This is a genomic window from Lactobacillus sp. M44 (genome assembly GCF_058130005.1).
Genome location: NZ_CM176707.1, coordinates 519,044 through 749,729 on the forward strand (window position 1 = coordinate 519,044; position 230,686 = coordinate 749,729).

General features: G+C 33.1%; 224 protein-coding genes, 6 tRNA genes, 3 rRNA genes, 2 pseudogenes and 1 riboswitch (1 of these 236 only partly in view). Of the genes and pseudogenes, 200 read left to right on the forward strand and 35 right to left on the reverse strand.

The genetic code is table 11. The features are described 5' to 3' along the window. From AC38BG_RS02550 to AC38BG_RS02580, 7 genes are all read left to right on the forward strand, one after another. Positions 1-484, forward strand: the end of a protein-coding gene (locus AC38BG_RS02550; RefSeq protein WP_489937604.1) for an LCP family glycopolymer transferase. 644 nt of this gene lie to the left of the window's left edge; only the last 484 of its 1,128 coding nucleotides appear in the window; its start codon lies off the left edge, out of view; the stop codon is at positions 482-484. Beyond that, the gene (locus AC38BG_RS02555; protein ID WP_489937605.1) at positions 484-1,101 is read left to right on the forward strand and encodes a glycerol-3-phosphate acyltransferase; all 618 of its coding nucleotides are present in this window, start codon (positions 484-486) and stop codon (positions 1,099-1,101) included. Before AC38BG_RS02550 ends, AC38BG_RS02555 begins: the two co-directional genes overlap by 1 nt. A 22-nt stretch (positions 1,102-1,123) precedes the next feature. Continuing rightward, a complete protein-coding gene (locus tag AC38BG_RS02560) occupies positions 1,124-2,200 on the forward strand; it encodes an acyltransferase (RefSeq protein ID WP_489937606.1) in 1,077 nt (358 codons plus the stop codon). 6 nt (positions 2,201-2,206) lie between these two features. Continuing rightward, a tRNA-Thr gene (locus AC38BG_RS02565) sits at positions 2,207-2,279 on the forward strand. 100 nt (positions 2,280-2,379) lie between these two features. Continuing rightward, positions 2,380-2,901 (forward strand): TetR/AcrR family transcriptional regulator, encoded by a 522-nt coding sequence (locus tag AC38BG_RS02570; protein WP_489937607.1) that lies wholly within the window; start codon positions 2,380-2,382, stop codon positions 2,899-2,901. Next, positions 2,902-3,963, forward strand: a complete 1,062-nt coding sequence (locus tag AC38BG_RS02575; protein WP_489937608.1) for an ABC transporter permease — start codon at positions 2,902-2,904, stop codon at positions 3,961-3,963. It abuts the gene before it with no gap. Positions 3,964-3,967: 4 nt separating this feature from the next. Next, positions 3,968-4,642, forward strand: coding sequence for an ABC transporter ATP-binding protein (locus tag AC38BG_RS02580; RefSeq protein ID WP_489937609.1), 675 nt, complete (start codon positions 3,968-3,970; stop codon positions 4,640-4,642). 31 nt (positions 4,643-4,673) lie between these two features. Here the strand turns inward: AC38BG_RS02580 and AC38BG_RS02585 are convergent, their stop codons facing one another. Beyond that, positions 4,674-6,065, reverse strand: coding sequence for a C69 family dipeptidase (locus AC38BG_RS02585; RefSeq protein ID WP_489937610.1), 1,392 nt, complete (start codon positions 6,063-6,065; stop codon positions 4,674-4,676). 82 nt (positions 6,066-6,147) lie between these two features. On the opposite strand from AC38BG_RS02585, the gene AC38BG_RS02590 reads away from it, so the two are divergent. The 14 genes from AC38BG_RS02590 (at position 6,148) to AC38BG_RS02655 (ending at position 21,482) form a co-directional block, all read left to right on the forward strand. After that, entirely contained in the window at positions 6,148-6,390 is a 243-nt protein-coding gene (locus AC38BG_RS02590; RefSeq protein ID WP_489937611.1) for a hypothetical protein, read from the forward strand. Between the two features lie 151 nt (positions 6,391-6,541). Beyond that, entirely contained in the window at positions 6,542-7,165 is a 624-nt protein-coding gene (locus AC38BG_RS02595) for a TetR/AcrR family transcriptional regulator (protein ID WP_489937612.1), read from the forward strand. A 110-nt stretch (positions 7,166-7,275) separates the two neighbouring features. Continuing rightward, entirely contained in the window at positions 7,276-8,322 is a 1,047-nt protein-coding gene (locus tag AC38BG_RS02600; protein WP_489937613.1) for a MupG family TIM beta-alpha barrel fold protein, read from the forward strand. A 69-nt stretch (positions 8,323-8,391) separates the two neighbouring features. Further along, positions 8,392-8,922: a PTS sugar transporter subunit IIA gene (locus AC38BG_RS02605; protein WP_489937614.1), complete on the forward strand. Its 531-nt coding sequence runs from the start codon at positions 8,392-8,394 to the stop codon at positions 8,920-8,922. Between the two features lie 68 nt (positions 8,923-8,990). Continuing rightward, positions 8,991-9,776, forward strand: coding sequence for a tyrosine-protein phosphatase (locus tag AC38BG_RS02610; protein WP_489937615.1), 786 nt, complete (start codon positions 8,991-8,993; stop codon positions 9,774-9,776). A 10-nt stretch (positions 9,777-9,786) separates the two neighbouring features. Next, positions 9,787-10,710, forward strand: a complete 924-nt coding sequence (locus AC38BG_RS02615) for an FAD:protein FMN transferase (protein WP_489937616.1) — start codon at positions 9,787-9,789, stop codon at positions 10,708-10,710. 126 nt (positions 10,711-10,836) lie between these two features. Then, on the forward strand, positions 10,837-12,786 hold the full coding sequence (gene asnB / locus AC38BG_RS02620) for an asparagine synthase (glutamine-hydrolyzing) (protein WP_489937617.1): 1,950 nt from the start codon (positions 10,837-10,839) through the stop codon (positions 12,784-12,786). Between the two features lie 19 nt (positions 12,787-12,805). Next, entirely contained in the window at positions 12,806-14,077 is a 1,272-nt protein-coding gene (locus tag AC38BG_RS02625; protein WP_489937618.1) for a carboxylate--amine ligase, read from the forward strand. A gap of 197 nt (positions 14,078-14,274) precedes the next feature. Continuing rightward, complete coding sequence (gene nrdD, locus AC38BG_RS02630) at positions 14,275-16,437, forward strand: anaerobic ribonucleoside-triphosphate reductase (RefSeq protein WP_489937619.1); 2,163 nt, start codon at positions 14,275-14,277, stop codon at positions 16,435-16,437. Continuing rightward, positions 16,427-17,140, forward strand: a complete 714-nt coding sequence (gene nrdG, locus AC38BG_RS02635) for an anaerobic ribonucleoside-triphosphate reductase activating protein (RefSeq protein ID WP_489937620.1) — start codon at positions 16,427-16,429, stop codon at positions 17,138-17,140. Before nrdD ends, nrdG begins: the two co-directional genes overlap by 11 nt. Before the next feature lie 46 nt (positions 17,141-17,186). Then, positions 17,187-17,744, forward strand: coding sequence for an iron-sulfur cluster assembly protein (locus AC38BG_RS02640; protein ID WP_489937621.1), 558 nt, complete (start codon positions 17,187-17,189; stop codon positions 17,742-17,744). Next, a complete protein-coding gene (locus AC38BG_RS02645) occupies positions 17,737-19,080 on the forward strand; it encodes a DUF438 domain-containing protein (RefSeq protein WP_489937622.1) in 1,344 nt (447 codons plus the stop codon). Before AC38BG_RS02640 ends, AC38BG_RS02645 begins: the two co-directional genes overlap by 8 nt. Before the next feature lie 96 nt (positions 19,081-19,176). Continuing rightward, positions 19,177-20,388 (forward strand): MDR family MFS transporter, encoded by a 1,212-nt coding sequence (locus AC38BG_RS02650; RefSeq protein ID WP_489937623.1) that lies wholly within the window; start codon positions 19,177-19,179, stop codon positions 20,386-20,388. Between the two features lie 101 nt (positions 20,389-20,489). Next, positions 20,490-21,482 carry a tagatose 1,6-diphosphate aldolase gene (locus tag AC38BG_RS02655; RefSeq protein WP_489937624.1) on the forward strand — a complete coding sequence of 331 codons (993 nt, stop codon included), beginning with the start codon at positions 20,490-20,492 and terminating at the stop codon, positions 21,480-21,482. A 59-nt stretch (positions 21,483-21,541) separates the two neighbouring features. Here the strand turns inward: AC38BG_RS02655 and pepF are convergent, their stop codons facing one another. After that, positions 21,542-23,332 (reverse strand): oligoendopeptidase F, encoded by a 1,791-nt coding sequence (gene pepF, locus AC38BG_RS02660; protein ID WP_489937625.1) that lies wholly within the window; start codon positions 23,330-23,332, stop codon positions 21,542-21,544. A gap of 159 nt (positions 23,333-23,491) precedes the next feature. Here pepF and AC38BG_RS02665 point away from each other — a divergent pair, with 159 nt between their 5' ends. Next, positions 23,492-24,637, forward strand: coding sequence for an LCP family glycopolymer transferase (locus AC38BG_RS02665; RefSeq protein ID WP_489937626.1), 1,146 nt, complete (start codon positions 23,492-23,494; stop codon positions 24,635-24,637). 13 nt (positions 24,638-24,650) lie between these two features. Continuing rightward, positions 24,651-25,145: a hypothetical protein gene (locus AC38BG_RS02670; protein ID WP_489937627.1), complete on the forward strand. Its 495-nt coding sequence runs from the start codon at positions 24,651-24,653 to the stop codon at positions 25,143-25,145. Here AC38BG_RS02670 and AC38BG_RS02675 read toward each other — a convergent pair whose 3' ends face one another. Beyond that, positions 25,146-26,090 carry a ribonucleotide-diphosphate reductase subunit beta gene (locus AC38BG_RS02675; RefSeq protein WP_489937628.1) on the reverse strand — a complete coding sequence of 315 codons (945 nt, stop codon included), beginning with the start codon at positions 26,088-26,090 and terminating at the stop codon, positions 25,146-25,148. Next, a complete protein-coding gene (gene nrdI, locus AC38BG_RS02680; RefSeq protein WP_489937629.1) occupies positions 26,087-26,542 on the reverse strand; it encodes a class Ib ribonucleoside-diphosphate reductase assembly flavoprotein NrdI in 456 nt (151 codons plus the stop codon). The genes AC38BG_RS02675 and nrdI overlap by 4 nt, the downstream gene beginning before the upstream one ends. 136 nt (positions 26,543-26,678) lie before the next feature. Here nrdI and AC38BG_RS02685 point away from each other — a divergent pair, with 136 nt between their 5' ends. The 5 genes from AC38BG_RS02685 (at position 26,679) to AC38BG_RS02705 (ending at position 33,172) form a co-directional block, all read left to right on the forward strand. After that, the gene (locus AC38BG_RS02685; RefSeq protein WP_489937630.1) at positions 26,679-27,296 is read left to right on the forward strand and encodes an LVIS_2131 family protein; all 618 of its coding nucleotides are present in this window, start codon (positions 26,679-26,681) and stop codon (positions 27,294-27,296) included. 9 nt (positions 27,297-27,305) lie between these two features. Continuing rightward, positions 27,306-28,226, forward strand: coding sequence for a serine hydrolase (locus AC38BG_RS02690; RefSeq protein ID WP_489937631.1), 921 nt, complete (start codon positions 27,306-27,308; stop codon positions 28,224-28,226). A 152-nt stretch (positions 28,227-28,378) separates the two neighbouring features. Continuing rightward, positions 28,379-28,960 (forward strand): TetR/AcrR family transcriptional regulator, encoded by a 582-nt coding sequence (locus AC38BG_RS02695; protein ID WP_489937632.1) that lies wholly within the window; start codon positions 28,379-28,381, stop codon positions 28,958-28,960. Further along, positions 28,960-32,088: an MMPL family transporter gene (locus AC38BG_RS02700; protein ID WP_489937633.1), complete on the forward strand. Its 3,129-nt coding sequence runs from the start codon at positions 28,960-28,962 to the stop codon at positions 32,086-32,088. Before AC38BG_RS02695 ends, AC38BG_RS02700 begins: the two co-directional genes overlap by 1 nt. Positions 32,089-32,197: 109 nt before the next feature. Continuing rightward, on the forward strand, positions 32,198-33,172 hold the full coding sequence (locus AC38BG_RS02705) for a zinc ribbon domain-containing protein (RefSeq protein WP_489937634.1): 975 nt from the start codon (positions 32,198-32,200) through the stop codon (positions 33,170-33,172). A 68-nt stretch (positions 33,173-33,240) separates the two neighbouring features. Here AC38BG_RS02705 and AC38BG_RS02710 read toward each other — a convergent pair whose 3' ends face one another. Continuing rightward, positions 33,241-34,623, reverse strand: a complete 1,383-nt coding sequence (locus AC38BG_RS02710) for an NAD-dependent succinate-semialdehyde dehydrogenase (protein ID WP_489937635.1) — start codon at positions 34,621-34,623, stop codon at positions 33,241-33,243. Positions 34,624-34,767: 144 nt separating this feature from the next. On the opposite strand from AC38BG_RS02710, the gene AC38BG_RS02715 reads away from it, so the two are divergent. Continuing rightward, on the forward strand, positions 34,768-35,268 hold the full coding sequence (locus tag AC38BG_RS02715; RefSeq protein WP_489937636.1) for a nucleoside 2-deoxyribosyltransferase: 501 nt from the start codon (positions 34,768-34,770) through the stop codon (positions 35,266-35,268). Between the two features lie 59 nt (positions 35,269-35,327). Here AC38BG_RS02715 and AC38BG_RS02720 read toward each other — a convergent pair whose 3' ends face one another. Together AC38BG_RS02720 and AC38BG_RS02725 are read right to left on the reverse strand one after the other, a co-directional pair. Beyond that, complete coding sequence (locus AC38BG_RS02720; protein ID WP_489937637.1) at positions 35,328-36,182, reverse strand: helix-turn-helix domain-containing protein; 855 nt, start codon at positions 36,180-36,182, stop codon at positions 35,328-35,330. After that, positions 36,175-36,981, reverse strand: coding sequence for an alpha/beta hydrolase fold domain-containing protein (locus tag AC38BG_RS02725; protein ID WP_489937638.1), 807 nt, complete (start codon positions 36,979-36,981; stop codon positions 36,175-36,177). The genes AC38BG_RS02720 and AC38BG_RS02725 overlap by 8 nt, the downstream gene beginning before the upstream one ends. Before the next feature lie 186 nt (positions 36,982-37,167). On the opposite strand from AC38BG_RS02725, the gene AC38BG_RS02730 reads away from it, so the two are divergent. The 11 genes from AC38BG_RS02730 (at position 37,168) to AC38BG_RS02780 (ending at position 48,604) form a co-directional block, all read left to right on the forward strand. Continuing rightward, the gene (locus tag AC38BG_RS02730; protein ID WP_489937639.1) at positions 37,168-37,773 is read left to right on the forward strand and encodes a TVP38/TMEM64 family protein; all 606 of its coding nucleotides are present in this window, start codon (positions 37,168-37,170) and stop codon (positions 37,771-37,773) included. Continuing rightward, a complete protein-coding gene (locus AC38BG_RS02735) occupies positions 37,746-38,282 on the forward strand; it encodes a GNAT family N-acetyltransferase (protein WP_489937640.1) in 537 nt (178 codons plus the stop codon). Before AC38BG_RS02730 ends, AC38BG_RS02735 begins: the two co-directional genes overlap by 28 nt. Before the next feature lie 266 nt (positions 38,283-38,548). Continuing rightward, a complete protein-coding gene (gene serS, locus AC38BG_RS02740; protein WP_489937641.1) occupies positions 38,549-39,856 on the forward strand; it encodes a serine--tRNA ligase in 1,308 nt (435 codons plus the stop codon). A gap of 442 nt (positions 39,857-40,298) precedes the next feature. Then, positions 40,299-41,862: ribosomal RNA gene (locus tag AC38BG_RS02745) — 16S ribosomal RNA — on the forward strand. Between the two features lie 207 nt (positions 41,863-42,069). After that, positions 42,070-44,983, forward strand: a 23S ribosomal RNA gene (locus tag AC38BG_RS02750). Between the two features lie 67 nt (positions 44,984-45,050). Next, positions 45,051-45,167, forward strand: a 5S ribosomal RNA gene (rrf, locus tag AC38BG_RS02755). Together the 16S, 23S and 5S rRNA genes with 1 tRNA gene alongside form the textbook arrangement of a ribosomal RNA operon. Before the next feature lie 12 nt (positions 45,168-45,179). Then, a tRNA-Asn gene (locus AC38BG_RS02760) sits at positions 45,180-45,252 on the forward strand. Between the two features lie 203 nt (positions 45,253-45,455). Next, positions 45,456-46,466, forward strand: a complete 1,011-nt coding sequence (locus tag AC38BG_RS02765) for a PTS sugar transporter subunit IIB (protein WP_489937642.1) — start codon at positions 45,456-45,458, stop codon at positions 46,464-46,466. A gap of 19 nt (positions 46,467-46,485) precedes the next feature. After that, the gene (locus AC38BG_RS02770; protein ID WP_489937643.1) at positions 46,486-47,295 is read left to right on the forward strand and encodes a PTS mannose/fructose/sorbose transporter subunit IIC; all 810 of its coding nucleotides are present in this window, start codon (positions 46,486-46,488) and stop codon (positions 47,293-47,295) included. A 19-nt stretch (positions 47,296-47,314) separates the two neighbouring features. Continuing rightward, positions 47,315-48,235, forward strand: a complete 921-nt coding sequence (locus AC38BG_RS02775; RefSeq protein WP_489937644.1) for a PTS system mannose/fructose/sorbose family transporter subunit IID — start codon at positions 47,315-47,317, stop codon at positions 48,233-48,235. A 6-nt stretch (positions 48,236-48,241) separates the two neighbouring features. Then, entirely contained in the window at positions 48,242-48,604 is a 363-nt protein-coding gene (locus tag AC38BG_RS02780; protein ID WP_489937645.1) for a DUF956 family protein, read from the forward strand. Between the two features lie 34 nt (positions 48,605-48,638). Here AC38BG_RS02780 and AC38BG_RS02785 read toward each other — a convergent pair whose 3' ends face one another. Further along, complete coding sequence (locus AC38BG_RS02785; protein ID WP_489937646.1) at positions 48,639-49,550, reverse strand: proline-specific peptidase family protein; 912 nt, start codon at positions 49,548-49,550, stop codon at positions 48,639-48,641. A gap of 181 nt (positions 49,551-49,731) precedes the next feature. On the opposite strand from AC38BG_RS02785, the gene AC38BG_RS02790 reads away from it, so the two are divergent. The 13 genes from AC38BG_RS02790 to AC38BG_RS02850 all read left to right on the forward strand — a co-directional run bounded on the left by AC38BG_RS02790 (position 49,732) and on the right by AC38BG_RS02850 (position 61,125). Continuing rightward, complete coding sequence (locus tag AC38BG_RS02790; RefSeq protein WP_489937647.1) at positions 49,732-50,685, forward strand: exonuclease domain-containing protein; 954 nt, start codon at positions 49,732-49,734, stop codon at positions 50,683-50,685. A 68-nt stretch (positions 50,686-50,753) separates the two neighbouring features. Continuing rightward, the gene (locus AC38BG_RS02795) at positions 50,754-51,644 is read left to right on the forward strand and encodes a DNA/RNA non-specific endonuclease (protein WP_489937648.1); all 891 of its coding nucleotides are present in this window, start codon (positions 50,754-50,756) and stop codon (positions 51,642-51,644) included. Positions 51,645-51,663: 19 nt separating this feature from the next. Next, the gene (locus tag AC38BG_RS02800) at positions 51,664-53,100 is read left to right on the forward strand and encodes a C69 family dipeptidase (protein ID WP_489937830.1); all 1,437 of its coding nucleotides are present in this window, start codon (positions 51,664-51,666) and stop codon (positions 53,098-53,100) included. Between the two features lie 89 nt (positions 53,101-53,189). Continuing rightward, complete coding sequence (locus AC38BG_RS02805; protein ID WP_489937649.1) at positions 53,190-54,275, forward strand: ABC transporter ATP-binding protein; 1,086 nt, start codon at positions 53,190-53,192, stop codon at positions 54,273-54,275. Between the two features lies 1 nt (position 54,276). Then, on the forward strand, positions 54,277-55,143 hold the full coding sequence (locus tag AC38BG_RS02810; RefSeq protein WP_489937650.1) for a carbohydrate ABC transporter permease: 867 nt from the start codon (positions 54,277-54,279) through the stop codon (positions 55,141-55,143). A 1-nt stretch (position 55,144) separates the two neighbouring features. After that, positions 55,145-55,969 (forward strand): carbohydrate ABC transporter permease, encoded by an 825-nt coding sequence (locus AC38BG_RS02815; RefSeq protein ID WP_489937651.1) that lies wholly within the window; start codon positions 55,145-55,147, stop codon positions 55,967-55,969. Further along, the gene (locus tag AC38BG_RS02820; RefSeq protein ID WP_489937652.1) at positions 55,953-57,242 is read left to right on the forward strand and encodes an MBL fold metallo-hydrolase; all 1,290 of its coding nucleotides are present in this window, start codon (positions 55,953-55,955) and stop codon (positions 57,240-57,242) included. The genes AC38BG_RS02815 and AC38BG_RS02820 overlap by 17 nt, the downstream gene beginning before the upstream one ends. Before the next feature lie 49 nt (positions 57,243-57,291). Further along, positions 57,292-58,590, forward strand: coding sequence for an extracellular solute-binding protein (locus AC38BG_RS02825; RefSeq protein ID WP_489937653.1), 1,299 nt, complete (start codon positions 57,292-57,294; stop codon positions 58,588-58,590). Between the two features lie 181 nt (positions 58,591-58,771). Further along, positions 58,772-58,843: transfer RNA gene (locus AC38BG_RS02830), tRNA-Gln, on the forward strand. Between the two features lie 83 nt (positions 58,844-58,926). Beyond that, a tRNA-Tyr gene (locus AC38BG_RS02835) sits at positions 58,927-59,008 on the forward strand. A gap of 6 nt (positions 59,009-59,014) precedes the next feature. Then, positions 59,015-59,086: transfer RNA gene (locus tag AC38BG_RS02840), tRNA-Gln, on the forward strand. Positions 59,087-59,225: 139 nt separating this feature from the next. Beyond that, a complete protein-coding gene (locus AC38BG_RS02845) occupies positions 59,226-60,341 on the forward strand; it encodes a hypothetical protein (protein ID WP_489937654.1) in 1,116 nt (371 codons plus the stop codon). 82 nt (positions 60,342-60,423) lie between these two features. Further along, the gene (locus tag AC38BG_RS02850; RefSeq protein ID WP_489937655.1) at positions 60,424-61,125 is read left to right on the forward strand and encodes a GntR family transcriptional regulator; all 702 of its coding nucleotides are present in this window, start codon (positions 60,424-60,426) and stop codon (positions 61,123-61,125) included. 50 nt (positions 61,126-61,175) lie between these two features. Here the strand turns inward: AC38BG_RS02850 and tagD are convergent, their stop codons facing one another. After that, positions 61,176-61,562: a glycerol-3-phosphate cytidylyltransferase gene (tagD, locus tag AC38BG_RS02855; RefSeq protein WP_489937656.1), complete on the reverse strand. Its 387-nt coding sequence runs from the start codon at positions 61,560-61,562 to the stop codon at positions 61,176-61,178. Positions 61,563-61,679: 117 nt separating this feature from the next. Between tagD and AC38BG_RS02860 the strand changes: the two genes are divergently transcribed. The 23 genes and pseudogenes from AC38BG_RS02860 to AC38BG_RS02970 all read left to right on the forward strand — a co-directional run bounded on the left by AC38BG_RS02860 (position 61,680) and on the right by AC38BG_RS02970 (position 90,445). Beyond that, positions 61,680-62,819: a CDP-glycerol glycerophosphotransferase family protein gene (locus tag AC38BG_RS02860; protein ID WP_489937657.1), complete on the forward strand. Its 1,140-nt coding sequence runs from the start codon at positions 61,680-61,682 to the stop codon at positions 62,817-62,819. A gap of 7 nt (positions 62,820-62,826) precedes the next feature. Further along, entirely contained in the window at positions 62,827-64,266 is a 1,440-nt protein-coding gene (locus tag AC38BG_RS02865) for an oligosaccharide flippase family protein (RefSeq protein ID WP_489937658.1), read from the forward strand. A 3-nt stretch (positions 64,267-64,269) separates the two neighbouring features. After that, positions 64,270-65,004: a WecB/TagA/CpsF family glycosyltransferase gene (locus AC38BG_RS02870; protein WP_489937659.1), complete on the forward strand. Its 735-nt coding sequence runs from the start codon at positions 64,270-64,272 to the stop codon at positions 65,002-65,004. After that, positions 65,001-66,098, forward strand: a complete 1,098-nt coding sequence (locus AC38BG_RS02875; RefSeq protein ID WP_489937660.1) for a glycosyltransferase — start codon at positions 65,001-65,003, stop codon at positions 66,096-66,098. The genes AC38BG_RS02870 and AC38BG_RS02875 overlap by 4 nt, the downstream gene beginning before the upstream one ends. Further along, the gene (locus AC38BG_RS02880; protein ID WP_489937661.1) at positions 66,091-68,055 is read left to right on the forward strand and encodes a glycosyltransferase family 2 protein; all 1,965 of its coding nucleotides are present in this window, start codon (positions 66,091-66,093) and stop codon (positions 68,053-68,055) included. The genes AC38BG_RS02875 and AC38BG_RS02880 overlap by 8 nt, the downstream gene beginning before the upstream one ends. After that, entirely contained in the window at positions 68,052-68,750 is a 699-nt protein-coding gene (locus tag AC38BG_RS02885) for a glycosyltransferase family 32 protein (protein WP_489937662.1), read from the forward strand. Before AC38BG_RS02880 ends, AC38BG_RS02885 begins: the two co-directional genes overlap by 4 nt. Positions 68,751-68,828: 78 nt before the next feature. After that, positions 68,829-70,304, forward strand: coding sequence for a nicotinate phosphoribosyltransferase (locus tag AC38BG_RS02890; protein ID WP_489937663.1), 1,476 nt, complete (start codon positions 68,829-68,831; stop codon positions 70,302-70,304). Further along, the gene (gene nadE, locus AC38BG_RS02895; RefSeq protein WP_489937664.1) at positions 70,305-71,135 is read left to right on the forward strand and encodes an NAD(+) synthase; all 831 of its coding nucleotides are present in this window, start codon (positions 70,305-70,307) and stop codon (positions 71,133-71,135) included. A gap of 178 nt (positions 71,136-71,313) precedes the next feature. Beyond that, positions 71,314-73,980 (forward strand): calcium-translocating P-type ATPase, PMCA-type, encoded by a 2,667-nt coding sequence (locus AC38BG_RS02900; RefSeq protein WP_489937665.1) that lies wholly within the window; start codon positions 71,314-71,316, stop codon positions 73,978-73,980. Between the two features lie 53 nt (positions 73,981-74,033). After that, positions 74,034-74,483: a SprT family protein gene (locus AC38BG_RS02905; protein WP_489937666.1), complete on the forward strand. Its 450-nt coding sequence runs from the start codon at positions 74,034-74,036 to the stop codon at positions 74,481-74,483. A gap of 196 nt (positions 74,484-74,679) precedes the next feature. After that, a complete protein-coding gene (locus AC38BG_RS02910; RefSeq protein ID WP_489937667.1) occupies positions 74,680-75,978 on the forward strand; it encodes a conjugated bile salt MFS transporter in 1,299 nt (432 codons plus the stop codon). Positions 75,979-76,019: 41 nt separating this feature from the next. Beyond that, positions 76,020-77,378 (forward strand): conjugated bile salt MFS transporter, encoded by a 1,359-nt coding sequence (locus tag AC38BG_RS02915; protein WP_489937668.1) that lies wholly within the window; start codon positions 76,020-76,022, stop codon positions 77,376-77,378. A gap of 15 nt (positions 77,379-77,393) precedes the next feature. Beyond that, entirely contained in the window at positions 77,394-78,341 is a 948-nt protein-coding gene (gene bsh / locus AC38BG_RS02920) for a choloylglycine hydrolase (RefSeq protein ID WP_489937669.1), read from the forward strand. Positions 78,342-78,391: 50 nt separating this feature from the next. Further along, positions 78,392-78,477: transfer RNA gene (locus tag AC38BG_RS02925), tRNA-Leu, on the forward strand. An 85-nt stretch (positions 78,478-78,562) separates the two neighbouring features. Continuing rightward, entirely contained in the window at positions 78,563-79,165 is a 603-nt protein-coding gene (locus AC38BG_RS02930) for an ECF transporter S component (RefSeq protein WP_489937670.1), read from the forward strand. Positions 79,166-79,183: 18 nt separating this feature from the next. Then, the gene (locus tag AC38BG_RS02935) at positions 79,184-79,813 is read left to right on the forward strand and encodes a glycoside hydrolase family 73 protein (protein ID WP_489937671.1); all 630 of its coding nucleotides are present in this window, start codon (positions 79,184-79,186) and stop codon (positions 79,811-79,813) included. Between the two features lie 23 nt (positions 79,814-79,836). Further along, positions 79,837-80,316, forward strand: coding sequence for a deoxycytidylate deaminase (locus AC38BG_RS02940; RefSeq protein ID WP_489937672.1), 480 nt, complete (start codon positions 79,837-79,839; stop codon positions 80,314-80,316). Beyond that, the gene (locus AC38BG_RS02945) at positions 80,306-80,887 is read left to right on the forward strand and encodes a hypothetical protein (RefSeq protein WP_489937673.1); all 582 of its coding nucleotides are present in this window, start codon (positions 80,306-80,308) and stop codon (positions 80,885-80,887) included. The genes AC38BG_RS02940 and AC38BG_RS02945 overlap by 11 nt, the downstream gene beginning before the upstream one ends. Positions 80,888-81,650: 763 nt before the next feature. Continuing rightward, positions 81,651-87,959, forward strand: a complete 6,309-nt coding sequence (locus AC38BG_RS02950) for a YPDG domain-containing protein (RefSeq protein ID WP_489937674.1) — start codon at positions 81,651-81,653, stop codon at positions 87,957-87,959. A 504-nt stretch (positions 87,960-88,463) separates the two neighbouring features. Continuing rightward, positions 88,464-89,057 (forward strand): alpha/beta hydrolase, encoded by a 594-nt coding sequence (locus AC38BG_RS02955; protein WP_489937675.1) that lies wholly within the window; start codon positions 88,464-88,466, stop codon positions 89,055-89,057. 19 nt (positions 89,058-89,076) lie between these two features. Beyond that, positions 89,077-90,140 (forward strand): annotated as a pseudogene (locus AC38BG_RS02960) (DNA cytosine methyltransferase). Positions 90,141-90,153: 13 nt separating this feature from the next. Continuing rightward, positions 90,154-90,276: a hypothetical protein gene (locus AC38BG_RS02965; RefSeq protein ID WP_489937676.1), complete on the forward strand. Its 123-nt coding sequence runs from the start codon at positions 90,154-90,156 to the stop codon at positions 90,274-90,276. Beyond that, positions 90,242-90,445, forward strand: coding sequence for a hypothetical protein (locus AC38BG_RS02970; RefSeq protein WP_489937677.1), 204 nt, complete (start codon positions 90,242-90,244; stop codon positions 90,443-90,445). Before AC38BG_RS02965 ends, AC38BG_RS02970 begins: the two co-directional genes overlap by 35 nt. Before the next feature lie 27 nt (positions 90,446-90,472). Here the strand turns inward: AC38BG_RS02970 and AC38BG_RS02975 are convergent, their stop codons facing one another. The 3 genes from AC38BG_RS02975 to AC38BG_RS02985 form a co-directional block, all read right to left on the reverse strand. After that, on the reverse strand, positions 90,473-91,129 hold the full coding sequence (locus AC38BG_RS02975; RefSeq protein WP_489937678.1) for an ATP-binding cassette domain-containing protein: 657 nt from the start codon (positions 91,127-91,129) through the stop codon (positions 90,473-90,475). Continuing rightward, the gene (locus AC38BG_RS02980; RefSeq protein WP_489937679.1) at positions 91,122-93,110 is read right to left on the reverse strand and encodes a hypothetical protein; all 1,989 of its coding nucleotides are present in this window, start codon (positions 93,108-93,110) and stop codon (positions 91,122-91,124) included. Before AC38BG_RS02980 ends, AC38BG_RS02975 begins: the two co-directional genes overlap by 8 nt. A 167-nt stretch (positions 93,111-93,277) precedes the next feature. Continuing rightward, positions 93,278-94,180 (reverse strand): N-acetylglucosamine kinase, encoded by a 903-nt coding sequence (locus AC38BG_RS02985; protein ID WP_489937831.1) that lies wholly within the window; start codon positions 94,178-94,180, stop codon positions 93,278-93,280. A gap of 209 nt (positions 94,181-94,389) precedes the next feature. Here AC38BG_RS02985 and AC38BG_RS02990 point away from each other — a divergent pair, with 209 nt between their 5' ends. After that, the gene (locus AC38BG_RS02990; RefSeq protein ID WP_489937680.1) at positions 94,390-95,793 is read left to right on the forward strand and encodes a class II fumarate hydratase; all 1,404 of its coding nucleotides are present in this window, start codon (positions 94,390-94,392) and stop codon (positions 95,791-95,793) included. Positions 95,794-95,808: 15 nt separating this feature from the next. Beyond that, entirely contained in the window at positions 95,809-97,182 is a 1,374-nt protein-coding gene (locus AC38BG_RS02995; RefSeq protein ID WP_489937681.1) for a flavocytochrome c, read from the forward strand. Positions 97,183-97,224: 42 nt separating this feature from the next. Here the strand turns inward: AC38BG_RS02995 and AC38BG_RS03000 are convergent, their stop codons facing one another. The 3 genes from AC38BG_RS03000 to AC38BG_RS03010 all read right to left on the reverse strand — a co-directional run bounded on the left by AC38BG_RS03000 (position 97,225) and on the right by AC38BG_RS03010 (position 99,688). Then, positions 97,225-98,043 carry a MurR/RpiR family transcriptional regulator gene (locus AC38BG_RS03000; protein WP_489937682.1) on the reverse strand — a complete coding sequence of 273 codons (819 nt, stop codon included), beginning with the start codon at positions 98,041-98,043 and terminating at the stop codon, positions 97,225-97,227. A 73-nt stretch (positions 98,044-98,116) separates the two neighbouring features. Next, a complete protein-coding gene (locus AC38BG_RS03005; protein WP_489937683.1) occupies positions 98,117-98,800 on the reverse strand; it encodes an N-acetylmannosamine-6-phosphate 2-epimerase in 684 nt (227 codons plus the stop codon). Between the two features lie 12 nt (positions 98,801-98,812). Then, positions 98,813-99,688 carry an N-acetylneuraminate lyase gene (locus AC38BG_RS03010; protein ID WP_489937684.1) on the reverse strand — a complete coding sequence of 292 codons (876 nt, stop codon included), beginning with the start codon at positions 99,686-99,688 and terminating at the stop codon, positions 98,813-98,815. A gap of 262 nt (positions 99,689-99,950) precedes the next feature. On the opposite strand from AC38BG_RS03010, the gene AC38BG_RS03015 reads away from it, so the two are divergent. The 11 genes from AC38BG_RS03015 to AC38BG_RS03065 all read left to right on the forward strand — a co-directional run bounded on the left by AC38BG_RS03015 (position 99,951) and on the right by AC38BG_RS03065 (position 115,009). Then, complete coding sequence (locus AC38BG_RS03015; RefSeq protein ID WP_489937685.1) at positions 99,951-100,808, forward strand: ROK family protein; 858 nt, start codon at positions 99,951-99,953, stop codon at positions 100,806-100,808. A gap of 218 nt (positions 100,809-101,026) precedes the next feature. Next, the gene (locus tag AC38BG_RS03020) at positions 101,027-103,066 is read left to right on the forward strand and encodes a PTS sugar transporter subunit IIABC (protein ID WP_489937832.1); all 2,040 of its coding nucleotides are present in this window, start codon (positions 101,027-101,029) and stop codon (positions 103,064-103,066) included. Positions 103,067-104,230: 1,164 nt separating this feature from the next. Further along, entirely contained in the window at positions 104,231-104,968 is a 738-nt protein-coding gene (locus tag AC38BG_RS03025; protein WP_489937686.1) for a sugar phosphate isomerase/epimerase family protein, read from the forward strand. Positions 104,969-104,974: 6 nt separating this feature from the next. After that, positions 104,975-105,436 carry a NanQ anomerase/TabA/YiaL family protein gene (locus tag AC38BG_RS03030; protein ID WP_489937687.1) on the forward strand — a complete coding sequence of 154 codons (462 nt, stop codon included), beginning with the start codon at positions 104,975-104,977 and terminating at the stop codon, positions 105,434-105,436. A gap of 20 nt (positions 105,437-105,456) precedes the next feature. Then, on the forward strand, positions 105,457-106,575 hold the full coding sequence (locus AC38BG_RS03035; RefSeq protein ID WP_489937688.1) for a Gfo/Idh/MocA family protein: 1,119 nt from the start codon (positions 105,457-105,459) through the stop codon (positions 106,573-106,575). A gap of 93 nt (positions 106,576-106,668) precedes the next feature. Further along, positions 106,669-108,105: an MFS transporter gene (locus AC38BG_RS03040; RefSeq protein WP_489937689.1), complete on the forward strand. Its 1,437-nt coding sequence runs from the start codon at positions 106,669-106,671 to the stop codon at positions 108,103-108,105. After that, on the forward strand, positions 108,095-110,236 hold the full coding sequence (locus tag AC38BG_RS03045; protein WP_489937690.1) for a sialidase domain-containing protein: 2,142 nt from the start codon (positions 108,095-108,097) through the stop codon (positions 110,234-110,236). Before AC38BG_RS03040 ends, AC38BG_RS03045 begins: the two co-directional genes overlap by 11 nt. A 30-nt stretch (positions 110,237-110,266) precedes the next feature. After that, a complete protein-coding gene (locus AC38BG_RS03050; RefSeq protein ID WP_489937691.1) occupies positions 110,267-111,841 on the forward strand; it encodes an MFS transporter in 1,575 nt (524 codons plus the stop codon). A gap of 79 nt (positions 111,842-111,920) precedes the next feature. After that, positions 111,921-113,105: a cation:proton antiporter gene (locus tag AC38BG_RS03055; protein ID WP_489937692.1), complete on the forward strand. Its 1,185-nt coding sequence runs from the start codon at positions 111,921-111,923 to the stop codon at positions 113,103-113,105. Continuing rightward, complete coding sequence (locus AC38BG_RS03060) at positions 113,106-114,608, forward strand: sodium:solute symporter family protein (RefSeq protein WP_489937693.1); 1,503 nt, start codon at positions 113,106-113,108, stop codon at positions 114,606-114,608. It begins immediately after the preceding gene. A gap of 62 nt (positions 114,609-114,670) precedes the next feature. Next, the gene (locus tag AC38BG_RS03065) at positions 114,671-115,009 is read left to right on the forward strand and encodes a hypothetical protein (protein ID WP_489937694.1); all 339 of its coding nucleotides are present in this window, start codon (positions 114,671-114,673) and stop codon (positions 115,007-115,009) included. Between the two features lie 19 nt (positions 115,010-115,028). Here the strand turns inward: AC38BG_RS03065 and AC38BG_RS03070 are convergent, their stop codons facing one another. The 4 genes from AC38BG_RS03070 to AC38BG_RS03085 all read right to left on the reverse strand — a co-directional run bounded on the left by AC38BG_RS03070 (position 115,029) and on the right by AC38BG_RS03085 (position 120,680). Further along, positions 115,029-115,601, reverse strand: a complete 573-nt coding sequence (locus AC38BG_RS03070; RefSeq protein WP_489937695.1) for an SGNH/GDSL hydrolase family protein — start codon at positions 115,599-115,601, stop codon at positions 115,029-115,031. 78 nt (positions 115,602-115,679) lie between these two features. Continuing rightward, positions 115,680-118,457: an SLAP domain-containing protein gene (locus AC38BG_RS03075; protein WP_489937696.1), complete on the reverse strand. Its 2,778-nt coding sequence runs from the start codon at positions 118,455-118,457 to the stop codon at positions 115,680-115,682. 389 nt (positions 118,458-118,846) lie between these two features. Next, positions 118,847-120,046 (reverse strand): multidrug efflux MFS transporter, encoded by a 1,200-nt coding sequence (locus tag AC38BG_RS03080; RefSeq protein WP_489937697.1) that lies wholly within the window; start codon positions 120,044-120,046, stop codon positions 118,847-118,849. 151 nt (positions 120,047-120,197) lie between these two features. Then, positions 120,198-120,680, reverse strand: coding sequence for a type II toxin-antitoxin system HicB family antitoxin (locus AC38BG_RS03085; protein ID WP_489937698.1), 483 nt, complete (start codon positions 120,678-120,680; stop codon positions 120,198-120,200). 291 nt (positions 120,681-120,971) lie between these two features. Here AC38BG_RS03085 and AC38BG_RS03090 point away from each other — a divergent pair, with 291 nt between their 5' ends. From AC38BG_RS03090 to AC38BG_RS03120, 7 genes are all read left to right on the forward strand, one after another. After that, positions 120,972-121,637, forward strand: a complete 666-nt coding sequence (locus AC38BG_RS03090; protein ID WP_489937699.1) for a hypothetical protein — start codon at positions 120,972-120,974, stop codon at positions 121,635-121,637. Between the two features lie 13 nt (positions 121,638-121,650). Further along, a complete protein-coding gene (locus AC38BG_RS03095; protein WP_489937700.1) occupies positions 121,651-121,953 on the forward strand; it encodes a hypothetical protein in 303 nt (100 codons plus the stop codon). 379 nt (positions 121,954-122,332) lie between these two features. Next, entirely contained in the window at positions 122,333-122,785 is a 453-nt protein-coding gene (locus AC38BG_RS03100; RefSeq protein WP_489937701.1) for a hypothetical protein, read from the forward strand. Between the two features lie 30 nt (positions 122,786-122,815). Further along, positions 122,816-124,120, forward strand: coding sequence for a GHKL domain-containing protein (locus tag AC38BG_RS03105; RefSeq protein WP_489937702.1), 1,305 nt, complete (start codon positions 122,816-122,818; stop codon positions 124,118-124,120). A gap of 3 nt (positions 124,121-124,123) precedes the next feature. Beyond that, positions 124,124-124,897 carry a LytR/AlgR family response regulator transcription factor gene (locus AC38BG_RS03110; RefSeq protein WP_489937703.1) on the forward strand — a complete coding sequence of 258 codons (774 nt, stop codon included), beginning with the start codon at positions 124,124-124,126 and terminating at the stop codon, positions 124,895-124,897. A 43-nt stretch (positions 124,898-124,940) separates the two neighbouring features. Beyond that, on the forward strand, positions 124,941-125,837 hold the full coding sequence (locus tag AC38BG_RS03115) for an ABC transporter ATP-binding protein (RefSeq protein ID WP_489937704.1): 897 nt from the start codon (positions 124,941-124,943) through the stop codon (positions 125,835-125,837). Further along, positions 125,834-127,429 carry an ABC transporter permease gene (locus AC38BG_RS03120; RefSeq protein ID WP_489937705.1) on the forward strand — a complete coding sequence of 532 codons (1,596 nt, stop codon included), beginning with the start codon at positions 125,834-125,836 and terminating at the stop codon, positions 127,427-127,429. Before AC38BG_RS03115 ends, AC38BG_RS03120 begins: the two co-directional genes overlap by 4 nt. Positions 127,430-127,438: 9 nt before the next feature. On the opposite strand, the gene AC38BG_RS03125 is transcribed toward AC38BG_RS03120, so the two are convergent. Next, positions 127,439-128,881: a hypothetical protein gene (locus AC38BG_RS03125; protein WP_489937706.1), complete on the reverse strand. Its 1,443-nt coding sequence runs from the start codon at positions 128,879-128,881 to the stop codon at positions 127,439-127,441. A gap of 120 nt (positions 128,882-129,001) precedes the next feature. Between AC38BG_RS03125 and AC38BG_RS03130 the strand changes: the two genes are divergently transcribed. The 3 genes from AC38BG_RS03130 to AC38BG_RS03140 are packed head-to-tail and all read left to right on the forward strand — an operon-like array spanning position 129,002 to position 131,979. Further along, positions 129,002-129,406 (forward strand): CopY/TcrY family copper transport repressor, encoded by a 405-nt coding sequence (locus tag AC38BG_RS03130; RefSeq protein WP_489937707.1) that lies wholly within the window; start codon positions 129,002-129,004, stop codon positions 129,404-129,406. 2 nt (positions 129,407-129,408) lie between these two features. Continuing rightward, positions 129,409-131,472 (forward strand): heavy metal translocating P-type ATPase, encoded by a 2,064-nt coding sequence (locus AC38BG_RS03135; protein WP_489937708.1) that lies wholly within the window; start codon positions 129,409-129,411, stop codon positions 131,470-131,472. Between the two features lie 24 nt (positions 131,473-131,496). After that, a complete protein-coding gene (locus AC38BG_RS03140; RefSeq protein WP_489937709.1) occupies positions 131,497-131,979 on the forward strand; it encodes a hypothetical protein in 483 nt (160 codons plus the stop codon). 34 nt (positions 131,980-132,013) lie between these two features. Here the strand turns inward: AC38BG_RS03140 and AC38BG_RS03145 are convergent, their stop codons facing one another. Both AC38BG_RS03145 and AC38BG_RS03150 read right to left on the reverse strand, forming a co-directional pair. Further along, the gene (locus AC38BG_RS03145; protein WP_489937710.1) at positions 132,014-133,276 is read right to left on the reverse strand and encodes an ATP-binding protein; all 1,263 of its coding nucleotides are present in this window, start codon (positions 133,274-133,276) and stop codon (positions 132,014-132,016) included. A gap of 524 nt (positions 133,277-133,800) precedes the next feature. Next, positions 133,801-134,775 carry a GMP reductase gene (locus AC38BG_RS03150; RefSeq protein ID WP_489937711.1) on the reverse strand — a complete coding sequence of 325 codons (975 nt, stop codon included), beginning with the start codon at positions 134,773-134,775 and terminating at the stop codon, positions 133,801-133,803. 195 nt (positions 134,776-134,970) lie between these two features. Between AC38BG_RS03150 and AC38BG_RS03155 the strand changes: the two genes are divergently transcribed. The 11 genes from AC38BG_RS03155 (at position 134,971) to AC38BG_RS03205 (ending at position 147,230) form a co-directional block, all read left to right on the forward strand. Continuing rightward, positions 134,971-136,257, forward strand: coding sequence for an adenylosuccinate synthase (locus AC38BG_RS03155; protein WP_489937712.1), 1,287 nt, complete (start codon positions 134,971-134,973; stop codon positions 136,255-136,257). A gap of 12 nt (positions 136,258-136,269) precedes the next feature. Beyond that, positions 136,270-137,562, forward strand: coding sequence for an adenylosuccinate lyase (gene purB, locus AC38BG_RS03160; RefSeq protein ID WP_489937713.1), 1,293 nt, complete (start codon positions 136,270-136,272; stop codon positions 137,560-137,562). A gap of 169 nt (positions 137,563-137,731) precedes the next feature. Further along, complete coding sequence (gene pyrR, locus AC38BG_RS03165) at positions 137,732-138,253, forward strand: bifunctional pyr operon transcriptional regulator/uracil phosphoribosyltransferase PyrR (RefSeq protein ID WP_489937714.1); 522 nt, start codon at positions 137,732-137,734, stop codon at positions 138,251-138,253. Positions 138,254-138,371: 118 nt separating this feature from the next. Continuing rightward, positions 138,372-139,304 carry an aspartate carbamoyltransferase catalytic subunit gene (locus AC38BG_RS03170; RefSeq protein ID WP_489937715.1) on the forward strand — a complete coding sequence of 311 codons (933 nt, stop codon included), beginning with the start codon at positions 138,372-138,374 and terminating at the stop codon, positions 139,302-139,304. Further along, positions 139,301-140,566, forward strand: coding sequence for a dihydroorotase (pyrC, locus tag AC38BG_RS03175; RefSeq protein ID WP_489937716.1), 1,266 nt, complete (start codon positions 139,301-139,303; stop codon positions 140,564-140,566). Before AC38BG_RS03170 ends, pyrC begins: the two co-directional genes overlap by 4 nt. Before the next feature lie 5 nt (positions 140,567-140,571). Continuing rightward, entirely contained in the window at positions 140,572-141,657 is a 1,086-nt protein-coding gene (locus AC38BG_RS03180; RefSeq protein WP_489937717.1) for a carbamoyl phosphate synthase small subunit, read from the forward strand. Continuing rightward, positions 141,650-144,838, forward strand: a complete 3,189-nt coding sequence (gene carB / locus AC38BG_RS03185; RefSeq protein ID WP_489937718.1) for a carbamoyl-phosphate synthase large subunit — start codon at positions 141,650-141,652, stop codon at positions 144,836-144,838. The genes AC38BG_RS03180 and carB overlap by 8 nt, the downstream gene beginning before the upstream one ends. Before the next feature lie 3 nt (positions 144,839-144,841). Then, positions 144,842-145,771: a dihydroorotate dehydrogenase gene (locus AC38BG_RS03190; RefSeq protein ID WP_489937719.1), complete on the forward strand. Its 930-nt coding sequence runs from the start codon at positions 144,842-144,844 to the stop codon at positions 145,769-145,771. Next, the gene (gene pyrF, locus AC38BG_RS03195) at positions 145,761-146,480 is read left to right on the forward strand and encodes an orotidine-5'-phosphate decarboxylase (RefSeq protein WP_489937720.1); all 720 of its coding nucleotides are present in this window, start codon (positions 145,761-145,763) and stop codon (positions 146,478-146,480) included. The genes AC38BG_RS03190 and pyrF overlap by 11 nt, the downstream gene beginning before the upstream one ends. Then, positions 146,477-147,097 carry an orotate phosphoribosyltransferase gene (gene pyrE / locus AC38BG_RS03200; protein ID WP_489937721.1) on the forward strand — a complete coding sequence of 207 codons (621 nt, stop codon included), beginning with the start codon at positions 146,477-146,479 and terminating at the stop codon, positions 147,095-147,097. Before pyrF ends, pyrE begins: the two co-directional genes overlap by 4 nt. Before the next feature lie 4 nt (positions 147,098-147,101). Next, positions 147,102-147,230, forward strand: coding sequence for a hypothetical protein (locus AC38BG_RS03205; protein WP_489937722.1), 129 nt, complete (start codon positions 147,102-147,104; stop codon positions 147,228-147,230). Positions 147,231-147,296: 66 nt separating this feature from the next. Here the strand turns inward: AC38BG_RS03205 and AC38BG_RS03210 are convergent, their stop codons facing one another. The 3 genes from AC38BG_RS03210 to AC38BG_RS03220 all read right to left on the reverse strand — a co-directional run bounded on the left by AC38BG_RS03210 (position 147,297) and on the right by AC38BG_RS03220 (position 148,948). Beyond that, positions 147,297-147,980: a type 1 glutamine amidotransferase domain-containing protein gene (locus AC38BG_RS03210; RefSeq protein WP_489937723.1), complete on the reverse strand. Its 684-nt coding sequence runs from the start codon at positions 147,978-147,980 to the stop codon at positions 147,297-147,299. Between the two features lie 16 nt (positions 147,981-147,996). Next, the gene (locus tag AC38BG_RS03215; RefSeq protein WP_489937724.1) at positions 147,997-148,314 is read right to left on the reverse strand and encodes an ArsR/SmtB family transcription factor; all 318 of its coding nucleotides are present in this window, start codon (positions 148,312-148,314) and stop codon (positions 147,997-147,999) included. A gap of 88 nt (positions 148,315-148,402) precedes the next feature. Then, positions 148,403-148,948, reverse strand: coding sequence for a cysteine hydrolase family protein (locus AC38BG_RS03220; protein WP_489937725.1), 546 nt, complete (start codon positions 148,946-148,948; stop codon positions 148,403-148,405). Positions 148,949-149,104: 156 nt separating this feature from the next. Next, a riboswitch (TPP riboswitch) is annotated at positions 149,105-149,193 on the forward strand. 48 nt (positions 149,194-149,241) lie between these two features. On the opposite strand from AC38BG_RS03220, the gene AC38BG_RS03225 reads away from it, so the two are divergent. From AC38BG_RS03225 to AC38BG_RS03235, 3 genes are all read left to right on the forward strand, one after another. Continuing rightward, positions 149,242-149,814 (forward strand): ECF transporter S component, encoded by a 573-nt coding sequence (locus AC38BG_RS03225; protein ID WP_489937726.1) that lies wholly within the window; start codon positions 149,242-149,244, stop codon positions 149,812-149,814. Positions 149,815-149,921: 107 nt separating this feature from the next. Continuing rightward, positions 149,922-151,319, forward strand: coding sequence for an MFS transporter (locus AC38BG_RS03230; protein WP_489937727.1), 1,398 nt, complete (start codon positions 149,922-149,924; stop codon positions 151,317-151,319). A gap of 112 nt (positions 151,320-151,431) precedes the next feature. Further along, on the forward strand, positions 151,432-152,778 hold the full coding sequence (locus tag AC38BG_RS03235) for an MFS transporter (protein ID WP_489937728.1): 1,347 nt from the start codon (positions 151,432-151,434) through the stop codon (positions 152,776-152,778). A 39-nt stretch (positions 152,779-152,817) separates the two neighbouring features. Here the strand turns inward: AC38BG_RS03235 and udk are convergent, their stop codons facing one another. The 3 genes from udk to AC38BG_RS03250 form a co-directional block, all read right to left on the reverse strand. Further along, on the reverse strand, positions 152,818-153,450 hold the full coding sequence (gene udk / locus AC38BG_RS03240) for a uridine kinase (protein WP_489937729.1): 633 nt from the start codon (positions 153,448-153,450) through the stop codon (positions 152,818-152,820). A 76-nt stretch (positions 153,451-153,526) separates the two neighbouring features. After that, positions 153,527-153,799 carry a GNAT family N-acetyltransferase gene (locus tag AC38BG_RS03245; RefSeq protein WP_489937730.1) on the reverse strand — a complete coding sequence of 91 codons (273 nt, stop codon included), beginning with the start codon at positions 153,797-153,799 and terminating at the stop codon, positions 153,527-153,529. Positions 153,800-153,840: 41 nt separating this feature from the next. Further along, positions 153,841-154,539: a prepilin peptidase gene (locus AC38BG_RS03250; protein ID WP_489937731.1), complete on the reverse strand. Its 699-nt coding sequence runs from the start codon at positions 154,537-154,539 to the stop codon at positions 153,841-153,843. Positions 154,540-154,708: 169 nt separating this feature from the next. Between AC38BG_RS03250 and rpsL the strand changes: the two genes are divergently transcribed. From rpsL to AC38BG_RS03445, 39 genes are all read left to right on the forward strand, one after another. Continuing rightward, a complete protein-coding gene (rpsL, locus tag AC38BG_RS03255; RefSeq protein WP_489937732.1) occupies positions 154,709-155,116 on the forward strand; it encodes a 30S ribosomal protein S12 in 408 nt (135 codons plus the stop codon). Between the two features lie 14 nt (positions 155,117-155,130). Beyond that, a complete protein-coding gene (rpsG, locus tag AC38BG_RS03260; RefSeq protein ID WP_489937733.1) occupies positions 155,131-155,601 on the forward strand; it encodes a 30S ribosomal protein S7 in 471 nt (156 codons plus the stop codon). A gap of 22 nt (positions 155,602-155,623) precedes the next feature. Beyond that, complete coding sequence (gene fusA / locus AC38BG_RS03265; RefSeq protein WP_489937734.1) at positions 155,624-157,717, forward strand: elongation factor G; 2,094 nt, start codon at positions 155,624-155,626, stop codon at positions 157,715-157,717. Positions 157,718-158,024: 307 nt separating this feature from the next. Next, positions 158,025-158,333 (forward strand): 30S ribosomal protein S10, encoded by a 309-nt coding sequence (rpsJ, locus tag AC38BG_RS03270; RefSeq protein WP_489937735.1) that lies wholly within the window; start codon positions 158,025-158,027, stop codon positions 158,331-158,333. Between the two features lie 26 nt (positions 158,334-158,359). After that, a complete protein-coding gene (gene rplC, locus AC38BG_RS03275; protein WP_489937736.1) occupies positions 158,360-158,989 on the forward strand; it encodes a 50S ribosomal protein L3 in 630 nt (209 codons plus the stop codon). A gap of 14 nt (positions 158,990-159,003) precedes the next feature. Then, positions 159,004-159,621 (forward strand): 50S ribosomal protein L4, encoded by a 618-nt coding sequence (gene rplD, locus AC38BG_RS03280; protein WP_489937737.1) that lies wholly within the window; start codon positions 159,004-159,006, stop codon positions 159,619-159,621. Beyond that, the gene (gene rplW, locus AC38BG_RS03285; RefSeq protein WP_489937738.1) at positions 159,621-159,920 is read left to right on the forward strand and encodes a 50S ribosomal protein L23; all 300 of its coding nucleotides are present in this window, start codon (positions 159,621-159,623) and stop codon (positions 159,918-159,920) included. Before rplD ends, rplW begins: the two co-directional genes overlap by 1 nt. A 17-nt stretch (positions 159,921-159,937) precedes the next feature. Then, on the forward strand, positions 159,938-160,774 hold the full coding sequence (rplB, locus tag AC38BG_RS03290; protein ID WP_489937739.1) for a 50S ribosomal protein L2: 837 nt from the start codon (positions 159,938-159,940) through the stop codon (positions 160,772-160,774). Positions 160,775-160,795: 21 nt separating this feature from the next. Continuing rightward, the gene (rpsS, locus tag AC38BG_RS03295) at positions 160,796-161,083 is read left to right on the forward strand and encodes a 30S ribosomal protein S19 (protein ID WP_489937740.1); all 288 of its coding nucleotides are present in this window, start codon (positions 160,796-160,798) and stop codon (positions 161,081-161,083) included. An 18-nt stretch (positions 161,084-161,101) separates the two neighbouring features. After that, a complete protein-coding gene (gene rplV, locus AC38BG_RS03300) occupies positions 161,102-161,455 on the forward strand; it encodes a 50S ribosomal protein L22 (protein WP_489937741.1) in 354 nt (117 codons plus the stop codon). 11 nt (positions 161,456-161,466) lie between these two features. Then, positions 161,467-162,141, forward strand: a complete 675-nt coding sequence (gene rpsC, locus AC38BG_RS03305; protein WP_489937742.1) for a 30S ribosomal protein S3 — start codon at positions 161,467-161,469, stop codon at positions 162,139-162,141. Then, a complete protein-coding gene (gene rplP, locus AC38BG_RS03310) occupies positions 162,141-162,581 on the forward strand; it encodes a 50S ribosomal protein L16 (RefSeq protein ID WP_489937743.1) in 441 nt (146 codons plus the stop codon). The genes rpsC and rplP overlap by 1 nt, the downstream gene beginning before the upstream one ends. Further along, positions 162,571-162,768, forward strand: a complete 198-nt coding sequence (rpmC, locus tag AC38BG_RS03315) for a 50S ribosomal protein L29 (protein ID WP_489937744.1) — start codon at positions 162,571-162,573, stop codon at positions 162,766-162,768. The genes rplP and rpmC overlap by 11 nt, the downstream gene beginning before the upstream one ends. 23 nt (positions 162,769-162,791) lie before the next feature. Further along, entirely contained in the window at positions 162,792-163,058 is a 267-nt protein-coding gene (gene rpsQ, locus AC38BG_RS03320; protein ID WP_489937745.1) for a 30S ribosomal protein S17, read from the forward strand. A gap of 32 nt (positions 163,059-163,090) precedes the next feature. Beyond that, the gene (gene rplN / locus AC38BG_RS03325; protein ID WP_489937746.1) at positions 163,091-163,459 is read left to right on the forward strand and encodes a 50S ribosomal protein L14; all 369 of its coding nucleotides are present in this window, start codon (positions 163,091-163,093) and stop codon (positions 163,457-163,459) included. A gap of 21 nt (positions 163,460-163,480) precedes the next feature. Next, positions 163,481-163,792, forward strand: coding sequence for a 50S ribosomal protein L24 (gene rplX, locus AC38BG_RS03330; RefSeq protein ID WP_489937747.1), 312 nt, complete (start codon positions 163,481-163,483; stop codon positions 163,790-163,792). Between the two features lie 15 nt (positions 163,793-163,807). Continuing rightward, on the forward strand, positions 163,808-164,350 hold the full coding sequence (gene rplE / locus AC38BG_RS03335; protein ID WP_489937748.1) for a 50S ribosomal protein L5: 543 nt from the start codon (positions 163,808-163,810) through the stop codon (positions 164,348-164,350). A 14-nt stretch (positions 164,351-164,364) separates the two neighbouring features. Continuing rightward, positions 164,365-164,550 (forward strand): type Z 30S ribosomal protein S14, encoded by a 186-nt coding sequence (locus AC38BG_RS03340; RefSeq protein WP_489937749.1) that lies wholly within the window; start codon positions 164,365-164,367, stop codon positions 164,548-164,550. A gap of 25 nt (positions 164,551-164,575) precedes the next feature. Beyond that, positions 164,576-164,974: a 30S ribosomal protein S8 gene (gene rpsH, locus AC38BG_RS03345; protein WP_489937750.1), complete on the forward strand. Its 399-nt coding sequence runs from the start codon at positions 164,576-164,578 to the stop codon at positions 164,972-164,974. A 27-nt stretch (positions 164,975-165,001) separates the two neighbouring features. Next, positions 165,002-165,532, forward strand: a complete 531-nt coding sequence (rplF, locus tag AC38BG_RS03350; RefSeq protein ID WP_489937751.1) for a 50S ribosomal protein L6 — start codon at positions 165,002-165,004, stop codon at positions 165,530-165,532. A 23-nt stretch (positions 165,533-165,555) separates the two neighbouring features. Beyond that, positions 165,556-165,918: a 50S ribosomal protein L18 gene (rplR, locus tag AC38BG_RS03355; RefSeq protein ID WP_489937752.1), complete on the forward strand. Its 363-nt coding sequence runs from the start codon at positions 165,556-165,558 to the stop codon at positions 165,916-165,918. An 18-nt stretch (positions 165,919-165,936) separates the two neighbouring features. Continuing rightward, positions 165,937-166,452, forward strand: coding sequence for a 30S ribosomal protein S5 (gene rpsE, locus AC38BG_RS03360; protein WP_489937753.1), 516 nt, complete (start codon positions 165,937-165,939; stop codon positions 166,450-166,452). 10 nt (positions 166,453-166,462) lie between these two features. Continuing rightward, a complete protein-coding gene (gene rpmD / locus AC38BG_RS03365) occupies positions 166,463-166,648 on the forward strand; it encodes a 50S ribosomal protein L30 (RefSeq protein ID WP_489937754.1) in 186 nt (61 codons plus the stop codon). Between the two features lie 26 nt (positions 166,649-166,674). Then, a complete protein-coding gene (gene rplO, locus AC38BG_RS03370; RefSeq protein WP_489937755.1) occupies positions 166,675-167,115 on the forward strand; it encodes a 50S ribosomal protein L15 in 441 nt (146 codons plus the stop codon). After that, positions 167,115-168,410 (forward strand): preprotein translocase subunit SecY, encoded by a 1,296-nt coding sequence (gene secY / locus AC38BG_RS03375; RefSeq protein ID WP_489937756.1) that lies wholly within the window; start codon positions 167,115-167,117, stop codon positions 168,408-168,410. The genes rplO and secY overlap by 1 nt, the downstream gene beginning before the upstream one ends. A 9-nt stretch (positions 168,411-168,419) precedes the next feature. Continuing rightward, the gene (locus tag AC38BG_RS03380; RefSeq protein WP_489937757.1) at positions 168,420-169,073 is read left to right on the forward strand and encodes an adenylate kinase; all 654 of its coding nucleotides are present in this window, start codon (positions 168,420-168,422) and stop codon (positions 169,071-169,073) included. A 74-nt stretch (positions 169,074-169,147) separates the two neighbouring features. Next, positions 169,148-169,369 (forward strand): translation initiation factor IF-1, encoded by a 222-nt coding sequence (gene infA / locus AC38BG_RS03385; RefSeq protein ID WP_489937758.1) that lies wholly within the window; start codon positions 169,148-169,150, stop codon positions 169,367-169,369. Between the two features lie 11 nt (positions 169,370-169,380). Then, the gene (gene rpmJ / locus AC38BG_RS03390) at positions 169,381-169,497 is read left to right on the forward strand and encodes a 50S ribosomal protein L36 (protein ID WP_005721621.1); all 117 of its coding nucleotides are present in this window, start codon (positions 169,381-169,383) and stop codon (positions 169,495-169,497) included. A gap of 30 nt (positions 169,498-169,527) precedes the next feature. Next, positions 169,528-169,878, forward strand: a complete 351-nt coding sequence (gene rpsM, locus AC38BG_RS03395; protein WP_489937759.1) for a 30S ribosomal protein S13 — start codon at positions 169,528-169,530, stop codon at positions 169,876-169,878. Between the two features lie 28 nt (positions 169,879-169,906). Further along, complete coding sequence (gene rpsK, locus AC38BG_RS03400; RefSeq protein WP_489937760.1) at positions 169,907-170,296, forward strand: 30S ribosomal protein S11; 390 nt, start codon at positions 169,907-169,909, stop codon at positions 170,294-170,296. 45 nt (positions 170,297-170,341) lie between these two features. Further along, positions 170,342-171,283 (forward strand): DNA-directed RNA polymerase subunit alpha, encoded by a 942-nt coding sequence (locus AC38BG_RS03405; protein WP_489937761.1) that lies wholly within the window; start codon positions 170,342-170,344, stop codon positions 171,281-171,283. 24 nt (positions 171,284-171,307) lie between these two features. Next, the gene (rplQ, locus tag AC38BG_RS03410) at positions 171,308-171,691 is read left to right on the forward strand and encodes a 50S ribosomal protein L17 (protein ID WP_489937762.1); all 384 of its coding nucleotides are present in this window, start codon (positions 171,308-171,310) and stop codon (positions 171,689-171,691) included. Positions 171,692-171,869: 178 nt separating this feature from the next. Further along, positions 171,870-172,724, forward strand: a complete 855-nt coding sequence (locus tag AC38BG_RS03415) for an energy-coupling factor transporter ATPase (protein WP_489937763.1) — start codon at positions 171,870-171,872, stop codon at positions 172,722-172,724. Continuing rightward, positions 172,700-173,563: an energy-coupling factor transporter ATPase gene (locus AC38BG_RS03420; RefSeq protein WP_489937764.1), complete on the forward strand. Its 864-nt coding sequence runs from the start codon at positions 172,700-172,702 to the stop codon at positions 173,561-173,563. The genes AC38BG_RS03415 and AC38BG_RS03420 overlap by 25 nt, the downstream gene beginning before the upstream one ends. Then, on the forward strand, positions 173,556-174,353 hold the full coding sequence (locus tag AC38BG_RS03425; protein WP_489937765.1) for an energy-coupling factor transporter transmembrane component T family protein: 798 nt from the start codon (positions 173,556-173,558) through the stop codon (positions 174,351-174,353). The genes AC38BG_RS03420 and AC38BG_RS03425 overlap by 8 nt, the downstream gene beginning before the upstream one ends. Continuing rightward, on the forward strand, positions 174,353-175,144 hold the full coding sequence (gene truA / locus AC38BG_RS03430) for a tRNA pseudouridine(38-40) synthase TruA (protein ID WP_489937766.1): 792 nt from the start codon (positions 174,353-174,355) through the stop codon (positions 175,142-175,144). The genes AC38BG_RS03425 and truA overlap by 1 nt, the downstream gene beginning before the upstream one ends. Positions 175,145-175,245: 101 nt before the next feature. Then, positions 175,246-175,689 (forward strand): 50S ribosomal protein L13, encoded by a 444-nt coding sequence (rplM, locus tag AC38BG_RS03435; RefSeq protein ID WP_489937767.1) that lies wholly within the window; start codon positions 175,246-175,248, stop codon positions 175,687-175,689. Positions 175,690-175,700: 11 nt separating this feature from the next. Continuing rightward, positions 175,701-176,096 carry a 30S ribosomal protein S9 gene (gene rpsI / locus AC38BG_RS03440; RefSeq protein WP_489937768.1) on the forward strand — a complete coding sequence of 132 codons (396 nt, stop codon included), beginning with the start codon at positions 175,701-175,703 and terminating at the stop codon, positions 176,094-176,096. 285 nt (positions 176,097-176,381) lie between these two features. Then, on the forward strand, positions 176,382-176,516 hold the full coding sequence (locus AC38BG_RS03445) for a hypothetical protein (protein ID WP_489937769.1): 135 nt from the start codon (positions 176,382-176,384) through the stop codon (positions 176,514-176,516). Between the two features lie 27 nt (positions 176,517-176,543). Here AC38BG_RS03445 and AC38BG_RS03450 read toward each other — a convergent pair whose 3' ends face one another. Together AC38BG_RS03450 and AC38BG_RS03455 are read right to left on the reverse strand one after the other, a co-directional pair. Then, positions 176,544-178,502: a TraX family protein gene (locus AC38BG_RS03450; RefSeq protein ID WP_489937770.1), complete on the reverse strand. Its 1,959-nt coding sequence runs from the start codon at positions 178,500-178,502 to the stop codon at positions 176,544-176,546. 108 nt (positions 178,503-178,610) lie between these two features. Then, positions 178,611-179,189 (reverse strand): DJ-1 family glyoxalase III, encoded by a 579-nt coding sequence (locus AC38BG_RS03455; protein ID WP_489937771.1) that lies wholly within the window; start codon positions 179,187-179,189, stop codon positions 178,611-178,613. 148 nt (positions 179,190-179,337) lie between these two features. On the opposite strand from AC38BG_RS03455, the gene AC38BG_RS03460 reads away from it, so the two are divergent. From AC38BG_RS03460 to AC38BG_RS03480, 5 genes are all read left to right on the forward strand, one after another. Beyond that, entirely contained in the window at positions 179,338-180,018 is a 681-nt protein-coding gene (locus AC38BG_RS03460; RefSeq protein ID WP_489937772.1) for a histidine phosphatase family protein, read from the forward strand. 60 nt (positions 180,019-180,078) lie between these two features. Beyond that, positions 180,079-180,969: a cation diffusion facilitator family transporter gene (locus tag AC38BG_RS03465; RefSeq protein WP_489937773.1), complete on the forward strand. Its 891-nt coding sequence runs from the start codon at positions 180,079-180,081 to the stop codon at positions 180,967-180,969. Positions 180,970-180,979: 10 nt separating this feature from the next. Further along, the gene (locus AC38BG_RS03470; RefSeq protein ID WP_489937774.1) at positions 180,980-181,150 is read left to right on the forward strand and encodes a DUF308 domain-containing protein; all 171 of its coding nucleotides are present in this window, start codon (positions 180,980-180,982) and stop codon (positions 181,148-181,150) included. Then, entirely contained in the window at positions 181,147-181,818 is a 672-nt protein-coding gene (locus AC38BG_RS03475) for a 2,3-bisphosphoglycerate-dependent phosphoglycerate mutase (RefSeq protein ID WP_489937775.1), read from the forward strand. The genes AC38BG_RS03470 and AC38BG_RS03475 overlap by 4 nt, the downstream gene beginning before the upstream one ends. A gap of 94 nt (positions 181,819-181,912) precedes the next feature. Beyond that, positions 181,913-182,848 carry an AAA family ATPase gene (locus AC38BG_RS03480; protein WP_489937776.1) on the forward strand — a complete coding sequence of 312 codons (936 nt, stop codon included), beginning with the start codon at positions 181,913-181,915 and terminating at the stop codon, positions 182,846-182,848. 44 nt (positions 182,849-182,892) lie between these two features. On the opposite strand, the gene cbpA is transcribed toward AC38BG_RS03480, so the two are convergent. Beyond that, positions 182,893-183,582, reverse strand: a complete 690-nt coding sequence (gene cbpA, locus AC38BG_RS03485; RefSeq protein ID WP_489937777.1) for a cyclic di-AMP binding protein CbpA — start codon at positions 183,580-183,582, stop codon at positions 182,893-182,895. 139 nt (positions 183,583-183,721) lie between these two features. Next, positions 183,722-184,696 (reverse strand): L-lactate dehydrogenase, encoded by a 975-nt coding sequence (locus AC38BG_RS03490; RefSeq protein ID WP_489937778.1) that lies wholly within the window; start codon positions 184,694-184,696, stop codon positions 183,722-183,724. Positions 184,697-184,905: 209 nt separating this feature from the next. Here AC38BG_RS03490 and pth point away from each other — a divergent pair, with 209 nt between their 5' ends. From pth to AC38BG_RS03705, 43 genes are all read left to right on the forward strand, one after another. Next, entirely contained in the window at positions 184,906-185,463 is a 558-nt protein-coding gene (gene pth, locus AC38BG_RS03495) for an aminoacyl-tRNA hydrolase (protein ID WP_489937779.1), read from the forward strand. Between the two features lies 1 nt (position 185,464). After that, on the forward strand, positions 185,465-188,956 hold the full coding sequence (gene mfd / locus AC38BG_RS03500; protein ID WP_489937780.1) for a transcription-repair coupling factor: 3,492 nt from the start codon (positions 185,465-185,467) through the stop codon (positions 188,954-188,956). A gap of 3 nt (positions 188,957-188,959) precedes the next feature. Then, positions 188,960-189,199 carry an RNA-binding S4 domain-containing protein gene (locus AC38BG_RS03505; protein WP_489937781.1) on the forward strand — a complete coding sequence of 80 codons (240 nt, stop codon included), beginning with the start codon at positions 188,960-188,962 and terminating at the stop codon, positions 189,197-189,199. Positions 189,200-189,262: 63 nt separating this feature from the next. Beyond that, positions 189,263-189,640 (forward strand): FtsB family cell division protein, encoded by a 378-nt coding sequence (locus AC38BG_RS03510; RefSeq protein WP_489937782.1) that lies wholly within the window; start codon positions 189,263-189,265, stop codon positions 189,638-189,640. Next, positions 189,637-189,987: a S1 RNA-binding domain-containing protein gene (locus tag AC38BG_RS03515; protein ID WP_489937783.1), complete on the forward strand. Its 351-nt coding sequence runs from the start codon at positions 189,637-189,639 to the stop codon at positions 189,985-189,987. The genes AC38BG_RS03510 and AC38BG_RS03515 overlap by 4 nt, the downstream gene beginning before the upstream one ends. Before the next feature lie 26 nt (positions 189,988-190,013). Continuing rightward, positions 190,014-191,282 carry a tRNA lysidine(34) synthetase TilS gene (gene tilS, locus AC38BG_RS03520; protein WP_489937784.1) on the forward strand — a complete coding sequence of 423 codons (1,269 nt, stop codon included), beginning with the start codon at positions 190,014-190,016 and terminating at the stop codon, positions 191,280-191,282. A 93-nt stretch (positions 191,283-191,375) separates the two neighbouring features. Then, positions 191,376-193,463, forward strand: a complete 2,088-nt coding sequence (gene ftsH, locus AC38BG_RS03525; protein WP_489937785.1) for an ATP-dependent zinc metalloprotease FtsH — start codon at positions 191,376-191,378, stop codon at positions 193,461-193,463. Positions 193,464-193,579: 116 nt separating this feature from the next. Then, on the forward strand, positions 193,580-196,204 hold the full coding sequence (locus AC38BG_RS03530) for a YfhO family protein (RefSeq protein ID WP_489937786.1): 2,625 nt from the start codon (positions 193,580-193,582) through the stop codon (positions 196,202-196,204). Next, the gene (gene hslO / locus AC38BG_RS03535) at positions 196,197-197,081 is read left to right on the forward strand and encodes an Hsp33 family molecular chaperone HslO (protein WP_489937787.1); all 885 of its coding nucleotides are present in this window, start codon (positions 196,197-196,199) and stop codon (positions 197,079-197,081) included. Before AC38BG_RS03530 ends, hslO begins: the two co-directional genes overlap by 8 nt. Before the next feature lie 81 nt (positions 197,082-197,162). Then, positions 197,163-198,182 (forward strand): tRNA dihydrouridine synthase DusB, encoded by a 1,020-nt coding sequence (gene dusB, locus AC38BG_RS03540; protein ID WP_489937788.1) that lies wholly within the window; start codon positions 197,163-197,165, stop codon positions 198,180-198,182. A gap of 18 nt (positions 198,183-198,200) precedes the next feature. Beyond that, a complete protein-coding gene (gene lysS / locus AC38BG_RS03545) occupies positions 198,201-199,730 on the forward strand; it encodes a lysine--tRNA ligase (RefSeq protein WP_489937789.1) in 1,530 nt (509 codons plus the stop codon). A gap of 273 nt (positions 199,731-200,003) precedes the next feature. Next, positions 200,004-201,752, forward strand: coding sequence for a pyruvate oxidase (gene spxB, locus AC38BG_RS03550; RefSeq protein ID WP_489937790.1), 1,749 nt, complete (start codon positions 200,004-200,006; stop codon positions 201,750-201,752). Between the two features lie 537 nt (positions 201,753-202,289). Continuing rightward, positions 202,290-202,805 (forward strand): translation initiation factor IF-3, encoded by a 516-nt coding sequence (gene infC / locus AC38BG_RS03555; protein WP_489937833.1) that lies wholly within the window; start codon positions 202,290-202,292, stop codon positions 202,803-202,805. Positions 202,806-202,832: 27 nt separating this feature from the next. Then, entirely contained in the window at positions 202,833-203,033 is a 201-nt protein-coding gene (gene rpmI / locus AC38BG_RS03560) for a 50S ribosomal protein L35 (protein WP_489937791.1), read from the forward strand. 36 nt (positions 203,034-203,069) lie between these two features. After that, a complete protein-coding gene (rplT, locus tag AC38BG_RS03565; RefSeq protein ID WP_489937792.1) occupies positions 203,070-203,426 on the forward strand; it encodes a 50S ribosomal protein L20 in 357 nt (118 codons plus the stop codon). A 136-nt stretch (positions 203,427-203,562) separates the two neighbouring features. Further along, complete coding sequence (locus AC38BG_RS03570; RefSeq protein WP_489937793.1) at positions 203,563-204,093, forward strand: YqeG family HAD IIIA-type phosphatase; 531 nt, start codon at positions 203,563-203,565, stop codon at positions 204,091-204,093. Next, entirely contained in the window at positions 204,077-205,183 is a 1,107-nt protein-coding gene (gene yqeH, locus AC38BG_RS03575; protein ID WP_489937794.1) for a ribosome biogenesis GTPase YqeH, read from the forward strand. Before AC38BG_RS03570 ends, yqeH begins: the two co-directional genes overlap by 17 nt. A 1-nt stretch (position 205,184) precedes the next feature. Further along, positions 205,185-205,817, forward strand: a complete 633-nt coding sequence (locus AC38BG_RS03580) for a nicotinate-nucleotide adenylyltransferase (protein WP_489937795.1) — start codon at positions 205,185-205,187, stop codon at positions 205,815-205,817. Beyond that, positions 205,810-206,403, forward strand: a complete 594-nt coding sequence (yqeK, locus tag AC38BG_RS03585; protein ID WP_489937796.1) for a bis(5'-nucleosyl)-tetraphosphatase (symmetrical) YqeK — start codon at positions 205,810-205,812, stop codon at positions 206,401-206,403. The genes AC38BG_RS03580 and yqeK overlap by 8 nt, the downstream gene beginning before the upstream one ends. A gap of 12 nt (positions 206,404-206,415) precedes the next feature. Further along, entirely contained in the window at positions 206,416-206,763 is a 348-nt protein-coding gene (rsfS, locus tag AC38BG_RS03590) for a ribosome silencing factor (RefSeq protein WP_489937797.1), read from the forward strand. A 3-nt stretch (positions 206,764-206,766) separates the two neighbouring features. Beyond that, positions 206,767-207,918, forward strand: a complete 1,152-nt coding sequence (locus AC38BG_RS03595; protein WP_489937798.1) for a nucleotidyltransferase — start codon at positions 206,767-206,769, stop codon at positions 207,916-207,918. A gap of 2 nt (positions 207,919-207,920) precedes the next feature. After that, positions 207,921-208,466, forward strand: a complete 546-nt coding sequence (locus AC38BG_RS03600; RefSeq protein WP_489937799.1) for a YceD family protein — start codon at positions 207,921-207,923, stop codon at positions 208,464-208,466. Between the two features lie 246 nt (positions 208,467-208,712). Next, positions 208,713-209,744, forward strand: a complete 1,032-nt coding sequence (locus tag AC38BG_RS03605) for an LCP family protein (protein WP_489937800.1) — start codon at positions 208,713-208,715, stop codon at positions 209,742-209,744. A gap of 4 nt (positions 209,745-209,748) precedes the next feature. Next, positions 209,749-210,612 carry a YveK family protein gene (locus AC38BG_RS03610; protein ID WP_489937801.1) on the forward strand — a complete coding sequence of 288 codons (864 nt, stop codon included), beginning with the start codon at positions 209,749-209,751 and terminating at the stop codon, positions 210,610-210,612. A gap of 12 nt (positions 210,613-210,624) precedes the next feature. Beyond that, on the forward strand, positions 210,625-211,389 hold the full coding sequence (locus tag AC38BG_RS03615) for a CpsD/CapB family tyrosine-protein kinase (protein WP_489937802.1): 765 nt from the start codon (positions 210,625-210,627) through the stop codon (positions 211,387-211,389). A 2-nt stretch (positions 211,390-211,391) separates the two neighbouring features. Next, positions 211,392-212,162, forward strand: coding sequence for a tyrosine-protein phosphatase (locus AC38BG_RS03620; protein WP_489937803.1), 771 nt, complete (start codon positions 211,392-211,394; stop codon positions 212,160-212,162). A gap of 22 nt (positions 212,163-212,184) precedes the next feature. Next, the gene (locus tag AC38BG_RS03625; RefSeq protein ID WP_489937804.1) at positions 212,185-212,850 is read left to right on the forward strand and encodes a sugar transferase; all 666 of its coding nucleotides are present in this window, start codon (positions 212,185-212,187) and stop codon (positions 212,848-212,850) included. A gap of 11 nt (positions 212,851-212,861) precedes the next feature. Continuing rightward, positions 212,862-213,311, forward strand: coding sequence for a PssD/Cps14F family polysaccharide biosynthesis glycosyltransferase (gene pssD, locus AC38BG_RS03630; protein WP_489937805.1), 450 nt, complete (start codon positions 212,862-212,864; stop codon positions 213,309-213,311). A gap of 16 nt (positions 213,312-213,327) precedes the next feature. Beyond that, on the forward strand, positions 213,328-213,825 hold the full coding sequence (locus AC38BG_RS03635; RefSeq protein ID WP_489937806.1) for a glycosyltransferase: 498 nt from the start codon (positions 213,328-213,330) through the stop codon (positions 213,823-213,825). A gap of 2 nt (positions 213,826-213,827) precedes the next feature. Beyond that, positions 213,828-214,916, forward strand: a complete 1,089-nt coding sequence (locus AC38BG_RS03640) for a glycosyltransferase (RefSeq protein ID WP_489937807.1) — start codon at positions 213,828-213,830, stop codon at positions 214,914-214,916. Between the two features lie 260 nt (positions 214,917-215,176). Then, complete coding sequence (locus tag AC38BG_RS03645) at positions 215,177-216,217, forward strand: glycosyltransferase family 2 protein (RefSeq protein WP_489937808.1); 1,041 nt, start codon at positions 215,177-215,179, stop codon at positions 216,215-216,217. A 337-nt stretch (positions 216,218-216,554) separates the two neighbouring features. Next, on the forward strand, positions 216,555-217,379 hold the full coding sequence (locus tag AC38BG_RS03650) for a hypothetical protein (RefSeq protein WP_489937809.1): 825 nt from the start codon (positions 216,555-216,557) through the stop codon (positions 217,377-217,379). Continuing rightward, positions 217,366-218,247, forward strand: coding sequence for a GT-D fold domain-containing glycosyltransferase (locus AC38BG_RS03655; protein WP_489937810.1), 882 nt, complete (start codon positions 217,366-217,368; stop codon positions 218,245-218,247). Before AC38BG_RS03650 ends, AC38BG_RS03655 begins: the two co-directional genes overlap by 14 nt. Before the next feature lies 1 nt (position 218,248). Further along, positions 218,249-219,226 carry a glycosyltransferase family 2 protein gene (locus tag AC38BG_RS03660; RefSeq protein ID WP_489937811.1) on the forward strand — a complete coding sequence of 326 codons (978 nt, stop codon included), beginning with the start codon at positions 218,249-218,251 and terminating at the stop codon, positions 219,224-219,226. Beyond that, positions 219,223-220,101, forward strand: a complete 879-nt coding sequence (locus tag AC38BG_RS03665; RefSeq protein ID WP_489936524.1) for an SP_1767 family glycosyltransferase — start codon at positions 219,223-219,225, stop codon at positions 220,099-220,101. Before AC38BG_RS03660 ends, AC38BG_RS03665 begins: the two co-directional genes overlap by 4 nt. Before the next feature lie 4 nt (positions 220,102-220,105). Continuing rightward, positions 220,106-221,077, forward strand: a complete 972-nt coding sequence (locus AC38BG_RS03670) for a glycosyltransferase family 2 protein (protein WP_489936525.1) — start codon at positions 220,106-220,108, stop codon at positions 221,075-221,077. 16 nt (positions 221,078-221,093) lie between these two features. Next, a complete protein-coding gene (locus AC38BG_RS03675; protein ID WP_489936526.1) occupies positions 221,094-222,551 on the forward strand; it encodes a flippase in 1,458 nt (485 codons plus the stop codon). Positions 222,552-222,991: 440 nt separating this feature from the next. After that, complete coding sequence (locus AC38BG_RS03680) at positions 222,992-223,792, forward strand: SDR family oxidoreductase (protein ID WP_489936527.1); 801 nt, start codon at positions 222,992-222,994, stop codon at positions 223,790-223,792. Positions 223,793-223,811: 19 nt separating this feature from the next. After that, positions 223,812-225,641: a PRD domain-containing protein gene (locus tag AC38BG_RS03685; RefSeq protein ID WP_489936528.1), complete on the forward strand. Its 1,830-nt coding sequence runs from the start codon at positions 223,812-223,814 to the stop codon at positions 225,639-225,641. A gap of 5 nt (positions 225,642-225,646) precedes the next feature. After that, positions 225,647-226,165 (forward strand): transcriptional regulator GutM, encoded by a 519-nt coding sequence (locus AC38BG_RS03690; RefSeq protein ID WP_489936529.1) that lies wholly within the window; start codon positions 225,647-225,649, stop codon positions 226,163-226,165. Positions 226,166-226,171: 6 nt separating this feature from the next. Beyond that, the gene (srlA, locus tag AC38BG_RS03695; RefSeq protein ID WP_489936530.1) at positions 226,172-226,723 is read left to right on the forward strand and encodes a PTS glucitol/sorbitol transporter subunit IIC; all 552 of its coding nucleotides are present in this window, start codon (positions 226,172-226,174) and stop codon (positions 226,721-226,723) included. A 16-nt stretch (positions 226,724-226,739) separates the two neighbouring features. Continuing rightward, positions 226,740-227,756 (forward strand): PTS glucitol/sorbitol transporter subunit IIB, encoded by a 1,017-nt coding sequence (gene srlE, locus AC38BG_RS03700; RefSeq protein ID WP_489936531.1) that lies wholly within the window; start codon positions 226,740-226,742, stop codon positions 227,754-227,756. A 14-nt stretch (positions 227,757-227,770) separates the two neighbouring features. Next, complete coding sequence (locus AC38BG_RS03705; RefSeq protein ID WP_489937834.1) at positions 227,771-228,151, forward strand: PTS glucitol/sorbitol transporter subunit IIA; 381 nt, start codon at positions 227,771-227,773, stop codon at positions 228,149-228,151. A 316-nt stretch (positions 228,152-228,467) separates the two neighbouring features. On the opposite strand, the pseudogene tnpC reads toward AC38BG_RS03705, so the two are convergent. The 3 genes and pseudogenes from tnpC to tnpB form a co-directional block, all read right to left on the reverse strand. Continuing rightward, positions 228,468-229,800, reverse strand: a pseudogene (gene tnpC, locus AC38BG_RS03710) (IS66 family transposase). Beyond that, complete coding sequence (locus AC38BG_RS03715) at positions 229,781-230,014, reverse strand: transposase domain-containing protein (RefSeq protein WP_489936532.1); 234 nt, start codon at positions 230,012-230,014, stop codon at positions 229,781-229,783. Before AC38BG_RS03715 ends, tnpC begins: the two are co-directional and overlap by 20 nt. Positions 230,015-230,071: 57 nt before the next feature. Continuing rightward, positions 230,072-230,419, reverse strand: a complete 348-nt coding sequence (tnpB, locus tag AC38BG_RS03720; protein ID WP_489936533.1) for an IS66 family insertion sequence element accessory protein TnpB — start codon at positions 230,417-230,419, stop codon at positions 230,072-230,074. Positions 230,420-230,686 lie beyond the last annotated feature (267 nt).

Consider the following 230,686-nt stretch of genomic DNA (forward strand, 5'->3'; position numbering starts at 1 on the left):
AGCTTATTCAAGAATGCGATACCAAGACCCTCAAGGCGACTATGGGAGACAGCAAAGGCAGCGTCAAGTGATTGTTTCACTAGTTGAACATGCTGCGGGAGTTAAGACATTAGTGAATTTAGAATCAATTTTGAATTCCATGTCTAAAAATATCCGTACCAATATCCCATTTAATAGTTTAGTTTCCATAGTTAGAAACTATCGTAGCTGTGCCCAAAATTCTCAAAGTGATTATTTGCATGGTAGCAACGCTACAATTAATCAAGCAGCTTATCAAGTAATATCAACTAGAGAATTGCAAAGGGCATCTGATATTGTGCGCGATCAATTAGGACTTGATGAAGAAACTATTGAAAATAATGAAACTTATCAAAATACTCGTAACGCTAAAGCTGGATTTAAATTTAACCAAAATCAAGCTCAGGACTATAAGATTTATGATTATCAGCCAGATAATTCTGATGATTTAGGAAGTGATAATTAATGCATGAAGTATGGTCTTTATTGATAGGCTATTGTTTTGGCAATATCCTTACTGCACTAATAATTGGTAGACTAGTATTACATAGAGATCCTACTGTAGTAGGATCAGGTAATCCAGGAACCGCTAACATGGGAGCAGTTTTTGGCAAAAAATGGGGCATAATGACATTAATAGGTGATTTATTAAAGTCGTTATTAGCATTTTTATTAGTCATTTATTTATTTAAGACAAGATTAGCAATTGCATATTGTGGACTTGGATTAATGTTAGGACATTGTTTCCCTATTTTGAACCATTTCAAAGGTGGCAAAGGCGTAGCTGTAGCGGCATTATGGGTTGTGATGCTTAATTGGAAAGTAGGATTAATTGTTTTATTAATTGCTTTAGCAATTTTGATTATTACTCAGAATTTAACTATAGCCCCTTTGGTCTTTACTTTATTATCTAGTTTATATGAGTTTAGCCAGTGCAATTTAGCTATTGGAACTTGTGTGATAATTGGTTTTTTAATTATGGCATTTAAATTTAGAAAAGATATCGCAGCTTTAGCTCATAAAAAGGCTAAAAAAGTTGATATTTTACTTTCGATTAAGAAAAAACTAGGTTTAAAAAAATGAATATAAATTCTGAGGAAATGTTATGAAAAGACAAAGAGTTGTATATCTGGATTTATTAAGAGTAATATCAATGTTTTTTATTGTATTGATTCATGTTTCATCTGGAAAAGAGTGGTACCAAACAAACATTAATACAGTATCTTGGTGGAGTTTGAATTTTTGGGATGCGGTTTCTCGCTGGAGTGTACCTGTCTTTGTGATGATTTCAGGGGCTTTGTTTTTAAATCCTGATTTTCCAGTTAGTAGACATAAATTATTTCATAAAAATATCAAACGAATTATAACTGCATTTATTTTTTGGTCAATTATTTATGCAATTTATGACCATATCGTAAACCCTAACCATACTAGTGTTAGCTATTATGTTGGTACGTTAATTCATGGTCATTATCATATGTGGTTTTTGCCAATGATAGTTGCTCTATATTTAATTGTGCCATTATTGAGGTTATTAACTACTAATCAAAAGGCAATGAAGTATTTTTTGATACTTGCATTGATTTTTACAGCTATTATTCCAACGATTATTCATACTTTATTAACTTTGCAAAAAGTATTACCTGCAGGAGTGAACTTTATTGCATATAATATGTATTTGTTAAATAAAAATCTATATTTTTCTTATGTTGGCGGCTTTACAGGTTATTTCGTAGGTGGTTATTACTTGTCTCAACTAAAGATAAATAAGAAAACACGGATATGGATATATTGCTTGGGGTTCATGGGACTAATATATACTTTTGTTTCTGCAGGATTAATTAGCAGGGCATTGCATCAAGCTACAGGAATGTCATATGATTATTTATCAATTAATGTTGCAATAATTACAATTGCTGTATTTATATTTTTCAAAGAATTAGGGAAAAATATGACTGCTAAAAATCACCATAATTTGATTGGAATTTCTAATTTGGTATTTGGAATTTATCTAGTTCATGTGTTGATATTACACATATTTGTAGATTATTTGCATTTGAATATGTTTATTTTGAAACCGATATTTACAGTTCCAGTTGTTTCTATAGTAATATTTATAATATCTGTGTTAATTGCATTGTTAATTCATCAGATACCATGGTTTAAAACACATATTGAATAAACCGATGCTGCTTTAGCTCAGGAGGTAGAGCGCCGCCGTGGTAAGGAGGAGGTCGCTGGTTCAAATCCAGCAAGCAGCTTAATAATCTGTCTAGTACAAAAATATTGACATAAATGAGTGCAGGTTATATTATTTAATCGTTAAGTGACATTGTGTCACCTAAAAAAGGAGTGTAAATTATGGTTAAAGCTACTTTCAAAAACTTGTCACAAGCAAAGAAAGCACGTGTAACACAAGCTCTTTTGACCGAGTTTAGTAATCATTCTTTAGCAGATGCGCAAGTTGCAAGAATTGTTAAGGATGCAGATATTGCTCGTGGTGCGTTTTATAAATATTTCGATGATTTGACTGATGCGTATAAATATTTGTATGGAACCGCGATGAGAGACATCCATTTGGGTTTACGTCCGTCGATGCAATTTGATGGAGATAAATTTTATCAAATGGTTATAGATTTTATGGATAAAACTGAAAATAGCCGCTATTTTGATCTGATAAAATTGCAGATCACACAAAATGAGGCATTACTCAGTTCAGATCCTAACAAATCATATCCCGTAATTGATTCACCAGCGATATGGAGTGCAATGGTTTTAAGTCATGAAGCAATTAAGTTACTGATGCTTTATCCTGACAAAAAAGGAAAGATCTTAATCAGGTTCAAGCACAGCTTAGAGTTAATAGGAAAGGGAATGAGTTAAGTGTTTTTAGCAATAAAAGAAATTCAACGCGAAAAAATGCGTTATGGATTGATTATTTTTATGATTTTCTTGATTAGTTATTTAATCTTCATGTTATCATCATTAGCTTTAGGATTATCAGATGAAAATACTCAAGCCGTAGAGAATGCATGGCACACTCAATCAGTTGTATTGAATAAAAATGCTAATGTTTCTTTGAGCCAATCAATACTGACTAAAGACGATGTTAATAAAATCAAATTAGATAATAAAGATGCTTATGTTGGCCTAGCTGGTTTAGTTGCAAAAAGCAAAGATAGACCAACCATGTCGGCACAATTTATTGGACTTGATAAAGATCAATACATTTATAAAACTGAACAAATTGTTTCTGGACATAAAGCAGATAATAACCATCAAGTAACAGTTGATGAAAGCTTCAAGCAAAAAGGCTACAAATTAGGTGATAAAATCACGCTAAATGGATCAACTGATAAATATAAGATTGTTGGTTTTGTTCAAAATGCTAAGATCAATATTGCTCCTATTGTTTATGGTTCAATGGCAACTTGGAAAACTCTAAAAATGGGTGCTCCAAATATCTATGCTTCAGGAATCATTTCTCAAAGAAAATTAGATGTTAAAACTAAGAACCTAAAAACATATAATGTAAAAACCTTTATTGACAAATTACCTGGATACACTGCACAAAACATGACTTTTGAAATGATGATTGGATTTTTGTTTGTGATTTCATTGATTGTTATTGCGGTATTTTTGTACATCTTAACTATGCAAAAAATGCAAAACTTTGCAGTAATGCGTGCACAAGGTATTCCAAGCAAGACACTAGTTGGTGCTACAATCGCACAATCAGTCATTTTAGTAACGATCGGTTCACTATTAGGGTTATTAGTAATGGCAATCTTTTCGATAGCGTTAGGTAACAAGGTTCCTATGAACTTTACACCAGTGATTATGATTAGTGGTGTAGTTGGAATGATCTTGATGGGTATAATTGGTAGTTTGATCCCAATTAGACAAATCTTAAAAGTTGATCCAGCACAAGCGATTGGGGGCTAGAAAAATGTCGGTAATTGAATTACAAAATGTTACAAAAGTTTATGGAAAAGGAATTGCTAAAGTTGAAGCTTTAAAAGGAATCAACTTTAAAGCAGATAAAGGTGAAGTTATCTTAATTATGGGACCTTCTGGAGCTGGTAAAAGTACTTTTTTGACAATTACAGGCTCTTTGCAAAAAGCAACTAGCGGCCACATCTTTATTGATTCCAATGATATTGTAGGGATGAGTGAGAGTAAAAGAGATAAAATGCGGCTTAATAAACTTAGCTTTATCTTGCAAGCATATAACTTAGTTCCATATTTAACTGTCAAAGAACAATTTAAATTATTTGATAAAGTTAAACCAAATGGAAATTTAAGTCATGAAAAATTGGCCCAAATCTTTAAAGAATTAGGAATTGAAAAACTAGTTAACAAATATCCTTCAGAATTATCTGGTGGACAGCAACAGCGTGTTGCAATTGCACTAGCTTTATATAAAAATCCTGAAATTATTTTAGCTGATGAGCCAACTGCAGCATTAGATAGTGCAAATGTTGATGAAGTAGGTCAATTATTTCATAATTTAGCTAGAGAAAATAATAAGGCAATTATATTAGTTACTCACGATCCACGTCTTGAAAAATATGCTGATCATATTTATGACATGATGGATGGTAGATTAACTCAAAGAAAATAACTGCAAACAAAAGCGCCTTGTGGCGCTTTTGTTATAGGTTAGGGTCTATTTTGAACATTAAAGGTGAATCGGCAGTTTGCAAAGTAACTAATTTTGAAATTAATTTATCAAAATTACGTATTGCTAGATGAGCCATTTTGATATTTGCTTCATCGTATAGCTTTGTCTTGTTTTTACTTTTTGCGATTAACTCATCATAATGATATCTAATCTGCATTAGATCTTGATCAGTTTGTTTTTGAGTTTCAATTAAAAAACTACCATATTTTGACCAATTGCGATCAACTAAGTTACTTGCTAACTTAAAAGTCCAATACGCACTATTGCTATTATATTCAGATCTTCCTTTAGTCCACTTGCTTGGAACTTGAGTTCCTTGTGGATAAAATGGAACATACACACTTTGGGCTGCAATTCCCATTGCTAACCAATGTGTGTTAGTGTCACCTAATTGCAATAAGTGAGATTCTTGAGTTGTAGCAATTGAGATAGGACGATATTTAGCCTGATTTTTAGGATTAGCTAAATCATATTCAGTATGTTGATAATGATCACTTAATACGCGTTGTGCATCTTGTGGTGCAATTGGATTATCAGGCTTTTGAATAAATGGTAAAGTAAACGATTGAATATCTTGTTTAATAGATGGACTGAGTAGCCTTTGCCCGCTCCATACACGAGGAGTGTTATAAGTTAGGTCACTAACATCATGAGTTCCAAAAATATCGCGCCAAATAAATGGTTTATTTTTATTCCAGAGATTATTTTGATAGACAAAATCTTGTAAGTTAGGTGAAGTAATAAAATTGTTTTTATCTGAAAAATCAACTTTTTGAATTGCTAATTGATTTGCAACTACTGCATAACTGTCATCAGGAATTTTCATTGCAACATAATGATGTCCAGATCCAATCTCTAAATACCAGGCTTCATTTTTATCTGCAAATAAAATTCCATCTGCTTCTGCTGCACCATGGTCTTGGACAATTTTTCCTAATAATTCAACACCTTCTCGAGCAGTTTTAACATAAGGCAACACTACAGTTACCATAGCTTCTTCTAAAATTCCTGATGCAGTATTAAATGGATCTGCTGCTAGTACTCGGGAGTTAGCATAGGCACTTTCGGTAGCACTCATGCCTACTCCATATTCATTGATTCCATCTTCTGCAAAAATTCCATATCGATCGGTCCATTCAGGGGTTGCTGAATATTGATAACTAGTTTTAGGTAATTTAATTTTAAATTTGTTATCTTTTGATTCAAAAAAGATGTCTTCATCATATGTTCTAGCCTTATAAAACATAAGGTGTTTAGGCCAAGCGGTTTTAGAGTCTTCATTGCGTCCAATCATTACACTTCCATCAATTGAAGCTTTTTTGCCCACTAAAATAGAAGTACATGAAGATCGAGTATTTGTCATTATAATGCACTATCCTTCCAACTGTAATATAATAACTATAATAAACGTTTTCTTAGAAATTTAACAATAAAAGAGGATAATTATGGCAGAAAAACCTGAAAATAAATCAATTGAAATAACTACTGATTATGAAGATCATTCAATTAATATGAAGTTTTCTGATAATTTAACAGATAATCGTGAGCGTGGGTATATTTTGTCGGCAGCTTTTTTTGCTTATGCAGCATCTCAAGGCTTAGATAAACAAGAAGTTATGGAAATGGTTTCTACACATTATGATCAATTTACTGGTGATGATGGATCACGCTTGTTTAATCGATTGTAAAAAGCAAAAATATTTTATTAAGAAATAATAATTCTTTGCATCTGTTATTTAATTGATGTATTATATATACGTATAGAAATAACAGGTGTCTTTTTTATTTTGAAAGTCACTTCTTTTAAGTTGCTTTCGAATTTAAGAGGGTGGAGAAACTATGGCACGTAAAAAGGAAATTACAAGAGATAAAATTTTAGAAACAGCCTATAAAATGGCTATAAAAACTGGTGTTGAAGGTCTAACTGCAAGAAGTATTGCAAAGACAGGACGTTTTTCAACACAACCTATTTATTTAGAGTTTGCAAATATGAATGACTTGCGTGAGCAAGTTTTGATTATGATTGCTGATGAATTGAAGCAACATATTAAAGAAGAATCATATACTGGCAAACCATTGATTGATTTAGATTTATCATATATTAATTTTGCTCAAAGTCATACTGGCGTATTTAGAGCAATGTTTGTAGATGGTAAATTTGGTAGTAAAATTATCGCAGACACACTGTTAGAATTAGGCCTTGAAAAATTTGGTGAAGAATATCCTGGTCAAACTTTTACAAGAACTCGTATGGAACATATTGTAATTGCAAACTGGATTTCAGCAACTGGTATTTCAGCATTGTTAATGAACAATATTGCTAAGTTCAGCCAAGATCAAGTTGTGAATGTATTAAATGCTCAAATTCACGATGCTATCTTGAATGATCACCTCAGCGAAGCAGAAAACAACTCAATGTTTGCAGAAGATCAAAATGCTTCATTGAAGGATCGTTTGGCTTAATTAATAAATTAAAAAATATAATTTTAGTCGAGTCTGAGTACTCGATTTTTTTGTGCTTTTGATTGAAAAGGCATAGACTTAATTTGAATATAAATTTATGAGGTGTGAAAATGTTTGGATTTTCTGTATATTTAAATAACCCATTGTCATCAAAAACGCATAATTATTTATTAGCAATGCGCAATAGCGGCTTTACAGGAGTATTTACTTCATTAAATGTTCCAGAATATTCTGATCATGTGATGGAAAACCTGCAAACTTTAGTTGAGTGGTGTCATAACCTGGATCTGGCTGTCGTGGCAGATGTTTCTCAAAAATCATTAACCAAATATGGAATAGATCTGACTAATTATGACCAAATAAGTTCTTTGAAATTAAATGGTCTACGTTTAGATGATGGGGTATCAATGGAAAATGCCGCAAAATTATCTCAAAAAATGTTAATTGCATTAAATGCAAGTACTTTGCAAGAACAAGACCTAATTGTTTTAAGGCAAGAGCAAGCAAATTTTGATAACTTACAAGCGTGGAGTAATTATTACCCCCGACCAGAAACTGGTTTAGAAACTAAATGGTTCGTGAATAAAAATAAGATTTTTGATGAGGCAGGAATCAAAACTATGGCTTTTATCCCAGGCGATGGTGAAAAAAGAGGCCCATTATTTGAAGGATTGCCAACACTTGAACGACATCGTAATATAAACCCATTAGCTGCATTTATTGATTTAAAAAATTTAGGTGTTAAAAAAATTTATGTAGGAGATACCTCATTATCAAGTGCCAGCATTGATCAATTTAATAGTTATTTTAGAGACAAGACAATTTTATTACATGTCAATAAAGCACCTGAGCAATTAATAAAACATACTTGGCATCAAAGATTAGATGTTGCCCGTGATGTAGTTAGATTAAAAGAAGGTCGAATCCTGCAGCTATTTGATGCGCAACCTAGTGAAATGCTGAAAAGGCATTTAGGAACAATTACTGTAGATAATAAAAATTATTTAAGATATGCAGGAGAGTTAGAAATTTGTAAAAGAGAGCTTCCAGCTGATGCAAAAATTAATGTAATTGGGCAAGTTATTAAAGATGATTTGGCTTTAGTGAAGTCAATTGATAGCGGTCAAGCGGTCAAATTTCAACTACAAATTGATTGATTGGTATACATACGCTACTTTTTAAATGTTATAATAAAAAAGAGATTTAAAAAGGAAGGTAATAGCTATATGTCATGGTTGCAAAGGCTTTTTAAAAGCAAAAAAACTGAGGATAAAATAACACCTGTCAAAAAAATTGATAAGACAGCTACAATAGTTGCTCCAGCGCAAGGTGAATTAATGAATTTAGCTGATGTTGACGATCTAGTGTTTGCTCAAAAAATGCTAGGTGATGGTTTTGCAATTATGCCAGAAGGCTCAAAATTAGTTGCCCCTATTGATGGAATTGTGATTACAGTTATGGCTACAAGGCATGCATTTGCTTTTAAAGCAGATAATGGATTAGAAGTTTTAGTTCATTTAGGAATTGATACTGTCGAATTAAATGGCCGACCATTTACATTAAATATTTCTGATGGTCGTCATGTTAAAGCTGGTCAAGAAATTGGTTCTATGGATTTAAAACAAGTTAAAAAAGCTGGAAAAAATCCATCAATTATGGTTATAGTTACTAATATGGATAAAGTAGATCATTTAGGAAAACTTGAGTTAAGGCAAGTAGCTGCAGGACAGCCAGTCATACAAGTGATTGCAAAATAATTAATTTGTGTCAAAATACCGGGTAGTAATACTATCCGGTATTAGTTTAGAAAGGAGTTTTGAGTAAGTTGGAGTCAGTACATGTTTTACCAGTAAAATCTATCTCTAATGCCCGTGACTTGGGCGGATATATAGGAATTGATGATCGACGCATCAAATCAAAGAGATTGCTTAGAACAGGCAAGTTGAATAAATTATCTGATGAAGATAAACAATATCTGCTCGATTATGGATTACAAACAGTAGTTGATTTAAGATCTAAATCAGAAACTACCACTCAACCAGATATTGAAATTGCTAGTACGCTGCATATTGATGATCCAATATTTGCTAAAGATTTGACACAAGCAAACATTGAGATATCACAATTGCAAAAACAATACACTAAAGATCAATATGCTGGCTTTAAAAGAATGTGTTTGAATTATCATGAAGCAGTTAGCCAAAAACATGCTCAACAAGCTTTTCATAAACTGATAGTTGAATTAATTGATGCAAAAGGTGCTACAATTTTTCATTGTTCAGAAGGAAAAGATCGCACAGGTATGGCTACGGTCTATATCTTGAATATTTTAGGAGTAAGTTCTGAAATTATTAGACAAGACTATTTATATTCAAATTATCTATTAAATGACTACCGCGCCAAAAGAGATCTGGCTTCTCGTAAATTAGGTGAAAGTGATATTTTGAGAGCTAATTTGAGATCTTTAGGATCTGTTTCAGATGAATATTTAGATACTGCTTTAATTGAAATAGACAAAAATTATGGTGGAATGAAAAAATATATAACTGATCAATTGGAGATTACTGAAGACATGAAGCATGCACTGCAAGAATTATATTTAGAAAAATAAGGCTATAAAAATGGAAAATATTGCTTTAAAACAAAGTATTAGAAAACATCGTGCTCTAGGCACTAATATCACTTTGCAAATTTTTGGTACTGAAGATGCTAATCAATTATTAGATAAAACAACTAAGTTGATAGACCACTATGAAGATTTATTAACAGTAAATCGTGACCATTCACAAGTAATGGACATTAACAATGCTGCAGGTATACATGCAGCAACAATATCTAGTCCTGTGTATTCATTGGTAAAATTAGCTGTAGAAAAAAGCCGAGAAAATTTTGGCTTTAATGCCTTAATTGGTCCCGTTGTAAAATTATGGAAAATTGGCTTTAAAGGTGCGCATGTTCCAAGTGATTCAGAAATAAAAGAAAAAATGAAGCTAATTGATCCACTTAATGTAGAACTAAACGATTTAAATCAAAGTGTTTTTTTGACTAAAAAAGGCATGGAATTAGATCTAGGAGGCATCGCTAAAGGCTGGATTGCAGATAGAATTCGTGATTTATGGCGAGCATATGGGGTCTTGGCTGGAATTATAAATTTAGGTGGCAATGTGTTATTTGTAAATAATTCGCCCAAAAAAGAAAGTGGATTATGGGTTTTGGGAGTGAAAGATCCTAAAAATGAATCAAAAAACATTACTACTGTTACAATTCCTGAATGTTCCGCAGTAACATCGGGTGTTTATGAGCGCTATTTAGAAGTGAATGGACACAAATATCATCATTTAATAGATCCTAGAACCGGATATCCTTTAAAAACTAGGGTTGCTGGAGTAACTACATTTACTAAAAATTCTGTTGAAGCAGAAATTGAATGTAAGAGATTATTTTTTGCAGGACATCCGATTGATGGTTGGCTTGAAAAAGATCCTGATAGATTAGGTGCTATTTTTGTTTATGATGATGACCAAGTTGAGTATGTGAATTTTTAATATTTTCTATAAAACTGTTAAATTAGGCTCATATACTTTGTTAATAAGACCTTTTAGCATATAATAAATTAGTCACTATTGTAACAAATTTGTAAAATAGCAATTGCTAGGAAAGAGTGGGGTAATATGTGCGGAATTGCAGCATTCTACGATCCAGAAATTAATGATAAACAAGCTGCTATTGGCAAAATGATGGCTACTATTAAACACCGTGGACCTAATTCTGACGGAATGTATGTTAATGATGTGATGGCTTTGGGATTTAGAAGACTATCTATTATTGACTTACGTGGTGGTGATCAACCAATTTATAATGAAGATCATACTAAAGCTATTATTTTTAATGGCGAAATTTACAATTTTAAACCTTTACGTAAACAATTAATTGATGCAGGTCACACTTTTACAACTAAAGCTGATACTGAAGTATTGCTCCATGGTTATGAAGAATGGGGTATGGATGGCTTATTGAAAAAAGTTCGTGGGATGTTTGCCTTTTTAATTTGGGATGATGAATTAAAGACAATGTTTGGCGCACGTGACTTTTTTGGCATTAAGCCAATGTATTATACTCGCCAAGATGGTAAATTATTGGTTGGTAGTGAATTGAAGAGCTTTTTGGCATTCCCTGGATTCAAAAAAGAATTGAACATGGAAGCTGTTAAGCCTTACTTGATGAACCAATATAATGATTTACATGAAACATTTTTTAAGGGAGTTTATCGCTTCCCTGCAGGGCATTGGTTTGCTTACCATGATGGCAATATGGAAATCAACCAATATTGGGATGCAGAATATGTTCAAAATAGCTTGAGTTTTGAAGAAACTGTTAAAAAAATCGATGAAGATTTAAAAGAAACTGTTGATTTATATCGAGTTGCTGATGTTCCAGTTGGGGCATTTTTATCAGAGGGTGTCGATTCAAGTTATATTACTAGTATTTTGAATCCAGATTCTGTGTTTTCAATTGGCTTTGATGATCCAACTTATGATGAAGCATCAAAGGCAAAAGCCTTATCTGACATGAAAGGTTGGAAGTTTTATGCAGATAAAGTTAAATCAGATGATGCAATGAGAGACTTTCCTGAAATGCAATATCATTTAGATGAACCAGATGCTAACCCTTCTGTAATTCCATTATGGTATTTAGCACGTTTAGCTAGAAAACATGTAACAGTTGCTTTATCTGGTGAAGGTGCTGATGAGTTATTTGCAGGTTATGTAAATTATGGGATGCATACTCATAATGACGTAATCAAAGTATTTACTGCAGGCTTAAAGAAATTACCTAAGGGTGCAAGAATTAAATTAGCAAAAGATATTAAGAAGATGCCTGATTTTCCGGGTAAAGTACATATGTACACTAATTTAGCAGAGCCTAGTGAATATTATGTTGGTCAATCAATAATTTATGACATGGATTATCCAACTATCTTTTCATCTTCTGATGCAAACAATGTCTTGCAACCAATGTATCGCAACAAATTAACAGTTAATGGCAATTATCAAGAAGATTTTATGCGTGTAAAAGATGCAGAATCCGTTAAGCAAATGCAATATATCGACTTGCATCATTTTATGTTAAATGATATTTTGCAAAAAGCTGATAAGATTACAATGGCACATTCACTTGAATTGCGTGTACCATATCTTGATAAAAAAATAGCAGAGCTTGCTAATACTATCCCTTCTAAATATTTAATTAATGTACATGATACTAAGTATGCTTTGCGTAAAGCATCTGAAAAAGTATTGCCAGAAGCTTGGGCAAAACGTCCTAAATTAGGATTCCCAACACCAATTAAACAATGGTTAAAAGAAGAAAGATTTTATAAGCAAGTACGTGAGCTGTTCTCAGAGAGCTTTGTTTCTGATATTTTCGAACAAGATCGCATTTTAAAACTGCTTGATGATAACTATAAAGGTGATGGTTCACACCGCCGCCAAATTTGGGTAATTTATACTTTCTTAGTTTGGTATAAGTTGTTCTTTGTTGATTATGAAAATACAGTCAAAAAGTATCAACATGTTCAACCAGAGGTTGCTGATCTTATTGCTCAAGGTAAGCTTCTGTAAGAAAGGATTTATTTATTAGATGGAAGAGAAAAAGAAATTTACGCCAATTTTACTTGGTAGTGATATTAATGTTTATGGAATGGCACGATCCTTCAATGAAGAATATGGAATTACAGTTGAAGCATGGGCACAAACTGCACTTGCTGCAACTAGGTATTCAAAAATCGTCAATGTGAAAACATATGATGGTTTTAGTGAAGATCCAAATTTCATTGAAGTTATGCGCAAAAAAATGGATGAATTTAAAGACCATCAAGAACCTGTAATCTTGATTGCTTGTGGAGATGGGTATGCAGAACTTCTTTCAAAGCATAAAGATGAACTTTCAAAAGTTTTTGTTGTTCCATACATTAATTATGATTTATTGGAAAAGCTAATTTCTAAAGAAGGATTTTATGAAATTGCTGAAAAATATGGGTTACCATATCCAAAAACTAAAATCATTACCATGGATGATTTTAAAAAAGAAAATTATTTGACTATTCCATTTAATTATCCTGTTGAATTAAAACCAGAAGACCCAGTTTCTTGGCTTGATGTTCATTTTGAAGGCCGTAAAAAGGCATTTACAATTCATGATGAAGCTGAATTATCTGATATTGTTGGCAAAATCTATGGAAATGGATATAAAGCAGATTTAATTTTGCAAGACTTTATCCCAGGTGATGACTCTAACATGAGAGTTTTAAATGCTTATGTTGATAAAAATCACCAAGTAAAAATGATGTGTTTAGGTCATCCCTTGCTAGAGGATCCAACCCCACAATCAATTGGAAATTATATGGCAATTTTACCTGAATATAATGAAAAATTATATGAACAAGTGCAATCATTCCTTGAAAAATTAAATTATACAGGGATGGCTAATTTTGATATCAAATATGATGTTCGTGATGGACAATATAAATTTTTTGAAATCAACTTGCGCCAGGGACGTTCTAGTTTTTATGTTACTTTGAATGGATATAATTTAGCTAAATGGTATGTTGATGACTATGTAATGGATGATTTACAAAATAAGCAAACTGTTTATGGCAATAAATTAGAATCTAAATATAAGTTATGGCTAGGTGTTCCTGAAAAGGTCTTTAAAAAATATGCTTATGATAATGATTCAAAGAGAAAAGCAGAAGAGTTAATTCATGAAGGTCGCTATGGTACTACAGTTTACTATAATAAAGACCACAGCTTTAAACGCTCACTTTTATTGTGGTACATGTTCCATAATTATGTTGGACGTTTTAAGAAATATTACCAAGTAAACAAAGGTCAATATTTTGAAAAAAGATAAAAATTAAGATGAAGTTTCGAAATCATAGTTAAAAATTTCGAAGCTTTTTTCTATACGAAATTTTTTTTGCGGGCTAAGTTCAACTGGGACAAGAAGTTTACTAACACAAAATATAGAAAAGCCAAATTATACAGAATACAAGATGTAGTATTGGTGGTAATATAATATCTAAATAAAGCTGTTGAAAGGAAAAAACTATGTTTGCTTCAGAACTGACTAATGAATATAATATCGTAATGCCCCAGACATTTATCAAACGTGATGGAGCAGTTTATCATTTTGCTTTATATAAAATTAAGGCAGTAATTAATTCTTTAAAATTACAAGATGAAACCGATGCAATCTTAACTAAATTATTTGAATATCTTGATAATAAAAATCAAGTTGATGCTCAAGAAGTTTTTGATGGATTTAAAAAAGCTTTAATTGATCTAGGCTATTATCGAAAAGCTCAAGCATATGTTGAATATCATGCAAAAATGCAAGCTGAATTCAAAAAACAAACTGATACTAAACAGCGCTTGCAAAGAATGATCCAAGGAGACCCTTCAATTGTTAATGAAAATGCTAATAAAGATAGTGATGTTTTTAGCACTCAGCGTGATTTAATTGCGGGTACAGTTGGTAAGACAGTTGGGTTAACTATGATGCCTGAACATATTGCTAAAGCTCATTTGCGAGGAGATATTCATTGGCATGATTTAGACTATACACCATTATCTCCTATGACTAATTGTTGCTTAATTGATTTTAAAGAGATGTTAGCACATGGTTTTAAGATTGGTAATGCTTATATGGAAAGTCCCAATTCTATCCAAGTAGCAACTGGTCAAATGACTCAAATTATTGCTAATGTAGCTTCTAGTCAATATGGTGGTTGCAGTGCTGATAGATGTGATGAGGTATTAGCACCATATGCTGAAAAAAATTATCAAAAACATTTAAAAGATGCTAAAGAATTTATTGATGATGAAGAACAAGCTAAGCAATTTGCTATTAAACATACTAAAAAAGATATTTACGATGCAATGCAAAGCTTAGAATATGAAATTAACACTATGTTTTCATCCCAAGGGCAAACTCCATTTACGACAGTAGGATTTGGCTTAGGAACATCTTGGATTGAACGGGAGATTCAAAAAGATATCTTAAAAATCAGAATTAAAGGTTTAGGAAAAGAACGCAGAACTGCAATTTTTCCAAAATTAATTTTTTCAATTAAAAAAGGACTGAATCTAAAACCTGGTGATCCAAATTATGACATTAAGGAATTAGCTGTTGAGTGTGCAACTAAAAGAATGTATCCAGATGTCTTGATGTATGACACTATCAAAAAAATTACTGGTTCATTTAAAGCCCCAATGGGTTGTCGTTCATTTTTGCAAGGATGGAAAGATGAAAATGGTAAAGAAGTAAATTCAGGAAGAATGAATTTAGGTGTAGTAACCATTAATTTGCCAAGAATTGCAATGGAGTCACATGGTGATAAAGACTTATTCTGGCAAATATTTGAAGATCGCATTCAAACAGCTCATGAAGCTTTGCAATATAAAGTAAAGCGCTGTCTGGCAGCTAAGCCAGTTAATGCGCCAGTGTTATATCAATATGGAGCATTTGGCAAGAGATTATCAGAAAATGGTAATGTTAATGACTTATTTAAAAACGGTCGTGCGACAGTTTCAATTGGCTATATTGGTTTGTATGAAGTAGGTACAGTATTTTATGGATCTAATTGGGAACATAACCAAGAAGCACACGATTTTACTTTAAGTATTGTCAAAAAACTAAATCAAGAATGTAAAAAATGGGAAAAACAATCAGGGTATCACTATAGTGTTTATTCAACTCCAAGTGAAAGTTTAACTGATAGATTTTGTCAATTGGATATTAAAAAATTCGGCAAAGTAAAAGATATTACTGATAAAGAATATTACACTAATAGTTTTCACTATGATGTCAGAAAACACCCAACTCCGTTTGAAAAATTGACATTTGAAATGGATTATCCAAAATATGCTTCTGGTGGATTTATTCATTATTGTGAATATCCTAATTTAAAACAAAACCCTAAAGCTTTAGAGGCAGTGTGGGATTGGGCTTATGATAAAGTTGGATATTTAGGAACTAACACTCCAATTGATAAGTGTTATAAATGCGGTTTTGCTGGAGAATTTAAAGCTACTGCAAAAGGATTTGAATGCCCTGACTGTGGCAATCATGACCCAAAGACCTGCGATTGTGTAAAAAGGACTTGTGGATATTTAGGTAATCCGTTAAGAAGGCCAATGGTTCATGGTCGTCATGAAGAAATAATTCATCGTGTAAAGCATATGCAGTTAGGAAATATGAGTGCCAAGTAAAGATCAAAACAATCAACAAGGGCCTGATATTAGAGGAAATTTGATTAAAGTTACTTCTAATGGTGAGTCAATTTTTGTGGATAGTAATGAATATAAGCCCAAAAATGAAATTAAGTTAAATACTAGATTATCAAAGAAAAGGCCTAAAAATCCCAAACCTAAAGAATGGAAAGCTTCGCAATATAGCTTGCAAAAAATAGCTGACTATAAACCTTTTAATTTTGTTGATGGTGAAGGTGTAAGATGTAGTCTTTATGTGAGTGGATGCTTATTTGATTGCCCAGGATGTTACAATTTAGTAGCTCAAAATTTTAATTATGGAAAGCCTTATACTCAAGAGTTAGAGGATAGAATAATTAAAGATTTATCTGAAAGTTATGTTCAAGGATTAACATTATTAGGTGGAGAACCATTTTTAAATACTCAGGTATGTTTAAAAATAGTCAATCGAATTCGCAAAGAATTTGGTCATACTAAAGATATTTGGTCGTGGTCTGGATATACTTGGGATGAATTGATGAAGGAAACACCCGATAAGCTAGATTTATTATCAAAAATTGATATTTTAGTTGATGGAAGATTTGAAGAAGATTTAAAAGATTTGACTCTGCAATTTAGAGGTAGTTCAAATCAAAGAATTATCGATGTTCCTAAATCATTAGCTCAAAATAAAGTGGTAATATGGGATAAATTGGTGCGTTAAGAGAAATTGAATTATTCAATTTCTTTTTTTATGGGAGGATTTAATTATGAATGAAGAAGACATGGCTTTAGCTGATAAAGTTATTGAGCAATTGCAAGAGGTAATTGATCCAGAGCTGCAAGTTGATATAGTTAATTTAGGACTGATATATGGGATTGATATTGATGGTGATCAAGTAACTATTAAAATGACTTTAACTGTAATGGGATGTCCGTTGAGTGGATATTTGGATAATGAAATCAAAAAGGCAATTTTAAAATTAGATCAAGTTAAGCATTGCAGTGTTAAACTGGTCTGGTATCCCGTCTGGACTAAGGATCGTATGAGCAAAATAGCTCAAAGAGAATTAGGGCTGCATGTTCCGCCTAAAAATAGCGGTCAAAAAGTAATTGATTTTAACACTCCAATAAAGATTTTAGCAGACCAATATCCAGATTTTGTTGAGATAATGGTTGCAATTGGTTTTACACGAATTAAAATTCCTGGTATGCTCAACACTGTTGGTCGTATAATGAATATCAAGTTAGGTGCTCAAGCAATGGATATTGATTTGAAGACCATAAAACAAGAATTTGAACAAAGGGGCTACTTGGTTAATGAGTAGTAATGATAAATTAAGACAAAAACAAATATTAGATATTTTGCATTTTATTCAAAATGGTGGCGATTTAACACAGGCTAAAAGGCTATTTGAAAAAACGTTAGGGAATGTGGATGTTAATGAGATTATTAGAGCAGAACAAGCATTGATAGCAGGTGGCTTAAATCCTGCTGATATTCAAGATTTATGTAATGTTCATGTTGTTGTTTTTAAAGGAAATATTACTGCACCAAAGCAAAACCCTGCATTTTTAACTCCAGGACATCCTGTAAATACATTAAAGCAAGAAAATACAGTAATTACATCATTAATCAATGATTCGTTATTGCCTGATCTAAAAAAGTGGCAGCAAGATGGTAAAAATAATGAATTGCTTGAAAGAATTTGCAGCGAATTAGCTGATTTGATGCAAATAGATAAGCATTATAAACGAAAAGAAGATTCCATTTTTTTAATTATGGATAAATATGGAATCACAGCTCCTCCTAAAGTAATGTGGGGTGTTGATGATCAAATTAGAGGTCTGATCAAAGATGCAATTAGTGCAGTCAATCAAACCCCATTGCCAGATAAATATGTTATAGAAATGAAAATTGAGCGTGCTTGTAAAGAAGTTTTAGAAATGATTTTTAAAGAGCAAGCAATTATGTTACCAATGGTTGAAAAAGTAGCTACTCCTCAAGACTGGTATACGGTAAAACAAGATGAATCAGAAATTGGTTACACATTAATTAATCGCCCACCAGCATGGAAACCATCACAGATGGATATTGATGAAGCTAAAGTTATTCAAGATAAAGCTCAAATTAATCAAACAAGTGTGAGGGATGATATCACTATTAGTGATAAGCCTTTGCGTGGTGATGAAGAATATATAGCAGGTGAAGCAGGCAAAGAAGCTGAGCTTGTAATACCTGATATGCAAAATGCTAAAATCAAAATGCAAGTGGGAGCATTAAGTTTAAAAGAAATTCCAGCAATTTTTAATGTTTTGCCAGTAGATTTAACTTTTGTAGATGCAAATGATCGAGTAAAATGGTTTTCTGATACTGATCGAGTTTTTCCGAGAACTAGGAGTGTTATTGGACGACCAGTAATAAAATGTCATCCTCCCAAAAGTTTGGATAAAGTATTACATATCCTAGATGAATTTCATGAAGGACTAGCAGATTGTTGTGATTTTTGGTTTGAAATACATGATAGGTTTATTTATTTAAAATTTTATGCAGTTAGAGATGATAATGATAACTATTTAGGATGTCTAGAAGTGGTTCAAGATATTACTAGATTAAGGCAATTAACAGGAAGTAAGACTTTAGAAAACCAAATAGATAATTAAAATATTGTACAGAATAGTATTTAAGAGTAGATTTTTTGAATGCTATTCTTTTTTTGATAAAAGATTGTTACACTAAAATTCTAGGGGGTGAAAAATATGAATATTGCACATAATTCCGATAATATAAAAGAAATCAAAATACATTGGCTGTTATTAGGTGAATTTGCAGCATGGGTAGGGGCAAGTTTTATATGGCCTTTGACTTCAGTGTATTTAAATAAACAACTACATATTAGCTTATCAGTTATTGGGATAGTATTATTTTTTAATAGCGTTGCCAATATTATAGGATCTACTTTGGCAGGAAGATTGTATGATCGATTAAATCCATATCCTTTAATTATTGCTGGTGCAATTGCAGATGCAGCGATTTTATTTTTTATGGCCGCATTTCATGGCTGGCCAATATATTGGGTGTGGCTTACATTAACGGGATTTTTTGCTGGATGGAATGGAACATTAATTAATTCAATTGCAACTAGTCTAAAAAAATATCCAGCAAGAAGAGTCTTCACCATGTTGTATTTTGCGCAAAATCTTGGTGTTGTTACAGGTACGCTATTAGTTGGGTATATGTATGATTATTCAATTACATTATTATTTGTTGTAGCTGCTTTATTGTTTGTCATAGTTGCAGTCAATTCAATTATTAATTATCACCCAATCATCGCTTATCATAAATTGCGCCAAATAAAGCAAAAACAAAAAGCTAAGTTTATGAAAATGCCTAAAGCTAACTTGTGGTTGTCATATAGCTTTTTTGTGACATTGATAATTATTTGGCTAATGTATATGAACTGGGAATCTAATTTATCAGTTTATATGGTTTCTTTAGGTATTCCATTTCATCTATATAGTTTGCTTTGGACAATTAATGCAACAATTATTGTTTTAGTTCAAGTGATTTTGACTAGATTTCCACAAATTTTTAAGACACTTTTTCAACAAGTTTTATTTGGTATGCTGATGTTTGCATTATCATTTGTGACTTTGATCTTTGCAAAAGACTTCCTTCATTTTGTAATTTCTATGATTATAGTAACTTTAGGAGAAGCTACTGTAATGCCAGCAATCCCTGCATATATCAACGATTTATCTCCTATGAATAGCAAAGGAAAATATCAAGGTTATACTATGGTAGCAAGTTCTGTAGGTAGAGCGTTGGGACCCTTGTTTGGTGGAATTATAATTGATCAAGCTGGGTATATTTCTTTATTTATGCTTGCGACAACAGTATTATTTGTGAATTTAGTTGTGTTAATTCCAATCCATCAAAAGATTCAAAGTCATTTAAAACGTTTTAAATAAGATAAAAAAGAAAATTGTCAAACATTATTGAACTTTTTTTAACAAATTTTGTTATAATGATTTTGTGCGGAAAGATTGAAATGCAAAAGGAGAATATGCATATGCCAACTATTAACGCTGAAGTTGCAAAACACATGGATAATTTATCAAATAAGGATGGTGTCATCGCTGCATTAGCTATTGACCAAAGAGGTTCATTAAAGAAAATGTTAGCAGCAGCTGCAAATAAGCCAGCTGATGAAACTACTATTGTTGATTTCAAGAAAGCTATTTCTGAAGAATTGACACCATATGCATCAAGTATCTTACTTGATCCAGAATATGGGTTACCTGCTTCTAAAGTTCGTGCCAAGGGTACTGGATTGTTATTAGCTTATGAAAAAACTGGATATGATGTAACCGAACCTGGAAGAATGCCAGATTTATTAGATCATGAATCAGCTCTAAGATTAAAAGAACAAGGTGCTGATGCAATTAAATTCTTGCTATACTACGATCCAGATGAAAGTGATGACATTTTAGACAAAAAGCACGCATTTGTAGAACGTGTTGGTGCAGAAGCAAAGGCTGTTGGTTTGCCACTATTTTTGGAATTGTTAACATATAGTGCATCAAATCCAGATAACCAAAGTGCTGAATTTGCTAAAGTAAAGCCTCACAAAGTTATGGCAACTATTAAAGAATTCTCAAAGCCTCAATATAACGTAACTGTATTGAAACTTGAAATGCCTTTTAACATTAAATACGTTGAAGGATTTAATGGTGATAATGAAGTTGTATATACTCAAGATGAAGCTAAGAAGTTATTAGTAGAACAATCACAAGCTACTAAATTACCATATATCTTCTTATCAGCTGGTGTAACATCTGAAGAATTTATTGCTGAAATTAAGATGGCTAATGAAGCAGGTGTTGCATACAATGGTGTATTGTGTGGCCGTGCTACTTGGAAGCCTTCAATTAAACCATTTGCCGCTGTAAGTGAAGAAGCAGGACGTGAATGGCTTGCAACTCATGGTAAACAAAATATTGAAAACTTAAATGCTGTTTTAACAGGTGCTAAATCTTGGAAAGACAAGTTAACTGTTGAATAAAAAATAAGTATATAAAAAATAGACTTGGTTAAATCAATGCCAAGTCTATTTTTTATGGATTATAATAATTTTTCTAATTCATTTAATCTCTTTTCAAAAGTTGCAAACGCATCTTCTAAATAAGCAGTCTTTGTCATGTCAACCCCTGCTTTTTTCATAATTTCAACTGGGTAATCACTAGAGCCGGATTTTAAATAGTTAATGTAGGCTTCACGCTGCATATCAGTTCCATGAACTACATTGTTTGCTAAAGCCGTAGCTGCAGCAAAACCCGTAGAATATTGATAAACATAAAAATTGTAATAAAAATGTGGAATACGTGACCATTCTTTTGCAATATCGCCACCGGGCTCTACACTATCACCATAGTATTTTTGATTTAATTGACCATAATAGTCATTTAGATAATCAGCTGTTAATGGATTACCTTTTGCATCTTGTTCATGAATAAATTGTTCAAATTCTGCAAACTGAGTTTGTCTAAATAATGTTCCTTTAAATGAATCTAAATAATAATTTAAAACAAAAGCTCTGGTTTCAGGGTCAGTGATTGTTTTTAAGAAATATTCAGTTAAGATATTTTCATTTGTAGTAGATGCAATTTCAGCTACAAAAATTGGATAGTTTCCATAAACATAAGGTTGATTATGTCTTGTATACCAAGAATGAACTGAATGTCCTGTTTCGTGGACTAAAGTATATAAAGAATCAATATTGTCCTCCCAATTCAATAACTCGTATGGATCAGTATCATATGACCCCCCAGAATAAGCACCTGTAACCTTTCCTTTAGATTCAATTGGATCAATAACTCGATTTTCAAAAATATAATCTACATGACTTAAATAATCGCTGCCAAGTGGAGCTAATGCCTTTTTGGCTTCTTTTTTTGCTTGATCAAAAGTATATGATAATGCAGGCTTCCCAGTAATAGGCACATACATATCATACATTTGTAAATCAGGGAGCTTTAATACCTTTTTGCGCAATGCTACATATCGATGTAATAAATCAAGATGTTGGTTAACTGATTTGATTAAATTATCATAAACAATTGTTTGTACACCGTTATTTATTAAAGCTGCAGTTTTTGCATCAGGATAATTGTGGACTTTTGCATTATAGTTGTGTGATTTAACGTTACCTGCCAGTGTAGATGCTAAACTGTTTTCAAATTGTCCATAAGTTTCGTACATCGCATCGAAGGCACCCTTGCGAATATTTCTATTTTGGGATTGGATTAATAAGCTGTATAATCCATCAGATAATTGCACCATTTCTCCATCTTCAGTTTCAACATATGGGTATTGCATATCTGAATTAGTCAAAACATTAAAAGTGGTTTCAGATGAAGTTAATGCATCAGCTGCATCAGCAACTAATTTTTCTTCATTTGCAGGCAAGGTATGACTGCGTTTATTAGTAATTTGTTCCAAATAATGATCAAATTGCTTTAATTTTGGTATTTCATTTTTATATTCAGTTAATTTTTCACTAGTTAATTTTAAAATAGCAGGACTAACAAATGAAGTAGCTGCTTCAAATTGACTAGCAAGAGTTTTAGCTTTGGCACTAAAGCTTAAATAATGGGAGTTACTTGTGTCAACATCACTAGACATGCTTGCATAAACGTAAATTTTTTCTAATTTTCTGCTAATTGCTAGCATCTGGACTATACCTTGGTATAAATTAGTGGCTGAGTTTGTAAAGTCATCTTTGATTTGTGCAATATCATTTATTTGTGATTGGGCTTGATCGAATGCTTGCTCCCAGTCCTTATCAGTTTTAAAAATACGGGTTAAATCCCAAGTTAATTCACGTGGAACTTCATTTCTATTAGGAATGCTCATAATTATTATCCTCTCTATCAAAATAATTATTTTTATTTTATCGTTATCATAGCCAAAAAGGCAAAAGATAAGTTAATATTAATAAGTTGACATTATTTCATATTTAATAACAAAAAGTGGTAAAAAGGTAATAGACCATTTTGAAAGGAACTCAAACAATTGGACTCAAATCAACCAGAAAGTCGCGAAGAATATCGTAGACGGCAACATGTACATAAATTAACTCGAAATCAAGCTTTTACTGCATCTGAAAATAAATTAAAGCCAGGTAGACCATTCTTGCGTATTTTGGGTTTGATTGCTGTGTTAGCAGTTAGTGTATCTGTAGCTTGGGCAGCACATTTATATTTTTCTGTGCATAGTGCAATTGATAATACTTTTCAAGCAGGCGCAAAAACTTCGCAAAAAATTGCTAATAAACAACCTGTATCAGTATTAATTTTAGGAGTTGATCAAGGAATTGAAGGGCGTCATGATCAAGGAAATTCTGATACCATGATTTTAGCTACAGCTAATCCACAAAAAGGACAAGGTACATTAACATCTATTCCTCGAGATTTATTCGTTGATATAAAGGGCGATTCTGGAAATAAATACTTTATGTCAAGAGTCAATTCCGCATATCAAGTTGGTGGTAATAAAGCAGCTACTGCTACAGTTTCCAATTTGTTAAATACTCCAGTTGATTATTATATGGAAGTTAATATGAAAGCTTTGCAAGAATTGGTTGATGCAGTAGGTGGAGTTAATGTTGATGTTCCATTTGATTTTACATATAATACAACTTTTCATAAGGGTATAATGCATTTGAATGGTAAAGAGGCTCTAGATTATGCAAGAATGCGTAAAGAAGATCCGAGAGGCGATTATGGACGCCAAATGAGACAACGCCAAATTATCATGTCAATTGTTAAAGAAGGGATGTCTTTGAAGTCATTAACTAATTATCGTAAGATTCTGACCGCTTTTTCAAAAAATGTTAGAACTAACCTTACCTTTGATGATATGATGTCAATTGCAATGAACTATCGCAGTGTTGGTAAAGATATTAAAAGCGATTATATTCATGGACATGATGCTTGGATTAGTGGTGCCGCAATTCAAGTTGCTAGAACTAAAGAATTACAGCGAGTTTCTAATAAAGTTAGAACTAATTTGGGATTACCTGATGAAACGTTGCATAATCAAGAAACCCGTCAAAATCGATTAAATAATGAAAATAATCATTTAAATTGGAATGATCCTAATCCATTTAATAATTATGTAATTTATGACCAATATACAGATACCCCATGGCAAGGATAGAAAGGATTTTATTTTGGAAATTAAATTTGAAGATTTAAAAGAGCGAATTGAGACTGAAGATTATCTGCAAGATATGGAGTCAGTGAAATATAGTGATTTAACTAAAAGCAAGAAAAAAATCAAAGAAGTAGCTTCTAAATTAGTTAAAGAAACTGCTAGTGCAATAAAACACGATTCTTTAATTCAAACACAAATATCAGTTGCAGGTAGAAGAGCTGCATTATTTAGTTTAGAAGTAAATATTATAAATTTACCATATGCAAATTATAAAAAGATTTCTAACTTCGTTAATGAAGATGAATCATATCCTGTAAATGTTTATTTTGAAACTAGATCTGAATATATCAATGTATCAGGCTTTCGAATTGATGAATTAGCACCAGGTGATGATCTAGTAGCACATCCTGATGATTATATTATGCAATTAGCTGCAAATATAGAAGTTAAGTTGCAAGAAATAAAAGAATATCAAAAGCCAGAAAAGAAGACGACAAGCAAAAAAGGATGATTAATCATCCTTTTTTATTTCAGTATAATGTGTTAATGAGTTCTTATTAGTGTAGTAAAAGAAATCTCCAAATACTGCACTTTTAACTAAGCCAGTCATAGCTATTTGATTGACAGAGTCCGAATCTGCTGGAAATCTGTTTTGTAATCCTAAGTTTAATAAGGCTTTATTCAAACTATATTGTAAATATTGACATGCATCATCATACCAACCAAGATCACCGTATAATAATTTAAGGTGCTTTTTTTCATTAACTAAAATTTTATCAATATATTGATTTACCCATTTGTTGATATCAGCTTGTTTTTGTTTTGACATACCTTCTAGATAAGTTCTAGCCTTATATCCAGGGTAAATCCCAGCAAATGAAGTTCCACGTAAAGCTAATTTTACAATTTCTGCCGTTCGCTTCATTTTTCCTTGTCCAAATAAATAGAGAATACCATAAAAGTTAGAATGATATAAACTTGCTTCTAGTATCACATCTGCAGTCTTTTTTTGAAATATGTCGCCTTTTTGCAACATATTATTCAACACATATAATTGCTTTTGCAAAGGTTCATTATTTTCAGCCCAATTAAAGGCTTCATCAATTTGCTTGGGAGTTGCTAATTCTTGTAAGACATAGTTATATCCTTTGTTTGCAATTGACTCTAAATATGATAAAGCATTGAATACCGCAAATTCTTCAGGAGTTTGAGCATCTTTTTTTACTTGATCTAATCCTGTTCTGACTTGCAGGGTTGATAGTGTAATCAAAGCTGTAAATTCATGCAAAATTGTAGCTTGAACATTATCTGGTAAATTTATGAATTCTTTTTTATCTTTTCTGACTGGTACATGTCGAGGCTCCCAAATGACATCATTTAGTCGAGCCCATGCGGATATATCTACACGATCCGCAACTTTATTCCAGCCGTTTTTTTGAAAATAAGGTTTTGTCATTTTTTATCTCTGAAATCACTTAAAAAACTAATTTTGTTGTTTACTAATTCTTTTGGTTTTTGAATCTTAGTTACTGGTTCATCTTTAGATAGATCTTGTACGATTTGATTTACATTTTTAACATCGCGATCTGTACCATTAAATTCTAAAAGATAAAGTATTGGCACATCCAGTGTAACTGAAAGCTTTTTTGCTGTTTGTGCAAACAGGTCGTTAAAGTTTCGGTTGCCTACTCCAATTAATCCAACAATATTTTTTTTATTATCTTTATATGTCAAAAAATCAACAACTGAATCCATCATAAAATCTTGATAAGAAGGAACTATCAAAATATATGGTCTTCCCATTTGATATTGCGGATTATCATCACTGATTTGATGGGCTTTAAGTTTTGTCTTTTCAATAAATTTTTTGGTTTGACCAGTAATTGTATAAAATGCTACTGCTACCATTTTTATTACCTATTATTTATCTTGTTACGTACTAATTTTAGTTATTTTTGATAATCTTTACAACCCCTTAATATTTTCAATATTCAAATATTAGCGTAAATATTTTATACTATAACTAATGAAGGGAGATTTTTAGATGAGTTGGAATTGGTTAGGTGTCTTAATATGGGTGGCAATTTTATTGTATTTGCTATTTATTATTAGAAATATTAGAAAACGTCATTTGCTTATGATTATTAAAGACCATAAGAGATTTGAAGTAAAAACCACAATAGTAGATATAGTTGAAATACTTGTCTTTTTAGTTGCAAGTATCTGGATGGTTGCAAATATGTTTTTTGACAATCCAACTTTGAGCGATCATAACAGGATGACAGAAACAGTAGAGTATCGTCCATTGATCTTAACTCCTAGCAATAAAAACTCATACTATGTTTCTGTTAAAACATCTAAACAAAAATCGCCAATACAGACATATACCATCTTTTACGCAGGAAATAAATTAGTTGTCAATAACAACAGTGCTTCAATTTCATATGGTGCAAATCCATTAAATATTACCGCTGAAAAGATTCCATATTCTGAAAGGCAATTAAAAAAGGAAGATATCAAATATCAAAAAGCTTATCTTGCAATTTATACTTCAAGATACAAAAATATTTGGCAAAATGGGATAGGATTACATGCTAATCAAGTGGCTACAAGATATTACTTAATTCGTATTCCGGATCGAACCTTTATTAAACAAAATTAAGAGCAAGACATGAAAAATAGTATTATCGTAGGTTGTGCGATTGCTTCTTTAGGGGCATTTATGTTGTATTATAATAATATGCACCATAGCCAAAATACTCAGTTAGTAATTGTGCAAGATAAAAACAAAAAACAAAAAACAAATACATCTAAACAACCTAAATTTAATTTGCCAGACGCTAAAGAAAGTGCTGGAGTATTAAAAACTAGTAAAAATAGCAATAAAGCTTTAGTTAATGTAATAAAAAAAGCTATGGGTAATGAAAGTATTTATCAAGTTAGTGTCATTGATTTAACTAATTCTAAAAACAAAGCTGATGTCTATAATAGTAAGTCAAACAATGCAACTGATATTATGAAGTTATATGTATTGCTTGCAGTAGAGCAATTAGAACAAAATAAAAAACTGCCAGCAAATACTGTAATCAAGATCACTCCGGATGAAGTTGCGCCAAATGAAAAAATGTTAAAGCCAAATATCGGCTATGGACTTACTTATTTGAAACAAAATATGATGAGCCAAAATGGACAAACTGCAGCTAATGCCTTGTTAAACAAAGTAGGAGCTAGTGAAGTAGATAGTGTAGCTAAACAATTTGGTGCTTCGGATATTAAGATTAGTGGGAAGTTTGGCTCAAAAGTAGTTGGCACTATAAGTGCTGCAGATCTTGCAACTACTTTAAAAAATATATATCAAAATAAAATATTAGGTGGAAAAGACCAAACGATTTTGGCTGATCTGATGAAACAGCCTAAAGGAGCATTAGCAAGCAAAGTTGTTGGTCAGACAAGTCAAATCTCGGATGCAAATAATGCAGTCATGTTAGTTCAAAATCAAAATAAGACCTATATTGTAGCTGTTTCAAGCAATAATGCTGCTAATTTTGCTGCATTGGGTGAACAAATATCCAAATGGATGATTAAACATTAAGTTTCAAGAGTATTGATGAAATAATTCAATGCTTTTTTATTTTCGACTTTTAATCTACAATATGAAATAAATAATCTTTTAAATGTAGATTGTAATCTGCGTGGTGTAGTGTTAGTATTATTCAAGGATTAAAAAAGTTCGAGGTGTAAATAATGACTAAAAAGCGTGTTCTTGATTTGGATAAAGTAATTGATAAAGCAGCAGAAATGATTGAAACTCAAGGATTAGCTGCAATGACAATGCCTAATTTAGCTAAAGAGTTAGACATTAGGTCGCAATCTTTATATCACTATGTAGCAAATCGTCATCAATTAATTACTCTTGTTGTTCAAAAGCGATTAAAAATAATGAATACTAAATTAATTGAAAATTTAGTAGGATTATCTGGAGTCAAGGCAGTATTGCAGTTTGCAGATATTGTGCGTGAAAGTTTGCTTCAAGATAGGGCATTAGCTGCAATAATGTTTCAAATTGATCAATACACAGAAGATGTTAATGATGGAGCACATAAGGAATTAGAAAAGACAATAACTTTAATGGATCAAGTAGATGCAAATTTAAAAGATCGATTATCTTTGCATACTTTGATTGGCGCAGTATTAGGTTATGTGTTTTTTGACATTACTCCTTCGTCATTATTTGCAGATGAAAACAATGCGCAAGCTACAAAAGAATATCATAAGATGATTTTGCGTTTAGTTAATCCAACAGCAGAAATAGAGAAAGGAAATTAATGAAAAAGTTAATAAAAAACCATGTTGGTGCTTTAATTGCTTGGATTGCATTATTAGCATTTGCTTTATTTATGTTGCCAAATGTTAATGCACTAACACGTACTCATTCAACAATTACTTTGCCAAGAGATGTTCAATCTGAAGTGGCAAAAAGAATCAATTATAAATGGGGTTCAAAAAATAAAAATGTCTATGATGTTGCCTTAGTATTTAATAAGAAATCTGCTGCAATGAATAGTCAAGATAAAGAAAATGTCCAAGCCACAATTGATTATTTGAAAGACCATAAAAGTAAATATGGAATCAAATCAATGATAGGTCCAAATGATAATATTGCTACTAAAAAGCAATTAAAATCAAAAGATGGTACCACTTGGCTGGTTCAAATGAACATTTCCAAAAAACACGGTAGTGTTTCATATGTTAACGATCAGTTAAAAAATGCTATTAAAACTGGTGGTATCAGGACTTATGTAACTGGTGCAGATATTTTAAATGATGATTTTAGTGGCTCTATTCAAGAAGGTATTAAAAAGACAGAAGCAATTTCTGTAATTTTCATATTCATTGTATTGGTATTAGTCTTTAGATCACCTATTGTTCCACTAATATCATTAGCTACAGTTGCTATTTCATTTTTAACATCATTTTCTTTAGTGACTAATTTCGTACAAAGATTTAATTTTCCATTTTCAAACTTTACTCAAGTATTTATGGTAATTGTGTTATTTGGAATAGGTACTGATTACAATATCTTGCTATATGATCGATTTAAAGAAAACCTTGGTAAAGGCATGGATAAACATTTGGCAACAAAAAAAGCCAGAAAGCATGTTGGTAAAACCATTTTATATTCTGGATCTTCAATTTTGATCGGGTTTTCTGCTTTAGGGTTAGCCAAGTTTTCAGTATATCGCTCAGCAGTTGGAGTAGCAGTTGGTGTTGCTGTATTATTAGTTGTTTTATTAACTTTAAATCCATTTTTCATGTCAGTTTTAGGCAAGAAAATGTTTTGGCCTGATAAGAAATTCGAAGGCGAAAGTACCAGCAAAATTTGGACTTCATTATCTAAGCATTCAATAATGCATCCAGTTATCGCAGTTTTGCTTGTAGCTGTTGTTTCACTGCCTTTTGTATTATCAAGTTTTCCTAAACTAAATTATGATAATACTGATGAATTATCTAACTCAATTCCTTCTAAGCAAGGATTATTAGTTGTACAAAAGCACTTTTCTAAAGGTACAGCAATGCCTTCCTATCTATATATTAGTGCTAATCATAATTTAGATAATGAAAAAGATCTGAAGGAAATTGATCAATTAACTAGACAATTGCGTAATGATAAAGATGTCTCATTAGTGACTTCAGTGACTGAACCATATGGATCAAAAGTTAAACAGTTATATGTTAATGATCAGTTAAACACCGTTAATAAAGGTGTTGACAGTGCAAAAAGTGGCTTAACTAAATTGCAAGATGGATCTAGCCAAATGAGTAACGGTTTAGATCAACTGCACTCTGGATCGCAAAGCTTAGTTAATGGACTTAATTTGATGTCTAGTCAATTGCAAGGCCAGATGGGTGGAGCAAATGTTAGTCAATTAGCGCAATTACAAGCCGGATTGCCGAAGATTAATTCAGGAATTCAACAATTAAATGGGGCATTACAAAATTCTAATAATGCAGTAAATACTCAAGGATTAGCTTCCAATTTAACTAATGCCGGAGTTCAAGCGCAAAATATTGGCAATAATTTGCAAGCTGCTGGTGCTATTTTGCAAGGAATGCAAAAATCTGATACTGACAATTTGAATTCTACTCAAATCATCGCTCAATACCGCCAAGTTGAAGACAAAGCTCAACTTAATTCAACACAAAAACAAGCAATGGAACAAGCATTGATGACTATTTTGTCAGGAGTAAATACTCAAGTTGCTGGACAAAAACAAGCTGCTACAAAATCATTGAATCAAGTAGCTGTTAACTTGCAAGCAGCAGGATTAGCTGATAAACAACTGGCTGGATCATTAACTAGTGTTGCATCTACTGCTCAAAACTTAAAAGGGATGTTAATGCAAGTTGCTATTTTGAAACAACAAGTTGCTACTTTGGCTACTGCTTCTAATGTTGCATTGCCAGGAGCTAACCAAGCATTGGATAAACTATCTAGTGGTTTAAGCGAAGTTTCAAATGCAGTAGGTCAAGCTCAAAATGGAGCTTCACAATTAAATGATGGAGCAAGTCAATTATCGCAAAACGCTCCACAAATTCCTACTGGTATTGGTCAAGTAAATAATGGATTGATGCAAGGGCAGAATTATTTAACAGGCTTAGGTCGATCAAGTGCAGCGAACACTTTCTATATTCCTAAAGACATTATGAATTCACCAATGTTTAAAGAATCCACTAATTATTATTTGAGTAAAAATAAAAAAGCTACCAAGTTCATCATTATCTTCAAGACAAACCCAAGTGCAGAAACTGCAGCAGCTAAATCACAAGAATTAAGTGCAATGGCTAAAAAGTATTTGCAAGGTACTGATTTAGGTGATGCAACAGTTGCAATGGGTGGTCAAAGTTCAAATATTGAAGATTTGAAGAATACTGCTGACAGCGATTTTGTTAGAACTGCAGCAATTATGATTATTGGTATTGGACTTGCATTAATTGTGGTTACTAGATCATTATTACAACCAATTTATATTTTAGCTACATTATTGATGTCATATTTTGCTTCAGTAAATCTCACTCAATGGTTAGCAAGTAGTTTAGCACATACTGACATGCTAACTTGGAATACACCATTCTTTAGTTTTATTATGTTAATAGCATTAGGTGTGGACTATAGTATCTTTTTAATGAGAAGATATCGCCAGCTGCAAGATGGTAGTGCAGGTGAACGTATATTAAAGGCTTCATCAATCATAGGTACAGTAGTTATCTCTGCAGCAATTATTTTAGGTGGTACTTTTGCTGCATTGATACCATCAGGAATTCCAACTTTAATTGAAGTTGCAGTGGTAGTTATTATTGGATTGATATTATTAGTATTTTTAATACCAATTACTTTATCTGCAACAATTAAGCTAACTTATGATGAAATAAAAACACATAAAAATAAGCATTAAGCATTAGTAAAATGTATTCTCTCAACTTGAGGGGATGCATTTTTTCTTGTTAATAAAATTTATTCACATGGTATAATTTGTGTAATAAGAGATATGAGGATGAGAGAATATGACTAATTGTCCAAATTGTGGATATCCAATTACTGATAAAGATAATATTTGTCCAAATTGTGGGTTTAATTTAAAAAAATATCGTGAAGACTATTTTACTGATCGACACCAATCGGCTAAAAGAGAAGATCAAAATATTGATAGTCAAATGATGAGGCGAGCAGTATATCATAATGAATTTAAACCAATTAAACAGAATTCAACTGTTGCTTCAATGATTGAATGGATTCGTGCTAATGTAACAATTGTTTTTGTTTTAGGGGTATTTTTATTGATCCTAATGAGCTTTTCTAGAGCCTTAGGATGGATTAGCTTCTTTGTTTTAATGATTTGGCTATTTATTGTGTGTGAGCGCAGTAAAAAAATCACTCAATATACTGTTGATAAACGATTAACTGAAAAAATGAATCAAATAGGCTCTAATGTGGTAAATCATGTTGAAGCGGGCACTAGTCGTGTGGGAGAACGAATTTCTAGCAAAGATAGAAAATTGTCAGAAATAAAGATACCCAAAACTCATACTATGATTCAGATGTTAGTTGTATTAACAGCATTAATTAGTTTGGTGGTATTTTTCACTAGTTCTGGTAATGGAATCTCGATTTCTCAAGTTATTTTGCAAATGGCTAGAGCACAATTAGGAACAAATACTGCATGGTTTGCGGCAATATTATATTTAATCTGGCTATTTTTGACTTTTGTTCCGATAATTACAGTTATAGCAACCCTTCGATTAGGAAGATTTCATAAATTAGTTGCTTTTATTGCTTCACTTTTGGAAACTGGGTTATTGATCTATGCAATTTTTAGAGTCAATGATGTAATTGGCAACACTACTATTAGCCAAGCAGGACAGTTAGCTAACCAAGTTATTAATAGTGCAGCACTCGTTGGAGCATCGTTTTACATGCTAGTATTAGCGAGTTTAATGACAACTGGACTTAGTTTGTATAATCTGATTAAGTCAAAATAAATTTAAGATATCAAAAAATGATTGATAAACTTTTTAAAGTAAATCAATCATTTTTATTTTTTGTCAAATTATTTATTCATTTCAGTAGTGTCAATAACTAAATGTTCATTAACAAAGGCCATTTCACCTAATTCACTCAATTCTCGACCATAGCCAGATTTTTTAACTCCACCAAATGGTAATTCGCCAGCTGTAATCCAGCGACCATTGATTACACTCATTCCTGTTTCAATTTGAGCAGTAACTTTTTTAGCACGATCAATATCTGCACTAATGACTGAAGAACCTAAACCGTAAGATGAATTATTTGCTAGTTCAATTGCTTCATCATCGTCTTTAACTATATAAAGTTGTGCTACAGGGCCAAATAATTCTTGATCAAAGATTGGATTATCTTGTGCAATATCAGTCAAAATCATTGGTCTGAAAAATGCACCTGCCTCATCAATTTCTGGATATTGGTAGCTAATTTTTGCACCATTTTTTGTTGCAAGTTCTACTTGAGATTCGAGTTTTTGCATTGATCTGATAGAATTCATTGGTGGCAAAGATGTAGAATCTTTTAGCGGGTCACCTGGTTTTAAATTAGAAAAGATTTCTTTTAGATCATTTAATACTTCATCATAGCGAGATTCCATGACGATGATTCTTTTTGATGAAGTACATACTTGACCATCATTGTATGTTCTGGCATCTGATAAAACTTTTCTTAATAATTCAGGATCTGCGTCATCTAAAACTATAAATGGATCATTACCACCTAATTCCATAGTAGACTTTTTTAGATTTTTGCCGGCTTCTTGGGCAACGGCCATCCCACCTCGTTCAGAACCAGTTAATGCAACACCTTGTATTCGATTATCTGTAATAACATCAGCTAATTGATCATAGCTTAAATATAAGTTGATTAATGAACCCTCAGGAGCACCAGCTCGTTTAATGATTTTAGCAGCTAATGCTGCACATCCTGGTACATTGTGAGCATGTTTTAAAATAATGGGATTTCCTACAACAAAGTTAGGAGCAAAGACTCTAATAATTTGATATAAAGGAAAATTCCATGGTTCACATGCTAAAACTACACCAGTGGCTTGTTTTAGATAATAAGCTTTACCAAATGGGTTGTCTAATGGTGTTGGTTTTAAAAATTCTGCACCATGTTTTGAATAATATTCGCAAATACTAATACAAATATCAACTTCTTGTTTGGCTTCAAATAATAATTTGCCCATTTCTTTGGTCATCAGTTCAGCCATTTGCTTTTTATGAGCATCGAAGTTCAATGCAATTTGATGTAATAATTTGGCACGTGTTTCAGGTTTTTCATGACGCCATTTTTTGTAAAGAGCATATGATAAGCTAAGAGATTGTTCAATTTGTTCTTTAGTAGGATTATCATAAGTTGCAAATGTTTCATTAGTATATGGATTAATAGATTGATATTTTGCCATAAAAATTACCTCTCTTTCAATTATATTTTTATTATAACCGCTTTCAATGGATTAATATAATAATTATTTCCTATATTAAAAATCAACTTGATGGTACAATTATTTTACAAATAAGTAATTTTAAAAAATTTAAGGGGGAAAAATATGGTTAATGATTCACCAATGGGTAAAATTTATTTAGGTTCACCATTTTATAACAAAGATCAAAGAGATCGTGTAGAAAAAGCACAAATGTATTTAGCAAAAAATCCAACTGTATTAAATATACATTTTCCATTTGCTAATGAATATGTGGATGCAGATGATCCTAATCCAGAAGCTGGATTTTTCAGTTTGAAGTGGCAAGTTGCAACTTATCAAAATGATTTAACTGGAATTACTAATGCAACTGTTGGAGTGTTTTTGTATGATATGGATGATTTAGATGATGGTAGTGCATTTGAAATTGGATTTATGCGTGCTATGCATAAGCCAGTTGTGTTAGTACCATTTACCAAACATCCAGATAAACCTAAAAAGATGAATTTGATGTTAGCACAAGGTGTGACTACATTAATTGATGGCAATACTGAATTTGAAAAATTAAAGACTTTTGACTTTAATATAATTCCATCAGAACCTGTAGTTGGCTATCAAATTATATAAAAAATACGCTCTGTATCATTGATATGGAGCGTATTTTAGTATGATAAAGCCATATTTAATTATTGTAAGTCATCTAACATTTTTTGAGCATGTTCCAAAATGATCTTATTATCATTCAATCTTGCAAATGCTGCAGCATCATTTAATGATTCAATTACTGTTTCTTTATCAGCATTTTCAGCTTGTTGATTCAATGCAAGTCTGAATAATATACGTGATAAGTAAAATACAATATGATTATTTGCACAAACTTTGTATGCATATTGTAGTAATTTATCTGAATGACGATATTTTTCTTGTTCACCATAGAAATTACCCACACAAAATAGAATTGACAATACCTGCATAGCAAGTTGGTTGTTAGTAATATTAACATCCATAATGTATTTCATGATTTGGTCAAAATAATGTTCTGCCTTATCAGCTTCGCCTTTTGATGCATATACTTCACTACAACCATTTAATGCTAACAAACGATAAATATCATTTGGATACATATTTGGTGCAGTTAAAATACCATTGAAGTAATATAATGCTCCCATTTCATCATGATCAACTTTTAAAGCAAGTTGTCCTGCTAAATAGTCATAATGATACTTTTCTTGTGGCTTAGTGAGTTGCTTTTTCTTAATGCCTTTTAAAATCTTGGTAACTTTAGTATATTGGAAAGTGTTGAAAGCAAGATCTGCATCAAACAAAGATTTTTCAGTATCTGCTTCAATAGTTGGTACCATAATATCAGCGATTGTAATATTCATGCGGCTGCACAACTTTTGTACAATTTTGAATGAAGGCACACGACCATTATTTTCAAATTTACTTAATGTAGATTGAGTACATATCCCATCACATAATTCAGTTTGTGATAATTTTAGTGATTTACGAATTTCTACGAATTTTTTAATATTAATCATTGCTTATATTATTCCTTTTATTTGCTTGATATAAAAAGTCGAGTGTTTCATCGATATATTCCTTACTGTATGACATAGCATGTCGAGTTCCTTTGATAATCAGTAGTTCAACTTCGTGATTATTTTTGGCTAAAAATTTCACAAAATTTAATACTGTATCTATTTCTGTTAATTCATTTGCTGAGTTGATCATCATCAAATGCTTCAAGTTAGTATAATCATAACTAGTAGCATCGAGTTTTTTTAATATATCAGGATTATTTGCACCAGCATAAGTTAGTGTAAAATATTTATAAAAGGCCTGATTTATTTGATCAGTTTGTTGCAAATTTAACTCTTTTGCAGGATCGAGTGCAGGCTTTATTTTTGGGTGGTTTTTAATCCAATCTGAAAAACTAACAGGAGCAGACCATGTAACTGTTGAAAACCCGTATTTACCAGCTATTTGCAATGCCATTGTTCCCCCAACACTAGCACCAATTTGAGCTATGTTATTCAGATCATCTGGATCAGTATATTTTGATTTTAATAGCCATTGTATAAATTTTTCTGCATCAATATGTGCTGCAGGAAAAGTATATGCAGGAGCGAGACGATATTCAGGGATAAAGGTCATAAACCCGGCATTTGCAAATCTAATACCAATATTTTTTACCGAATCTTTATTACCACGAAACCATCCACCACCATGCCAAAAGATCAAAATTTTTGTATTAGAATTGGTATCATTAGGAAAGTAGATATCAGTCGCTAATTTGTGAGCTTGATCATAAGTAACATTTTGTTTGATAACGACCATAAAAAAGTTTCCTTTCTAAGCTAACTTGGATTTTAGCATTTATATTATAAAAAATAAATGCCATATTTGGCTAGTAATTTGGCTTATTTATTATGAAAAACTGTATTTAATTAGTAATTGCTAAAAATTAGTTTAAAAATACTTTTTTTGGTAAAATTACTATTACTAGAAAGGTAGGAAAATTATATGCATCTTTCGCCAAAAGCAAGTAGAAAATTAATTAATATTTTAACTATTACGACGAGTATAATAATTATTATCTTATGTATATACTGGTGGCATTTAGGAATTTTTACTAGTCAAACCAAGATGAAAGCATATCTGGCTAATAAGCAAATCATTGGTCCAGTAGTATTTGTCTTAATCCAGATAGTGCAGGTGGTTATTCCTATTATTCCAGGTGGTATTTCACTGCTAGCTGGGGTAATATTTTTTGGACCTACAGCTGGTTTTATTTATAATTATGTTGGAATTTGTATTGGATCATTTATAATTTTTTTCTTATCAAGATATTATGGAAAGCCTTTTATATTACATTTAGTTTCAGAAGAAACCCTAGAAAAGTACATGAAATGGACTAAAAACCAGAAAAAATATAATTGGTTTTTTGCAATATGTATTGCAGCTCCAGCAGCTCCGGATGATGTTTTATGTATGATCTCTGGACTTACACAGATGAAATTCTGGACTTATTTTTGGATTATAATTTTATGTAAACCATGGACAATAGCTGCATATAGTTTAGGGTTAATGTATGGGACAAAATGGATAGCACATTTGATACATCACTAAAAGGCAAAAGGATATATCTAAGAAAATTTATTCCTACCGATGCTGTGACAATTTTGAAATGGTCAAAAAATCCCATTTACCATAAATGGGCTAATTTTGCACAAGTTGATACCTTGATACAAGCACAAAAATCAATTTCTAGATATATGAAAAGAGATTATAGTTATGCAATTTGTTTAAATGCTACTAATAAAATGATAGGCATTATTGAGCTGTATAAAAGGACGACTAATTCAAAAGAATTAGGTTATTTACTTGATCAAAAGTTTTGGCGACAAGGCATAATGTCAGAAGCGGTGCATTTAATATTAAAATATGCATTTAGTGACCTACGGTTGCAAGAGATCTGGGCGGGTGTGTACAGCGATAACATTCCATCAAGACAACTATTAAAAAAATTTGGTTTTCATTATATGTACAAGGTTGATTATAGTTTAGTTAATAGTGCATTAAATGAACAAGAAGATTATTATTTACTAAAATCAAATCAATGGAAAAGCAATTTATGATTGCATTATTTTTTGATCATGATAGAATTTATTTAAACATAAAACCCTAAGACTGCTTCAGAGAGTCTGCGTTTGGTGTGAGCAGATGCATAGTCGTTTCCAGGTTTTTATTTAATGGACAATGAATAGTTGTACGGGGTTGCACCGTTATTGCAAAATATGAGTGTGGCAATTTTTGCCAAACTTGGGTGGCACCGCGAAGCTATAGTCGATTCGTCCCAACTGTTGTTGTGGATAGATCGGCTTTTTTATTTATAGGAGGAAATATGTTAGATATAAAAGTTATTAGAGATCGTCTTGACTGGGCTAAGAAAAAACTCGCTACTAGAGGGATAAAACCAGAAACTCTAGATAAATTAGTAGAAATTGATAAAAAAAGACGTGCAAGTATCAATGAAAGCGAAACTTTAAAAGCTCAACGTAATGACGTATCTAAAAAAATTGCTTTAGCAAAACGCAATAAAGAAGATGCTAGCCAAGCGATTAGCGAGATGCGTGAAGTTGGCAAAAAAATCAAAGAATTAGATGCTAAAATCGATAAATTAACTGAAAAACAAAATTATATTTTGTTGCGTTTGCCTAATTTCCCAGCTGATTCTGATCCAATTGGTCCTGATGAAAGTTATAACCAAGAAGTTCGTAAATGGGGAACTCCAACTAAATTTAATTTTGAACCAAAGGCTCATTGGGATTTAGGGGTGGATTTAGATATTTTGGATTTTGATACTGCAGCTAAAGTCTCAGGTGCACGTTTTGTATATTATAAAGGTGCAGGTGCGCTCTTAGAGCGTGCAGTTTACAATTTCTTTTTGGATACTAATACTTCTGAAGGATATACTGAAGTAATTCCGCCTTATTTAGTAAATGATGATTCAATGCAAGGAACAGGTCAATTTCCTAAATTTACTGAAGATGTTTATACAATTGTAGATAATGATGATCCTGATAAACCAAAGGATTTAACTTTAATACCAACTGCAGAAGTACCGCTAGTAAATTATTTCCGTGATAGAATAGTCAATGAAGATAAACTTCCTATTAATGTAACTGCATTGACTCCTGCTTTTAGAAGTGAAGCTGGTAGTGCAGGCCGCGATACTAGAGGATTAATCAGAATGCACCAATTTAATAAGGTAGAAATGGTTAAAGTTGTTAAACCAGAAGATTCTTGGGATGAACTAGAGCGCTTGACTCATAATGCAGAAACGTTATTGCAAAAACTGGATCTACCATATCATGTTGTTGCATTATCAACTGGGGATGCAAGTTTTACAAGTGCTAAGACATATGATCTAGAAGTGTGGCTTCCATTTCAAAATAAATATCGTGAAATTTCTAGTTGTTCAAACTGTACTGATTTCCAAGCTCGTCGTGCACAGATTCGTTATCGCGATGCAGATGATAAAGTTAGATTAGTTCATACGTTGAATGGATCTGGACTTGCTGTAGGTAGAACTGTAGCTGCAATTATGGAAAACTATCAAAATGAAGATGGTTCAATCACAATCCCCGATGTATTAGTTCCATATATGCATGGTATGACTAAAATTACCAAAGAAAGTACTTTATATTAAAAAAATCAGAGCCAAAAAGGCTCTTTTTTTATGCAAAAGACTAGCCAAACAAGCAAGATAAATGATATATTATTTAAGTCGCAAAAAACGATATCCAAGATATAAAACAAGAAGCTTAAAAGCCTTGAACAAGAAGTTAAAAAATAAAGAATAAAGTTCTTGACAAAGAGAAACAAAGCTAGTAATATATTTAGATGTCGTCAGTTGAAAGGCTGAGCGGCGCAAAAGATTTATCAAAAAGTTCTTGACAAGAAAGAACGAGTTATGATAAACTAATAAAGGCTTTTTACAAAGCAAGTTAGTACTTTGAAAACTGAACAAAGTTTCGCTAAATAGTGTGCGGGTGTAAGAACCCAAAACAAATAAGCGAAGTCAATTTCGCAAGCAATAAATTTGAGATAAACAAATCAAAAAAATCTAGAGCTAAAAAGCTCAAACTTTTAAAATTGAGAGTTTGATCCTGGCTCAGGACGAACGCTGGCGGCGTGCCTAATACATGCAAGTCGAGCGAGCCTGCCTATAGAAGTTCTTCGGAATGGAAATAGATACAGGCGAGCGGCGGATGGGTGAGTAACACGTGGGTAACCTGCCCTTCAGTCTGGGATACCTTTTGGAAACAGAAGCTAATACCGGATAAAAGCTTTAATCGCATGATTGAAGCTTAAAAGGCGGCGTAAGCTGTCGCTAAAGGATGGACCTGCGGAGCATTAGCTAGTTGGTAAGGTAACGGCTTACCAAGGCGATGATGCATAGCCGAGTTGAGAAACTGATCGGCCACATTGGGACTGAGACACGGCCCAAACTCCTACGGGAGGCAGCAGTAGGGAATCTTCCACAATGGACGCAAGTCTGATGGAGCAACGCCGCGTGAGTGAAGAAGGTTTTCGGATCGTAAAGCTCTGTTGTTGGTGAAGAAAGGTCAGGGGAGTAACTGCCCTTGACTTGACGGTAATCAACCAGAAAGTCACGGCTAACTACGTGCCAGCAGCCGCGGTAATACGTAGGTGGCAAGCGTTGTCCGGATTTATTGGGCGTAAAGCGAGCGCAGGCGGATTGATAAGTCTAATGTGAAAGCCTTCGGCTCAACCGAAGAATAGCATCGGAAACTGTCAATCTTGAGTGCAGAAGAGGAGAGTGGAACTCCATGTGTAGCGGTGGAATGCGTAGATATATGGAAGAACACCAGTGGCGAAGGCGGCTCTCTGGTCTGCAACTGACGCTGAGGCTCGAAAGCATGGGTAGCAAACAGGATTAGATACCCTGGTAGTCCATGCTGTAAACGATGAGTGCTAAGTGTTGGAAGGTTTCCACCTTTCAGTGCTGCAGCTAACGCATTAAGCACTCCGCCTGGGGAGTACGACCGCAAGGTTGAAACTCAAAGGAATTGACGGGGGCCCGCACAAGCGGTGGAGCATGTGGTTTAATTCGAAGCAACGCGAAGAACCTTACCAGGTCTTGACATCTAGTGTAAACCCAAGAGATTGGGCATTCCCTTCGGGGACACTAAGACAGGTGGTGCATGGCTGTCGTCAGCTCGTGTCGTGAGATGTTGGGTTAAGTCCCGCAACGAGCGCAACCCTTATTATTAGTTGCCAGCATTAAGTTGGGCACTCTAATGAGACTGCCGGTGACAAACCGGAGGAAGGCGGGGACGACGTCAAGTCATCATGCCCCTTATGACCTGGGCTACACACGTGCTACAATGGGCAGTACAACGAGAAGCGAACCTGTGAAGGTAAGCGGATCTCTGAAAGCTGTTCTCAGTTCGGACTGCAGGCTGCAACTCGCCTGCACGAAGCTGGAATCGCTAGTAATCGCGGATCAGCATGCCGCGGTGAATACGTTCCCGGGCCTTGTACACACCGCCCGTCACACCATGAGAGTCTGCAACACCCAAAGTCGGTGAGATAACCGCAAGGGATCAGCCGCCTAAGGTGGGGCAGATGATTGGGGTGAAGTCGTAACAAGGTAGCCGTAGGAGAACCTGCGGCTGGATCACCTCCTTTCTAAGGAAAAGGCAAAGGATATGGAGAGTAGCAATACTAAGAGAAGTATCCAAAGACCAGGAAGCACACTAAAGAAACTTTGTTTAGTTTTGAGAGTAGTAACTCTCAAGTTAGTACATTGAAAACTGAATAACAACGAAAAAAACCGAGACAATCAAAGAGAAAAGACCGAGAGCGTAAATAGAGAGCGATCGAACGAAAAAGTTAGGTCAAGTAGAAAAGGGCGCACGGTGAATGCCTAGGCACTATAAGGCGAAGAAGGACGTGACGAACCACGAAAGGCTTCGGAGAGCAGTAAGTAAGCTAAGACCCGGAGATATCCGAATGGGGGAACCCAGTGCAGAGATGCATTATTTATCAGTGAATACATAGCTGATAAAGGCGAGACGCAGTGAACTGAAACATCTAAGTAGCTGCAGGAAGAGAAAGAAAGATCGATTTTCTTAGTAGCGGCGAGCGAACAGGAAAGAGCCTAAACCATAGGATTTATTTTATGGGGTTGTAGGAAATACGATAAAGCATAAGAGCAGAGATAGACGAATTATCTGGGAAGGTAAGTCAAAGAAGGTGAGAACCCTGTAGTCGAAATCGAAGCGAAGTGTGAGTATTCTCCTGAGTAGGTCGGGACACGAGGAATCCCGATTGAAGCGACGAGGACCATCTCGTAAGGCTAAATACTCGATAGTGACCGATAGTGAACCAGTACCGTGAGGGAAAGGTGAAAAGAACCCCGGAAGGGGAGTGAAAGAGAACCTGAAACCGTGTGCCTACAAATAGTCAAAGCACATTAAAGTGTAATGGCGTGCCTTTTGTAGAATGAACCGGCGAGTTACGTTAATTAGCAAGGTTAAGTCAGAAAAGACGGAGCCGTAGCGAAAGCGAGTCTGAAAAGGGCGCAATAAGTTAGTTGACGTAGACCCGAAACCAAGTGACCTACCCATGTCCAGGCTGAAGGCCAGGTAAAACTGGCTGGAGGGCCGAACCCACGTAAGTTAAAAATTGCGGGGATGAGGTGTGGGTAGCGGTGAAATTCCAAACGAACTTGGAGATAGCTGGTTCTCTCCGAAATAGCTTTAGGGCTAGCCTCGTGAGAAAGGATAATGGAGGTAGAGCTCTGTTTGGACTAGGGGCCCGTCAGGGGTTACTGAATCCAGATAAACTACGAATGCCAGATATCCATACACGGGAGTCAGACTGCGAGTGATAAGATCCGTAGTCGAAAGGGAAACAGCCCAGATCACCAGTTAAGGTCCCAAAATCTATGCTAAGTGGAAAAGGATGTGGAGTTGCGCAGACAACTAGGACGTTGGCTCAGAAGCAGCAATCATTCAAAGAGTGCGTAATAGCTCACTAGTCGAGTGACGCCGCGCCGAAAATTTACCGGGGCTAAGCATAGTACCGAAACTGTGGATGTACTTGAAAAAGTATGTGGTAGGAGAGCGTTCTAATAGCGGAGAAGTCAGACCGAGAGGACTGGTGGAGCAATTAGAAGTGAGAATGCCGGTATGAGTAGCGAAAGACAGGTGAGAATCCTGTCCACCGCAAGACTAAGGTTTCCTGGGGCAGGCTCGTCCGCCCAGGGTAAGTCGGGGCCTAAGGTAAGGCTGAGAAGCGTAGCCGATGGATAACAGGTAGAGATTCCTGTACTAATACTAATCGTTAATAGCGATGGAGGGACGCAGGAGGCAAGTAACGCATGGAGCTGGAATCCATGTGCAAGCAGTAAGGATAAAGATGAGTAAAATGCTTATTTTTAGGAAGTCTGAGCTGTGACGCGGAGCGAAATTAAAGTAGCGAAGGTTATGTAGTCACACTGCCAAGAAAAGCTTCTAGCAAGAGAGGTATTACCCGTACCGCAAACCGACACAGGTAGTCGAGGAGAGTATCCTCAGGTGAGCGAGAGAACTCTCGTTAAGGAACTCGGCAAAATAGCCCCGTAACTTCGGAAGAAGGGGCGCTGATCGAAAGATCAGCCGCAGTGAAGAGGCCCAAGCAACTGTTTATCAAAAACACAGGTTTCTGCAAAATCGTAAGATGACGTATAGGAGCTGACACCTGCCCGGTGCTGGAAGGTTAAGAGGAGCGCTTAGCGCAAGCGAAGGCGCGAATTGAAGCCCCAGTAAACGGCGGCCGTAACTATAACGGTCCTAAGGTAGCGAAATTCCTTGTCGGGTAAGTTCCGACCTGCACGAAAGGTGTAATGATTTGGGCACTGTCTCAACGAGAGACTCGGTGAAATTATAATACCCGTGAAGATGCGGGTTACCCGCGACAGGACGGAAAGACCCCATGGAGCTTTACTGTAGCTTGATATTGGGTAACTGTAAAAGATGTACAGGATAGGTAGGAGCCAGAGAAAGCAGGACGCTAGTCTTGCTGGAGGCGCTGGTGGGATACTACCCTTGTTTTACGGTTGCCCTAACCTAGGTTGAAAATCGCAATCAGGGACAGTGTCAGGCAGGCAGTTTGACTGGGGCGGTCGCCTCCTAAAAAGTAACGGAGGCGCCCAAAGGTTCTCTCAGAATGGTTGGAAATCATTCATAGAGTGTAAAGGCACAAGAGAGCTTGACTGCGAGAGAGACAACTCGAGCAGGTAGGAAACTAGGGCTTAGTGATCTGGTGGTACTGCATGGAAAGGCCATCACTCAACGGATAAAAGCTACCCTGGGGATAACAGGCTTATCTCCCCCAAGAGTTCACATCGACGGGGAGGTTTGGCACCTCGATGTCGGCTCGTCGCATCCTGGGGCTGAAGTCGGTCCCAAGGGTTGGGCTGTTCGCCCATTAAAGCGGCACGCGAGCTGGGTTCAGAACGTCGTGAGACAGTTCGGTCCCTATCCGTCGTGGGCGTAGGAAATTTGAGAGGAGCTGTCCTTAGTACGAGAGGACCGGGATGGACACACCGCTGGTGTACCAGTTGTCATGCCAATGGCACCGCTGGGTAGCTAAGTGTGGACGGGATAAGCGCTGAAAGCATCTAAGTGCGAAGCCCCCCTCGAGATGAGATTTCCTTTGTGTAAAGCAATAAGACACCTCTAAGACTAAGAGGTAGATAGGCTGGAAGTGGAAGGATAGTGATATCTGGAGCAGACCAGTACTAATCAGTCGAGAACTTGACCAAAGAGATTGTAAGGTAAGGAAGTTGTTATTCAGTTTTGAGTGTAAGAGCTCAAAAAGAGGAAGAAAAGTGCGGTGGCGCTAGCAAGAAGGAAACACCCGTAACCATGCCGAACACGGAAGTAAAGCTTCTTAACGCCGAGAGTAGTTGGTGGGAAACTGCCTGCGAGGGTAGGTAGCTGCCGTGCTTTTTTTAATAATCCGGTTTAGCTCAGCTGGTAGAGCGCTTGACTGTTAATCAAGATGTCGTCAGTTCGAACCTGGCAACCGGAGTAAAGTGAGAAGGAAAGATGAGAGTCTTTTCTTTTTTTATTGCACTTTTTTGATTAAGTTTTTACCCTTGATTCCGTTTACAACGTTGAACTGATAATGTTACAAACGTGTTATGTTAATAAATTTGTGCGCATTTAGACCAATTTTATAGTAAAATAATGTTTGTATGTCAGTATAAGGTTTATTAAAGAGGAGGGAATTAAATGGTAGGAATTATCCTAGCAAGTCATGGTGGATTTGCAGATGGTATTGCACAATCTGCTCAAATGATTTTTGGTAAACAAGATAATTTTGCACATGTTATCTTAAAGCCAGATGAAGGTCCTGATGATATTCGCGCTAAGATGGAAGATGCCATTGCTTCATTTGATAATCAAGATGAAGTGTTGTTCTTAATCGATTTATGGGGAGGTACTCCTTTTAATCAAGCAAATAATTTGATTAAGGATAAAGCAGAAAAAGCTGCTAATTGGGCTATTGTTACAGGTATGAATTTACCTATGGTTATTGAATCTTTGTCTCAAAGATTTTCTGTAAATTCAGCTAAAAAAATTGCTACTGCAATTGTTGAACCCGCAAAAGACGGAATTAAGACTCAACCTGAAAGCTTAATGCCTAAAACTACGGTTAAAAAAGAAGTCACTAGTTCAAAACAACCTACAGGCTCAATACCTGAAGGAACAGTACTAGGTGATGGTCATATTAAATTTGTATTAGCACGAATTGATTCACGTTTATTACATGGCCAGGTAGCTACTGGCTGGACAAAGGCTACACTTCCTGATCGTATTATCGTTGTTTCAGATAATGTTTCAAAAGATAAATTGCGCAAAACTATGATCGAAGAAGCTGCTCCTGCAGGTGTTCATGCTAATATTGTTCCAATTAAAAAGATGGCTGAAGTTGTCAAAGATCCACGTTTTGGTAATACACATGCATTAATTTTATTTGAAAATCCTGAAGATGCTTTACGCGCAATCAAGGATGGCGTGGATATTAAGACATTAAATATTGGATCAATGGCTTACAGTAACGGTAAAGTAAATGTTAATACTGTTTTAGCAATGGATCAAAAGGATGTAGACACTTATCGACAATTGGAAAAGATGGGCGTTAAATTTGATGTTCGTAAAGTTCCTTCAGATAGTGCTGAAAACTTCAATAATTTGTTAAATAAAGCTCAAAAATTAATTGATGAGCAAAAGAATAAATAATCTATTAGGAGGATAATAAATGAATATTATTCAAATGATACTGGTTGTTTTAGTTGCCTTCTTAGCTGGTATGGAAGGTATCTTGGATCAGTTTCAATTTCATCAACCTATAGTTTCATGTACTTTGATTGGTTTAGTTACTGGTCATTTGACTTTAGGTGTTATTTTAGGCGGTACTCTTGAAATGATTGCATTAGGCTGGGCTAATATTGGTGCAGCTATTGCTCCAGATGCTGCATTAGCTGGTGTTGCTTCTGCTATCATCCTGATTCAAGGTGGTAATGGACAAAAAGGCATTGGTACTGCTATTGGTATAGCTATTCCTTTGGCTGTAGCTGGGTTATTTTTGACTATGGTTGTTCGTACTATTTCAACTGCCATTGTTCATATTATGGATAGAGATGCCGAAAAGGGAAATTATCGTAAGATCGACATGTGGCAATATATTGCTATTGCTTTGCAAGGTTTGAGAATTGCAATTCCTGCAGCTTTGTTATTAGCTATTCCATCAAATGTTGTACAAGGCTTACTTGAAAAAATGCCTGCATGGTTAAATGAAGGAATGTCAATTGGTGGTACGATGGTTGTTGCTGTTGGTTATGCAATGGTTATTAACATGATGGCTAACCGTGAAGTATGGCCATTTTTCGCAATTGGTTTTGCTTTGGCAGCTGTTCAAGATTTAACTTTGATCGCTTTAGGTGCAATTGGTTTAGCATTAGCATTAATTTATTTAGCATTAGAAGGTAAATCTTCAAACAATAATAGTGGAAATGACGCTTCATCAGGTACTGGTGACCCACTTGGCGACATTTTGAATGATTATTAAAAAGGAGGATACGATTATAATGGCTGATAAAAAAATCCATTTAACAAAAGCTGATCGTATGCGTGTTTCATGGCGTTCAACTTTTTTACAAGGTTCATGGAACTTTGAAAGAATGCAAAATGGTGGTTGGGCATACAGCTTAATCCCTGCTTTGAAAAAACTTTATCCTGATAAAAAAGATTTGGCAGAAGCACTTCAAAGACATTTAGTATTTTTTAACACTCACCCTTACTTAGCAGCTCCTATTTTAGGTGTTACTCTTGCCTTAGAAGAAGATCGTGCTAATGGTGCTGAAATTGAAGATGAAGCTATTCAAGGTGTTAAGGTTGGTATGATGGGACCTTTAGCTGGTGTTGGTGACCCAGTATTTTGGTTCACTATGAGACCAATTATTGCTGCTTTAGGTGCTTCATTAGCTATTCAAGGTAACGTTATGGGACCTATCTTGTTCTTTGTTTTATGGAACATCATGCGTATTGCCTTTTTATGGTATACACAAGAACTAGGTTATAATTTAGGTTCTAAGATTACTGAAGACTTATCTGGTGGTTTATTGCAAAAGGTTACTCGTGGTGCCGCTATGATGGGTATGTTCGTTTTGGGTGCTTTGATTGAACGTTGGGTTAAAATTGATTTTAAGCCTATAGTTTCACAAAGTCCTATCCAAAAAGGTGGATATATTGAATGGAGTAAATTACCAGCAGGTGGTAAAGGAATTCAACAAGCATTATTACAATGGGACATGGGCAAAGGCAAATCTTTGACTCCTGTTAAGACAACAACATTGCAACAAAACTTAGACTTATTGATTCCTGGATTTGCAGCATTATTATTAACATTCTTATGTATGTGGTTATTAAAGAAGAAAGTTTCTCCGATTATCATTATTTTAGGAATTTTCGTAATTGGTGTTGCTGGACACTATATTGGATTACTTTAATTTAAAATGGCACAATCTTTGAATACAAAAGTTGACTTAACAGTTGATGCAACATGGTTTAGATCTATTGCTGTATATGGCAAAGTTATGGTTGGCGATAAAGCATTTGAATTTTATAATGATAGAAATGTAGAAGACTACGTTCAAATTCCATGGGATGAAGTTACAATGGTTGTAGCTGATGTTTATTTTGGTGGAAAATGGATTCCTCGCTTCGAAATTCGTACTAGAAAAAATGGTACATTTATTTTTGCAACGAAAAATCCCAAAAGAACATTAAGAGCAATTCGTAACTATATACCTGGCGATCACATTAGACGTGCATTGAGTGTAATTCAAAAAATTAAACAGCGATTTACTCGTAAATAGAAAAAAAGGGCGTTTTTCAAAAACGTCCTTTTTTCTATTTATTAAATGTATTTGTTTCTACTGATTGGATAAATTCTGCTAAATGTGCGTAATAAACATCAGGATTATCTACCATATGATGATGTCCTCCATAAGGAGTAGTTACCAATTGTGAATTTGGAATTAATTTATTCATAGTTTTTGCAGTTTCTAGTGGCATAGTTTCATGTTCACCAAAAGTTAATAAAGTTGGAACTTTAATCTTATGAAGTTGATCTCTAAAATGCCAATCTTTTAGTTTTCCAGTTATCACAAATTCGTTATCACCTTGAAAAGCATTATATACTGCTGTTCCACCTAAATCTTTTAAATGGTATAGCTTTGAAGGTTGCTTTCGATCAACGAAATTAATGTTTAAGATTTGAACATCTGATTGATAACGTTGATTATCATATTCACCGCTAGCTTCAATACGTCTCATAAAGTCAATCTCTTCTTTGGATAAAACCTCCTTGCGGCGCTTATTTACTGCGGCTGCGTATTCATCAATTTCATCAACCATTGAAGAAATGATAGCACCATTTAAATGATTACCATATTTTACAGCATATTCTTGAACTAATAATCCGCCCCAACTTTGACCAATTAAGTAAAAATTATCAATACCTAATTTTTTTCTGACCTCTTCAACTTCATCTAAGAAATATTCATAGGTAAGATATTTTTTAGCAATTTTAGGATCACTATAATCAGGTTGATCTGAATATAATGAACCCAATTGATCATACATGTGAACTTGAACATTTAAACCCTGTTTAGCAAGTTGATCAGCGGCATCCTCCCAATATTCATGGTTACCGCCAGGACCGCCATGCAGTGCTAATAAATGAATATCTCCATTTCCTTGGGTGTTAGTCCATAAATGATAACCATTATCAAGAGTAATAATGGTTGTTCCTTGTTTCATAATTCAAATATCTCCTTAATTTTTAGTTTGATAACAAAACATATGTTTATATTTTAACCTATCTCCCAAAGTATTTGAAGGCTCTTTCATGAAATGCCAATATTAAATATAAGTTATCTTGCTAAAATAAATGATTATTAGATGTTAAAATTTAAATGTATTAAATTCGAGGAGAAAATTAATGGCAATAACTATAAAAGATGGGGTTTTAAATATACCTGGTGCACAAAACAAGTTACGCAAAAAAGGTAAGGAAATCCCTGATTTTTTGAATGATTATACTTTACTTGATATTGAAACAACTGGATTAAGTCCAATATATAATCGGATAACTGAACTTGGTGGGATAAAGGTTCGTAATGGGGAGATAGTAGATCAATATACCAATTTAGTGAAATTTCCTGATTCAACTAAAGTTCCTGCATTTTTAACAAAAATGAACGGAATTAGTGAAGAATTAATTAATGAAAAAGGTGTCCCAGCTGCAGTTGCTGCTGAGCAGTTTCGAAAATTTATCGGGTCAGATACAATCATTGGCTACAATGTAAATTTTGATCTGAATTTTTTATATGACTTAATGAAAAAATACAAATTACCAGTGCTGTCAAATAATTATGTAGATGTATTACGATTTGCACGTGTATTTTACCCAAGACAACATAATAGATTAATTGATGTAATGCAACGGGCAGGAATTGCTCAAATAGAACAGCATCGCGGTTTAGATGATTCAATTGATACTAAAAAAGTTTATGATGATTTTAAAGAAAATTTCACACCAGATATGTTGAAACAAGTCCAAAATAAAATTAAAAATGTTGATTTAACTGCTGATGATATTGATCTCATTCAATTAGGTTTCCGTAATCCAATAAATGCAAAAAATATTGTTTTAACTAATAATTTGCAGATGGATCAAGCAGATGGATCTAAAATGATAACTAATTTAGGTGGAAATTTGCAAGAAAAACCAATGATGAATACTAATTATTTAATTATGGGAGATCATGATTTCTTAAAAAAAGATAATCTTGAATTAAATGAAGCGCGTAGTTTAATCAAAAATGGCGCAAAAATAAAAAGACTATCTGAAACTTTCTTCTTAAATATGTTAGATGATTGGGCACGTAGTTAATGAAGAAAAGGCTTTAATTGTAAAGCCTCTTTTTTTATAATGTAGATAATAATATGGAGGGTATTTTCATGGCAAAACGCAGAAGAAAAAAGAAGCAATCCGCAACAACAACACTTATTACCAGTATTATTTTGTTGGGCATTTTGATATGGGGTGGTTTATTTAATTCAGGCAAAAGTACAACTTCAAATAATACTAACGCACCTAAATTTAGCATATCTAGCAAACAATCTAGCTCTAGTCAAAAAAAAGCTGTCAGTCAAAGTCCAATTCAATCAGCTAGTAGTGCCAATAATGAATATGGTGGATTATCTGATAATGATTATCAAAAATTAGCGAATCTGAATTTTAAAAGTGGTAACAGTTCATACATTGTAGTAAACAATGATAAATCAACTTTGATTAAAAACGCTTGGAAAGTTAATAAGGTAATTTATTCTAACTTAGATTCATTAAACCGAACTTCTCATTCAAATACTGCATTTTTAGAAAAAAGAAATGTCGCAAATGATTCATTGCGTGTTCGCCAATTTGTGAATCCAACTGCATGGCATTCTAATAAGCGTAATGGTGTGCAAGTATATAATCGTGGGCATTTGATTGCATATTCAGTTTCTGCAGGAATAGATCAAGATGGAAACTATAATCCACAAAACCAATCAGGAGATCAAAATAATCCTAAAAACTTATTTACTCAATCAGCTTATACTAACCAACGTATCCAAACTATGTTTGAAACAGATGTTAGGAAAGCACTACGTGATAATAAAAAGGTAATTTATCAAGCTACACCAATTTTTAGAGGTAATGAATTGATGGCTAGAGGGATTAACTTACAGGCGGTTTCTTTAGATGGTAGTTTAGATTTTAATGTGTATATTTTTAATGTTCAACCTGGATTTAGTTTTAATTATAATAATGGATATTATCAAGTAGATCACAATATGCAAGTTCAATAAAAGGAAAGTAATAATGAATATGAAAAAATATCAACGACAAATAGATAATTGTACTGCAATTTTAGTAGGTAAAGGCGCAACAATTGATGGTTCGACTATTATTGCAAGAGATGAAGATAGTCATGGTGGAATTAATGAAAAGACATATGTTCATTATCCAGCAAAAGACTACGATGAAGACTTCATATCAACTTATAATAATTTGCAAGTTCATTTAACTGGACATGGTTGTGCATGGACTTCAACTCCTAATGCAGATAAAAGTGCTGGACGATGGGATGAACAAGGGATCAATGAATATAATGTTGCAATGAGTGCTACTGAAACAGAAGCAACTAATGCACGTTGTTTAGGACATGATCCATTGGTTTCAAACGGTGTCAATGAAGATTCAATGCTTTATTTAGTATTGCCTTTTATTAAAACTGCTCGCGAGGGTGTCCAACGATTAGGTCAATTAATTGAAAAATATGGTACAGGTGAATCAAATGGGATTGCCTTTAGTGACAATAAAGAAGTCTGGTATTTTGAAACAGGTGCTGGACATCAATGGGTTGCAGCTCAAATTCCAGATGATTCATATGCAATTTGTCCTAATATTATGGTAATTGATCAAATTGATTTTGAAGACCATGATAATTTTATGTATGCATCAACAATCCAAGATTTTGTTGAAAAATATCACTTGAATAATGGCAAAGGTTTTAATTTTAGAAATATTTTTGGAACCCAATCAGAAGCCGATAGTTACTATAACACACCTAGAACTTGGTATGGACAAAAATTATTTAATCCATCAATTGAACAAGAACCAACTAGTCAAAATATGCCTTTTACTAGAAAGCCTGAGCGTAAAATTGCAATAGAAGATGTCGAATTCTTCTTATCAAGCCACTATAATGGCACTCAATATGATCCAATGGATACGTATGCTAGTGGTGATGAAAAAAAACAAAAAATGTTTCGTTCAATTGCTCTTGACCGCAATCAATCAAGTAATATCTTACAAATTAGAAATGATGTTCCAAGTCAATATGCGGCAATTCAATGGATTAACCTTGGCTTTTATGCATACAGTCCATATGTGCCATTCTATGCAAATTGCAATAATACCCCTGCTAATTATCAAGTTGCTGATTCTTATGTTGATGCAAATGCTAGTGCTTATTGGTTATATAAGAGTTTAGAAGTCTTAATAGAGCCTAGGTATCATCAATTTATCAATCAAGTTAATGCATATCGTGATGAATGCCAAAGCTTCGGTGTTGCAAGAATAGATGAGATTGATAATGTTGCAAAAGATTTAGGTGGAACACAATTAACAGACTTTTTGACTAAATCCAATATTGCTACTGCCAACAATGTAACTCAAAGAACTGCTGAATTAATTAGTATTTTGACTAGACAAGCTCTAGAATCATCCGTATACAAATTTGATTTAGGAGATAATTTATAAAAAAGCTTTTTAATTTGTAGCCAGAAAAAATTTCACTTAGAATTAAAGTTGATGAACTAATAAGATCTAGATTTAACTGTGAGAGTATTATGTCTGAAGATAATTTTGTACAAATAAAAGACCTGCATAAGGTTTATGACAATGGATATGAAGCAATTAAAAAGGTAAGTTTTTCTGTAAAAAAAGGAGATCTAGTATGTTTATTAGGTCCTTCTGGATGTGGGAAAACTACGATTTTAAATATGATCGCAGGATTATTGAATCCAACTAGTGGTGATATTTTGTTTGATGGTAAGTCAGTAGTAAAAACTCCACCATCTGAGCGTCAGATAGGGTATGTTTTTCAAAATTATGCACTATATCCACATATGACAGTTTTACAAAATGTAATGTTTCCGTTAACTGTTGGAAAAAATAAAAAAAGCAAACAAGAAGCTGAAAAGATTGCCAGAAAGTATATGGAAATGACACAAATTACTGAATTTGCTAAACAAAAACCTGGACAATTATCTGGAGGTCAGCAGCAGCGTGTTTCAATTGCAAGAGCATTAGTCCAAGAGCCTAAGATATTATTGATGGATGAACCATTAAGTAATTTAGATGCAAGATTACGCTTGAAAATCAGAGAAGAAATCCGTGCATTAGTCAAAGAAGTAGGAATTACGACTTTATTTGTGACCCATGACCAAGAAGAAGCTTTGTCAATTGGGGATAAAATTATTTTATTTAATAAAGGTGTTATCCAGCAAAATGATAATGGGCAAAACTTTTATTTGGAACCAAATAATTATTTTGTGGCTAATTTTATTGGTAATCCGGTAATTGATAATTTTAAAGTGACAATTGAAGATGGCATGGTAAAAGGTGATAATTTCACTTTAGATTTAAAAGATTTTGATCAAAGTAGATTTAAACAAGATAATTTATCAGGTGAATATATCTTGTCTGTTAGACCAGAAAATGTGATTCCTGATATTGATGGTTCAATTAAGGTGCAAGTTAATGATGTGGAATTAATTGGGCGCGAACGAATATTAAAATTTAATAGTGATGGGATGCAGCAACGATCATTAGTTAATTTGGAGCAAAATATCAAACCAGGTGATCAAGTTGCATTCAAGTTGCGTCTGAACCGTGTATTTATCTTTACAAAAGATGGAGAGCGGGTGTACTAAAATGCAAACAAATCAAAAAAAAGCGTGGATTTTTTTAGCACCAACCATTATTTTTGTGACTTTCTTTAGCATTTGGCCAATAATTCGTGCATTTACTATGAGTATGCAAAAAGGTTCATTGATTAATCTAGAATGGACTGGCTTTAGCAATTACAACTATATATTTCATGATCCTGAATTTTGGCGTGCAATGAAAAATACTATTTTATATGCATTAATATCAGTGCCAGTGGGATTAGTTATTTCGATTTTTTTGGCTTGGCTAATTTTTACCCAAGTAAAACATAGTACTTTGGTTGAAGCTACATTTTTTATGCCTTATGTAACAAGCACTATTGCTATAGGTATTGTATTTAGATACATATTTAATGGTGAATATGGGATGTTGAATTTCATTTTGAGATCTGTACATCTGCCAGCACCTAATTGGATTGATGACCCTAATATGAGTTTGACTACGATCATTATCTTTGGGATCTGGACATCTCTAGCATTTAATATAGTTATTTTAATGGGTGCTTTGAGAAATATTAATCCTAATTTTTATACAATTGCTGATATGTATGGTGCAAGTGATTGGGAAAAATTTAGTCGAATCACATTGCCACAACTAGTGCCAACTATAGCGTTTTTATTAACAATGAATATGATTGGAGCATTCAAAGTATATACATCTGTATATGCTTTGTTTAATGGCCAAGCAGGTATTGGAAATTCTGCATCAACCGCAGTATTTTACATTTTTAATAAATTCCAAATGGTAGGAACTCCTGGTGTTGCAATGGCTGCAACTGTAGTATTATTTTTCTTGATTTTATTTGTGACATTCTTGCAACGCAAGATGATGAAAAAGATAGGACGCTACTAAAATGAAAAAAATTCGTTGGGGTACTTTAGTTGCCTATATAATTTTGATTATCTTTGCTATTATTACTGTTTATCCATTTATATATATGATTTTAGGTGGATTAATGAGTTTTAGAGAAACAACAACGATCCCTCCAACTTTATTTCCACATAAATTTAATTGGTCAAATTATAATAAGGTTTTTGCACAAGCTCCATTTGCTAGATACTTTTTGAATACCTTTATTACAGCCTCTGTTACTACTATAGTAAGCTTGTTTAATGCGCTGCTTGGTGCATTTGCAATGACTAATTTAAAATTCAAGGGTAAGGGTATTTTCCAAATGGTATTACTATCTTTATTAATGGTACCTGGAGAAGCAATTATATTTACTAATTACAATACAATTGCTCATTTAGGATTATTGAATACTTATTTGGGATTAGTGTTACCATTTTTAACATCGATTTTTTACATGTATTATTTGCAAAGTTACTTCACCGCAATTTCAGCGACAATTTATAAAGCTGCCAAAATTGATGGTGCAAGTGATTGGGAGTACATTTGGCGGATATTAGTGCCAATGTCTAAAGGAGGATTATTTACAGTAGGGTTATTGAGCTTTATTTCAGGATGGAATGCTTTTTTGTGGCCATTATTAGTAACTAATGAAGATAGTATGCGTTTGTTGAACAATGGATTAACCGCTTTTGCATCTGATGCTGGAGCTGAAACTGAACTTCAATTAGCAGCGGCTACTTTAACCGTGCTTCCAATCTTAATTATTTACTTTATTTTTAGAAAACAGATTATCAATGGAGTAGTGAGAAATGACCTTAAAGCCTGAAAATAAAACAACTATAACTTTTTATAATGGGTTGACTACTATTGGCGGTCCAATGATAGAAATTGCTTATAATAAGTCACATATTTTATTTGATTTAGGGATGGTTTATCGACCAGAATTGAAACTACCTGATGAAAAATATGCAACTTTGATCAAGAATCAATTAATTGGGGATGTACCAAACTTTTATGATCCGAAAATTACTGGCAAATCACTTGATACTAATAGATGGGAACATGCTGGTGCTTATATTTCGCATTTACATTTAGACCACAGTAAGGCGATGAATTTATTGGCTCCTGAAATCCCATTATATACAAGTAAAAATACTGCTAAGTTATTACCAGTATTAAACGAAAATGGTGATTTTTTATTACCTGCTGCAGATCATGAAAAAAATTATACAAGACCAATAATTGCTGCTGAATTTGGCAAACCCATTCAGATTGGCGATTTGATTATGACTGTGTGGCAAAGCGATCATGATGCATATGGTGCTTCTGGATTAATTATTCAAACTCCAGATAAAAAAATTGCTTATACAGGGGATATTCGTTTACATGGATATCATAAAAATTGGGTTGAAAAATTTATTGACCATGCACAAAATTCAGATGTCTTAATTATTGAAGGGACAGGAGTGTCATTTCCTGAACAAATTGGTCAGGAGTTTTCAGGATCAAAAGATGAAACTGGATTAATTGGAGATATTATAAATCTAATTATCAAAAACCCTGATCGTCAAATCACTTTCAATACTTATCCAACTAATATTGATCGCCTGCTTCAGATTATTGATAAATCACCACGCCAAGTAGTGTTACATGCACGTCGTGCCCATTTATTAAAAAAAGCACTGGATATTGATGTGCCATATTATTATTTACCTGATGAAAAAAAGTTTACTGAGCTCAAGCCAGAATTAGTAATAGATTATGATACTTTGTTAAATGATACACAAAGATATTTCTGGCAAGTTGATGCAAATTATGACAAACTTAAGGCGGATGGTTTGTACATTCACAGTAATGCAGAACCACTAGGTGATTTTGATCCTGCTTATCGTCTTTTCATTGATGCTTTGCAAAAAAACAACATTGAATTTGTAGCTTTACGCAATTCAGGTCATGCAGATGCCCATGAGTTGCAGCAAATAATTTCTGGAATAAAGCCCAAAATTTTGATTCCAGTACATACTTTGCATCCTGAGTTGGAAAAAAACCCATTTGGTATAAGGATTTTACCTAAGCGTAACCAAACTATTACGCTTTAGTTTAATCAAAAAAATTTAGTTTAGTTTTATTTTTTATGGAGGCTCGCTCATGAAGTTTGCTAAAAAACTAGCTGCTGTTACAATTGCTGGATTGGCATTAATTGGTCTTAGTGCTTGTTCAAATAAGGGGGAATCTAATAATAGCTCTAGTTCAGAAAAGATTCCAACTAAAATTACTAAAAAAACTCAAGTGATATTTTGGCATGGAATGACAGGTGTACAACAAGCTACATTAAAGACATTAACTGCGCAATTTGAAAAAGATAATCCTAATATTACAGTTAAGCTTGAAAACCAAGGAACTTATCCAGATTTACAAGCAAAAATAAATTCTACTTTGCAATCACCAAATAATCTGCCAACCATTACTCAAGCATATCCTGGATGGTTATGGAGTGCTGCAAATAATAAGATGTTGACTGATATGAAGCCTTATATGACAAGCAAAATTGGCTGGGGTAGTGTAAATGGTGCTGATATTAGAAGTGAATTATTAAAGGGGGCTCAAATTAAGGGTGTCCAATATGGAATTCCATTTAATAAATCAATTGAAGTATTAGTTTATAACCAAGATATGCTTAAAAAATATGGTATAAAAGTGCCAACTACCATGGCTGAATTAAAACAAGCTTCAAAGACAATTTATGAAAAATCTGATCATAAAGTTGTTGGTGCTGGATTTGATTCATTGTCTAATTACTACACATTAGGGATGAAGGATCGCGGCGTAAACTTTACTGATAAGATTAACTTCACAGGTAAAGATTCTAAAGCTGTCATTAATTACTATGCAGATGGTGTTAAGGCTGGATACTTTAGAACAGCGGGATCTGAGCATTACTTATCAGGTCCATTTGCTAATGAAAAAGTTGCAATGTTTATTGGAACTTCAGCAAGTGAAGGATTTGTTAAAAAGGGTGTAGGTAACAAATTTACTTATGGAGTAGCTCCTCGTCCATCTGAATACACTATGCAACAAGGTACTGATATTTATATGTTCTCAAAGGCTTCTGCAATGCAAAAAGCAGCTGCATTTAAATACATTAAATTCTTAGTATCAAAGAGTTCACAACTTACTTGGGCAAATAAGACAGGATATATTCCAGTTAACCAAAGTGTAATTAACTCAAAAGAATATAAAGATAACAAGTCTTTGAAATTACCTGCTAAATTAGATAAGGCTATGAAGCACTTATATAGCTTACCAGTGGCTAAGAATTCAAATGCTACTTACAGTCAAATGAATACTATTATGCAAAATATTTTATCTGCCGCAGCTAAAAAGCAAAACATTAACTCGCAAATTGAAAATGGTAAAGCTAAATTTGATGCTGCATGGAAGCAATAAAATTTTACTGATAAAGACTGAATTGAAGAATCAATCATTTAATAAATGACTGGTTCTTTTTCTTTGAACTTGTTTTTTGTATAGTAAAAAGCATAAAAAAATAAATTCTTTTCAAAAAAATTTGACGCAAGTTCCAAATTAGGGTATAGTATTTTGTGTTGGTAAGAAATTACCAAGGTATTGGGTTATAGCCAAGCGGTAAGGCAACGGTTTTTGGTGTCGTCATGCGCTGGTTCGAATCCAGCTAACCCAATTAAAATAAGAACTTTAATGTTTCAATTAACATTAGAGCTTTTTATTTTAAATTATAATTTTTTCATAGTAAGTACCTATATTGGAGGAGTAGCGAAGTGGCTAAACGCGGCGGTCTGTAAAACCGCTCTCTCTGAGTTCGGTGGTTCGAATCCACTCTCCTCCACTATATTGGGTTATAGCCAAGCGGTAAGGCAACGGTTTTTGGTGTCGTCATGCGCTGGTTCGAATCCAGCTAACCCAATTGTTCTTAGATATGAACACCCAACCCGACGAATAGACGTTTCAGTAATGAGACGTCTTTTTGTTTTGGAAGCATATATAAGATAAATTTGGATAATTATAGTAAAATATATAGAAGCTTTTAGATAGGATGTGACAAGTTGCCTAGAATAATTCATATTGGTGAAGACACATTTGAAACAGATTGGGATGAAGCTTTAACTTCACTTAAAATTGATGATGTTCTGATATTAAAGCCAGGATTTTATCAACTACCAAAAGATATTTTATTTAAAGATATAACAATTAAAGGAACAGGGTCTACTCCAGAAGATACAGTTCTTTTAGGGTATATCGGATTAAAACAAGATGCAAAATACTTAAATTTAGAAAATCTTTGTTTAGACAATCAAACAGACCACAACGCATTATTCATACCTACTATGGCTGATGCTTATTTAACTCTGCGCAATTTTGTGTTACGGGTTAATAAAGATGATATTGCAGCAATTGCGATTAATGGGAAAAGTACAGTTGAATTATATTCATCTAAAATTATTGGTGGGAGTGTCTCATTTTTTAAGACTGCTGATTTTAGATTAGAGATGAATGATACTTTTATTGACTATTATTCAGATGAATATTGTGCGTTGGCACTAGAAGGACATGGAACTGCTGTGATTAATAATAGTAAAATCATTGGCAGTTTAAATACTTTTTCTGAATCAAATGTCGAGATCAACTTGAACAATAGTATCCTTAGCTTTTTGATTTTGCATGGTCAAGCCTGGCTAAATATGTTAAGTACTAAGATTTTGGACAAGAGCGATAGTTGTTTTATGGCAGATGATAATTCTTGGGTGAATTTAATTGACTCAACTTTTGCTGGGGGGATTTACTTCGACAAAAATGTTCGAGTGATTATGCAAAATTGTCGAGCAGATCGATTAATTGCGGTCAATAAAGCTGATTTAACTATTCAAAATTCTATATTTAGCTCACATGCGGATTTTCAAGATGAAGTGAATTGTTATGCAGATCAAGTTACTTTTAATGGAACTTTTGAATTTGAATATTATTTAGCCATGAGTGGTAATGCCTCATTAATTGGAAAAAACTTAATTTTAAATAGTAATACTGCAATTATGGCGATCTTAGATAATGCCAAAATAAATGCACAGATATTACATAGTGATAAAGATCCAATAGATATTAAATGTGATCATGGTTCTAATATAAAAATAACAAATTGTAATTGGAAACAAATTAATGATTAAAGTTTTAAATGCTGCAATATAGACCAATCTGTATTACAATAAAGATAATTTAAAAAGAACGAATTAATTAGAGGCAACAAAAATGCAAGAACCAATATATATTCGAATTCATAACCAAATAAAAAAGAATATCGAAAATCAAGTTTATAAAGTAGGTCAAAGAATTCCAGCTGAAAGACAATTAGCATTGCAATTTCATGTATCACGTATGACATTGAGACAGGCAATTAAGACACTAGAAGATGAAGGGATTTTAGAGCGTAGATTAGGTAGTGGAACTTATGTTGCTAGTCAAAAAGTACAAGAAAAAATGTCTGGTGTTATGAGTTTTACTGAAATAATGGAAGCTAATGATCAGATTCCATCAAGTAAATTAATATCATATCGAATTACCCAACCATCTTTATCAGAACGTGAGAGATTGCATTTAGCTGAAGGTGATAAAGTATTGAGAATGGAGCGAATTCGTTTTGGTGATTCAATTCCAATTTGTTACGAAGTAGTTACTATTCCTGCAACTTTAATTGAAAAGTTTTCTAAAAAAGATATTTCAACCAGCCTTTATAAAACCTTAGAAGAAAAGGGTGGATACAAAATCGGCAAAGTGATCGAATATATTGGCGCTAGTGTCGCTAATGAAAATGACGCTAAGTTACTTGAAATTCACAAAGGTGAAGCTATGGTAACTAGAAGACAAGTAACTGAATTAGATAATGGAAAACCATTTGAATATACTCGTGCTTTTTATGTAGCTGATAGATTTGAATTTACCTTTTCAAGATAAAAATAAAGCAATGATTTAACTTGCAAGCAAAACAAGTTATTCATTGCTTTTTATTTTAGGTCTTTTTTAATTTTTGAAGTTGAAATTCCAGGAGTTCTTGGTAAGTATACTACTTTACAATAAGGCTTCAAAAAGTCAAACTTGCCCTTCCAGTCATCACCCATTACAAAGGTATCAATGTCATATTTTTTAACATCTTTAACCTTTTGATCCCAGTCTTTTTCAGGAATTACTTCATCCACATAACGAATAGCTTCTAAGATATATTTGCGATCATGGTAGCTGTTGTATGCTTCTTTATGTTTTTTGAATTCATTAAATTCATCTGTAGATAATCCTACAATTAAATAATCACCCAATTCTTTTGCTCTTTTTAATAATCTTACATGACCATAATGTAGTAGGTCAAAAGTCCCATAAGTGATAACTTTCTTCATAAAAATCTCCTCATAACTTACATCTTGTTCATAATAGCATATTTTATTGAAGAAAACGTAAAGCTTTAAGCTAATTACAAAGATATTTGATAAAATAATTTAAATAGGATGGACGAAATGAAAACTTTACTTTTTAAATTATATTTATTTACAATGCGTATAATTGCGCACTTTACTATAACTGATAACTCATATGTAGTTTTAAATGGTGCTGGCAGGTCTGGATCTAATGGGTATGTGTTTTATCAATACATGCAAAAAAATCATCCAGAACTAAAGGGCTATTTAATTGAACCTTGGCCAAGTTCTCACTTGAAATTGCACCAATGGTTATTAATTGGAAAAGCAAAATATATTTTTACTACTCACCAACCATTTAAAATAAAAAATTCTCAAATATGTGTATCTTTTTGGCATGGAGTTCCCTTGAAGCGTATGGGATTATTAGCTGAAAATACTGATTTAAAAAATGATTTACATAATCAAAAAATCTGGGAACAAAAAGCAGATGTTGCAGCATCTTGTTCTGCTTTATATGAAACTTTGATGAGTGCTTGTATAGGAATTGAAGGTAATAAATATCAAAAAACTGGTTTTCCTAGAATTGATGCACTAAAAAATCCTGCAATTTCTAAAAAACAATTATTAGAAGATTTATTTGATCAAGTTGATTCTGATGCAAAAATTGGGATTTACATGCCAACTTTTAGATATGAATTAGAACTTACAAAAGTTATGAAACAAATTGAAAGTGGTAACTTTTTTGCCTTTGATAATTTTGATGGGGATGAGTTAAATCAAAATTTAAAGCAAAATCATCAATACCTAATAGTTAAATTGCATCCCTATGAGATGAAATTAGTGCATGATCAACACTACGACTATAGCAATATTACTTTTTTGAGCAACGATTATTTATTTGATAAAAATCTTGACCTTTATCAGCTATTAGGTCAGACGGACTATTTAATTACTGATTTTTCTTCAATTTATTTTGATTATTTATATTTGAATAAACCAATTTATTTTGTAACTAATTATTTGACCCAATACCAACAAAAACGTGGATTACTGCTTGAACCATATAAAGATATAGTCCCAGGAAAATGCATTAATTCACAACTTGAGTTAATACAAATAATCAATCACGCAACAGATAATTATGGAGTGTGCAGACAATATTGGTTAAAGCAAATCAATCAAGTTGATGGTGAAGATTATTGTCAAAATGTTTATGAACGTATTTTTGAGAGGTAAAGCATAAGTGAAGAAAACATTACTAAATATTTTTTATAATGCAATTTATCAAATCTTTTTGGTTTTAGTTCCTTTAATTACTGTTCCTTATTTATCAAGAGTGCTAGGACCGAAAACTTATGGTATTTACAGCAGTGTGAATAATACTATACAGTTTTTGATGGTTTTTTGTACTTTATCTGTATCTTACATTGGGATGAGAACAATCTCTAGAACTCGAGCTACTAGTACTCCTGAAGAATTAACAGAAGCTTTTTGGGGATTATGGTATTTTCAAGGGATTGCAGGATTGATCACAATAGTTATTACTGTTTCATTTGCGATAGTAACTAAGATGCAATATTGGAATTTTTTTATTTTAATGGTTCCATATTTAATTTCTGCTCAATTTGATATTTCATGGTTTTTCCAAGGATTAGCAGACTTTGGCCGAGTTGTATTAAGAAATACCCTAGTAAAACTAACTAGTGTTGTTTTGATTTTACTTTTAGTAAAGTCTCCAGCGGATTTATGGAAGTATTTTTTGATAGTGTCCGTTTCTACAATGCTTGGATCCTTTGTATTTTGGGTAGGAATTCGAGAATATGTAGGACATCCTACAAAATATTTTTATAAATTCCGTGAAAGTGTAAAAGCAATCATTATTTTGTTAATTCCACAGATTGCAACCCAAGTTTATACATCACTAGATAAGCCAATTTTGAATGCTTTCCAAAATTCTACACAAGTATCTTACTATGATAATTCACAAAAAATCTCAACTATGATTTTAGGTGTGATTACTAGTATTACTTTAGTTATGATGCCTAAAATGGCTAGTGAAGGTAAAGAAAGGCAAAAAACTGTTTTAAGAAAGTCACTTGAAGCAACAGTAATGCTTGGAACGCTGTTTGCAGTGGTAGTTATGGTTAATACTAAGCAATTTGTACCATTCTTTTTTGGGGCAAAATATATACCAATGACTCCTTTGATGTTTTTCTTCACTTTGACTATTATTATCATTCCCATGGGTGGAGTTTTTGCAAACCAATTTGCTTTAGCTAATAAACGAGATCGTGATTATGCAGTGCCAGTTATTGTTGGGGCGCTATTAGAAATTGCACTAAGTGTGATTTTAGATCGTACATTAGGTGCAGCAGGAGCTATGATCTCAATATTGACTACAGAGTTAGTCGTTTTGATTTTGAGATTATGGATTGTTCGTGATGGATATAACTTTAGATATGTGTTCCATGATATTCCTAAGTACTTTTTGATTGCATTAATCAGTTTTGGAATTGGAATGGTAGTACCTAACATTATCCATTCTGCCTTTTTGAATATGGCATTTAAGTCCATAATTGTTATGATTTTATATACAGGATTAATGTTTTTATTTAAACTTGATCTAAATCAGGATATTATAGTGTTAGTAAAGCGTATGCTAAAAAGAGATTCTCGAGGATAATTTATGAATAAAGTTTCTATACTTGGTGTCAATTTCGATAATATGACCCTTAATCAATTTAAAAATGTTTTTATTAATCGATTGAATAATCATCTATCAACTCTAGTTGTAACTGCTAATCCAGAGATTGTAATGGCCGCAAATGAAAATCCAGAATTTATGAAGTTGATCAATCAAGATGCTGATTATGTAACAGCTGACGGTATTGGTATTATAAAAGGCGCTAAATGGTTGAAAAATCCACTGCCAGAACGAGTAACTGGTTATGATTTATTTACATGGTTTTTATATGTAGCTAATTTACGTAGTCTAAAAGTATATTTGATTGGCGCAAAGCCTGAAGTAATTGATGCAGTAAAACAAAAAATTGATCAAAATTATCCTAATATTAATCTAGTAGGTGCAGATGATGGTTATTTTAAAAATACCCTAGATGTAGTTGCTAATAAAATTGCGAATACTCAACCAGATATGGTATTTGCAGCATTAGGTTATCCAAAGCAAGAACAATTACTAGCAATATTGCGATCAGAAGCAGTTCCTGCAATGATGATGGGTGTAGGGGGCAGCTTTGATGTGTTTTCTGGAATGGTCAAAAGAGCGCCAGAAGCTTTTCAAAAAACGCATATGGAGTGGTTTTATCGCTTGATAAAAGAACCTACGCGTTTCAAGAGAATGATGGTTTTACCTAAATATGTTACTGAGGTAAGAAAAGAAAAGAGAAGGCATAGAAAATGAAAGTTTTACATGTTAATGCAGGCTCAGAAAATGGCGGTGGATTATTTCATATTATAAATTTACTCACCGAGGCTAAAAAAAGTAAGCAAAATTTTGAATTATTGACATTTGAAGATGGACCAGTTGCTAAAGCTGCCAGACAAAATGGCATTAAAGTATTTACTTTTAATGCAAAAAGCAGATATAACTTATCTATCTTAAAAAAGTTGACGAAATTTATTAATGACAACAACTTTGATATCGTACATACTCATGGTGCCAGAGCAAACTTATATCTGTCATTAATTCATAAAAAAATTAATGCTAAATGGTTAATTACTGTACACTCTGATCCAACTAAAGATTTTGAGGGTAGGAGTTTAATTGGAGAAGTATTTACCAAGTTAAACATTCGCGCTTTAAAACAAGCAGATGGCGTAATTGCAATAACTAATAATTTTGCTAGATTACTAATAAATAGAATTGGTATCAAGGTTAATAAGGTTTTTGTGATTTATAATGGTATATTTTTCCATTCAATAAAGCAAATCCTTAAAAAATATGCTCATCCATACTTCAATTTAGTAAATGTAGCACGAACAGAAAAAATCAAAGGTCAAGAGTTGTTAATTCAAGCAGTTGCTGATATCAATGACCCTAATATGCGGCTACATATTGCAGGTGATGGCAGTGAATTAAACAATCTTAAAAACTTAGCTAAAACTTTAGGCATTAATAATAAAGTTATCTTCCATGGCTTTATGAGTCATGGTAAATTAACTGAGCTATATCGCAGAATGGACTTAGCAGTATTAACTTCTTATTCAGAGAGTTTCCCATTAGTTTTACTAGAAGCTGCAGATAATTTGATTCCCATCTTGTCAACTGACGTAGGTGATATTGAAAAGATGATTCCTAATGAAAGCTATGGCTTTGTGGCACAGATTGGTAGTGTTTCTTCAATCAAAGAGCAGATTGTCAATGCAAGAAATAAAACTCAACTTCAATTAGATGAGATGGCTAGAAAAGAAAAAGATTATTTAGTTGAGAACTTTTCTATGAAAAATCAACTAGCAGCTATTTTAAAAATTTATCAGGTGGTTTTAAATGACTAAAGACTATAAGACCAAGATATTAATTTGGCTGTTAGGATTTAGTCCACTAGTGAGTGCAATTGTCCAGACTGCAGGTGGGTTTGTTGGAGAGTTTGCAGTTAATGGTACTTATGCTTTAGTAGCTGCACTGGTTTTTGTCTTTATTCCTAATATTAGAGATTTTGATCAATGGTTTTTAGAAAAAACAAATAGTATTTCAACTTTAGTCTTAGCATTAATTTCAGTTTTAGGTATAAACAAAATAATATTGTATCCACAAAATATTATTTTGTTTTTTGTACCATTAACTTTTGCTGGCAGCCTGTATTTTTTAGAGCGACATTATAATATCAAAAATATTTTGATTTTATTAATCAATTTATATCTAGGATGGGCAAATGTTGTAGATGTTAGTTCACTCTTATTTTTATTGATCATTAGTACTGGTATCTTAATATATCTAATTAGAGGTTTTATTACTCAGACTTTAGTTATACAAAGATCTGTCTTATTTTTATATTTAATAAGTGCAATTATTATTTTCTTCACTTATACGCTTGATACTGAATCTTTCCCAATAATTGTGACGGTTGGTGCAATTACACCGATTATTTTAACTGTTGTCTTAGCATTTTTTATTGTTAGATTCCAAAAAAAAATATACTTTAACATTCGTTTAGTTTATAGCTTATTTACACTAATCATGATTCAGCAAGCAGCGGTTATTGTATCTAAGATTCAATTTAATCCAATGATGCTGATATTGACTTTCGTTTATAGTGTTTGCTTATTTAATATTTTTGGCAATAAAAAATTAAAAATGCAAGACACAAAGATTTCGGTCATTATTCCTACTTATAATGGTGGAGACACTATTGTTAAGACATTGCAATCTGTCATTATGCAAAACTACTTAAATTGGGAGATTGTCATAATGGATGATGGTTCAACAGATAATACTGGGATAGTGATCAAGAATTTTCTTGCTAATAATAAATTGCCAATTAGATATTATTATCAAAAAAACCAAGATCAATTAAACGCAATTAAACATGCTTTATCCTATATTACTGGACAAGTAGTTTATATTTTGCACTCAGATGATGTGTTGCATTCAAAAAATGTCTTTAAATTAGGCATTGATAGTCTACAAAGTGAAAATAGTGATGGAGTATTCATTAATTTGCAAGAAATTGATGGGCAAAATAATTCACTAAAAACCATTAAAACTAAATCATATTATTTAAGCAATGCAACATTAGTGAAAGCTGCTCTTGCCAATGGTCGTAATCCATTTGTAGATTTTGCTTTTTGGCAAAGAAAGTCCTTTGAAAAATATGTTAAGCAAAATTATCTAACTGATAATTTGCCTGCTTGGTATAATGCAAAACAAAATTCTGGTTTAAAAATGGTTAATGGTAATTTTATTGGGTTAAATTATCGCATTTTTGAAGGGAATTATTTAAATTCAAGTGATGGTAGTGTCAATGTTTTATCTGGAGAATTACGACTATTGCATCATTTATTAGCACACTTTGTTATTCCTCAGTTTAACTTGCAGTCAGTTTGGTCAAGAGGCATGAATAAGCTGCATTTATCAACTTTATGCCCAGTATTTTATAGAAAAGGCAAAACTCAGTTAAATGGAATTACTCAAAAAGTAATTAAATTGCGCCTAAAAGATTTTTCTCATCCCTATATACATACTATAGTTCAATTTGTAGAAAATTATGATCCTAAAAAAACTACAACAGTGATAATTCCAGAACGTATAAAAATATATCATGGTGCAGATATTAGATTGTTTAACAGAGCTTTGGGCAGGGATCAACTTGAACCATTTTATTATGAATTCATGGAAATATTGTCAAAAGGCTATGGGACAATAGAGGTATCAGCGCTGCAAAGAGATAAGTTAAGTCAATTATTAGAATTTTTTACAATTAGAGATTATGTAAAGATTAAGGAGAAAAAATGATACCGAAGATAATTCATTATGTTTGGGTTGGAGGCAACCCTAAACCCAAGGCAATTCAAACTTGTATGAAAACTTGGAAGAAGCATTTAAAAGACTACAAAATTATTGAATGGAATGAAGATAATTTTGACATTCATGAAAATAAATATGTCGAACAGGCATATAAGGCAAAAAAGTGGGCCTTTGTATCAGATTATATCAGAGCTAAGGCTATTTATGAATATGGTGGAATTTATTTAGATACAGATGTTTTGGTTTTAGATAATTTAGAAAGTTTGCTAAATAATCGTGCCTTTGTAGGATTTGAGAACAAGGATAATCCATTTACCGCAGTTTTTGGTGCTGAAAAACATCACCATTTGATTAAACAAATGCTTGATTATTATAATAATCGCGACTTTGAATTTGATTCAAATGATCAAATGGCTGGAGTTAATACGGTATCTGTTTCAGATATTTTGAAAAAAAATTATGGTGCCAAACCAAATGACCAAGAGCAATGGCTGACTTATGGAATTCATGTTTATCCAGATGGTGTATTATGTAATCCTTCAAAAAATTCTAAAACTATTCATGTTTTTACTGGAACTTGGATGGAGGGGGAAAAGCCTTTAAAGCGTAAAATTGTTACAGCATTAAAATTAAGAATAAGAACTCCCTTTGAAGCAGGATTATATGCAAAAATATTTAGATAAAAATTGCGTTGTGATATACAACGCTTTTTGTTTTTGAGTATAATATTAAGCAATATAAGTATTTGGAGAAATAAAAAAATGATCAATTCACAATTAAAAAAAGATGATTCGCTTGCACTTCATACTGATCTTTATGAAATTAATATGATGTATACCTACTTTAAAAAAGGAATCGCTGATCGTGATTCTGTTTTTGAAGTGTTTTTCAGACAAGAGCCCTTTGGTAATGGTTTTGCAGTATTTGCTGGATTAGAGCGTGTAATTGAGTATATAAACACACTTAAATTTAGCGAATCTGATTTAGAATATCTAAAAAAAGAAGAAGGCTATGAAGATAGCTTTATCGATTATTTACGTAATCTTAAATTGAAATTAAGTGTCAGATCTGTTAAAGAAGGTGAGCTAGTTTTCCCTAATGAACCAATTATGCAAATTGAAGGTTCATTAGCTCAAGCACAGCTTGTTGAAACAACAATTTTAAATGTAATTAATTTTCAAACACTTCTTGCAACTAAAGCTGCAAGAATTAAATTGTCTGTTGGGACAGATGGTTTAATGGAATTTGGGACGCGACGTGCCCAAGAAACAAGTGCAGCTATTTGGGGAGCAAGAGCGGCATATATTGGAGGATTTGATTCAACTAGCAACGTACGCGCAGGAAAATTATTTGGAATTCCAATATCTGGTACACATGCTCATGCGTTAGTTCAAGCATTTGGCAGTGAATATGATGCATTTAAAGCATATGCACAAACTCATAAAAATGTAGTATTTTTAGTGGATACTTATGATACCATCCGCAGCGGAGTTCCTAATGCAATTAAAGTTGCTAAAGAAATGGGTGACAAAATAAACTTTTTAGGTGTTAGAATTGATTCAGGCGATATGGCATATATTTCTAAACAAGTCCGCAAACAACTAGATGATGCTGGATTCAAAGATGCTAAGATTTTTGCTTCAAATGATTTGGATGAAAATACAATCACTAACTTAAAAATGCAAGGTGCAAAAATTGATGTTTGGGGAATTGGTACTAAGTTTATTACAGCCTATGATCAACCTGCATTAGGAGCTGTATATAAATTAGTTTCAATTGAAGATGCTGAAGGAAAAATGCGTGATACTTTGAAGATATCTTCAAATACCATCAAGATTTCAACTCCAGGTAAAAAACAAGTCTGGAGAATAACATCTAATATCAAAAAGAAAAATGACGGTGATTGGGTTTCACGCTATGGTGAAGATCCTCGAAAATTCAAGGCATTATTCATGTTCCACCCACAATATACTTATATTAATAAAGTTGTGACTAACTTTACTGCTCGTCCTTTATTACAAGATGTTTTTGTTAATGGTAAGCAAGTATATCAAGAGCCGAAGCTTATTGAAATAAAAAATACAGTAGCTAAAAACCTTGATGGTTTATGGGATGAATATAAGCGTAGTTTGAATCCACAAGAATATCCAGTTGATTTATCTCAAAGCTTATATGAAAGCAAAATGGAAATGATTAACCACATTCGCATAAAAATTCGCAAGAGAGGCATTAAATAAATGACACCATTACAGAAAAAAATTGTTGCATATGAAAAGGTTTTACCCCAGATTGAACCTAAAAAAGAGATTCGTAAATCAGTTGATTTTATGAAAAATTATCTAAAGGCTAATCCATTTATCAAATCTTATGTGTTAGGGATATCTGGTGGACAAGATTCTACATTAGCTGGAAAACTAGCTCAAATGGCAATTAGTGAAATGAGACAAGAAACTGGTGATCAATCTTATCAATTTATTGCTGTAAGATTACCATATGGAGTTCAAGCCGATGCTCAAGATGCTGCAGATGCAGTTGAATTTCAAAAGCCTGATCAAGATTTAATTGTAAATATAAAAAAGCCAGTTGACGCAATGGTTGAAACACTAAATGACGCAGGTGTAGAAATATCTGATTTTAATAAAGGTAATATCAAAGCTCGCCAAAGAATGGTAGTTCAATATGCAATAGCTGGTGCAAATAAAGGTGCTGTTATTGGAACTGACCATGCTGCAGAAAATATTACTGGATTTTTTACTAAATATGGTGATGGTGCAGCTGATTTAACTCCATTATTTAGATTAGATAAAAGACAAGGTAAAGCATTATTAAAAGAATTAGGTGCACCAGAGCACTTATATTTGAAGACTCCAACAGCAGACTTAGAAGAAGATCGTCCAAGTCTGCCAGATGAAAAGGCGCTAGGCGTAACTTATACTCAGATTGATGATTATTTAGAAGGTAAAGAGATAGATCCTAAAGCTGCAGAAAAAATTGAAAACTGGTGGAAAAAAAGTGAACATAAGCGTCATTTGCCAGTAACAATTTTTGATGATTATTATAAAAGATAAGTAATGCTTGTTTTCTACTATAAAATTTTTGTATAATAAAACATGACATGAGGGAGTAACTGCAAGTTATATTGTGATAAATCCACCAACCGAAAGTTAAGCTTTCTGGGTTTATCTTAAAGTGTGAGACTTATGTGCCTAGGCACATAAGTCTTTTTTCTTAGAAAGGATATTAAAATTGGCAAAAAATTATTATAGTCAGTCAATTGAGCAAATTGAAAAAGAATTTGACACTTCTACTAAATCTGGCTTATCAAGTTCTCAAGTAACTGATCGTTTAGCAAAATATGGTAGTAATGAATTAACCGCAAAGAAAAATCGAAGTTTATTTTTACGTTTTATTGATCAATTCAAAGACTTTATGATTATTGTCTTAATTGTAGCTGCCTTGTTGTCTGGATTTGTAGCAAATGAATGGACAGATGCAGCGATTATCTTGATTGTGGTTTTGCTTAATGCAATTTTAGGAGTTTTCCAAGAAGCTAGGTCACAAGCGGCAATTGATGCTTTAAAAAATATGGCTACAATGTCGGCACATGTTCGCAGAAATAATGAGATATTGGAAATTCCAAGTACAAAATTAGTTCCTGGGGATATCGTGTTATTAGAAGCTGGGGATGTAGTTCCTGCAGATATGCGAATTTTTGATGCAAATAGCTTAAAAATTGAAGAAGCTGCACTCACTGGTGAATCAGTTCCTGTTGATAAAAATAGTGATGTGATTGATGAAGGTGATGTTGCACTAGCTGATCGCACTAATTTAGCTTTTGCTAATACTAATGTAACTTATGGGAGAGCAGAAGGAATAGTTGTAGCAACTGGGATGCATACTGAAGTTGGTAAAATTGCTGGGATGTTAAACAACACTGATGAAACAGATACTCCATTAAAAGAGAACTTGAACCAGTTGGGGAAAGTTTTAACTATCTTGATCTTAATTATTGCAGCAGTAGTGTTTGCAATTGGAGTTATTTTCAACCGAAATAATGAACCTATGAACCGATTATTAATTGATATGTTCTTAGTTGCTGTATCTTTAGCTGTTGCCGCAATTCCAGAAGGATTACCTGCAATTGTAACGATTATTTTAGCATTAGGTACCCAAAAAATGGCTAAGCAAAAAGCTATCGTGCGAAAATTGCCAGCAGTTGAAACATTAGGCGCTACAGACATTATTGCTTCAGATAAAACGGGTACTTTAACTCAAAACCAAATGACTGTGGAAAAACTATTTACAAATAATGAATTTATAAATAAAGTCACAGATCAAAATAAAGCATTGCTTTCAATGGTCTTAGCAAATGACAGTCAAATAAAAGATGGTGGAGCGTTATTAGGTGATCCGACTGAAACAGCTTTAATTCAGTATGCATATGATCAAGATATCAATGTGCAAAACTTGTTAAAAGCCTATCCACGTGTTCAAGAATTACCTTTTGATTCAGATAGGAAATTAATGAGTAGTATTAATAAATTTGCAGATGGTAAATATTATGTTGCAGTAAAAGGTGCACCTGATGTATTACTAGATCACATTACTGATGTTGAAATTGATGGAAAAACAATTCTGATTACTGATCAATTACGCAACAAGATATTACAGACTAATCAAGATATGGCTAAAAAAGCTTTACGGGTTTTAGGTTTAGCATATAAAATAATAGATCAGCCTTATTCAGACGAAAAATTGACAAGTGAAAATGTTGAAAACAAGTTGATTTTTGCAGGGTTAGTTGGAATGATTGATCCTCAAAGACCTGAAGCTCAAGCTGCTGTGCAAAAGGCACAACATGCAGGTATGCGTACAATTATGATTACAGGAGATCATCAAATAACAGCTCAAGCTATTGCTGAAAGATTAGGTATTATAAATTCGGGCCACTCTGAGCGTGTAATTACAGGGCAAGAGTTAGATCAACTATCAGATCAAGAATTTAATAAAAAAGTCACTAACTATAGTGTTTATGCGAGGGTTTCTCCAGAACATAAAGTAAGAATTGTTAAAGCGTGGCAAAATAAAGGCAAGATCGTTGCTATGACTGGTGATGGAGTCAATGATGCACCTAGTTTGAAGCAAGCAGATATTGGTATTGGTATGGGAATTACTGGTACTGAAGTATCAAAGGGTGCCAGTGATATGGTTTTAGCAGATGATAATTTTGCGACAATTGTTGTTGCAGTCAAAGAAGGACGAAAAGTTTTTGACAATATTCAAAAAGCTATCTTGTATCTGATGAGTTGTAATGTTGGTGAAGTATTAACAGTATTTTTAATGACATTATTTGGCTGGGATATATTATTACCTGTGCAATTATTGTGGATCAACTTAGTTACTGATACTTTTCCAGCAATTGCTTTAGGAGTTGAACCTGCAGAAAAAGGTATCATGGATCGAAAACCTCGTGGTAAAAAATCTAACTTCTTTTCAGGAGGCGTTGCAGGATCAATTGTTTATCAAGGTATTTTAGAAGGAATATTAGTTTTATTAACTTATCAAATTGGATTACATGTGGGTCCGCACCTAACTGATCTGCGATTACAACATGGGGATGCATTAACAATGGCATTTTTGGCATTAGGGTTAATTCAATTGTTCCATGCTTTTAACTCCAAGAGTATTCATCGTTCGATTTTTAATAAACAAACTTTCAAAAATAAATGGTTCAATTATGCTATTATTTTTTCAGCAATTATTATGGCTGCAGTTGAGTTACCATTTATGACTAAATTATTTAATGTAACTGAATTAAACTTAACTCAATGGTTAGTAATATTAGGAGCTGGAGTTTTGATGATTGCAATAGTTGAGATTGTTAAACTAGTTCAAAGAAAGAATGCAAGATAATAAAAAAGCAGGAAATTTATTCCTGCTATTTTTTTGCGTTAAAATAGATAGCTATGAATGAAGAACAATTACAAAACTTAGTCGAAAAAATTTCAATAAAATATTTTAACTTGCCATTTACTCATCAAGTTAAAATAAATCATCGCTTGAAAACTACTGGTGGCAGATATAACTTACAAGATCATCATATCGATATTAATGCGCATTTTTTAGAAGCTAAATATCATGATGATTTAGTTGGTATTATCAAACATGAATTAGTGCATTATCATCTGCACTTGCATGGATTAGGTTATAGACATCGAGATCGTGATTTTAAGCAATTATTGAGTCAAGTTGGCGGTAGTAGATATGCACCAAATATTGGATTTATGAATAAACAAAAAATAAATTATATATATAAATGTGAATCCTGCAATCAAAAATATTACCGCGTTAGAAAAGTTAATACCAAACTATATCGTTGCGGTAAGTGTAGAGGAAAACTGTATCTTATTACGTAAATAATAGATCATGTTTAATGATAAAATCAAGTAAAAATATAGCAAATTCAATTAATTAATCAAATTTACAAATATTATTGATTTATATATTTTTGTGATAGATAATGAAAGCGGGTAAATTGAGTTACGTAACTTACCCTGGATATTAGGTCTTCTTTTAAAGAGAAAAGAGTGATAATAAATGTCTCAGGTGTTGATGCAAACAAATCAAGGTAAAAGTATTAGTAAGGGTTATAAATATTTTATGGTATTTTTATGTATGTTAACCCAAGCTATACCATATGAAGTGGCCCAAACTATACAGCCTTTATTTGTTCATCCTATAGTTAGTACTTTTCATTTTACATTAGCTTCGTATACATTAATTTTTACTTTTGGTGCAATGTCAGCATCGATTGTTTCACCTTTTATAGGAAAAGGATTACAAAAATTTAACTTCAAGTTGATGTATTTAGTAGGTATATGTTTATCATCTTTAGCATATATATTATTTGGACTAAGCACGAAATTAACTAGCTTTTATGTAGCTGGAATAGTTTGTATGATTGGTTCAACATTTTATTCGGGTCAAGGTGTACCTTGGGTAATCAACCACTGGTTTCCTAATAAAGGTCGTGGAACCGCATTAGGGATTGCTTTTTGCGGAGGCTCAATTGGTAATATCTTCATGCAACCAATTACTCAAAATATTTTGTCACGCTATATGACTGGAATGGGAAATGCAGCTAAGTTAACTTCAATGATGCCGTTTTACATATTTGCGACAATTATTTTTATTGTTGGTGTTACAGTTTCAATATTTATCAGAACTCCCAGAAAACAAGAGCAAGCTATTTTGATGCAAGTGCCAAAAAAAGCTGTTAAAACTTATGATTTTCAAGGTTGGAGTGCAACTGAAGTACTCAAAATGAAATGGTTTTGGGTTTATAGCATTGGCTTTTTAATCATTGGATTAGGACTAGCTTCATTAAATGAAGATTATGCGGCATTTTTAGATACTAAGATGGCTTTAGCAAGTGTTGGATTAGTTGGATCAATGTTTGGAGTTGGCGGATTGATTGGCAACATTAGTGGTGGAATCTTGTTTGATAAGCTAGGAACTACTAAAGCAATGATATATGCGGCAATTATGTATGTTTTATCAATTTCAATGATGATTTTAGTAAGCTTCCAAAATTATGGTGCAAAAATCAACTTATGGGCAGGTTGCGGATATGCATTATTTTGCGGGTTAGCTGTATTTACATATATGTCAGGTCCTGCATTTATGGCAAAAGATTTATTTGGTGCAAAAGATCAAGGAGTTATGCTCGGATATATCGGACTTGCATATGCAATAGGCTTTGCAATTGGCGCTCCATTATTTGGTCTTATTAAAGGAGCTACTAATTTCACAATTGCTTGGAGCTATATGTTAGCTTTTGTAATAATTGGTTTTTGTTTATTAATATTAGCTACAGTCAAAATCAAAAGTATGCAAAAATTCATAGGATGAAAATAATATTATCTTTTTTATAAATGAAAGAAGGAATTATTATGTCTAATGAAAATTCTGTCGCACAAAAGCAACCTGTTAGCCAGGGGTACAAGTATTTCATGGTATTTTTGTGTATGTTGACACAAGCTATTCCTTATGGAATTGCACAAAATATTCAACCATTATTTGTACACCCATTAGTTAATACCTTCCATTTCACATTAGCCTCATATACTTTGATTTTCACTTTTGGTGCGGTTGCTGCATCAATTGCTTCACCATTTATTGGTAAAGGTTTAAGTAAGATCAATTTTAAAGTTATGTATTTAACTGGTATTGGATTATCAGCACTAGCTTATGTAATTTTTGGAATTAGTACAAAATTGCCACAATTTTATGGTGCTGCTATTTTATGTATGATTGGTTCGACCTTTTACTCAGGTCAAGGTGTACCTTGGGTAATCAATCACTGGTTCCCATATAAAGGCAGAGGTGCTGCATTAGGTGTTGCATTTTGTGGTGGTTCAATTGGTAATATTTTCTTGCAACCAATTACTCAAAGTGTCTTGCAACACTATATGGTAGGAGGTCCTAAGACTGGGCACTTAACTTCAATGGCGCCATTTTTCTACTTTGCAATTGCATTGTTAGTTATTGGTATATTGATTGCTATTTTTATTAGAACTCCTAAAAAAGATGAAACTGTAGTAACTGCCTCTGAAATTGCTTCAAGCAAAGTAGCAGCAGCTGATAAAAAAGCTCATGAATTCCAAGGCTGGAGTGCCACTGAAGTATTAAAAATGAAATGGTTCTGGGTATTCAGTGTTGGATTTTTAATCATTGGATTAGGATTAGCTTCATTGAATGAAGATTATGCAGCATTTTTGGATACTAAGTTATCATTAACAGATGTTGGATTAATTGGTGCGATGTATGGTGTGGGATGCTTAGTTGGTAATGTAACTGGTGGTATCTTATTTGATAAGTTAGGAACTGCTAAGTCAATGACTTATGCAGCAGTAATGTATGTATTATCAATTTTGATGATGGTATTTGTTAGCTTCCAACCATATGGTTCAGGTGTTAGCAAAACTGCAGGTATTGCATATGCGATCTTTTGTGGCTTAGCTGTATTTTCTTACATGTCAGGTCCTGCATTTATGGCAAAAGATTTATTTGGTGCAAAAGACCAAGGTGTCATGTTAGGTTATGTTGGCTTAGCTTATGCAATAGGCTTTGCAATAGGTGCCCCATTATTTGGGATTATTAAAGGTAAAGCAAGTTTCACAGTAGCATGGTATTTCATGTTAGCCTTTGTCATTGTTGGCTTTATTATGTTAGTTATTTCAGTAATAAAGATCAAGAAAATGCAAAAAGATCTTATTGCTAAAAATGGAAATGCTGTTTTAGAAAGTTAAAAGAGGGATTTTCAAATGTGTACAGGGATCAGATTTGATGATGATCAAAACAATTTATATTTTGGTCGTAATTTAGATATTGCTGGCGATTATGGTGAAAAAATAATTGTAACTCCAAGAAATTACAAGCTACCATATAAGTTTTTGGATGATAGTAAAACTACTAAAGCTTTGATAGGAATGGGTTTAGTAGTAGATGACTATCCATTATATTTTGATTGTTGCAGTGAAGATGGTATTTGTATTGCAGGACTTAATTTCCCCCATTATGCAAAATTTGCTGAATCCGCTAGTCAAAATAAAACTAATTTAGCTCCTTATGAATTAATGCTATGGGCAGTTGAGAATTTCAATAGTGTTGAAGATATCAAGAAAGCCTTAAAAAATGTCGAATTAGTCAATAAAAGCTTTGTTCCTAAGATGGGAGTATCACCGTTGCACTGGATTATCAGCGATGCAGATAGTGCAATTGTAGTTGAACAAAGCCAAGAAGGTCTAAAAGTGTTTGATGATAGGGTTGGAGTTTTAACTAATAGTCCTGATTTTGCTTGGCAATTGACCAATTTAGATAATTATGTTGCATTAAATCCAAAAGATGTGATTAAAAGTGACTGGAATGGTCAAAATGTACATCAATTAGGTGTAGGTACTGGAAGTTTAGGCTTGCCAGGAGATAGTATTCCAGCATCAAGATTTGTAAAAGCTGCATATTTAAATGCTTTTTATCCAACTGTTACTGGTGAAAAAGCCAATGTTGCAAAATTGTTGAATATTTTAAAGGCAGTTGCGATGGTTAATGGTAGTGTAGTCAATGATCATGGACAATTAGAATATACTGTTTATAGTTCATGTTATAGTCAAAAAACTAAAACTTATTATTATAATTACTACAATGATTTTGAATTAAAGAGTCAAAAATTAACTGAAGAAAATAGTAACAGTAACAAATTGACAGTTTATTAAAAATATGCAATTTGATTAATATGTGAAATTTTGATATATTATCTAAGTACGCGGGCGTGGCGGAATGGCAGACGCGCAAGACTAAGGATCTTGTGATCGCTTTTAGATCGTGGAAGTTCGAGTCTTCTCGCCCGCATACTTGGATTAGGAAGTTACTTTAGTGGTAGCTTCTTTTTTTCTTTGCTAAAATACAGAGAACACTTAAGATAAAAGGAAATAATATGCATACTAAAACTAAGAATTTAACAATTGCTGCAATATTTACCGCAATTATTTTATTACAAAACTTTGTTCCATTTTTAGGATCTCTTAGAATAATACCTGCTCTGCCAGCAATTACTACAATACCTGCGACTATTGCAATATATGCTTTGCTAACAGGACCTAAGGCTGGAAGTTTATTGGGATTATTTTGGGGAATAATTAGCTTATATCGTGCATATACTCAGCCTGGAGATTTGGTTAGTTTAATGCTATTTCAAAATCCCATAATTGCAATAGTTCCACGAGTTTTAGCAGGCTTTTTCCCTGGATTAATTGGTAAATATTTATCAAAAATTAATTTCAAAAAACAAATTCTTGGGTATACTTTAGGAGGGCTATCTGCATCTGTAGCTAATACTGTATTTGTAGTGTTATTGACTAGTTTGATTTTTATGAACTCAAAAACTCTAATGCATAATTTAGGAGATGTTCAAAATACACCAATTATTACAGTATTAAGTGTTGCACTAGCAGCTAATGGAGTCAGTGAAGCGATTTTTACAGCCATTGTCACTCCAATAGTAGTTAAGCCTTTAAAACAAGTTTTAAATAGACATTAAGAAAAGGATTCTCAAATTATGGTAAAAAAGTCAGCAAACAAAACAACTGGCATGACTTTAGTTAAAGTTTTTGGAATATTGTTAGTTTTAATAATTGGGTTAGTGTGTGTTAGATATTATCGTCGTTATGCAATAAATCAGCAACAACAACTAGCTCAGCAGCAAGCTGTACAAAAACAACTAAAAATCAAAAAAGATTTTATTAAGACAATTGGTCCCATTGCCCAAAAAGTTGATCAAGATTATTCACTATTGCCAAGTATCACAATTGCACAGGCATGTTTAGAAAGTGATTATGGTCAAAGTGAATTGTCACAAAAATATAATAATTTATTTGGAGTAAAAAGTGCTAACTCCAATGTTTCTAAAGTTTTGACTACTAAAGAATTTGTGAATGGTAAATGGGAAAAAGTAAAGGCGAGATTTCAAGTATATGATTCTTATGAGGCATCTATTAGAGCCCATGCTAGGCTATTTCAAGTAGGAACTACATGGAATCCTAAGCAATATGAACATGTGCTAGCTGCAAAAGACTATAAGACGCAAGCTCGTGCGTTAGTTACTGATGGGTATGCAACTGATCCTGATTATGCAGACAAGTTGATAAGTTTGATTGAACAGTTTGATTTATCTCAATATGATAAGTAGATTTAATTAAAAAGAGGCACATTATGGTTCGTGATCGAATTCCTTGGAAGCAATATTTTATGATGCAAGCGTTAGTTATTGCACAGCGTTCAACTTGCAATCGAGCATTAGTTGGCAGTGTTTTAGTTAAAGATAAGCGCATAATAGGTACAGGATATAATGGTTCTGTTTCAGGTCAACCTCATTGTGATGATATTGGTCATCAAATGGTTGATGGACATTGCGTTAGGACAATTCATTCTGAAATGAATACTCTAATTCAGTGCGCCAAAAATGGTGTTTCAACAGATAATACTGAAATTTATGTGACACATTTTCCTTGTTATAATTGCACTAAGGCTTTATTGCAAGCAGGAGTCAAAAGGATAAATTACTATTATGATTATCATGATAATCCATTGGCATTAGAATTATTAAATCAAGTTGGAATAAAAGCAGACCAAATCACAATTGATCGTAAATATGTAGAAAGTTTGGCACATAAACTTGAAGATGAAACCTAGAATTATTTACATTGTTTTATTTTTAGCTTTGGTTTTAACAGCTTCAACTAAGAGCTTCATTGCAGATAATTTGCATTTATTAACTAATAAAACTCAAATTATTATTAATGACACTAACAATTTTTATCAAAAAAAGCCGCAACGACCTAAAATAATAATTGAAACTGTAAATCATATTGATAATTTAAAGCCAAATCATTTAAATGATATTTCACATACTATTTACATAGTTTTTGGTCGCAAAAATAATAAGACCAATGTACAAATTTATCGATCAAAAGATATGGTTAATATAATTAATCAAAAATTTGTTTATGATCTTATTTCTAGTCAAGCAAGTGCACTAAAAAGCAAAGATAAGCAAAAAGTAAATTCAGGATTGCAGTTTTTAATAAAAGCATGTATTACTAAAATAAATCAAGAATTCTCTTATGACAATGCACAATATGAACTAACTCAAGGGCAAATGACTAAATTGTATCACCCTAACAGTATGAACATGGCATGGGCAATAGTAATTGCATTAGCCGTTGGGGCAGTGTTTTGGCATTTTAGAAAGCAAAAAATATAAGTTGTAATGGAATTATCATTCGATATGAGCTTGAGTTTGTTTATGGTTATACCATTCAAAATAGTAAAAAAGGCACAAACAACAACTGTTATTGCACCTTTAAAGTTATGGTTCTATTTTAAGCTAATTAATGTATTTACGTATTTGTCCGTCTGAGAAGTATTTACCGTATTTTTGTTTCAGTTTAGAAAAGATTTCATTATCACTAATGTTCATTTCCTTTAAGGTGCTTGCCAAAATCTTCAACCCATTAAGCTGCTCTTGTCTGACACCTTTTTCGATAACATTGCGAAATAACAAGTCATCCGTAATACGCTGATTTTCAATCTGTCTTGAAAAATCTCATTCATTTCCATGAGGTTTCCTCCTAATTATAAAGTAAGGCAAAAAGTATAATTTACCCCCTATATATTAGTTACGACTTTTATTATTGTTTTTTCGTTTATCAATTAAATTTATTTTTAGTTGCCATAGACTATCAACTTGCCCTATTTATACTCACAACAATTATCACATAACATAAATGGTAAATATTCAATTACCAAGTTATTTTATACATTAAATAAATAGCGATAAAACAAGCTTTTAAAAACAAACAAATATCAATTGTTATCGCTTGCAAACCTATATATATACCAAGGACTATCCTCTATAAATAAAAAACAATTTACTGTAAATTAATGGTTGCAAAAGATTTAACTAAGGGGTTATAATAACCCCGTACATATGAAAAAGTTATATTTTAATATTGGAGGTAACGACATTGAAGAAAAAGTTTTTTGATAAACAAAATCGTTATTCGATTAGAAAGCTGACTGTAGGTGCAGCTTCTGTGCTTATCGGATTTGCCTTTATGTCAAATTCACAATCTGCAAAAGCAGCAACTGAAAATGGTAATAATACCAATACTGGTTCTGCTAATACAGAAACAACAAAGGGTAATGCTGAGCAACCAGGAGGTCAATCTCAAACTGGTGTGAAATATAAAGATGCAAATAGTGTTGCACCACAAACCTCGGCTAATGACCAAGCTAATGGAGTAGAAAGTAAAACACAATCTGCAGCAAATGATACCAAAACTCCTGTAACAAGTAGCACACAAACTACCCCTGTAGCTACTAATGTGCAAAAACCAGTAGCTCCAAAAGGTTCACAATTTAGACCAACGAACTTTGCACGAGTACCACAACCCAGAGCAACAAAAGCTCAAAACACACAAACTGTTAATGATTATTCACAATTTTTAAGTGCATTACGTGATACTAGTGTAACTAACATTGTTTTAGGTCAAAACATTGACTTTAGCGGTGCAACTTTGCATTCAGGTCCACTTAATGGTAATACGTTAAATCCTTACGAACAAATTAACAACCAAGGTATTGCTCGTAAGTTAACCATTGATGGTGCTGGCTTTACCTTGACTATGGGTAATAAGTACATTGACTTTACTGACGCCAACCAAACAGCTACTAATAATTGGGACATTACTTTAACGAACTTTAAGAACATTAGTTCAACTAGTACCTATGGTGCTCCATTTTACTTTGATGTTAGTGCAGTAAATGGTGAAAAGGATTACGTAACTTTTGATAATGATACTATTAATGCTAATCGTGTAGTAGCTGCTGCTGGCCCTGCCGGTTCTGCTAATGAGCAAGGTATTAATGTTAAATTCACTGGCGACAATACTATTAACACTACATTTACACCTACTGCTAATACTTCTGTGAGTGCTAACAGTGCATTTGCAGTTAATAGTGCTGAAGTGGTAAATGGTAACACAACTATTAATGCAATTTATACTCAACCTTATGGACCAAATGCAGCTAATCAAGGTGCTGTGTTTACCATTACCAACGGTAGCGATTTAAAGACTGCTCAAGACAGCAACTTTGTCGTTGATAATGGCGCTACGATGACTATCAATACTAATGGCAAGGACAGCCAAGGTAATGATTCTAAAAACATTATGGGCATCAGTTTCGATGGTAATGCTAAGGGTGCAAACATTGATACCGCTAAAGAAGGTGTCGTTCGCGTTAAAAACGGTGGTAACCTTGAAATGAACATGACCCAAGGTGCTTCACAAGCTATTTTTGCAAGTCATGTTGATGTTCAAAATAATGGTAACTTAACCATTGATACTAAGCAAGATACTACTGATTCACTTGCTACTTCTAACCATGGTAACCACTATGCACCTATCACTTTAGGTAATACTACTGCAGCAGCTGGTGATACTAATGATGAATTAAGAGTTAGCCAAGACGGTGTCTTGAAGATTACTCGTAAAGGTGTTGCAAAATCAACTTCTCCATTAATTTCTTATGGTAACTCAGGTGTTAGTGCAGGTAAGAACTTCAATTTAGACATTCGAGGTACACTTGACTTACAAGATTCTGCTCAAGATCCTGATACTATGAGTGGCGTTGCTAATGGTACTGATACAGAAGCTTGGGCTGGCTTGATTACTATGTGGGGAACCAGTGCAAAGGATATTGTTCAATTCAATAATCCTGATTATGTGAACTTGCAAAGAACTGGTGCACAACATGGTAGTTTGTTACGTCTTGAAGGTGATACAAATAATACTTATATTAACAACGGCTACACTGCCACAACTCCATTAGCTCAATGGAGTCAAGGTAATTTTGATGATCCATCATTTGTATGGTACATTACTCAAGAACATAACCAAAATAACTGGGGTAATAACTCCAACACTTTTGCAAAGAAAGGTGAAAATCCTAAAGCATTACTTGCTGGACAAACCGCTTCACAAAAATTAATTGACTCCAACCAAACTGCTGTAACCTTAGCACCTAACCAAGTTGGTGGTGGTCAAAATGGCTTGACTAATGGTAATGCAACTTCTGGAACAGATGGTGTAGCTTACAAACCTAACTATTTGAACCAAATTGCTAACCAATTTAACTGGTGGACTCCACAACGTATAGCTATGGGTTCTAAGTTATCTGATAATGGCGTTAAGATTACTGACGCTGATAAGTATCAACCAGAAACTCAAGCACTTAATGCAACTACTAGCCAAAAATTAAGTGACTTAACTGCTGCCAATGGTATCAAGGACTTACTTGACTCAGCTGGTCAAACAGTTGCAAAAGATGGTTTAGTAAATAATGTTAAGTTTACTCCAAATGCAGATGGTGTTGAATTAACTGACTCAGCTGGTAACACTATTGATGCAAATGCTAACTTCCCTAAGGCTGGTGACTACAACGCAAATGCTACAGTAACATATGCTGATGGTTCACAAGATACTGATGTAATCATTCCTATTCATGTTACTGATCAAGCTGACGCGTACACACCAGAAACTAAGCCAAATGAAGTAGATAAGGGTGCCACATCAGTTCCTGCAGCAAATGGTGTTACTGACTACAAGAATGATAAAGATGGTACTACAACTACTACATTCCCAGATCCTAATAACAACAATACTCCAACTGCACCAACAGTAACTTGGGACAATCCAAAACCTGGACAAGATCCTAAGACTGGTGTTCCAGATGGTGTAGATACTTCTACTCCTGGAATTTACGACAATATTCCAGCAACAGTAACTTACCCAGATGGTTCTAAAGATAAGATCAATGAAACTGTAGTTGTAGGTAATGTAGTTGATGTAACTAATAATCCTAAGCACGATGATCCTACTCAACCAGGTGCAATTCCAGATGGATATGAATTAGTAAACGTAACTATCACTAATGGACACTTCGGTTCAGATACTTCAGCAACTACTCCTAAGGAGTACTTAGTAAAAGATAATACTTCTAAAGAAGAATTTGTATCTGCTGTAGATCCAAAAGCTAATGATGGTTACTCACAAAGTTCTGAAAATTGGACTCCTAAATTACCAGCAACATTCGGCAAGTCAGATATGAATGAGACTTACAATGTAGCATTTAGTAAAGCTGCTCTTGACAAAGATCTTTACCAACCAACTTACGCTGGTCAAACTATGAAACCAAGTGATTCTAAGACAGTTTCCCCTAACTACACTCCAAGTGCAGATGGCAAGATCAATGTTGGTAGTAAAGCGCCAGAAGGCACTAAGTACACTGTTGACAATACTGGTTTACCTGCAGGTATGACTGCTACAGTTGCTGATGATGGTACTGTAACAATTACTACTGTTAACACACCAGAAGGTGCTGTAAACATTCCAGTTACTGTAACTTACCCAGATGGAACTACTGATAAACCAGATTCAGAAACAGTTTATGTACCAGTATATGTAACTGATAACAAAGGCGATGAAACAGTAACTTGGGGCGACAACGGTGCAGTTGTAACTAAGGTTGATACTTCAAAACTTAACGCTCACGAAACTAGTGACAACTCACAAGTTTTGAACGCAGCTAGTGCAGTAACTGTTAACGGATACGCATTAGGCTCTGATGGTAAGCTTTCAACTACTGCAACACCTATCACTGTAGATCCTTCTAAGGTAACTTGGTCAACTACTCCAGATACTGTAGTTGCTACTGCAAGCAAAGATGGCAAGCAAATCCCTAACGAATCAATCAAGGTTGATTTGAAAGGTAACGCTGATGCACAAAACATCTTAGGCTCAAAGAATGGCGTAGTAACTACTGATCCATTTACTATTGATGCTAAAGGTGCAGGTGCTAAGAACGTAACTACTCCAGTTGATGTAACTGTTGGTTCTGATTTAACTTCTGATCAATTCAGCAAGTTAGTTGATAACAATATCCCTACTGATGAAATTGCAAGCACAACTTGGGGCACTAAGCCAGATGCACAAGGCAATGGTGGTGTAATTAAAATTACATTTACTGATAATGGTGCAAATGGTCAACCAACTTACTTGAACATCAATATTCCTGCAAGTTCATTGCATATGGTACCTAAGAATACTACTGATCAAGCTGACGAGTACACACCAGAAACTAAGCCAAATGAAGTAAAGAATGGTGCAACTTCAATCCCAGCTGAAAATGGTATTAAGGACTACAAGGATCAAGATGGTCAAACAGTAACTACCATGCCTGATAAAAATGGCAATCAAAAGGCTCCTACAGTAACTTGGGATCATATTGATGATAAAGGTATGCCAATTGATCCAGCTACTGGTAATCCAATTGACACCAGCAAGTCAGGTATTTACGATGATGTTCCTGCTAAAGTAACTTATCCAGATGGCTCAGTTGATGACAATGTTCCAGAAACTGTAGTTGTAGGTGATGTTATCGATGTAACTAATAATCCTAAGCACAATGATCCAACGAACGATCCTGCACCAGAAGGTTACATATATGAAACTTTCAATGCTGTAAATGGTTCATTTGCTCCATTAGCTAATACCCCTGCTGCAAAAGCTGCTAACCCAACTACTAAGATCTTCTTAGTTAAGAGTGGTACTGCTAAGGCTGATGTTTTAGCACAAATGAATCCAACAGCTGATCAAGGTTACGATCAAAACACTGGTACGTGGAACCCAGCAATTCCTGCTACATTTACTGTAGGTAATGGCAATTACACTATTACCTTTAGTAAAGCAAATACTGATACAGATGCATCACAATACGATGTAACTTACACACCACAAATCGTTAAGGGTGGAGATTCTGTAACTGTTGATCCAGTTGTAACTAAAGGTACTGATAAGACACCAAGTACTGTTCCAGATGGCACTAAGTACAGCTTCGACAATGGTACACAAACTACTACAATTGATGGTGTAACAGTAAATATTGATCAAACTACTGGTAAGATCACATTCACTGCTCCAACTGACAGTTCAGCAACTATGAACATCCCAGTTAAGGTAACTTACCCAGATAATACTGCTGACAAGCCTTCAGTAGATGATACAACAGCAACTGTATATGTTGTAAATGGTTATCCTATTGATAATCCTGCAAACGATCCTCAAAATGCTGGTGATGCAATTAAGGGTAAGGATAACTTGCCAGGTAACACAACTGAAACATATGATCCTAACAAGACCCCTGATCCAAATAAGAGTGGTAATCAAGATACTAATGTTACTGTAACTATTCCAGGTGTTGGTTCTGTAACTGTTCCATCTAATGTAATTTATCCAGATCAAAAAGCACCACAAGTAACTTATCCACAAAATAATCCTGTAGAACAAGGTGGTTCAACTGTAATTAAGCCAACAATTCCAGAAGGCGAAAAGCCAACGTTTAAACCAGGTGACACTTCTAACTTGCCAAGTGGAATGGGTGTAACTGTTGATCCAAATACCGGTGATATTACAGTAACTACTAAAGACACTACACCAACAGGTGACACAACGATTCCTGTAGTAGTAGATCCAGGTAATGGAGATCCAACATACACAGTTAATGTTCCTGTAACAGTTACAAAACGAGGTGACACTGGCACTAAGCCTATCGTTCCTGACCAAGGTGCAATTGTAATTACTTACTACAATAAAGATAAGGGATTAGGTGAAACTGTTTCTCAAGCACCAGATATCACAGGCTCAAAGGGTCAATCTGTTTCAGCAGCAGAGCTCAAGTCTGCTATTGATCAATATATCCCAGCTGGTTGGGTAATTGATCCAAGCTTTGTATATCCAGATGATATGACAATTCCTGGTACTGTTAATGTTCCTGTTGTTAGAGCTGACCAAGGTCAAGTTCCTCCAACAAGTGGTGATCAAGGTGGAAACAAGAACCCATCAACTGGTGGCAACCAAGGCGGAGATCAAACTCCATCAACTGACAACAATAACAACCAAAACACCAACAATAATGGTGACAACGGTATGAATAACTCAAACAATGGTAACTCTAATGCAAATTCAAATGCTAACACTGGTAAGAGCAACTCAGGCAATGGTAACTCAGGTATGATGAACACTTCAAACACTATGAACAATGGTGCTAAGACTTCATCAAAGGGTTCAGCAAACATGAACATGAATGCAAACTCTAAGAAGTTGCCACAAACTGGCGAAGCTAAGAACAATGCTGGTATCTTTGGATTAGCAATTGCTTCAATTGCTGGATTATTCGGTCTAGCAGGTTCACGCAAACGTCGTGAAGATAAATAATAATCACTAGATTATAAACAAAAAAGGATGAGACTCGATGTCTTATCCTTTTTGTATGCAATGAATTTTGAAGATTTATTGTAAATCTATTGTAGAGCAGTGTTTAAACTTGTATAATAACCATATAAAAACAAGTGTGTTACAGCACGCTTGTCGTGTCACTAAATGATGGTGGCATTTAAATTGGGTAAAAACACCATCCATCAACGATGGTGTTTTTTAGTGGATTTACTTGAATCTTTTTCTTTATCTGATTCAAGTAATTTTTTTACTTTGTGCAATAAATGTATGGCTAAATAAAGTATAGTTATTTGGTTAACTGTAGAAATCAAACTATTTAGTGACTTCTTGATAATCCTAAAGTTTATTGCAAGCAAAAAGTCTAATACGAAAAAACCGATAATGCCCCAAAAGAAAAATATGGACACATACATATTGACACATGATGTTTATTGATAGCTCTTACATGATAAGATAAATATATACAAGAAAGGAAGACCTTTTATGCAAGAAAAATTAGTAATTGAAAATGAATACGTTAAAGTCAAGGGTTTCTGGGGCAAAAATCCTAAAACAACTGGAAAAGCTCCATTAGTTATTTTTGCGGAAAATGATCAAGATGATCATAGCGAACAATATGCAGATTATTTGAATGGATTAGGAATTTTAACATTTCGCTTTAAATCAACTACAGATTTTGCGGAAGCTAAGAAAAAAATATTGGCTGTATTTGAAACCTTAAGAGTCAGTAAGCAAGTTGCGGGGGAATATATTGTCTTAGCTGGTAGTAATCAAGCTGGTAGATATGCAGGATTAGTTGCTAGCCAAATTGGTAGATCGCTAAAGGGATTAATTTTGTTAACACCAGAATTTAAATCAGATGATTTAGATGTAATGAAGAAGTATCAAGGTGCTACCATGATTGTTAATGGTACAGATGATACTGAAAATAAATTAAAAGATGTTGCAAAAATCGCTAATAGTATGCCCAAAGCGCAGCTACTTGAGATTCGTGGTGGCAAGCATGAATATAGCGAGCAAGATGTGAATCGCATTGAGCATTTGATTGGAACATTTTTGAGGACAGAGTTGAATTAGAGAAAGAAAATAACCGATCTTGTTTTCAAATGACATTAAAGACGATTACATAGATGTATCAAATATTAAAGCAAAGAAAAATTATAATGTTGTAGAGCTTTTTGCTGGAGCTGGTGGCTTAGCATTAGGACTAGAGCAGGCAGGTTTTACAGATAAAGGATTAGTAGAAATCGATAAACATGCTGTTGCAACTTTGAAAAAAATCGTCCAAATTGGAATATCATTAATGAAGATATAACTAAAATAACAGACACAAAAGAAGGAATATATAAATATATTCCTAAAAATATAGAGATTGATTTGTTAAGTGGTGGATATCCATGTCAGGCATTCTCTTATGCCGGCAAAAGACGAGGATTAGAAGATACTAGAGGTACTTTATTTTACAACTATGCAAAAGTACTTGAACAACTAAAACCTAAAATGTTCTTAGTAGAAAATGTTCGTGGACTAACTACTATGGATCATGGACGGACTTTAAAGACAATGATCGAAGTATTTGAAAATATTGGTTATCATACTACTTATAAGGTATTGAATGCATGGGATTATGGTGTAGCTGAAAAGCGACAAAGAATGATCTTGGTTGGAATTCGAAATGATCTAAATATTAAATATAGATTTCCTAAAGCTCATGACTATAAACCAGTTTTGCGTGATGTATTGCAAAATGTTCCAGATAGTCCAGGTGTAACTTACTCTAAGAAAAAATATGATGTTTTAAAGCTAGTTCCTGCAGGTGGATATTGGAGAGATTTGCCAGAGAAAGTAGCTAAAGAGTATATGGGATCAAGTTGGAACTCTGGTGGTGGGCGTACGGGTATGGCACGAAGATTAAGTTGGGATGAGCCAAGCTTAACTTTGACTACTTCTCCTTCTCAAAAGCAAACAGAACGTTGTCATCCTGATGAAACTCGTCCTTTTACTACTAGAGAGTATGCTAGAATTCAAAGTTTCCCTGATTCATGGCAATTTGTAGGCGGAGTAGGAGCTATTTATAAACAAATTGGTAATGCAGTTGCTGTGAATTTTGCTAAAGAAGTAGGTTTATCAATTGTTGCAGCACTAAATAGTGAGGAATAAAGAGTAAGCTAACATGAAAAATGTACTTAATGAAGTTGTAGAATCAATTGAAAATGGGGTAGGTGTTTATCAGACATCTTTAGTATATGGGATGCATGAAGTTGACAAAACAATATATATCGATTTTTATTATTGATAAAATTAATATGAATCAAGAATTAATAGAATTTGTAACAAGCTGTCAAATAATGGTGCGCAAAGGATATAAAATCAATTTAATGATGGTTGGTTCTTTTGCAGCAGTTTCTGAATTACAAAATACAAAAGGTATTACATTTTTATTGCGCAGTGGAAAAATTAATTGAGACACTAAGTAATACAAAGATTATTAATCATTTATATAGTTGATTGATATTATAAGCTATATCACTATTTCTAATGATATAAGGGTCATGAGATACTATTAATATGGTTTTTCCTTTATTTTTAAGTCGAAGTAACTCTTCAAAAATATAATGTTTATTTTCTGGATCCAATGATCCAGTTGGTTCATCACATAATAAAAGGTCACAAGGTTTTAATAAGCTTCTGATTAAAGAGATACGTTGCTGTTGTCCGCCAGATAAACTTCCAACTATAGTTTTTTCTGGTTGAGTGATATTGAATTTTGTTAACATTCTTTTCTTTTTAGAGTTAAAATCTGTCCAAGATTGAGAACTATCTAGTTTTACAATGTTGATATTTTTCTTAATAGATTCATCATTCATTAAAGCAAAATTTTGAAATAAGTAACTAATTCGATTTTTAAGAATAATACGTGCATGATAACTATTAACTTTAGGAGCAGGAGCACCAAATAATTTAATTTGACCAGAAGTTGCCCTTTCAAGTAGTCCAATGATATTTAATAATGTTGACTTACCAGAACCACTGTTGCCATAAATGGTGGTAATTGTGTTTTCGCAAACTGTTAAATTAAGGTTGCTAAATACAGTATTTTTTTTGAATTTTTTAGTAATATTATTTAATTCAATAACTGTTTTATTCATTTAAAAGTCTCCTTATTATAGATTTACCCAAAATACTTCTACCAACTTCATTAATTACTAAGTCAATAAATAAAAGAAGGATCCAAATTAGGAATAATTCTATTGACCAAATGCTTAATATTAATGAGCCTGAAATTATAGTGGTAATTGCTGACAATAACCATAGTAATCTGTAAAAAAAACTGTATTTAAAAGATGAAATTCCCAAAGATTTTTTGATTGCATATTTTTTTCCATAAACTGAAAAGAATAGATAGATTATTGCAATATCAATAATTATAAAAGTAAAAATACTTATAATAATAGAAATGATGTTTGCTTGAATATTACCCATAGCTTGTTTCATTAAATTTAGTGGCAAATCACGTGCTTTAATTAACTGAGGTAAATTATCAGTTAAATTATATTGTCTTAATAATGGTAAATATTCTTTATAAACTATCGAAGGAGATTTTTTGTACAATTTAATTTTTAAAGGTTCTCGAGAATCTCCGGTAAGCATATTAATCATGGTTGGCAAATTATTTTGCGTAAGAACAGAGATATAGTTGTAGTAATTAGTCTTTTTACCAATTTCATCAATTAATTTTTGATTGTTTGCAATTATAATAAATTTTATATTTTTAGATTTACCAATATTATTATTTATAAAATTCTTTGCAATTATAGTTTTATAGTGTGCATATTTTTGAGGTAATAAAACTGTAGGTGCTGATGATGTATTATTTATTACTACTTTTTTGCCACTTACTGTATATAATGGATTTAATTTTAAATAATTTGTATTAATTTGTGCTGATCTATAAGGATTATCAACTGGTGGGTATTGAGGAGTTGTGTTAATCAATAAGGCTCCTTTTTTTTCAGCAAACGGATAGATTATCTTTGTATCTAATTCAGACGAATATTGTGGATTTGTCAAATCTGCCTGATTATATCCTATTGAAGTAGGGAAGAATACACCGTAGTCATTAAAAATATTATTTGCTTGTGAACGTGATTTAAAATACTGATATGTACTTTGCCCTAGTGGGAAAAGATTCATAGCAATAATAATCAAAATTACTATTTTTATTGGATACAATAGGTAAAATATAGATTTTGCATAATTTCTTTTAATTAATAACCTATTAGTGGGTAGTTTATACAAGATAAATACAATTAGGTAAACAATAAAAATCTCGCCTAGTAAAAATAATGCCGTTGCTGAAATAATTTGCTGAACTATATTTAAATGAAAGCAGCAAATAATAGTAGCAGTAATTAAGGTTGAAATAAAAATAGGAAAATAAAGATTAAATGCAGTATTTAAGTTAGATATTCCTACTAGTTTATATATTCCAAGATCATAGCTTGAAAGTATGCAAAACAATATTAAAAATATTATCTGGAAAATAGTAAATGTAAGAGCAATCTGTCTTAAATCATATGTATTTGTATTGAATATAGTTGGCATAGTTTGAGGCCAAAAGTCTTGTTCTGTATAAGTAGTTTGAAAACTATGATTAATTTTATTAGCAAGTTTTTTTCTAAATTTTGAGAGAATAGTTGGATTAGTTGATTGTATGTAAAAATACCCTTCTCTGTAAGGATGTTTATAATTCAGTTGTTTTACTGTAAAATCAATTGAACTAATTTTCTTCAAAGGTATAACACCATTTATTTTTTTAGTAGAGTAAACTTTATTAGTTACAAATTTAGTTTCAAAATTATTTTGCAATAGAGTTGTTGATAAATTGCTAACTTCAAAAGTTATATCATCTATTGAATGAGCATAATTTACTTTTTTATTTAAACCATGACCTTGATACCAAGTTCGTTTTAAAAAAGGAACTTTTAATTCATTACTTACAGAATAAATATCGTTTATTAGTGTTTTATAATTTTTATTTGAATATGTATGAATAGGTATATTTAATTGAGTAAAATGAGTTGATAAATCATTTTCTCTTTGTGCTGTTTTTAAATTTTCATTAGTCATAATGAATAATGTCCATAAAAATATGGTAAATATTGAAATAAAAATTAATGAGTACCTCAAAAGACGTTTAAACATAATAATGTCCTCATATAAAATAAAAGCCACACACGTTAATGAGTGGCTTAATTATAATGGAGCAGTTGTTTACACTTATATTCAGATTATTTTTACATCACATAATCAGTTGATTTATCAAAGATTACTCCACGTGCATTTTGACCATTTGAAACACTAAATGTAGCCTTTGGATATTTTGCATGAACTTCATCTTCAATTTGTCTGCGAAGCATTTCATTATTTGCTAAAACTGATCCAGTTAAGGCAATTTTCATAGGCTTAGGATCTTGATATCTGTCTAAACAAATCAAAATATCTTCAGCTAATAAGTGTGCTTGTTCTTTGATAACTGCAGTAGCAGCGGCATCACCGCTATCAGCTAATTTGGCGATTTCAACTGCCATAGCGGCAACTTGTGGACGAGTCATTTTGTAAAATGGAGCGTTACAATCTTCCATTCTTTCAACGCCAAAGTAAGTAGTGAACATATCCATTAATGCATCGCTGTGTCCTTCATCATATACACGGAGAGCATGTTTCATCCCAGCTACAGCAATTTGGTAAGCACTACCCTCATCGCCTAAGATTTGACCATAACCACCAACGGAAATCAAATGACCATTTTGTAAACCATTAACAATTGACCCAGTACCAGCAATAACTAAAGCACCATCATCGCCTTCTAATCCATTGTATAATGCCAAGACCGCATCAGTGATTGCCTTTGTTGGCACATTATTAATTCTAGCTGATATTTCACGTGCGACTTCTGCTTCATGTCCATAAATGGAAATTCCTGCAATACCAACTAGCACTTTTTGAGGATCATCACCAATTTCAGTAGCGATTCTTTGGACAGCAGTAACAATATTAGTGATCCCACCATCGTAGTCAATAATAATATTACCTTGACCAGTTTCAGCACTGGTTATTTTGTTACCTTTTTCATCGTAAGCAATCGCAGTTGTATGAGTTCCTCCTGCATCAATACCAATCATATAATTCATATTTATCTAACCTCTCAATATTTAAAGCGTTTTGAAACTACTTAATTATAAGCTATGTAACCGTTATAGTCTAATAATTAGAATAAATCTTAAAATTTTTTTGTGATACAAAGGCAAAAAAATCTTGAAAATCAGTTTCATCGCCTGCAAAATTTTGGCTATAATATAATATGTAAACGTTACCATTATTTACAAATATACTAAGGAGAATCCAAATGACCAAAGAACAATATCGTATTGAAAGTGACACAATTGGACCAGTAAAAATCCCTAAAAATGCTTTATGGGGACCACAAACAGAACGTAGCCGCAACAACTTTCCATCAGGTGAGCTAATGCCATTGCCAATTATTAGAGCATTCTTACATTTAAAAAAAGCTGCTGCACAATCAAATGCTGAAGTGGGTGATGAACCAAATGAAAAGGCAGAGGCAATTGAGCAAGCAATAGATCAACTGCTTGCATTATCAGATGAAGATTTACGCAAAGATTTTCCATTGCATGTTTTACAAACAGGCTCTGGTACTCAAAGTAACATGAATGTAAACGAAGTTGTTGCAAATCTAGCAAATAAATTATATCCAGGGTTAGATATTTTGCCTAATGATGATGTTAACCGTGGTCAAAGCTCAAATGATACATTCCCAACGGCAATGAATATTGTCGCAGTTGAAGCACTAGATAAACTAATTCCAGCAATCAAGCATTTAATTAAAGAATTAAAAGATAAGCAAAATAAATACTGGAAAACAGTTAAAGTTGGTAGAACTCACTTGCAAGATGCTACACCATTGACTTTTGGACAAGAAGTTTCAGGTTATATTTCTGCATTAAAACATGATTTATCTTATATTGAAACTCTCATGCCAACCTTATATGAATTAGCAATTGGTGGCACTGCAGTTGGTACTGGGTTAAATGCAGCACCTGGTATGACTGAAAAGATCGCAAGCAAATTATCTAAAGTTTATGGTCATGAATTTAAAGTTGATACTAATAAATTCTGGGGATTAGCTCATCATTCAGGACTTGATGTATTGCATGGAGCATTGAAGACTTTGGCAGCTGATTTATTCAAGATCGCTCAAGATATCAGATTCTTAGCATCAGGCCCTAGAGCTGGATATAATGAATTAAATATCCCTGCAAATGAGCCAGGATCTTCTATTATGCCAGGTAAGGTAAATCCAACTCAATCAGAAGCAGTTACTATGGCTGCAGCTAAAGTCTTTGGGAATGATGTTACAATTACATTTGCGGCATCACAAGGAAACTTTGAGATGAATGTTTTCAAAACAGTCATGATTGCGTCATTTTTAGATTCGGCGGATATTTTGACTGGTGTAATCACAGGTTTTGCAGATAAAATGATTCATGGATTAACAGTTAATGAAGATAGAATGGATAACTTACTTGAGAATTCATTGATGACAGTTACGGCCTTATCGCCACATATTGGTTATCATGAAGCTGCAACAATTGCTCAAATGGCGGATAAAGAAGGCATTACATTGAGACAAGCTGCACTAGAAAGCAAGAAAGTTACCTCAGAGCAATATGATCAATGGATGGATATGTTAACGATGACTAACATTGATCGCACTAAGCCAGAAGAGTAGATAAGAGGAATTTAAATGGTAAAAGATTATGTAACAAATCCAAGTGAACTTAAAGATTACTATGATGCAATTATTGTAGGATCAGGTGGTGCTGGGCTAACAGCCGCAATTCAAGCACATGAGTTAGGAACTGATGTAGTAGTTTTTGAAAAAAATGAAAAACTAGGTGGCAATACAATCAAAGCTTCATCTGGGATGAATGCTTCTGAATCTAATGTTCAATATGAAAAAGGAGTCATTGATAATAACCATGACTTTTTCAAAGAAACACTAAAAGGTGGAGGATTGTTAAATGATCGCCAAATGCTAGCATATTTTGTAGAGCATTCAGCGATTGCAATTAGCTGGCTAAAAGATCATGGAATTGAATTAAGCGATTTAACTATAACTGGTGGCATGAGCAAAAAAAGAGCCCATCGTCCAGCTTCGATGGAGCCAGTAGGTGGATATTTAGTTAAAAATATGCTCAAAAAAGCCCAAGAAGAAAATATCCCAATCTTTAACAATGCAAAAGTTACTCAATTACTAAAAAAACATGATCAAGTTACTGGTGTAGAAGTTGAAATTGATGGAATCAAAAAAATTATCCAGTCCAAGTCAGTAATGTTAGCTAGTGGAGGATTTGGTGCATCTAAAAAGCTAATTGCTAAATATCGTCCTGATCTAGAAAAATATAAAACTACTAACCAAAAAGGCGCTACTGGAGATGGATTAGAATTAGCTGAAAAACTAGGTGCCCAATTAATCCAAATGAACTTTATCCAAGTTCATCCCACTGCTTATACTGATGGCACTAGAGTTTATCTAATTGGTGAAGCAGTGCGTGGTGAAGGTGGAATTTTAGTAAATAAAGCAGGGCAGAGATTTGTTAATGAATTGAATACTCGCAAGATTGTGTCTGATGCAATTACTAATTTACATGAAGATGGTGCATATTTAGTCTTTGATCAAGGAATTCGCAATCATGTTAAAGCAGTAGAATTCTATGATTCAATTGGTTTAGTTGAACATGGTAATACTCTAGTAGAACTGGCTAAAAAAATTGGAGTCAATAGTGAGTTGACATCTACTGTGGCTCAGTGGAATCAAGATATTAAAAACCATGATGATACACAATTTAAGCGCACAACTGGATTAGATCGACCAATAAATAGTGCACCATATTATGCAATTCATATTCATCCAGCAATTCATTACACAATGGGCGGAATCCATATTAATACTAAAACTGAAGTTTTAGATACTAATGGTAATGTGATTAAGGGCTTATATGCTGCAGGAGAGGTATCTGGTGGATTACATGGTAATAATAGAATAGGTGGTAATTCAATTAGTGAAACTGTTATTTTTGGTCGTCAAGCAGGGATTCAGTTAGCTAAAAATAAATAAATGCATAAAAATATGGTAGTCAATTTGTAGCTACCATATTTTTTATTTGGAATTTTTCTTTTCATTAATTAATTCAATTGTGCGGTTCATGTTGGCACATAAAACTTTATCTTTTAATAGCATATTAGTAATAATATCAATGATAAAAGTAATCGCAAATTGAGAGTTTATAAATTTAGTATTATCAACAAATCTAATATTTGTCCCCAGTAATACAATATCAGACATATTAGCTAAGGGACTATTTTGCGTACCAGTTATCGCAATTGTCGTTGCATTACGGTCTTTGGCAAGTTGCACTGCTTCATTAACATCAACTGTGTTACCAGAAGATGATAGAGCAATAATGACATCATCTGGTTTTACTAAACTGCTAGACATATACATCAGATGACTCTCAGTCATATCAAATGCTGAAATCCCCATTCTTATTAAACGCTGGGCTAGCTCTTGTGCCATATATCCAGAACTGCCAATCCCATAGACATAGATACGCCTGCAATGTTTAATTGCTAGAGTGGCACTTTCTAAATTAGCTTGTTTTAGTCGTTTCTTTGTTTTTAATAAGACATCTTCATAAAACTCCTGTACTTGCGTGGCAATATTTGTTTTGCTTTTGGTAGAGATTTGTTTAACTTCACTATCTCTTGCTAGAGCTAATTTAAATGAATAAAAATTTTCATGGTTTATTTTTTTGACAAATCTAGTAATTGTCGCAGTTGACACTTGTGCTACTTTGCCAAGCTGTTCAATGCTAATATCTTGGACTTGTTTGGGATGCTTTAAGACATACAAAGCAACCTTTTTTTCTTGTTTGGGCAATGTAGCATATAGATTTTCTAATTTGTTAATCACGCTCACTTGATCACTTCCTTACATATAATGATACAAAAAAAGACCCAATGCCACAGCACTGAGTCTAAATAAATGAATTTTATTTTAAAGCATCAACAAAACCTGTAGCAATTTGTAGTGGTCTGGTAATTGCTCCACCAACAACAACTGCATGAGCACCTAAGTCGATAACTTTGCGTGCTTTTTCAGGACGATCGATCTTGCCTTCTGCGATTACATTAGTATTAGCTTTATCTAATACAGCTTTTAAATATTCAAAATCATTGTCTGCAATATTCATACCCTCAGTATCTGGAGTATATCCATGCATTGTAGTCCCAATTAAATCAAAACCTAATTCGTTAGCTTCTTGCACATTATCTAAATTAGCAGTATCTGCCATTAATAAGGTATCAGGGAATTCTTTTCTAAATTGTTCTACGATATCTGCTAACTTATCGCCATTAGGACGAGGTCTTCCAGTTACATCAGTTGCCACAACAGGAACACCAGTAGCAGCTACTGCACGCATTTCTTTCATAGTTGGAGTGATATAGACTGGAGAGTCAGGATAAACTTTTTTAATGATACCGATAATAGGTAAGTCTACTTCATCTTGAATTGCTTGAATATCAACTACAGAGTTAGCTCTAATGCCTGATGCATGAGCCATATTTGCAGCACGAGCCATTCTTGCCATAATGAATGAACTATATAGTGGCTCATCTGGCAATGCTTGGCAAGATACAATCAATTTGCCCTTTGTTTGCTTTAAAAAATCCATTATTATTCCTCTTTAATTTTTGAAGTATTTTTCGTAAATCTTCTTTGCACCTTCGCGCATTTCTGGAGTAGCCTTCTTCATTGGTTCGCGAGTGTAGCCTGCATGAACGCCCATTTCTTCAAATACTAATTTAATTGACTGGTATAATCCATTGTTTAATAAATCAGTAATGAAGTCATTGCTTTCTTTTTGCAATTTACGAGCTTTTTCTAAATCGCCTGCTTCTACAGCTTCCATTTCAGCCTTTGCTTTTTTAGCGTTTAGGTTGTAAGTAGAACCAATTGCTCCATCAACATTCAACGCTAATGCTGGTAGTAACATTTCGTCAAATCCTGATAATACTAACTTGTCTGGGAAGCGATTGCGGATTCTTTCAAGTAAGTAAAAGTCATTGTTAGTGTATTTAACACCAATAATCTTCGGATTTTCAAACAATTCTGCAAAGTTTTCTAATGAAAGAGAAACACCAGCTAATGCAGGAATTGAATAGATAATTAACTTAACATCTAAGTCCTTAACAATTTCGTTGTAGTAATTCTTGATTTCATCAAATGAAAACTTGTAATAAAATGGTGTAACTGCTGAAATTGTCTTGAAGCCTAAGTTAACTACATACTTAGCTAATTCTTTTGCTTCATGTAAGTTAGGTGAACCAACTTGGGCAATTAAATCGATACCTGAATCATGTGCTTCATCCCAAGCAATATCGAAGATTTCCTTTTTTTCTGCAGTACCTAACATAAATGTTTCACCAGTACTACCACCAACGTATAAACCATCGATGTGGTTAACGTCAATGTTGTAGCGAATCATTTCGCGTGTACCTTTTTCGTCGATGTTCCCATTTTCATCAAATGCGGTCATCAAAGCTGAATATAATTTTTTCATTGAAATTTAATTCCTTTCAAACTTGCTAAAAATTATTATTTCTTATTGTAATTTGTAATAGTCATCGAATAATTCAACCGACACGCATAAGATACAACATAAAAATAAATTTCGCAAGCTAAAAAAATGAAAATAATTATCACTAGCCTTTGAAAGCACTATCATTACTGGTGCTAAAGAATTTTAACTTTTTTTAGATTGAGAAAAAATTTTGCTAATGATACTATGTAAGCGAAACCATTTTTAGAAATAAGGAGTAATTATGAAGGATTATTATTTAGCATTTGATGTAGGAGGAACATCAATAAAATATGGATTAATTGACAAAGATTTACATTATTCTAACCAAGATAAAGTACTTACTAATCACAACCAAGATGGACAAATTCTAAAATCACTAATTGAAATTACTAAAGTAATGCAAGCAGAGTTTTCAATTAAGGCAATTGGTGTATCAACAGCAGGGATTGTTGGAAAAGAAGGCGAGATTAAATTCGCAGGGCCTACAATTCCTGGATATACAGGAACCCAAATAAAAAAAGAACTTGAAAAAAGTTCTGGGCTTAATGTTAATGTAATTAATGATGTTGACGCCGCATTAATGGGTGAAAGACTAGCAGGAGCTGCAAGAAACTCTGATTCTGTGTATTGTGTAGCATTAGGCACAGGAATCGGTGGTGCATATTATGATGGGAAACTAGAAGCTGGGTTCAATGATAATGGTAATTCTATTGGGTATACCTTATATGATCCTAGAAGTAAAACTTATTATGAACAAAGAGCGTCAACTTTAGTATTAGATGCACAATTGAAAAAATTAGGGATCAGTGTTCCAGATGCATTTGCCTTAGCCAAAAAGGGCAATGAGCAATACATGGCGATTATTGATGATTGGGCTTTAGAAGTAGCAACTGGATTGAGCAATATTTTACTTTTGTTTGATCCAGAAGTTCTCTTAATTGGTGGAGCAGTGTCTTTGCAAGGACAATTTTTAATTGATTTATTGGAAAAACATCTAAAAATATTAGTTCCTAAAGGATTATTGCAAGCTACTATTAAAACGGCTCAACTAGCAGATCGTGCACAAGTGTATGGGGCAATTGCAGAGTTTTTTGAATAATGATATAGGAATGAGTAACAATTAGCTATACCAAAAAATAAATTATTTTAACCTAAATCGTTTACATGAATAATAGTTTGGAGTACTCTAAAGCTCGTAATAGTTATCAAAAATTTAATAGCAAGTCAATCGTACGAAGTTAATATCTCTTTGGTACGATTTTTTTATTTAATCAAGTAAAGGAAAACAAAATGTTTAAAAGTAAACGTTTCTCTCATATGGGACAAACATTTTCGCAGCTGGGACAGGCATTTATGCTGCCGATTGCTATTTTGCCAGTTGCTGGGTTGTTATTGGGGCTTGGAGGAGCCTTAACTAATAAAGCAGCTATTGGAGCATATCCTTGGCTTAATCAGCAATGGTTACAGACAATTTTAAAAGTAATGAGCTTTGCAGGAAATGCTGTATTTACTAACTTAGCTTTGATTTTTTCAATTGGATTAGCAGTTGGTTTAGCTAAAGGTGACAAAGGGACAGCTGGATTAGCAGGTGGTGTAGCGTATTTAGTTTATACAGCGACAATTGCTGGACTACTTCAGATGTTTTCACCTAAAAATACAATTGATACAGGTGTGTTAGGTGCAATTGTTATTGGTTCTATTGTGGCATATTTGCATAATCATTATCGCAAGATTGAGTTACCACAGTTCTTGGGCTTTTTTGGTGGATCAAGGTTTATTCCAATTATTTCATCACTAGCAGCAATTGTAATTGGAGCAATTTTCTTTGTGATTTGGCCTCCAATTCAAAGCTGGCTAACTATAGCAGGTTATGAAATTGCAAAGATGGGCAGTTTTGGTAGTTTCTTATATGGATTTTTGTTGAGATTAACTGGGGCAGTCGGATTGCACCATACGATTTATCCGATGTTTTGGTACACCGCATTAGGTGGAACGGCTAAAGTTGCAGGCAAAACTGTAATTGGTGCACAAAATATCTTTTTTGCTCAATTAGCTGATCCTAACCATCATGGGTTATTTACTTATGGGACAAGATTTTTTGCTGGGCGATTTGCTACAATGATGTTTGGCTTGCCAGGTGCTGCAATTGCGATGTATCTATGTTTACCAAAGAAAAATCGCCAAAAAGATGGTGGATTATATCTATCTGGTGGATTGACTTCATTTTTAACAGGGATTACTGAACCAATTGAATATACATTCTTGTTCGTAGCGCCATGGCTATATGTGATTCATGCTTTGCTTGATGGGTTATCATTTTATGTTGCAGATATTATGAATATTAGAATTGGTAATTCATTTTCAGGTGGATTAATTGATTATCTATTATTTGGAGTTTTGCAAGGGCGCGACAAGACCAATTGGCCTAATGTGTTAATCATGGGTGTTATTTGGTTCTTTATGTACTTTTTCATCTTTACTTTTTGTATTAAAAAATTCCATGTAAATATCCCAGGGATGCAGACAGATGATGATAGTAGTGCAGATGCAATTATGGAATCTGCTCCTAAAACTGATGACAAACTTTATAATGAATCAAGTGAGATCATTGCAGCATTAGGTGGCCGCAGTAATATTAATACTGTAACTGCATGTGCTACTAGATTGCGAGTATCATTAAAAGATAATTCTAAAGTTAATGAAGCTGTCTTTAAGAAATTAAAAGCAGCTGGTGTATTAAAAGTTGGCGATGGTGTGCAAGCAATCTTTGGAGGTAAGGCTGATTTATATAGCCAAGAAATTAATGATATTTTGACTAATTCGATTGAAATTAAACCTAACACAAAATTAGCCGATGCAAAACCAAGTTCTGATGCAAAACAAAAAATAAATCATGAAGTTCAGTTTCTTGCTCCAGTAAATGGCGAATATAAACAACTTGAACAAGTGAAAGATCCTGTATTTTCACAAAAAATGATGGGTGAAGGATTTGGCATAGAGCCGGCAGATGGTAATATTTATGCGCCAGTTGCGGGAACTATTATGTCAGTGTTTGATACTAAGCATGCTTTAGGGATTAAAACTGCAGATGGATTAGAAGTGATGCTTCATTTAGGAATTGATACAGTTGAATTAAAGGGTGCACCATTTGATGTAAAAGTTAAACAAGGCGATAATATTACTACGGATACTTTATTAGTCAAGATGGATGTCGACCAGGTCAAAAAAGCTGGTAAAGATCCAGTTGTGTTGACATTAATTACTAATACAGCTAATTTAGGCATTAAAGTAGTCAAACAAAATAATACTGATGAACAAGTTAAAGTGCATGAACCAGTATTTGAAGTAACTGAATAAATTATTTCATTGCATGTAGCTGATAAAACCTGTAGAATATAAGTGTAAAAAAACAGACGTGCTGAGAACACGTCTGTCATGTCACTAGTTAGATGGTGGCATTGGTTAAAGTTTTTAAAAATTCAAGCCAACATCAACGATGATGGTTTGTTTTTTTGCCGTTTTTTCTTCGAATCTTTTTAGATTTAAAGTTTTCTTTTATTTCACAAACCATCAAGTAGATTATCACAACTAATTGGATAATTTTAACTACTTTAGTCAATACGCTTTTAGTTACTTCTAAAAACAAATTGATAGCCATTTGTAAAACAAACAATTCGGCAAAAAATCTGATTATGTCTACAAGAGACATAAAGCTAGACAACCTCCTTTCTGAGTTATTCTGATTACAAATACAAGTTAATATACTTATAAGCATCACTCCTTTGAATAGAAGTTGCCACCATCACTACCGCGACTTAAATAATGATACAGGAATAAAGCTAAATTAGCTATGCCAAAATAAAAGTTATTCATTGCATGTAGCTGATAAAATCTGTAGAATATAAGTGTAAAAAACAGACGTGCTGAGAACACGTCTGTTATGTCACTAGTTAGATGGTGGCATTAGAAACGGTTGTTTAGTAAATTAGACCATCATCACCGATGGTCTTTTTTGTCAGCTTTTTTCTTTTTGTTCCTTTTGGATTTAAAGAATTGTTTTACATGGTGAATGATTAAGTAAATTTTGACTACTTTCATTACCATAATAGGTATTTCGTCTAAGAACCGATTTATAGCGGAATAGGCGACCAGTTGTAAAACATTTAAACTGACAAAAAATAGGATGATGTCTTTTATTGACACCCCTAGGCAACCTCCTTTCTGGGTTATTCTGATTACAAATACAAGTTAATATACTTATAAGCATCACTCCTTTGAATAGAAGCTGCCACCATCACTACCGCGACTTAAATAATGATACAGGAATATTCACTAATTAGCTATACCAAAATAAAAAATCAATAAATTTCAAATAAAGCGTTTACATAGATTGTGATTTGTATTACTATAGATCTTGTAATAGTTATCAAAAATTTAAATAAATGGTTCAATCGTACAAAAAACAGCACGTCATGTTTTTGATACGATTTTTTTATTTTATTAGGATATTAGAGGTAAGAAATGAAGGTCTCAATTAATACAGCCGTATTTCTACATGATATGGAAAAAGGAATAAGCCAATATGAATGCTTGCAAAATTTAGATGGTAAGCCAATTGATGCAATTCAAGTACGTGGTGAATTCTTTAACAAGAACACTAAAGATGATGAGTTGCTTCAAATTGCTGAACTTGCAAAAGAACATGATTGGCCAGTGTATTATTCAGTCCCAGAAGAATTGTTTCGAGAAGACACATTCGCTGATGACTTAGAAGATAACTTGAAGATGGCTGAAAAGTTTGGAATGAAAGGAATTAAATATTTCTTTGGAAATAAATTCCTAGCATTTAATGATGAACATATCAACAAACTCAGAACCATATTGAACAATTCAAGTGTAGAAGTTACCTTGGAAAATCAACCGAATGATTTTGGAAAATTGTCTGCAGTTGAAAGCAACTTAAAATGGATCAAAGATTCTAATTTAAAATTAGGTTATACCTTTGATTCAGGAAATTGGTATTGGATTGATCAAGATCCAACAAAAGCATTTGATGTGTTGCATCATTATATTACTAATTTCCATTTGAAGGATATTCTTGATCATGAAACAGTAATGCTTGGGCAAGGCAAAACAAATTGGAAAGATTTGGTAACTAGATTAGATAAGAATGTTCCAGTATTTTTAGAATATGATATTCCAGAAAAGAACTTAGATCACGAAATTGAAATAGTTAACGAAGTACTGAAAAGAAGGTAAAAGACTATGATTATTACACCACTTAATACAATTAGTCGATTTAAGGGAATTTCTCCAAATTTAGATGTTGCATTTGATTATCTAAGCAAGTTAGATCTAAACAAGGTTGAATTACATCCTGAACAATTCTTTATTTCAGATGGGGTAAAGCTGAGTGTGTTTGATTACATGCCAAATAATGGCAAACCTGGTGAAAACTTTGAAGCACACAAGGAATGGATGGATATTCATTTAGTTGTTAAAGGTGAAGAAAAGATGCCTGTTGCAAGTGCACAGACTGTTGAAGAAAAAACACCTTATAGTAAAGAAAAAGACATTGCCTTTTATAAAGGTAAACCTGAAGCAATTGCTGATTTGTATCCAGGGGATGTGTTAGTAGCATTTCCTGAAGATTATCATCAACCAGGGGTAAAGGACAATGATAATGTTGTTCGCAAGTTGGTTATGAAAGTTAAAGTTGATTTTTAAGGTTTTATGAGGTAAATAAAATGAATACAAATTTAGTTAAATACGGTGTTGTTGGAACTGGATACTTTGGTGCTGAATTGGCTAGAGCAATGCAAAAAAATGACCATGCAGAAGTTGTAGCAGTTTATGATCCTAATAACGGTGAAACTATTGCAAAAGAAATTGGTGCAGAAGCTTTAGGGTCTCTTGATGAATTAGTATCAAGAGATGACATTGATTGTGTTATTGTAGCTACTCCTAATTATTTACATAAAGAACCTGTTATTAAAGCAGCGGAACATCATAAGAATGTATTTTGTGAAAAGCCAATTGCATTAAATTACCAAGACTGTGTTGATATGGTTAATGCATGTAAAAAAGCTGGTGTAATTTTCATGGCAGGACACATTATGAACTTCTTCAATGGTGTACATCATGCAAAACAATTAATTAACCAAGGCGTGATTGGCGATGTATTATTTGTAAAATCTGCAAGAAATGGTTGGGAAGAACCACAACCAAGTATTTCTTGGAAGAAAATGCGTGATAAATCAGGTGGACACCTTTACCACCATATTCACGAATTAGACTGTGTTCAATTTATTATGGGCGGTTTACCTAGTGCAGTAGAAATGTATGCTTCAGATATTGCACATACTGGTAAAAGATTCGGTGATGAAGATGACATGATCATGATGAACCTTAAATTCCCAGGAAATCGTTATGCACACTTAGAGTGGGGTTCAGCATTCCGTTGGGGTGAACACTATGTAATTATTGAAGGTACTAAAGGTGCTATTAAGATTGATATGTATGACACTGCTGGTACTGTTCGTGTAAATGGTAAAGAAACTCACTTCTTAGTTCATGAAACTCAGCATGAAGATGATGATAGAACACGTATTTACCATAGTACTGAAATGGATGGAGCTATTCAATATGGTCACCCAGGTAAATTAACACCATTATGGTTACATTCATTAATTGTTAAAGAAATGAAGTTCTTAAATGACGTTTTGCATGGTATGGAAGTACCTGATGAATTTAAGAAGTTATTAGATGGTACAGCTGCAGAAGAAGCTATTGCTACAGCTGATGCTGCAACTTTATCTAACAAAGAAGATCGTGAAGTTAAAATTTCAGAAATTACGGGAGAATAAAATTCACCAATAATTAATTAAGAGGATTGATTTAAATTGTACGTTGTAAAAAATAATCAGTCCTCTTTTTTATAAATAAGGGGAGTATATATTATGGAAAGTAGTGGACCAGCAGAGAGTGCCAAGGGATTAAAAACAATTAAAGTAAATGCTAGACCTTTTGGTATGCGAGATAAAATTGGTTATATGTTTGGTGATATTGGTAATGATGCTATCTTAGGGCTAGTAAATAGTTTCTTAATGATTTATTACACCAACGTTTTAGGTATTGCAGGTAGTGTTGTAGGTATTCTATTTTTGATTTCAAGGTTTATAGATGCTTTTTCTGACTTAACTGTAGGTAGAGTTATCGATATGGCTGAATTAACACCACAAGGTAGATTTAGACCTTGGATTAAACGAATGAAATGGCCATTTTGTATAATTTCATTACTGTTATTCGTACCATTTGTAAATGGCTGGGCAATGGCACCAAAAATTGGTTATATCTTTATAACATATTTAATTTATGGAATTTTGTTATCATGTATCAATATCCCATATGGTTCTATGGCTTCAGCTATCAGTGATAAGCCTGATGAAAGAGCAGCACTTTCAACCTATAGAAGTGTTGGTGCAGCTATTGGTATGTCTGCAACTGGATTTTTGATTCCTATGTTTATTTATACTGTTAAAGACGGACAAAAAACATTGTCTGGTAATAGATTTTTCATTATCGCTATAGTCTGTGTTTCAATTGCGTTTATTGCATATACAGTTATTTATGACTTGCTTGTAGAAAGAGTGCAAGTACAAAAGAAAGAAAAAGTTTCAGTTTCTCAACTTTTAAAAGGTTTATTTACAGATCGTTCAATTTTAGCTTTAATCATTGTTGACTTCTTTGTAGTGCTAACTCAAATTTTATTTGGTATGACTACAACGTATTTATTCAATGACTATTTCCACAATGCTGCTGCTATGTCAGTTGCTATGCTATTTAACTGGGGTACTGTAATTATTGTTGCTGCACCTACAATGTATTTCGTTAAAAAATTTGGTAAAAAAGAAGTTGTTTCTGTTGCTCTTCCAATTTCATCAATTGTTTTCTTCTTACTATACTTCTTACATACACATAACCCATGGCTATATGTAGGATTATTGTTCTTTGGAACTATTGGTTACTCAGTATTTAACGTAATTGTTTGGGCATTTATAACTGACGTTATTGATTCTCATCAATACCATACAGGTCTTAGAGAAGACGGTACTGTTTATGGATTAAATTCATTTTCTCGTAAAGTTGCACAAGCTGTAGCTGGAGGTATTAGTGGATTCATGTTAGCACTTATTGGATATCAATCATCTAATACAGGTGGTGCAATGCAATCAATGGCAGTTGAAAATAGAATTTATGTGTTAACTAATTTATTGCCAGCCATACTATTTGGTGTTGCTGCATTAATCTTAATTTTTGGCTATCCTCTTAACAAAAAGACAACTGATAAGATTGCCATGGAATTAAGACAAAAGCGTGAAGCAGATGAAAAATAAAGCTAAACTTGTTTCTTCAGCTATGTTAGGGATTGGCTTATTGTTAATAAATACACAAATTGCCAAAGCTGATACGGTTAATCAAACAAATAATTCAGGTTCAATGTCTATGTCAAAAAGTAATGATAAAGTTACTGAAAACAATGATTCTCCCACATACGAGCAAAAGAATATTGTTTTAAATAATCAAGGTCAAGAAATTCCGAAAGACACACTTGATAAATTAAGCTCTAAAAGCACAACTATATATGTAGATTACAAGACTAACAATAATAATGCTCTGCAAGCTTTATGTGGTCTATCGGATAAAGATGCTGGTCATAACAATAATTATGCAAGCATTTATGTAAGAAATAATGGAACTTTAGGTGCAGAAGTTAGAGATGCAAAGGATAATATAAATTATTTATTTGAAACTCCAGCCAGTGTGAATGGTACTAGTAAAGGAATAGATCAATCAAATAAGGTTGCATTTGTTGCCAATGCCAGTGATAAAACTTATAAATTATTTTCTAATGGTACTTTAGTATTTAGTCAAAGTGTTTCAAATTTTAAGCCCATAAATGAAATTCTTGGTTTAAACGACATTAGACTTGGCGGTGTTGATAGAAGTGGTAATAATGCATTTGGGTTTGATGGAACAATTAATGACATTAAATTTTATAATGAAGCAATCTCTGATACCAATTTATTAGCAATGACAGAAAATCAAGAAGAAAACCATCTAATTTTTAAAGCAGGAGACGCTACTGAATCTAATTATTTTAGAATACCTACTTTAAATAAATTGAATTCAGGTCGTTTAATTGCTAGTGCAGATGCAAGATACGGTGGTACACATGATGCAAAAAGTAAAATAAACATTGCTACAAGTTATAGTGATGATAATGGACAAACTTGGTCAAGTCCTATATTAGCTTTAAAATTTGATGATTATGCTCAACAGTTGATAGATTGGCCCAGAGATCCTATTGGAAAAAATGTACAAATTCAAGGCAGTGCTTCATTTATTGATTCAGCAACTGTTCAAAGTACAAAAAATAACAATGTGTACTTATTTGCTGACTTTATGCCAGCAGGAATAGGAAATGGTAATTCGTTAAAAACAGATTCTGGATTTAAAGAAATCAATGGAAAGTATTATTTAAAATTACGCTTGAATTCGAGTTCAGCATATGATTACTCTATTAGAGAAAATGGCATAATTTATGATGATTTAACTGAAAAACCGACTGAATATAAAGTAGATAGTGATTATAATCTATTAAAAAATAATGAACCATTATATGTTGAACAATATTCAGTTAAATTTGATGGAAATAATTTACTTGAATACCATAATGGTAATCAAGTAAAAATGAACATCTTTTATAAAGATGCATTGTTTAAAGTGACACCAACAAATTATGTCGGCTACACTGTAAGCAAAAATAATGGCGAATCTTGGAGTAATCCTACAGTTTTACCACCTTTTATGGGACTAAATCATAATGGTACATATTTATGTCCAGGACAAGGTTTAGAAACTAGTGATGGAAGATTGATTTTTGCATCATATGCTAATAAAGCAATGGTGTATATCATTAGTGATGATGGAGGATTAACTTGGCATTCAGTTCAAGCTACTTTGCCTTTTGCTAATGCAACTGCTGAAGCACAAATGGTGGAGTTAAAACCTAATGTTATACGTACGTATATGAGAACTACAACGGGTAAAATAGGATACATAACTAGTTATGACAATGGAAACACATGGAATAATGTTAAGTATTTAGGTTTTATTCATAATACTTCTTATGGCACTCAACTTTCAATCATCAGATATTCTCAAAAAATAGATGGACATGAGGCTTTAATAATGAGTACTCCTAACTCAACAACTGGTAGACGAAATGGACAAATCTGGGTAGGATTAGTTGATGACTCTACAGGTGAAGTTGATTGGAAATATCATTATAATGTAGATAAACCTGAATATGGATATTCCTATTCGGCTTTAGCTGAAACTTCAAATCATAAAATAGCCTTATTATATGAAAAGTATGATTCATGGTCTCGAAATGAATTGCATTTAAAGAATATTTTAAAGCTAGAAATCTTTGATTTGAATGATCTGCTAAAAAATAATTAATTTAGTGAAGAAGAAAGGGGCTCTTATAGTATGAGTGATATACAATCTGGACCATGGTATAAGCAACTAAGCCATGATCAGTGGAAATCGTTTTGGGCTGCGTTTATTGGATACTTTCTTGATGGATTCGACTTTAACATGGTCAACTTGTTGTTAATTCCTATTGCAGCAAGCTTCCATATTCCATTGATTTTAGCTTCAACGCTAATTTCAGCCGCATATCTATCAAGATGGTTTGGTGGATTGTTCTTTGGAGCTATCGGAGACCGCTTTGGTCGTAAAGCTTCAATGGTTACTTCAATTTTGCTATATGCAGGTGGTACATTTATTTGTGCTTTTGCTCCAGCATTTTGGGTATTGTTTGCAGCTAGATTGTTCATTGGATTAGGTATGGCTGGTGAATATAGTTCATCAACAACTTATGTAATGGAAACCTGGCCAAAGAACATGCGTAACAAAGCCGTAGGGTTTGTTGTGGCAGGATTTTCATTAGGTGGTGCAGTTACTGCTCAAGTATTTAAGTTGTTATCTGCTTTGCTTGCTGGAACTAAATATGCACCATATACTTGGAGAATCTTCTTCTTTATCGGTTTAATTCCTGTAATTTTTGCTTTATGGATGAGACGTTCAATTTCTGAATCTGCTGATTATAAAGAAATGAAGAAACAACAAGAAAAAATTGCTAAAAAAGATCCTAACTACAAACCACCACGTGATATGTTTAGTGTTTTGTTTAGATCAGATCCAAAAGTAAACATCTTCAACACAATTTGTACTGTTTTGACAATTGCATTATTAGTTGGTGTATTCTTACTATCAAGTAAACTAAATGTATGGGAATCTGTTATTGCATGGGTATTGATCTTTGCGACTATGTATTCATTTATCAGACAATTCATGGGCAAGAGGTGGCCTATTGGTGTAGGTATCTTGTTCATCATCGTTGGTGCTAACTTGATCAATGGACCTATGCAAGCTTTAATGCCAACATATTATGAAACTGTATTGCACTTTTCAAGAGCAATTACAGCTAACTTAACTTCTGTCTTTTGGATGGGTCAAGTTATTGGTTGTATCTTAGTTGGTTTTATTGGTGATAAATGGGGTACTCGTAGAGCATACTGGATCGGTGATTTATGTTCATTAGTTGTAATGGCACCTGTATTTATGATTACTCGTCAAATGATGGACAATAATAAATTATGGATGGTCGCATTCATCATCTTCTTAATGAGTTATGAAGCATGTATTGCCTTTTCAGCTTTGATACCTAAGTTTATTGGTAATTACTTCACAACTTCTGGTAGAAATGCCGGTGTTGGATTCTTAGTTAATGCAGGTGGTTTAGGACAAGCTTTAGCTCCTGTTTTGACTTTGAGTTTATCAGCAAGTGTATTTACACCAATGGGATTAGGATTAGGTTGGACATTATTCAGTATCTTACTTATCATGACAACTATTGTAATTGTCAGCTTGTTAGTCAACTTACCTGCAAGATTGCAACAATGGATTCATCCAGAATTCTTGCGTAAGCAAGACTGGTCAGATAAGGATATAACTTCTGTTGCAGATGAAATTAAGCAAGATGCTGAACAACAACAATAATTCTTATTGAAGAAGTTCCTAGGAGATAGTTTCTAGAAACTTCTTTTAGTTGAAAAAATATTAATGTAGGTGATCTTTTGTGTCGTATCTTGTTCAACTTGTCATTATTTTATTATTAACAAAAATTGGAGCACATTTATCAGATAAATTCAACATCCCTAGTGTTATTGGAGAATTACTAGTTGGGATAATCGCAGGACCTGCCATCTTGCATGTCTTAATGCCAACTACATTTATTCATTACTTTAGTGAAATTGGTGTCATTATCTTAATGTTTATTGCAGGGCTAGAAGGAGATCTGCATTCATTATTAAAATATTGGAAACCATCTTTAACGATTGCTATTTTAGGGGTTATTTTTCCAACAGGAACAGCCGCTTTATTATGTAATTTAGTTTTTGGATTTTCACTAAAGGCTTCTATTTTTATGGGATTAGTCTTAAGTGCCACTTCAGTCAGTATTACAGTTCAAGTATTGCGCGAGATGGGAAGACTGAATAGCCGTGAAGGTAACATGATATTAGGTGCTGCAGTTGCTGATGATATTATCTGTGTGATTTTATTAGGGATCAGTGTTAGTTTGTTTGGAACAGGATCTACTGGATCCAAGTCAATCACTATGTTACTAATTCCCATGCTAGCATTTTTTGCCATTGTTGTAGCGTTAGGAAAGTGGGGAGTTCCCAAGTTTACCAAATATTTTGGCAATTTAAATGCAACTGAAAGTGATACAGCGGCTGCGATGATATTATGTTTTGGATTTGCGGCATTGGCTGTTGCAATGGGTATGAGTGATGTATTAGGTGCATATTTTGCAGGACTTGCAATCTCTGAGACTCCTTATAAAAAACAACTTGCGCCCAAAATCGAACCAATTGGTTATGGAGTATTTATTCCAGTGTTTTTCGTAAGTATTGGATTAAATATCAAGTTCACTGGGATGAGTAAAGACATTGTCTTTATTGTTTCGTTGATTATCATAGCTATCTTAGGTAAACAAATTGGTTGTGGTTTAGGTGGTAAGATGTTCGGATTAAGTTGGGATGAAGCCAATATCGTTGGAGGTGGTATGGTTTCTCGTGGCGAGATGGCATTAGTTGTAGCAAACGTTGCATTAGATGCGCATCTGATTGATAGTAATCACTATACTGCAATGATTATAGTAACTGTAGTTACTACTTTGATTGCTCCGTTTATTTTAAAATATTTCATTCAAAGAACGGATAAAAAAATACAAAAGGTTTTAGATAAGGAAGAAAATTAAATGGGAAAAGTAGGTTTAGGAACACTAAACTGGATCGTCTTGATTGTTTATCTACTAGCAATGCTACTAGTAGGTGCATATTTTACAAGACGTGCCAGCAAGAGTACAGATTCATTCTTCACAGCTGAAGGAAAGATTCCAGCATGGGCAGCTGGGTTTAGTATTTATGCGACAACGCTTAGTGCTATTACCTTTATGTCAACGCCTGAAAAATCATTTTTGACAGACTGGGGATATTCAGTAGGTAATTTATCAATCATTGTTATTATCCCAATATTGATTAAATATTACGTACCATTCTTTAGAAAGTTAAAAGTAACTACTGCATATGAATATTTGGAAGCTAGATTTAGTCCAATTATGCGTGTATTAGGTAGTGCATTGTTCATTTTGTATCACATAGGTCGTGTAGCGATTGTCATTTACTTACCAATTATTGCGATTACTTCTGTTTCAAATATTAACAAGATTTTAATTGCATTCTTTGTTGGTGGATTGTGTATTGTTTATACATTCTTAGGTGGTATTGAAGGTGTTATCTGGAGTGATGTTATCCAAGGTATCTTATTATTAGGTGGTGCTATTTTAGTGAGCGTATTAGGTGCACACTATATTCCAGGTGGCTGGGGAACAGTTGCCAGAGATGCTGCAGCAAATGGTAAGATCTTCTCTGCACTTGACTGGAAAGTAAGTGACTTATCAAGGTTTATTCCATTGATTTTTGCAGGGCAGTTGTTTAACTCACTGTATCAATATACTGCCAGCCAAGATGTTGTCCAGAGATATCAGACTACTTCTTCTATTAAAGAAACGGCTAAATCATTATGGACTAATGGATTACTTGCATTTATTACTATTCCTATCTTCTTTGGAATGGGTACTGTATTATATAGTTTCTATAAAAATGTTGGTACCTTGCCAAAAGGCTTCAACACAAGTGCGATTGTGCCTTACTTTATCGTAACTAAGATGCCAGCTGGTATTGCTGGATTAATTATTGCAGCGATCTTTGCTGCAGCACAGTCAACAATTGCTTCAAGTTTGAATGCTATTTCATCTTGTGTAATTACTGACTTTAAGCAAAGATTTTTCAACCATACTTTCAAAAATACAAGTGATGTTACTTTAGCTAGATGGGTGATTGGAATTGCTGGTTTGTTTAGTTTATCAATTGCTATTTACTTCTTAATTGGTAATACTTCAGAAACTTGGGATCTATTCTTAACAATTACTGGCTTGTTTGGTGTTCCTATTGCAGGTATCTTTGCTGCAGGTATCTTTACTGAAAGATCAAATACTGCAGGTGCTTTGTGTGGATTGATTATTAGTGCGATTTTAACGTACTACATTCAAACATTGAAGGTATCTCCATTTATCGTAAGTTGTGTATCATTTATTGCATCATTTGCAATTGCGTATGTTGTTGGTGCATTAACTCATGGATCCAAAAAGAATATTAGAGGATTAACAGTTAGAACGATTGATGAAGCGCATAATGTTTAATAATAAAACTAAAGGGATCAGTTTTTAAATCGACTGATCCCTTTTTTTGATAGGTGAAAAAGATGGATAAACTAAGTAACAAGCAGCTAGAATTAATCAAACAACTGCAGTCACTGGCACTATTATTGCGTGATAATAAATATGATGGCATTAGTGAAATAATGGGTAAATTGAATGCTATCATAACAGATTTAAAAAAGACACCTTATGAAGGGATAACTTTAAACATAAAAGTAGGTAAGGTATCTGACTTAATCAATACTGCTATAGCATTTGATGGGATGCACTTGTCAAAAGATGAGGTAGTGATTTGGAGACAGATAAAAGAACTCGTTAATCCAGGTAGGAGAGCAGATGCCCTAACTACTGCATTTAGTATTGTTTTATCAAGATTATTTTAAATATGAAAAAAGGCGGTTTTTAAACCGTCATTTTTTGTTCAATCATTGGTGCTAGGTATTTAACTAATAAGTCGATTCCTTGGTCTGCATAGTGAATACCATCAGGTAATAATAGATTTTTAACTGATTTATTTGACTGCATGATTTTAAACATATCAAGAAATGGAATTTGATGATTGCTGGCAATTTTTTGGCAAGCATGATCAAAGATCTTATATCGATCAAGGTCATAGAATTGTCCTTCTGCAGGATTTTCAAAATCTGGGCTAGAAGGCCCAATCATGAGCATTTTTTTAGCACCAATAATCTTAATTAAGGATTCAAGATTTTTTTGATAGTTTTTCAAAGGAATACCCCAATCAGTTGCTGCATCATTTGATCCATACCATAAGATGACTAGATCTGCAGCAGGGTCTAGTTTTTTGTCAATAAAATCTAATGCATCATCAGTTGTTGCACCAGACATTGAAATATTTTCAATGTCATATTGATTATTTGTAACCGTATTTAGAGCTTTTACTACACGATCGGTGTTGCGTCCATTGATATAACCATTAAAGATAGAATCACCTAATAAAACAATTTTTTTCATATTTTTATCCTCGAAAAACTTACTTTGAGGCTATCTTAACACAAAAAAAGCCCGCCTCAGCAGACTTTTGAAAATAAACTATCTAATTTCAATATATTTTGCAGGAACCCATTGATTTTGATTACCTAAACGATACATCAATTTGCCATTGATCATCTTTTGAGCGAAGATTTTCCAATTAGAGTTAGTTGGCAAATATCCTGTGAATTGACCTGCACTATTTAGCATTGCTACTTTGTAGTTTGGATTATTGTGCAATACTGGGATGTAGCCAATAGTATTGAGTGGTTGTTCTGATTGTCCTAAAGCAATATATTTTGCAGGAATCCATTGGTTTTGATTGCCCAAGCGATACATCAATTGCCCGTTAATTATCTTCTTAGCAAAGACTTTCCAATTAGAATTAGTTGGTAAATATCCAGCTAATTGACCATTACTACTCCATAGAGCAACTTTATAGTTAGGGTTGTTAAATAATCTAGCAACATATCCTGTATCAGTTATTGGGGTTTCATCAATCACTTCATTAGCATTTTCTAATTTAACATTGGCAGCTTTAATCCATTGATTACGACCAACATTGTACCAAGTATTACCATTTACTTTGACATAACCAAATACTTTCCAGCGTGAATTTAATGATAAAGATTCACTAGTTGGGGCACTTTGTGGTGTTGTGTAAACTAAAACTCCTTCTTGTGGGACATTGATTACTTTGACCACACCATTTAATGCGACATAATCAGAGATTACATTAGGTGTTGCAACTGAAGTTGATTCTAGTTCTTCTGGATGTTCTAGGTTATATAATGCAGTTTTGGCACTATCTAATTTTGTTTGAACAGTATCTTGCACTTTTTTAGCTGCATCATATATTTGTTGAGCTTTTTTAGTAACTGCTTGTGCTTCAGCTAACTTAGATTTTAGTGGTTCTAATGCTTTTTGGGCGTTAGCTACTTTAATTTTAGCAGCTTCTAACTTGCCTTTTGCTTGGTCAAGTGACTTTTGTGCGCCAGTGATTGCTTTATCTAAAACAGCAGGATCTTTTTTAGCAGCTTGCAATTGCTTTAAACCAAGTTTTGCATCAGCTAATTTTTTAGCCGCTTCATTTGCATCGGCGGTCTTTTGTGCTAGATTATCATTTGCTTGTTTCAGAGCATTTTGTGCTTCAGTTTGTTTTGCCTTAGCTGATTTTAACGCATTATTTGCTTGATCTAATTTGTCTTGAGCTTTTTTCAAAGCTGCTTGCTTTTCAGGAGTTGTTGCATCATTTAAAGCTTTAGTTGCACTTGTTAATTTTGCTTTAGCCTGCTCTAATGCAGTTTTAGCACTAGCTTGTTTTGTTTGATCTTGTGCTAAATTACTTGTAGCATTATCTAGATTTTTTTGAGCTTGCTCAATTGCTGCAGCATTAGGGTTATAATTATTGACTAATGCTTTGAATTCATCTACTGAATATGAACCTTTATCGCTTCTTGATAAATCTTGAGCAACAATAGTGCCTTTTCGTTTACTTGCTCTTATTGCCATGCCAAATTCTTTAAGATCAGGGTTAATTAAGGTTAGATAGTGGCCAACATTTTTGAAATCGTCAGGATGCTCGTTTTGCATTGCGATTTCATTTGTGCGATATTTTGCCCAATCAGGATGTTCTACAAGTAGATTATTGAATAGCGCTTCTTCTTCCATCCAACCTTTAACTGGTTTTATGTTAGAACCAGATGTCCATGATAAGTTTTCAGCATTATATGCATATTTTGAGTGATTTAATTCGTTAGGATGAGAGAGTTGGTAATCAGCATTGTAGTCTGCATTAAGGATTGCAGAAGCAGTATCACTTAATGAAATTCTATATTCAAGAAGGTGATATCGAGTTCTAACTGCATTTACCTTATCTAAAAAATCCAATGCTTTTTTGACATTTGTTAGACTTGCTGCATCTGCTGGATCATCTAAATTGACAGCTCTTGAATACCATTCAGGTTTTTTGTGGTCTGCTCCAGTAATAATATCCAATGCTTTTTGCGCATCTGCTTTTTGTGCAGAAGTTGCAACACTACTATTGATAACTGAATTGAATAAACCAACTGCGTTATTTTTGCCTTGCTTTAGTGCAGGAGTTGAGTTTTTCTTTAAATCAGCAAGTGTCTTTTGCGCCTTAGTTAAAGCAGCTTGACTAGTAGCAAGATCGTTTTGCACTTGTGTGTAAGCTTGTTTGGCAGCATCACTTTCTTGTTGTGCTTTATTTTTTGCTGCAATCAATTCAGGTAAATTAGCTGCATCTTGAGCTGCCTTTAAGTCGTTTTGAGCTTTAGTTTGGGTAGATTTAGCTGAGGTTACTGCATTATCTGCTGTTTGAACATTTTGTTTTGCGATGGCGGCTTTTTGTTCAGCAGCAGATTTAGCAGCATTTACTTGTGTAGTTTCAGCTGATAAGTAATTTACCTCCATCTTTTTTTGAGTAATTTGTTCATCAAGAGATGCAGTACTTGCTTTTTGATTATTTGCTTTATCTAAAGCAGCTTTTTTATCTATTGCATTATTTTGAGCTGCAGTTTGACTTGCAACTGCTTCATCAATTAATTTTTGCTGAGCATCAACAGCTTTTTGTGCTGCAGCTTGATTTTTCTGAGCAACATCTAAATCTTTTTTAACAGATTTAGCATCATTAACTGCTTTTTCATAATTCTTTTGTGCAACAACAACATTATCTTGCGCTTTTTCAATTGGCGTTTTAACTTTTGGTGCTTTTTGGTCAACAGTAGCAGCTTTTGCTTTATTTTGCCCACTTACTAAAATAAAAGTTGATAAACTAACTGCGGCTAAGCTTGTTATTATAAGTTTTCTCTTATTCATACTAATCCTCCATAGATAACTTATTTGATAACAATTTTAGCTGGTGATTTTATATAATTCAAGTTATTTTATTGTCATATTATTCAAAAAGTAAAATCTTATTATATATGGTTCATAAAACATGTACAATAAGTGTGTAAAAAAGCAAGCGTACTTCCCATATGCTTGCTCTTGTCATCAGTAAGATGGTGACATGATTGGAATTATTTAAAAGTACAAGCCATCACCGTCGATGGTTTTTTTGTTTCCCTTTTTCTTCTTATCCTTTAAAGATTTGAAGAACTGTTTTGCATGGTGGTGGATCAAAAATAAGATTGCTTATCTTAAAGACAATCTTAGGTAGTTTTCTTTTCTGGGAAGAGAATAAAGGATCTTTGTATATACCATTTTTACTTTAAATTTCTAATAACATTTGTTCTAAATAAAATTAAATTTAAAACTACGATTCCTGCAGTGACTAAAAAGACAGCACTGTATCCAGCAAATCCAGAGATTGCTGATCCAAGAAGCGGTCCTATGATATTGCCAATATACATCGCAGACTGATTCCATGAAAAAATTCGCCCAGTTACTTGAACAGGTGAGTTTTTAGTAAGCATAGTTTGCACTTGAGGGAATAAACATGCATCACTAAATCCGACCATGAATCTTAAGACACCTAATTCTATTGTGTTTTGCACAAAGGCAGTTAGTAAAAAGAAAATCCCTGCGGCAATAAATCCAGCAACAATAATCTTATGTGGACCAATTTGGTCAGCTAGTGCTCCAAATCTCGATGCAGCTAAAAATGTGGCAATTCCTGGAAGTGCAGCGATAATTCCTGCAACAAAAACGATATTTCCGTGATTATTCATTAATTGCCTTACATATAATGAAATAATTGGATCAATTGAGTTATTAGCAGCTTGAATTATTAAAGTTGTTAATAATAATCCAAAAATCAAGCTAGGGCTTTTTAATGACTTAATAACACCACTAGCTTTATCGAATTTCTTTTCAGTAACAGGCTTAAAGCCTTCTTCATGAACAAAGAAAAATGACAGTACAAATGAAACTAATAATAAAAATCCAGTAATCAAAAAAGTAATTCGATATGAAAAGATTGAAACAAAAACACCACCTGCAAATGGTCCTAATAAGTTTCCTGCAGTGAAAGTGGACATCATAACACCCATTGCTTGACCGGCTTTATCCTTAGGAGTTTCTGTAGCAATCAGCGCATTTGCGTTTGAAACAAAACCAGAAAAAATACCTTGTAATAATCTCAAAATAAGTAATTGAAAAATATTAGTGACTAATCCCATTGCACCTAATACAATTGCCATACCTAATGAGGCACGCAAGATCATCAATTTGCGGCCTTTTTTGTCTGCTAATTTTCCCCACCAAGGAGAAATAGTTGCCGAAACAAAATATACACTAGAAAAAATTACCCCAGACCAGAAGTTAAGCTGTTGATGGTTAAAATGACCTAATGTATCAATATATAGTGGCAGAAAGGGCATAATTTCAGAAAATGCGATTCCTGCAAAAAAGACTGCAATTGATAGTATGAATAGATTTCGTTTCCAAACTGGCTTTTTTTGCACAGTTATCATCCCCAAAAAATAAAATATAATTTTTTATTATAGTCCTTTTATGAAAGGATGAATTTTACATATATGTTACGGACAAAAGTACTTATATATTAAGGCCACAGTGCTAGTTAAGAAGGGAATTGATTATATTAAAAAAACGCCTCTAGGCGTTTAATTTATGTTTAAAGGCTTCTGTTAATAATGCAGAAAAATTAATATTTGCTTCTTTTCCCTGTACATTTAAATATTCAGGGATAGTAAGTGTCTTTTTAACAAGTTTATTTTGTTCTTTGATTCTTGCGAGTTTTAAATCCACCTCTATAGGTGTTACAAATTCATTTCTTTTAAGATTCTTATTTAGTTTAAATACATCTTTAGTTGGTTTGTTCACTGTTTCATCATAATCTTCAGCTGTCAACAAATATCCCATCAATGCATCGTGTGCATTTTTTAATGCCTTATCAATAGAATTTCCATAAGTTGCAGCATATGGGTCTAAATCAGGAAATGAAACTTCATATTGATTATTTTGATTATTTTTTTCTTTATGAATTTTTGCAAAATATACAACCATAATGCTTCCTGCTCGTGTGGCGTAAATACTATCAAGAGTTTCTTTAGGAACATCTTTTTCTTTTCCTATCATAGCACTTTTGACCGAATACGAGCGAAAAACGACCGAATGCGAAAATTTTAAGAGTAACAAGAAAAAGCTGATATCATAAAAATTAGCAAGAGAGCGTAAAAATAAACCTAATTAAAATATAGTACTATTGAAAGATTAAATTGAAAAGATTATTATAGTTATTTTTTTGTCGTATGTTGACAGTCCATAAAAGATAAATTGAGTTAAAAATTAACGCTTTTTTTTGCAAACAATAAGATTCAAGTTGAGTAATCGATTACACGAAAATTATTATTTTTTAGGAGAACAAAAATGAAACTTAAAAAGACATTATCTTTTAGTATTACATCAACAACTTTAATGCTTTTAATTTCATCACCACTTGCGAGTGTAGTTAGTGCATCCGAAATTGATCCAAATACTAAAAATACACAAGTAGAAAAATTATCTAAAAATTCAATATCTCAAAATACTATTAATAATATTGATAAATATGTTGCTGTTAAAGACAATAGATATGTACTTAAACTTCCTCAAAATAATTCTTTTACACCTTTGCAAATTAATGAAGCTTCTAAAATGATAAAAGATGCTAATGAAAATATTATTTCTGAGAATTTAGTAATTGATCCAAATACTAAAGAAATGGTATATATTAGTCCATTCTTTAACCTGGCAGCATATAATAGCCATTACACATTTAAAAACTTTTGGTGGGGAACAAGATATTACTTTACATCCAATTCTGCTGTAAATGAATTTGTTCATAAATTTACCGATCACTCATATATAATTAATGCTGCTTCTTTTGTTGCTGCAATAGGGTATGCACCTGCAGGTATTATTGGTGCACTTGGTGCAGCATATTTTGGAAGAATGGCCAATGACTTAAATTATTATAATAATCAGCATTTGCACAATCAAATATATATGGACTTAAATTATACGGGAAATTACAGTTTTCATATTTTAGCTTAAGAAGGGGTCAAAAATGAAAGAATCTCAAAGCATGTATATTTTATCGGTAATCAATAGTATAGCGTTTACTATCAATATAATTATGGGATTAATTATCTATAACAAGAAAAAAAGAATTGCTAAAGGTTCATCAGATTATTTAACCTTATTTTATCTCTTACCAGGAGTTGGTATCACAATTACAGGAATAGCATTCTTGTTTATGACTTTGATGATTTTTGGCTTTGATGTAAATAGTATGTTTCCAATTGTAATAATTTTAATAGGGATAATATATTTAGCAATTTTCTATGTAAAAAGAAAAAAGTTAAAGTAGTATGAAAAAAATAAAGAGATAGGGTGTTCATTATGAAAATGCATAAAATTACAATTATTATGTCTAGTATGGTAACAGTACAGGGTTGAGCTTGACCATCTTTAACAATGTTGCATCTGCTTCTACATGGTACAATCCCTTGCCGACAGATAATATCGAATGTAAAACAGGCTATTCTTACAATATGAAAAATATGCAAAATGGGCAATGTAGAATTAAGTGGTCGAATGTAATAAACCATACAATTAATAGTGTGGTATCAGGTGTTATTGGAGGAGCTGCTTCGGCAAGTGGTCATGAATAAAGAAAGTAATGAACAAGAATGCTATTCATTTAATATCTATACTTGCCGCAGCAATTATTATGTTTTGTTTTTTACATGAGGTATCATGCTGTTAATGCCAATGTTGTAGATAATGGGCATATTAAAGAAGTGCTTATTCAAAAAAATCAAGAAGTCCATGCTTATCATGAAGATTTTAAGATTACACAAGTGTCTGTAACTAAGCAAAATGATGAAGTAAAAGTTAAATTGCAAATACAGTTGCACAAAACCGGGCAAAGCAATTATGGCTTTCACAAAAATAATCCCAACTTTGGAGAAAATATGTGGCTGAATGTCCCTTATAGTATTGCTTTTCCAGCCAAAGTCACAACAATAGATAATAAAAAATTGAGTTATAAGCAGTTGTTAAATAAAACAGATATTACAGTTAATGTATTAATGTCTGTCCCAATGCAGATGTATAATCGTGCGGATAAAAAAGCTCGTTTTAGTTTTTTAGTGCCTACAAATAGATCATATGTAAAATATTCGTTATTATTAGAGTAAAAGTGTGGAGGAAGGTTTCTGGATGGTTTCATGGATAATAATATTTTAGGAATTTGTTTAAGTATTGTAGTACTTTTAGCAAGTATGATTTTTGAAATCAATAGTTTTTTTTATCTGGTTAATCATAAAGACACTTCTAAAAAAGAAGTTTTCTTTTTGGTTGGCCTTTTTCTTTTTCTTTTTATATTAGATGTTGTTGACACTACAATGTTTGCCAATATTGCTACAGTTATAGAAATATTAGGTATATATTTGTTTTATAAAAAACGCTTTGGAAAATTTAATACTTTAAGCTCTATAGTTACAGCCGTAACTTTATCATTATTTGCAGAAATTATATCTGGCGCCTTGAGTCCCCATATAAATCATAAATTTTCAATACTTCCATTTTCTCTTAGCTACATAATTTTAATTATAATTCTAGCTGTATTACTTAGAAAACTTAACATCAAAAAATATCTATTAGGACTTAATAAACATATAGTACTAATTTTGGAAGCTTATGTTTATATCACTTTGGTCTTTATCAGCTTTTTGAATCTTCACTTTGAAAAAAATCCACTTTCATCTTTTTTCAGCATAGGAATCTTAGTTACTCAAATTATTTTTTCAGTGTTTATTTATAGAGCAACTCTCAAAATTCAAAAAGATAAATTAACCCGTCAGCAACAAAAAATATTGATTAGTTATATGAATAGCTTAGAAAATACTCAAAAGACTTTGCGTAAATTCAAACATGATTATCAAAATATGCTTAACAGCTTAGAATTATCAGCTTCAGATGATACTAGTCATGCACTGCTTAAAAAGCTGGAACAATATTCAAAAACAAAGTTCAATAAAGAAGTGCTTTGGAGATTTAATGATGTTAACAATGTTTCAGATCCATTATTAAAAAGTATTATTATTGCTAAATTAGACAAAGTTTTTCAAAAAGAATATTCATATCACTTCGAATGTACTCAAAAAATCACGCAATTGCCTGCTATTAATACATTTGACTTAGTGCGAATTATTGGAATTGCATATGATAATGCGATTGAAGAGAGCAAACTTGTAGCACAAAAATATCATGATAATAAAAAAGCTGAAATAAATTCAATGTTATATCAACCAGAACCTGGATCAATAGAATTTATGGTAAAAAATAAGATAATAAATGATCAAATTTCTAACAATGATTTAACTACTGCAGGATTTACAACCAAAAAAGTACACCTAGGTGTTGGGTTAACAAATGTAAAAGAAATTATTAGGCAATATCCTCAAGCATATTTTAAATATGAAGTTAAAAACAATTGGTTTATTTTTCGATTAATAGTAAATAAGGTATAAAAAATGAAATATCAAATATTTGTTTGTGATGATGATATCTTGCAAGTACAAAATATTGCAAAGCATATTGAAAATACGCAAACAATTTTAACTAATGAAGAAGATAAAAATGGGGCTACATTTGAACAACCAGTAATTACATCAACATATAATCAAGCAATAGAAAAAATAAATTCTGAAACTATAAATGGTGGTATTTATTTTCTAGATATGATTTTAGATCATGAAAAAACTGGCTTGGATTTAGCAACTAGAATTAAAGATAAAGACCAGTTTGCACAAATCATTTTCATAACGACACATGATGAGATGGCATATTTAACATTTCAATATCATCTTGAAGCATTAGATTATATTATCAAGACTGATGATCAAGCTGAATTGCAGGATAGAATTACGCAAACAATAGAGCTGGCAATCAGAAAATTAATTGAAATAAAAACTATCAGTGAGGCTACTTTTTCGTACAAATTAGGGCATTATATTTATAAGGTTAATATTTCAGATATATTATATATTGCGACAACTTCAGCTGCTCATAGATTAGAATTAGTTACTAAAACTGGGATTAGTGAGATCCCTGGCAATATCAAAGAAATAGCTATAGATATGCCTAAGTTAGTAAAAATATCTCAGTCTTATTTGGTAAATCAAAATAACATAAAGGAAATAGATTTAAAAATGCGAATTGTTTCTTTTGGAAATAATATTAGAATACCATTTGCCAGAAGTAAAAAATATGTGTTAAGACGCCTTGCTAAAGAATATGGGTTATGAATTAATGCTATAATTTCAACATAAAGAAAGGTGAGAGCAAACCATGTCACAACCAATAATTGAAATTAAGCATTTACATAAAAACTTTGGCTCAACTAAAGCATTAAAAGACATAACTTTTAATGTAAACAAAGGTGAAGTCTTTGGCTTTATTGGCCCAAATGGTGCAGGAAAGTCTACTACCATTAGGATTTTACTAGGTATGTTGAAAAAAAGCAGCGGTCAAGCTACTATCTTAAACCATGATGTGTGGAGTGAAACTAAACTAATTCACCCACATATCTCCTATGTGCCAGGAGATGTTTATCTGTGGCCTAATTTGACTGGAGGAGAGATCATTAACTTTTTGTTAAAGCTTCATGGTCAATCGCATACTGCTAGAGTAGATGAGTTAATCAAGTTGTTTCAATTAGATATCACTAAGCGTGCACATACTTATTCAAAAGGCAACCGCCAAAAAGTTGCGCTAATTGCTGCCTTTGCAACTGATGCACAGGTTTATATATTTGATGAGCCAACAAGTGGGTTAGACCCATTGATGGAGGATCTATTCAGATCTGAAGTAGAAAAACTAAAACAAGCAGGCAAGACTATCTTACTATCGAGTCATATCCTCAGTGAAGTTGAAAAAATGGGCGATCGTATTGGCATTATTCGTGATGGTCAAATGATTGAAGTCGGGAACTTAAATGAGATGCGCCAGCTTAGCCGTACTATGGTAGTTGTATCAACTAAAAAGCCTATCGAAAGCTTATCTTTACCAGGCGTTCATAATGTAAAAACAAATGATAATGAATATCAGATATCAGTTGACAGTGACCAAATTGGCGCAGTTATTGAAAAATTATCTCAATATCAAATTCTGTCATTGCAAGTAAATACGCCAACTTTAGATGACTTGTTTTTGCGTTATTACAATCAAAAAGGTGATAACAGATGAAACAATTTAGACCTTTAATGGGCTTTACTTTAAAAAAAGACTACAAAAAAATCATCTTGTGGCAATTGGGATTACTTGCATTATTCATCATGGCCGCAAATAAAGTTGCTGCCTTATATGTAAATAAAGCTTCAATTGCTGCAATGTTTCAAACCCTGAAAACTCCTGCAATGATTGCAATTTTAGGTAAGTTTTCATTAACGCAATCTGCTAGTGTAGCAAGTTTATATGCAGCTGAAATGTTAGTATTTACTAGCTTAATCATTGCCATTATGAATATTTCAATTGCCTTGCATACTTTAAGCAATCAAGAAAATGGTGCGGATGAGTTGCTCAATGCTGCTATTAGTAATAAAAATCTTACTTTGAGTGTTTCTTTTGTAGAAATGGTTTTAGTCAACGTCATTACTAGTGTGGTTAGCTATATTTCATTAGTGGTAGTTAATCTATCTGGAGAAAATTTAGCAGGGAATCTATTATTCAGCATTGCAATGGGATGTTTTGGCTTATTTTTTAGCATGGTAGTTTTTTTAGTTTGCCAACTTGTATCTAGTAACCAAGCAACTATTTCTTATGCAATTTTAGCTGTTTTATTTGTTGCAAGAATGCTCACTGATGTGCGTATTCCTGACTATACTAGTTGGACAATCTATGGCTTAATTGAAAAACTCAACGTTTACACAACTAATAATTTTCAACCAGTATTGATTTTATCTGCATTAGTGCTGATCTTTGGTTCAATAACTTATTTATTACACCAAAATAAAGATTGGGGAGCAGGAATTATTCCGAACTTTGCTTATCATAAAAAATCAAGCAAGTTATTATCAAATCAATTTGCATTAGTATCAAGGCTCAATATTATTTCAATTATAGCTTGGATTATTGGCTTAGTTTTACTAGGTTTAATGTATGGTTCAATTTATGGTGATATTGGTAATTTATTGAAGTCTAATCCGACTTTCGGTCGCTTAATTGGCAAAGCTGCTGTTCATGAAAGCAACAAGATAGTTATCTTTGCCTTCACAAATAAAATTGCAGCAATTTTTGCAATTCTTGCTACAATCCCTGGCCTTAATGTAATTAATAAATTAAACACTGATGAACAAAAAGGTTACTTAGAATTAATTCACAGCAGCCAAAGTAGGCTAAAAACTTATTTAAGCTATCTCATCAATGCATATTTAATTGCTAGTTTAGTTTTTGTTTTAGGATCCGTTGCTTTAATTATCTCTGGACAAAAAAATAGTTTAGTTGGCGACATTAATCTAGCTGGCTTGTGGAGAATTGTTCCAGGATATTTGAGTGCAACATTAGCTACTGTCGCAATTGCAAGTTTGATCAGTGCATTTTTGCCCAATCTGCAACAACTAAGCTGGATCTTGCCTTTATATGGAGTGTTCACAAGCTATCTAGGTGGAATTTTTAAATTGCCAAAATGGATGAATAAATTAACTCCATATGGTTGGATCAACAATGTACCAACTGCGCATGTTGAATGGGTGCAAGTGTATCTAATATGTGGGTTGGTACTAGTTTTGAGCATAATTAGTTATTATGGATATAAGAATCGTGATTTATTAGTGAACTAAAAAAGCAAGCTAATGTGCTTGCTCGAATAAATAATTTAATCTCAATATTCCCTCATAACGGTTGGGATTCCTGAAGATCTGCACTTTGGTACTACCTGGGTGCAGGTCTTTTTGTGTCTTGGTGTAATCTGTGATTGAGTGGGGAACACTATCAATCAAGATGAAAACATAATCTGCCCACTGCATCCCTGTCCAGATTTCTCTTTCTTGTTCTTCATATGCATCATATAGACGAGTTTTACAATATTTTCGAATCTCTTGTTCAAAAGCTTGAGCTCTTTTATTGCCAACTACAGTAATATGCAAATTCTTTAGCCAGGCTAGCTTATATGGTGAAACAATCTCAACAACTTCATCTTGTTTGGTAATAGTAACTTCATTTTGCTTAGCAACTTTCTTTTTCGGCTTTTTCTTTGGGATGTGTTTAGCATGCACTGCTAAGTTATACATCCTAATTAACTGAAATGATTCACCTTCATCGAACTTGCACACTTTAATTGCAGCTCCATTGTAGTAATTTGGGTCATATTTTTGTGCAGAAGTAACTTCAATTGGGTATAAATTATCATTTAAGCTGTGGATAAAAGGCTTGCCCTCATCTAACTCCAGATATCCATACAAAAATGCATTATCAGTTGAAGATTCTTTTGTTAATTCATTGAATATCTTGATGAATTTTTGGTTCAATTCATCTAATAATACATATTGGTTAAAGGTGTCAATGTTCAACTGAGTAATCAATTTGTTAAGTGTTTTCGGAATTACCTGGCTATCATAGATATATTTTTTCCTTAACTGCTTCAATTCATCATGTAGTTGGTTGTTTACTTTAGCTAAATGATTATCTTGCTGTTTAAAAAATGTTTCATTATAAGTTAAGGCATCATTTTCTTTTTTCAAAAATTTAATCTTAGAATTAAGATAGTTCTGCTCATCTAATAAGGAATTGAATTTTTGTTCTTTTTTGATAAAAATACCAATCATTAAGTTCAAGAAATTAACTTGGCGCTCTAAATTTTCTTGAACAGTTAAACTTTCGCTAAAGCCTAATTTCCTCCAAAAATCACTAGCTTCATCGATCTGTTCTTGTTTAAAGGCTAAATCAATTTCTTTTTTTCTGATTTCACGCTCTTTTTGTTCGATTAAATCTTGTGCAGCTTGTTTAGTTTGCTTAATTTGTTTAGTTAACTCTTTGTTTTTTTGCTTAATTTTTTTAGATTCATAAAGATATTGCTGGCGCAGCTTTTTACTCAGAGCTTTTTGTTTAGCTAATTCGTTGTTTGCTTTTGACAAGTGTTTTTCTAAATTCTGCAGATCAGTAGTTTTTCCTTTTTTATTAATAACACTAGCTTTATGTTTAATCTTTTTTGCCCTTTTGAATAAGGCAAGTTTTCTTTTGTAAGCAACTTTTTGGTCTTTTTCTTTTTGCTCAAAAATATTATATGTTTTCATGCATCATCGCCACCCTTCAAGTTTTATTATACGGGAAAATGTGTTCTAGTTGGTAAATAAAAAACAAAATAACTTGAAAAGTAATGTTTACAAATGTAAACTACTAATTGAGGTGATGATATGTCTGAATCAATTACTCCAGCTGAGTGGCAAATTATGAAAGTTATCTGGACGCTCAAAAAAGCGACCAGTAGCCAAGTAATTGACCAGCTGCAAGATCAATGGAAACCTGCAACTATCAAAACATTATTGCGTCGGTTAGTTGACAAAAGGATCCTTAAAATTGACAAAGATAACAGAGCATATGTTTATTCATCATGTGTCCATGAACAAAAAATGATGGATGAAAGTGCTAAGAAACTATTTTCGCAGTTTTGCGCGATGCATACAGGTCAAACTTTAAATGACTTGATTAAACAAGCTGAACTATCTAAAACAGATATTATGCAGCTGCAAAAAACATTAGATCAAAAAGTAACAACAGCACCTGATATGGTGTCATGTAATTGTTTGAAAGAAGGCTAATTATGAATGATGAAATGAAACATATGGATCATATGCACATGGATCATGATATGCATAATATGGATCACAATATGAATATGAACCACAATGATATGATGATGCATGGTGGTCATATGATGCATATGGGAGATTTGAAGCACAAGTTTTGGTTTTGTCTGATTTTAATGATTCCGATTATTATCATGAGCCCTATGATGGGAATGAAGCTACCATTTCAATATATTAATGAACCCTTTACTGATTATGCGGTAGCAATTTTAGGCAGTGTTCTGTTCTTTTATGGTGGTAAACCATTTTTTACAGGTGCCTTAGGTGAAATCAAATCAAAAAAGCCCGCAATGATGACACTAATTGCGATGGGGATATCAGTATCTTATATCTATAGTATCTATGCAGTTATTGCTAATGACATTATCCATGTCCAAAAGCCAGTTACTTCTTTTTTCTGGGAGTTATCAACACTAATTGTGATCATGTTATTAGGACATTGGTTAGAAATGAATGCCGAAATGAATGCAGGTAGTGCATTATCTAGCCTAGCTAAACTATTGCCAGACACAGCTCACATGGTAATGGGAGATAAGATACATGATATTAAACTAGAGCAGTTGCAAGTCGGCGACATAGTTCAAGTTCGCAGTGGTGAAAAGATTCCTGCTGATGGGAAGTTAATCTCTGGATCAAGTTCAGTGAATGAGTCTATGGTTACAGGTGAAAGCAAAGCTGTCATAAAAACTGTAGGGGATACTGTATTTGGTGGCTCAGTTAATGGCAATGGCACTTTTGATATGAAAGTCATAGGTACTGGTGAAAGTGGCTACGTTGCAAAAGTAATGAACTTAGTTAATCAGGCACAACAATCTAAGTCAGATCAACAAAACCTGGCTGATAAAGTTGCTGGGTGGCTGTTTTATGCGGCAGTCTTTGTATCACTGTTGTCATTTGTTATCTGGTTAATGATTGATAACTTGCCAACTGCACTATCTATTGCAGTTACTGTTTTAGTAATTGCATGTCCTCATGCATTAGGATTAGCAGTTCCATTAGTAATTTCTAGATCAACTTCGATTGCCGCAAAAAATGGCTTGTTAATTCGCAACCGTAATGCAATGGAACATGTATCAAAGATTAAGTACGCTTTAATGGATAAGACAGGGACTTTGACCAAAGGCAATTTTGCAGTTACTAATTATGAAAGCTTAGATAAAGATTTAACTTCAGATCAAGTATTAACTATTATGGCAAGTCTAGAAGATGGATCAAACCATCCACTAGCAACAGGGATCTTGCATGAAGCTGATAAATTAAATCTGCAATATACACAAGCTCAAGATATTAAACAAGAAACAGGCCTAGGTATCTCTGGCACAATTGATCAAGTGAAATATTATTTAGTATCACCAAAATATTTGCTTGATCATAAGTTAGAATTTGATAAAGCAAAATTCAAAACATTAGCAAGCTCTGGCAAGACAATATCTTATCTAGTTTCAAATGATAAAGTCTTAGGATTAGTGGCTCAAGGCGATAGTATTAAGCCAGATTCTAAATACTTAATCACTGAATTGAAAAAACTTGGAATTGAAACTGTGATGTTAACTGGGGATAACCAAGTTAATGCTGACGCAATTGCTAAGATTTTAGGTATAGATCAGGTTTATGCACAATTGATGCCTGAAGATAAAGAAAAAATTGTGGAAAAATTCCAAAAACAAGGTGAAGTATTGTTTGTAGGTGATGGAGTTAATGACGCACCAAGTTTAGCAAAGGCAGATATTGGGATCGCAATTGGCTCAGGCACTGATGTTGCAATTGATTCAGCTGATGTAGTTTTAGTTAAAAGTGACCCAAGTGACATTATTAAATTCTTACATTTAGCTAAAAACACTAACCGCAAGATGGTTGAAAACTTGTGGTGGGGAGCCGGATATAATATTATTGCAATTCCACTTGCTGCAGGAATATTAGCACCAATTGGCTTTATGTTAAACCCAATGGTAGGTGCATTAGTGATGTCGTTATCAACGATTATAGTTGCATTAAATGCAGTAGATTTGAAGATGTAGTTAATGATTTAAATAAAGCAACTGATGATAAAGCAGCAAAATAAGACAGCATTAGATACTGCTAATAATGCAAAAGCTGATGCAACAACTGAGTACAATAAATATGATGCACAAACTGCTGAAACTATTGCGCAAAATAAAGCCGTAGGTGACTTACAAGCTAAAGTCGCCTCTGCACAAAGCGCATTAGATGCAGCTAAAGCAAAGTTAGCTAAGTTAGAACAAGCAGAGGCTGAAGCTGAAGCTCAAGCCAATGCCCAAAAGACAACTACTGATGAAACTCTAATGAGTGAAATTGCTTATGTACCAGTAATTAACAGCAATGCTAACTACAAAGTTGCTTTGCGTAATAACAAAGGCAAAATGACAGGTGAATACATTAACACTAACTCAAATTGGAAAGTAAATGCAAAGCGTATCAGTGATAAAGGAGACCAACAAATCAGAATTGGTAATGAAAACCAATGGATTCCTGTGAAGTATACTAATTTTAAGTTTAACAACTAAATAAAGAGGAGCTGTTCAAAATGCTCCTCTTTTGTTATGCTAACAAAAATTTATATAACGGAATTACTTCAATCTTTACTTCATTTTGAGTAATTGTTTTTTCTTCTTCATAAGTTATTATTCTGAATTTTTTGATAGTAGTATCCTTTTTGGCTAGTTTAATCAGATTGTCTATCTCACGCTTTTTAGAAAATTCATCTAGTGTCCAGCTGACTTGGATAGCTTCTTTTTTACTAGGTATATAAAAGTCTATGTCTATTCCAGTTTTTGCAGAATGCAGATAGAATACATCATCATGATAGTTATTGAATAAATTAATTGCCACAATGTTTTCTAATAATGCTGGATCTTTTTGAAATAAAAATAGATTTAAAATCCCGTTATCTAGAAAGTAAAATTTAGGGATACTTTCACGCTCTGAAAATTTAGAAGCAAAGTTCTTAATATCAAAAAGCAAAAATGCTTCTTTGGCATAATCTATATAGTTGATAGTAACAGGTGTGCTAATTGGATTTCCTGTGTTTTTGATATCTTTAGTTAAACTAGTGTATGAGATTTCATGCATTACGGTTTGAGCTATCTTATTAATTAATAAACTCAGTGATTTTTTGTTTCTAACATTATTGCGCTTGATAATATCGCCTAAGTAAATATCTTGATAGATATTGGTTAAATAGTTTCTAGCATATACTTGGTTTAAGCTCTCAGGCAATCCTCCATCATGTAAGTAAGCTGTAGTTGCAGTTTTGATTTTAGCAAGATCAGAATTTGTGTATAGTGCTCTTTGGTCATGAGTGATATCTTTAGCAGTTAAATATTCATCTAAGTTAAATGGGGTGATGTATTGCATCATATAGCGGCCGCCAAGTCTGCTAATAATCTCAGAGCTCATCATCTTGGAGTTACTGCCTGTAATGTATACACGTTCATTTTGGTCAGCCAACCTCCTTGCAAATCTTTCCCAGCCATCAATATTTTGGATTTCATCAAAAAAGTAATATGTCTTTTGATCACTGAGTTCGTTAGCCACCAGCACTATGTCATTAAGATCTGTTACATTCATATTTTGAAGTCGTTCATCTTCGAAATTGATGTAGATGATTTGATTCCAATCAGTTCCATTTTTAACTAGATCTTGGACAATTTTGTGCATTAATGTAGTTTTACCTGCACGTCGCATTCCAACCAGTACATAATTATCATTTGGTTCAAAAAAGTAACTTCTAGGGACTATCTTTTCATGTTTAATAATGTCTTGTTGGTTGAAGATGATACTTTTTAATAAACTAGATTGCAATTTTTAGCACCTCATTAAGTATACTTTATAAATTATTATACTATTGTAAAGCATACTTAACAATATTCTGAATTTTTGAAAAATATACTTAACAAATTGCACAAAAATAAGAGGAGCTTTATTGAAAACTCCTCTTTGTGTAATTGAATTATTTAACTTAGATACCTTTACTTAGCAAAGCATTTTTTGAAAAGGGGAAAGGCTTGATAGATGAACACGATCACGATCTAAACAATATTAAAAACTTAGTTCAACAGATTAATGAAGAAGTAAAAAATAAAACATGTTATAATTAAACAAAAAAAGAGCTCAGTGCTAACTGAACTCCTTTTACAGCCCGCTTTAAGAGCGGGGGCGATGATATTTTTTGACGAACGTCTACTCAATAACTTTCCAAAGTTATAATGTTGAGTGGCGTTTTTATTTGTTGTGATGATCTAAATATGTTAGCAATGCTAACATGAACATCCCCGAATAAAAGCATTAACAACAAATGGCGCTGAAAAAAATTCAACGCCTTTTCTTTACATATCACCATTTAAAATGGTATCTTTTACAATTACATAATCAACTTTAGTAATTGATTCTAAATCTTTTCCTCCAGCATAAGATATCGATGATTGCAGATCTTCTTTCATGGCATTTAGTGTATCTTTTATAGATCCACGATAAGGCACCAATAATTGTTTACCTTCAACATTATGGTGTCCATTTTTTTGCACTTCTGAAGCAGATCCCCAATATTGCTTATATTCTTTGCCATCAATTTTTAAAATATGACCAGGTGATTCTAAATGCCCTGCAAGCATTGATCCAATCATTACCATACTGGCACCAAATCTTATTGACTTAGTAATATCGCCATTATGACGAATTCCACCATCTGCAACTAATGGTTTTCTAGCAGCCTTGCTACATAAACGCAGTGCAGCTAGTTGCCATCCACCTGTTCCAAAGCCAGTTTTTAATTTAGTAATACATGCACGCCCAGGTCCTACACCAACTTTAGTTGCATCAGCCCCGGCGTTTTCTAATTCACGAACAGCTTCTGGGGTTGCAACATTTCCAGCAGTCAAAAAAGTATCTGGTAATTGCTTTTTGATATGTCTGATCATGTTGATTACATAATCACTATGTCCGTGTGCTACATCAATTGTGATATATTCTGGATTTAAATGTTCGGATTTTAATTGATCAATGAAATCATATTCTTCATCTTTAATTCCTACAGAAATTGAAGCATATAAGTTTTTATCATGCATTCGTTTTATAAAGTTAGCACGATCTTCTGGATTAAAGCGATGCATTACATAATAATAGTCATTTTGCGCAAGCCATGTAGCTAATTCCTCGTTAATTACACTCTCCATATTTGCAGGAACTACGGGAATTTTAAATTTCTTAGGTCCGAATTGCACACTGGTGTCTGCGTCTTTGCGAGATTTAATAATACATTTATTAGGTACTAGTTGAATGTCATTATAGTCAAAACTAATCATTAGTGATTGCCATCCCTTTTTCTATTTCAAATACTCAGTTAATATAATTGATTAATTTCAATATGTCAAATTAAATCCGTACAATTTTATTTTAGTAAAAACAAATTGTTCGAATAAGTCCTTGCGTAAAAATCAAAACTTTTGTAAAATGTTTAGGTTGAGTTTTTAAATAAATTTTGAGGTGACATATTAATCATGGAATCAATCGTAGTTGTCGGTATGCAATGGGGAGACGAAGGAAAGGGCAAGATCACTGATTATTTAAGTCAATCAGCCGATGTTGTTGTTAGATCTCAAGGTGGAAACAACGCTGGACACTCTGTTGTAATCGACGGAAAACGTTATGCATTGCGTTTAATGCCTTCAGGAATTTTTGGTAAAGACAAGATTGTAGTTATTGGTAATGGCGTTGTATTAAATCCTAAAGGATTATTAGAAGAAATCCATTATTTAAATGATGCAGGCTTTACTACTGATCATTTACGTATTTCTAACAGAGTACAAATTACGTTGCCATACCATATCTTGCTTGATAAGTGTCAAGAAGAAGCCAAAGGCGATAAAAAAATTGGTACTACTCAAAAAGGAATTGGACCTACCTACATGGATAAAGTTGCCCGTGTTGGTATTAGAATGGCTGATTTACTTGATCGCGATATTTTTGCAGAAAAATTACGTGCTAATTTAGATGCTAAAAATGAATTGTTCACCAAAATTTATCATGTTGAACCATTAAAATTCGATGATATTTATGAAGAATACTATCAATATGGTCAAGAATTAAAAGATTTAGTGACAGATACAAGTATCTTAATTAATGATGCATTAGAATCTGGCAAGCGAGTTTTATTTGAAGGTGCACAAGGCACCATGCTTGATATTGACCAAGGAACTTATCCATATGTTACTTCTTCAAACACTGTTGCAGGTGGAGCTTCAACTGGAGCTGGGGTTGGACCAAATAAGATTAAAACTATTGTTGGAATCTGCAAAGCTTACTGCACTCGTGTAGGGGAAGGACCATTTCCAACTGAATTATTAGATGAAACTGGTGACGAAATTCGTGAACGTGGTCATGAATATGGTACTGTTACTGGTCGTCCAAGAAGAGTTGGTTGGTTTGATAGTGTTGCAATGCGTCATGCCAAACGTGCAGATGGTACTGATTTATTGAGTCTTAACTTGCTTGACGTATTTTCTGGTATGAAGAGCGTAAAAATTTGTACAAATTATGAATTAGATGGTGAAATTATTGATTATTACCCAGCTGATTTGAAGACTTTATATCGCTGCAAGCCAGTTTATGAAGAATTACCTGGTTGGGACGAAGATATTACAGGTATTAAAAACTATGAAGATTTACCCCAAAATGCTAAAAACTACTTGAAGCGTTTATCTGAATTAGTTGGCATTCCATATGCTACAGTATCAGTAGGTCCTGATCGTGAACAGACTATTATTGTTAATAAATTGTGGAAATAAGGATATATTATCATGATTGAACGTTACACTCGTCCAGAAATGGGCAAAATTTGGTCATTACATAATCGTTATGCTTCTTGGTTAAAAGTTGAAATTGCAGCAACTAATGCTTGGGTAAAACTAGGTGAAGTTCCTGCATCAGATGCTAAAAAAATTGCTGAGAATGCAAGTTTTACTGATGAAGAAATAGCTCGCATGGAAGAAATTACCCACCATGATGTGGTTGCTTTCACTAGAACAGTTTCTGAATCTTTAGGTGATGAAAAAAAGTGGGTTCACTATGGTTTGACTAGTACAGATGTTGTGGATACTGCAAATGGTGTTGTCTTAAAACAAGCTAATGAATTGTTGAAACAAGACTTGGTTAACTTGCGTGAAACTGTAGGCAAATTAGCAAAAAAATATAAAATGACAGTAACTATGGGTCGCACACATGGAGTTCATGCAGAACCGACAACTTTTGGGTTAAAGTTGGCACGTTGGTATGCTGAATTAACTCGTGATATTGAACGATTTGATCATGCAAGTGCAGGTGTTGAAACTGGAAAGATTTCAGGTGCTGTAGGAACATTTGCTAATGTGCCACCAGAAATTGAAATTAGTGTCTTAGATGAATTAGGCTTAAATCGTCAACCAATTACTAGTCAAGTCTTGCCTCGTGATTTACATGCAGAATACATTATGACCATTGCATTAATTGCTAGTGGGATTGAAGAATTTGCTACTGAAATTCGCTCGCTGCAACGCTCTGAAATCCATGAAGTAGAAGAGCATTTTAATGCAGGACAAAAAGGTTCATCTGCTATGCCTCATAAGCGCAATCCAATTGGTTCTGAAAATGTATCTGGACTTGCTAGAGTAATTCGTGGTTATGTGACACCAAGTTTAGAAGATATTAATTTATGGCATGAAAGAGATATTTCTCATTCATCAGTAGAACGTATTATCTTGCCAGATGCTACTGAATTGCTTGATTATATCTTGAATCGTTTTAATCGTATTTTAACCAATTTAGATGTTTTCCCAGATAGAATGAAACAGAATATGGATCTTACCTATGGCTTGATTTATAGTCAAAGAGTTTTGTTGAAGTTAATTGAAACTGGATTATCTCGTGAACAAGCTTATGATATGGTGCAAAGATTAACTAAGAGATCTTGGGATGAACATCTTTCATTTAGAAAATTAGTTGAAGCAGATCCTGAAATTACTTCACGTTTATCTGAAAAACAAATAGCTGATGCATTTGACTATCATTATCACTTACGCTATGTTGACAAAATTTTTAAACAAGTTGGGCTTTAAGCCTTTACAAAAAATATAAAAACGTGTAACTTATTAATCAAATAATAGTTCCTTTAAGTTTAGTCCAGAGAGGCTAGTAAGGTTTTGATTAAATAGATAAATAATAAGCCACTAGTCTTGAAGAATATACTTTAGGATTAGTGGCTTTTTTGATACGGAGGGTTATAAAATGGCCAAAGAAATAATCGACGCAATTAATATGAAACGCGCTTTGACAAGAATGACTTATGAAATCATTGAACAAAATAAAGGTGTAGATGACATTGTCTTAGTTGGAATTAAGACTCGTGGCGTTTATCTTGCAAAAAGAATTGCTATGAGATTAAAGCAACTAGAAGGAGTTGAAGTTCCAGTTGCTGCGTTAGATATTTCTCAATATCGAGATGATATTCAAAATGCTAAAAAAGATATTGAAAAATTACCATTTGATATTACTGGTAAGCATGTGATTTTAGTTGATGATGTTTTATTTACAGGGCGTACAATTAGAGCTGCAATGGATGCTTTAATTGACCAAGGCCGTCCAAAGTCGATCAGTCTTGCTATTTTGGTTGACCGTGGTCATAGAGAGTTGCCAATTAGACCTGATTTTGTCGGTAAAAACATTCCGACTGCATTAAATGAAAAAGTTGATGTCTTTGTTGAAGAAATTGATGGCAAAGATGGTATTGAAATAGAAACAATAAGTTAAAGACCATTTTAATTGTCTCCAGAGAGAGCAAAAAGGGTCTTAAGATTTGACGTGAGGTCATAATTTTAAAGCCCGAAAAATTCGGGCTTTTTGTTTACTTAAAAATAGGAGAAGCAAGATGAAGAATTTTGTAACTGTTGAAAATTTAGAACCTACAGATGTAATCAAATTAATAAAACGTGCTCAATATTTTGAACAAGGTGGTAAAACAGAAAAATTTCAAAAACCAGTTTATGGGGTAAATATGTTTTTTGAAAATTCAACTAGAACTCATACTAGCTTTGAGATGGCAGAAAGAAAATTAGGAATGACAATTCTACCTTTTGATCCTCAATCAAGTTCAGTGAATAAAGGCGAAACCTTGTATGATACACTATTAACTTTTGATGCAATTGGAATTGACTTAGCAGTTATTCGTCATTCAAAAAATGACTATTATAAAGATTTAATTAATTTAAAGCCAAATCAAACTTTAGATATTGGGATTGTTAATGCAGGGGATGGTTCTGGTCAACACCCTTCTCAAAGTTTGCTTGATATGATGACAATTTATCAACAATTTGGTCATTTTGATAATTTAAAAGTCGCAATTGTAGGCGATATTACTAACTCCCGTGTTGCAAAAAGCAATATGGAGCTTTTAACTAAATTAGGCGCTAAAGTATATTTCTCAGGTCCTAAATATTGGTACGATGAAGCATTTAATGAATATGGTGAATATAAGACATTGGATGAATTAGCGCCAGAAGTTGATGTATTGATGTTATTGCGAGTTCAACATGAAAGACATGATGGAGATAAAAATGAAGCTAAATTTTCGAAAACACGATATCATCAAGAATTTGGATTGACAGTAGCACGATATGAAAAATTAAAGCCAAAAACGATTATTTTACATCCAGGTCCTATTAATCGCAATGTTGAATTTGCTAGTGAACTAGTTGAAGCAGATAAGTCACGCTTCAAAAAGCAAATGCATAATGGAGTTTATATGAGAATGGCGATGCTAGAAGAAGTTATTAAAGGAAGACATTTAGGTGGACTAAAATGAAAACGTTGATCAAAAATGGAACTCTTTATGTAAAAGGCGACCTAATTAAAGCTGATTTATTAATTGAAGATTGCATAATCAAAGCAATTGGAAAAGGCTTTAAAGCAGATAAAATAATTGATGCTCAAAATATGTTAGTATCACCTGGTTTAATTGATGTTCATGTGCATTATCGAGAACCTGGATTTACTAATAAAGAAACTATTAAAACTGGGTCTGCAGCTGCAGTCAGAGGTGGGTATACAACAGTGTGTACCATGCCTAATTTAAAGCCAGTACCAGATACTGCTGAAAAATTAGCTGCGCAAATTAAATTAAATCAAGAAAAAGGATTAGTTCACATTAAGCAATATGGTGCAATTACTAAAGATCTCACTAGTGATGAATTAGTTGACTACAAGGCTATGAAAAAAGTTGGGGCATTTGGCTTTAGCAATGATGGTCATGGAGTTCAAAAAGCAGGAGTTATGTATGAGGCTATGAAAAAATGTGCTGAAATAAACTTGCCAATTTGTGCCCATATTGAAGATGAAAGCTTATTAAATCATGGTGTGATGAATGCTGGTACAAAGTCTAAAGAATTAGGTTTAAAGGGAATGAATGCATTAAGTGAGACTTCACAATTAGCCCGTGATTTAGTTTTGGCAAAACAAACTAAAGTTCATTATCACGCCTGTCATATCTCAACTGCAGATAGTGTTGAACTAATAAAAATTGCTAAAGATCATGGAATTAATGTGACTTGTGAGGCAACTCCTCACCATTTATTGTTAAATGACGAAGATGTAAAACTAGATGATAGCAACTATAAAATGAACCCACCATTGCGTTCAAAAAAAGATCAACAAGTACTATTAAAAGCTCTAGCAGATGGCACAATTGATATGATTGCAACAGATCATGCCCCTCATGCAACAGAAGAAAAGGGAGCAGATTTTGTAAAAGCTGCTTTTGGAATTACAGGTAGTGAAACCGCTTTTAGTATGATTTATACTAAACTTGTAAGGATGCAAAAAATTATTAGTTTATCACAGCTGCTTGATTTAATGAGCCAAAATCCTGCTGAAAAATTTAATATGAAAGCGGGCAAAATTGAACCTGGAATGCCTGCAGATCTTGCAATTTTTGATTTAGATCATGAATTTGAGATAAAGGCCGCAGATTTTGCATCAAAAGGGAAAAACAATCCCTTTGTAAACCAAAAAGTTTATGGTCAAACAGTAATGACAATAGTTGATGGGAAAGTTGTTTATACGAGGTAGTAAACATGAAACGATATTTAGTCTTAGAAGATGGGACAGTGCTAGAAGGCATCGCTTTTGGTGCAGATAAAAAAACTATTGGCGAAGTTGTATTTACAACAGGAATGACAGGATATCAAGAAGCGATTACTGATCAGTCATATGCTGGGCAAATTTTAACCTTTACTAACCCGTTAATTGGTAATTATGGAACTAACTTAGATGATTATGAATCAATTAATCCAGAATGTGTTGGAGTTGTTTGTCATGAAGTTGCTAGAGTGGCAGATTCTTGGAGAATGCAAGATAGTTTTGATGATTTTTTGAAACAAAAAGGTATTCCAGGAATCAAACGAATTGATACCAGAGCATTAACTAAAAAAATTCGTGAACATGGGACTATGAAAGCTTATTTAGTTGATGAAGTATCAGATGTTGATCAAATGACTGATGAATTACAAAAGGCGATTTTAAATAAAACTATCGTTCAAACAGTTTCTACAACTAAGCCTTATCCAAATCCTGGCGATAGTCGCAATATTGTTTTGGTTGATTATGGAGTAAAACATAGTATTTTACATGAACTATCAAAAAGAGATTGTAATGTCATTGTTTTACCATATACTGCAACAGCTGAAGAGATTTTACGACTAAAACCAGATGGTGTCTTGCTTTCAAATGGGCCTGGTGACCCTAAAGATTTGCCAAATGCAGTTGAAATGGTTAAAGAAGTCGAAAAACATTTACCATTATTTGGCATTTGTTTAGGACATCAATTATTTGCTTTGGCAAATGGTGCTGATACTTACCATATGAAGTTTGGTCACCGCGGATTTAACCATCCTATCAGAGAAATTGCTACTAACAGAATTGACTTTACTTCGCAAAACCATGGTTATGCAGTTGATCCTAAATCAATTGATAAAGATCAATTGATTGTCACACATGTTGAAATTAATGATGGCACAATTGAAGGATTGCGGCATAAACGCTATAAGGCATTCAGTGTCCAGTTCCACCCAGATGCAACTCCAGGACCTCATGATGCAGTAGATATATTTGATGACTTTATGCAAATGGTAGACCAACGAAAGGAAGAACAAAATGCCTAAAAGAACTGATATACATAAGATTATGGTAATTGGCTCAGGTCCAATTATTATTGGACAAGCTGCAGAATTTGATTATTCAGGCACTCAAGCATGTTTAGCTTTGCGCGAAGAAGGATATGAAGTAGTCTTAGTTAACTCAAATCCTGCAACTATTATGACTGATACGGATATCGCAGATAAAGTTTACATGGAACCATTGACTGTTGAATCAGTTTCTCGCATTATGCGCCAAGAATATCCTGATGCACTCCTTGCAACATTAGGTGGTCAAATTGGATTGAATTTAGCAATTGCCTTGCATAAAAGTGGGATTTTAGATGAACTAGGAGTTGAGTTATTAGGAACAAAACTTGATGCAATTAATGAAGCTGAGGACCGTGAAGAATTTAAAGAATTGATGATGCGATTGGGCGAACCTGTCGCTGAATCACAAACTGTCAATACTGTAGAAGATGCAATCGAATTTGCGGGCAAGATCGGATACCCTGTTGTAGTTCGTCCTGCATTTACCATGGGTGGAACTGGTGGTGGAATCTGCAGTAATGCCCAAGAATTAGCAGAAGTTGTTGCAAATGGATTAGATTTAAGTCCAGCAACTGAATGTTTAATCGAAAAATCAATCGCAGGATATAAAGAAATCGAATATGAAGTTATGAGGGATGCCTCAGATAATGCTATGGTAGTCTGTTCTATGGAAAACTTTGATCCAGTGGGGATTCACACAGGTGACTCAATTGTTGTAGCGCCAACTCAAACTTTATCTGATCGTGAATATCAGATGCTTCGTGATTGTTCATTAAAAATTATCCGTGCTTTAAAAATCGAAGGTGGATGCAATGTCCAACTAGCTTTAAGCCCAGATTCATTTAAATATGATGTAATTGAAGTTAACCCTCGTGTATCAAGATCATCTGCTTTAGCTTCAAAAGCTACAGGTTATCCAATAGCAAAAATGGCTGCCAAAATTGCGGTAGGATTGACTTTAGATGAGATCAAAAATCCTGTAACTGGTACTACTTATGCAGAATTTGAACCAGCATTAGATTATGTTGTGGCTAAAATTCCACGCTGGCCTTTTGATAAGTTTGGTCAAGCTGACCATCATTTAGGCACTCAAATGAAGGCTACTGGTGAAGTTATGGCTATTGGTAGAAATCTAGAACAAGCAATGCAAAAAGCAGTTCGTTCACTAGAAATCAAAGAAAAGGATTTATTTTATCCAAAAGCTCAAGCAGCTAGTGATGATGAATTAGAAGAAAAATTAGTTCATGCACAAGATGATCGACTATTTTATATCGCTGAAGCATTTAGACGCAATTATTCATTAAAAGAAGTCCATGAGTTTACTAAGATTAATCTTTATTTTTTAGATATTGTTAAACATATTACTGAATTAGAAGTTGCTTTGCGCAATCATCCAAATGATCTTGAAATGTTAAAAGAAGCCAAATATTATGGCTTTAGTGATGATACTATTAGTAAATTGTGGAATAAAAAAGCTATTGAAATTCGTCAAATGCGTAAAGAAAATAAAATTATGCCTGTGTACAAGATGGTTGATACGTGTGCTGCAGAATTTGAATCTAATACTCCATACTTTTATTCATGTTATGACAAGGAAAATGAAAGTCATAAAACTGATAAACCTTCGGTTCTAGTATTAGGATCAGGTCCAATAAGGATAGGTCAAGGTGTTGAATTTGACTATGCAACAGTTCATGCAGTCAAGGCAATTCAAGCAATGGGTTATGAAGCAATTATTATGAATTCTAATCCAGAAACAGTTTCAACTGACTTTTCAATCTCTGATAAATTATATTTTGAACCATTAACGCTAGAAGATGTGTTAAATGTTACTGATTTAGAGCAACCAAAAGGCGTGATTGTCCAATTTGGTGGTCAAACGGCGATTAATTTGGCTGCAGGGTTAGCACAAAATGGAGTAAAAATCTTAGGAACTAGTGTGAAAGACCTAGATCGCGCAGAAGATCGTGAATTATTTGATCAAGTAATAAAAGATCTTGACTTAAAGCAACCTCGCGGCGAGATTGCGATGAATAAAGATGAGGTTTTAGATCGCGCTCATGATATTGGATATCCAGTTTTAGTGCGTCCAAGTTATGTACTAGGTGGACGTGCAATGGAGATAGTTAATAATGACCAAGAATTAGAGCAATATCTAAAAGAAAATGCTGATTTAACAATTGACCACCCGATTTTAATTGATGCATATCTGGAAGGATATGAATGTGAAGTTGATGCAATCAGTGATGGTAAAAATGTCTTAATCCCAGGCATTATGGAGCATATTGAACGTGCTGGAATTCACTCCGGAGACTCTATGGCGGTCTATCCTGCACAAGATTTTTCAGATAATGTAAAACAACAAATTGTTGCAGATACAACTAAATTAGCATTAGCACTTAACTGTGTAGGAATTATGAATATTCAGTTTATTGTGCGTGATAATCAAGTATATGTTATCGAAGTTAACCCAAGGGCTAGTCGTACAGTTCCATTTTTGAGTAAAATCACTGGCATTAAAATGACTCAAGTTGCAACTCAAGTGATTTTGGGTAAGACTTTACCAGAATTAGACTATAAAACTGGATTATATCCAGAACCTAGTGAAGTCTTTGTAAAGGCACCTGTCTTTTCATTTAATAAATTATTAGATGCAGATTCAATGCTAGGACCTGAAATGAAGTCAACTGGTGAAGTTATGGGGACTGATCATACTTTTGCTAAAGCATTATATAAAGCATTTATCGGATCTGGTGTGAAATTACCATTGAATGGGTCAGTATTGTTCACAGTAAAAGATAGTGACAAAAAAGCTGCTTTAGTTTTAGCAAAAAGATTTGCTAAAATTGGTTACCGTATTTTTGCTACCCAAGGTACTGCAGAATTCTTTAAACAAGCTGGATTACATGTAACTGAAGTGGGCAAAATTGGTGAAAAAGATGAAGATAATATCTTGAAAGTATTGCAATCAGGCAAGATTGATATTGTGATCAACACAATGGATCATGATCGCTTAAAACAATCAGATGGTTTTGTAATTAGACAGACCGCAATTAAGCATAATTTAGCTTTGCTTACTTCATTTGATACAGTGGCTGCTTTATTAAGGGCATTAGAGAGTCGCTCATTTGCTACAGAAACATTGAAAGAGGCCTAAAATATGGACTTAGCAGTTAATTTACCAGGACTAAAATTAAAAAATCCAATTATGCCAGCGTCTGGAACATTTGGCTTTGGGGATACATCAATTGCCCAAAAATATGATTTAAATGAATTAGGCGCAGTGGTATTAAAAACAACGACTCTAAATGCACGACTTGGCAACCCCCAACCACAAATTGCAGTATTAGATAATGGAAATGCTTTAAATTCAGTTGGATTAAAAAATCCTGGTGTGGATGTAGTTGTTAATGAAAAAATTCCTGAATTACGTAAAAAATATCCAGAGTTACCAATAATTGCTAGTGTTGGGGGTGAAAAAGTTGCTGACTATATAACTATAGCCCAAAAAATTTCTGAAACTGGATTAGTTAATGCACTAGAAATCAACATCTCTTGTCCTAATGTGGACAAAGGTGGGATGGAATTTGGAGTTGATCCAGACATTGCTTATGAATTAACTAAAAAAGTAAAAGCTGTGTCTAAAGTGCCAATTTATGTGAAATTATCACCTAATGTGACTGATATTAAAGTAATTGCTAAAGCTGTAGAAAAAGCTGGAGCAAATGGGATTGTTTTGATTAACACAGTTATGGGAATGAAAATTGATCTTAAAACTCGTCAATCAGTAATTGGCAGACCAATGGGAGGTTATTCTGGTAGTGCAATACATCCAATTGCAATCAGGATGGTTTATGAGGTTGCTCATAGTGTTAATATTCCAATTATTGGTGTTGGCGGAATTGAAACTGCTCAAGATGTTGTTGAAATGTATTTAGCAGGGGCTAGTGCAGTGCAAATTGGAACTGCTCATTTTAAAGACCCTTTGATTTGTCCTCATATTGTGCAACAATTAACACAGTTGATGTTAAAAATGAAAATTAACAGCATAACTGAATTAATTCAAGAGGTTAAACAAAATGAAAATTAGACGTCCAATTATTGCATTAGATTATTCAAGTAGTGAAGATGCTTTAGCATTTTTATCAAAATTTAATGATGAACATTTATTTGTGAAAATCGGCATGGAATTGTTTTATGCAGAAGGCAAAGACATTGTTAAAAAAGTTCAAGATATGGGTCATGATGTTTTTTTGGATTTAAAATGTCATGACATTCCACATACTGTCTATCGAGCAATGCGTGTGATTGGTAGCATGGGAGTTAAGATGACTACGGTTCATGCATTAGGTGGCAGTGAAATGATGCAAGCTGCAAAAACTGGATTAAATGAAGGTGCGTTAATGAATGGGTTTGAAGAACCTAAATTAATTGCTATTACCCAATTAACTTCAACTGATCAATATATGGTCAAAAAAGAGCAAATGCTAGAAGTTAACTTGCAAGAAAGTGTAATCCATTTAGCAAGATTAGCTAAAAAGGCAGAATTAGCTGGTGTAGTATGTTCTGGATATGAAGCTGAACTAATTGCTCAAAGAATGGGTGATAAGTTTTTGCGAATAACACCTGGCATTAGACTAAAAAGTGATTCATATGATGATCAAAAACGTGTTATGACACCACAATTAGCTGCAGAAAATGATTCATCAGCAATTGTGGTTGGTAGATCAATTACACAAGCTCAAGATCCTGTTAAAACTTATAAAAAGATTCAACATCTCTGGGAGGAGAGTCTATGAAAGAAGTTGCAAAAGATTTATTAAAAATAGGTGCAGTAAAATTATCTCCAAATAAGCCTTTTGTATGGGCTAGTGGTTTAAAAAGTCCGATATATTGTGATAATAGATTGACTATCTCATATCCTAAAATTCGTCAGACTATTGCAAAAGGTTTAGCTGCAATTATTAAAGAAAAATATCCTCAAACTCAAATTATTGCAGGGACTGCAACTGCAGGGATTCCACATGCTGCATGGCTTGCACAAGAGCTGAATTTACCTATGATTTATGTACGCTCCAAGCCAAAAGACCATGGGAAAAATAAACAAGTTGAAGGAGTCTTACCTAATGGCGCTAAAACAATTGTTGTTGATGATTTATTATCAACTGGTGGATCTGTTTTAAAAGCAGTTGATGCAACCAAAAAAGCGGGTGCGAATGTTTTAGCAGTTGGGGCAATTTTTTCATATCAATTAAAACAAGTTGATGAAAACTTTGACAAAGCTGAATTACCTTACTTTACTTTAACTAATTATCGAGAGTTAGTTGAAGCTGCTAAAGATATTAATTTTATCAGCGAAAATAATGTAGAGATTTTATTAAAATGGCACCAAGATCCAAAAAATTGGATGGAATAGTTTAATGAAAAAGGCTCCAACTTGGCAAGCAATAGGACATGAGTGGAGTGGTTATGTAGCATATTTTGTTAGTTTATCTACCAGTAGAGATGATAGCTTGTTCATTAACTTTGACAATATGGATGATCCCTAACAATCGAGTATTGAAATTATTTGAATATTAAAAAAAGCCAGTTGTGACTGGCTTTTTTGCTAAGCTTTAGTTCGCTAAGCTCTTAACTAATAAATCTGCTACTTGTCTAGGTGACCATGGGTTTTGTCCGGTAATTAATTGACCATCTTGTACTGCAAATGGACTATATGCACGACGCTTTTCAAAAATTGCTCCATGTTGTTTAGCAACTGTTTCATTTAAAAATGGAATGTAACGTCTTTTGCCACTAAGAATTTCTTCAGTAGTATCAAATCCAGTAATATGTTTATCAGTTACAATGTAATGTCCATCATCATCTTGTAAGTACAGCAATGCGGCAATTCCATGGCATACTGATGTTAAATAACCACCATTTTGGTAAATCCTTAATGAAATTTCATGTAACTTTTTATTATGAGGGAAATCCCACATAACTCCATGCCCACCAGTAAAATAAATTGCTGCATAATCATCTGGATTGATTTCATTGGGATTTAAAGTATCTGCTAATGCTTTTTGACGCCAAATAGGATTATTATACATGTTAAGATCATCTTGACTAGCATATTTAATACTACGAGGATCAATTGGCACATAACCACCATTTGGACTAGTGTAGTCGATTTGGTAACCATTTTTCTCAACGACTTTGATAAATTCTGTTGCTTCACCAAGCCATAGCCCAGTAGCTGATTTGGTATTACCATATTGACCTTTATTTGTTGAAACTATTAAAATTTTCTTTTTCATGTCTTTTTCCCGTATTCTATAAATTGTTTTTTGAATTTAAATTTTCTAATGAATTAGCTAATTGCTTTAATAACTTAATTGAGCCAGTCAAGTGAACCTTATAAAAACGTTCTGTGCCTACTTGATCAACGGATACTAAATGTGCATCTAGTAATAACTTTAAATGGTGAGATACTGCAGGCCTTGAGAGGTTAGATTTTTGAGTTAATTGTGTAACACTCATTGGTCCTTGGCAACACAATGTGACTAAAATATTTTGTCGATTTTTATCTTGCAACATTGCAAAAATCGGCAAACCATCGTGAAATAACCTTAATGCTTCATTTTCTTTCATAAAATCATTTTTTCCTGTGTTTATATGTTTAAGTACTTAAACATATAATATCATCTTTAGACTAGAATACAAATATCTTGCTTATTTTTTATAAAATCGTGGCACCAAGTGAATTTCTGAAATGATCTAATGCCCATTGTTGCCCATGTTCAGTAAAAGTTGCTACTGCATTTTCAGGAATAGTTAATTTATAATTCAAATTATAAGCACTAACAGCAGTATGCAATACGCAAATATCTGTACAAATTCCGGTTAACCATAGATCCTCAATCCTGCGTTCTCTCAGATAATTATCTAAATTAGTATTTTGAAAAGCAGAATAACGATTCTTATTGTATTGATATACATGATCGCTATTTTTGTGTTGGTCGTACCATTTTTTGACATTACCATATAATGATTGACCTTTAGTGCCAACAATACAGTGTGGTGGAAATAGTTTATATTCTGGGCTAAATTTATCACCAGTGTGTCCATCAGTAGGAAAAATCACATAATCTCCATTTTTCAAAAATTTATCTGCTAGAGCCACTAATTCAGGATCTAATTTTTGAGCGGGCTTTCCTGCAGTTAATGCTCCATCATCTGCTGCAAAGTCATAAGTATAATCAATTATCAATAGCGCTTTTGTCATAACATGCTCCTCCATAAAAAGACTCAAATGATAATGACTTAATTTTAGCAAGGATAATGAAATTTTATGAGGAATTAGTCTTGATAAAACTTTAAAATTATTGGGTATAAACTCTTTTTTGAAATAACTTTTTATGGTAGATTATAAAAGTAATAAATAAGTCACTAGGGGAGCTTTAAGCTGAGAATTTACCCTTTGAACCTGAACAAATTAATTTTTGCGTAGGAAAGTGAAATCAATACTTGAGAAATTAATCTCCTTGTTGGCTTATATAGTTGATGAGGAGTTTTTGTATGATAAAAAAAGAAAATAAATGGTCTGTTAGAGCAGTTATCTTAGTTGCCCTAATTGGTGTTGTGATGGGAGCAATTTATCAATATGCTTTCAATCCCTTATATAATGTGATCAAAATTATTGCTACACCCACTGGATTAGCACCAGTAGCAGATCAATTAACTCAAGGTATTTGGTATATGGCAGCACCACTTGCAATTTATTTTGTACCAACGATTGGTTCTGGGACAATTGGTGAAACTTTAGCAGGATTTATTGAAATGGCATTAGGAAGCCAATGGGGCTGGAGTAATTTGCTTGCTGGAGTAGTGCAGGGTATTGGTAATGAAATTGGATTTTTCCCCAAGCAAAAAAGATATGATCGCTTTTCTTGGGCATCTGTTTTAACTGGAGCATTTTTTGCTAATATTGCTGGATTTTTAAGTACTTATTTCTTATATGGATATAGTAAATATCCATTTGGTTTATTAGTTGAAATGTTTATAGTTAGCACATTATCCGCCTTATTTTTCGACGGGATATTGGTAAAGTTAATTACTAAAATGTTTGATCGGATTATGAAGACTGAATAAAATTATATCTATTTTAATAAGAGCGGCTAATTAATAGCTACTCTTATTTTTTATGTTAAAAAATGAACTATAATGAATATAAATAAAAAGATATCGAGGCCATAATTATGGATAATAAAAGAATAACTACAAGATTAATAATGGCTATCTTATCTGCTGGGATGCTGTCTTTTTTAGGTATCTTAGATGAAACGGCTACTACAGTAACATTTCCTACTTTAATTAAAGAATTTAACATTACTACAGATCAAGTTCAATGGATGAATACATTAGTATTGTTAGTGATAGCGATAGTTGTTACATTAAGTTCTAAAATCAGGTTAAAAATCCCAACTAAGAAGATTTTTACGATTGGCGTTTGCTTATTCATGGTAGGGTTAGTCATTGATGCTTTTGCGAAAACTTTTGTATTACTATTATTTGGTAGAATGCTGCAAGGTATGGGAACTGGCTTTGGATTACCTTTAATGTACAATATTATTTTGACCCAAGTGCCCCATAATAAATTAGGTACAATGATGGGACTTGGCACCATGATTACTGCATGCGCTGTTGCATTAGGCCCTGTTTTTGGTGGGGTTGTTACAGATACTTTGGGTTGGAGATATATTTTTATTATTTCAATTCCATTGATTGCAATAGCTTTGATAAGTGGCAATTATTCTATTATGCAAATTAATCAGTTAAAAAATATCAAAATAAAGTTTACACAATGGATTTTGATATCTTTATCATTGATTCTTTTTATAATTGGTTTTACTAATATTGCTAGAAATAAAATATTAAGTTTTCAAGTATTTGGGGTAATTTGTTTAGGTATTATCTGCTTAATTGTATGGATATTTATTGCCCAAAAAGATGTTCATCCACTGATCGATCCTTATATTTTTACTAATCTTAAATTTAGTGGACAGCTATTTGCATACTGCATGGTAAAAACTGTTACCTTAGCTCTGGGCTTTAGTTTCCCAATATATGTTCAAGTTATTAACCATGGTAGTATTTCATTATCTGGTTGGTTAGTATTTCCAGGAGCTGTCTGCAATGCGCTAATGGCATTGGTTGCTGGAAGATTACTTGATAAACATGGTGCAAGAATTCCAATTATTATTGGGATAGCCAATTCCTTAGTTTGGTGTATAGTTATGGCTATTAATGGTAATCATTTGAATAATCTTACAATAATGACTTTATATGCATTATATTATATAGGATATGGGTTAAGTTTAAGCACGCTAATGACTAGCGGATTAACTGCCTTGACTAGTAAACAGCAGGCTCAAGGTAATGCTATTTTTAATACTTTTCAGCAATTTAGCGGCGCTATCGGAACTGCACTTGCAGGGGTGTTAATTGCTATGGGGCAAAAAATAAGATTTATTTCATACAGTAAAGCAACAGCTGTAGGAGTGAAATGGACTTTTATAGCTTTATGTTTTTTAATGATAATCGCTTTTATTAATGCTTTAATTTTTGTACCGAAAAAGCTAAAAAATTATATCTAAAAATGAGAGTAGGTAATGTACAACTACTCTTATTTTATTTATAAAAATAAGCTATTTTTTATAGCTATATGTGATAAAATTAACATATAAAATCACAGGGGGAGTGATAGCTATGAATGAAAGAAATAGAAGCGTAAAAGAAGCTATAGCTAATTGGAATCCACGATATAAACGAAACGTGTATTTATACTTGTGGATTTATGGGATATTAGGAGCAGTAACTGGAATAACTAATGATGCTTTGTTATCATATTTACAAATTGTTTCACCAGGATTGATTTCAGGATTGAATATTTTTACAGCAATATCTGCTTTATTAATGTCATTTATAATCTTATCTGTTCATGAAGTTGGTTATCGCAAGATATTATTGTTGTTGCCACCAATATCAACTATATTTTTGATTTTGACCACAATTACAACTAATCAGCCAATCATCATGATTGCATATGTAATTTCAATGACTTCAATTGGCCTTTATGACATAATTTATCCACTAATGTGGACATCTTATATACCAGAAAAGATCAGAACCAAATGGTTTACAACTGTTATGATAGTAAATTTGGTTACACAGACTTTGTTTGTTTTCATAGGTGGGAAAGCAGTAGTATATTTATTTAGCAAATTAGACCATATCACTTATGATCATGCTTCTGCATTGTCTGCTCACCCAGAATTAATGCATGGGATGCTTTTGGATACTTATACAAATGCATTTAAGATCGTGATTGTATTTACTGCTTTAATAAATATTTTTGCATTTATTCTGGCATACTTTATTAAAGATGAGCCTGCTGACTATCGTAATACACAACAAGATGAATCTGAATTAACTAGGCTAGATACATATAAAAAATTATTCAATAAAACTACCTGTATGTGGATTGTCTATGTTTGTGGAATTCAATTAGGAGCTAGATTGGTTGTCCCATATATCCCGATTTATTTGAATAATTTCTTACATATTCCACGTGGCATCACTTCGACTATTAATACTGTTCAAACAGCAGCTATGTTCATTGGTTATATGTTTGCGCCATTTTTGGAAAAGAAGTTGGGTACAGTTGTTTCAATTGCTTCTGGGACACTAGCTTGTGCACCATTGATGGTTTTGCTTGCTAATGGTCGTGCGATTGCACCTGGAATTACAATGTTTATAATTGTTGGAATATTATTATTCTTGCGCAGTGGATTAGCAAATGCAACAATGCCTATTAATCAAAAATTTCAAATGCTTATTGTGGATAAAGACTTGCGTCCCGCATATACTGCCGTAGTTCAAGTGGCAATGGCGGTAGTCGGAATTATTGATGGATTATTCACAGGATTTTATTTGTTTAAAACGCCAAATGGATATTTCACAGCATATTACATTGCAGCAGCAATATATGTGGTTTTAAGTATATTATTAATTGTGGCAATGGCTAAAAAATACAACCGAATTGATGATAAATAATTAGCTATCAAAAAGAGCTCTCAGGGACTTGAGGGCTCTTTATTTGTCTTGATTTAAAATTGAACGAATTTTTGTTGTTAACATATCGATTGCAACATTATTTTCACCACCTTCAGGGATAATAATATCTGCATATCGTTTAGTTGGTTCAATAAATTGATGATACATTGGTTTAACAGTTGCAAGGTACTGATTAATTACTGAATCAATGGAGCGACCACGTTCTTTAATATCGCGCTGCAAACGTCTGATGAATCTAATATCATCATCTGTATCTACATAAACTTTAATGTTCATTAAGTCACGCAATTTTTTATCAGATAAAACTAGAATGCCTTCTAAAATAATAATATCTGCAGGTTCTAAATGAACTGTTTTTTTGCTGCGGGTATGAATTGTAAAATCATAAATTGGCATTTCAATTGGTTGTCTGTCTAGCAGCATTTTGAGCTGTTTGATTAATAAATTCATATCAAAAGCATTAGGATGATCATAGTTTATTTTTTGGCGGTCTTGCATTGAAAGATTAGAGTTATCTTTATAATAAGAATCTTGAGTCAAAATCATAATTCGATCATTATCATGAATTAATCGAGCAACTTCTTGGGAAATCGTAGTTTTCCCACTACCTGATCCACCAGCTATGCCAATTATAATAGGTCTTTTTTTCATTGAATAAAAACTTCTTTCATAAGTTGATACAACTTGTATTAGTATACACGTATACTAATGATTTCAACAGTTTAGATTACAAAAGTTCCAATAAGTTATGATATTGAGGATTTATTTTGAAAAAATGCTGAGCATATGAACATTGTGGAATAATTTTAAAATTATTTTGTTTGACGAAATTTATTAATTCTGATGTCAATTGTGCGGCAATACCACATCCACGCATTTTGGGACTAACTACAGTATGTGTGATAGTTAGTATATTTTGTTTTATTTGGTAATCTAATTCACCTGCTAGTTTGTCATTATCGAAAACTAAAATTTTATTTGGCACTTGTTTAAATTTCATAATCATAACCTCATTAATAAAATTTATTATATTGATTACTTTTAGTTTAACAATAAAGTCAAAATTAGTCCTAAATATAAAAAGGGTACAAGCGGAATTTGCGTTGTTGAATTAAGATGATTCTTTTCAAAAAAGTACCATAATAATACTAAAATTGCCGCAAAGAAAAATGCTAGATTAGCAATATTAATTGAAAAAAAGAATATGATTAATAAATAGACTATCAGATCTCCAGATCCCATTTTTTGCTTGTAGATAAAATACCCCATCAGACAACTCATAATGATGATAGCAATTATATTTTCAATAGTAATATGTTCAAAATTAATGACAAAATTTATAATTGCTAAAAAGCTTGGAACAAATATCAACTTAATATCAAAATACTGATAATAATAATCACTCAGTGCGATTGTTAAGATGCAAAATAAAAAACTAGCTATTAGTAGATTATTTTGGATAGAAAAATCAATGAACAAGAAACTAAGGCCACCAATTAATTCAAACGCTAATAAATCTTTTGGTATTGCAATTTGACAATATCTGCATTTTCCATTTAACAAGATATAAGAAATAATTGGAATCTCGTCGTTTAATTGCAACTCAAACTTGCAATTATTGCAACAGCTGCGACCATAAACTAAGTTGGAATTTTCTGTGTGTTCTAATCTATCTACAATAACTAATGCATGGGATGCTAGACATGCACCGATGAAAAAATTAATAATTAAAAAAAACATTTAAATATCCTCCTATATATTAATTACGACAAAATTTGCACTTTAGTCTTAAAAAATTTGATTTATTTTTTAGAACGTGTAAAATAATAAACGTATATTTTTCAAAACATGTCATATGGAAGAAAAGAAACTCCCGGATGTGTGAACAATTTTTAGGAGGAAATAATTAATGCCAACCATAAACCAATTGGTAAGAAAAGGTCGTCATTCAAAGATGACCAAATCAAAATCACCAGCTTTAAACTATAGCTACAACAGTATGAAAAAAGAACAAGTATTTAACCCAGCACCTCAAATGCGTGGAGTTGCTACTCGTGTAGGTACTATGACACCTAAGAAACCTAACTCAGCATTACGTAAATATGCTCGTGTTCGTTTATCTAACTTAACTGAAGTTACTGCATATATTCCAGGTGAAGGTCATAACTTACAAGAACACTCAGTTGTTTTAATTCGTGGTGGTCGTGTAAAAGACCTTCCTGGTGTTCGTTACCATATTGTTCGTGGAGCTCTTGATACTGCTGGTGTTGATGGCAGAAAACAAGGTCGTTCTAAATACGGTACTAAGAAAGGTTAAGGAGGAGTTTATTAATGCCTAGAAAAGGACATATTGCTAAAAGAGATATTTTGGCAGATCCAGTTTATAATTCAAAACTTGTTACTAAACTTATCAACCACTTAATGTTGGATGGTAAGAGAGCTAAAGCTTCATCAATACTTTATGATGCATTTTCAATTGTTCAAGATAAGACTGGCAAAGAACCAATCGAAGTTTTTGAAGATGCAATGAACAACATTATGCCTGTACTTGAAGTTAGAGCACGCCGTATTGGTGGTTCAAACTACCAAATTCCTGTTGAAGTTCGCCCAGAAAGAAGACAAACTTTAGGTCTTAGATGGTTAGTTTCATACGCACGCTTACGTAATGAACATACTATGGATGAACGCTTAGCAAATGAAATTATCGATGCTTCAAACAACACTGGATCAGCTGTTAAAAAGCGTGAAGATGTTCACCGTATGGCTGAAGCTAACCGTGCATTTGCACACTATCGCTTTTAATTATTAAAAGGAGAAAAATCTTATGGCTAATAAACGTGAATTTTCATTAGAGAAAACACGTAATATCGGTATCATGGCTCACATCGATGCTGGTAAAACAACAACTACTGAACGTATTTTGTACTACACTGGTAAAATCCACAAGATTGGTGAAACCCATGAAGGTGATAGCCAAATGGACTGGATGGATGAAGAAAAAGAACGTGGTATTACCATTACATCTGCAGCTACAACTGCACAATGGAAAGACTACCGTATTAACATCATCGATACTCCAGGACACGTTGACTTCACTATCGAAGTAGAACGTTCATTACGTGTTTTGGATGGTGCCGTAACTGTTTTGGATGCCCAATCAGGTGTTGAACCACAAACTGAAAATGTATGGCGCCAAGCTGAAACTTATGGTGTTCCAAGAATTGTTTTCGTCAACAAAATGGATAAAATTGGTGCTAACTTTGATTATTCAGTTAAAACTTTGCACGAACGTCTAAATGCTAACGCACATGCAGTTCAAATGCCTATTGGTGCTGAAGACCAATTTGAAGGTGTTATTGACTTAATCAACATGGTTGCAGACATCTATGATGAAGATAAATTAGGCTCAAAATGGGATACTGTTCCAGTTCCTGATGAATATGTTGAAGAAGCAAAGAAACGTCGTCAATTATTAGTTGAAGCTGTAGCCGATGTTGATGATGATATTATGGAAAAATATTTGGATGGAGAAGAAATTTCTGCTGAAGAATTAACTAAAGCAATCCGTAAAGCAACTTTGGATTTGAAGTTCTTCCCAGTATTTGCTGGATCAGCCTTCAAAAATAAGGGTGTTCAAATGATGCTTGATGGTGTTATTGACTATTTACCATCACCTCTTGACGTTAAGCCTTATATTGCAACAGATCCTAAGACTGGTAAAGAAGTTGAATTATTAGCAGATGATAACAAACCATTTGCAGCTTTAGCATTTAAGATTGCAACTGACCCATTTGTTGGTCGTTTAACATTTATTCGTGTTTACACAGGTTCTATGCAATCTGGTTCATACGTATTGAATGCTTCAAAGAATACTCGTGAACGTGTTGGTCGTCTGCTTCAAATGCACGCCAATACTCGTAACGAAATTCCTGAAGTGTTCTCAGGTGATATCGCAGGTGCTATTGGTTTGAAGAACACTACAACTGGTGATTCATTGACTGATCCAGACCATCCTTTAATTTTGGAAAGTTTGCAAATTCCTGACCCAGTTATTCAAGTTTCTATTGAACCTAAATCAAAAGCTGACCGTGATAAACTTGATGTTGCTCTTCAAAAGCTTACTGAAGAAGATCCTACTTTTAAAGCAGAAACTAATCCTGAAACTGGTCAAACATTGATCGCTGGTATGGGTGAGTTGCACTTAGATATTCAAGTTGAACGTATGAAGCGTGAATTTGGTGTTGAAGCAACTATTGGTGAACCCCAAGTTGCTTACCGTGAAACCTTTACTAAGGAAGCTAAAGCACAAGGTAAGTTCATCCGTCAATCAGGTGGTAAGGGTCAATATGGTGATGTTTGGATCGACTTTACTCCAAATGAAGAAGGTAAAGGTTACGAATTCGAAGATGCTATCGTTGGTGGTGTTGTTCCTCGTGAATTTATTCCAGCAGTTGACCAAGGTTTACAAGAAGCTATGCAAAATGGTGTTCTTGCAGGTTATCCTTTAATTGATGTTAAAGCTAAGTTATATGATGGTAGTTACCATGAAGTCGACTCTAGTGAAGCTGCCTTCAAAGTTGCTGCATCTCTTGCATTAAGAAATGCAGCTCCTAAAGCTGGTGCTGTAATCTTAGAGCCTATCATGAAAGTTCAAGTTACAACTCCTGAAGAATACTTAGGTGATGTAATGGGTTCAATTACTGCTCGTCGTGGTAATATGGATGGTATGGAAGATCGCTCAGGTGCTAAGATTTTGAACGCTATGGTTCCATTAGCTGAAATGTTTGGTTATGCAACTACATTACGTTCATCAACTCAAGGTCGTGGTACATTTACAATGGTATTTGATCACTATGCACCAACTCCAAAATCTATTCAAGCTGACATCATTAAAAAACGTGGCGGAAACGCTGAATAGTAATTCAGAAAAGAAAATCTCAAATTATTAAATTAAATTTAAAATATATTTATTTTAATCGAGGTATTGGTAAATCCAATATCTCTTTTTTTATAAAAAAAGTAGTAAAAAGCTTGCTATTTATGCTTTTACAAAGTACAATAATATTTGTGCGATTTTAAAGGGGTATAGTATACTCTCGTACAATATTTGTTATAGCTAGGATGCAAAAGGTTGCGGCACACCCGGATGCATTGCCACGATGGATGGTCGGTAATTTTTGCGGAGCTAGTCATCTTTAATAAAGAGACGCCAAGGAGGTAATTTAATGGCAAGTCAACAAATTCGTATTAGACTAAAGTCTTACGAACACGGTATTCTCGATGAATCTGCTGTTAAGATTGTCGATACTGCTAAGAGAACAGGTGCTGAAATTTCGGGTCCAGTTCCTCTTCCAACAGAAAGAACATTGTACACAGTTCTTCGTTCTCCACATAAGAACAAAGACTCTCGTGAACAATTCGAAATGCGCACACACAAGCGCTTAATCGACATTTTGAATCCAACACCTAAAACTGTTGATTCATTAATGAAGCTAGATCTACCAAGTGGTGTAGATATCGAGATCAAACTTTAATTTTATAGAAATATGGAGGTGTAAACATGACCAAAGGAATCTTAGGAAGAAAAGTTGGTATGACTCAAGTCTTCACTAAAGATGGTATCCTTGTTCCAGTTACTGTAGTCGAAGCAACCCCTAACGTTGTTATGCAAGTTAAGACAGTTGAATCAGATGGCTATGAAGCAGTACAACTTGGATATCAAGATAAACGTGAAGTTTTGAGCAACAAACCAGAAAAGGGTCATGCTGATAAAGCAAAGACTTCGCCTAAGCGCTTCATTCGTGAAATCCGCGGAGTTGAGCTTAAGGACTACGAAGTAGGTAAAGAAGTAACTGCGGATACATTTAAGGAAGGTGACGTTGTAGACGTTACTGGTACTTCAAGAGGTCATGGTTACCAAGGTAACATTAAACGTTTTGGCCAATCAAGAGGTCCTGAAACACACGGTTCAAGATATCACAGAATTCCAGGTTCAATGGGTTCAATTATTAACCGTGTACCTAAGGGTAAGAGATTACCTGGACATATGGGTGTTAAAACTGTTACTATTCAAAACTTAGTAATCGAAAAAGTAGTTGCTGACAAGAATGTTTTGATGATTAAAGGAAACGTTCCTGGAGCAAAGAACTCATTAATAGTTGTAAAATCTGCTGCAAAGGCTGAAAAATAGGAAGGAGGACATAAATGGCTGATTTAAAAGTAATCGATCAAAATGGTAAAGATGCTGGTAAAGTTGCTTTAAATGAAAAAGTTTTTGGGATTGAACCAAATGAATCTGTAGTCTTTGAAGCGATTATGCGTCAAAGAGCAGGAATGCGCCATGGAACATCTGCTGTTAAGAATAGATCTGCTGTTCGTGGTGGTGGTAAGAAACCTTGGAAACAAAAAGGTACTGGCCGTGCTCGTCAAGGTTCTATCAGATCCCCTCAATGGAGAGGCGGTGGTGTTGTATTTGGACCAACACCTCGTTCATACGCATATAACATGGCTCGTAAAGCTCGTCGTTTAGCAATCAAATCAGTATTGTCACAAAAAGTCATTGATAATGATTTGATCGTAGTAGATAAATTAACTTTTTCTGCACCAAAGACTAAAGAATTTAAAGCCGTTTTAGGTAATTTGAATATTGATAACAAAGTTTTAGTTGTTACTGATGACGAAAACACTATGCTATCTGCACGTAACCTAAAAAATGTTAAAGTTGTTCCTGTCAATGGCTTAAATGTTGTTGATGCAGTTAACTATGACAAGCTTGTCTTGACTCAAGATGCAGTTACAAGAATTGAGGAGGTTTTGGCATAATGAATGCACATGACATCATTTTAAGACCAGTTGTTACTGAAAAGTCAACGAATTTGATGGATGCTAAAAAGTATACTTTTGATGTGCTTTTAACTGCTACCAAGACACAAGTTCGTAATGCCATAGAAGAAATCTTCAATGTTAAAGTTGCAAAAGTTAATATCATGAATGTTCGTGGTAAAGACAAGCGTGTTGGTAGATATACTGGTAAAACAGCTCGTCGTAGAAAAGCAATTGTTACTTTAACTCAAGATTCAAATGACATTCAAATCTTCGCTAATGAAGATAAAAAAGATTAATATAGGAGGTTAGTCAATTGGCGATTAAAAAGTATAAGCCAACCACCAACGGTCGACGCAATATGACTTCTTCTGACTTTGCAGAAATCACTAAAACTACTCCAGAACGTAGTTTAGTTGAATCTCAGTCACATACTGCAGGTCGTAACTCTTATGGACATATTACTGTAAGACACCGTGGCGGCGGTCATAAGCAAAAATATCGTATTATCGATTTCAAACGTAATAAAGATAATGCAAAAGCAATTGTAAAAGCAATTGAATACGATCCAAATCGTACTGCAAATATCGCATTGTTACATTATACCGACGGTATTAAGACATACATTTTAGCTCCTAAAGGCTTAAAAGTTGGTGATATCGTTGAGTCTGGTTCTCAAGCAGATATCAAACCAGGTAATGCATTACCATTAGCTGATATTCCTGCAGGTACTTCAATTCATAATATTGAATTAAGACCTGGTAAAGGTGGTCAATTAGTACGTAGTGCTGGTGCCGAAGGACAAGTTTTGGGCTCAGATGGTAAATATACACTTGTTAGATTGCAAAGTGGAGAAGTTCGTAAGATTATTTCTACAGCTCGTGCAACTATCGGTGTTGTTGGTAATGAACAAAACTCATTAATTAAATTAGGTAAAGCTGGTCGTAAGCGTTGGTTAGGCAAACGTCCTCAATCTCGTGGATCTGTTATGAACCCTAACGATCACCCACATGGTGGTGGTGAAGGTAAGGCTCCTGTAGGTCGTCCTCAACCAATGACTCCATGGGGTAAAAAATCACGTGGTGTTAAGACTAGAAATACTAAGAAGGCTAGTGAGAAGTTAATCATTCGTCACCGTAAAGGTAACAACTAACAGTAAGGAGGGTACTTATTAATGAGCCGTAGTATTAAAAAAGGTCCATTTGCTGATGAACATTTATTAAAGAAAGTTGCAGCACAAGAAGACGCTAAAAAGAAACAAGTTATTAAAACTTGGTCACGTCGTTCAACTATTTTCCCTTCTTTTGTTGGGTTAACTATAGCTGTATATGATGGTAGAAAGCATGTACCAGTATATATCACTGAAGATATGGTAGGTCATAAGTTGGGTGAATTTGTTCCAACTAGAACTTTCCATGGTCATAAAATTAATGCTGATAAAGCAACTACTGCTGCAAATTAGAGGAAGGAGAATATCTAAATGGCAGAACAAATAACTTCAGCTAGAGCTGAAGCAAGAACAGTTCGAATTGCTGCAAGAAAAGCACGTTTAGTTATCGATTTAATTCGCGGTAAAAGCGTTGCTGAAGCATTAGCAATTCTAGAATTTACGCCTAGAGCTGCTTCTCCAATCGTTGAAAAAGTTTTGCGTTCAGCAATAGCAAACGCAGAACATAATTACGATCTTGAAAGTGCAAACCTCTACGTTTCTGAAGCTTACGTTAATGAAGGTGCTACATTGAAGAGATTCCGTCCCCGCGCTAAGGGAATGGCTTCACCAATTAACAAAAGAACTAGTCACGTAGTTGTTGTCGTTTCAGAAAAGAACGATTAGGGAGGTAAATAATGGGTCAAAAGATTAACCCAATTGGTTTCCGTCTCGGTGTTATTCGTGATTGGGAAGCTAAATGGTATGCTGACAAAGGCTACAAAGATACTTTAAATGAAGATATCCGTGTAAGAAAGTTTATTAATAAAAAGTTACAAGATGCATCTGTTTCAACTATAGAAATTGAACGTGCAGCAAACCGTATTAATATTTCTATTCACACTGCTAAACCAGGAATGGTTATCGGTAAGGGTGGAGCTGAAGTTGAAGCTTTAAGAAAAGAACTTATTGCTATGACTAATAAGCAAGTTCATATTAATATTATTGAAATCAAGAAACCAGATTTAGATGCTAAATTGGTTGGTGAAGGTATTGCGCGTCAATTGGAAGCTCGTGTTGCTTTTAGACGTGCTACTCGTCAAGCTACTCAAAGATCTATGCGTGCCAATGCAAAAGGTATCAGAGTACAAACTGCTGGTCGTTTAAATGGTGCTGATATGGCAAGAAGAGAATGGCACACAGAAGGTAGTGTACCTCTTCAAACTTTGAGAGCAGATATTGATTATGCTTGGGTACAAGCATTGACTACTTATGGTCAAATTGGAGTTAAGGTTTGGATTAATCGTGGTGAAATTTTACCTGGTCGTAAAAATAAGCCTAATTCTAACAAATCGAAAGGAGGAAACAAGTAATGCCATTAATACCAAAGCGTGTAAAACACCGTCGTGAATTCCGTGGTAAAATGCGTGGCGCTGCCAAAGGTGGAAAGACTATCGCATTTGGTGAATACGGTTTGATGGCACTTGAATCCCACTGGATTACCAATAGACAAATCGAAGCCGCTCGTGTTGCGATGACTCGTTACATGAAACGTGGAGGTAAAGTTTGGATCAGAATCTTCCCACAAAAATCATACACTGCTAAAGGTGTAGGTGTACGTATGGGATCTGGTAAAGGTGCACCAGCAGGATGGGTTGCTGTAGTAAAACGCGAAAAGATTATGTTTGAAATAGGTGGCGTACCTGAAGAAGTTGCGCGTGAAGCGTTAAGACTTGCTTCAACTAAGCTACCAATCAAATGCAAGTTTGTAACTAAAAGTTCGGAAGTAGGTGGCGAATCTAATGAAGGCTAAAGATATCAGAGCATTAACCACTGATCAAATGTTAGAAAAAGAAAAGCAATATAAAGAAGAACTTTTCAATCTACGTTTTCAACAAGCTACGGGTCAATTAGAGAACACCGCTCGCTTGAGAAAAGTTCGCAAAAATATCGCAAGAATTAAGACAATTCTTAGCGAAGAAGCATTGAAGCAAAATTAAATTAATGGAAGGGAGTTATTAACTTGAGCGAAACAAACGAAAGAAATCGTCGTCACGTATATCAAGGTCGTGTGGTTTCTGACAAAATGGAAAAAACAATTACAGTTGTTGTTGATACATACAAAAATCACCCAGTATACAAAAAGCGTATAAAATACTCCAAAAAGTATTACGCACACGATGAAAATAATGAAGCTAAAGTTGGCGATACTGTTCGTATCATGGAAACCCGTCCATTATCTCATGCGAAACGTTATCGTCTTATGAAGATTGTTAAAAAACGCGTTTAATTTGCGGATTTAATTGAGGGGAGGATTACATAGTGATTCAAAACGAAACTCGTTTGAAAGTCGCTGATAATTCAGGTGCTAGAGAACTTCTAGTTATCCGAGTTGCTGGTGGTTCTAAGCGTAAGTATGGTAATATCGGTGATATTGTCACTGCAGCTGTTAAACAAGCAACACCAGGTGGCGTTGTCAAAAAAGGTGATGTTGTCAAAGCAGTTATTGTAAGAACAAAATCTGGCGCACGTCGTGAGGATGGTTCTTACATCAAGTTTGACGAAAATGCTGCTGTTGTAATTAACGCAGATAAGAGCCCTCGAGGAACACGTATCTTTGGACCTGTTGCTCGTGAACTTCGTGAGCACGATTTCATGAAGATCGTCTCTTTGGCTCCTGAAGTTTTATAGAATTAATAGGGAGGTGCTCTGATGTTCGTAAAGACAGGCGACAAAGTTAAAATTATTGCTGGTAAAGATAAAGGCAAAGAAGGAAATATTATTTCCGTTGATACTAAAAATAATCGTGTAGTTGTTAAAGGTATCAATAAAATCAAAAAACATGAAAAACCTTCACAAACTAATAACAATGGTGGTGTTGTTGAAAGTGAAGGATCAATTAATGCATCTAACGTTATGCTTATTGACCCTGAAACTGGCAAGGCAACTAGAATCGGTTATAAAGTTGTAGATGGTAAAAAAGTACGTTTCGCTAAGGTTAGCGGAAAAACTATTGATAAGTAGGAAGGGAGGATTTAAATGGCAAATCGTTTAGCAGAACAATATAAAAATGAAATTGCACCTGCAATGGCAAAAAAATTCGAATACAAATCAGTAATGCAAATTCCTAAAATCGATAAAATTGTTTTGAACATGGGTGTTGGTGACGCAGTTTCCAATGCTAAGAATTTAGATGAAGCAGTTGAAGAATTAACATTAATTTCTGGTCAAAAGCCTTTAATTACTAAAGCTAAGAAATCAATTGCTAACTTCCGTTTACGTGAAGGTATGTCAATTGGTGCTAAAGTAACACTTAGACGTGATAAGATGTATGATTTTTTAAACAAGTTAATTAATGTATCATTACCACGTGTTCGTGACTTCCGTGGTGTATCTACCCGTTCATTTGATGGTCGTGGTAATTATACTTTGGGTATCAAAGAACAATTAATTTTCCCAGAAATTGATTTTGACAAAGTAAATCGTACTCGTGGATTAGATATTGTTATTGTAACTACAGCTAAGACTGATGAAGAAGCTCGTGAGCTATTGACACAGTTTGGCTTTCCGTTTGCAAAATAATTTGGAGGACTTTAATGGCTAAGAAATCTCAAATAGTTAGAAATCATCGTCCTGCTAAGTTTTCAACTCAAGCATATACTCGCTGTGAAAGATGTGGTCGTCCACATTCTGTATATCGCAAGTTTGGTTTATGCCGCATTTGTATTAAAGACTTGGCACACAAAGGTCAAATCCCTGGTCTTAAAAAGGCTAGTTGGTAATTTACAAGTAAGGAGGAATGCGTAAATGGTCATGACTGATCCCATTGCAGATTACTTGACTAGAATTAGAAATGCCAATATGGCAAAACATGATTCTGTTGAAGTGCCTGCATCAACAATGAAAAAATCACTTTCTGAAATCCTTAAACAAGAAGGTTTCATCCGTGATTACGAAGTTACTGATGATAATAAACAAGGTATCATTAAGATCTTTTTGAAGTACACTCCTGATGGTGAGAGAGTCATCTCAGGTTTAAAACGTATTTCAAAACCAGGTCTAAGAAATTATGTAAGTGCAGAAAACTTACCTAAAGTTTTAAATGGCCTTGGCATTGCTATTGTTTCAACTTCTGCTGGTGTTATTACCGATAAAGAAGCTAGACAAAAGAATGTTGGTGGCGAAGTTATCGCCTATGTTTGGTAATTTTCGACAGAAAGGAGAACATAATTAATGAGCCGTATTGGTTTTAAAGTTATAAACGTCCCTGACAGTGTCACCGTTACCAAAAAAGGTGATGATATTACTGTTAAAGGTCCTAAGGGCGAATTAACAAGATATTTTGATCCCACAATTAAATTTGAACAAAAAGATGGTGAAATTCATTTCACCCGTTCAAATGACAATGATAAAGCACTTCATGGTACTGAAAGAGCAAATCTTGCAGATATGATTGAAGGTGTAGTTAATGGCTATAAAAAGACATTAAAACTTATTGGGGTTGGATATCGTGCTCAAGCACAAGGTAACAAGCTTGTGCTAAATGTTGGATATTCTCATCCAGTTGAATTTGAATTGCCTAAAGGTATTGAAGTAAAAACTCCATCTGCTACAGATATTGAGATTGATGGTATCTCAAAGCAAATGGTTGGTCAATTTGCTGCTGAAGTTCGTGCAGTTAGACCTCCTGAACCATATAAAGGTAAAGGTATCCGTTACACCGATGAACATGTTCGTCGTAAGGAAGGTAAAACTGGTAAATAATAATTAATTTTTGAGGTGAAATTGTGATTTCAAAACCAGATAAAAATAAGTTACGCTTAAAGCGTCATAAACGTATTCGTGGTAAAATTTCTGGTACTGCTGAGCGCCCACGCTTAAGTATTTTTCGTTCAAATAAAAACATCTACGCTCAATTAATTGATGATGTAGAGGGTGTTACGCTCGCAAGTGCCTCAACTTTAGATAAAGGTGTGTCTTCTAAAGAAGGTACCAGTATCGAACAAGCTAAAGCAGTTGGTAAATCAATTGCTGAAGCTGCAAAGAAAAAGAACATCACTAGTGTTGTATTTGATAGAAGTGGGTACTTATACCACGGTCGTATTGCAGCATTAGCTGATGCAGCACGTGAAAACGGATTAGAATTCTAGGAAAGGAGAATATAACTAATGGCAAACCGCAACGATTCTCGTAGAGAACGTAGAAATAATGACGAAATTGAAGATCAATTAGTTGCTGTAAACCGAATCACCAAAGTTGTAAAGGGTGGTCGCAGGATGAGATTTGCTGCACTTGTAGTTGTCGGTGACAAAAAAGGCCGTGTAGGCTTTGGTACTGGTAAAGCTCAAGAAGTCCCAGAAGCAATCCGTAAAGCTGTAGAAGCAGGAAAGAAGAACATGATTAATGTTCCTACTGTTGGAACAACTATTCCACATGAAGTAATCGGTCACTTCGGTTCAGGAAATATTTTGTTAAAACCAGCTGAAGCTGGTTCTGGTGTTGCTGCTGGTGGTGCCGTACGTATTGTTATGGATATGGCAGGTATTGCTGATGTAACTTCCAAGTCACTAGGATCTAATACACCTATTAATGTTGTTCGTGCCACAATTGATGGCTTAAAGAAGTTGAAGACTCGTTCAGAAATTCTGAAGCTTCGCGAATCAGCTAAGAGCTTACAAGATTAGGAGAGACTAAATGACTGATTTAAAGATTACTTTAATTAGAAGTGCTGCTCATCGCATTCCAAGTCAACGAGAAATTGTTAAGTCACTTGGATTAGGCCGAGTTAACAGTACAGTAGTATTACCTGATAGTTCTGCTACCAGGGGTGCATTGATGAAAATCGCTCACTTAATTTCTGTAAAAGAAGTTAATAAATAAAACTTTAAAGAGGAGGTGCTGAATTAATGAAACTTCATGAATTAAAACCTGCCGTAGGTTCACGTCGCGATAGAAAACGTGTTGGTCGTGGAACTTCAAGTGGTTATGGTAAAACATCTGGCCGTGGACAAAAAGGTCAATTGGCTCGTCAAGGTGGACATACTCGTTTAGGCTTTGAAGGTGGACAAATGCCACTATTCAGAACTATGCCTAAGCGTGGATTCAATAATGTTAACCGCAAAGAATATGCAATAATCAACTTAAATGATTTAAACAAATTTGAAGATGGTAGCAACATAACTGTTGAAAGTCTTAAAGAAGCTGGATTAATCAAAAAAGAATTAGATGGTATTAAATTACTAGCTAATGGTGAGGTTAAAGTAAAAGTTAATATTAAACTTAACAAAGTTTCAAAAGCTGCTAAAGAAGCAGTAGAAGCTGCTGGTGGAACAGTTGAGGTGATTTAATGCTCACGACCTTGAAGAACGCCTTTAAAGATAAAGAAATAAGAAATAAAATTTTCTTTACTCTCTTTATTTTGTTGTTATACCGTATTGGTGCAAATATTACAGTGCCTGGTGTCAACGCTAAGGCGATCACCCAAGTTGCTCAAACAGGTTTAGTTCCTATGCTTGATACTGTGAGTGGTGGTGGATTGGATACTTATTCAATCTTTTCACTTGGGGTTTCGCCTTATATTACCGCACAAATTGTTATTCAATTATTGCAAATGGATATAGTTCCAAAACTTGTAGAGTGGGGTAAGCAAGGTGAAGTTGGACGAAGAAAAACTAATCAAGTTACAAGATATCTTACTTTGGTAGTTGCCTTTGTTCAAAGCATAGGTATTACTCTTGGATTTAATGTGTTGACTCAGATGGGGCTAGTAAAAAATCAAACTCCACAAACATATATTGAAATTGCTATCATTATGACTGCTGGTACTATGTTACTAACTTGGCTCGGTGACGAAATCACTGATAAGGGATTAGGAAATGGTGTTTCAGTAATTATTTTTGCGGGCATTATCGCAAGATTACCAAATGGTCTTTATCAAATATTTAAAGAGTCAATTTTAAATGCGAGCGATAATGATCGTTGGAGAGGTATATTGTTCTTCATCGGAGTAATCATTGCAATTTTAATAGTAACTCAACTCGTAACATGGGTTGAACAAGCCGTAAGACGCGTACCCATTCAATATACTAGAAGAGCTGCTGTTAGTGGATCTGAAAGTTTTCTACCATTAAAAGTAAATGTTTCTGGTGTTATTCCTGTAATTTTTGCGAGTTCATTTATTATTACGCCAGCAACAATTTTGATGGCATTTCAGAGAACTCAGGGAGATCAACAATGGTACAAAGTACTTACTGAAATCTTCAGTTTACAAACTACTCCAGGTGCAATAATTTATACTTTGCTAATTATATTATTCACGTTCTTCTATGCATTTGTTCAAGTAAATCCTGAAAAGTTAGCAGAAAATTTGCAAAAACAAGGTGCATATATTCCAAGCGTTTGGCCAGGTAAAGATACTCAAGAATATATTTCTAAATTATTGATGAAATTATCCACAGTTGGTGCGATATTTTTAGGATTAGTTGCATTGATTCCTCAATTAGCAACTAATCTTTGGGGATTACCAAGCTCAATTGGTCTTGGTGGTACTAGTTTATTAATTGTAATTGGTGTTGTACTTGAATTATGGCGCCAAATTGATGGATTATTGATGAAACGTGAATATGTTGGATTTATAAGATAGGTGTATTTAATGATTAATTTAATTTTATTGGGATTGCCAGGGGCTGGAAAAGGAACAGTTTCTGAAAGAATTGTTGATAAATATCATCTTGCACATATTTCAACGGGAGATATGTTTAGAGAAGCAATGGCTAACAAAACGCCCGTTGGTTTGGAAGCAAAGAAGTATATTGATAAAGGTGATCTTGTTCCAGATGAGGTTACGGCAAAACTTGTTGAAGAAAGATTAGCTAATCCAGATACATCTAACGGATATATTTTGGATGGTTTTCCTAGAACAGTGGTTCAAGCACAAATGCTCGATAAAATCACTAATAAATTAGATAAACCTTTAACCAATGTAATTGCATTGGATGTACCTGAAAAAGTTTTAATTAATAGATTATCAGCAAGATACATGTGTAAAAATTGTGGTGCGACATATAATAAAATTTCTAATCCAACTAAGATTGAAGGTACTTGTGATCGCTGCGGTGGACATGAATTTTATCAACGTGAAGACGATAAACCAGAAGTTGTGAAGAATCGTCTAAGAGTCAATGAAAAAATGAATACACCATTACGTGATTATTACAAAAAAGAAGGAATTCTTTCTGTAGTAAATGGTAATCAAAAACCAGAAGTTGTTTTTGAAGAAATTGATAAAATATTGAGCAAGAATTAATATATTTTGTATATTTAAATTCACGTGATATACTTTGAAAGTATGACTGTTTTAATTCCGGAGGAGAAAAAACTTTGGCAAAAGATGACGTCATTGAAGTAGAAGGTAAGGTAGTTGATACCTTACCTAATGCTATGTTTAAAGTCGAACTAGAAAATGGGGCAACTGTATTGGCTCATGTATCTGGTAAAATTAGAATGCATTATATTCGAATTCTACCTGGCGATAGAGTAACGGTTGAATTATCACCATATGATCTTACTAAGGGTAGAATTACATATAGATTTATTAAGTAACGGAGGCAAACATGAAAGTTAGACCATCTGTTAAGCCAATGTGTGAACATTGCAAGGTTATTAAGAGACATGGTCGTGTTATGGTGATTTGCTCAGCAAATCCTAAGCACAAACAACGTCAAGGTTAATATTAAAAGTAAATATAGGAGGTGCATTAAATGGCACGTATCGCTGGTGTAGACTTACCAAGAGATAAACGAGTAGTAATAGCTCTTACATATATTTATGGTATTGGTGAAGCTACTGCAAAGAAAATTTGTGAAGATGCGGGTGTTTCTGAAGACATTCGTTCAAAGGACTTAACACCTGAAGACCAAGAGAAACTCCGTGTTCAAGTTGATAAGTATCGTGTAGAAGGTGACTTACGTCGTGAAATAAGTATGAATATCAAACGATTAGTTGATATTGGTTCTTATCGTGGAATTCGTCATCGTCGTGGCTTGCCAGTTCGTGGGCAAAATACCAAGAACAATGCCCGTACACGTAAAGGTTCTAAGAGAAACCGTTAATTAAAACTACAACATAGGAGGTTTATTAATGGCAGCAAATAAGACAACACGTAAACGTCGTGTTAAGAAACATGTTGAAAATGGTGTTGCACACATTCATTCAACATTTAATAATACTTTAGTTATGATTACAGATGCTCAAGGAAATGCCGTTGCATGGTCTTCAGCTGGTGCATTAGGTTTCAAGGGTAGTAGAAAATCTACTCCATTTGCAGCACAAATGGCTGCTGAAGCTGCAGCAAAAGCATCAATGGATCAAGGAATGAAACATGTAGAAGTTTCTGTAAAAGGACCTGGTGCTGGTCGTGAAGCAGCAATTCGTTCCCTTCAAGCAACTGGTTTGGAAATCACAGCAATTCGTGATGTAACACCTGTACCACACAACGGTTCTAGACCACCAAAACGTCGTCGTGTCTAATTCCGTATATTGTCGAGGACATTACGTTTTGAAAGGGGCCCAGTAATGATTGAATTTGAAAAACCAAATATTACCACAGTTGATCAAGAAAAAACTTATGGTAAATTTGTTGTCGAACCACTGGAACGAGGTTTTGGAACTACATTAGGTAATTCACTTCGTCGTGTTTTATTAACTTCAATTCCAGGTACGGCACTTTCTTACATCCAAATTGATGGCGTTTTGCATGAGTTTTCTACGATTCCTGGTGTAAAGGAAGATGTCGCAAAAATCATCTTAAATTTGAAAAAACTAGATTTAAAGTCTTTATCAAAAGAAGAGAAAATTGTTGAGATTGATGTTGAAGGTCCAGCTACTGTAACTGCTGCTGACTTAAAAGTTGATCCAGACATCATTGTTTTAAATCCTGATCAATATATTTGTACCATTGCCAAAGGCGGACATTTGCATATGCAAATTGCTGTTAAGACAGGTCGCGGATATGTTCCAGCTAGTGAAAATAAAACAGAGGATATGCCTATAGGAGTTATACCTGTAGACTCACTATTTTTGCCAATCAAGAAGGTTAATTATCAAGTTGAAAGTACTCGCGTTGGAAAACGCGATGATTTTGATAAATTGACTTTAGAAGTTTGGACAGACGGTTCAATCACACCTAGTGACGCCCTCAGTTTCGCATCAAAAATATTGATTGAGCACTTCAAGATTTTTGAAACAGCTGAATCTAAAGATGATTTTGGTGGCGAAGTTATGGTTGAAAAAGAATCTGATAAGAAAGAAAAGAAGCTTGAAATGTCAATTGAAGAGCTAGATCTTTCTGTTCGTTCATACAACTGCTTGAAACGTGCGGGCATTAATACAGTTCAAGATTTAACTGATAAGACTGAATCTGATATGATGCATGTACGTAATTTAGGGCGTAAATCATTGGAAGAAGTTAAAAACAAACTCGCTGAACTTGGATTACATCTACGTGATGATGATTAAAGTTCGCTATAAGGAGGCAAACTAATGGCATATCGTAAATTAGGACGCGACAGTGCACATAGAAAAGCAATGCTTCGTGAAATGACTACACAATTATTCATCAACGAAAGTATTGTTACAACTGAAGCACGTGCAAAAGAAATCCGTAAAACTGCTGAAAAGATGATCACTTTAGGCAAACGTGGAGACTTGCACGCAAGAAGACAAGCTGCTGCATTTGTACGTAATGAAGTTGCTGATATTCAAGAAGAAAAAGATGCAGTTGTTGTAAAATCTGCATTACAAAAATTGTTTAGTGATATTGCACCTCGTTACAAAGATCGTAATGGTGGATACACTAGAATTATGAAATTGGCTAATGTACGTAAAGGTGACGCAGCACCTATGGTTATTCTAGAATTAGTTTAATCATTTAACTTAATAGCTATTAAGAATTATTCATGGAAGTGAGCATGAGCGTGATGATGATGGTTTAATGCCAAGTCTAGCTTAGATGTAAAGCATCCCTCTCCATGGATGATTTTTTTTATGCTTTTTTACAAAATTTGGTAAAATATCAATATGTTTATAAATTTGAGGTACTCAGATGGAAAATAACATTATTGAAGTAAAAAATGTAAGCTTTACATATACTGATACAAAATCTCCTGCTATTAAGGATTTAACATTTAGCATAAAAAGACAAACTTGGACATCTATTATAGGGCATAATGGTAGTGGCAAATCTACATTGACAAGATTATTAAATGGGTTATTGGTACCAGACAAAAATGAAGAGGAACCTCCTCAAATAATTATTGATGGAATATCATTAAATAAAGAGAATGTTTGGAAAATTCGTCAAATATTAGGTATTGTATTTCAAAATCCTGATAATCAATTTGTTGGTGCGACGGTTGCTGATGATGTAGCTTTTGGATTAGAAAATCTTGGAGTGTCTAGATCCAAAATGCTAAAAATGGTTGATGATGCCCTTAAAAAAGTTGATATGTTGGAATACAAGGATGCTGAGCCAGAAAATTTATCTGGTGGTCAAAAGCAGCGAATTGCAATTGCAGGAATTTTAGCAGTTCAGCCTAAAATTATAATTTTAGATGAATCAACGTCTATGTTAGATCCAGAAGGACGTAAACGCATCTTAGACTTAATACGGCAAATGCAAAAAAGAGAACATTTAACCATATTATCCATTACACATGATATTGATGAAGCAAACATAGCTGATCAAATTATGGTGATAAATGATGGAAAATTAGTTGCAAAAGATATTCCTAATAAAATATTTCAAAATACAAAATTGATAAAGCAAAGTGGACTAGAAATGCCATTTGAGTATCAATTAATACAGCAATTAAATGATCATGGAATTCAAATTGATAACACAATAGATAATAAAGCAAAGTTGGAAGAGAAATTATGGCAATTAAATTCAAAAATGTAAGTTATACATATATGCCAGGCACTAGTTTAGAAACAAAAGCATTGAAGAATGTTAGTTTTGAGCTCAAAGCTGGTAAATTTATAACCATTATTGGACATACTGGTAGTGGTAAATCTACATTAACGCAGATGTTCAATGCATTATTAAAACCAACTTCTGGGCAAATTGAGGTAGCAGGATATAAAATTAATTCTAAAACTTCTAATAAACATTTAAAAGGCCTGAGAAAGAAAGTTTCATTAGCTTTCCAATTTCCAGAATCACAGTTATTTGAAAGTACAGTTTTGAAAGACATTGAATTTGGACCTAATAATTTTGGATATTCAAAAAGTAATGCTGAAAAAATGTCCATAAAATGGGCTAAAAAAGTAGGATTGCCAACTACTGTTTTTGAAAAGTCACCTTTTGAATTATCAGGTGGACAAATGAGGCGCGTTGCATTGGCAGGTGTTATGGCGTATGAGCCAGAAATATTGTGCTTAGATGAACCCGCAGCAGGACTAGATCCGCAAGGTCGCAAGGAGATAATGTCAATATTTGAAGATTATCAAAAACAAGGACATACTATTGTTTTGGTTACACACAATATGGAAGATGTTGCCAATTATGCAAATGATGTTTTGGTTATGGAAAATGGAAAGTTAATTAAACATGACACACCAGAAAATATATTTAAAGATTCTGATTGGTTAAAAAAGCATCATTTAGATGAACCGATAGCAGCTAAATATGCTAGTGATTTAAGTCAAAAAGGTTTTATTTTTGAAAAAAAACCAATTACTTTAGATCAATTAACAACTGCAATTGTGAAAAACATAGAAGGTGAAATTGGTGAGTAAAATCATTATAGGACGCTATATACCAGGTGATTCAATAATTTACAAAATGGATCCTAGAGGAAAATTATTAGCTGCGTTTTTATTTATTGTAGTTATATTTTTAGCTAATAACTGGCAAACTTATACTATTGCAATATTATTTAGTATATTAGCTATGGTAGCTACTAAATTACCAACAAAAACATTTTGGAATGGAATTAAGCCTTTTATTTGGCTAATTTTATTTACTGCTTTACTTCAAATGCTATTTACTGGCGGAGGACATGTTTATTGGCAGTGGGGTATATTTGTTATTTCATCTTATGGCATTGTAAATAGTATTTATATTTTTATTAGATTTACTGTTATTATCATCATATCAACTGTAATGACTTTGACAACAAAACCTTTAGAAATTGCAGATGGGATGGAGTGGATATTAACTCCATTAAAAATAGTAAAACTTCCTGTAGCTGAAATTGCATTAATTATGTCAATTGCCTTGAGATTTGTGCCAACTTTATTTGACCAAACTACCAAAATAATGGATGCCCAAAGAGCACGTGGAGCTGATTTCAATGATGGAAATTTAATTGATCGTGGAAAGGCTATTGTGCCACTATTAGTTCCATTATTTATCAATTCATTAGAAATTGCGTTAGATTTATCTACGGCAATGGAGTCGCGCGGATATCAAGGAAGTAGCGGTAGAACCAGATATCGAGTTTTAAAATGGTCAAAATATGATTTGATCAATTTAGGATACTTTGTATTATTAACAATTTTATTAGTTTTATTTAGGACGAAATAATGACAACTAGATACAAAATGATGATGGCCTATGATGGTCATCTTTTTCATGGATTTCAAAAACAGCCTAATCAAAGAACTGTGCAAGGCACTGTTGAACAGGCATTAATGAAAATGACTAAGGGTGAACGTGTGATTGTCCATGGATCTGGGCGTACAGATACTGGGGTACATGCATTAGGGCAGATAATTCATTTTGATTATCCTAATAAAGAAATTCCTGCCAATAAGATGTTATTGGCACTTAATTCAATGATGCCAACTGATATTATTTTTAAAGAAAGTGAAATCGTTGATCAAAATTTTCATGTTCAATATTCAACTAAAGGAAAATGGTATCGCTATATTGTAAATTTGGATCATTTTGTTAATCCGTTTAAAAGGTTTTACACTGGGCATTATCCATATCCACTTGATATCAAATTAATGCAAGAAGCCAGTAAAGATTTATTAGGGACACATGATTTTACGAGTTTTGCCGCAAGTGGAGGTCAGATAATTGATAAAGTTAGAACGATGTATTATGTCAATGTCTGGGCAAAACAAGATGATAATGAAATTGTCTTTGATTTTATATGCAGTGGTTTTTTATACAATATGGTTAGGATAATGGTTGCTGCTTTATTAGAAATTGGAAATAAACGACGCCCCGTCCATGATCTGCAAAGAGTAATACTAGCTAAAGATCGGCAACAAGTAAGACAAACTGCGCAACCGAATGGTTTATATTTATATAAAGTTTTTTATGATGAGGTTCCCCAAAAATATCGAATCGATCTTCAAAAAAATTGACATAGACATGATTTCGGCGTATTCTAATTAAGTATGTTTGTCCACGGTAGGCCCCGGAAACTTATTGTTTGTCAAACTACCCAAAAACGGAGGAATTTAAATTGCGTACTACACCATTAGCAAAAACTAGTGAAATTGAACGTAAGTGGTATATTATCGATGCAACTGATATTGCGTTAGGACGTTTATCAACTGCTGCTGCCACTATTTTAAGAGGTAAGAATAAGCCTCAATATACACCAAATGTAGATACTGGTGATAACGTTATTATTATTAACGCTTCTAAGTTAAAACTTACTGGTAAGAAACATACTGATAAGATTTACTACCACCATTCTGCATGGCGTGGTGGCTTGAAGGCTACACCAGCAGGTGAATTACTTGCTAATAATCCTGTTAAATTAGTTGAAATGTCAATTAAAGGTATGCTTCCAAAGAATACTCTTGGTCACCAAGAATTCTTGAAATTACATGTATATGCTGATGCAGAACATAAACATGAAGCACAAAAGCCTGAACAATTAGACATTAATAAGTTAATCTAGGAGGTTAAATAATGGCACAACAAGCAGCATATGCTGGAACTGGTCGTCGTAAAGATTCTGTTGCCCGCGTTCGTTTAGTACCAGGTAACGGTAAGATTACTGTAAATACTAAAGATGTAACTGAATACATCCCATTCCCTAACTTGGTTAAAGATTTGAAGCAACCTTTGACATTAACTGAAACTGAAGGTCAATATGATGTAGAAGTTAATGTTAATGGTGGTGGATTCTCAGGTCAAGCTGGTGCAATTCGTTTAGGTATTGCACGTGCTTTGTTAGACGTAGATCCTGATTTCCGTAGCCCATTGAAAAAGGCTGGTTTCTTAACTCGTGACCCAAGAATGAAGGAACGTAAGAAGCCAGGTTTGAAGAAAGCCCGTAAAGCTTCACAATTCTCAAAACGTTAATATTTATTTTCGAAAAGTTGTTATATCAACGTTTTGGAAACTTCAATTGGTCACCTATGGTCACTGCTATAGGAAACTAAAACGACTTAAAGCATTCGCATATTTTGCGAGTGCTTTTTTGCTTGCATTAGAATAAATTGAAGAGAATAATGATATTTAAACTACTGAAAATTGTAAATAATCTAATGCCAATCATTTATAATGAAAAGAATTCATAGTTTCTGTACAGTGACAAATTTATGGATAAAATGGAAAAAAACTTGCTAAAGAGAAAGAAAATTAACTATGCCTTTAAAAGATATTGTTAAAGTTGAATCCATTTTATATAGTAATTCTAAGTGGGGACATGCACCTTTAAGTAAATTTGAATTTTTTAAACCAATAAAAAAAGCCTCATCTGATAAAGATGAAGCTAAGTAAAATGATTGATAAAAATAAATTATATATTTACTCCTTAATCAACTCACTAAATGTGTAAACTAATGATTGATATGGATAATATTTACCATTGATTACTAGAGGTTGCGCTAAAACATAGCCCTTTGTTTTAGTAATAATCATTTGCTGGGATGAAGGTTGCAGATTACTAATCACAAATTCATATTCACCTTTTGTTAGAAAATGATTCAAGATTGCATAACCACTTATTTCTGGCTTAATTGCATATGATTTGCCATTTTTTAAATCTAGTAGTTGAATTTTAACTTTGGTAGCTGTTGTTGGCACTATTAAAGTAACTCGATCTGCAGCATGGTTTAATCTCACTTTTTGTTTGATAATAGTTCTTGGTTTAATAATGGCGGGCTTTGCATCATATTGATCAGATAATTGGCTTCTTTGAGCTGCAACGACCATTCTAGCGTGTGTGACTTTAGGCTTGGTTAACAACGCTACGCCTGCTCCAAATAACATGAGTAAAATAGATATCAAATAATACAATTTTTTTCTTATAGGATTTAAATGTAGTGATAAATTAGTCTGCGACAAAATAATCAATAATAATGCAAAAATTGGTTGTCCATAACGGTCTTCTGCTTCCCATAAAAATGTATGAAATACTAAATATCCAACTGCAGTAATAACTGCGAGCAATGTTATTGGATTAACAATATTGTCTTTAATGATTTTTAGACAACTAAACATCCCAACTAAAAAGATAATAATAAATCCTACCCTAAATAAAACTTCGCCTGAATGACTGAAAATCAACTTGTGATTTTGATAAAAAGTAGGCGCTTGAATATAGCCACCAGTATAATCATGCTGGAAAGTATCGACATTTAAAATGGTGGCGCACTTGTGATACCACTGATCTAAAATGCCCCAAAAACCTAATTTATGTAATCTTTGTGGAAAAGCTGTGTTTAAATAGTTTTGTCGAGCTGATTTAGATGGTAATTTTAACAGTGTTTCAACATCACTATTGTTATAAACTCCTTGAGTACTAGGTGAATAGCTCATATTAATCCAATGCATTGTTGGAAAGGCATATTTGTTGTTAGTAGAATATTGTGTAGAATTTTGGAGTAAATTGTTAGTAGGAATTGATGATGCAAAAGCTAGCAATATTACTAGCATAGGAACTAATAATGCCTTTAATTTGACTCTATCTGCTATCAACAAATAAAAGAGCACGATAATTATAGCTACAGCTAAAATTATTAGATTTGCTTTAATCAATTGTCCTAATAAAATTAAAATAAATAATAAAAACCCATTGATAACTTTTTTCTTAGCAGAATATTCATGCCAATTTTTTAAAATAATAAAGCTAAGTAATAAAGCAAATAAGATAGGCAGATCAGTATAGACAACTTGCAAATAATAAGTGTATGCAAAAGGCGTTACAAGATAAAACAGTAATAGCCAGATGATATATTCATTAGCATGATTATTTTTTTTGAATAGATTAATACTGATAATAATGAAACTATCCAAAATTAGTATTGATAAGACATGAAAAGAAGTATTAGTGGTTAAACTAAATAAGTTAGTTATACGCAACCAATAAGATAATAAAATTGCGATAGGTACATTATTAGCGTAGCGGAAAAAATAGGAAGTATGATTCCACTTATAAATATTGCGACTGAGCAATTCTGCTTGATATAACACTCTAAAAGGATCATGATAAACACTTGCTGAAAAATAATTCAAGATTATTAATTGTACAATAATGATAATTGCAAGAGTCATTCCAATTAACCAATTAATTTGTTTAGAAGTTAGTTTTTGAATAAAAGGTTTGATAATGGGATGCAACAAAAAAATAAGCCCTAGTATTGTGATTACTAAGCCAGTTAATTTTAGATTTTGTTTGGAAATTAAATTACTAACACTTCCGATTATTAATCCTAAAATTAATAAAATTGGAAATAAGTTGAGCCAACTTCGTTTTTTGACCATAATAATACCTCATAAGTTAATATTGATATTATAGCACTGTAATATGTCGCAATTATTACACACAAAAACACATAATTACTTTTTTGCAATAATTATGTGTTTTGAAAATTATTTATTAATATTTTTAGCTAAATAATCGTATAACATTGCCTTTTTTACTTCTTTAGTATCAATTCCTAAAACTTCTGCAATCTTATATGCATAAGCCATCGCAGTAGCAGGACCTCGACTAGTAATAATATGATGATTGGAATCAACTACAACCATATCTTCTTTAAATTTAGCTGTTGGTTCATCATGCAAAATTTCTTGATCAACATTTGGAAAACAAGTAAATTCTGTATTTTTCAATAATCCAAACTTAGCTAATGCCAATGGACCTGCGCAAATTGCACCATTCCATAAGCCTTTTTGGTGGCGCAATTCTAATAATTGACCTAATTTTTTGCTATCACGTAAATTATTTGCTCCAGGTTGGCCTCCAGGAAGTGATACAAAGTCATAATCTAGTATTTTTTCATCAAGTAATCTATCAGCAATGATAGTAATATCATGTGTTCCAGTAACTTCTAAGTCAGTTAACCCTATTACATCAGTATCAATACGCAATCTTCTGAAGATGTCTACTTGGGCTAAACCCTCAATTTCTTCAAAGCCATTAGCAAAAATAACCGCAATTTTTGGCATATCTATCATCCTTTCTTTGAATCACTTCTATTTTACTTTATTTTTTCATTAAATTCATAAAGTTAAGCATATAAATCATTTGTGTTTATAAGTGTGTTAGTACATGATAAAATTAATGTTATGATTATTTTTTTGAGAGGTGAAGTATTTGGCAACTGAAGTATATTTAGTAAGACATGGTGAAACAATGTTTAATCAGTTAAATAAAGTTCAAGGCTGGGCTGATTCACCACTAACAATTAAAGGAATTAATGATTTAAAAGTTACTGCAAAAGCTCTGTCTCAAACACATTTTGATAATATGTATTCATCTGATTTAAAAAGAGCTATTGATACAGTTCATCTAATGAAAGATGCCAACGAAGTATCTACTATTGGCAAAATTAGGAAGCTACCTGAATTTAGAGAAGTATTTTTTGGAACTTTTGAAGGTGATGATATTAATCAAACATGGGATCAAGTTAGTGTTGCTGCAGGGATGAAAAAAGAAAGTAATGTGATGAAAATAATTAATCACATCGGAATTAGCGAATTTAGAGAAGCCACCAAAAAAGCAGATCCACGTCATTTAGCAGAAAATTCTGAAGAATTAGATACTAGAATGGTTAAGGCTATTAAAGAATTAAAAGAAATTACCCATGATGAAAATCGAGTTTTACTTGTAACTCATGGAGATTTTATCAAAACTCTAGGAATCAAATATTGGATTAAAAGTGATGGTTTTCATGATATTGCTTTTCCTGATAATGGCAGTGTATCACGTGGGATATTGCATAATAATGGCAGTTTTGAAATTGTTGATTATAACGTAAATGCAAATAATCTATAAGTCTCACTGCAAATGTGAGACTTTTTTGGTACACTAATTTTTGAAGGGATAGATTATGTTATGAATCAAAAAAAGACTACAGTTCGTTATTTTGAAGTCACAACTCTGAATATTATTATTACGATAGTAGAATTTATTGGTGGTGCAATCTCTGGATCATTAGCATTATTGTCTGATGCTGTACATAATCTTGGTGATGTTGGTGCAATTATTTTGGGATTTATTGCTCAATTAATTGGTCAAAAACAACGTGATAAAAATAAAACTTTTGGATATAAAAGAGCAGAGACACTAGCTGCTTACACTAATGGAATTATTCTAATTGTGATTAGCATTGTTTTACTAGTAGAAGCAATCCAAAGATTCTCTAATCCAAGTAAAATTCAAGGTCAATTAATGTTGTGGGTAGCAACCGTTGGGTTAATTGCAAATGGAATTTCGATGTTTGCAATGCATAAAGATGCTGATGATAGTTTAAATGTTAAAGCGACATTTTTACATATGATGTCTGATGCGTTATCTAGTGTTATCGTAGTAGTCGGTGGAATTATTATTTCAATTTGGCATATCAATTGGCTTGATCCAGTTTTAACTTTGCTGGTATCTTTATTTATTTTAAAAGAGGCTTTCAGTATTGTTAAAAAAGCCACCAATATTTTGATGGAAGCTAATCCTAATATAGACTTAAGTAAGATAAATGAAATTATTTTGAGTTTTCCACAAGTAGAAAATGTCCATCATGTTCATGTGTGGAAATATAGTGATAATACTATAATGTTAGATGCACATATTAATGTTGCAGGTGATACAACTATAGGTAATTTTGAAAATCTATATCAAAAAATTGCCTTAAAATTGAAACAGCAACTAGGAATTAGTCATGTAACTTTACAAGTTGAATGTAAACGTGGACTTGATGAGAACTTGATTGCACCAACTAAGACAGATTAGGAGAATGAATATGCAAATAAGTATGTGGACAGGGCTGTTAGTTTTAGCTGTTGGAATATACGATATAGCTTATGCAATCAATAGAAATAAAACGGCTAAAAAAAGAAGTCTACCTTTTGTTTTTTTAGGGATATTATTTATTATTACAGGAATTGTAGTTTTAGTTATAGGTAAAAGATGACGAAGTTAATTTTAGTAAGACATGGTGAAAGCTTAGCAAATGCAGCTAATGTCTATACTGGATGGAATGATGCGGCACTGAGTGCAAAGGGTATAATGCAAGCAAATATTGCTGGCCAATTAATTAAAAATATTTCATTTACACCAACTCATATTCATACTTCCGTATTGTCTAGAGCAATTGTTACAGCCAATATAATTGCTGAAGTAGGCAATTTTTTGGATGTTCCAATTACTAAAACTTGGCGTTTAAATGAACGACATTATGGAGCATTGCGCAGCATTAATAAAGATGTTTCACGCAAAGTCTTTGGTATCGAACAAGTATTAAAATGGCGCAGAGGATTTGATGCAGTGCCACCAATGCAAGGTTCTCCAGCAATTGATAGGAGGTATGCATTATGTGATCCTAAATTAATGCCACGTGCAGAAAGTTTGCACCAAACTCAAAATCGCTTAATGCCTTATTATTATGATCATATTGCAAGTAGATTAGTGCAAGGTCAAGATCAGCTAATTGTTGCGCATGGATCTAGCTTGCGTGCGTTAATTAAAAAGATTGAAAATATAAGTGATGAAGATATTGTTAAATTAGAAGTGCCCAATGCAGAACCAATAATTTATGAATTTGATTCTAAAATGAATATTACCAACAAAGAAATATTATGATATGCTTATAGTTTCACTAAGATCATTACAGCTGATGAGTTTTTATGGTAAAATTTTAACGAGCAAATAATTATTATAAGTAAAGGGGACCCTTATGCGTAAAATATTCTTATTACGTGGTGCGCCTGGTTCGGGGAAGTCTTCTTTTATTGCACGCCATCATTTATTACCATATGCAATTAGTCGCGATGATATTCGCTTATTGCAGGCTGATTTAACAGTTTATTATCAAAAAGATGCAGACTATTTGCATCAAGTGATACCACGCCATGTTAATGTTAAAACAGCGCAACTGGTAGATGAGTTAGTTGAACATAAAATGTCATATGGTGAGACAGTTATTGTAGATGGTACCCATATAGCACCAAGTGCGATCGAACATTTTAAACCATTTGTTGATAAGTATCGTTACGACTTATATGTTGTGGATTTAATGCAACATAATACATTAGAAAATCTACTTAAGCGCAATCAAATTCGAATGCATTATGATTGGGTGAAACCCAGTGTAGTTAAGCAAATGTATGAGGCATATCGTGCACATCCAGAAGTTCCTGATTGGGCACGAGTAGTATATCCTAACCAAATGGATTGGGCTCTTAGCCAAAAAGAAAGCAATCTTGATCGTTATGCACATGTTATTGCGATTCCAGACAAAGTAAGACCAGAGGATTTTCCACATGTGCATATATCTAATTTCTATTTTTCATTTAATAATGAATTTACCGAGCAATATGGTTCATATAGAAATGTGATTACACTTGCAAAAACTCCAGAAGAAGCAATAAATGAGTTTAAACTACCATTTTTTGTATTTAAATTTCATCATAAGCACTTCTTGATTTCAACATATCCGATTAGAAATGAAATGTTAGATCCGATTAGAAAAGTGCGTGGAGTGTGGACATATTCAACAGGATTGTTTAATGTAGCTGATTTTGTTAAAGAATTTCCTGTAAATAAAAATCAACATGTACATCAATTTAATCTAAGTAATCTAGATCCTACCAGACTACTACATATTTGGTAAAAAAAAGACACTATGGAATTTTTCCACAGTGTCTTTTTTTATTGTTAATTTAGGTATTCGCCAGGATTTTCATCGTTACGCAAGGTAACACCAGCTTGCAAATCCTCAACTTCAGCTACTACAAAGTGCTTGCGTTCTAATTTATCCACAATTGTCTTCATCGTATCTTGAGAAACACCAGATGGGAGTGTAAATAATGTTCGGCGAACAAAATTACCTGCAGCTTCACCAGAAGTATCTAATGTCATAGCTCCTGCCAAATTAGTATATTTTGAAATAATTTTTGACATTTTAACTAAATTACCACGATTATTATCAGATAAAACTGTTAATACATATGAACCAGTCTTGATATTCCATGCATCACTTAACATATCAAGTAAGCGTGAGTGAGTTAAAATACCATAAAAAGTGTTGTCTTCATCTAATACCGCTATATAAGGCAAGTCTTTAATATTAAAAAACACTTTAAAAAATGGTGAATCAACTTTAATTGTCTTTGTGGCATTTTTCAATAAGTATGTAACAGGTAAATTCATATCCCCGCCTTGTGATTTATGACGGTATATATGCATCTTGTAAATATTACCCCTAAATAATTTACCACTATCATCCAAGATAGGAACACAGCGATAACCTGAATCTTCTAAAACTTTTAAAGCTTCAGCTAATGTGACATTTTCATTTACAGTAGTCAAATAATCTTTTTTGATAACTAAAGATTTAATAAGCATGAACGTAGCCTCCAATCGTATATGAAATTGCTTCAAACAATTATAACATAAAAAAATTTGAAGTTAAATAACGAAAATATGAAAATATTAGACTAAAAAAAGAGACCTTATCTAAGGTCTCTAATTCGAACTAAGAATATTATTGACGAACTTTAACGCCAGTTTCTTTGAAAGCTTTAGTCATGACTTCTTCAAGTTGTTCAGCAGAAGCTTTCATTAATTTCTTTTCTTCATCGCTTAAAGGCATTTCAATAATTTGTTCTAATCCTGTGCGGCCAACTACTGCGGGAGTTCCGATATGAATATCATGTAAACCATACTCACCATCTAAATCAACAGACAATGGTAATACAGCATGTTCATCGCGCAAAATTGCCTTGGTAATTCTAGCTAATGCAGTACCAATACCGTAGAATGTAGCACCTTTTAAGTTGATGATCTTGTAAGCCATGTCACGAACTTCATCATGGATAGCCTCTAGTTTGTTTTGGCCAACTTCTGGGTGATTCTTTACCCAATCAGCAACTTTTACGCCACCAACATTGTTGTAACTCCATACAGGGAATTCAGTATCACCGTGTTCACCAAGCATATATGCATTTACAGAACTTGGGTCAACGTTTTCCATTTCACCAATAACTTTTTGCAAACGAGCAGAATCTAGTGAAGTTCCTGAACCAATAACTCTTTCTTTAGGAAATCCTGACATCTTCCAAGTAGCATGAGTTAAAATATCTACTGGGTTAGCAGCAACTAAGAAAATACCTTGGAAACCTGATTCAACGATTGGTTCAACAATTGAACTTAAAATCTTCAAGTTTTTGTTTACTAAATCAAGTCTAGTTTCACCAGGCTTTTGTGGTGCACCAGCTGAAATAACAACTAAGTCAGCGTCTTTTGCATCTGAGTATTCAGCAGAATAAATCTTCTTTGGTGCAGTCCAAGGAGTAGCATCTGCTAAGTCAATTGCGTCTCCTTTAGTACGATCTTTAACAATATCAACAATACCTAATTCTTGTGCAATACCTTGTTGTACCATGGCAAATGCGTAAGATGAACCTACAGCACCGTCACCAACAAGAATAACTTTATGAGGTCTTTCGTCTCTAACCATTAAAATATGCTCCTTTTTGAATGATTAATGAATTTTTACATAGCAATTATAACATGCAACACACACTTAAACTAACAATTTGTATATATTGAACTAATTCTTAATATAGTAATCGCTTACCTATTATTGAATATGCAGAACATTAATAGCTAATATTTGCTTTGTGTTAAAATTAAAGGATAAATAAGTTATGAGGAAGTTTAAACTATATGAAGTTAATTGCAGGATTAGGAAATCCAGGCAAAAAATATGATCGAACAAAACACAATACAGGTTTTATGACAATTGATCATTATTTACAAAAAAACAATCTAAAATTATCACAAAATAAGTTTGATGGTTTATATTCTAAGGAAAAAATTAATGGCGAAGATGCAATTATTTTAGAGCCACAAACTTATATGAATGAATCTGGTCGATCAATTAGCCAAGTTGCTAATTTTTATAAGATTGATCCTCAAGATATTTTGATAATTCAAGATGATATGGATATGCCCATTGGAAAAATTAGAATTCGTAAAGATGGAAAATCTGGTGGACATAATGGAATTAAGAGCATTATTCGCGATTTAGGCACTCAAAAATTCAATCGTTTAAAAATTGGAATTCGTCATCCCGAAAAAACTAGCGTAGTGTCATGGGTATTAACACCATTTAACCAAGATCAACAAAAGATGATGGATGAAGCGTTTGAAACTTCTGCGGCAATTATTGATGAGTTTATCGCAAATAAAGATGCTAATTATTTGATGAATAAATATAATTAAAATGAAACTTACAGATATTATTGCTCAAGATAAAGACTTGAGCAGCTTTATTAAAAAGATCCCTACTGTTAAAAACTCGCTGTTAACAGGAACTAACAGCGGTGCAATTGCGGTTTTGCTATTGCAAATAGCTACTCAATTAAATAAAACAATTATTTTAATTGAAGAAACAGAAAGCAAAGCTCAAAGCCTAGCTAGTCAAATGGGATCAATTATGCCTAACATGGTTAAAATGTTCCCAGTGGATGATTCAATTGCAACTCAAAGTGCTGTTGCATCCCCAGATGAACTAGGACAGCGTGTTAGTGCGTTAAATTTTTTATTAGAAAATAAACCAGGTTATATCGTAACTACGGCTCAGGGATTGCAATTTAAATTAGCTCCTAAAAAACAATACCTTGATTCAACTAAGATATTTAAATCTGGGATGCAATATGACTTAACTGAATTAAATAAATGGTTAATTCAAGCTGGTTATCAAAAAGACTCATTGGTTGCAAAACCAGGTGAGTTTTCTTTGCGTGGGGATATTTTAGACATTTATCCAATTAATCAACAAGAACCAGTAAGAATTGAGTTTTTTGGAGATGAAGTTGATACAATCAAGCAATTTGATGCAGCTAATCAGCGTAGCACACAAGCATTAGAGAGTGTTGAGATACCTGCTGCAAGTGACAGGATTTTTACTAAAAAAAATATTGCCAATGCTTATCAAAATATTCAAGCAGATATTGCCAATGCACCTGCTAAAAAAGATGATATTTTAAATCATTTTCAAACAACATTAGATGAATTAAAAGCTGGCAATGTTCCTGAAAACTATAGCTTTTTAATTGATTATTTATTGCCTGAATCTGCGAGTTTATTAGAATATTTACCAAAAGAAGGACTAGTAATATTTGATGATTGGCCTTTAATCAAAAAATTAGCTGATGAAGTTGACCAACAAAATAAAAGCTTTTTTGATGATGAATTAAAATTAGGTGCGATGTTGCCACACCAAGTTTTAAGAAGTGATTTAGAAAAAGTCTTAAAACAAGATACTCATAGCAGACTTTATTTATCGACTTTTCAAAAAGGTATGGGAAGATTGCGCTTTGGTCAATTATTGAATTGGCAAACTAGAATACCTGACCAATTCTTCAGTCAAATGCCAATGATCAAAACTGAATTGCAAGGTTATGCCAAAGCTAAACAAACTGTAATTTTGCAAGCTGATAATAAAATTCGTGCTAGTCAAATGAGCCAAAATTTTGCGGATTTTGATATCGATGCACCAGTTCATCAAGCAGATGACATAATCGAGCACCATAGCCAAGTTATTGTAGGGCAATTTAATACAGGTTTTGTTTTACCAAATGCTAATTTAGTATATTTGACTGAACGAGAATTATTCAACCAGCAAATCCACAAAAAGCGCCGAATTCAAACTCTTGAAAACGCCCAACGTTTGCGTAATTATAATGACTTAAAACCTGGCGACTATGTTGTTCATGTCAACCATGGTATCGGGAGATTTGAAGGGATTAAGACTCTTACAGTTGATGGAAAAAAGCGTGATTATATCACAATTACTTATCAACATCACGATCAATTATTTGTCCCAGCTGATCAATTACGTCTAGTTCAAAAATATGTTGGATCTGAAGGCCATAGGCCACATGTTGACAAACTAGGTAGTAGTGAGTGGGTTAAAACTAAAAAGCGAGTTCAATCAAAAGTTGAGGATATTGCTGATGAATTAATTGACTTATATGCAAAAAGAGAAGCTGAAAAGGGATTTGCATATTCAAAAGATAATGATTTGCAAAAACAATTTGAAGGTGCATTTCCTTATGTTGAAACACCAGACCAGTTGCGGACAGTCAGTGAAATTAAAGGAAATATGGAACAAGCACGTCCAATGGATCGTTTAGTTGTTGGAGATGTTGGTTTTGGCAAAACTGAAGTTGCATTGAGAGCTGCATTTAAAGCGATTCAAGATGGTAAACAAGTAGCTTTTTTGGTGCCTACTACAATTTTGGCACAGCAACACTTTGAAACAATTCAAGATCGATTCAAAGATTTTCCAGTCAATGTAGCCATGCTATCGCGTTTTCAAACACGTAAAGAAACTAAAGAGATTATTGAAAAATTAAAAGAAGGAAAAATTGACTTAGTTGTTGGTACACATCGACTTTTATCAAAAGATGTTAAGTTCAAAGACTTAGGATTGTTGATTATTGATGAAGAACAACGCTTTGGAGTAAAACACAAAGAAAGATTAAAGCAATTAAAGGCAAATATCGATGTCTTAACACTAACTGCAACACCAATTCCCAGAACTTTGCATATGTCGATGGTTGGGGCACGCGATTTATCTGTAATGGAAACTCCACCAACTAATAGATATCCAATTCAAACTTATGTGATGGAGCAAACTCCAAGTGTCATTAGACAAGCGTGTTTGCGTGAAATGCAGCGCGGTGGACAAGTGTTTTATTTACATAATAAAATTAGTGATATTGACCAAACTGTGGAAAAGTTGCAAAAGTTAATTCCACAAGCCAAAATTGAAGCTATTCATGGGCGAATGAATGAAAACCAAATGGAAGATATTTTGTATCGCTTTTTGAATCGACAATTTGATATTTTAGTTACAACTACAATTATTGAAACTGGTATTGACATGCCAAATGTAAATACTTTGATTGTAGAAGATGCAGACCATTATGGCTTAAGTCAACTATATCAGTTGCGCGGACGAATTGGACGTAGTGCAAGGCTTGCTTATGCATACTTTTTATATCAACCAAATAAAGTTCTGACTGAAGTTGGAGAAAAGCGATTGAATGCGATTCGTGATTTTACTCAATTAGGTTCTGGGTTCAAAATTGCTATGCGTGATTTGTCAATTCGTGGTGCAGGAAACATGCTAGGTAAGCAGCAGCATGGCTTTATTGATAGCGTTGGATATGATTTATATTCACAGATGCTAGATGAAGCAATTAAACAAAAACGTGGTAAGAAAAAGCTGGTTAAATCAAATAGTGAAGTTGATGTACACCTAGAGGCATATATTCCAGATACCTATATCAAAGATCAAATGCAAAAAATTGAGATTTACAAAAAGATAAAAGCAATTGAAAATGATGATGATGCCCAAAATGTTGAAAATGAATTACTAGATAGATTTGGTAGTTATCCAGAAGCTGTTGAAAATTTGTTAACAGTTTCAAAATTAAAAGCTGCAGCTGATTTAGCACAGGCAATTTTGGTTTCTAAAAAGCCGAGACAAGTTAAAATTGAATTTAATAATCATGCTAGCCGTCAATTAGAAGGACCAAATATTTTTAAAGCATTAGAACATGTAAGCATGAAAGCAAAAGTTTCAATCAATCAAGAAAAGCATTTGGTTGTGTTACTAGAAATACCAGCCGATATGAAAAATAGGTTGTTGTTTATGGAAGTACATGACTTTTTGATGATGGCAAGTGAAATAGTACAGAGGTAAATTATGAGAATAGATAAGTTTTTAAAAGTGTCAAGATTAGTAAAAAGAAGAACTATTGCTAAAGAAATGGCTGATCAAGGACGTATAAAAGTTAGACGCACTGTGAAATCAAGCTATGACGTAAAATTAGGTGATGTGATTGAGGTAGGATTTGGCACTAGACAAATTAAAGCCAAAGTTTTAAATATCCGAGAAACTACCAAAAAAGCAGAAGCTAGCGACTTATATGAATTAATTGATTAATGACATTTAATAACATAGTTGATATACTATAGCTAGTTTGTAATATGGAGTTGAGATGAAAAAATGAAAGGTCCTAGAATATATAATGTGTTGAGCGATGAAGAAAGAATCGCTCGTTTAAAAAGAAAAGCTGAACAACACATCAAAGAAGTACATCGTGTTCGTAAAAATAAAATATACGCAACTTTTGCTGCCATTATATTATTCTTAGGGATTAGTTTGGCACGTTCATTAAGTGTCAGTCATAAAATCAACACACAAGTGCAATCTAGCAAGCAGCAATTAGCACAAGTAAGTCAAACAAATAAAGAATTAGCTGATAAAAAAATGGATTTAAATGATCCATATTATGTGGCAAAATTAATTCGTTATAAGTTTTATTATTCTAAAAAAGGTGAAACTATTTATAATATTCCAGAAAAATCGGATGAAAATCAATGAAATATGAAATTGGACAAAGAATAACGGGAGTTGTCAATAACATAACTGACTTGGGCATTTTCGTGACACTTTCTGACAAGCGACATGGGTTAATATTTCATGGAGATTTTGCCAATCAATGGCCACGTCAGCGATCAAGGTTTGAAATAGGTCAAGAAGTTAGAGTCGTTATTACTAATATTCATAATGGAAAAATTAGTTTATCATATATGCAAGTGAATAATCCTGAAATAGTTGATCCAACCAATCAATTTTCAGAAATTGAACCAGAAAAACTAATGGAAAAATTAGCACAAACATTGATAACTGATGAAAGTGAATTACAAAAATTAAGAGATGACCAATAAAGGTCATCTTTTTTATAGGATTGAAAATGAAAATTGAGACTTTTTTTAATGATCACAAGATTGATCTAAATAAACAAAAAATCATTGTTGCAACTTCTGCAGGCCCTGACTCAATGGCATTATTAGATATGTTGCATCAAACAAAGGCAGAAATAATTGCCGCTCATGTAGATCATCTAATGAGGCCAGATAGTTATCAGGAAATGGAAGTTTTAACTAATTATTGTGAAAATAATTCCATTGAACTAGTAAATTATATTTGGGAGAAAAAATTGCATCCCAAAACTGGACTAGAAGCAGCAGCTCGCAAAATGCGGTATAAATTTTTAACAGATTTAGCAAAAAAAACAGAAGCTGATTTCATCACCACAGCCCATCATAATGATGATTTATTAGAAAATATTTTGTTAAAATTCATGCGCTCTGGCTATCCAGAAGAGATGAATTCATTACATGCAATTAACAAAATAAATGGTGTTTTAGTTATAAGACCATTATTAATGTATGATAAAAAGACTTTATTGAAATATGACCAAGGCCGCAAAATATCATACATTATTGACCATACTAACAATCAAGATATTACTTTAAGAAATATTTTACGACATAAAGTAGAGCCCATTTTAAAGGTTAATTCTAATAATTTGTCTGAAAAAGTTGATCACTTTACAACTCAAATGGATTTATTAACTCAGCTTGCTAAAAAAGCCTTTTCTAATGTCAAAATTGTTCCATTTTTAGCAGATAGCATCCAAATTAATAAACAAGATTTGCAAAAATTTAATATAGCTGAACAAACATACTTGTATGAACAACTCATCTGGGACAAATGGAAAAGGCATGTTAATTTAACAAACAAAAAGCAAACTCATGGATTTGTGATTAGTGAAACTTCTAAATATATTTATTTAATCAAAAAAACTAACTTGTTTTATCAAGCACAAAAAAATATCAAAATAAATGTACCTTTTGTATTTGGTCAAAAAACTTTTAAAATTGTAACAAATCCTAAAAATAACAATGATATTATAGGAAAATTTAATGCAGCACCTGATATTGCCTTTGCTTATGGATCAATTCAACCAGGTACAAAATTATTTTTAGCAAATAAACACCATACTAAGGCCAAAAAAATATTTGCGGCAAAACAAGTACCGTTTTTATTGCGGTCAACTTGTTTAAGTATTTATGATCAAACAAGTGAAGAAACACTTTTTGTGCAAAAAGCTTATCAAAATCAAGATATTAAACCAAATCAAGTAACATATGGTATTATGTTAGTCAATAAAATTTAAATACCTAATTAAGTTAGTATAAAAAGTTAGTTACACATTGCTAATTGTGTTAGAATTTTTAAGGTAATCAAAAAAACTTCATGGAGGTTTTACATGAAAAATAATAGAAATCGACTATTTTCAAATGGCCTTTTCTACATCATAATTTTCATTTTACTTTTAGGTGGAATTAATTGGGCTTTAGGTGGCAATCGCGGAAGCGGTGCTAGTGAGACCATTAAATACTCCGAATTTGTAAATGATTTAAAAGCAGGAAAAGTTAAAAACTTTAGCGTTCAGCCTTCAAATGGTGTATATAGTGTATCTGGTACATTTAAAAAAGCACAAAAAGCGGAAAAAACTTCTGGAAATGCTATGGATTTCCTTGGCGGCGGTAATGCTTCATCAAAGGTAACCAAGTTTACTACAACAATGCTTCCAAATGACTCAAGTGTTAAAACAGTTGAAAGTATTGCTCAAAAAAATGGAACTGGAATTACCTCTCAAGGTGAATCACAATCTGGTGCTTGGATTTCTACGCTTGTAATGATTGTGCCTACGATTATCTTCGTTGTCATGTTATGGATGATGATGAGTCAATCAGGTGCTGGTCGTGGCAACGGTGGAGTAATGAACTTTGGTAGATCTAAAGTCAAACCAGAAGATCCAACTAAGAATAAAGTTCGTTTTTCAGATGTTGCTGGTGAAGAAGAAGAAAAGCAAGAGTTAGTCGAAGTTGTCGAATTTTTGAAAGATCCATCAAAATACTTGAAACTTGGGGCTAGAATACCTTCTGGTGTTTTACTTGAAGGGCCTCCAGGAACTGGTAAAACTTTACTTGCAAAAGCTGTAGCTGGTGAAGCTGGAGTTCCATTTTTCTCAATATCTGGTTCTGATTTTGTTGAGATGTTTGTTGGTGTTGGTGCATCACGTGTACGTGATTTGTTTGCTAATGCTAAAAAGAACTCTCCAAGTATCATCTTTATTGATGAAATTGATGCTATTGGACGTCGTCGTGGTAATGGAATCGGCGGTGGAAATGATGAACGTGAACAAACTTTAAACCAACTATTAGTTGAAATGGATGGTTTTGAAGGTGATGAAGGTGTCATTGTTATGGCAGCTACTAACCGTTCTGATGTCCTAGATCCAGCTTTGCTTCGTCCAGGCAGATTTGACCGTAAAGTTTTAGTCGGTAGACCTGATGTTAAAGGTCGTGAAGCTATCTTAAAAGTTCATGCCAAAAACAAACCACTGGGTGCAGATGTTGACTTAAAAGAAGTTGCTCGTCAAACTCCAGGATTTGTTGGTGCTGATCTAGAAAACGTTTTGAATGAAGCTGCATTAGTTGCTGCAAGAAGAAACAAGACAGAAATCAACCAAAGTGATATTGATGAAGCAGAAGACCGTGTAATTGCAGGACCTGCTAAGAAAGATCGCGTAATTTCTGATAAAGAAAGACGCATGGTCGCATATCACGAAGCTGGACATGCTATTGTTGGTTTAGTTTTAAGTGATTCTAGAACAGTTCGAAAAGTGACTATAGTACCACGCGGTCGTGCTGGTGGTTATAACATTATGTTACCTAAAGATGACCAATTTTTGTTGACCAAAAAGCAATTAATGGAACAAGTTGCTGGTCTTATGGGTGGTAGAACTGGTGAAGAAGTTGAATTTGGAAGTGAATCAACTGGTGCTTCAAACGACTTTGAACAAGCTACAAATATTGCACGTGGTATGGTAGTTCAATATGGAATGAGTGATGTTGGTTTAGCTGAACTAGAAAAAGCTGATACTCAATATGCTACTAAACCATATAGTGAAGCTACTGCCGCAAGAATTGATGAAGCAATTAAGAAGATTTTAGATGATGGTCATGAAACTGCTCGTAAGATTATTGAATCTCATCGTGATTTGCACAAGTTAATTGCTGAAGCTTTGCTCAAGTATGAAACTTTGAATGAGAAGCAAATTCAATCTTTGTATAAGACTGGTAAAATGCCTGCTCCTGCAGATAGTGAATATCCTAGCGAAAATGGTGCTTCAACTTATGAAGAAGCAAAAGCAGCGATGGAGAAAAAAGATCAAGAAAGAGAAGAAAATGCTGATTCAAATAATGATGATGAAATTACTTCTGCACAAAATCCTGATCAAGCTGGAGGAACACCTGATCAACCAGACGATGATACAGATGATGAATAAAACTTCATAAAATAAATAAACCTCTTTTTGACATAATTTAGTCAAAAAGGGGTTTTGTTTTGCAGAAAATACTATTATATTTAATATGCATAAGCAAAATAGGGAAAGTTATAAATATGAAACGATTAAGAACTTTAAATAAAATGCAATTAAGTATTTTAAGTGGGTTAATTTGTGCAATTGTATTTTGTGCAATTACAACTATTACTAGCAACAATCCAATCTTTGGTGGAGTGATATTTTCTGGAGATTTGCCTGATCAATATCTATCATTTTTCCAGTATTATCGTTATATGTGGACTCATTTAGGTCAAATTAGCTATAGTTTTTCAAATGGATTAGGTGGATCTATGGCTGGTAATATCAGCTATTATTTACTAAGTCCATTTAATCTAATAATTTTGCTATTTCCTGCTAGCAAAATAAATATTGCATTATATATCATTATTTGGTTAAAAATTGCTGTTGCCAGTGGCACATTTACTTGGACAGTTTCAAAATTATTTAAATTTGAAGACAATATCTATCCAATTTTTTTAGGTCTGTGCTATGGACTAAGCGCATATGTAATGTCATATTTTGGCAATTTGATGTGGCTAGATGGAATAATATTATTGCCAATTTTAATTTATTGCTTGTATCAGCTAATCTTCAAAGATAAAAGATTGTTATACATAATATTACTTGCAGTAACTATCATTGCTAATTACTATATTGCCTATATGATTTGTGGCTTTTTAGTCATTGCCTTTTTATATATGACAATTATTAGATTTGATAATTGGAAAACTTTTTGGAGACAAACTTGCAGGTTTATTATCAGTTCAGTGCTTTCTGGTTTAATTAGTAGCTTTGTATTATTGCCAACTTTCTTGAATTTAAAAAGTAATAAATTGAATGTAGCAGGTACTGCAACTTTTAAGTTAGATTCTGAGCTGGTTTTTAGACAAACAATTTCCAAATTATTTATGGGTGATATTGATACTACAATGCCTACTTTATTCACTAGTACTATAATTTTGATTTTGTTTATTACATATTTTTTGGATTCACATAATTCAATTAAAGAAAAATTATTGAATGGTGTAATTGGATTAATATTTGTTGCCAGTTTAACTAGTACACGACTGTATTTGTTATGGCATGGTTATCAACAGCCAGTTTCATTTCCTTATAGATTTACTTTTTTGATTATTTTTTGGGCATTATTATTAGCAAGCAAAGAACTAGCTCAAAATTCATTTACTAGGCAAAATATCTTAATTTCAACTAGCATAGTATTAATTTTAGCTGTCATTGCTAGTTTTTTGAGAAAAACAGCTAACACATTCAATATTTATATGATACTGACATTAGTTTTAATACCAGTGTTCATGGTTTTATTGATTCATGCTGATAAATCATCTTATAAAATAGCGCTCTGCCTTGTTGGAGTAGGTGAAATAGTACTTAATGGCTATAGCTGGATAAAACCATATGGGATCAAAGACAATTTTTATTCATCATATATTTCACAAAATCAAGCTTTAATTGCAAAAATTCCTGCACAATATAAAGATCAAAGAATTGCTAAAAATTACTTTTTAAATAATGATCGTGGTGAAAGCTATACTTTTAATTATCGTGGGGATGAGATCTTTTCTTCAAATAATAATCCAAAATTAAGTGGTTTTTACTCTGATTTGGGTTTATCTGGTTTTGGTTATTATTATTTTTATCAGAGTGGAACTCAAGTAACTGATGCAATTTTTGGTAATAAGATTTTTATAAATAGTGCTATTCCTAATCAAAAGATTTCTCCACAATATATTAGCTATGGATTGAGAGATGATTTAAAAAATAATTCAGTATTAGTAAAGAAAAATCCGTATACTGTATATAAATTGCAAGCTTTACCATTAGGATTTTCAGGAAATTTATCTAATAATATTAAGTTATCTGCAACAGATCCTATTCTGAATCAAAATAATGTGATCGATAGTCTAACTGGAATTAAAGAAAAAGTCTTGTCTTATGGAACAAATCCAACATTAACTACCAAAAATATTAAATTAAAAAAATCAGTAGCTTATTTTGACAGTTCAAAAATAAAACCAGAAAAATATGGAACTATGGTATTTAAATATACTGGACTAAAGCCCAATCAATCAGCTTATATTATGCTAGATGGGAGTTTTATGCCTTATACTGATGCCTTGACTGAATACCACACTCCTAAAAATCGTATTAGACCTATTCAGTTATTTGTCAATAATAAATTAATTAATACTCAGCCTCAGACCTATCAACCAATTGGAGTTCGTGCTAATGCAAAAGGTAATATTATTTTTAAGGCAATAATTAGTCCACAATATAGCCATGTATTGACTTTTAGAATTCCTAAATTAGTTTTAATAAATACTGCTAATTTAGCTAAAGCGATAAATACAGCACAAAAAAATAAGTGGAATCTGCGAATCTTTAAAGATAATTATTTATCAGGTTCTATAGACATTAAAAAAGGTCAAAGTTTAGTAACTACTATTCCCTATGCCCCTGGCTGGAGTGTAAGTGTTGATGGAAAAAATGTTCCAATCACAAAAACATTGAATTTATTTATTGGCATAAAAATGGCTTCAGGACATCATAACATTGTATTAAAATATAGAACTCCAGGCTTTAAAGCAGGGCTAATTATTAGTATGTTAGGTTTTATTTTAGCTATAGTATATGTAACAGTTAGGAGAAAAGAACATGAGTGACTACTTAATTAAAGCAATTGATAAAACAAAAACATTAAGATTAATGACCGTAAATGCTAAAAGCTTAGTTAGTGAAGCTCAAACAAGACATGATACTTGGAGTGCATCTTCTGCAGTATTGGGTAGAACATTAATTGGAACATTATTATTAGCCGCAAGTGAGTTAACTGGCAATCAAGAATTAACAGTTAGATTATTAGGCGATGGACCAGTTGGAGCAACTATTGCGACAGGGCGTGCTAATTATACTGTAAAAGGCTATATTCAAAATCCACATATCGCATTGCCTCCTAGAAAAGATGGGCACATTGATGTAAAAAAGGCTGTTGGTAAAGGCTGGCTGCAAGTAACTAAAGATATGGGATTAAAAGAGCCATATACTGGTGAAGTGCCAATTGTTAGTGGCGAGATTGCAGAAGATTTTACTTATTATTTAGCAAAATCTGAACAAATTCCATCAGCTGTTGGATTATCTGTTTTTGTTAACCCAAATAATACTATTGGTGCTGCTGGTGGTTTTATTTTGCAAGCATTGCCAGGTGCATCTGATGAATTGTTAGCCGAGGTGGAAAAGAAAATAAAGGCATTGCCACATATTTCTGAATTATTATTAGATAATGTAACTCCAGAGCAATTAGCTAAAAAAATCTTGGGTGATGATTGTAAAATCTTAGAAAAAGATCCAGTTGCTTTTAAATGTGATTGCTCTAAAGCAAAGTTTGCTAAAATGTTAGAAACTCTAAAAGGTAGCGAACTAAAAGAAATGATTGATGAAGATCATGGTGCAGAGTTAGTTTGCCAATTCTGTGGTAATAAATATCAATATAGTGAGCAAGATTTAAAAGATATTTTGGCCAAAAAACTAACTAAAAAGTAATATTTTTTTAACAAGAGTCCTTGTAGTTTGTACTCTAGGGCTTTTTTGATATTATTATATAAGTTGAAAGGAAGAAATTACGTGGCAAAAAGTTGGAAAATTAGAGATATTACCATTCCTAACCAAGTTGTGGTGGCTCCAATGGCAGGAGTTTCTAACACAGCTTTTCGTTTAATATGCAAAGAATTCGGTGCTGGATTAGTAGTTTGCGAAATGATTTCAGACCATGGAATTATTTATCGAAACAAAAAAACACTTAATATGATGCAGGTAAGCCCGCTAGAACACCCTATGAGTATTCAAATTTTTGGTGGAACTGAGGATACTTTATTGCAGGCAGCACAATATGTTGACCAGCATACTGATGCAGATATTATTGATATCAATATGGGATGCCCTGTACCCAAAGTTACAAAAACAGACTCTGGGTCTAAATGGTTATTAGATGCAAACAAAATTTATCAAATGGTTCATGCTGTAGTGCAAAATGTGGAAAAACCAGTCACTGTAAAAATGCGAATTGGCTGGGATCAAAAACATGTTTTTGCAGTTGAAAATGCACTTGCTGCACAAGAAGCAGGAGCTAGCATGTTAGCGATGCATGGTAGAACTCGAAAACAAATGTATCAAGGTGAAGCTGACTGGGAGATTTTACATGAAGTTGCACAGAATCTAACTATTCCATTTGTAGGAAATGGGGATGTGACAACTCCAGAACTTGCAAAAAAAATGTTAGATGAAGTTGGAGCAACTGCAGTGATGGTAGGAAGAGCCGCACTTGGTAATCCTTGGATGATAAAAGACATGGTACACTATATCGATACTGGTGAAAAACTGATTCCACAAACAGTGAGAGAAAAAGTTGCGACTGCAAAACATCAGCTACAAGGCCTAGTTGAATTAAAAGGCGAAAAAGTCGCGGTACCAGAATTTAGACAGCAAGCTGCTTATTATTTAAAAGGAATTCCACGTTCTGCTAGAACTCGTGCTAAAATAAATGAAGTATGGACCTTTCAAGAAGCAACTGATTTATTAGATGAATTTGTTGAAACATATGAAAAACGTGAACAAATGCGTCAAAATAGAGCCTTGACAAAGTAAATAATTGGAGGAAATAAAGTGGCAAATAAGAATAAAAACAGTGAAATTAATGACCAACTCCTAGTTCGTCGCCAAAAGATGAATGAATTAAGAGAAGAAGGAATTGATCCTTTTGGCAGTCGTTTTGAAAGAAAAGATTTAGCAAGAACTCTTGATGAAAAATATGCTAAAGAAGATAAAGACGAATTAAATGAAGAAATGCCAGAAACCACTATTGCAGGTAGAATGCTTGCAAAAAGAGGCAAGGGTAAAGTTGGTTTTGCAGACTTATATGACAGAACTGGCAAGATTCAAATTTATGTTAGAAAAGATGTAGTAGGCGAAGACAACTACAAGATCTTCAAAAAAGCTGATATTGGTGACTTTTTAGGCATAAAAGGCGATGTTATGAAGACCGATACTGGCGAGCTAACTATTAGAGCACGTCATATTACTTTTTTGTCAAAAGCTTTGCGTCCGTTGCCCGATAAATACCATGGTTTACAAAATGTAGAACAAATTTATCGTCAAAGATACTTGGACTTAATTGCTAACCATGATAGTTATATGCGTTTTGTACACCGCACTAAGATTATTCAAGCAATTAGAGATTATTTGAATAGCAAAGACTTTTTGGAAGTTGAAACTCCAGTGTTGCATAATATTCCAGGTGGTGCAGAAGCTAGACCATTTGTTACTCATCATAATGCGTTAGACATTGACTTATATTTGAGAATTGCTTTGGAATTACCATTAAAGAGATTGATCGTTGGTGGCATGGAGCGAGTATACGAAATTGGTCGAGTATTTAGAAATGAAGGATTAGATACACACCACAACCCTGAATTTACTGAACTTGAAACCTATGCTGCATATTTTGACTTCAAAGATGTTATGGATGAAGCAGAAGGTATTATTCGTGCTGCTGCTAAAGTTGTATCAAAAGATGGTAAAATAAACTACCAAGGAACTGAAATTGACTTAGGTCATCCATTTAGAAGAGCTCATATGGTTGATTTAATCAAGGAACAAACTGATGTTGACTTCTGGCAACCAATGACATTAGATGAAGCAAAGAAAATTGCTGAAGAACATCACATTAAGGTTGAACCATTCTGGAAAGTAGGTCATATTATCAATGCCTTCTTTGAAGAATTTGTAGAAAATACTATTGTGGATCCTACATTTGTATATGGTCATCCAGTTGAAATTTCACCACTTGCTAAGAAAAATAAGCAAGATCCTAGATTTACTGATCGTTTTGAAATCTACATCATGGGTGAAGAATATGGTAATGCTTTTAGTGAATTAAATGATCCTATTGATCAAAGATCACGTTTTGAAGCTCAAATGAAGGAACGTGAAGCTGGAAATGATGAAGCTGATATTATCGATGAAGATTATATTAGAGCTTTGGAATATGGTATGCCTCCTACAGGTGGATTAGGAATTGGTATTGACCGTTTGGTAATGCTTTTGACTGATGCTCCTGCAATTAGGGATGTATTATTGTTCCCAACAATGCGTCCAGAAAAAGTAGTTGACGAATTCAAAGACCTTGATAAATAATTGAAAACTCAGTTATATCATGGCTTTTGGAAAATTGTAATTTAACTTTTGATCTTCAATTTAATAGAGAAAATGTTGTGTATACACCATTTTTACACCAATTTAGTTTAATTAAGGTAAAAAGCTGACCAATAAAGTCTTTTATTCATGTTTATTCATGGGTAGAAGGCTTTTTTGTTATATGGATTTTTTGCAAGTATAAATTATTGCATTTTAAAATTAGTCTGTATATAATACTTACTAAAAGTAAGTAAAAATATAGGAGAAATTAAAATGACTAATAAAATTAATGCTTCAGATGCAATGATAAAAGTATTAAGTGATTGGGATGTCGACCATATCTTTGGTTTGCCAGGTGGATCTTTTGATTCAACAATGAATGCTTTATATGATTCACAAAAAACCATGAAATATATCCAAGTGCGCCATGAAGAAGTTGGTGCACTAGCTGCTTCTGGTGAGGCAAAATTAACTGGAAAAATTGGTGTAACCTTTGGTTCAGCTGGACCTGGTGCAGTGCATTTGCTTAATGGATTATACGATGCAAAACATGACCATGCACCTGTACTTGCATTAATTGGACAAGTGCCTTCATCTATGATGAACACTCACTACTTCCAAGAAATGGATGAAGAGCCAATGTTTGCGGATGTTTCAGTATATAATCGCACAGTAATGACTCCTGAGCAATTGCCAGCTGTAGTTGATGAAGCGATCAGACAAGCTTATGAAAAATCTGGTGTTGCAACAGTTATTATTCCAAAAGACTTTGGTTGGACTGAGATTGATGATACTTTTGAATCAACTGCCAAAACTTTCAAGTTTACTAAAGAACACCGTCATCCAGAAATGACTGATGTAGAAAAAGCAGTTGAAATTTTAACTAATGCAAAGCGTCCATTAATTTTCTTTGGGATGGGTGCAAAAGATGCTGGCAAAGAATTAAAACAATTGTCAGATAAATTAAAGATTCCAATGATTTCATCTGCTATTGCAAAAGGGGTTATTGCTGATTCTGAAAAAGCATACTTAGGCAGTACTGCTCGTGTTGCATCTAAACCTGGAGATGATGCTTCAAAGACGGCTGATGCAGTATTGTTTATTGGAACTAATATGCCTTTTGCAGGATTTTTCTTAAGCCCTAATGCTAAGTTTATCCAAGTAGATAATATCCCAAGCAATATGGGACGTCGTCACCATGTAGACTTAGGGATCTTAGCTGATGCTAAAGAAACTCTAAAAGCAATGGTTGAAAAAAGCGGCAACGTTGAATCTCGTCCATATTATGATGCAATGGTTGAAGATAAGAAAAATTGGGTTGACTGGCTAGATAAAAGAGCGCAGTTAACTAGTGAGCCATTGCAACCAGATGCTGTCTTTGGTCAAATTAACCGCATTGCCAAAGACGATGCAATCTTTTCTGTAGATGTTGGTAATGTAACTATTGATAGTTATCGTTTGTTAAAGATGAAACCAACTCAAAAAATTACTACTTCTGCTTGGTATGCAACTATGGGTTATGGTTTGCCTGCAGCAATGGGTGCTATAGAGTCATATCCAAATCGTCAAGTATTTTCAATTAGTGGTGATGGTGGTTTTGCAATGGTAATGCAAGATGTGATTAGTCAAGTTAAATATCATGAACCAATTATCAATGTAGTATTATCAAATGATTCATTAGGATTTATTGAAGGTGAACAAGAAGATAAACCACAACCTTTATATGGTGTTGATTTGTTAGATGCCGACTTTGGTGATGCTGCAAAAGCGTTAGGTGCAAAAGGTTATGAAGTTCGCACAGCCGATGAATTAAAAAAGGCATTTGATGAAGCAGCAGATGCTAAGGTACCAGTTGTGATTGATGTGAAGATTTCAAATGATCGCCCAATTCCTTCTGAAAACTTGATATTGCAAGCAGATGAAAACCATAGCCAAGAACAAGTTGATGAATTTGTTAAGAAATATCATGCACAAGACTTAATTCCTGTAGAAAAATTGCTTGAAAAGTTTAATGTGAAGTAAAGTTTTAAAATTCACCTCTTTATATATGGCATAATATAAATATGAAAGCTAGCAAGCTTTTAGATACTTTGCACCCTTCATACGCTTGCAATTAACGATAAAGATCAGACCATTCAGGGTGTATATATTGCTGATAAAGATACTTATTATGCAATTAGAACTGCTGTTGAAGTAGAGCATTTGGAAGGATGGAATCCAACAAAAAAAGATAATGACTAAAGCATTGCAAGATGCAAATATTGAGAAAATTGCTGATTTAATAAAAGTAGAAAATACTCCAGCAAGAGAGATTGCTTACAAGGGACTCTTAGCTAAAAGACATTGATACTAATCACTATATAATTTGACAGCTGTGTTTTAACAGCGTATAATTTTTAAACAGTTGAGAACAAGAAGAGGCTCCCGCCTCTCGCCAATGTTAATAAAACCTCTTGGTACATACAATAGTTTCTGTTGATTATTAAAGGCGGGTTGCAATATGCCCGTCTTTTTCTTGTCCTCAAATTATTATGGAGGTGAATAGTTATTTCAAGGAATCTGATCTTAAACGAAGATATTCGCGCACGCGAAGTTCGTTTGATAGGCGAAAGTGGTCAGCAAGTTGGTGTTATGACTAAGATGGATGCATTGCGTCAAGCAAGGGATGCAGGCTTAGATTTAGTATTGATTTCACCTAATGCAAAGCCACCTGTAGCACGCATTATGGATTATGGGAAGTATCGATTTGAACAACAAAAAAAGCTTCGTGAGTCCCGTAAAAAGTCAAAGACAATTAGTGTAAAAGAAATTCGCTTGAGTCCAACAATCGAAGGCAATGACTTCGACACTAAATTGAACCATGTTCGAAAATTCTTGAGCAAAGAAGGCGCTAAAGTGCGTGTTTCAATTCGCTTCAGAGGTCGAGCAATCACTCATAAGGAATTAGGACAACAAGTATTAGAAAAGATGGCTGAAGCTACTTCTGACTTGGCTACTGTAATTTCAAAGCCAAAGATGGAAGGACGCAGTATGTTTTTGATGCTAGCTCCTAAAAGTGATAAAGATAAAAAATAAAAATTTTTAATTGGAGGATATCAAACAATGCCTAAACAAAAAACACACCGCGCTTCTGCAAAGCGTTTTAAGAGAACAGCTAATGGTGGTTTAAAGCGTCATCACGCATTTACTGGCCACCGTTTCCACGGTAAGACTAAAAAGCAACGTCGTCATTTGAGAAAAGCAGCAATGGTTTCACATAGTGACTTTAAGCGCATCAAGCAAATGCTATCCCAAATGCGTTAATATAATAGTTTAATACGATATTAGGAGGAATTTTAAATGCCTAGAGTTAAAGGTGGAACAGTTACACGTAAGCGTCGTAAGAAGCTTTTAAAGCTTGCTAAAGGTTACCGTGGTTCAAAGCACGTACAATTTAAAGCAGCAAGTACTCAATTATTTGTATCATATAAGTATGCATTTCGTGACCGTCGCAAGCGTAAGTCAGATTACAGAAAGTTATGGATTGCAAGAATCAATGCAGCAGCTCGTATGAATGATATTTCTTACAGCAAGATGATGCATGGTTTGAAGTTGGCAGGTGTTGATATCAACCGTAAGATGTTAGCTGATATTGCATACAACGATGAAAAGACATTTGCTGAATTAGCTAATACTGCTAAAAAAGCATTAAATTAAGTCTATTTTGATTTAAGATCAGGAAGTGATTCCTGGTCTTTTTGATTGCATAAAAATATTGACACATACTATACAAAATTTCTAAACCAAACTTATTTTTGATAATATGAGATATAATAAAAAACGGAGGGATTCAATGCTATTTAGGCCGAAATATACAATAGATTCGATTTATCACTTAAATCCCCAGCAACTGAAAAAAATGGGAATTAAGGCAGTTTTTTCTGATTTAGATAACACTTTAATTGCTTGGAACAAAAAAGATTCCGTGCAGGAAATGACTGATTTCAATAATAAATTAAAAAAAGCAGGAATAAAACTAGTAGTTATCTCAAACAACAATAATGAGCGAGTGGGAAAGGTGATGAATCCTAATCGAATCAATTTTATTGCTAAAGCTAGAAAGCCGTTGCCAATAGGCATTAATCAAGCATTAAAAAAATATAATTTAAAAAAGTCACAGGTATTAATGGTTGGTGATCAACTAATTACTGATATTCAAGCAGGCAATCTAGCTGGTGTCAAAACAGTCTTAGTCAAACCATTAATTACTACAGATAAGTGGAATACACGGATTAATCGATTTTTTGAAAAAGGCATATTCTTTGTATTAGCATTGCATAAGCCAATTAAGTTTAAGGGGAATTTAGATGACGGAAGAAATTAGATGTATAGGTTGTGGAGCAATTTTGCAAAGCACCGATCCAAAAAAGCCAGGATACTTACCTCAAAGTGCACTGCAAAAAGCCATTGATAATGATCAAGAAGACATTTACTGCCAACGCTGCTTTAGATTGCGCCACTATAATGAAATCATGCCTGTAGATTTAACTAACGATGACTTTTTGAAGTTACTTAATTCACTCAGCACCAAAAAAGCACTAGTTGTCAATGTGGTTGATTTATTTGATTTTAATAACTCATTGGTTACTTCACTTAATCGCTTTATTGGAGATAATGACTTTGTTTTAGTTGGTAATAAGTTTGATCTGTTTCCAAAAAACTCTAACCAAACCAAAATCAAAGATTGGATGCGTCAAGAAGCAAACCGCGCTGGTTTAAAGCCAAAAAAGATCTTTTTAGTCAGTGCAAAAAAAGAAAAGAACCTAGATGATTTACTAGCATTTTTGCGCAAAAATGATGATCGTGATGTGTATTTTGTTGGAACAACCAATGTAGGGAAATCTACACTAATCAATGCAATTATTGATCAATTAGGTGATGTTAAGGATCTAATTACCACTTCACATTTTCCAGGAACTACTCTAGATGAGATCAAGATTCCACTAGATAATGGACATTATTTAGTGGACACTCCAGGAATTATTAGCAAAAACCAACTAGCTTCTAAATTAACTGCAAAAGACTTAGACAAAATAACCCCGAAAAAGCCATTGAAGCCAATAACTTATCAATTATTGCCAGGACAGACTTTATTTTTAGCTGGATTGGGTAGATTTGATTTTGTTTCAGGTTCATCTACTAGTTTTACAGTGTATGCGGCAAGGGATTTATTTGTCCATCGAACCAAAACTGAAAATGCAGATGATTATTATCAAAAACATATTGGTGAGATGTTAACTCCGCCAAGTGATCCAGATAGTTTACCAAAATTAATTGAACACACTTACCATCCAAAAACTAAGAGCGATCTATTATTTGGCGGTGTTGGATTTATTACAGTTCCAGCAGGAGTTGTAGTTAAAAGTTTTACTCCAGGTGGAATTGGACAAGGAATCAGAAGGGCATTAATTTAAAATGGATTGTTTAACACTAAAAAAGACCCAGCCTCAAGTAAAAACTGAAAAGTTATCTCATAAACCAAAACAAATTGGCATCATGGGCGGAACTTTTAATCCAGTGCATATTGCCCATTTAGTTGCAGCGCAGCAAGCATTGACTAAGTTGCGATTAGATGAGGTGTGGTTTATCCCAGATAATATTCCACCCCATAAAAAAGTCGAAAAGCCAATTTCTTCAAAAGATCGCGCAACCATGTTAGAATTAGCAACCCGTGATAATCCAAAGTTTCATGTAAAATTGTTAGAATTGTTTCGTGGTGGAGTCTCATATACAATTGATACTGTAAGATATCTAAAAAAAGTCGCACCTCAAAATAATTATTATTTAATTATGGGAAGTGACCAGGTCAACAGCTTTGATACTTGGAAAGAAGCTGATAACTTAGCTAAATTAGTTACACTAGTTGGCATTAGAAGACCAGGTTATCCTCAAGAGCCTAAGTACTCAATGATCTGGGTAGATGCACCAGACATTAGATTAAGCTCAACTGCGATTAGACGCAGCGTGGCAACTGGAACTTCAATTAGATATCTTGTACCAGAAAGTGTCAGAAAATATATTATTGAAAAGGGGCTTTACCTTGACTGATTTATTTTTTGAAAAAACCTATTCACCATATTCTAGTGAAGAAATTATTGAAAAAGAAAAAAATAATATGGATGATTATCGATTCCAACACTGTATTAGGGTAAGTGAAACTAGTAAAAGACTGGCCAAGCTTTATCATTATGATGAAGATAAAGCAGCAATTGCTGGATTTGTGCATGATTATGCAAAACAAGAGTCAGTAGCTGAATTTATTAAAGCAATCAAAACACAAGGGTTTGATCAAGACTTATTAAATTGGAATCCAGCTATTTGGCATGGAATTGTTGGGACTTATTTTATTAAACGTGATTTAAAAATTGATGACCCAGAAATCTTGCAAGCAGTTAATCGCCACACTACTGGGGATGTAGAAATGAGTTTGCTTGATAAGATTGTATTTACTGCTGACTTTATTGAACCTGGTAGAAAGTTCGATGGAGTGCAAAAAGCACGTGAATTAGCTGAAGTTGATTTGGATCAAGCGGTTGGGTATCAATTAAGTGAAACTTTGAAATTAAACATAGACAAACAAAATAGAATATATCCACGCAGTGTCGCAGCATATAATGTGTGGAGTGTTAAATAAGGAGAAATAAATTTGAACAGTAAAGAACTATTAGATATTGTTGCAAAGGCAATTAGCGACCGTCATGGTGAAAACACTAAAGCATATGATATGCGTGGAATCAGTATTTTAGCTGATTATTATGTAGTTACTAGTGCAGGATCTAGCAGACAATTACACGCAATTGTTAATAGCATTTTAGATGCCGTAAGACAAAAAGGCTATGACAACTATCGTGTTGAAGGTAATAGAAATTCTAATTGGCTATTGGTTGACTTAGGTGATGTAGTTGTTAATATCTTCACTGATGAAGGTAGAGACTTTTATGGATTGGAAAGCCTATGGTCAAATGGTAAAGAAGTAGAATTAATAGACGACTAAAAAATGAGTGTTGTAGGAATTATTGCAGAATATAACCCATTTCATAGTGGACATGAGTTTTTATTAAATCAAGCACGACTAACAGCAAAGACTGATCCAATTATTGTCTTAATGTCTGGAAATTATGTCCAACGCGGTGAAATGGCAATTATGGACAAATGGTCAAGAGCTAAAGCTGCTTTATTATCTGGAGCTGATTTAGTATTTGAATTACCTTTTTCATATGCAGTGCAGCCAGCAGATATCTTTGCAAGAGGTAGTATTGAGATCTTATCGCAATTAGGAGTTAAGGACTTAGTTTTTGGAGTAGAAAATGCTAACTTGAACTTTAATTATCTGGGTAAGCGCATTGCTCAGATTCCTAAGGGACACATGAATTTTAGAGATTATTCAAAGACTTATTCTACTCAATATAACCAAATGGTAGCTAGAGAAATCGGCCATGAAATCAATGAACCAAATTCTATCTTGGCACTAGCTTACGCAGTAGCTAATGCCAATTTAAATAATCCTATTGACTTGCATCCAATTACTCGGATTGGAGCGGATCATGATGGATTATTAGCTAGAGAAAAAATAGTCCAAAGTGCCAGTGCAATTAGAAACTATATTTTAAATGGTGAAGATTTAAATGAATTGGGAAAATGGCTCCCTAAAGGAGAAGCCAATATTTTAATTCAACAAAAAAAATACCCTAATTGGGAAATGTTGTATCCATTTTTGAAATATCGAATCGAATCTGCAGAAATTAGCCAATTAAAAACTATCTATCAAATGAGTGAAGGCTTAGAATACAAAATGAAAGAAGAAATTCATCTGAGCCGTGATTTCACTGAGTTTTTAAGACAAATCAAATCAAAGCGTTATACTTATTCACGCTTAAGACGTTTAGCGTTGTATACTTTGCTTAATGTCTCTGATGAGGCGATGATGAATAGTTATGATAAGACTCAAACATTGCTTTTAGGTTATAGTAAATTAGGTCGCAAATATTTAAAGCAAATGCGAAAAGATTTTGCAGTAGATATTATTTCAAAAGTCGACCATAAAAATGCGGAAGTTGGTACCTTGGCACTGCAAGTAAAAGTAGATAGATTATTCGAGCAAATTATGGGAGTCGACCAAAATTTTGGTCGCAAGCCAATAGAGGTTTAAAAATGTTAACAGTTAGTTTTTCACAAGTTAAGTACAACCAAGCTCCTCTAAAAAAAATTGATGAAGATGTAGAGTTGCGTCCGGAGTTTTTTGAACGAGGAAAAGAATTAGTAATTGAAGTAAATAATGTTCATGCTAAAGGTCAATTATTTTATCAAGAACCATATGTGATTGGCGACTTTGATGTAGAAGCTGATGTGGTTGCTCCATCTAGTAGGAGTTTAAAGCCAGTGAAACTACATGAGAAGTTTCATTTTACTGAAAGTTATTCATTAAAAGAGCCAACTCAACAAGAATTAGATGATAATGGTGGGATGATTGTCAAAGTCAGAAATGATGAAATCAACGTACAGACAGCAATTGAAGATAATATTTTGCTTCATATTCCAACTACTTTATTAACTGATAATGAAAATAAAGGTGAATTTCCAAAAGGCCAAGGCTGGAGCGTTATTTCAGAAGATAAGTATGAGAAAATGCAAAGCAAAAAAACAAACCCTGCCTTTGCTAGTTTGAAGAGTTTGTTATCAGATAAAGATAAAAACTAAATAAGATTTACAACATATTTTACAAAAAGGTGAAATATGTTTTTTAATGCAATTTTTTTGTTATGAGTCAATGGTGGTGTATGTGCTTACTTGCATATTATTTCTATGATTTGGTGTTTTTTAATGCGTTATAAGAATCAAATCATCTTAACATAAGTTCGTTATATAACTATCAAGTATCTAGAAAAAATTATATTTGTCCTATATAATGTAAGAGATTCTGAGTTACACATAAGAGGGTAAAATATGGCAGAAGAAAAACAAGAACAAAAAGTTCACCATCATCATCATCGACATCACAGACGGTTTTGGAAGATCTTTTGGAGCGTTATAGGTGTTATTATAATTGCTGGTGTTTTTGCATGTGGGATGATCTATAAAAACTTGCGTGATACAGCGACTAATATGTACACGCCTGTTGCAAAAAATGATAACAGTCGTGATTTAAATCAGTTATTAAAACAAAAAAAGCCAATTAATATTTTGTTATTAGGAACTGATACTGGTGCGATGGGACGCAGCTGGAAGGGTAGAACTGACACCATTATGATGATGTCAATCAATCCTTCAAAGCAAACTACTGATGTGATTTCAATTCCTCGTGATTCAAATGCAATTTTTCCAGATTATAAGCAATATGGAGTAGCTAAAATTAACTCAGCTTATACATTAGGTGGAGCTGGTGAAACAATTAAGACACTAGATAAATATTATAGCGTTCCAATTGATGGTTACATCTTAATTAATATGGGCGGATTGCAAAAGGCCATTGACCAAGTTGGCGGAATTGAGGTTGAATCACCATTAACATTTAATAATATGGGTTATCATTTTGTAAAAGACCATAGCTACCACATGAATGGCAAAAAGGCTCTCGCGTTTGCACAGTTGCGCCATGGCGATCCAGAACAAGATTATGGTCGACAAGAGCGTGATCGAAGAATTGTGATGGCATTACTTAAAAAGTCCATATCACCTGCAGCATTAGTCAATACTAAGTTTTTAAAGTCAATCTCTGATGAAATGCAGACTGATTTAACTATGAAGCAGATGTTCACAATTGGTAAAGATTATCGTCATGCGACAAGTAATGTCGAACTAGATCATGCGCAAGGAGTAAGCAGTCAAACAAATAACCCAAGATTCGGTCAAATGGAGATTGAAGTTATTAGCCAATCAGAACGCCAACGCGTATCTAATAAATTGCGTAATAATCTTGACTTGCCAAATAAGACAGTTGCTAAAGATGAAGCTAGCTACATTATGAATAAGGGTTAAATGAATGGAAAAACAAGAAAATAACACCAACACAATTGACTTAACTCAATTGCTTGAAATTTGTCGTAAGCATCTTTGGGCTTTGATTATCTGGAGCATTGGATTAGCTGCATTAGGTTGGGGAATAGCTAATTTTTTGATTACGCCTAAGTTCACTGCTACCGCACAGATCTTAGTTAATCAAAAAAATGCTAAAGATGATCCAAATGCCGCTTATGCCACACAGCAAGCTAACATGCAGTTAGTTACTACTTATAAAGATATCATCACAAGTCATGTGATCTTGCAAGAAGCATCTAATCGCTTAGCTAATCCAACTAGAGTTGTACAAAAAGCCACTAAAGCAAAATATCGGGTTAATGCAGATGGCACTAAAGTATTAATTAAAAAAGCACAACCTGCAGTTGTTGAGCGTTATGGTAAAGCTTATAGCATTTCAACCAATCAATTAGCTAAAAGTATTAAAGTTGCAACTCAGCAGCAATCACAAGTGTTTACACTAAGTGCTACAGCAGATACACCTGAAAAGGCTAAAGTTGAAGCTAATGCAGTGGCTAAAGTATTCCGTGATAAGATTCCAAGCATCATGAATGTTAACAACGTAACTATTGTCGCACCTGCAACAGATGGTAATCAATCAGCACCGAACGTTAAGTTATTTACAATTGCTGGTTTTGTGATTGGGCTAGTAGCGAGTTTTGCAACAATTTTAATTCACGAAATGTCTGATACCACTGTCCGAGATGATAGTTACTTGACTGATACTCTTGAATTAATTGATTTAGGTCAAATTTCACACTTTAATTTATCTGCATCATTTAATATAAATGATGCAAATAAAGATACTCGCAAGAGACGTAGAGTTTAAGGGGGGATGTAAATGGCTTTATTTAGGAAAAAACATGGCGTTAATGAAACCATGAAAGATGGTGCTAAATTAATTACTGCAGCCAAACCTCAAAGTCTAGTTGCTGAACAATTTAGAACAGTTAGAACTAATATTAACTTCATGGCTGTCGATCACGATATTCATACATTAGCTTTTACTTCTGCTAATATTAGTGAGGGTAAATCAACAGTCACAGCTAATGTGGCAATTACATTTGCCCAAGCTGGGCGCAAGACCTTATTAATTGATGCGGACTTGCGTCGTCCAACATTGCATAGTACCTTTAATGTCAATAATAGTCATGGATTAACAACTGTTTTAACTACTGAGTCTAATGAAATTAGCCTAGATAAGGTGGTTAAAGAAAGTGGAGTTGAGAATTTGTCAATCTTGACATCTGGACCAATCCCACCAAATCCTGCTGAATTAATTGGTTCAAAAAGGATGCAGACTTTTATTGACTTGGTTAAGTCATATTATGATCTAGTTATTATTGACTTAGCGCCAGTATTAGAAGTGTCTGATACACAAGAGCTTGCAAGTCATTTAGATGGAATTGTCTTAGTAGTGCGTCAAGGAGTCACACAAAAGCCCGCTATCAAACGAGCAGTTGAAATGCTTAAGTTTGCTAAAGCTCGCATCTTAGGTTATGTGATGAATGACGTGTATGCAGATAATGCAGGCTATGGGTATGGATACGGTTATGGATATGGCTATAGTAAACAAGATAAGAAGCGAGGCTTTTTCAAGAGGTAATCATGGTTTTAGTTGATATTCATTGCCACATGTTGCCTGGCATTGATGATGGTTCTAAAGACTGGGTGACTTCAATGAAGCTTGCTAAAAGTGCTGTGAAAAATGGAGTCACTCATGCAGTCGTATCGCCACATACATTAAATGGTAAGTATGTAAATCATAAACAAGATGTTATTAGATTAACTAAGATGTATCAAGATATGATTGATGATGCAAACTTGCCTTTGCAAGTATTTGCAGGGATGGAAGTGCGCTTGTCAGGAGAGTTAATCCAGGCAATAGAAAATGATGATATCCTGTATTGCGATGAAGCTGGGACATATATGTTGCTGGAATTTCCAAGTGATGATGTTCCAACTTATGCAAGAAATACGATCTTTCAAATAATGCAACATGGTATTACGCCAATAATAGTGCATCCAGAACGCAATAATCGTATTTTGAAAGATCCGACAATTTTGCAAGATTTGCTTGAACAGGGTTGTTTAGTCCAGGTTACAGCAAGTTCTTATACAGGGATATTTGGTGATAGTGTCCAAAACTTGTCCAAAAGATTAATTGAAGCTGGACAAGTTGCAACTTTTGCATCAGATGCACATGACTTGCCACAACGGCAATATCAATTAAGCGAAGCATATGATAAGTTGAGTCATGAATTTGGGAGAAAATTGGCTCAAGCTTATCAAGATAATGCTCGCAAGATTATCAATGGTGATCCAGTCCAAATGGAATGGGAACCACTTAGAGATAAGAAAAAGTTTTGGTTGTTTTAATATTGCAGGGGGAGTAAATGAAATGATGCGAAAGTTATCAGTTGGTGATAAGATTTATGTCGATGAATCTAAAATTCATAGACGATATTTCTATCATTTTGTAAAACGCATTTTTGATATCTTTGCAAGTGTGGTTGCATTGATTATTTTATCGCCTTTATTTATATACTTAGCAATTAGAATCAAGCATGATGATAATGGTTCAGTTTTTTATTCTCAAGAGCGAATTGGTCACAACGGCAAAAAATTTAAAATGTGGAAATTTAGATCAATGGTTGTTAATGCTGATAAAATGATTAATCAACTTGCAGACCAAAATGAAGTCGACGGAGCAATGTTCAAGATAAAGAACGATCCAAGAATTACTAAAATTGGTCAAACGATTCGAAAATACAGTTTAGATGAACTACCACAACTATATAATGTATTAATCGGTGATATGTCATTAGTTGGACCAAGACCTCCATTGCCTAGCGAAGTTGATCAATATTCTGATTATGATATGCAAAGATTAGAAGTTATACCTGGTTGCACTGGATTGTGGCAAGTAACTCGCCGAAATGAAGCTGACTTTGATGAAATGGTATGGCTTGATATTATTTATATTAATCATTCAGGTATTTTGGAGGATTTAAAGATAATGTTTAAAACAGTAGGTGTCATAGTGCATCCGAATGGGGCGTATTGAGGAGAACTTTTATGAAAGTTTGTTTAGTTGGATCAAGTGGTGGGCACTTAACACATTTATATATGTTGAGGCCATTTTGGCAAGATAAAGATAGATTTTGGGTAACTTTTGATAAAGAAGATGCTCAAAGTAAACTAAAGAATGAAAAAATGTATGGTTGTTATTATCCAACTAACAGAAATATTAAAAATCTGATTAAAAATACTTTTTTAGCTATTAAAGTACTTCGAAAAGAACGCCCAGATATTATTATTTCAAGTGGTGCTGCGGTAGCAGTTCCTTTTTTCTATATTGGAAAATTATTGGGGGCAAAGACAATTTATATTGAAGTTTTTGATCGATATAATAAGCCAACAATTACTGGAAAATTAGTTTATCCAATAACTGATAAGTTTATTGTGCAGTGGAAAGAAATGAAAAAAGTTTATCCAAAAGCAATTAATTTAGGAAGTATTTTTTAACAGGTGATTTTAGTCAATGATCTTTGTAACAGTTGGAACTCATGAACAACCATTCAATCGGTTAATAAACGAAATTGATGAATTAGTTGCTAATGGTGATATTAAAGAAAAAGTCATAATGCAGACAGGATATAGCACATATACTCCTAAACATTGCGAATATTATAAAATGTTATCTTATGATAATATGCAAAAGTATTTAAAAAAAGCTCGAATTGTAATCACTCATGGTGGACCTTCAAGCTTTATTGAAGCATTACAATTTGGAAAAGTACCTATTGTTATACCACGACAAGAAAAATATCATGAGCATGTGAATGATCATCAATTAGATTTTGTTAGATTAATAGCAAAAAGAATGAATAATATTATTCCTGTTTATAGTATGGATAATCTTTTAAGGTCTATTAATAATTATGATCAAATTGTTAAAAATAAAAATAGCGGTGAAAATAGCAATAATAGGCAGTTTAATGAAAAATTAGAGATTATAGTAGAGAATTTGGTTAATTAAATATGAAAATACTTGAAGTATGTACTGTTGCCTTTTCTTTGACTGGAATACCAATTCATATCAGAAATTATTATAATGAGTTAAAAAAAGACAACCGCATAGATATTGTTTCTTCGAATTTTGATAAAAAAATATTATCAACCATGCCTTTAGAAAATGGAACAACGCTGTATGTACTGAATCGAAAGAAAAATCCATTAAATTATATGATTCAATTGCGTAGATTGATAAAAAACAACCATTATGATGTAGTTCATATTCATGGAAATAGTGCGACTATGTCATTAGAACTTTTTGCATGTAGAAATTTACCTGTTTTGACAGTCGTTCATACACACAGTATAAAGTACAAAGCAGTACATTTAAATAAAATATTGAAACCATATCTTATTAAAAATGCTGATTTATGCTTTGCTGCTAGTCATAAAGCAGGAATAAAGTTATATGGTAAAAGACCTTATAAAGTAATTATTAATGGTATAAAAATCGAAAAGTTTTATTACAATGTTGATGAAAGAAAAAAGATTAGAGAAAAATATAGTATACGTAATGACGAAATTTTGCTTGGGAATATTGGAACTTTTAATTTACCCAAAAATCATGCATTTTTATTGACCTTGGCCAAGAAATTACCAGCAAATTATAAATTTATGCTATTGGGCGGAGGGGACAGAAAGGAATTTGAAAAAAAAGTAAAAAATGAAAGGCTATTACACCGATTCATTATTCTTTCTCCAGTGAATGATGTGTATAAATTCTATTCAGCGTTTGATATGTTTTTATTTCCTTCAAAGTGGGAAGGATTAGGAATGGCCGCGGTAGAAGCACAAGTATCTGGATTAAAATGTATAGTATCAAATAAGGTACCACATGAGGTTAGAATAACAGATACTATAGAATTTTTATCTATAAAAAATGCTGATTTATGGTTAAAAAGTATTATTAATTATGATACGAGTAAGTCAGCTTTAAGTCGAACGAGTGAATATTCTCAACTTTACGATATCAAAAATTGCTCAGTACAAGTAAAAAAAATATATAAAAAGGCTTTAATGGAAAAGTATGAAATTAAACATAAAAAAAGGATTTAAATGGAGATTTAAGTATTTAAGACTTTTTTGCTAAAAGTAAAATTTCGTAATAGATTAACAATTAAAATAAATAAAAATGACCATCTACCATTTATTTCTTGGAAAAGTAAAATAGCTATTTCAAAAAATGCAAAAATTATTTAGAAAGTGGAATACGATATTAGTCCATATGGTCAACTGCAAGCTATAAGAGATGTAAGCATATATGTCAAAAAATGCATATGTAGGAGCTCCAGCACAATTAGTGAGGAAATTAGATAATGATTGATGTATCTATTATTATTCCAGTTTATAATAGTGAAAGATATTTAGAAGAATGTGTCAGAAGTTTAGTTGCACAAACTTTAAAAAGTATAGAAATTATTTTAGTTGATGATGGTTCAACTGATCATAGTATTGAAATTGAAAAGAAATTAGAAAAAGAATTTAATAATGTAGTTATAATTGAACAAATTAATGCTGGACCAGGATGTGCACGTAATAGGGGAATCAAAGAAGCCAAAGGACAATATATATATTTCATTGATTCTGATGACTACTTGGGAAAAAATGAATTAATAACTTTGTTTGACTTTGGGAAAAAGCATAATTTAGATTCTGTTATAGGCGGTTATACTCGAGTAGATACTGAAAAAAACATTCTTTATAGGGAAAGATATAAAAATACTATTTTTAGAAAAGATGAAGTAAAAGAAAAATTGCTTCCTAAAATTATTGGCAGCTCACCACTAGGTCATGATAATATGCGAGTTACTATATGGAATGTACTTTTTAAACGCAAAGTATTGCTAACCTATGATATTTCTTTTTTAGCAATAAAATCTGAGGACACTATTTTTAATATAGATTTTTATACTCATGCTAATATGGTTGGAATAATAGATACCATAGGATATTTTTATCGAGAAAATATTACTTCAATGACTAGTAGTACATATAAGCAGAATTTATTTATAGATAGTAAAGCTAGCTATTTGGTACAAAAAAAGAAATTAAAATCAGCTAACATATTCGAGAAAAATAGAGATCGGCTTTCTCGTCAATTTTTTATTGATGTTCGAGAAAGTTTGCTGAGAGAATTACCAATGATTTCTCATAAAAGTAAAACACAAGCCCTACAGGCAATGAAAGAAATTATATCAGATCCTTTACTTATGTCTATATTAGAAATCTATCCAATTAATAAACTAGAATTGGAACAAAAGCTCTTTCTGAAGATTATAAAAAATGGAAATGAATGGATAGTTTATTATTTGATAAAGATGTATAGGATGAAACAATTACATAAAAATGGAAAATAAAAATAATTTTTTATCACCCAAATTGGCATATATATATATAGGATTGATAACCATATACTATATGCTAAGCATATCACAAATAACAGAGAAATATAGTTTAAATATTAATGTTGTGGTATATATTGCTATTATATTTTTTTGCTTGTATTTGTTAACTAAAAAAAGTACTTTAAAAGATATAGGCTTGAATTTGTTGTTAATATCTATAGGCGGAATTTCTTTTTTTGTAACAAAACAGGCTACTATTCTTCTATCAATAACTCAAGTTATTTGTTGTTTTGATCTTGATTTGCACAAATTGGCTAAATTAATGATTTTAATAGAAGTTTTTTTTCTTTTGGTTAATTTTATTTTATCTGCGTCGGGAGTTGTTTCTAGTGAATCAATTCAATATCAACGATCATTTTCAATTTTAGGTGAAGGATTAATTAGTAGAAACGCTCTTGGCTTTTCTCATTATAATAATTTAGGAATAGTAGGATTTGAAATTACCACATTGTATTTATTTTTTTATAAAGGCATCAATAAAGTAAATCTTTTTACTTATGTCAAAACTATAGCATTTATGGGAACTATATATTTTGTCTCTGGAGATAGAACGGCATTTTTATCTTTTCTCTTTCTTTTATTATTTATATTGCTATCTCATTTTAATTATGTAAAAGTTCATCTATGGTTATTAGCTGATTTTTGTTTACTATTATTTCCTATTTTATGTACATATATTCTTAACAACATTTATATTTATCGTCCTAGTATTTTTGATATCATTAACAAAATATTTCAGACTCGTCCATTTTATGCGATTAGTTATTTAAAAATATATGGGATTAATTTTTGGGGACACATCACAAGCGGTCCATTATATGGGTTATGGGGGGATGCATCACAAGGATTTAACGGTACATTAGATTCTGGATTTGCTAATTTAGTAATAACCTATGGAACAATATTTACAATGATATTTGTAATATCAATGATATTATTAGTAAATAAATTAAACAAGCAAAATAGATATAAATGGATTATTTACATAATTACTATTTGTATTTATGGATTAAGTGAGAATGTATTAACATTTTTTACTTATAATTTAAGTCTGATGTTGATTCCATTAATTTTTCAAGCTAACAGTATGGTGAATAATAATGAACAAGTTTAAAGAAAAATTTATAGCAATGCTATATCAGGGGATAAGAAGAAATAGCGCTAGGTTACAAGTAGCTTCTTTGGAACAAACTATGAAAATTATTTTGAACGATAGAAAATCGGTGTCAAGATTTGGAGATGGAGAATTGAAGTGGATGCTGGGGATTGATCAAGATTCATTTCAAGACAATGATCGAGAGCTTGGAAAGCAATTAGAAAAAGTAATAAAGATAAATAGTAGTTCTTTGTTAGTTTGTATCCCTGAAATATTTAATGGAATGAATCAATTTACTCCAGAAACGAGATTTTTTTGGGAGAAGCATTATATTAGATATAGTAGAAAATGGATAAATTTATTACAAATAAATAGAATGTATTACAATGCTAATATCACACGGCCATATATGGAATATCAAGAAAAAAAGCGTAGTGAATATATTTTTAAATTATGGAAGGCTATCTTTAAAGATAGAAATATTATCATTGCTGAAGGAAAATTTACTAGATTTGGTGTAGGAAATGATTTCCTGCAAGATGCAAAAACTGTACAAAGAATTGTATGTCCCAATAAGAATGCTTTTAAACAAATAGAAAAAATTGAAAGCACTATTATACAAGTTGTTAATTTAACAGAAAGTCCATTAGTTTTAGTTGCATTAGGACCAACAGCTTCTATATTAGCAGCTAAGCTTTCAGTAAAGAATATACAAACAATTGATATTGGACATGCTGATATAGAATATGAGTGGTTTTTGAAAAAAGCAAATAAAAAAATCTCTGTAAAAAATAAATTTGTTAATGAAGCTGGAGATAATCTCAAAGATTTTAAAGAAATAAATAATTCGACATATAATAATGAAATAATTAGAGAAATTGACTAAGATGAAAGACTTAACAATTATAGTACCTGTTTATAATGTAAGTAAATATTTGAATGATTGTTTAAATTCGTTAACTTATGGGATAACTAAAGAAATTAGTGAAAAAGTTGAAATCATAATTATTAATGATGGTTCAACTGACGATAGCTTAAAAATATGTCAAAAATATGCATCAAAGTTTTCAGTTATACGTTTAATAAATAAAAAAAATGAAGGGATCGCTACTACTAGAAATAAAGGTATAGAACTGGCAAAGGGAAAATACATATCTTTTATTGATTCAGATGATATAGTTACAACGGATTATTTAAGTACCATTTTGAAAATAATTAATATGATAGACTTTGATCTTTTAACGTTTGAATATAAAACTTTTGTAAATAATGAAAGCCAAAAACAAGTTAGTTATATAAAAAAACAAGAATACATAAAAAGAGTAAAAAAAGTAGAGATAATAGATAGTCTAACGATCGATAAAGTTGGCAGCTTTGCATGGAATAAAATTTATAAAAAGAAACTATTTACTAAAGTAAGATATCCAAAAGATAGGTACTTTGAAGATGTTTCTACTACTTATAAGTTAGTAGATAATGCAACGATTTTTTATGAATTAGATAAAGTGCTTTATTATTATAGACAACGCGTAGGTAGTATTTTACATCAATCAAGGTTAGATAAAAAATTAAATATATGGGGCGATGCAATTCTTGCACGATATGAACTTTTTGTTTTTTTAGAACATAATGGTAGCTATAGTGCTCAAAAAAACAACAATAAGTATTTATTTCAAGATTGTATAAGTCTGATAAAAGCTGTTTATAGTAGTCAAGGAAACAAAGACTACCTGAGTTACTTACAATTTTTAAATAAATTTAAGTTTTCTGTAAAAAGGGATGGAATCAAACATACGTTATTTATGAAAATTTATTTGCGATTTCCCCAATGTTTTAAAATATTATATATGGTAAAAAATAAATGAATTTTTTTAATCAAAAATATAGACGATTAATGGGTCGTCTTCTTCGTTTTAATATTAAAGTTATGGATGCAGCTCAAACTGTTGAAGCAATTATACAAAATAATGTATCAGTCATCAGATTAGGAGATGGTGAATTCGATATTATCAGGGGAGAAAGTATACCATATCAAAATTATAATCAGCGATTAAGTAAAGATTTGAAAAATATTGCTCTAAAAGGTTCTGAAAATGACTTATTAGTATGTTTGCCAGACGTTTTTTTTGCTATGAATAGATATACTAAAGAAAGTAGAAGTTTCTTTTATGACCAATTCTTTTATCAAAATCGAAAAATTTTACGAAAAATAAGTAAAACTAATAATATTTATGGCTCAACATTTCTTTCTCGGCCATACATTGATTTAGAAGACAAAAGTAAATCAGGACTGTATTTTAAGCAATTAAAAAATATTTGGAATGATAAAAATATTTTAATTGTAGAAGGAAATCTTACTAGATCTGGTGAGGGTAATGATTTGTATAAAAATGCAAATCAAGTTAAAAGGATCATTTGTCCTTCAAAAAATGCATTTAGATACATTAGAGATATTGAAGCATCTATTAAAAAATATGAAAAGAATTCATTAGTTTTGTTGATGCTGGGTCCGACAGCCAAAATAATTGTAAACGATTTAAGAAATGAAGGGATTCAATTGATAGATTTGGGACATATAGATACAGAGTATGAATGGTTCAAAATGAAAGCAAAAACAAAAGTTAAAATCCCATATAAACATACTGCAGAATTTAATGAGGATAAAGATATCAAGCTTAGATCAAATATTCAATTTGAAAATGAGATTGTTGATGTTATAAAAAGTAATGGCGAAGAATAGAATTGTGATAAAAAAAGAGAGAACTATTATATCTGTTATAGTTCCTGTTTATAATGTGGAAAAATGGTTACCAAGGTGTATTCAAAGTATATTAATTCAAAGCTTTACTGATTTTGAATTGTTATTAATTGATGATGGCTCTATTGATGCTAGTTCAACGATTTGCGATGAATTTTCAAAAAAAGATAATAGAATAAATGTATACCATAAAATAAATGGTGGGTTATCAGATGCAAGAAATTTTGGCATTAATAAATCTAAGGGTGAATATATCGTTTTTATTGATGGTGATGATTATGTAGAATCAGATTATTTAGAAAAGTTGTACAATAAGATTTCTAAAAACAATTCAGACTTAGTTATTTGTGGATATCAGAAAGTTGATGAAGATGGAAATATTTTATCAATAGATAATTTACATATTTCTCAGGATTATAAAAATGTATCTGGAAAGTTTATATTACCATATATATACAAAAAAAATGGTGTTGTATTGGTAGTGGCATGGAATAAAATTTATAAAAAAAGTGTGTTTAGAAATAATAAATTTGAAAAAGGAAGATATTTTGAGGATGAGTATTTCATAGTAAATTTACTTTGGGATACGGAAAAAATTTCTTTTATATTTGAACCATTATATAATTATGTACAAAGACCAGGTAGCATAATGCAACAATCATATTCGATTAAAAAAATTAAGGATGTAGATGAGTATAAGGTTAGGCGAATAAATTTCTTTAAAAAAAGAGATAATAAATTATATTATATGGCTGTACAAGATTACAAAAATTGGATTATTTGGGTAACTTTTATCAAAAAATTAGCAAAAAAATCTCCTGTATATATCTATCTTCAATCTCAATTTAGAAAGTATGCAAAAATAAATTCATCTCAAAGTCTTAAAGGAAAATTCAAAGATATTATTGGATTTATTGATATAAGATTAATAGGGAAAATAAAAAGAATAATTAATTAATATCAAGGGGATATTCATGAAACATAAATCATTAGCTCTCAATGCTTTTCTGAGTAGTCTTCGAAGCATTTTAAGTATTTTGTTTCCACTTATTACATTTCCATATGTTTCTAGAAAACTAACAGTGGAGGGAATGGGTATTTATAATTTTTCTAACTCCATTGTTAGTTATTTTTTATTGATTGCGGCTTTAGGAATTGGTACTTATGCTGTAAGAGAGGGCGCAATATATAGAAGTAATAAAGTGAAAATCACTCAATTTGCTAGTGAAGTATTTACTATTAATATTTTTTCAACTGTAATTGCATACTTACTATTATTTTTATGTTTGATTCTTTTTTCAAAACTTCATAGTTACTTACTGTGTATATTGATATTTAGTCTTCAGATATTTTTTACTACCATTGGAACTGAATGGATATACCAAATTTACGAAGATTATAGTTATATAACTATACGTAGTATTATATTTCAGATAATTTCTATTATTTTATTATTTATCTTTGTAAGAGGATCACATGATTATCTTAATTATGCAGCTATTACTGTATTTTCTAGTGTAGGCGCAAATGTATTAAACTTTCTTCATGCTCGTAAGTACTGTCATATTCATTTAGTTTTTCATTTTGAGTGGAAACATCATTTGGTACCTATTTTTATTTTATTTGCGGCTAGTGTTGCTAATATGATTTATGTTTATTCAGATATTACTTTATTAGGGTTAATGAAGGATAATTATATAGTAGGTATATATTCTGTTTCTTCTAAAGTTTATCAAATTGTAAAAACAGTAATTTCTGCTTTATTGATTGTAACGGTACCTAGATTAGCAATGTTATTTGGAAATAAACGGATGAAAGAATATAATAATATACTTTCAAAATTGACTAATACATTAGTAATTTTGGCATTACCAGCTTCTGTTGGTTTGTTCATGTTAGCTAAAGAAGTTGTATTGATAATATCTGGTTCAAACTATATTAGATCAACTAATTCACTTAGAATACTATGTTTTGCATATATATTTTCTATTTTGGCATGGATTTTAAGTGATTGTGTATTGATTCCTGCTAAGAGAGAAAAAAACGTATTAATAAGTATGAGCTGTAGTGCTATCTTGAATATTGTTTTTAATATAATTTTGATACCATTTTGGGATGAAAATGCAGCAGCCATCTCAACAGTTTTAGCAGAAATGTGTATATTTATTGTTAATTATCACTATGGAAAAGATATAATGCAAAATATAATCAAATCAAAAAGATTTATGAGAAGTATGGTTACAGCAATTATTGGATGTATTGGAATTGTGATAGTATGCTTGATCTGTAACATGATCTGGTCATCTTTAATTCTCAAAACTACATTTTCTATAATTCTATCAATAATTGTATATTCCTTAGTTTTACTTGTAATGAGAAATGAGATAGCTGTATCTGTAGTTAAGCAAGTCATGAATAGAATAAAAAGATAACTGAATTTTATTTTGAAGGAGTATCTAAATTGAGTATCTAAATTGAAGCAGTTAATAATTTTAGGAAATGGATTTGATCTTTCATGTGGATTAAAAAGTTCATATTCTGATTTTTTCGTAAGCGTCTAAAAACCAGGTATCTAAAAATCAGTCTCTCTTTATGTTTGAAAGACTGATTTTTCTTTTGCTTTTATAGGCCTATTCTGCACCTTTCCTGGATTTGCTTCGCTCATGGTAAATAAACCTATTTAAAATTATTTCAAATTGGGACTTTTTTTATTGTAAAAATAATGCTTAACTAATATTGTTACAATCATTTGCAATAAGAAATGAACACTAATTTGTGTTTTTGCACACTATCATGAAAAATCACCATTTAACCTTTGAAACCGATTACATTAGTATGTATTTTGTAATCAATTAAGAGAGGAAGTATTTATATGAATGATTGGTTAAATATCAAAGATAGAGTTTATATTGTTACAGGTGGATCATCAGGTATTGGTAATGCCATTGTAACTGAATTACTTGCAGAAGGTGCTTATGTTGTTGACGCTGATCTTAATGAACCAAAAGAAAAAAATGAAAGATTAACATTTATGCACACAGATGTGACAAATGAAAAAAATGTTAATCAAACTGTTAAAAACACAGTAGAAAAATTTGGTCATATTGATGGAGTAGTCAATAATGCTGGTATTAACTTACCAAGATTATTAGTTGATGCAAAGGATCCACATGGTCAATACGAATTAACTGAAAATGATTTTGAAAAAATGTTTGCAGTTAATGTTAAGAGTGTTTTCTTAGTATCTCAAGCAGTTGGTAGATACTTAGTTAATAATAAAAAAGGTGTCATTGTTAATATGTCATCAGAAGCTGGATTAGAAGGATCGCAGGGGCAAAGTGCGTATTCTGCAACTAAAGGTGCAATTAATGGATTTACTCGCTCATGGGCAAAAGAAATGGGTAAGTTCAATGTTAGAGTGGTTGGCGTTGCACCTGGAATTATGGAAGCCACAGGATTGAGAACTATTACATATGAATCAGCACTTGCATATACAAGAGATAAAACTGTAGAAGAAATTAGAGCAGGATATAAGAGCAAATCGACAACTCCAATGGGTAGAAGTGGTCACTTATACGAAGTAGCAGATTTAGTATCATATTTATTATCTGATCGTTCTAGTTATATCACAGGCGTTACCATAAATGTAGCAGGTGGTAAATCAAGAGGATAATTAATATGGAGGACTGATCTTGAACAATTATTTGTTTCGTTTATTGAAATTATTTATTGAAAATGGGCCACTTACAGATGTTGAAATAGGCTATTACGAAAATATTTCTAAGCGGACAGTTCATAAAAGAATAGGTGAATTGAATAATATTTTAGATAAGGATGCTCATATTTCTAAAAAAGTTGATGAATATATATTAGAAATTAAAAACTATCACAATCTTATTAGTCTAGAAACTAAGTTTTTAAAAGGTGAATTAAATCTAAATGATCCTGTAAAAAGACAGTCATATATAATTGAATATTTAATTAAGCAACATAGTTATTGTGTTTTAGATGATATTTCAGAGGTAACTAATACTTCTGTTTCCGTGATCTCAAAAGATATTAAAGAAATAAATAAAACTTTGCAGCGATATTTTGGAAAAATTTGCTCTAAAACAGGTCATGGTATAAAAATTAAATTTAATAGTGATTATAATTTATTAATTGCATTACGCAATTGCGTTCTTATATATAAACCTATTGATTTGAATTTTAAAGCAGCTATTCTATCAGAACTTGAAGAATTTAAAATAACTAACCAAACTAAAAATAATATCTTAAATCAAATAAGGACATTAAAATTAGCCAAAGAATATGGATATACATTAAAGTCTTATCCTTCAATGTTTAAGCCACTATGGGATAATGAAATCAAGTTAATAAAAAATCTCCGAACAATTTTTAAACATATGTTATGGAAAAATATGAATAAATATGAAGAATTATTCATATTAGCTCCTCTAAACTTAATATCTAATCCATATTTAAAACAAAATGTAGTTCAACAAGTTCAAAAGGAAAATTATAAAATAATAAAACCTGAGATTGATAAATTATTGAGTTTCGGATTGAATCCAGAGATTATATATGAACGAATGAAGTGGCATATATTGTTTTTGATTAATAGATCAATGTTGGGTATAGATATTGATGAAACATTACCACAAAATGTATCACAAAAATATCCTATTGCATTAGATCTAAGTGAAGCAATATCTAATAATATATTTCATGAGTATCAAATCAAAGTATCTAAAAATGAAGTTAGATATTTAGTTATCTTTTTCGCAATGTTTCTTGAAGATACTAGTAAAAATACTAATAAAATAAAAATTGCTTTTGTCGGAAGAATCAGAGGTTCTATGATGGAATTTATCGAAAATAAATTAATAAAAGTTTTCGATAATGTATCAGTAAAAAGATATAACACGCAAGAAGAACTAAAAAATAGTAATGAATCATATATCCTTGTTTTTTCCGATAAAATGTTTAAATATAATTCAACTCCAGTATTAAATGTTTCAATAGCATTTAGAAGTAATGCCTTATCAACGATTGTGCCAATTTCAATTGTTGAACATATGATTGATGATAAATTATGTACTATGAATGTTTCGCAAGTTGAAGCAAATAATTATTTTGAAGCTGTAGAAAAAATAATAGATTCACAGGTTAATATAGGAGAATTGAATTCTGCTTTTAAAGACAATTGGCTCCAAAGAGAAAAAAACACCAACAATATATTCTCTAATGGTGTAGCAATCCCACATGCTTTAGATTGTTCTAAAAAGGATCGCGTCTTGTTAAGTGTTGGTATTGTACAAAATGATATTGCCTATAAAGGTAGAAAAATTAAATTAATATTTCTAATAGGTATTCCTGAACAACTTAGTCAACAATTAATTGATGTTACATCACATTTATATGATTTGATAGGTATGATTTCTAGAAATAAAGTTTTGTATGAAAATATCATTAATTATGACACCACGAAGCCATTAATTCAAATTACAGAAGGTGTATAAGTAAAATGAACTTACTAATTATTGGAATAATTTTGGCTATTGCCTTTTTAATTCAGAGTATTTTAGGTTATTTACAAATCAAAGATTTTGCTAAAACATTTCATTCTATGAATAAAAATGGAAAAGTCTTGATTGGAAAAAATCCTAAGAAATTGAGAGCAGGTAGCCTTATTCTTTTGAATATCGATGAAAGCGCTAATATATTTGATGCGAAAAAGATGATGGGTATCACCATATTTGCACGTTTTAAAGATTTTTCTGAATTAAGGGGCAAATCACTTCCTGAACTTGCTGCATCACATGATGAATTAATGAAATTTGATACATTAACACGGCAATGTATTCTAAATTCATATAGAAATTATATAAACTTCGAATCTGGCAAAATGAGTAAAATTGATATGGACACAACGACTATTAATTTTCTGTCATTACCAGTTTTTAAAATGTTAATTAATAATACAAAATTTAAAATTTATAATTTTATTAAAAAAAGTAAAAGTAAATCAACAAAAGAAGGTTAGATTAATATGAAATATATTGTAGATTTTGCTTCTGGCTTCATGGGAATATTCCAAACTGGTGGTAAAACATTCATCGGATGGATGAGTTCTATAGTACCAGTAGTGTTACTATTATTAGTTTTGATGAACTCAATTATTGCTCTTGTTGGTGAAAAGCGAATGAATAAGTTTGCTAAAGCCTCGGGCAGTAATCCTGTTATGAGATATATGGTACTTCCATTTATAGCAGCATTTATGTTAGGTAATCCAATGGCTCACTCAATGGGTAAATTTTTACCTGAGTATTACAAGCCAAGTTACTATGCCTCAGTTGCACAGTTTTGTCATACAAGTAATGGTGTGTTCCCTCACATTAATCCAGCTGAATTATTTATTTGGATGGGTATAGCACAAGGTGTTCAAAAGTTAGGTCTCAATACTATGGATTTAGCAGTTAGATATTTGCTAGTTGGATTAGTAATGAATTTCATAGGTGGTTGGGTAACAGACTATACTACAGCTTATGTATCCAAGTCAACTGGTATTGAATTATCAAAGAACTTGAATTTGAAAGTTTAGTTTTGGAGTAAAAATCATGAGTTATAAAAGTGTAAAAGTTGTACATGGTACTGGTGGATATGGTGGACCACTAATTATTGCACCAACAGAAAAGAAAAATAAGATTTTATATGTTACAGGTGGAAATAGACCTGCAATAGTGGATAAAATTGCACAATTAACAGGGATGAAGGCTGTAGATGGCTTTAAAACATCGATCCCAGATGAAGAAATCGCAACTGCAATTGTTGATTGCGGTGGTACTTTAAGATGTGGTATTTATCCAAAAAAAGGAATAAAAACAATTAATGTATTACCAACTGGGAAATCCGGCCCATTGGCTAAATTTATTACTCCCAAATTATATGTTTCAAATGTTGGAGTAGATCAAATTACTGCAACTGATGCTTCAACTACAAGTGATACAGATGTAGAAGCAAAGGCTGAATCTGTTAATAATGAAAATCAAGATGATGCTAAGTTTGATACAAGTAAAACTATTACTCAACAAAATAGTTCTGGTTCATTTATTGCAAAATTAGGTATTGGTGTGGGTAAATTTGTTGCTATCTTTAACCAAGCTGCTAAAGATTCAGTAGAAACTGTGATTCATACTATTATTCCTTTTATGGCATTTGTATCGCTATTAATCGGAATTATTATGGGGTCTGGTATTGGAAAATGGTTTGCTACTATTATGTCACCACTTGCAGGTAATGTATGGGGATTAATGATCTTAGGTTTTGTATGTTCATTACCATTTTTATCACCATTATTAGGACCTGGAGCTGTCATTGGTCAGGTCATTGGTACTTTGATCGGCGTTGAAATTGGTAAAGGTCATATTCCTGCACAATATGCACTACCTGCCTTATTTGCAATTAATACTCAAAACGCTTGTGACTTTATCCCAGTAGGTTTAGGATTAATGCAAGCTGATGCTAAAACTGTTGAAGTTGGGGTAACTTCAGTGTTATATTCTAGATTCTTTAACGGTGTACCTAGAGTATTTGTAGCATGGTTATGTAGTTTTGGATTATATCCTGGAAAGTAAAAAGTGTGATTAATATGGAAAATATGGTAAAGGATAAAATTATTTATAAAACAAAAGTTATAGAAATTGGCTCTGAAGCACAAGAGTTTGTATCAATTAATATGTTAATCTTCTTTGGTCAAGAAGCGCCAGATGCATTGCGATCATCGTGTTTTATTATTAATGTAAATGATATGACAAGTCCAATAGAAAAGGGGATGACATTGCAAATAGGTGATCAAAAGTACAAAATCACTTCGGTTGGAAATGAAGTTAATACTAATCTCGCACAATTAGGACATGTAGCAGTGAAATTTGATGGCTCAACAGAGGCTGAATTGCCAGGTTCAATATATGTAGAAAATAAGGATTTTCCTAATATTAAGGTAGGAACACCTGTATCAATTATTGCTTAAATAAATACTCCTCCTCAGATTTTTATAAAAGCATTTTAAAAGGCACAGTATGGAAGTGCCTTTTTTCTATACCTAATTTTATTAATTACATTTTTGTCAGCTCAATAGGACAAAATACATATAAAGATTTGCAACAGATTTTAGTATAGTTGATGTTGAAAGGAATGAAAGAAATGGAGTTTGATTCAAAAAATATTATTTTAGACGTAAACGTTAAAAATCAAAAGTAAGCGTCTAAAAACCAGGTATCTAAAAATCAGTTTTTCTTTATGTTTGAAAGACTGATTTTTCTTTTGTATTATTTTCTATTTCTCTTTTATAGGCCTATTTTGCATCTCTCCTGGATCTGCTTCGCCCATGGTAAATAAGCTACCAAACTTTCTTGATTAGTGATTTCTTCTTCATTTGGTAGATTTTTCAGTAAATAATTTATATATTTCTCTGAATTTAATCCATTTCTTTTAGCTGTTTCAATTATGCTTAAAATAATGGCCGATGATTGAGCTCCTTGAAAACTTTGCGAAAATAGCCAATTTGTTCTTCTGATCACTAAACTTTTAATCGTTTTTTCTGCTAGATTATTGGATAAAACTAGTCTTCCATCAAGCAAAATATTCCTAAATGTCTGCTCATAATTAAGCGAATATTCTATTGCTTTACCCAATTTGGATCCTTGCAGAACTTGTGGTTGATATCTTCTACACCAGTCAAAGAATTGATCCATTAATGGCTTTAATTCTTTCAAGCGTTTTTGTTTTCTAGTTTCATTATCTAAGTTTTCCCAAGCTTTTTCTAAAGCAAACATTTTACTACAATAGTTAGCTCCATCTTTAACTAATGATTTGCCTTTGGCGTTTTGCGGGACTGCTTCGACAAACTTTCTTCTCACATGAGCCCAACATCCAACTAAAGTTGTATTAGCTAGCTGTCTATAAGCTGACCACATATCACAATGCAAGTAACCTGAATATTCTCCAAGAAAATCAATCGCGACTTGCCCGCTTCGATGTTTATCATGATGATAAAGACTAATTGGCTCAGTTGATAGTTTATCTGATAAAAAGGTTTTTGAGTATCACTTTCTAAGACTCGATAAGTCGTTTCATCTGCATGCAATACAGGTTGATTCATTAGTTGTCTTTTTAACAGGTTATAAAGTGGCAGAAAGTAATATTCAGTACTATTTAGTTGCCAATTAACTATGTCTTGTCTAGTAATTGGCAGACCAACTTTTTGCCAGTCTGCTTCTTGTCTACAGGCTGGGACTTTCAAGATATATTTTTGATAAAGTGTGTGTAAAATGATCAAAGCTGCCCCATATAGCTATGTGCGAGTGGGGCTTTTGATACTTCAGCTTTGACTATTTTATCTGAATAGTTATTCTGACTGCAGTGTTCACATTTATATGACTGTTGGATGTGATCTAGCCGTTTAAGTTGAGCTGGAATAAATAGCACTTCTTGCCGAGCTAAACAAGAACCTATTTCTTTCATTTCAGCTTGGCAGTCTGGGCACAGACAATCATGACCTATTAATTCATGATGAACTTCTTCACTTGGAAGGGTAGCAAAAATTGCTACACGTTTAGCTTTCCGTCTTTTTCTTTGATAGATAATAGTTTGAGAGTCGTCAGGGAAGCTCACTTTCATCTTCTGACACTTCTTCAGTTTCTTGGTTAAACAAGTTCATCTGATTAGAATAGCCGCCTTGTTCTGAAGATTTACCATAACGTTTTTTTGTTAGGTAGTCTACTTGTTCACGCAAGAGAGCGATCTCATCTGTCATATTAGAAAGTCTAACAGTTAAAGTGTTAATAGTATTTGCTTGTTCATCAATAATTGCTTGCATTGACTTGATATTCATCTGATTTTACCTTCCTTGCATTTGCTTGCGTTAAAAATATCAAAATAGCACGCAAATTCAAAAGAAATTGCGTGCTTGAGCGTCATTTATTTTAGGTTCAGTTGAAAATCCTTTCATTAGCCAGTCTACTTGCTTTTTACTTAGAGCTTTAACTTCATTTTGATTAGTAGGCCAGACGAATTTTCCATTTTCAAACCTTTTATATAGTAACCAAAATCCTTGACTGTCCCAATAAAGTGCTTTAAATCTATCTTGTTTGCCTCCACAAAATAAGAAAACTTTGCCTGAAAATGGGTCTAGTTGAAATTGTTCTTTAACTATGTAAGCTAGTGTATCAATCCCTTTTCTCATATCAGTTTTACCGCAAACTATATAGACTTGGCCTAAATTACTTAGATCAATCATGATAAACCTTGGCAAAAATTTTATTAACTAGTTCTTTATCAAGTGAACTATACAAAGTTTTTCTTTTTTTAGCTAAGAATTATAGTATTGCGAGTATTTTTTGAATTTTTAGGACGAATTTGATTTAACGGTACAATTGGATGTTTATCTAGCATGATACTTGCCTCCTTAAAATTTATAAGACAAGTATAGTTAGCAAAGAAGTTATGAAAGGTATCTAGTTTTTAGACGCTTACTTTATATTTTACCCGAAGATAAAAATAGTAC

Bases quoted from the DNA above. Each gene is read 5' to 3' on its own strand.
- AC38BG_RS02555 (WP_489937605.1), top strand. From the start codon at position 484: ATGCATGAAGTATGGTCTTTATTGATAGGCTATTGTTTTGGCAATATC.
- AC38BG_RS02560 (WP_489937606.1), top strand. From the start codon at position 1,124: ATGAAAAGACAAAGAGTTGTATATCTGGATTTATTAAGAGTAATATCA.
- AC38BG_RS02570 (WP_489937607.1), top strand. From the start codon at position 2,380: ATGGTTAAAGCTACTTTCAAAAACTTGTCACAAGCAAAGAAAGCACGT.
- AC38BG_RS02580 (WP_489937609.1), top strand. From the start codon at position 3,968: ATGTCGGTAATTGAATTACAAAATGTTACAAAAGTTTATGGAAAAGGA.
- AC38BG_RS02585 (WP_489937610.1), bottom strand. From the start codon at position 6,065: ATGACAAATACTCGATCTTCATGTACTTCTATTTTAGTGGGCAAAAAA.
- AC38BG_RS02590 (WP_489937611.1), top strand. From the start codon at position 6,148: ATGGCAGAAAAACCTGAAAATAAATCAATTGAAATAACTACTGATTAT.
- AC38BG_RS02595 (WP_489937612.1), top strand. From the start codon at position 6,542: ATGGCACGTAAAAAGGAAATTACAAGAGATAAAATTTTAGAAACAGCC.
- AC38BG_RS02600 (WP_489937613.1), top strand. From the start codon at position 7,276: ATGTTTGGATTTTCTGTATATTTAAATAACCCATTGTCATCAAAAACG.
- AC38BG_RS02605 (WP_489937614.1), top strand. From the start codon at position 8,392: ATGTCATGGTTGCAAAGGCTTTTTAAAAGCAAAAAAACTGAGGATAAA.
- AC38BG_RS02615 (WP_489937616.1), top strand. From the start codon at position 9,787: ATGGAAAATATTGCTTTAAAACAAAGTATTAGAAAACATCGTGCTCTA.
- asnB (WP_489937617.1), top strand. From the start codon at position 10,837: ATGTGCGGAATTGCAGCATTCTACGATCCAGAAATTAATGATAAACAA.
- AC38BG_RS02625 (WP_489937618.1), top strand. From the start codon at position 12,806: ATGGAAGAGAAAAAGAAATTTACGCCAATTTTACTTGGTAGTGATATT.
- nrdD (WP_489937619.1), top strand. From the start codon at position 14,275: ATGTTTGCTTCAGAACTGACTAATGAATATAATATCGTAATGCCCCAG.
- AC38BG_RS02640 (WP_489937621.1), top strand. From the start codon at position 17,187: ATGAATGAAGAAGACATGGCTTTAGCTGATAAAGTTATTGAGCAATTG.
- AC38BG_RS02645 (WP_489937622.1), top strand. From the start codon at position 17,737: ATGAGTAGTAATGATAAATTAAGACAAAAACAAATATTAGATATTTTG.
- AC38BG_RS02650 (WP_489937623.1), top strand. From the start codon at position 19,177: ATGAATATTGCACATAATTCCGATAATATAAAAGAAATCAAAATACAT.
- AC38BG_RS02655 (WP_489937624.1), top strand. From the start codon at position 20,490: ATGCCAACTATTAACGCTGAAGTTGCAAAACACATGGATAATTTATCA.
- pepF (WP_489937625.1), bottom strand. From the start codon at position 23,332: ATGAGCATTCCTAATAGAAATGAAGTTCCACGTGAATTAACTTGGGAT.
- AC38BG_RS02675 (WP_489937628.1), bottom strand. From the start codon at position 26,090: ATGACAAAACCTTATTTTCAAAAAAACGGCTGGAATAAAGTTGCGGAT.
- nrdI (WP_489937629.1), bottom strand. From the start codon at position 26,542: ATGGTAGCAGTAGCATTTTATACAATTACTGGTCAAACCAAAAAATTT.
- AC38BG_RS02685 (WP_489937630.1), top strand. From the start codon at position 26,679: ATGAGTTGGAATTGGTTAGGTGTCTTAATATGGGTGGCAATTTTATTG.
- AC38BG_RS02690 (WP_489937631.1), top strand. From the start codon at position 27,306: ATGAAAAATAGTATTATCGTAGGTTGTGCGATTGCTTCTTTAGGGGCA.
- AC38BG_RS02695 (WP_489937632.1), top strand. From the start codon at position 28,379: ATGACTAAAAAGCGTGTTCTTGATTTGGATAAAGTAATTGATAAAGCA.
- AC38BG_RS02700 (WP_489937633.1), top strand. From the start codon at position 28,960: ATGAAAAAGTTAATAAAAAACCATGTTGGTGCTTTAATTGCTTGGATT.
- AC38BG_RS02705 (WP_489937634.1), top strand. From the start codon at position 32,198: ATGACTAATTGTCCAAATTGTGGATATCCAATTACTGATAAAGATAAT.
- AC38BG_RS02710 (WP_489937635.1), bottom strand. From the start codon at position 34,623: ATGGCAAAATATCAATCTATTAATCCATATACTAATGAAACATTTGCA.
- AC38BG_RS02715 (WP_489937636.1), top strand. From the start codon at position 34,768: ATGGTTAATGATTCACCAATGGGTAAAATTTATTTAGGTTCACCATTT.
- AC38BG_RS02720 (WP_489937637.1), bottom strand. From the start codon at position 36,182: ATGATTAATATTAAAAAATTCGTAGAAATTCGTAAATCACTAAAATTA.
- AC38BG_RS02725 (WP_489937638.1), bottom strand. From the start codon at position 36,981: ATGGTCGTTATCAAACAAAATGTTACTTATGATCAAGCTCACAAATTA.
- AC38BG_RS02730 (WP_489937639.1), top strand. From the start codon at position 37,168: ATGCATCTTTCGCCAAAAGCAAGTAGAAAATTAATTAATATTTTAACT.
- AC38BG_RS02735 (WP_489937640.1), top strand. From the start codon at position 37,746: ATGGATAGCACATTTGATACATCACTAAAAGGCAAAAGGATATATCTA.
- serS (WP_489937641.1), top strand. From the start codon at position 38,549: ATGTTAGATATAAAAGTTATTAGAGATCGTCTTGACTGGGCTAAGAAA.
- AC38BG_RS02765 (WP_489937642.1), top strand. From the start codon at position 45,456: ATGGTAGGAATTATCCTAGCAAGTCATGGTGGATTTGCAGATGGTATT.
- AC38BG_RS02770 (WP_489937643.1), top strand. From the start codon at position 46,486: ATGAATATTATTCAAATGATACTGGTTGTTTTAGTTGCCTTCTTAGCT.
- AC38BG_RS02775 (WP_489937644.1), top strand. From the start codon at position 47,315: ATGGCTGATAAAAAAATCCATTTAACAAAAGCTGATCGTATGCGTGTT.
- AC38BG_RS02780 (WP_489937645.1), top strand. From the start codon at position 48,242: ATGGCACAATCTTTGAATACAAAAGTTGACTTAACAGTTGATGCAACA.
- AC38BG_RS02785 (WP_489937646.1), bottom strand. From the start codon at position 49,550: ATGAAACAAGGAACAACCATTATTACTCTTGATAATGGTTATCATTTA.
- AC38BG_RS02790 (WP_489937647.1), top strand. From the start codon at position 49,732: ATGGCAATAACTATAAAAGATGGGGTTTTAAATATACCTGGTGCACAA.
- AC38BG_RS02795 (WP_489937648.1), top strand. From the start codon at position 50,754: ATGGCAAAACGCAGAAGAAAAAAGAAGCAATCCGCAACAACAACACTT.
- AC38BG_RS02800 (WP_489937830.1), top strand. From the start codon at position 51,664: ATGAAAAAATATCAACGACAAATAGATAATTGTACTGCAATTTTAGTA.
- AC38BG_RS02805 (WP_489937649.1), top strand. From the start codon at position 53,190: ATGTCTGAAGATAATTTTGTACAAATAAAAGACCTGCATAAGGTTTAT.
- AC38BG_RS02810 (WP_489937650.1), top strand. From the start codon at position 54,277: ATGCAAACAAATCAAAAAAAAGCGTGGATTTTTTTAGCACCAACCATT.
- AC38BG_RS02815 (WP_489937651.1), top strand. From the start codon at position 55,145: ATGAAAAAAATTCGTTGGGGTACTTTAGTTGCCTATATAATTTTGATT.
- AC38BG_RS02820 (WP_489937652.1), top strand. From the start codon at position 55,953: ATGACCTTAAAGCCTGAAAATAAAACAACTATAACTTTTTATAATGGG.
- AC38BG_RS02825 (WP_489937653.1), top strand. From the start codon at position 57,292: ATGAAGTTTGCTAAAAAACTAGCTGCTGTTACAATTGCTGGATTGGCA.
- AC38BG_RS02850 (WP_489937655.1), top strand. From the start codon at position 60,424: ATGCAAGAACCAATATATATTCGAATTCATAACCAAATAAAAAAGAAT.
- tagD (WP_489937656.1), bottom strand. From the start codon at position 61,562: ATGAAGAAAGTTATCACTTATGGGACTTTTGACCTACTACATTATGGT.
- AC38BG_RS02860 (WP_489937657.1), top strand. From the start codon at position 61,680: ATGAAAACTTTACTTTTTAAATTATATTTATTTACAATGCGTATAATT.
- AC38BG_RS02870 (WP_489937659.1), top strand. From the start codon at position 64,270: ATGAATAAAGTTTCTATACTTGGTGTCAATTTCGATAATATGACCCTT.
- AC38BG_RS02875 (WP_489937660.1), top strand. From the start codon at position 65,001: ATGAAAGTTTTACATGTTAATGCAGGCTCAGAAAATGGCGGTGGATTA.
- AC38BG_RS02880 (WP_489937661.1), top strand. From the start codon at position 66,091: ATGACTAAAGACTATAAGACCAAGATATTAATTTGGCTGTTAGGATTT.
- AC38BG_RS02885 (WP_489937662.1), top strand. From the start codon at position 68,052: ATGATACCGAAGATAATTCATTATGTTTGGGTTGGAGGCAACCCTAAA.
- AC38BG_RS02890 (WP_489937663.1), top strand. From the start codon at position 68,829: ATGATCAATTCACAATTAAAAAAAGATGATTCGCTTGCACTTCATACT.
- nadE (WP_489937664.1), top strand. From the start codon at position 70,305: ATGACACCATTACAGAAAAAAATTGTTGCATATGAAAAGGTTTTACCC.
- AC38BG_RS02905 (WP_489937666.1), top strand. From the start codon at position 74,034: ATGAATGAAGAACAATTACAAAACTTAGTCGAAAAAATTTCAATAAAA.
- AC38BG_RS02910 (WP_489937667.1), top strand. From the start codon at position 74,680: ATGCAAACAAATCAAGGTAAAAGTATTAGTAAGGGTTATAAATATTTT.
- AC38BG_RS02915 (WP_489937668.1), top strand. From the start codon at position 76,020: ATGTCTAATGAAAATTCTGTCGCACAAAAGCAACCTGTTAGCCAGGGG.
- bsh (WP_489937669.1), top strand. From the start codon at position 77,394: ATGTGTACAGGGATCAGATTTGATGATGATCAAAACAATTTATATTTT.
- AC38BG_RS02930 (WP_489937670.1), top strand. From the start codon at position 78,563: ATGCATACTAAAACTAAGAATTTAACAATTGCTGCAATATTTACCGCA.
- AC38BG_RS02935 (WP_489937671.1), top strand. From the start codon at position 79,184: ATGGTAAAAAAGTCAGCAAACAAAACAACTGGCATGACTTTAGTTAAA.
- AC38BG_RS02940 (WP_489937672.1), top strand. From the start codon at position 79,837: ATGGTTCGTGATCGAATTCCTTGGAAGCAATATTTTATGATGCAAGCG.
- AC38BG_RS02945 (WP_489937673.1), top strand. From the start codon at position 80,306: ATGAAACCTAGAATTATTTACATTGTTTTATTTTTAGCTTTGGTTTTA.
- AC38BG_RS02955 (WP_489937675.1), top strand. From the start codon at position 88,464: ATGCAAGAAAAATTAGTAATTGAAAATGAATACGTTAAAGTCAAGGGT.
- AC38BG_RS02965 (WP_489937676.1), top strand. From the start codon at position 90,154: ATGAAAAATGTACTTAATGAAGTTGTAGAATCAATTGAAAATGGGGTA.
- AC38BG_RS02975 (WP_489937678.1), bottom strand. From the start codon at position 91,129: ATGAATAAAACAGTTATTGAATTAAATAATATTACTAAAAAATTCAAA.
- AC38BG_RS02980 (WP_489937679.1), bottom strand. From the start codon at position 93,110: ATGACTAATGAAAATTTAAAAACAGCACAAAGAGAAAATGATTTATCA.
- AC38BG_RS02990 (WP_489937680.1), top strand. From the start codon at position 94,390: ATGACCAAAGAACAATATCGTATTGAAAGTGACACAATTGGACCAGTA.
- AC38BG_RS02995 (WP_489937681.1), top strand. From the start codon at position 95,809: ATGGTAAAAGATTATGTAACAAATCCAAGTGAACTTAAAGATTACTAT.
- AC38BG_RS03005 (WP_489937683.1), bottom strand. From the start codon at position 98,800: ATGGATTTTTTAAAGCAAACAAAGGGCAAATTGATTGTATCTTGCCAA.
- AC38BG_RS03010 (WP_489937684.1), bottom strand. From the start codon at position 99,688: ATGAAAAAATTATATTCAGCTTTGATGACCGCATTTGATGAAAATGGG.
- AC38BG_RS03015 (WP_489937685.1), top strand. From the start codon at position 99,951: ATGAAGGATTATTATTTAGCATTTGATGTAGGAGGAACATCAATAAAA.
- AC38BG_RS03020 (WP_489937832.1), top strand. From the start codon at position 101,027: ATGGGACAAACATTTTCGCAGCTGGGACAGGCATTTATGCTGCCGATT.
- AC38BG_RS03025 (WP_489937686.1), top strand. From the start codon at position 104,231: ATGAAGGTCTCAATTAATACAGCCGTATTTCTACATGATATGGAAAAA.
- AC38BG_RS03030 (WP_489937687.1), top strand. From the start codon at position 104,975: ATGATTATTACACCACTTAATACAATTAGTCGATTTAAGGGAATTTCT.
- AC38BG_RS03035 (WP_489937688.1), top strand. From the start codon at position 105,457: ATGAATACAAATTTAGTTAAATACGGTGTTGTTGGAACTGGATACTTT.
- AC38BG_RS03040 (WP_489937689.1), top strand. From the start codon at position 106,669: ATGGAAAGTAGTGGACCAGCAGAGAGTGCCAAGGGATTAAAAACAATT.
- AC38BG_RS03045 (WP_489937690.1), top strand. From the start codon at position 108,095: ATGAAAAATAAAGCTAAACTTGTTTCTTCAGCTATGTTAGGGATTGGC.
- AC38BG_RS03050 (WP_489937691.1), top strand. From the start codon at position 110,267: ATGAGTGATATACAATCTGGACCATGGTATAAGCAACTAAGCCATGAT.
- AC38BG_RS03060 (WP_489937693.1), top strand. From the start codon at position 113,106: ATGGGAAAAGTAGGTTTAGGAACACTAAACTGGATCGTCTTGATTGTT.
- AC38BG_RS03065 (WP_489937694.1), top strand. From the start codon at position 114,671: ATGGATAAACTAAGTAACAAGCAGCTAGAATTAATCAAACAACTGCAG.
- AC38BG_RS03070 (WP_489937695.1), bottom strand. From the start codon at position 115,601: ATGAAAAAAATTGTTTTATTAGGTGATTCTATCTTTAATGGTTATATC.
- AC38BG_RS03075 (WP_489937696.1), bottom strand. From the start codon at position 118,457: ATGAATAAGAGAAAACTTATAATAACAAGCTTAGCCGCAGTTAGTTTA.
- AC38BG_RS03085 (WP_489937698.1), bottom strand. From the start codon at position 120,680: ATGATAGGAAAAGAAAAAGATGTTCCTAAAGAAACTCTTGATAGTATT.
- AC38BG_RS03090 (WP_489937699.1), top strand. From the start codon at position 120,972: ATGAAACTTAAAAAGACATTATCTTTTAGTATTACATCAACAACTTTA.
- AC38BG_RS03095 (WP_489937700.1), top strand. From the start codon at position 121,651: ATGAAAGAATCTCAAAGCATGTATATTTTATCGGTAATCAATAGTATA.
- AC38BG_RS03100 (WP_489937701.1), top strand. From the start codon at position 122,333: ATGAGGTATCATGCTGTTAATGCCAATGTTGTAGATAATGGGCATATT.
- AC38BG_RS03105 (WP_489937702.1), top strand. From the start codon at position 122,816: ATGGATAATAATATTTTAGGAATTTGTTTAAGTATTGTAGTACTTTTA.
- AC38BG_RS03110 (WP_489937703.1), top strand. From the start codon at position 124,124: ATGAAATATCAAATATTTGTTTGTGATGATGATATCTTGCAAGTACAA.
- AC38BG_RS03115 (WP_489937704.1), top strand. From the start codon at position 124,941: ATGTCACAACCAATAATTGAAATTAAGCATTTACATAAAAACTTTGGC.
- AC38BG_RS03120 (WP_489937705.1), top strand. From the start codon at position 125,834: ATGAAACAATTTAGACCTTTAATGGGCTTTACTTTAAAAAAAGACTAC.
- AC38BG_RS03125 (WP_489937706.1), bottom strand. From the start codon at position 128,881: ATGAAAACATATAATATTTTTGAGCAAAAAGAAAAAGACCAAAAAGTT.
- AC38BG_RS03130 (WP_489937707.1), top strand. From the start codon at position 129,002: ATGTCTGAATCAATTACTCCAGCTGAGTGGCAAATTATGAAAGTTATC.
- AC38BG_RS03135 (WP_489937708.1), top strand. From the start codon at position 129,409: ATGAATGATGAAATGAAACATATGGATCATATGCACATGGATCATGAT.
- AC38BG_RS03140 (WP_489937709.1), top strand. From the start codon at position 131,497: ATGATAAAGCAGCAAAATAAGACAGCATTAGATACTGCTAATAATGCA.
- AC38BG_RS03150 (WP_489937711.1), bottom strand. From the start codon at position 134,775: ATGATTAGTTTTGACTATAATGACATTCAACTAGTACCTAATAAATGT.
- AC38BG_RS03155 (WP_489937712.1), top strand. From the start codon at position 134,971: ATGGAATCAATCGTAGTTGTCGGTATGCAATGGGGAGACGAAGGAAAG.
- purB (WP_489937713.1), top strand. From the start codon at position 136,270: ATGATTGAACGTTACACTCGTCCAGAAATGGGCAAAATTTGGTCATTA.
- pyrR (WP_489937714.1), top strand. From the start codon at position 137,732: ATGGCCAAAGAAATAATCGACGCAATTAATATGAAACGCGCTTTGACA.
- AC38BG_RS03170 (WP_489937715.1), top strand. From the start codon at position 138,372: ATGAAGAATTTTGTAACTGTTGAAAATTTAGAACCTACAGATGTAATC.
- pyrC (WP_489937716.1), top strand. From the start codon at position 139,301: ATGAAAACGTTGATCAAAAATGGAACTCTTTATGTAAAAGGCGACCTA.
- AC38BG_RS03180 (WP_489937717.1), top strand. From the start codon at position 140,572: ATGAAACGATATTTAGTCTTAGAAGATGGGACAGTGCTAGAAGGCATC.
- carB (WP_489937718.1), top strand. From the start codon at position 141,650: ATGCCTAAAAGAACTGATATACATAAGATTATGGTAATTGGCTCAGGT.
- AC38BG_RS03190 (WP_489937719.1), top strand. From the start codon at position 144,842: ATGGACTTAGCAGTTAATTTACCAGGACTAAAATTAAAAAATCCAATT.
- pyrF (WP_489937720.1), top strand. From the start codon at position 145,761: ATGAAAATTAGACGTCCAATTATTGCATTAGATTATTCAAGTAGTGAA.
- pyrE (WP_489937721.1), top strand. From the start codon at position 146,477: ATGAAAGAAGTTGCAAAAGATTTATTAAAAATAGGTGCAGTAAAATTA.
- AC38BG_RS03205 (WP_489937722.1), top strand. From the start codon at position 147,102: ATGAAAAAGGCTCCAACTTGGCAAGCAATAGGACATGAGTGGAGTGGT.
- AC38BG_RS03210 (WP_489937723.1), bottom strand. From the start codon at position 147,980: ATGAAAAAGAAAATTTTAATAGTTTCAACAAATAAAGGTCAATATGGT.
- AC38BG_RS03215 (WP_489937724.1), bottom strand. From the start codon at position 148,314: ATGAAAGAAAATGAAGCATTAAGGTTATTTCACGATGGTTTGCCGATT.
- AC38BG_RS03220 (WP_489937725.1), bottom strand. From the start codon at position 148,948: ATGACAAAAGCGCTATTGATAATTGATTATACTTATGACTTTGCAGCA.
- AC38BG_RS03225 (WP_489937726.1), top strand. From the start codon at position 149,242: ATGATAAAAAAAGAAAATAAATGGTCTGTTAGAGCAGTTATCTTAGTT.
- AC38BG_RS03230 (WP_489937727.1), top strand. From the start codon at position 149,922: ATGGATAATAAAAGAATAACTACAAGATTAATAATGGCTATCTTATCT.
- AC38BG_RS03235 (WP_489937728.1), top strand. From the start codon at position 151,432: ATGAATGAAAGAAATAGAAGCGTAAAAGAAGCTATAGCTAATTGGAAT.
- udk (WP_489937729.1), bottom strand. From the start codon at position 153,450: ATGAAAAAAAGACCTATTATAATTGGCATAGCTGGTGGATCAGGTAGT.
- AC38BG_RS03245 (WP_489937730.1), bottom strand. From the start codon at position 153,799: ATGAAATTTAAACAAGTGCCAAATAAAATTTTAGTTTTCGATAATGAC.
- AC38BG_RS03250 (WP_489937731.1), bottom strand. From the start codon at position 154,539: ATGTTTTTTTTAATTATTAATTTTTTCATCGGTGCATGTCTAGCATCC.
- rpsL (WP_489937732.1), top strand. From the start codon at position 154,709: ATGCCAACCATAAACCAATTGGTAAGAAAAGGTCGTCATTCAAAGATG.
- rpsG (WP_489937733.1), top strand. From the start codon at position 155,131: ATGCCTAGAAAAGGACATATTGCTAAAAGAGATATTTTGGCAGATCCA.
- fusA (WP_489937734.1), top strand. From the start codon at position 155,624: ATGGCTAATAAACGTGAATTTTCATTAGAGAAAACACGTAATATCGGT.
- rpsJ (WP_489937735.1), top strand. From the start codon at position 158,025: ATGGCAAGTCAACAAATTCGTATTAGACTAAAGTCTTACGAACACGGT.
- rplC (WP_489937736.1), top strand. From the start codon at position 158,360: ATGACCAAAGGAATCTTAGGAAGAAAAGTTGGTATGACTCAAGTCTTC.
- rplD (WP_489937737.1), top strand. From the start codon at position 159,004: ATGGCTGATTTAAAAGTAATCGATCAAAATGGTAAAGATGCTGGTAAA.
- rplW (WP_489937738.1), top strand. From the start codon at position 159,621: ATGAATGCACATGACATCATTTTAAGACCAGTTGTTACTGAAAAGTCA.
- rpsS (WP_489937740.1), top strand. From the start codon at position 160,796: ATGAGCCGTAGTATTAAAAAAGGTCCATTTGCTGATGAACATTTATTA.
- rplV (WP_489937741.1), top strand. From the start codon at position 161,102: ATGGCAGAACAAATAACTTCAGCTAGAGCTGAAGCAAGAACAGTTCGA.
- rpsC (WP_489937742.1), top strand. From the start codon at position 161,467: ATGGGTCAAAAGATTAACCCAATTGGTTTCCGTCTCGGTGTTATTCGT.
- rplP (WP_489937743.1), top strand. From the start codon at position 162,141: ATGCCATTAATACCAAAGCGTGTAAAACACCGTCGTGAATTCCGTGGT.
- rpmC (WP_489937744.1), top strand. From the start codon at position 162,571: ATGAAGGCTAAAGATATCAGAGCATTAACCACTGATCAAATGTTAGAA.
- rplX (WP_489937747.1), top strand. From the start codon at position 163,481: ATGTTCGTAAAGACAGGCGACAAAGTTAAAATTATTGCTGGTAAAGAT.
- rplE (WP_489937748.1), top strand. From the start codon at position 163,808: ATGGCAAATCGTTTAGCAGAACAATATAAAAATGAAATTGCACCTGCA.
- AC38BG_RS03340 (WP_489937749.1), top strand. From the start codon at position 164,365: ATGGCTAAGAAATCTCAAATAGTTAGAAATCATCGTCCTGCTAAGTTT.
- rpsH (WP_489937750.1), top strand. From the start codon at position 164,576: ATGGTCATGACTGATCCCATTGCAGATTACTTGACTAGAATTAGAAAT.
- rplF (WP_489937751.1), top strand. From the start codon at position 165,002: ATGAGCCGTATTGGTTTTAAAGTTATAAACGTCCCTGACAGTGTCACC.
- rpsE (WP_489937753.1), top strand. From the start codon at position 165,937: ATGGCAAACCGCAACGATTCTCGTAGAGAACGTAGAAATAATGACGAA.
- rpmD (WP_489937754.1), top strand. From the start codon at position 166,463: ATGACTGATTTAAAGATTACTTTAATTAGAAGTGCTGCTCATCGCATT.
- rplO (WP_489937755.1), top strand. From the start codon at position 166,675: ATGAAACTTCATGAATTAAAACCTGCCGTAGGTTCACGTCGCGATAGA.
- secY (WP_489937756.1), top strand. From the start codon at position 167,115: ATGCTCACGACCTTGAAGAACGCCTTTAAAGATAAAGAAATAAGAAAT.
- AC38BG_RS03380 (WP_489937757.1), top strand. From the start codon at position 168,420: ATGATTAATTTAATTTTATTGGGATTGCCAGGGGCTGGAAAAGGAACA.
- rpmJ (WP_005721621.1), top strand. From the start codon at position 169,381: ATGAAAGTTAGACCATCTGTTAAGCCAATGTGTGAACATTGCAAGGTT.
- rpsM (WP_489937759.1), top strand. From the start codon at position 169,528: ATGGCACGTATCGCTGGTGTAGACTTACCAAGAGATAAACGAGTAGTA.
- rpsK (WP_489937760.1), top strand. From the start codon at position 169,907: ATGGCAGCAAATAAGACAACACGTAAACGTCGTGTTAAGAAACATGTT.
- AC38BG_RS03405 (WP_489937761.1), top strand. From the start codon at position 170,342: ATGATTGAATTTGAAAAACCAAATATTACCACAGTTGATCAAGAAAAA.
- rplQ (WP_489937762.1), top strand. From the start codon at position 171,308: ATGGCATATCGTAAATTAGGACGCGACAGTGCACATAGAAAAGCAATG.
- AC38BG_RS03415 (WP_489937763.1), top strand. From the start codon at position 171,870: ATGGAAAATAACATTATTGAAGTAAAAAATGTAAGCTTTACATATACT.
- AC38BG_RS03420 (WP_489937764.1), top strand. From the start codon at position 172,700: ATGGCAATTAAATTCAAAAATGTAAGTTATACATATATGCCAGGCACT.
- truA (WP_489937766.1), top strand. From the start codon at position 174,353: ATGACAACTAGATACAAAATGATGATGGCCTATGATGGTCATCTTTTT.
- rpsI (WP_489937768.1), top strand. From the start codon at position 175,701: ATGGCACAACAAGCAGCATATGCTGGAACTGGTCGTCGTAAAGATTCT.
- AC38BG_RS03445 (WP_489937769.1), top strand. From the start codon at position 176,382: ATGCCTTTAAAAGATATTGTTAAAGTTGAATCCATTTTATATAGTAAT.
- AC38BG_RS03450 (WP_489937770.1), bottom strand. From the start codon at position 178,502: ATGGTCAAAAAACGAAGTTGGCTCAACTTATTTCCAATTTTATTAATT.
- AC38BG_RS03455 (WP_489937771.1), bottom strand. From the start codon at position 179,189: ATGCCAAAAATTGCGGTTATTTTTGCTAATGGCTTTGAAGAAATTGAG.
- AC38BG_RS03465 (WP_489937773.1), top strand. From the start codon at position 180,079: ATGAATCAAAAAAAGACTACAGTTCGTTATTTTGAAGTCACAACTCTG.
- AC38BG_RS03470 (WP_489937774.1), top strand. From the start codon at position 180,980: ATGCAAATAAGTATGTGGACAGGGCTGTTAGTTTTAGCTGTTGGAATA.
- AC38BG_RS03475 (WP_489937775.1), top strand. From the start codon at position 181,147: ATGACGAAGTTAATTTTAGTAAGACATGGTGAAAGCTTAGCAAATGCA.
- AC38BG_RS03480 (WP_489937776.1), top strand. From the start codon at position 181,913: ATGCGTAAAATATTCTTATTACGTGGTGCGCCTGGTTCGGGGAAGTCT.
- cbpA (WP_489937777.1), bottom strand. From the start codon at position 183,582: ATGCTTATTAAATCTTTAGTTATCAAAAAAGATTATTTGACTACTGTA.
- AC38BG_RS03490 (WP_489937778.1), bottom strand. From the start codon at position 184,696: ATGGTTAGAGACGAAAGACCTCATAAAGTTATTCTTGTTGGTGACGGT.
- pth (WP_489937779.1), top strand. From the start codon at position 184,906: ATGAAGTTAATTGCAGGATTAGGAAATCCAGGCAAAAAATATGATCGA.
- mfd (WP_489937780.1), top strand. From the start codon at position 185,465: ATGAAACTTACAGATATTATTGCTCAAGATAAAGACTTGAGCAGCTTT.
- AC38BG_RS03505 (WP_489937781.1), top strand. From the start codon at position 188,960: ATGAGAATAGATAAGTTTTTAAAAGTGTCAAGATTAGTAAAAAGAAGA.
- AC38BG_RS03510 (WP_489937782.1), top strand. From the start codon at position 189,263: ATGAAAGGTCCTAGAATATATAATGTGTTGAGCGATGAAGAAAGAATC.
- AC38BG_RS03515 (WP_489937783.1), top strand. From the start codon at position 189,637: ATGAAATATGAAATTGGACAAAGAATAACGGGAGTTGTCAATAACATA.
- tilS (WP_489937784.1), top strand. From the start codon at position 190,014: ATGAAAATTGAGACTTTTTTTAATGATCACAAGATTGATCTAAATAAA.
- ftsH (WP_489937785.1), top strand. From the start codon at position 191,376: ATGAAAAATAATAGAAATCGACTATTTTCAAATGGCCTTTTCTACATC.
- AC38BG_RS03530 (WP_489937786.1), top strand. From the start codon at position 193,580: ATGAAACGATTAAGAACTTTAAATAAAATGCAATTAAGTATTTTAAGT.
- hslO (WP_489937787.1), top strand. From the start codon at position 196,197: ATGAGTGACTACTTAATTAAAGCAATTGATAAAACAAAAACATTAAGA.
- spxB (WP_489937790.1), top strand. From the start codon at position 200,004: ATGACTAATAAAATTAATGCTTCAGATGCAATGATAAAAGTATTAAGT.
- rpmI (WP_489937791.1), top strand. From the start codon at position 202,833: ATGCCTAAACAAAAAACACACCGCGCTTCTGCAAAGCGTTTTAAGAGA.
- rplT (WP_489937792.1), top strand. From the start codon at position 203,070: ATGCCTAGAGTTAAAGGTGGAACAGTTACACGTAAGCGTCGTAAGAAG.
- AC38BG_RS03570 (WP_489937793.1), top strand. From the start codon at position 203,563: ATGCTATTTAGGCCGAAATATACAATAGATTCGATTTATCACTTAAAT.
- yqeH (WP_489937794.1), top strand. From the start codon at position 204,077: ATGACGGAAGAAATTAGATGTATAGGTTGTGGAGCAATTTTGCAAAGC.
- AC38BG_RS03580 (WP_489937795.1), top strand. From the start codon at position 205,185: ATGGATTGTTTAACACTAAAAAAGACCCAGCCTCAAGTAAAAACTGAA.
- AC38BG_RS03595 (WP_489937798.1), top strand. From the start codon at position 206,767: ATGAGTGTTGTAGGAATTATTGCAGAATATAACCCATTTCATAGTGGA.
- AC38BG_RS03600 (WP_489937799.1), top strand. From the start codon at position 207,921: ATGTTAACAGTTAGTTTTTCACAAGTTAAGTACAACCAAGCTCCTCTA.
- AC38BG_RS03605 (WP_489937800.1), top strand. From the start codon at position 208,713: ATGGCAGAAGAAAAACAAGAACAAAAAGTTCACCATCATCATCATCGA.
- AC38BG_RS03610 (WP_489937801.1), top strand. From the start codon at position 209,749: ATGGAAAAACAAGAAAATAACACCAACACAATTGACTTAACTCAATTG.
- AC38BG_RS03615 (WP_489937802.1), top strand. From the start codon at position 210,625: ATGGCTTTATTTAGGAAAAAACATGGCGTTAATGAAACCATGAAAGAT.
- AC38BG_RS03620 (WP_489937803.1), top strand. From the start codon at position 211,392: ATGGTTTTAGTTGATATTCATTGCCACATGTTGCCTGGCATTGATGAT.
- AC38BG_RS03625 (WP_489937804.1), top strand. From the start codon at position 212,185: ATGATGCGAAAGTTATCAGTTGGTGATAAGATTTATGTCGATGAATCT.
- pssD (WP_489937805.1), top strand. From the start codon at position 212,862: ATGAAAGTTTGTTTAGTTGGATCAAGTGGTGGGCACTTAACACATTTA.
- AC38BG_RS03635 (WP_489937806.1), top strand. From the start codon at position 213,328: ATGATCTTTGTAACAGTTGGAACTCATGAACAACCATTCAATCGGTTA.
- AC38BG_RS03640 (WP_489937807.1), top strand. From the start codon at position 213,828: ATGAAAATACTTGAAGTATGTACTGTTGCCTTTTCTTTGACTGGAATA.
- AC38BG_RS03645 (WP_489937808.1), top strand. From the start codon at position 215,177: ATGATTGATGTATCTATTATTATTCCAGTTTATAATAGTGAAAGATAT.
- AC38BG_RS03655 (WP_489937810.1), top strand. From the start codon at position 217,366: ATGAACAAGTTTAAAGAAAAATTTATAGCAATGCTATATCAGGGGATA.
- AC38BG_RS03660 (WP_489937811.1), top strand. From the start codon at position 218,249: ATGAAAGACTTAACAATTATAGTACCTGTTTATAATGTAAGTAAATAT.
- AC38BG_RS03665 (WP_489936524.1), top strand. From the start codon at position 219,223: ATGAATTTTTTTAATCAAAAATATAGACGATTAATGGGTCGTCTTCTT.
- AC38BG_RS03675 (WP_489936526.1), top strand. From the start codon at position 221,094: ATGAAACATAAATCATTAGCTCTCAATGCTTTTCTGAGTAGTCTTCGA.
- AC38BG_RS03680 (WP_489936527.1), top strand. From the start codon at position 222,992: ATGAATGATTGGTTAAATATCAAAGATAGAGTTTATATTGTTACAGGT.
- AC38BG_RS03690 (WP_489936529.1), top strand. From the start codon at position 225,647: ATGAACTTACTAATTATTGGAATAATTTTGGCTATTGCCTTTTTAATT.
- srlA (WP_489936530.1), top strand. From the start codon at position 226,172: ATGAAATATATTGTAGATTTTGCTTCTGGCTTCATGGGAATATTCCAA.
- srlE (WP_489936531.1), top strand. From the start codon at position 226,740: ATGAGTTATAAAAGTGTAAAAGTTGTACATGGTACTGGTGGATATGGT.
- AC38BG_RS03705 (WP_489937834.1), top strand. From the start codon at position 227,771: ATGGAAAATATGGTAAAGGATAAAATTATTTATAAAACAAAAGTTATA.
- AC38BG_RS03715 (WP_489936532.1), bottom strand. From the start codon at position 230,014: ATGAATATCAAGTCAATGCAAGCAATTATTGATGAACAAGCAAATACT.
- tnpB (WP_489936533.1), bottom strand. From the start codon at position 230,419: ATGATTGATCTAAGTAATTTAGGCCAAGTCTATATAGTTTGCGGTAAA.